Source organism: Methylobacterium oryzae, from assembly GCF_036441375.1.
Taxonomy (GTDB): Bacteria; Pseudomonadota; Alphaproteobacteria; order Rhizobiales; family Beijerinckiaceae; genus Methylobacterium; species Methylobacterium oryzae_A.
Map to the genome: position 1 here is coordinate 401,608 of NZ_MLCA01000014.1, position 225,404 is coordinate 627,011.

Here is a 225,404-nt window from a genome sequence, read left to right on the forward strand (position 1 = left end):
CACCGTCGACGCCAAGGAGCTGAAGGGCCGGCTCAGCAAGAAGGACCTGAAGGCCGCCGACACCGATTCCGACGGCACCCTCGACCGCAAGGAATACCTCGCCCTGGTCGAGCAGCGCTTCAAGGCGGCCGATCCCGACAGTGACGGCACCCTCGACGCCAAGGAGCTCAAGACCCCGGCGGGACGCGGCCTGCTGCAGCTCCTGAAGTAAGCCCCGCCTCCGGAGCCGCCGCCGTTGCACAGTTCATGAGCAAGTATTATTCCTGTGCAACGGCTCAAGTTCTGAGCAGGCATCAATGTTTTGCACTATCTTGCACCATCTGACTTGGCCTCGTAGCTTCAAGTCATCCGAGCGGCAAAGCATCGGGTGAACCACCAGGGAGGAGCGCGATGGCACGCGCCAACGAGGTCAAGGACAGGTTTCGCGCGCGGCTGCAGGCGGCCGACGAGCGCAGCAACGACTTCCGGCGGAAGCTGCTCGAGGACGGGTCCCGGGCGCTCCAGCCCGTCATGGGCGTGCTGAACCTGATGGCCGAGGTCCTCAACGAGGAGGACAACGTGCACGGCAGCATCACCGGCCTCGAGCCCAAGATCGATCAGGACAACTTCATCAGCCTGTGCGCGCAGCTGCGCGGCACCGAGTCCGAGCAGAAGATCAAGATCAAGTACGGTCCGGAACTCGGCGGCAGCAACTACATCTCGGTCTCGGGCCTGAACCAGCGCTACAACGAGCGCCTCGTGCCGGGGGCGGCGAGCTGCGCCATCGGCCGGACGGTCGGCAGCGACATCCAGCTCAACGAGCACCGGGGCGACGAGCTGGCCGAGGTGGTGCGCGAGGTCGTCGAGGACTTCTACGCCGCCCAGATCGAGCAGCGCAGCCACTTCGCCTCCGCGCGCTGAAGCCCGCGGCTCCGCGGAGCGACCCGCGGCATCCGCCGGGCCGCCCCGCACCTCGCGGACGGGTCGAGCCCTTTGGAGACCCCGTCTCAGTCCGCGATGAACTTCAGCCGGTGGTCGCGGTAGAGATCGACGATCGCGGCCGCGGTCTCCTCGATGGAGCGGCGTGTCACGTCGATCGTCGGCCAGCGGTTCCTGGTGAACAGCCGGCGGGAGGCGGTGATCTCGTCGGCCACCGCCGAGCGGTCGACGTAGAGCGAGGATTCGTCGGCGTTGAGGCTGGAGAGCCGGTTCTGCCGGATCTGCACGATCCGCTCCGGCGAGGCGAACAGGCCGACCACGAGGGGCTTGCGCGCCCGCTCGATCGCCGGCGGCAACGGCATGCCCGGCACCAGCGGCAGGTTCGTGGTCTTGAGGCCGCGATTGGCGAGGTAGATCGAGGTCGGCGTCTTCGAGGTCCGGCTGACGCCGAGCAGGATCACGTCGGCCTCCTCCAGGTCGTCCGGCAGGTTGCCGTCGTCGTGGGCCAGCGTGAAGTTCATCGCGTCGATGCGCTTGAAGTACTCGGCGTTCAGCATGTGCTGGGCGCCGGGCCGCGCCGTGGTCTCGGCGCCCAGATAGGCGCGCAGCAGGTCGTGGACCGGCCGCAGCACCGACAGGCAGGGCGAGCCGGTCTCCCGGGCGACCTCCTCCAGCCGCTCGCCGAGGTCACCGCCCACCAGGGTGTAGAGGACGAGGCCCGGCGCCGCCCGGATCTCCGAGATCACCCGGTCGAGCTGCGCGGCCGAGCGGACCAGCGGGTAGACGTGCTCGATCGCCGAGACGCCCTCGTACTGGGCGGCCGCCGCGCGCCCGACATTGATCAGCGTCTCGCCGGTGGAGTCGGAGACGAGGTGGAGGTGGAAGTAGCTGCGGCCCATTCCGGTCACCTCTGCGGTCGACTCTGCAGCCTACTTTGCGGTCGCCTCGCGCGGCGCCCACGTTGTCCACCGCCGGCCGCCGGGGGAGTCGATGAGTGTGGATAGGATGCCCCGCCGGGCCGGTCCAGGGCGATCCCGGGGCGCGCTATCGACTCCGCCGTTCACAGGCAGACGATCGGGACGCCTCGAATCCGGCTCTCTGGACGAATCGCACGCGAATCCGGCGCCCGTACACGACTCGGCGTTGCCAAGGCGCTGTCGGACCATCCGGTTCTCGCAAGTTGGAGGAAATCCTTTAAAGCCCCGTTAACGGCGCGGCGGCGGGGACCGCCTGTGGACGCTTTTGTGCCCCCGAGATTCGGCCCCCCAAGAGAAAAAACAGACTCCAAGATTCTCTCTTATCTTTTCGAAGGGGCCTGTGTGGGGATCGGCGCGCCTCGACTCGACAGGACGCCCGCCGACGGGCATGCGGGGTGAGGGATACGGGATGGGAGCGACCATGACGGGGACGGAGCGCGGGCCCGAGCGGGAGACGTCCGGGACGACGTCCGAGCGGAAGGTGCTGCGCGTCCTCGAGGGCGAGGCGATCGGCCCGCCCCCCGCCTGGATGATGCGCCAGGCCGGGCGCTACCTGCCGGAGTACCGGGCGACCCGGGCGGAAGCCGGCTCGTTCCTCGACCTCTGCTACAGCCCGGACTTCGCCGTCGAGGTGACGCTCCAGCCGATCCGCCGCTTCGGCTTCGACGCGGCGATCCTGTTCTCCGACATCCTCGTCATCCCGCACGCGCTCGGCCAGGACGTGCGCTTCGTCGAGGGCGAGGGCCCGCGCCTCGACTCGCTGGACGGACGGGACGCGTTCGCGCGGCTGCGCGAGGCCGGCGACCCGGCCGTCATGACCCACCTCGCGCCGGTCTTCGAGACGGTGACGCGGCTGCGCGCCGAGCTGCCCGGCGAGACCACGCTGCTCGGCTTCTGCGGCGCGCCCTGGACGGTGGCGAGCTACATGATCGGCGGCCGCGGCACGCCGGACCTCGCCCCCGCGCGGGCGCTGGCCGAGGGCGACACCGCCTTGGTCGACGCCCTGATCGACCGCCTCGTCACCGTGCAGACCGACTACCTCGTGCGCCAGCTCGAGGCCGGCGCCGACGCGGTGCAGATCTTCGAATCCCACGCCGGCACCCTGCCGCGCGCCGTGCCCTCTGCCGTTCCGGGCTCCGGCGGCACGGCCGAGCCCGTCGGCGACGTCGCCGAGAGCGCGCTGCCGGACGCGCCCGCGGCGGACGCCCTCACCCGCTGGTCGCTGCGGCCGATCGCCCGGATGGTGGCGGGCGTCCGCGCCCGGGTGCCGGGGGCGAAGATCATCGTGTTCGCCCGCGGCTCGGGCCTCGACGGTCACGCCCGGGTGGTGCCGGAGACCGGCGCCGACGCCGTCGGCGTCGACTGGGGCGTGGACCTGAGGGCCCTGCGGCAGACGGTGCCGGCCACGACGGTGACGCAGGGCAACCTGCACCCCGACACGCTGATCGCGGGCGGCGCGGCCCTCGACGCCGCCGTGGACACGGTGCTCGCGGCGACCGCCGGCCTGCCGCACATCTTCAACCTCGGCCACGGCATCACGCCGCAGACGCCGGTGGCCCATGTCGAGCGGATGCTCGCGCGGCTGCGCGGCCAAGGTCAGGGCTGAGGCCGCGCGCGTGCTGTACGACTGGATCAAGGCCCTCCACGTCATCAGCCTGATCGCCTGGATGGCCGGGATGCTCTACCTGCCCCGGCTGTTCGTCTACCACGCGAGCCTGCCGCCCGGCGCGGAGGCGCAGTCCGCGACCTTCAAGGTGATGGAGCGCCGCCTGCTCAAGGCGATCATGAACCCCGCCATGATCGCCACCTGGGCGTTCGGGCTCGCGCTCGCCTGGATGAGCGGCTTCTACGCGAGCGTCTGGCTGCAGGCGAAGTTCGTGCTGGTGCTCGCGATGTCCGGCATCCACGGCTGGCTCGCCCGGATGGTCAAGGACTTCGCCGCCGACCGGAACACCCGCGGGCACAAGTTCTACCGGGTGCTCAACGAGGTGCCGACGCTCTTGATGATCGGCATCGTCATCCTGGCGATCGTCAAGCCGGGCCTCTGATCCGCGGATCCCGGGATCCTGTGATCCCGGGACGATTCACCCTGCCGCCGCTCCGCGCGGAGCCTTTCCGCCGGCGGGCCGTTGGCTGGCCATGTCGAAGCCCCTCGCCGCCGCCCTGGTGCTGGCCGCCCTGACGAGCCTCGCCCCGCCGCCCGCGCGGGCCGCGAGCTTCCCGTGCGACCGGGCCGAGGCCCCCGACGAGACGGCGATCTGCGCGCATCTCGCCCTCAACGACCGGGACGTCGAGATGGCGACCCGGTTCGAGATCCTGAAGAGCGTGCTGCCGATGGGCGGCCAGGCCAAGCTGCGCGACGACCAGGAGGCGTGGCTGACGGAGCGCCGCGCCTGCGGCGGCGACGTCGGCTGCCTGACGGCCGCCTACGAGACCCGGCTCAAGGTGCTGCGCGGGGTTCTCGCGGAATTCGCCAAGCAGGGCCCGTGAGGCCGCCCGGTCCGGCCGCCCCTCACGCCCGCGCCCAACCGCTCGCTCAACCGATCGCTCAGGCCGCGCGCGGCAGCGGGTCGGCGTCGTCCCGGCACGCCGCCACGCAGGCGCGCGCCAGCGCCTCGGTGGCGTCCACCAGCAGGCCCGACGCGGCGCTCCCGGAAAGCGCGAGCGGGATCTCCGTGCAGGCCATCACCACCCGGTCGCAGCCGGCCGCCGCCAGCGCCCGGACCTGCGCCTCCAGGAGCGGCCGCGCCTCGGCCACCCGGTGCGCCTTCACCAGGCGGATCGCCGCCGCCACCGCGGCCTGGCCCTCCGGATCGGGACCGACGCACGCGAGGCCCCGCCGCCCCAGCCGCTCCCGGTAGAGCCCGGCCCGCAGGGTGCCGTCGGTAGCGAGCAGGCCGATCCGGCCGCCGGTCCCGGTCCCCGCCATGAACCCCGCCGGGGTCTCGGCCAGGGTCTCGGCCACGGCGTCGACGATGTGGAGGATCGGCAGGCCGGTCCCGGCCTGCAGCGCCGCGTGCCAGTGATGGGCGGTGTTGCAGGGGATCGCGATCCGGGTGGCGCCGCCGGCCTCGAGCCGCGCCAGGGCGGCGCGCATCGCCGGCAGCGGGTCCGGGCCGGTGCCCAGGATCGCGGCGGCGCGGTCGGGGATGTCGACGGCCGAGCAGACCAGGGTCGGGATGTGGTCCTGGTCGCGCCCGGCGGGCGTCGCCCGCACGAGCTTGGCCAGGAAGTCCACCGTGGCCATCGGGCCCATCCCGCCGAGTACACCGAGCATCGCCGCCTCCGACCGTCGCGGCGCCCTGATGGGCCGCGGCGGGGCGGGAATCCAATGCCGTGTCGGCACCGGCCATGCCGATCCGGCACCGGGCGCGCCGCGACGCCTACGCTTCGGCCGCCAGGGCGGCGGCCGCGGCCCAGACCGCCTCGACCGCGCCGCCGCGTCCGGCCCTGCGGTACAGCCGGATCTCCAGCGCCGTGCCCGGCCCGGCCGCCACGAGGCTGCCCTCGGCGAGCTCGCGGGCGACGAGGCTCTCGGGCAGCCAGGCGCGGCCGTGACCCGCGAGGACCATGAACTTCAGCGCCTCCGCCATGGCGTTCTCGTTGACGTGGGCGGCCGCCGCCCCGTCACCGGCGAGCGCCGCGACCCGGCCCAGGAACGAGTCCCGGGGATAGCCGAGCCCGGGCCGGTCCGCGGCCGGCCCCGGCCGCTGCACCGGCACGAGGCTGTCCCGGCCGATGGCGAGGTGCGGGAAGGCGGCCGGGTCGAGGGGGATCGGCACCAGGGGATGGTGGTAGGTCAGCAGCAGGTCGTAGCCGCCCTCGGCCAGCGCCTGCACGCAGGCGTGGAAATCGTCCGGCAGGAGCCGGCTGCCGAGGGGACCGGTGCGGGCCTCGACGTCCCGGAACCAGCCCGGGAAGACGGTCAGCGCCAGGGTGTGGAGCGCCGCCACCGAAACGGTCCGCGGCGGCGGCCGGATCCGGGCGCGGAGCGCGTCGCGGCTGCCGTGGAGCCGCCGCACGGTCTCCTCGGCGGTCTCCAGGAACAGCCGGCCCTCCGGCGTCAGGGCCGTCGGGTAGGTGCTGCGGTCGACCAGCGCGACGCCGAGCCAGCCCTCGAGCGCCCGGATGCGGCGGCCGAAGGCCGGCTGGGTGACGTGGCGCTCGACCGCCGAGCGCGAGAAGCTGCCGGTGCGCGCGAGGCTCAGGAAGTCCTCGAGCCATTTCAGCTCCATCTCGGCTCCATCGCGCGGCGGTCTCAGAGCCGCGCCAGGAGCCGCTCCGCCAGCGGGTTCTCGGCCGCGAAGGCGTAGTCGACCCGCCGCACCGTGACGGCCCGCGCGCCGGCCTCGACCAGGGCGCCGGCGAGCTCGAACACCGCGGCCTCCCGGCAGCGAAGGACGATCTCGCCCTCCGGCCCCCGCGGCGCGCCGTAGGGCAATTCGGCCTCGTGCAGGCCCGCGATCGTGGCGAGGTCGATGGTGCCGCTCTCCGGCAGAGCGGCGCGCACCTCGCGGGTGGTCCGGGCGCGCTCCTCGGCGGCGATGCGGCCGAGCACCGTGCGGAGCGCGGCCCGCTGGCCCTCGCCCCAGGGGGCCTTCAGCGAGGCGACGAGGTTCGCCTCCGAGCGCAGGATGATGCCGTCGTCCAGCACCTTCAGGGCGTTGGCCGAGAGCGTCGCCCCCGTGGTGGTGATGTCGACCACGATCTCGGCCGAGCCCGCGGCGGGCGCCCCCTCGGTGGCGCCCAGGCTCTCGACGATCCGGTAATCGGCGACGCCCTTCTCGGCGAAGAACCGGCGGGTCAGGTTCACGTACTTGGTGGCGACCCGCAGGCGCCGGCCGTGGCGGGTCCGCATGCCGGCCGCGACCTCGTCGAGGTCGGACATGTCGCGCACGTCGATCCAGGCCTGGGGCACCGCCACCACCACGGTGGCGTTGCCGAAGCCGAGCGGCGTCAGCAGCTCGACCTGGCCGCGCACGTCCGGCAGGGTCTCGCGGATCAGGTCCTCGCCGGTGACGCCGAGATGGGCGGCGCCGGAGGCGAGCTGCGCGGCGATCTCGGAGGCCGAGAGGTAGCGCACCTCGACGTCGGGGACGCCCAAGAGCTTGCCCCGGTAGTCGCGGGCGCCCGCGCCTTGAGCGAGCTTCAGCCCGGCCCGGCCGAAGAACGCGCTGGCATTCTCCTGCAGGCGGCCCTTGGACGGGACGGCGAGGATCAGCGGCATGGCGGCCGCGTCCGAGGCACTCATCGGCCGGCTCCCGCCACGCGCTCGATCCAGAAGGTGCAGCCCACCGCGGGCAGCGGCGCCGGGCTGCCGAGATGGCCGAGCAGGCCGTCGTAGCGGCCGCCGCCGACCAGGGTCGGGCCGTCCCGCTCGGTCACCTCGAAGATGAAGCCGGTATAGTAGTCGAGGTTGCGGGCGAAGCCGCCCTGGAAGCGGAACCGCTCGATCGGCAGGCCGCGGGCCGCGATGAACCCGGTGCGCTCCTCGAACAGATCGAGGGCGGCCGCGAGGGCGTCGTGCCGGATGCCCGCGTCGGCGACCAGCGCCCGCAGGTCGCGGGCGGCGGCGTCCGGATGGCCCGCGATCGCCCGGTAGCGGTCGAGGAGCGCGCGGTTCTCGGCGTTGAGCCCGGCCCCGCCATGGGCCTGCGCGGAGGCCTTGGCGAGGAAGCGCTCGGCGATCTCGCCGGCGCTGCGGCCGCCCACCGCCGAGATCCCGGCGATCGCCAGCACGTCCTCCACGAAGGCGCGCACACCGCGCGGGTCCTGGCCCTGGATCGCCGCGAGCAGGCCCGCGTGGGGATCCTCCGGACGGGTGCCCTCGGCGCCGTTGGTGACGGCGTCGAGCGAGCGCCCGGCGGCCAGCGCCCGGAGCGTCCGACGCTTGGCGGCGGGCGGGACCGCGAGCCCGTCGAGGAGCGCCACGGTCAGGCCCATGTCGCCGAGCCGCACCGCCGGGTCGGTCCGGCCGAACAGCGCGAGGCCCTCCAGGGCGAGGCCCAGCACCTCGGCGTCGGCCGCCGGCGTGTCGGTGCGCCCGATCGACTCGATGCCGGCCTGGAAGAACTCGTCCGGCTCGTCGGCGGCGAGCCGAAAGACCGGGCCGCAATAGCTGTAATCGGCCGCCCGCCCGTCGGCCTCCGCCCGGTGCAGGCGGCAGACGGGAATGGTGAATTCGGGCCGCAGGCACAGCTCGGCCCCGCCCGCGTCCTGGGTGACGAAGATCCGCCGGCGGATATCCTCGCCCGACAGTTCGAGGAACGGCTCCAGCGGCTGCAGCACCGGCGGCGTCACGGGCCGGTAGCCCGCCGCCGCCAGATGCGCGGAGAGCCGCGCGCGCGCCGCGTCCCCCGCCCCCGTCTCGCCCGCCTCCGGTCGTGTCATCGCAATCCACCTCGCGGGCGCTCTGTAGCAACCGCGACCGGACTTGGCGACACGCACCCGGGAAGCGTGGGGCCGGCGCGCCGCGCAGGACTGCGCAGTCCCGGGTGGATCCCGCGCCGGGACTTGTCTCCGTTACGGGATCAGGGGCGTGACCGGCTCAGAGCGGCCGGAAGCTGCCGAGGCGCGCGCCGCGCGGGCGCCGGGCCGGCTTGCGGCGGGCCAGCACCGTCAGGGCGGGCCAGCACCGTCAGGGCCGGCGCCCCCGCGATCCCGGCGCTCAGGATCGGCGCGCTGCCGGTCCCGGGCGTGGCCTGCGCGACGGCGCTGGGCAGCCGGTCGAGGACCGGCCGCGCGGCCCAGACGGGTCCCGCGCCGGCGCAGATCAGGCCGAGGGACAGGACGAGGATCTTCGCGCGCATCCCGACATCTCCGCGGCACCGACCGACGACAACGCCGCCGGAGCCCCTGCGTTCGATGCGCGGTTCAATGCGCGCGTGTCTCAGATCTCCGTTGACGGAAAATGCCGGGCCAGCACGGCGCGGACCTGCGCCACCAGGTCGGCCTCGGGGCAGGAGAACTGCGCCGGCCGCGCGGCCTTCCACTCGGCGTTGCTGGCGATGGACTCGGCCGCGCGGGCGCCCTCGATCAGGTCCTTGATCTGGACCTCGCCGGCCAGGCGCTCGTTCGAGCCCTGGATCACCGCCACGGGCGCGCGGCGGCGGTCGGCGTACTTCATCTGCGCCTTCATGCCGGCGGCGCCGAGATAGAGCTCGGCCCGGATGCCGTCGGCGCGCAGGAGCGCGACGAGCCGCTGGTAATCGGCCATGTTCTCCCGGTCGAGGACCAGCACCACCACCGGCCCGGGCGCCTCGGCGCCGGCGATCAGGGGGCTGCCCACGAGCTGCAGGGCCGAGAACAGCCGCGAGACGCCGATCGAGAAGCCGGTCGCCGGGACCGGCTCGGCCCGGAACCGCCCGACGAGGCCGTCGTAGCGCCCGCCGCCCGCCACGGAGCCGAAGCGCACGGTCTGGCCGTCCTCGTTGGTGACCGGGAAGGTCAGCTCGGCCTCGTAGACCGGGCCGGTGTAGTACTCGAGGCCGCGCACCACGCTGGGATCGGCCCGGATCACGTCGTGGCCGTAGCCGGCGGCGGCGCAGAGGCGCATGATCGCGTGCAGCTCGGCGATGCCCTCCCGACCGGTCTCGGAATCGCCGACCGCCTCGTGCCAGCCGCCGAAGAACTTTTCCCAGAACGCCACCTTGTCGGCGCCGTCCGCGGCATCGGCCTGGAACGACACGTAGGCGAGGATCCGACCGACCGCCGCCGCGTCGAGGCCCGCGCCCTTGGTGAAGTCGCCGCTCTCGTCCTTGCGGCCGGCGCCGAGCAGGTCGCGCACGCCGTCGACGCCGAGCCGGTCGAGCTTGTCGATCGCCCGCAGCACGGTGAGGCGCTGGCCGGCCTTGTCGGGACCGGCGAGCCCGATCGCCTCCATGACGCCGTCGAGCACCTTCCGGTTGTTGACCTTCACGACGTACTGCCCGCCCAGCCCGAGGCGGTTCAGCGTGTCGGCCATCAGCATGCAGGTCTCGGCATCGGCCGCGACGCTGCCGGCGCCGACGATGTCGGCGTCGAACTGCATGAACTGGCGGAAGCGGCCGGGCCCCGGTTTCTCGTTGCGGAAGACGTAGCCGGCCCGGTAGCTGCGATAGGGCTTGGGCAGGGCGTCGTAGTTCTCGGCGACGAAACGGGCCAGCGGCGCCGTCAGGTCGTAGCGGAGCGACAGCCACGCCTCGTCGTCGTCCTGGAACGAGAACACGCCGGCATTCGGGCGGTCGAGGTCGGGCAGGAACTTGCCCAGAGCCTCGGTGTACTCGACGAAGGGCGTTTCCAGGGCCTCGAACCCGTAGAGCTCGAAGCTCCTGCGGATCGTCTCCAGCATCCGGCCCTGCGCGGCGATCTCGCCGGCGCGCCGGTCGACGAAGCCGCGCGGCAGGCGGGGCTTCAGGGTCTCGGCCTTCTCGGCCTTCGGGGTGTCGGGCTTGGACATGGGTGCATTCGCTTCTCGCGGTCCCGGAATCTGGGTCCCGCATCGAATCTTCGATCGTCTCCGGCGGGCGGAGATCCTGCGGCCGGGCTCTAGAGCATGCCGGGCGAAAGGGGAATTCGGTTTGGGGGCTCTCCCGATACCCGGCCATCCGGCGCGAGACGGCGCCGTCGTCCTTGCTTCGCTCCGCTCGTGATGACGGGTGAGGCGCATCGGCCGAAGCGTCGAAGCGGGAACCGCGTCGGACGGGTGCTGCGCGCCTCCGTGCGCCGGAACAGGGCGCGGTTCACGCGGCAAAAAACTCAGTACGGTGCCGTCAGCTTGAGCCAGAGCAGGGCCGCGAGGCTCACCACGGCGATCGGCATCTGCAGCGGCCGCAGGCGGGCATGGGCGAGCGGCACCTCGCCGGCGCGCGCCGCGATCGGGTCGAGGATCCCGATGGCCGCGTAGCCGAGGATCAGCATCGCGAGCGCCGGCACCGCCTTGCCCATCACCGCCGCGAACAGGCTACCCAGCCCGAGGCCGTAGAGGACCAGCATGGTCACGATCTGCGACACCTGCGGGCCGCCCTCGGTCCGGAAGCTGACGCCGCGGCGCACGCCGGCCAGGAACAGCAGGATCGAGGCGGCGTAGAGCAGGGTGAACAGCGCCACGAGGTAGTCGAGGGGCTTGCCGTTCAGCCACCACGCCACGGCGGTGCCGACGGCGATCGGCAGCATCGGGCCGAAGCCGAAGACGATGTCGAGCCAGGGGATCCGGCGCGGCTCGTGCGTGGTCAGGGTGCGTCCGGTGGCGTCGTCGCGCATGGCAGTCAGGGGAGCTCTCGATTCGACGGTCTGCTGCGCTGCAGCACCGGGACGGGGAACGGCCGCGCGCGGGCCCGGTTCCGAAACCCGGCCCCGGCTCGGCTCGGCGAGGCCTGTGTAACCGCGGCACGGCGCCCAAGCGAGGCCTCGCCGGTGACCCTGCCGGTCGTCCCGCCCGTCACCGCGCCGACGGCGTCTCGGTCGACCGCCCTAGGCCCTTGAGTGCCGGCGAAAAAGGCGTTATCTGTGTGGGGCCCTCATCACAAGGTCTGCGCCGCAGCGCGCCCGTGAGCCGCGAGGGTCCTGCCTCATCGGTTTCGCCAACCTGACCCCGGGCCCCTCGCCGCAGCGCGGCCCGCTCTCCGGCGCCCATCCCCCGGGCACCTGGCACTGAACCGGCCCTCCCACCTACTCCGTCGGTTGCAAGATACCCCCATGACGCCAAATCCCGACGCCCTCGCCGACGACATCGAGACCGCGGAGCCCGCCGATGTGCCCGCCGATCGCCCCACCATGCCGGCCGCCCTCGAGGGCGTCCGCGAGGTCAAGCTCCAGGACCTCAAGTCGAAGACGCCGACCGACCTGACGGCCTTCGCCGAGGAGGTCGAGGTCGAGAACGCCTCGACCATGCGCAAGCAGGAGCTGATGTTCGCGATCCTGAAGCAGCTCGCTGCCAAGGAGGTCGAGATCATCGGCTCGGGCACCGTCGAGGTGCTGCAGGACGGCTTCGGCTTCCTGCGCTCCTCCGACTCGAACTACCTGCCCGGCCCGGACGACATCTACATCTCGCCGACCCAGATCCGCCGCTTCGGCCTGCGCACCGGCGACACCGTCGAGGGCCCGATCCGCGGCCCGAAGGACGGGGAGCGCTACTTCGCGCTCCTCAAGGTCAACACGATCAACTTCGAGAACCCCGAGAAGATCAAGCACAAGGTCCACTTCGACAACCTGACGCCGCTCTTCCCGACGAAGCGGTTCAAGCTCGAGCTGGACAACCCGACCAAGAAGGACTTCTCGCCGCGGATCATCGACATCGTGGCGCCGATCGGCAAGGGCCAGCGCGCCCTGATCGTGGCGCCGCCGCGCACGGGTAAGACCGTGCTGATGCAGAACATCGCCCAGTCGATCACCCTGAACCACCCCGAGTGCTACCTGATCGTGCTGCTCATCGACGAGCGGCCCGAGGAGGTCACCGACATGCAGCGCTCGGTGAAGGGCGAGGTCATCGCCTCGACCTTCGACGAGCCGGCCACCCGCCACGTGCAGGTCGCCGAGATGGTGATCGAGAAGGCCAAGCGCCTCGTGGAGCACGGGCGCGACGTCGTCATCCTGCTGGATTCCATCACCCGCCTCGGCCGCGCCTACAACACCGTGGTGCCGTCCTCCGGCAAGGTGCTGACCGGCGGTGTCGACGCCAACGCCCTGCAGCGGCCCAAGCGCTTCTTCGGCGCCGCGCGCAACATCGAGGAGGGCGGCTCGCTCTCGATCATCGCCACCGCGCTGATCGACACCGGCTCGCGCATGGACGAGGTGATCTTCGAGGAGTTCAAGGGCACCGGCAACTCCGAGATCATCCTGGACCGCAAGGTCTCCGACAAGCGCATCTTCCCGGCGATCGACATCACCCGCTCCGGCACCCGCAAGGAGGAGCTGCTGGTCCCGCCGGACTCGCTCAAGAAGACCTACGTGCTGCGCCGCATCCTCAACCCGATGGGCGTCACCGACGCGATCGAGTTCCTGCTCGACAAGCTGCGCCAGACCAAGAGCAACAGCGACTTCTTCGACTCGATGAACACCTGAGGCGCCGGTTCAACGGGCATCCCCGCGCCCGCATCCTGAGATGCGGCGCAGCCGCCTCGAAGGCGGGCTCCAGGGATCGCAGTGGCATCTGGAGGCCTCCTTCGAGGCCTCCGCTGCGCTCCGGCACCTCAGGATGAGGTGGAGGGCCGGAGTGCCTCTGTCCCGCCGCGGCACGAAAGCGCCCGGCCGCGCGGGGCGACCGTTGACTGTCTCCTAACCGGTCCCTGCCAAGGTCCTCTTCGGGCGCCAAGTTGCGTATCGGCGCCGCGACAGCCCCGCCGTCCGGTCCATCCCGGCGGCGGGGCTCGTCGCAGCCCGCGCGATCACCGGCTTGCACCGATCCCCGGATCCGTGACACTGGCGCGATGCCCCGCTCGCCCTGGACCGGTCCGCAACCGCTCCTCCTCGCCTCGACCAGCCCGACCCGCCGCCTCCTCCTGGAGAGCGCCGCCCTGCCGGTCGAGACGGCCTCGCCCGACGTCGACGAGCGCGCCCTGGAAGCGGGGAGCGCCGGCCTGTCGCCGCCCGACCTCGCTCTTGTGCTGGCCCGCGCCAAGGCGGAGTCGGTGGCGGCGCGCCATCCCGGGCGGATCGTCGTCGGCGCCGATCAGGTGCTCGACCTCGACGGGACCGTGTTCCACAAGCCGGCCGATGCGCGGGCCGCCCGGGCCCAGCTCGCCCTCCTGTCCGGCCGCACCCACGCGCTGCATTCCGCCGTGGTCCTGGCCGGGGCCGTGCAGGACGCCTTCGTGGAGACCGCGCGGCTGACCCTGCGCCCCCTCGATGACCGGGCCGTCGCGGCCTATGTGGACTGCGCCGGCGAGGACCGGGTGCGGGCGAGCGTCGGCGGCTACCAGCTCGAAGGGCCCGGCATCCACCTGTTCGAATCGGTGGCCGGGGACCACAGCACCGTGCTGGGCCTGCCGCTGCTGCCGCTCCTCGCGCGCCTGCGCGCCGCCGGCTACCTGGACTTCTGAGGGAGCACCGTCTTGGCCGGACACGATCATCCCCATGACGGCCACGCGCAGGCCGGCCATTCCCATGGCAGCCACGCGCACGGGGGCCACGCGCATGGGGGTCATGCCCACGGCGGTCATGCTCATGGCGGCCTGGGCGGCCACGCGCACGCGCCGAAGGATTTCGGCACGGCCTTCGCCGTCGGCATCGTGCTCAACACCGCCTTCGTGGTGATCGAGGCGGTCTACGGCTACCTCAGCAACTCCATGTCGCTTGTGGCCGATGCCGGCCACAACCTCTCGGACGTTCTGGGCCTCGCGGCCGCCTGGATCGCCGCCCTGCTGGTGCGCCGCCGCGCGACCGCGCGCTTCACCTACGGCTACCGCGGCTCGTCGATCCTCGCCGCCCTGTTCAACGCCGTGTTCCTGCTGATCGCCATGGGGGCGGTGATCTGGGAGGCGCTGGTCCGGCTGGCCCATCCCGAGCCGGTCGCCGGCACGACCGTGATGGTGGTGGCCGCGGTGGGGATCCTGGTCAACGGCCTCACCGCCTGGCTCTTCGCCAGCGGCGCCAAGGGCGACATCAACGTCCGCGGGGCGTTCCTCCACATGGTGGCCGACGCCGCCGTCTCGGCCGGCGTCGTGGTGGCGGGCCTCGTGATCCAGCTCACCGGCCTCGCCTGGCTCGACCCGGCGGTCAGCCTCGTCATCGCCGCCCTGGTGGTCTGGGCGACCTGGGGCCTGCTGCGCGACAGCGTGGCGATGTCCCTCGACGCCGTGCCGCCGGAGATCTCCCCGGACGCGGTGACCGGCTTCCTCCTCGAACGGCCGGGCGTCGCCGGCCTCCACGACCTGCATATCTGGCCCATGAGCACCACCAGCGTCGCCCTGACGGTCCATCTCGTGATGCAGGAGGGGCATCAGGCCCACCGCCTCCCCGGCAACGGCTTCCTCACCGACACCGCCGAGGGCCTGCGCGACCGCTTCGGCATCGGCCACGCCACGCTCCAGATCGAGGAGGCCGGCGGCCCGGCCTGCCGCCTCGCGCAGGATTGCGCGGCGTGAGCGGCGCGACGCCCCGCGCCTTCGTGGTCGGCCACCCGATCGCCCATTCGCGCTCGCCGCTGATCCACGGCCACTGGCTCGCCGAGCACGGGATCCCGGGCTCCTACGAGCGGCTCGACGTGAGGCCGGCGGCGTTCCCGGACTTCGTCCGAGGGCTGCCGGATTCGGGCTTCCGGGGCGGCAACGTCACGATCCCCCACAAGGAGACGGCCTTCGCGCTGGTCGACACCCTGACGCCGCGGGCGCGCGCCATCGGCGCCGTGAACACCCTGGTGGTCGCGCCCGACGGGCGGATCCGCGGGGACAACACCGACGCGCCGGGCTTCTGCGCCCATCTCGACCAGACCCTGGGCGCCGCCTGGCCGGACCGGGCGGGCGGCACCGCCCTGGTGCTCGGGGCCGGCGGCGCGGCGCGGGCGATCGTGGTCGGGCTGGCCGAGCGCGGCCTGCGGCGCGTCTGGGTCGCCAACCGCACCGCGGCCCGGGCCGAGGCGGTGGCGGCCCTCGCGCCGGGCATCGGCGCGGCGCTCGCCTGGGACGACCTGCCGGCGGCGCTTCCCCGAACCGGCCTCCTAGTCAACACCACGTCCCTGGGCATGAAGGGCCAGCCGCCCCTCGCCGTCGACCTGTCGCCCCTGCCGGCGGGGGCGGCCGTGGCCGACATCGTCTACGCGCCCCTGGAGACGGAGCTCCTGGCGGCGGCGCGCCGGCGGGGGCTTCCCGCCGTGGACGGGCTCGGCATGCTGCTGCACCAGGCGGTGCCGGGCTTCGAGGCGTGGTTCGGCGCGCGGCCCGCCGTCACCCCGGAGCTGCGCGCCCGGATCGTGGCGGATCTCGCCGGATGATCCCGAAGGCCGGATCCGGACCCGTCATCCTCGGGCTCACCGGCTCGATCGGCATGGGCAAGTCGGCCACGGCCCGGATGTTCGCGGATCGCGGCGTCCCGGTTCACGACGCCGACGCCGCCGTCCACGCTCTCTACGGGCCGGGCGGCGCGGCCGCGGCGGCGATCGGCGCGGCCTTTCCCGGCGTGCTCGGCGACGGCGGCGGCGTCGACCGGGCCCGCCTGCGCGCCGCGGTGCTCGACGCGCCCGACCGGATGGCGGCGCTGGAAGCCATCGTCCATCCCCTGGTCCGGGCGGCCAGCGCGGACTTCCTGGCGCGGCACGCGGCGGCGCCGCTGGTCGTGCTCGACATCCCGCTCCTCTACGAGACCGGCGGCGAGGGCCGCTGCGACGCGGTCGCGGTTGTGAGCGCCCCGCCCGAGATCCAGCGCGCCCGGGTGCTCGCCCGCCCCGGCATGACCGAGGCGGCCTTCGCGGCGATCCTCGCCAAGCAGATGCCCGACGCGGAGAAGCGCGCGCGGGCGGATTTCGTCATCGACACGGGCCGGGGTTTTCCCGCCGCCGAGGCCGAGGTGGCGCGGCTCGTCGCGCGCCTGACCGCGCACCGTGCGCCGCCGCACGGCGACGACGGGTGACACGCCCGTCCGGATGAATATCTGCGGTTGCGTACCGGGGGAACACGAACGGCAGGATGGACGTGATGGCGCGGCGCTCGGGCGGGATTGATCCGGTTCGGTCCGGCGGCGTCCGGGCCGCGGTCCTTCTCGCGCTGCCGGTCGTGCTGCTGGCGGCCGGTCCCGCGCGGGCCCAGTACGCCGCCAGCTGCCCGCCGCCGAAGAAGGTCGCGGCCGGCGCCTGCGTCACCGCCTGCCCGGGCGGCTACGAGGACCGGGGCCCCGTCTGCGTCTACCGCAACACGTCCCGGTGAGCGGCACGGGAGCTTAACCCCTCCGCCGTATCCGGCTAGGGTCCACCCCCACCCCGCGAGTCGCGAGACCCATGCTGCGCGAGATCGTCCTCGACACCGAGACCACCGGCACGGAGGCGAAGGGAGGCGACCGGCTGATCGAGATCGGCGCGGTGGAGCTCCTCAACCACATCCCCACCGGCCGGACCTTCCACCGCTACTGCAACCCGCAGCGGCCGGTCTCCGAGGGCGCGTTCAACGTCCACGGCCTGTCCGACGCGTTCCTGTCCGACAAGCCGCTCTTCGCCGAGATCGTCGGCGAGCTGCTGGCCTTCCTGGCCGACGGGCGGCTCGTCATCCACAACGCGCCCTTCGACGTCGGCTTCCTCAACATGGAGTACGCCCGGCTCGGCGCGAACGCCCCGCCGCCGATCCAGCTGGAGGACGTGGTCGACACCCTGCCGATGGCCCGGCGCAAGCACCCGGGCGCGGCCAACAACCTCGACGCCCTCTGCAGCCGCTACGGCATCGACAACACCCGGCGGACCAAGCACGGGGCGCTCCTCGACGCGCAGATCCTGGCCGAGGTCTATGTCGAGCTGCTCGGCGGCAAGCAGACCAGCCTCGGGCTCCTGGCGGCCGAGAAGGCTGCACCGGCGGCCGGATCGGCCGCCCTGGCGGCTGCCCCGGCGGCGCCCCGTCCCTACCGCAGCCGCCTGACCGATGCGGAGCGCGTCCGCCACGACAGCTTCCGCGCGAGCCTCGGTCCTGCCGCGATCTGGGCCGACTATATCGGGGCGGACGATCCGGTCTGATCCGCCGGCCCGATCCCCCGCGCTCCACACGCCTGCTGCGCGGCGCCGGCTGTTGCCGCATTGCACAGGGGCGTTTATTGCAATGCACAAAACACCGTCGGCGCGCCATCTCGCGGGATGGTGAGGCCTGGCCCGCGCGGTGCCCGTGCGATGTCCACGGGGCGGCACGGGCCGGTCGGGTCCGGCCGTGACGGAGATGCTGAGGCAGTGAGGCGCGCACGCATGACCGAGGATTTCGGCAGTCGCGACGGACAGCGCGACGACAAGACCGGCCCGTCACCCTTCGCCGACATGATCGAGGCCACCCGCCTGACCGGCCTCGGCCGGATCGAGGAGGCGACCGCCCTCATCCAGCGCAGCCTCGGCGGCCAGAGGGCCGCACCCGCTGAGCACGGTTCCACCCACGCCTCCGCGCGCCCCGCCGATCCGTCGGCCGTGCCTTCGATCCCCGCGCGTCGCGGCGAGCCGGCCGCCGAGACGCGGAATCCCGCGGCGGAATCCGGCACGCGGATGCGCGAGGTGGTGGAGCAGGTCGTGCGCGGGCTCGCGCCGGTGCTGAAGGGCCTGGGCAACCCGCTGCGGCCGCCGGCCCCGCCGGCCGCCGACCGGGCCGGCGGATCCGGGGGCCGCTTCGTGGACCTGACCCACGCCGAGCCCGCCGGCACCCGCGAGTACAAGCTGTTCATCCCGAGCCATCCGGACCGGGCGGCGCCGCTGGTCGTGATGCTGCACGGCTGCACGCAGAATCCGGACGATTTCGCCGCCGGCACCGGCATGAACACCATCGCCGAGCGCGCGGGCGTGTTCGTGGCCTACCCGGCCCAGAGCCGCCAGGCCCACGCCCAGCGCTGCTGGAACTGGTACGAGCCCCGGGACCAGGGCCGCGGTGCGGGCGAGCCGGCGATCATCGCGGGCCTCACCCGCGCGATCATGGCGGAGCACGCGATCGACCCGGCCCGGGTCTACATCGCCGGCCTGTCGGCCGGTGGCGCCGCGGCCCTCAACATCGCCCGCGCCTATCCGGATCTCTACGCCGCCGTCGGCGTGCATTCGGGCCTCGCGGCCGGCTGCGCCCGGGATCTGGGCTCGGCGCTGATGGCCATGCAGGTCGGCGCCCCCGGTCTCGGCACCCCGACATCCTTCGGTACGCCCGCGCCCGCCACCCGCGTCCCGACGATCATCTTCCACGGCGAGGACGACGGTACCGTGAGCGTGCGCAACGCCGATCAGGTGCTCGCCCAGGCCAAGGTCGCCGGGTTGACGCCCCGGTCGGAGACCTTCGAGGGCCGCGGCCATCCCTTCACCCGCACCCGTTACCGGGACGAGGCGGGCCGGGTCGTGGTCGAGGATTGGCGGGTGCGCGGCGCCGGCCATGCCTGGTCCGGAGGCCGCCCCGACGGCAGCTACACGGATCCCGAGGGGCCCGACGCGTCCCGGGCGATGCTCGACTTCTTCGCCGAGCACCGGCTGGGACCGGCGGGGCGCCCGTGAGGAATTGTCGGAGGGGCCGCGCGCCGGCGGGTTGTCAGGCCGCGGCCCTGATGTATCGCAGGGCTCTGCCCTGCCCCCACAAAAGGTCCCGGACCTTTTGAATCCAGGACCTTCCATGAGCACCACCCCCGGACCGATCCCGACCCTCCAGGGCCTCGCCGAGGTCGCAGAGCGGTACGACCTGATCCTCTGCGACGTCTGGGGCGTGCTGCACGACGGCCAGAAGGCCCACGGGGCCGCCGGCGAGGCGCTGATCCGCTTCCGTGGCCTCCCGGGCGCGCGGCCGCGGCGGGTCGTCCTCGTCTCGAACGCGCCCCGGCCCGGCGACGGCGTCGGCCGCATCCTCGACCGGTTCGGCGTGCCGCGGGAGGCCTACGACGCGATCCTGACCTCGGGCGACCTCACCCACGACCTGATCGCCGCGCGCCCCGGTGCGCGGATCCGGCATCTCGGGCCGGAGCGCGACCTCGGCATCTTCCAGGGTCTCGACCTCAGCCTCGTCCCGGAGGCGGAGGCCGACCTCGTCGTCTGCACCGGCCTGTTCGACGACCGCAGCGAGACTCCGGACGATTACCGGCCGGAGCTGGAGCGCCTCGCCGCCCGCGGGCTGACCATGATCTGCGCCAATCCCGACCTGGTCGTGGAGAGCGGCAGCCGCCTGATCCCCTGCGCGGGCCTGCTCGCGGCGGCCTACGCGGAGATCGGCGGCCCCGTGGTCTACGCCGGCAAGCCGCACCGCCCGGTCTACGAGGCGGCGCTCGCCAAGGGGGCAGCGCTCACCGGGGCGGCGCTCACCGGGCCCCCGGTCGATCCGGCGCGGGTCCTGGCGATCGGCGACGCGATCCGCACCGACATCGCCGGCGCCCGCGGCTTCGGCATCGCCAGCCTGCTGGTGGCCCGCGGCATCCACGCGGAGGAACTCGGCGTCACGGCCGCGCATCACCGGCTGGGCGACGTCGCGGAATGGCTCGGCCGGCAGGCGGTCCATCCGGACGCGGTGATCGAGCGGCTGGTCTGGTAGCGTCCGGCCCGCCGGTTCGGGCCGGTTATCGGCGTATTGCCGCCAGTCTAACCCTCTGAAATCCGCGACAAGCTTGACACCGCGCGGGAAATTGCGTGGATTCGCGCGTGTGAATCGGTCCCGCGCGCAGCAATCAGCCCCGACATCCGCTTCGCTTGTCGGGCGATCCGCCCGGGAGACCTGTCCGGACGGGGTGCTCGCGACGATCGGGACCGGCGAGACGGCGGGTCTTGCGTGACCCTCGTCTCCGGACTGCCCGACTTCCTGCTCTATCTCGGCACCGCGACCGGGCTGATCGGCCTCTACCTGCTGATCTACACCCTCGCCACCGCGCACAACGAACTCGCGCTGATCCGCCGGGACGTGACGGCCGCCGCCGTCGCGCTGGGCGGAAGCCTGGTCGGCTTCACCCTGCCGCTGGCGGTGGCGATCTACAACGCGCGGTCGCTGCTCGACTGCCTGATCTGGGGGCTGATCGCCCTCGTGATCCAGATCGCGATCTACTGGCTCGTGCGCCTCGCGGTGCCGGACCTGTCGCGGCGCATCGAGGAGGACCGCGCCGCCGCCGCGCTCCTCCTCGGCGCGGCCTCGCTGGCGGGCGGCGTCGTGAACGCCGCCTCGATGACCTATTGAGGGGCCGGTGACGGAGACCGCGCCCGCTCCCGACGCGGACGACGTCGCCGCCGGCGGGCCCGGGACCGGCTTCGCCGCCGCCCGCCGCTCCAAGCGCTCGGCCGCCGTGTCGCTGGTCCTGGTCGCGGGCGCCGGCGCGGCCGCCCTGACGCTCGGCGGCCTCGACCCGTCCCAGCGGGAGGAGGAGGCGCTCGTCTACGGGACGCTCGGCGCCTGCATCGCCCAGCAGCTGCGCGGTGCCGAGGCCTGCATCGCCGCCTACAAGACCGCGCAGGAGACCTACGCGGCGACGGCCCCGCGCTACGAGACCGAAGCCGATTGCCAGCGCCACCACGGGACCGGCGGCTGCACGCCGGGCGCGCAGGTCACGGAGGCCGCGCGCGGCCGCTACCTGCCGGTGATGGCCGCCTTCATGATGGGGCGCACGGACGCGCAGGACCTGCCGGTCCAGCCGCTCTACCCGCACGCGCCCGAGGAGGAGCACGACGAGGCCGGGACCGCGACGGCCGGGCACGGGGGCGGCTACTGCACCGGTGCGGGCGGCCGGGTCGCCTACGCGGGCGGCGCCTCGCGGGTCCACGTCCCCGCCTCGGTCGCCCGCACCACGAGCGCGACCCCGCGCACGATCAGCCGCGGCGGCTTCGGCGGCACCGGGCGGGCGACGGCGTTCTCCGGAGGCTCGGGCGGCCGCGCGGGCGGATCCGGGGGCGGCTGATGCGCCGCGTGCCGATCCCGGAGCGGCCCGACTGGCGGCTCCACGCCGCGCGGGCCGGCTTCACCTTCCACACGTTCGACGGCGCCCCCTACTGGGACGAGAGCGCCTACTACGCCTTCGGCCTCGCGGAGATCGAGGACGCCATCGAGGCGCCGAGCGCCGCGCTGCACGCGCTCTGCCTCGCCTTCGTGGACCGGGCGGTCCGGGACGCGGCGATCCTCCGCTCGCTGCGGATCCCGGAGCACGCCTGGGACGCGATCCGGGCGAGCTGGGACCGGCGCGATCCCGGCCTCTACGGGCGCTTCGACTTCAGCTACGGGGGCGACGGGCCGGCCAAGCTCCTCGAGTACAACGCCGACACGCCCACCGCCCTCTACGAGAGCGCGGTCTTCCAGTGGCTGTGGCTGGAGGACGGGCTGGCGCGGGGGCGCCTCCCCGCCGGCGCCGACCAGTTCAACACCCTGCACGAGGCGCTGGTGGCGCGCCTCGCCGCCGTGGCGCCCCCGGAGGGCGTCGCCTTCGCGGGCTTCGCCGACGCGCCGGAGGATCGCGGCACGCTGGCCTATCTCCAGGACTGCGCGCTCCAGGCCGGCCGCGCCGCCCCCTTCCTGCCGGTCGAGGCGATCGGGCTCGACGCGGACGGGCGCTTCGTGGACGCGGCCGGCGCCCCGATCGGCTGCCTGTTCAAGCTCTACCCGTGGGAGTGGATGTTCGCCGACCCGTTCGGCCGCGCGGTCGGCGCGGCCACGACCCGGTTCCTGGAGCCGCCCTGGAAGGCGGTGCTCTCCAACAAGGGGCTGCTGGCGCATCTCTGGGCGATGGCGCCGGGCCATCCCAACCTGCTGCCGACCTTCTTCGAGGAGGACCCGGCCAAGGCCGCGCTCGGCCGGAGCTTCGTGAAGAAGCCCCTCTACGGGCGCGAGGGCGCCAACGTGCTGATCGTGCGCGACGGCGCCGTCGCGGCGCGCGACGAGGGTCCCTACGGCGGCGCGGGCTACGTGCGGCAGGCCCTGGCCGCGCTGCCCGATTTCGCGGGCCGCCGCGCGCTGGTCGGCAGCTGGATGGTCGGCGACCGGCCCGCCGGCCTGTGCGTGCGCGAGTCGGACGGCCTGATCACGACCGACCGGGCCCGGTTCGTGCCGCACCTCATCGATCCGTGACCGCGGCCCGGTGCGCCGGTCACCGGCCCAGCGCCGCCAGCTCGCGCCCCATGTTCGACCGCGCCGGCCCCTCCAGCTCCGCCCGGGCGCGGTCGGTGACGAATAGCGGCCGGCCGGATTCGAGGGACCCCCGCAGGAAGGCCGCGCGCCCCTGCCGGTAGGCGGCCTCGCCCACGACCGGGACGAATTCCCGCGCCACGCCCGCGGCGTAGCCGTCGTAGGCGGCGGGCGCCGCCCCCAGGATCGCCATGTCCATGTCGAGGAAGAGCGCGACGTCCGCGGCGAGCGCGGCCGGGAGACCGTCCGGGACGGCGTGCCGCTCGGTCGCCAGGATCATCGTCTCGGCCGCCGCCAGCGTGGGCGCCGGGACCGCGTCCGCCAGCAGTGCCCGCAGGAGCGCGGCGCTGCGGCGCTCGTTGTCCGGGGCGCCCGGCCGGTAGACGGCGTCGTGGAACCAGATCGCCAGTTCCAGCGCGTCGGGATCCCGGACAGTCTCGCGACGGGCGCGAAACGCCTCCAGGAGGGCGTCGATATGCGCCTGGCCGTGATAGACCCGGTGCGGCTCGGCCAGCCGGGCGCGCAGGTCAGCCAGGATGCGGGGATGGCCGTCGAGCATCGGCCGATCCTCTACCCGATCCGCCTCCGCGGGACGAGGCGGATCGTGCCGCAGGCGCGGGGAGCGGCTTCCGGGCGCCACGAGAGACTCTCCCAGCCTCGACCGCCGACGTCGCGCGAGATCATCGCCCCCGTATCGATGATCGGGGATGTGGTCGTCGATCGCGCCGATAGACGCGTCGCTGTCGATCCAGAGAGATCTATTGTGCGCAAGACACCCGTTCTCGCGTCTGGTCTTCGCGCCGAGCGCCGGCTACACGGTCTGAACCCATCCGGAGGACCCCCCGCGCCCATGAGAACCACGACCCTGAGAACGACGACTTGGTTGATGCTGGCGGCCATGCTCGCGGCCGCCCCGGCCCGCGCCCAGGCCCCCGCCCCGGCGCCGGCGGCGCCGACGACCAAGCCCGAGGGCGATCCCGCGCAGGAGACGATCCGCAAGCTCAACGCCTATGTCGGGCTCCTCAACCGGACCCTGCGGGCGCAGGAATCGCTCAGCCGCTATCAGAGCTGGATCAACATGAAGACCGGTCCGACCGGCCGCGAGCGGACCATCTACGGCCTCTACGGGCTCTACGACGTGCGCGGCGAGATCGCGAAGGCCGAGGCCGCGACGGCGCAGCCGCCCGCCATGCCGGACCTGGACGGCGCCATGACGCGCTACATCGCCGCCTATCAGGCGCTCGCCCCGACGGTCACCGAGGCGGAGGGCTACTACGAGCGGCAGGATTACCGCGCGGACAAGATGGCGCAGGGCAAGGCGCTCCACGCCAAGCTCGCCGTCGCGGGGCCGGCCTTCCTGGCGGCGCGCGCCGAGGCCGACGCCGCGCTGCGGGTCGAGAAGGAGAAGAGCGACGCGCTGGAACTCGCCGCCCTCGAGGCGCGGGAGGGCCGCAAGGCGCGCTGGCACGTCGCGAACGTGATGACCGCGTGCCGCAAGGTCATGGACCTGCTGCCCACCGACGCCAAGCCGGTCGTCGACATGGCGGCCTTCGACGCCGCGCTCGGGCGCTACGCCGTCGCCGTGAAGGACATGGACGGGTACAGCGCCGCCAACCCGAACTCCTTCCACGTGTTCGAGAGCCGGCCGCGCGCGCTCCTGGGCAAGCTGCGCGAGTTCGACGACAAGCTCGCCAAGGCCAAGGGCGACGCCCGGCGCGGCGCCGGGCGCGACGTGACCTGGATCGTGAACGACTACAACATGATGGTCTCGACCGCGCAGACGGCCACGACCTTCTCGCGGTGACCGGACGCGTCCGGGACCCGGGCGCCGTCAGCGGGTGTTCCGGCCCGGTCGGAGGCGGCCGGCCCGTCGCGCGCCCGCGCCCGATTGCGTCGGCGCGATCGTTCGGTCTATCGGCTGCGCGGGACGGCCGGCGGCCTCGGGCGCCGGCGCGATCTGCGAGGAGCGCGCCCATGTCAGCCGAAGACGCCCCGATCGGCCGCTTCCCGATCCCCCGCCTGGAGGCGCTGCCGGACGACATCCGCGCGCGCATCGAGGCGGTGCAGGAGAAGTCCGGCTTCATCCCGAACGTGTTCCTGGTGCTCGCCCACCGTCCGGACGAGTTCCGGGCCTTCTTCGCCTACCACGACGCGCTCATGGACAAGCCGGGCAACCTGACCAAGGCCGAGCGCGAGATGATCGTCGTGGCGACCTCGGCCATGAACCAGTGCCAGTACTGCGTGATCGCCCACGGCGCGATCCTCCGGATCCGCGCCAAGGACCCGCTGATCGCCGATCAGGTGGCGATCAACTACCGCAAGGCCGACATCACCGACCGGCAGAAGGCGATGCTCGACTTCGCCATGCTGGTGAGCCAAGCCGCGCACCAGGTCGGGGAGGCGGCGTTCGCGGCGCTCCGGGCCCACGGCTTCGACGACGCGGATGCCTGGGACATCGCCGCCATCGCGGCCTTCTTCGGCCTGTCGAACCGGCTGGCGAACGTGACCAGCCTGCGGCCCAACCCGGAATTCTACGCGCTGGGGCGCGGCTGACGGGCGCGGTCGGCCTCGATGCCGGCGGGCCATCGCGGGGCGTCGTGCGACCTGGCGTCGCGCGCGAGGCGCGCTCGGGTCGCCCCGCCCTCTGCACCCCGGCGGCGACCGCCCGCGGACGGGGCGCCCCGTCCCGACCCGTGCTTTAAGCCTATAGGAGCGGCCCGGTTCGGCTGTTAACAGGCGTTAAACTTTGCGGCCGACCCGGTGAGGAGGCGAATCCCGGCTTGAACCTTCGAAGCGGCGCGGCCCAGCGTCTCGACCTGACCGCGTGCGATCGCGAGCCCATCCACATCGTCGGCAGCGTCCAGCCGCACGGGTTCCTGCTCGTCCTCGAGGCCCGGTCCCTCACCATCGTCCAGGCGAGTGCCAACGCCCCCGCGGCGGCCTCAGTCGGGACCGTCCTCGACGCGGCCCTGCCCGACCTCGCGGCCGTCGTCCGCCACCATCTCGAGGCGGCGGAGCCCCAGGACGGCGCCCTCTATCTCCGGACCGTGACGCTGGAGACCGCCGGCGGTCGCCAGGCCTACGAGGTCGCGGCCCACCGGGTCGACGACCTCGTCGTGCTGGAACTGGAGGAGATCGACGCCGCCGCGGCCGAGATCGGCGTCGACGTGCTCACGCCGCGCCTGCGGGCCTTCGTCGAGCGCCTGCAGACCGCCCGCACCGTCGAGGATCTCTGCCAGTTCGTCGCCGAGGACATCCGCCAGATCACCGGGCTCGACCGCGCCCTGGTCTACCGGTTCGACCGCGACTGGCACGGCACGGTGCTGGCCGAGGCCGGCAACGGCGTCCTGCCCTCCTACCTCGACCTGCGCTTCCCCGCCTCCGACATCCCCGTCCAGGCGCGCGAACTCTACCGGCGGAACCGCCTGCGCATCATCCCCGATGCCGGCTACGTCCCCGTGCCGATCCGGCCGGCCACCACGCCCTCCGGCAAGCCGCTGGACCTCAGCCAGTCGGTGCTGCGCTCGGTCTCGCCGGTGCATGTCGAGTACATGCGCAACATGGGCACGATGGCCTCCATGTCGGTGTCGATCCTCGTCGACGGCGCGCTCTGGGGGCTGATCTCCTGCCACAACCGCACGCCCAAGCGCGTCCCCCTCCAGGCGCGCAACGCCTGCGACGTGCTCACCCAGATCTTCGCGCTGCAGCTCTCGGCCCGGGAGCGCGGCGCCCAGGCCGAGAAGCGGCTGGCGCTGGGCGCCGTGCAGGTCCGGCTCCTCGGCTTCATGGCCGAGGAGGACAGCTTCGTCGACGGCCTGCTCAACCATCCCGACGACGTCCTGGCCCTGGTGGACGCGACCGGCGCCGCGGTGGTGACGGCCGACCGCTGCCGGCTGCTCGGGGCGACGCCGACCGAGCGCGAGGTCCGCGCCCTCTACCGCTGGCTGTCCGAGCGCGACGACGCCGACGAGGTCTTCGTCTCCGAGGCCCTGTCGGAGGCGTTCCCGGCCGCCGCCTCGTTCGCCGAGCGGGCGAGCGGTCTCCTGGCGATCTCGGTCTCGAAAAAATACGCGAGCTACATCCTCTGGTTCAGGCCCGAGGTGGTGCGGACGGTGAAGTGGGGCGGCAACCCCGTGAAGGCCGTCCGGCCCGACCCGGAGGGCGGACCCGACAGGCTGCACCCGCGCAAGTCGTTCGAGATCTGGAAGGAGACCTTGAAGGGCCGCTCCCTGCCCTGGTCCGACCCGGAGGTGGAGGCCGCCAAGGACCTGCGCGCCTCGGTGCTCGGGATCGTTCTGCGCCGCGCGGAGGAACTCGCCGCCATGAGCGAGGAGCTGCAGCGCTCGAACAAGGAGCTGGAGGCGTTCTCGTACTCGGTGAGCCACGACCTGCGCGCGCCGTTCCGCCACATCGTCGGCTACGCGAACCTGCTCAAGACCCGCGAGGGCGCCCAGCTCTCCGACAAGGGCCGGCACTACGTGGAGACGATCATTGAGGCGGCCTTCTCGGCCGGAACCCTGGTCGACAGCCTCCTGAGCTTCTCGCAGATGGGCCGGCACGCCCTGAACAAGGTCTGGGGCGACATGAACGTCCTGGTCGAGGAGGTCCGCCGCAAGGTCCTGCGCGACGTCACCCCCGACCGGACTCTGCGCTGGGAGATCGCGCCGCTGGGCCGCGCCTATGCCGACCCCATCATGCTGCGCCTCGTCCTCGAGAACCTGCTGTCGAACGCCGTGAAGTACACCCGCGGCACCCCGGAGGCGGTGATCGCGATGGGCAGCCTCCCGCCCCGCGAGGGCGAGGCGGTCTACTTCGTGCGCGACAACGGCGCCGGCTTCGACATGGCCTATGTCGACAAGCTGTTCGGCGTCTTCCAGCGGCTGCACCGGGTCGAGGAGTTCGAGGGCACGGGTATCGGCCTCGCCAATGTCCGCCGCATCGTCGAGCGCCACGGCGGCCGGACCTGGGCCGAGGGCAAGCTCGGCGCGGGCGCCACCTTCTACTTCACCCTGCCGATCCGGGAGGAGGCGCACTGACATGACGGAACCGACATGGCAGGCCTGAAGCCGATCCTCCTCGTCGAGGACAACCCGAACGACATCGAGCTGACGCTGGCGGCCCTCGAATCGAGCCAGCTCGCCAACGAGATCGTCATCTGCCGCGACGGCGCCGAGGCCCTCGACTTCATCTACCGGCGGGGCGCGCACGAGAAGCGGCAGGCCCAGGATCCCGCGGTGGTCCTGCTCGACCTGAAGCTGCCGAAGGTCGACGGCCTGGAGGTGCTCGCCAAGATCAAGGGAGATCCGGTCACCCGCCAGGTCCCGGTGGTGATGCTGACCTCGTCCCGCGAGGAGACCGACCTCGTGCGCTCCTACGATCTCGGCGTGAACGCCTTCGTGGTGAAGCCGGTCGCCTTCGAGGAGTTCTTCGCGGCGATCAAGGAGATCGGCGTGTTCTGGGCCCTCCTCAACGAGCCGCCGCCGTACCGGGGAGGCTGGCCATCGAACGCGTGATCGGACCTTCCGCGGGGCCGCTGCGCATCCTCCACCTGGAGGACAGCGACCTCGACGCCGAGCTGATCGAGGCCGAGCTGGAGACCCTCGGGCATCCGCTCGCGATCGAGCGGGTGATGACCCGCGACGCCTTCGCGCGCGCGGCGGTCGCCGGCCGGTACGACCTGATCCTCGCGGACTACGTCCTGCCGACCTTCGACGGCGTGAGCGCCCTCGGCATCGCCCGGACGCAGTGCCCCGACACGCCGTTCATCTTCTGCTCGGGCACGCTCGGCGAGGATGTCGCCGTCGAGGCCCTGAAGAACGGCGCCACCGACTACGTCGTCAAGCAGCGCCTCGACCGGATGCCGCGCACGATCGTCCGGGCGCTGACCGAGGCGCGGGCGCGCGCCGACAAGCGCGAGGCCGAGGCCGCCCTGCAGGCGCTCAACGAGACGCTGGAGGTGCGCATCGCCGAGCGGACCCGGGAACTCGCGACGGCGAACGAGGCCCTCCAGGCCCAGATCGTCGAGCGGGAGCGGGCGGAGGACGCCCTGCGGCTCGCCCAGCGCCTGGACGCGGTCGGGCAGCTCACGAGCGGCGTCGCGCACGACTTCAACAACCTGCTGACGGTGATCGCCGGCAACATCGAGTTCCTGGAGAAGGCCGTCTCCGACACCCGCTCGAAGCGCCGCCTCGCCATGATGCGCGGGGCCGCCGAGCGCGGCGCCCGGCTCACCGCGCAGCTCCTCGCCTTCTCCCGGCGCCAGCGCCTGGAGCCGACGCCGGTCAGCCTGAACCAGACGGTCGCCTCGATGCGCGACCTGCTGCAGAGCTCGATCGGCGGCGCGGTCCGCATCGAGACGACCCTTCAGCCCGACCTGTGGCCGGCCCTGATCGACGCCACCCAGATCGAGCTCGTGATCCTCAACCTCGCCATCAACGCCCGCGACGCGATGGCGGTGGGCGGCCGGCTCGCCATCGAGACCGCCAATGTCAGCGTCACCGGGGCGCCGACGCGGCCCGAGCAGCCGGCGCCCGGCGCCTACGTCATGGTGGCGGTGAGCGACACCGGCACCGGGATGACGCCGGACGTGCTGGCCCGGGTGTTCGAGCCGTTCTTCACCACCAAGGAGGTCGGCAAGGGATCGGGTCTCGGGCTCGCCCAGGTCTACGGCTTCGTCAAGCAGTCCGGCGGCGGCATCCGCATCGACACGGTCGCGGGCGAGGGCACCTCGATCAAGGTCTACCTGCCCCGGGCCGCGGAGCCGGAGGGCGCCGCGGCCCGCCTGCCCGCCGCTTCCGAGGCCGCGCGGACGCATCCGCCCGGGAGCGGCCCCCGGCTCCTGGTGGTCGACGACGACGCCGAGGTGCGCGAGGTGACGACGACCCGCCTCAGCGAGGCCGGCTACGCGGTCCGCGAGGCGGCCTCCGGCCTCCAGGCCTTGGCCGCCCTCGAGGCGGATCCGGGGGTCGACCTCGTCGTGATGGACTTCGCCATGCCGGGCATGAACGGGGCCGAGACGGCCCTGGAGGTCCGGAAGCGCTGGCCGGCGCTGCCGGTCCTGTTCGTCACCGGCTTCGCCGACACCACCGCCCTGACGGAGGCCGGCGCCGTCGGCCCCGACGCGATCGTGCTGAAGCCGTTCCGCGTCGGGGAGCTCGAGGGCAAGGTCGCCGCCGCCCTGGCGGCCCGCCCGACCGCGCAGCTCCGCCTGATCTCGGGCCGCGACAGGAGCGCCTGAGGCGCTTCCAGGGCGTCCTCCACACGGGTCGCGGCCGTCGGAGGGCCCGACTTGATCGATGCGGTTGCACAGGCCCGCGCGCTGGGGCACCGATGGGTCTGCGGGCACCGTACGGCCCCTCCGCGCCGGTGCGAGGCCGCCCTGTCAGCCGGCCCCGCGGCCGGAACGGTGGCGCCAGGCGGAGGGGTGCCCATCGTGGAGCCTGTCCCTGTCCCATGTCTGAGACCGTCAGGACCGCGGATCTGCCCTTCCTCGCGGAGGGCGGGGCGATGGGCGCCCGGATGCGCGCCCACGACTGGTCCGGCTCGCCGCTCGGGCAGCCGGACGGCTGGGCGCCGTGCCTGCGGGCGACGCTGAGCCTGATCCTCGGCTCGCGATTCCCGATGTTCGTGGCGTTCGGGCCCGACCTCGTCTTCCTCTACAACGACGCCTACGCGGAGATCCTGGGCGACAAGCATCCCGCGGCGCTCGGCGCGCGCTTCCGCGACGTCTGGCCGGAGATCTGGCCGGAGATCGGGCCCCTGATCGACCGGGCGCTCGCCGGCGCGGCGACGTGGTCCGAGAACATGCCCCTGACCATGAACCGGCACGGCTACGACGAGCCGACCTGGTTCACCTTCTCGTACGCGCCGGTGCGCGACGAGGCGGGCCGGGTCGCCGGCATGTACTGCGCCTGCACGGAGACGACCGGCCGGGTCCTGGCCGAGGAGCGCCTGCGCGAGGCGGAGGCCCGGATCCGGGCGCTCACCGACCACCTCCCGGGCGGCTACGTCTACCAGCTCGCCACGGGCCCGGACGGCGCGGACCGGCGCTTCCTCTACGTCTCGCAGGGCTTCGAGCGCATGACCGGCGTGGCGGCCGAGGCGGTCCTCGCCGACCCCTCCGTCGCCTACGACCTGATCCTGCCGGAATACCGCGCCGGCATCGCCGAGGCCGAGGCCGCCGCGATCCGCGACGTCGCGCATTTCGACGTCGAGGCGCCGATGCGCCGTCCCGACGGCAGCCGCGTCTGGACGCGCATCATCTCGGCCCCCCGCCGCGTCGGCGACGCGCTGGTCTGGGACGGGCTGCACCTCGACGACACGGTGCGCCGCCGGACCGAGGAGCAGCTGCGGGAGAGCGAGCGGCGCCTGCGGCTGGCGACCGAGGCGGCCGAGATCGGCCTCTGGGACGTCGACGTCGTCGCCGACACTCTGTTCTGGCCGGCGCGGGTCAAGGCGATGTTCGGGATCTCGGCCGACGTGCCGGTCTCGATGGCCGACTACTACGCGGGCCTTCATCCCGAGGACCGGGACGCCACGAGCGCGGCCTACGCCTCCGCCCTCGATCCCGCGCGGCGCGCCCTCTACGACGTCGAGTACCGCACCGTCGGCAAGGAGGACGGCGTCGTCCGCTGGGTCGCCGCCAAGGGGCGCGGGATCTTCGAGGGCGAGCGCTGCGTGCGGGTGATCGGCACGGCGCTCGACATCACCGCCCGCAAGCAGGCCGAGGAGGCCCTGCGCGCCAGCGAGGCGCAGTTCCGCGTCCTGTCGCAGGTGCTGCCGAATTTCGTCTGGGCGGCCGATGCCGGCGGGGCGGCCGACTGGTTCAACGAGCGCGTCTACGCCTATGCGGGCCTGCAGCCCGGCACCCTCGACGGGGCGGGATGGCGCGGGATCATCCATCCCGACGATCAGGATCGGGTTTCCGGGGAGTGGCGGGCGGCCGTCCAGACGCGGACCGACTACCAGTCCGAGTACCGCCTGCGGCGCGCCGACGGGGCCTATCGCTGGTTCCTGGCCCGGGCGCAGCCGGTCCTGGGCGCCGACGGCGCGGTCGTTCGCTGGGTCGGCACCAGCACCGACATCGACGACCAGAAGCGGCTCATGGCCGAACTCGTGCGCTTCAACGAGACCCTGGAGCAGCGCGTGGCCGAGCGCACGGCCGAGCACGACCGGGTCTGGCGCAACTCGCGCGACCTGCTGGTCGTGGTCGGGGCCGACGGCATCTTCCGCGCGGTCAATCCGGCCTGGCAGACGATTCTCGGGCACGAGCCGGCCGAGGTTGTGGGCCGCAGCTTCCTGGACTTCATCTGGCCCGAGGATGCGGACCTGACCCAGGAGGCGCTCGAGGCCGCCGCCGCCGCGCGCGACCTCACCGATTTCGAGAACCGCTACCGGCACAAGGACGGAACCCCGCGCCTGATCTCCTGGCGCACCTCCGTCGAGGGCGATCGCGTCTACGCCTACGGTCGCGACGTCACCGCCGAGAAGGCCCAGGCCGAGGCGCTCCGGCACGCCGAGGAGGCGCTGCGGCAGTCGCAGAAGCTGGAGGCGGTGGGCCAACTCACGGGCGGCGTGGCGCACGACTTCAACAACCTGCTGACCATCATCCGCTCGTCGGTGGACTTCCTGCGCCGGCCGGATCTCGCGGAGGAGCGCCGGTCCCGCTACCTCAACGCCGTGTCGGAGACGGTGGACCGCGCGGCCAAGCTGACCGGGCAGCTCCTCGCCTTCGCCCGGCGCCAGGCGCTCAAGCCCGAGACCCTCGACGTCGGGGCGCGGCTGCGCGGTGTGGCCGACCTGCTCGACACGGTCACGGGCGCCCGCATCACGGTCGTGACCGAGCTGCCGGACAATCCCTGCTTCGTCCGGGTCGACCTCAGCCAGTTCGAGACCGCCCTGGTCAACATGGCGGTGAACGCCCGGGACGCGATGGACGGCGCGGGCACGCTGACCCTGCGCCTGCGCTGCGGCGCGGCGCTGCCGCCGATCCGCGGCCATGCCGGCGCCGCCGGCCCGTTCGCGGCGATCGACCTCGCCGATACCGGCGCCGGCATCGGGCCCGACGTCCTGTCCCGGGTGTTCGAGCCGTTCTTCACCACCAAGGAGGTCGGGAAGGGCACGGGCCTCGGCCTCTCCCAGGTCTTCGGCTTCGCCAAGCAGTCCGGCGGCGACGTCGCCGTCGAGAGCGCGCCCGGCCGCGGCGCCACCTTCACGCTCTACCTGCCGCAGGTCGAGCCCGAGGCGTCCTGCGAGGCCGCCGCCGCGGAGACGGCCGCGCTCGATCCCGGCGGCGCGGGGCAGCGCGTGCTGGTGGTGGAGGACAACATCGAGGTCGGCCGCTTCGCCACGCAGATCCTGGAGGATCTCGGCTACGCGACGACCTGGGCGGCCAATGCCGAGGAGGCGCTGGAGCAGCTCGGCGCCGACGGCGCGGCCTTCGACGCCGTGTTCTCCGACGTGGTCATGCCCGGCATGGGCGGGATCGCGCTGGCCCGGCTCCTCCGGCGACGGATGCCGCACCTGCCGGTGGTGCTGGCCTCCGGCTACAGCCACGTCCTCGCCCAGGAGGGGATCCGCGACTTCGAGCTGCTGCACAAGCCCTACTCCGCCGATCAGGTCTCGCGCGTGCTGCGCAAGGTCGTCGGCGCGCGGCGGGCGCGGCCGAAGGGCGGCCGGCCCTGAGGCCAGCTCTGAGGCCAGCTCTGAAACCTCGCGCGACCGAGACCCCGGGCCCGAGGGAGGCCGGACGCCGCAGCCGGGCGGCGACGGGCCGTCCCGGCGCCATGTTCCCGCGGGCGGGTCCCGCGCGCGGGTGACGCGCCGCCGCCTCCGGAGGTCGCCATGGACAGGGTCATGTACGCGCTCGTCACGCTGGCGGAGGCCGTGCTCGGGATCTTCGGCGTGCGGACGCTCTACGAGCAGCCCGCCTACACGGTCGTCGAGCGCCTCGACCGCGGGGTCGAGATCCGGTCCTACGCACCGCGCCTCGCCGTCGAGACCGACGCGCGCGGCCAGGGTGACGGCGACGCCTTCGGGCGGCTGTTCCGCTACATCACCGGCGCGAACCGCGCGGGCGACCGCATCGCCATGACGGCGCCGGTGGAGAGCGGCGGGCAGCGCGTCGCCATGACGGTCCCGGTGGAGCAGGACGGAAGCGGCACGATGCGGTTCTTCCTGCCGCGCGCCGTGGCGGATGCCGGGGCGCCCGCGCCGACCGAGCCCGGGGTCCGGCTGGTCGAGATCCCGGCCGAGCGGATCGCGGCCCTGCGCTTCTCCGGCCGCCTGACCCCCGAGGCGCGGGCCGCGCAGGCGCGCATCCTCGCCGCCGTCCTGGCGGCGGCCGGCCGCACGGGAGAGGGCGCGCCGTTCGTCATGGGGTACGACCCGCCCTTCGCGATCCCGTTCCTGCGCCGGAACGAGGTCGCCGCCCGCCTGACGCCGCGGTGAGTCCCGGCCCCGGCCGGCGTCGGTCCGGGTCGGTCGGCCCGCGCAGGCCGCCCCGCGCGGCGACCGAAGCGGCGCGGCCGGTCCCGTTGCGCATTTATCCCGGTGATGTCTGCAGAATATTCCCGAAGACTTGCGCTAATCTTCGTCTCTTGTGGTTCCCGTGCCACAGTCTCGATCATTCGAGCATTCGGATGGGCGGCGGCGGGGATTAAACTGAATGTGAATTGAGGTCCGGACCCGACCCGAGATCAGTGAGGCTCGCGCAACCGACGAGAAGCGGTGCGGACCTGAAATTCTGGTTGGGGGAAGACATGCGTGCCCTACGAGGCAGCCTGATTGCGTCCGTGGCCCTGTTGCCCGGTGTCGCGCAGGCTCAACAAGCCGTCACGCTCGGCGAGATCAGCGTCGTGTCCACCTCGCCGGTTGGCGCGGGCGGCGGCAATTCCAGCGGCGCGCAGAACCTCGACACGGTCGCCCAGGACGCGCCGACGCTGCCGGTCCCGGCCGGCGGGGTGCGGCTGCGCGGCTCCGAGCAGCCGCTCAACAAGATCCCCAGCACCGTCGAGACCGTCACGGCCCGGCAGATCGAGGTCGATCAGGGCTCCGACAACGTGATCGCCACGCTGGCGCGGCGCACGCCCGGGGTGAACCTCAACGACTCGCAGGGCAATTCGAACCGGGTCGATCTCAGCTACCGCGGCTTCACCGCCTCGTCGGTGCAGGGCGTGCCGCAGGGGCTCGCCGTCTACCAGAACGGCGTGCGGATCAACGAGGCCTTCGGCGACGTCGTCAATTTCGACCTGATCCCCCCGCAGGCGATCCAGCGCATCGACGTGGTCACCGGCAACCCGGTCTTCGGCCTCAACGCCATCGGCGGCGCGGTCAACATCCAGATGAAGAACGGCTTCACCTGGCAGGGCACCGAGATCTCGGCCTGGGGCGGCTCGGACGCGCGCACCGCCGGCTACCTCGAATACGGCAAGGTCTCGGGTCCCTGGAGCGTCTACTTCACCGGCGACGGACTGAACGACCGCGGCTGGCGCTACGAGAGCCCGAGCACGATCGGCCGGCTCTACGGCGATATCGGCTACCGCTCGCAGGATTCGGAGTTCCACCTGATCGGGCTCGCCGCCCGCAGCTTCTACGGCGCGGCCGCCGCCACGCCGGTGGACTTCACCCACCGCGACCCGCGGGCGATCTTCACCTACCCGCAGACCCAGACGACGCAGGTGGGCACGCTCCAGCTGACCGGCCGGGTCGACCTGTCGCCGACCTGGGACCTCGCCGGCAACGCCTATTACCGGCGCTTCAGCGAGTTCTACGTCGACGGCAACCAGGGCAACTTCGAGAATTGCAGCAGCCGCAGCAGCTTCCGGGGCTCGCTCTGCTACCAGGACGACGCGTTCAACGTGAACGCGCCGCCCACCAGCCAGGTGGCGGCGCGCCGGGCCTACGCCAACCAGTTCGCGATCCTCGGCCTGAACAACCAGACGATCCCGTTCGTCCGGAACATCCCGTACGGCACGATCGACACGACCCGGACGGAGGCCGAATCCTACGGCGGCTCGCTCCAGGCCGCCAACCGCGACCGGATCTTCGGCCTGAACAACGCCTTCGTGGTCGGCGGCAGCGTCGACGCCTCGAATTTCTCGTTCAAGTCGGCGAGCCAGCTGGGCGTGATCAACCCGAACCTGTCGATCACCGTCGATCCGAACAACCCGTATTACGGCACGATCCCGGGCCTCGGCACGCCGGACATCCGCACGCTCGGGGCGATCGGCCTCGCGCCGGGCAACGTCAGCGGCTCGACCCTGTATCTCGGCCTCTACGCCACCGACACGCTGGACGTGACCGACCGGCTGTCGCTGACCGGCGGCTTCCGGCTCAACTACGCCCGCATCCAGACCCGGGACCAGACCGGGTTCTCGCCGGACATCACCGGCGTGCACGAGTACACCAAGGTCAACCCGCTCGCGGGCCTGACCTACCAGTTCGACCCGGCGCTGAACCTCTACGGCGGCTACTCGGAATCGAACCGCGCCCCGACCCCGCTGGAGCTGTCCTGCTCCAGCCCGACCCAGCCGTGCCTGCTGCCGAACTCGCTCGTGGCCGATCCGCCGCTCAAGCAGGTCACCGGCCGGACCTACGAGGCCGGCTTCCGCGGCGTGATCCCGGCCTTCCTGTCGGGCGGCGCCCTCACCTACAAGGCCGGCGTCTACCGCACCGACCTGAGCAACGACCTCTACCAGGTCGCCGTCGCGGGCAACGCCGCCCGCGCCTACTACATCAACGTCCCGGCGACCCGGCGCCAGGGCATCGAGGTCGGCGCCGAGTACGCGGTCACGCCCGACCTGCTGGTCTACGCCAACTACGCCCTGGTCGACGCGACCTTCCAGTTCAACGCGACCCTCTCGTCGCCCAACAACCCGCTGGCGAGCACCGGCGCGGCCGGCGGCGCCGTGGGCGGCGACGTGATCCCGAACGGCGGCATCCGCGTCCGGCCGGGCGACAAGATCCCGCTGATCCCCGATCACCAGATCAAGGCGGGCTTCGAGTACAGCATCACCCCGAACTGGCGCTTCGGCCTCAACGTCTCGGCGTTCTCGTCGTCCTACTACCGGGGTGACGAATCGAACCTCAACCGCAAGCTGCCGGCCTACTACGTGATGAACCTGACGACGAAGTATCAGGTCACCAAGAACCTGGAGATCTTCGGCCTCATCACCAACCTGACCAACAACCGCTACGCCACGTTCGGCACCTTCGCGGAGACGGGGGCGGTGGCCGGGAACCTCTCGATCAACGATCCCCGGACCACCACCCTGGCCCAGCCGCTCTCGATCTATGCCGGACTGACCTACCGGTTCGGGGCGGATCCGGTCCCGATGGCCCCGGAGCCGATCATCCGGAAGTACTGATCCCGTTACAGGACGGCAAGAGGACAGTGACGGGAGGAGTCGCAGGGTCTGCGGCTCCTCTCTCGTCCCGGGTCATGCTGTCGTCGGCGCGCCCCGAAGATAAGTGTCATGGTTCGAACTCAGATGAGTGCGGCCGCCGCCCTGATCTGTATCCATGATCAGCCGCCGGCGCGGGTCTTGGGCGCTCCCGCCCCGATCATGGAGACCCCCATGCCGCGCTACTCCATCGACACCTCCGACCACCTCGACGTCCGTGACGAGGAGGGCACCCAACGCCCGAACCGCGCGGCCCTGCGCGCGTTGCTGCGCAGGACCCTGACGGCCCTCCTGCGCGACGAGGGCGGTGCGACCGGGGAGACGACTTCACCGCGCGCGCCTACGACGAGGATGGGCGGCTCGTCCTGCGGGCGCGGGCCAGCTTCCAGATCGTGGACCCCTAGAGGCGCCCGGCCGGATGCCCGGCCCGGCGCCCCGCGCCCCGCTCAGGCCGCGTCCGGCATGCGGTCGAGGAGCTTGTCGAGGGTGATCGGGTAGTCCCGCACGCGGATGCCGGTGGCGTTGTAGATCGCGTTCGCCACCGCGGCGCCAACTCCCGAGATGCCGAGCTCGCCCACGCCCTTCGCCTTCATGGGCGAGGACATCGGGTCGACCTCGTCGAGGAAGATCACCTCCTGGTGCGGGATGTCGGCGTGGACCGGCACCTCGTAGCCGGCGAGATCGTGGTTGGCGAAGAAGCCGCGCTTGGTGTCGACCGCCAGCTCCTCCATCAGCGCCGCCCCGGTGCCCATGACCATCCCGCCGATCACCTGGCTGCGGGCCGATTTCGGGTTGAGGATCCGCCCGGCCGCGCAGACCGCCAGCATCCGCCGCACACGGACTTCCGCGGTGTAGGCGTCCACCGCGACCTCGGCGAAGTGGGCCCCGAAGGTCGAGACCTGCTGCGCCTTCGAGATCTTGCCGAACTCGATCGCGTCCTCGGCGACCAGCTCGCCGTCGGCCGCGGCCTGGGCCAGCGGGATCGCGCGGTTGCCGGCGCGGACCTCGCCGTCCTCGAATACCGCGTCGGTGGCGTTGAAGCCGAGCTTCTGCGCCACCGCCTCCCGCAGCTTCACGCAGGCCGCGTAGACGCCCGCGGTCGACGAGTTGGCGCCGAACTGCCCGCCCGAGCCCGAGGAGACCGGGAAGTCCGAGTCGCCCAGCCGCGCCACGACGCGCTCGAGGGGGACGCCCATCATCTCGGCCGCGGTCTGCGCGATGATCGTGTAGCTGCCGGTGCCGATATCGGTCATGTCGGTCTCGACCGTGACCCGGCCGTCGGCGGAGAGCCGCACCCGGGCGCCGGACTTCAGCACCATGTTGTTGCGGAACGCCGCCGCCATGCCGTGCCCGACGAGCCAGTGCCCCTCCCGGACCTGACCGGGCTTCGGGTTGCGCTTCGCCCAGCCGAACCGCTCCGCGCCGAGCTTGAGGCAGCCGACGAGGTCGCGGTGCGAGAACGGGCGGTCCGGCTGGTTCGGATCGACCTGGGTGTCGTTGCGGATGCGGAACTCCACCGGGTCGATACCGAGCTTCTCGGCCATCTCGTCCATGGCGACCTCGAGCACCGCCAGGCCCGGGGCCTCGCCCGGCGCCCGCATGGCGTTGCCCTCGGGCAGGTCGAGACGGGCGAGCTTCATGGCGGTCAGGCGGTTCGCCCCCGCGTAGAGGAACTTGGTCTGGTTCACCGCCGTCTCGGGATCGCCGTCCGGCAGGTTGCCGGACGTGCTCTCGTGGGCGATCGCCGTGATGGTGCCGTCCCGCGTCGCGCCGATCCGGACCCGCTGGATCGTGGCCGGCCGGTGCGTGGTGTTGTTGGCGATGAGCGGTCGCGTCAGCGCCACCTTCACGGGCCGCCCCGCCGCCTTGGCGGCGAGCGCCGCCAGGACCGCGTCGGCGCGGACGAACAGCTTGCCGCCGAAGCCGCCGCCGACGAACGGCGCGTCGAGCCGGACCTTCTCCTTGGGCAGGCCGAGCATCTTGGCGAGGCTGCCGTGACCCCAGCCGATCATCTGGTTGGAGGTCCAGAGCGTGACTCTGTCGCCGTCCCAGGCCGCCGTCGTGGCGTGCGGCTCCATCATGGCGTGGCTCTCGTCGGCGGTCGCGTAGGTCGCGTCGAGGGTCACGGGGGCCTGCGCGAACGCGCCCTCGAAGTCGCCGACGCGCTCCTCGCCGTTCCCGCCGCTGCCCTCGCCGCTGTCGGCCGGGACCGGCTTGGCCGATGGCGCCGCCGCGGCGAGGTCGAAGGCGCCGTCCTCCGGGGCGTACTCCGCCGCGACCAGGAAGGCGGCCGCCCGGGCCTGCTCGAAGGTCTCGGCCACCACGACGGCGATCGCCTGATGGTAGTGCTGGATCACGTCGCCGCCGAACAGGTAGGCCACGTTCATCACGCCGCGCTCGATCCGCGGCGTCTCGAGGGTGGTGACGATCGCGATCACGCCGGGGGCGGCCTTCGCCGCCGCGGTGTCGATCCGGCGCACCCGGCCCTTGGCGATGCCGGCGCCGAGCACGTAGCCGTAGGCGGCGTTCGGCGCCGCGTCGTGGCGCTCGTAGGCGTAGGGCGCGGTGCCGGTGGTCTTGTACTTGCCGTCGATGCGGTCGGTCGCCCGGCCCACGACCTTGAGGCGGTCGATCGGGTTCGGGCCGGCGGGGGTGTCGAACTTCATGGCTCAGGCCCTCGCTTGGTTGAGCGCGGCGGTCAGCGTCCGCTCGGCGAGCGTCAGCTTGAAGGCGTTCTCGTGGGTCGGCTTGGCGTCGGCGAAGACCCGGGCCGTCACGGCCTTGGCGCCCTTCGGGAGATCGGCCTCTGCCGCCTCCACCCGCCAGGGCTTGTGGGCGACACCGCCGAAGGCGACGTGGCCGCTGCCGTCCTTGCCCAGGATCGCCGCCACCGAGACCAGCGCGTAGGCGTAGGAGGCGCGGTCGCGGACCTTGCGGTAGATATGCGTGCCGGCCACCGGCTTCGGCAGCGTCACCGCGGTGATCAGCTCGCCGGGCCTGAGGTTGGTGTCGCGCTGCGGCTCGTCGCCGGGGAGGCGGTGGAACTCGGCGATCGGGATGCTGCGCCCGCTGCCGGAGGCGTCGACCGTCTCGACGGTGGCGTCGAGCACGCGCATGGCCACCGCCATGTCGCCCGGATGCGTGGCGATGCAGGCCTCGCTGCCGCCGATCACCGCGAGCGACCGGTTGACGCCGTCGAGCGCCGCGCAGCCGGAGCCCGGCTGGCGTTTGTTGCAGGCCTGGGCGGTGTCGTAGAAGTACGGGCAGCGCGTCCGCTGAAGCAGGTTGCCGGCGGTGGTCGCCTTGTTGCGCAGCTGGCCCGAGGCGCCCGCGAGCAGCGCCCGGGCGAGGACCCCGTAATCCTTGCGCACCCGCGGATGGGCGGCGAGGTCGGTGTTGCGCACCAGCGCGCCGACGCGCAGGCCGCCCTCTTCCGTCGGCTCGACCGTGTCGAGGCCGAGCCCGTTCACGTCGACGAGGTGGCGCGGCGTCTCGATCTGCAGCTTCATGAGGTCGAGGAGGTTGGTGCCGCCGGCGATGAACTTGGCGTCCGGCCTGGCCGCGACGGCGGCGGCCGCCTCGGCCGGCGAGCTGGGGCGCTCGTACGTGAAGGACTTCATGCGCGGCTCCCGGCGACTTCGGTGATCGCCTCGACGATGTTGGAATAGGCGCCGCAGCGGCAGATGTTGCCGCTCATCCGCTCGCGGATCTCCATCTCGGTCACCTGCGGGGCGGCGCCGAGATCCGCCGTGACGTGGCTCGGGATGCCGGCCTTGATCTCCTCTAGCACCGCGACGCTCGAGCAGATCTGGCCCGGCGTGCAGTAGCCGCACTGGTAGCCGTCGTGCCTGACGAAGGCGGCCTGCATCGGGTGCAGGTTGTCGGGCTGCCCCAGACCCTCGACGGTCACGATCTCGGCGCCCTGGTGCATGATCGCCAGCGTCAGGCAGGCATTGATGCGCCGCCCGTCCACGATCATCGTGCAGGCGCCGCACTGACCGTGATCGCAGCCCTTCTTGGACCCGGTGAGGTGCAGCTGCTCGCGCGCGGCGTCGAGCAGGCTGGTGCGGGTGTCGAGTTCGAGCGTGCGCCGCTCGCCGTTCACCGTGAACGTGACGGTGGCGAGGACCGGTGCGTCGGTCCGCGCCGTTCTGGCGCCCGGGTCCTGGGGCGCGGCGGTAGCTCCCACCATCGAGTCTCTCTCCGGTTCAGATCACAAAGGCGCGGACGGGGATCCCGGTCTCCGGGACCGGGGAACGGCCCGCCGAGGGCCGGGTACTTCGGGGAAACACCGGCACCCTGGATTGGCTCCAAGGTAGAGCCCGCTCCCGCGATCGTCAGGGGGGCTGCGCGGCCGGGCGCGCGAAACGTGGCGGCGCCCAAACGAAAGGGCCGACCCGAAGGCCGGCCCCGTTCGTGCGCGCTGCGGACGGGCCTACTCGGCCGCCGTCATCTCGGGGGTGTAGTGGCCGCACCAATCCTGGGCGGCGACCACCGGCCAGAGGCCCTTGGATTCGGGCGCGGGCTGGCTGACCGGCGGGTTGAAGCGGCACAGGCCGGCATCGTTCTGCGCGACGGCGCCGTTGCCCTTGTGCTCGTCGAAGAACCGGCAGGTCTCGCACTTCGCGTTCATGGTCGGGCTCCTGTGAGGCCGGCGGCCCGGAGGCCGTCCCGGCGGGGGACGAGAGCTTGGACCTTAGAAGTGATCCAATCTGCGGGGCCAACGTCGGAGGGATCCGGCGGGTTCCCGGCCGGGGCGGGCCGTCGGCCCCGCTCAGCCGAATGCGGCGAGGTCCGGCTCGGTCGGGGCCTCGGAGGCCTCGGCGGGACCGCCGACCGCGTCGGCGTAGGCGGTGATCGGGCGCGGCCTGCCGAACAGGTAGCCCTGCATCTCGCCGCAGGCCTCCTCGGTCAGGAACCTCATCTGCGCGTGGGTCTCGACGCCCTCGGCGACGACGCCCATGCCGAGGCTGCGGCCGAGGCTGAGCACGGCCCGCACGATCACGGCGGCCTGCGGCCCGGTCCCGAGCTGCGCCACGAAGGAGCGGTCGATCTTCAGCTTGTCGAACGGGAAGGCCTGGAGGGTCGCGAGCGACGCGTAGCCGGTCCCGAAATCGTCCATGCTGATCCGGATGCCGTAGCTCTTCAGGCGGCGGAGGATGCCCACGGCCCGCGCCATGTCGTTGATGATGATGCTCTCGGTGACCTCCAGCTCCAGGCGGTCCGGCGACAGGCCGGTCTCGGCCAGGATGGCCAGGACGGTCTCGGGCAGGTCGGGCTTCTGGAACTGCCGCGGCGAGAGGTTGACGGCGACCTTCAGGGGCTGCGCCCACTGCGCCGCCTCCCGGCAGGCCTCGCGCAGCACCCAGTCGCCGAGCGCCACGATCAGGCCGGTCTCCTCAGCGAGGGGCACGAAGACGTTCGGCGAGACGCTGCCGCGGGACGGGTGGGTCCAGCGCAGCAGGGCCTCGAACCCGACGAGCGCCCCCGTCTGGCCGTCCACCTGCGGCTGGTAGTGCAGGCTCAGGGTGTTGTCGTCGAGGGCCTGGCGCAGGTCGCGCTCGAGCACCCGCCGCTCCTCGGCCTCCTCGTCCATGGCGGGGGTGAAGATCCGGTACGTGCCGCGGCCCTCGGCCTTGGCCCGGTAGAGGGCGAGGTCGGCGCGGCGATACAGGGGCTCGGCATCGGTCCCGTGCCCGGGCGCCAGCGCGATGCCGACGCTCAGGCCGACGCCGACCCGGTGCCCGCCGAGGCTGAACGGGCTGTCGAACAGCGCGATGAGGCGCTCGGCCAGGGCGCCCGCTTCGGCCGCGCCGCCGGCGCAGAGCACGGCGAACTCGTCGCCGCCGAGCCGGGCCACGGCCCCGTCCCCCGCGATCCCCCGCAGGCCCGCCGCCACGCGCCGGAGGAGCTCGTCCCCGGCCTGGTGGCCGAGGCTGTCGTTCACGCTCTTGAAGCCGTCGAGGTCGAGGTACAGGACCGCGCAGGCGCCGCCGCGCTGGACGATGTCGGCGAGGCCGCGCTCGAGGGTCTCGTGGAACAGCGCCCGGTTCGGCAGGCCGGTGAGGACGTCGTGGCGCGCCAACCGGGCCACCTCCGCCTCCGCGGCCTTGCGCTTGGTGATGTCGGTGAAGGTCCGCACGAAGCCGCCATCCGCCAGGGGCACGGTGCGGATCTCGAGCACGAGGCCGTTCGGCCGCGCCCGCTCGTGAACCTGCGTCTGCCCGGCCTCGCCGCGCTCGGTCCAGGCCCGGGTCGAGCGGTCCGCGCCCCGGCGCTCGCGGCGGCTTGCCTCGTGGCGCAGCACCGCGCGGTAGCTCGGCCGCGCCTGCATCATCTCCCGGGGCAGGTCGAGGAGCGCCAGCGCCCGCTCGTTGCAGACGCGCACGACGCCGCCCGCGTCGACCATGATCAGGCCCTGGTCCATGCTGTCGAGGGTGGCGTCGAGCAGCAGGGTCTTCTCCCGCAGCATGCGGCCCTGCCGGGCCAGGGCGACGTTGATCCGGCGCAGGTGGTCCAGCATCAGCATCAGCGCCGCGAAGGCCAGGATCACCGCCATCATGGCGGCGATGCCGGCGGCCAGGACGCCGCGGGCGAGGCCGAGCTGCGGGACCGCCAGGGCCGGGTCCGGCACCACCCGGGCGGCCGCCATGGCCAGGAAGTGCAGGACCGCGATGGCGAGGGTCAGGACGGTCGCGGCGGCGAGCCGGGCCCGCCCGCCCGCGCGCCCGACATGGACGGCCATCCCGGCGGCCGCGAGCAGGCAGCCCGCCGCGACCGCCGTGACCGCCAGGACCGGGTCCCAGGTGAAGTGCCCCGGCAGCCGCACCCCGGCGATGCCGAGGAAATGCATGCAGGCGATGCCGATCCCGAGCACGAGGCCGGCCGCCGCCCCGGCCCAGCGCGACGGCGCGGCCCGGGCGAACAGGAAGGCCGCGCTGGCGGCCGCGATGGCGACGATCAGGGAGAGCAGGGTCGTGCGCGGCTCGTAGCCCAGCACCACGCCGGGATCGTAGCCGAGCATGCCGATGAAGTGCGTGCTCCAGATCCCGGCCCCGATCGAGAAGCCCGAGGCCAGGAGCCAGATCGGCCCGTGCCGGTCGGCGCGGACCTGGACGCGCTGCTCGAGCTTCAGGGCGACCGCGCAGGAGATCCAGCAGACGCTGGCGGCCAGGGCGACCACCCAGCCGGTATGTTCCTCCGTCAGGCAAGCGAACGCGCGATACATCGAGGTGCCCCGCCCATCTGCGACGGCCGGAACCCTAACCCGTGGATGCTAATCAGAAGTTGCATAACGTCCGAGCGTGCGCCGGGTCGTCGCCGGCCGCAGCCCTCGGCGTCGCGCCGTCGCGCGCCGGTCCGGTTGCCGATCAGGAGTTGTATCGCCGGGTGCCGCGACGGGCCGCCCGGCCGCGCCCGTCAACTCCGCCCGTCACCGCCGGTCTCGACCGGCCGCGCCGCGAAGTCCGCCAGGAGGTCCTGGAGCTCGTCCTCGTGGACGAGACGCGCCGCCTCCTCGGGCGGGAACCATTGCAGCGTGCGCTGGGCCTGCTCCGGCCAGCGCTCGTGCTGGGCCTCGACCCGCAGCGGGTAGACGCGCACCATGCAGGGGAAGGCGCGGCCGTGATCGAAGCGCTTCTGGTAGTGGTACCGGCCGACCGGGTTCGCGGCGATCTGTCCCTTGAGCCCCGCCTCCTCGTAGGCCTCCCGCTCGGCGGCCTGGTGGGCCTTGCGGCCGGCCATCGGCCAGCCCTTCGGGATGATCCAGCGCCCCGTATCCCGCGAGGTGATCAGCAGAACCTCGATCCGACCGTCCGGGCCGACGCGAAACGGCAGGGCCGCCACCTGCTTGAGCGGTTTGACCTGCGCCTTCCGGAGCAGCTTCTTCAAATTCGGCCGCTTGGATGCCGTCTTCAGCGGTGACCTCGGGGACGGAGGGGGCGGGATTTCTGATGATGCTTGTGCAAGCAACGGACTCGTCACGCTTTGACATAAGTTTAACAGGATCGCATCGCAGCCCGCGCGCATTGGCAGCGAGCCATGCCTGTAACGCTGTGCTCATCCCCGCCAGCCGGCTTGTCTCGGGCCGGCTAGTCCGCGAAGGCTGACGCGTCAAACGTCCACGAGGCGCGGCATGGCTGTCGAGATCGAGCGCAAGTTCATCGCGAACCCGTCGGTTCTGGCGCTGTGCCGGGCGGGGACGCCCCTCGTTCAGGGGTATCTCCTCACCGACGCGGCCAACACGATCCGGATCCGCCGCGCCGGGGAGCGCGCGCTCCTCACGTGGAAGAGCCCGCGCCGCGGCGCGAGCCGGGACGAGATCGAGTTCGCCATCGCGCCGGAGGACGGCGCGGCGCTCCTCGCCACGGTGCCGCCCGACCGGCGGCTCGAGAAGACTCGCTACCGGATCGCGCATGCCGGGGCGATGTGGGACGTCGACGTGTTCGGCGGGGCGCTCGCGGGCCTGATCCTGGCCGAGATCGAGCTGGAGCGCGAGGACCAGCCGGTGGTGCTCCCTCCGTGGGTGGAGCGCGAGGTCACGGACGACGCGCGCTACCGCAACTCGCGGCTGGCCGCGGGACCGCCGCCGGAGCGGCAGGCGGCCTAGATCCCCGCCACGTCCCGCGGATCCGTCCGGTTGAACATCCGGGGGCGGTCGCCGTTCTAACGGGATGCCCCGGACCCTGATCACCTGGACGCAGGACGAGACCGCCGGCGTGCCGCTCCCGCGCTTCGTCGGACGGGTCGGGGCGGTCGTCGTGGGGATCTGCGCCTACGACGGGTCGAGCCGGTTCTGGACCTGGTGGAGCCCGCTGGCCGAGGACGTCTGGGGCCACGGCCAGGACGCCGAGGGCGCCCGGCAGGGGTGCGAAGCCTGGCTGCGCGGGTGGCTCGAGAACTTCAGGCAGTTCTTCGCCTGACGCGGCGGGCCGCGGCCGGGCCGTCAGCGCAGGAATTGCGGAAGGCGCCGCTTCCAGCGCTCGCCGAGCCGCAATTCGTTCGTCCGCCGCCCCGCCGTCGCGCGCGGTGACGGGCCTGGACCGGACGCCTGACCGGACGCGACCGGCAGGACGCGCGCGGCCGCCTCGTCGACGCCGCCCGGTCCAGGGCGCGTCGCCGGTATCGGGCGCGGCCGCGCCGCCGGCTTCCGCGCGCGCGCAGCCGCGCGATATCCACGAGGATCCCGCGCCCACCCGTCGGCCGGCCGGCACGGTCGCCGGTGAAGCGGCCGCGCGCCAGGATTCAGCGCGTCCGGCCGTCGATGGAGATCACCCGGTCCTCGGCGCCGTAGGAACGCCCCGCCGCGACGCCGCGGCGGAGCGGGCCGATGACCCGGTCGCGGTCGTCGGCGTGGGTGGTTCTCTCGTAGGCGGCCAGCGGGATGCCGGCTTCCGCCTCGGTCGGATCGACCTTGAACAGGCGGACCACCAGGGCTCGACCCGCACGCGGTCCGCCGCGGGATCCCGCGCCCGGTGCCCGATCATGTCGGCCGAATCGAGCGCGATCTGGAAGGGTTCGGAGCAGGTCTGGCCGACGGACGCGGTGGTCCTGGGCTGGCGGTGCACGTGCCGGGCGCCGTGCCGGTCGATCTGCGAGGACGATGGCTGCAACCTCAAGAGTTCTTTGACGCATTTATGCAACTGTGGCGTGCTGGCCACTCGCGTCCCACCGGTCTTCTGTATTATGAATGCTCAAGCCAGCCCGCGCGCCGGAGCCTGACCGCCGATGGGATCGAAGTCACCTGTCCAGGGCAGATCCTCCGGGGATGCGGCGGCGGAGGAGGAGCTGTACGAGCGCTCCGCCCTGCCGCGCGCGCCGAGCGCCGGGCGGCTGCTGCAGCGGATCGCCGACGCGCTGCAGGTTCCGGCCGCCTCCCTGTACGGTCCGCAGGGACCGGAGCGGGGCGCCGGCGGGCAGGCCGACGAGGCGGAGGCCCTGCTGCGCGCCTACAGGCGCATCGACGATCCCAAGGTTCGCCGTCGCGTCCTGACCCTCGTGCAGGAGCTGGCGGAGGGACGCTGACCGGCGCGCCCGTGATGCGCTTGGCCCGCCACGTGCTAACCTCGGCGGGATTGCAACGCTTGGGCGAGTCGGCATGCTGAACAGACGATCCTTCATGGCCCTGTCGGGCGCCGCCCTCGCGGCTCCGGCCCTGGCTCAGGGCAGCGCCGCCCGGACGCTCAAGTTCATCCCGCAGGCCGACCTGACGGTGCTCGATCCGATCTGGACGACCGCCTACGTCACCCGGAACCACGGGCTCGCCGTCTTCGACACGCTCTACGGCACCGATGCCAGCTACGCCGCCCAGCCGCAGATGGTGGCCGGCCACACGGTGGAGAGCGACGGCACGCTGTGGCGCCTCACCCTGCGGCCCGGGCTGACCTTCCACGACGGCAGCCCCGTGCTGGCCCGCGACTGCATGGCGAGCGTGGCGCGCTGGGGCAAGCGCGACGCCATGGGCCAGACGCTCATGGCCTACACGGACGAGCTCTCGGCCCCGGACGACCGGACGATCCAGTTCCGGCTGAAGAAGCCCTTCGCGCTCCTGCCGGACGCGCTCGGCAAGGTCGGCTCCTCGATCTGCGCCATCATGCCGGAGCGGCTCGCCAAGACCGACCCGTTCACGCAGGTGACCGAGATGGTCGGCAGCGGCCCGTTCCGCTTCAAGGCGGACGAGCGCGTGGTCGGCGCCCGGGTGGTCTACGAGCGCTTTGCCGGCTACGTCCCCCGGGAGGGCGGGGAGCCGCAATGGACCTCGGGCCCGAAGCGCGCCTTCGTCGACCGGGTCGAGTGGCACGTCATCCCCGATCAGGCCACCGCCGCCTCGGCGATGCAGACGGGCGAGATGGACTGGTGGGAGCAGCCGCCGGCCGATCTCGTCCCGACCCTCGGCGGCCTCACGACGCGGATCACCGACCCGACCGGCCTGATCGGCTGCCTGCGGATGAACCAGCTCCAGCCGCCCTTCGACAACCCGGCGATCCGGCAGGTGCTGCTGAAGGTCGTCGACCAGACCGACTTCATGCAGGCGGTGACCGGCACCGATCCCAAGCTGATCCACGTGCCGACCGGCTTCTTCTGCCCGGGCCTGCCGATGGCGAGCGACGTCGGCCTCGGCGCCCTCACGGGCAAGCGCGACTTCGCGGGCGCCAAGGCGGCGCTCGCGGCGGCGGGCTACAAGGGCGAGAAGGTGGTGCTGATGGGCGCCTCGGATTTCCCGAGCCTGAAGGCGCTCGCCGACGTGGCGGCCGACATGCTCACGCGCGCCGGCTTCAACGTCGACTACCAGGTGATGGACTGGGGCTCGGTGGTGCAGCGGCGCGCCAAGAAGGAGCCGGTCGCCCAGGGTGGCTGGAGCGCGTTCTGCACCTTCTGGGCGGGACTCGACCAGGCGAACCCCGCGGTCAGCGCCTTCCTGCGCGGGACGGGCCAGAGCGCCGCGATCGGGTGGCCGACCAGCGCGAAGATCGAGGCGCTGCGGGATCAGTGGCTGGACGCCCCGGACACCGCCGCGCGGAAGAGGCTCGCGGGCGAGCTCCAGCAGCAGGCCTTCACCGACCTGCCCTACCTGCCCCTCGGGCAGTACTTCAACCAGACCTCGTACAAGCCGGCCCTGAGCGGCGTCCTCGAGGGCGTGCCGGTGTTCTGGAACGTCAGGAAGGGCTGAAGCCGGTCCGGGCGGTCGCAGACCGCCCGCGCCGTCCCCGATCCGCGCGGCCCGCGCAGATCGGGTGCGGCCGACCGCGTCGCCGGAGCCGGCCGGCGATCTGCGACGGCCTCGACTCGTCGGCGGCATCCTGGCCGACGATCGAGGCCGTCCCCTCAACAGATCCGCTCCGTTGAAGCCCGGCGGCGCTTCCCAGCCGCGGCGGCCGCGGGTTAAGCAGGGTCGGCACAGGTCACCACCAGAGATGACCGGCCCGCGAGGAAGCCCGAGACGACGCGCCTGCCCGCCGCCCCGCCCGCGCGGCGGCGCCCGGCGCCGTCCAGCCCCGCGCGGGCCCGGCCGTGACCTGGAGACGTGACCTGGATCGAACCGGACCCCCGCGGGGGCCGGCCTGAACCCACGACACGCCGCGAGGATAGGCCCGATGACAGGCTCCTTGGACGAGGCCGCCCTGGAACGCTCGGCGATGCGCAGGATCGGCTGGCGGCTCGTGCCGTTCCTGATCCTCGCCTATTTCGTCTCCTTCCTGGACCGCGTGAATGTCGGCTTCGCGGCCATCCAGATGAACCACGATGTCGGCCTGTCGGCGACCGTGTTCGGTTGGGGCGCCGGCATCTTCTTCCTCGGCTACTTCCTGATGGAGATCCCCAGCAACCTGATGCTGGAGCGCTTCGGGGCGCGGCTGTGGATCGCCCGGATCATGGCGACCTGGGGGCTGATCTCCGCCGCCATGGCGCTCGTGCAGGGGCCGTGGTCGTTCATCGCCCTGCGCTTCCTGCTGGGGCTCGCCGAGGCCGGCTTCTTCCCCGGCGTGATCCTCTACCTCACCTACTGGTTCCCCTCCGCCTACCGGGCGCGGATCATCGGGATCTTCATGATCTCGATCCCGATCTCGTCGTTCCTCGGCTCGCCGATCTCCGGCGCGCTGCTCAACGTGACGGGGTTCGGCCTCGCCGGCTGGCAGTGGCTGTTCATCCTCGAGGGCCTGCCGGCGGTGGTCCTGGCCGTCGCGGTCCTGTGGTTCCTGCCGGACGGGCCGCGGGACGCGGCGTGGCTGCCGGCGGCCGAGCGGGACTGGCTGGAGCGGCAACTCCGGGCCGAGGCGGCGCGCAACACCCGCCGCGGCGCGCCCGCGAAGCCGCCGCTCTGGGAGATCCTGCGCGACCGGCGGCTCGCCCTCTTCGCGGCCATCTATTTCGGCTCGACGGCGAGCAGCTACGGGCTGTCGTTCTGGACGCCGCAGATCGTCAAGAGCTTCGGCCTCGGCAATGTCGAGACCGGGCTCCTGAACAGCATCCCGTACGGGTTCGCGTCCCTGGCGATGGTCCTCTGGGGCCGGCACAGCGACCGGACCGCCGAGCGGCGCTGGCACCTCGCGCTCTCGTTCCTGATCCTGGCGCTGGGGCTCGCGGGCGGCACGGTCCTGTCGGGGCTCGGCCCGGTCGTGGCGGCGCTGACGGTCGCCGCCATGGGCGTCTACATGCTCAAGGGCCCGTTCTGGGCGCTCGCGACCGAGCAGATGCCGCCCGCCACGGCGGCGGCGAGCATCGCGGCCATCAACGCGGTCGGCAATCTCGGCGGCTTCCTCGGTCCCTACCTGATCGGCGCGATCAAGGATGGGACCGGCAGCTTCACCCTGAGCCTGCTGCCCCTGGTGGTCTTCGCCCTGCTCTCGGCCGCCCTGTCGCTGGTGCCCGGCCGCACGCCGCGCCCCGACCAGGGCGCGCCGCGCCCGTCCGCCGTCTGAAGCGCGGCCCCGCGGCGAACCGAGCCCGGGGCCCGCCGGTTGGCCCCGTGCAGCCATCGCCCGGCACGGGACCGATCCGGACCGGATCAGGTCCCGCAGGCCGGGCGCACCGATGACCGGGAGCCGGACCCATGAAGCTCGACGACGCCCTGCGGGACGCCATCCTGGCGGAGCTCACGCGTCAGGCCGAGGCGGAGGATCCCGCGCCGCAGGTCGACCTGTCGGAGCCGGGTTACGCGCGGATCTCGGGGCGGATCGACCTCGAGGCCCTGCTGATGGTGATCGCCGGGGCGGTCGCCGGCGGGCCGTGAGCCCCGCGCGGGCCCGCGGACGTCCCCGCCGGACGATCGAGCCCGTCGGCCGCGGGCCGCCGCCCGTGACCGAGTCGCCGTCAGGAGACCGCCGTGCCCAAGCTCAACGCCATCCTGGAGACGGCGCTGTACGTCGCGGATCTCGACCGCGCCGAGGCCTTCTACCGCGACACGATGGGATTGCGCTGTCTCTTCACCGACTTCCGCATGCGCGCCTTCGACGTCGGCGGCCGCGGCGTCCTCCTGCTCTTCCCGGAGGGCGGGTCCCTGCAGCCGATCGAGGCGCCGGGCGGGCTCATCCCGCCCCATGACGGCCGCGGCCCGGCCCATATCGCGTTCTCGATCGACGCCGACGCCCTCGCGCCCTGGGAGGATCATCTCGCGGCCTCCGGCGTGGCCGTCGAGGGCCGCACGCGCTGGCCCAGGGGTGGCGTCAGCGTCTACTTCCGGGACCCGGACGGGCACCTGCTCGAACTGGCCACGCCCGGCCTCTGGAAGGGCTACTGAGCCGGTACGGGGCGCCCGGCCTCGAACCCGGCGCGCCCCCCTCTCCGCCTGGCCGCGCGCGCTGCGGCGTCCGGGTGGCGTTGGTGCAGGCTGAACGGCGAAGGGGCCGCCTCCTTGCGGAAGCGGCCCCTTCGGGCGTGGATCGGCGTGGCGCGGCGGTCGGGATCCGACCGCCGCGGCGCGGTCTCAGTACGAGCCGAACTTGTAGTTCAGGCCGGCGCGGACGACGGCGAACTCGTCGGAGCGGCGGCCGACGCCGCTGTAGACGACCGGGAAGTTGTTGGCGGCGTTGATGACGAACGCGCCCTGGTTGCGGGTGTTGCGGTCGAGGTTGACGTACAGGCCTTCGACCTTGAGCGTCACGGCCGAGGAGCGGAAGAAGTTCAGGAACGAGTCGGTCGGCAGGGCGNGCGTCGGCCTCGACGCCGATCACGAGGCCGGAGCCGGGGGTGATCTGCCAGTTGTAGCCGATCTGGCCACCGCCGGAGAAGCCGTCCTGGCTGCGGTTGCGGAAGGAGGCGACGGTGCCGGGGGCGGCGTACGGGAAGGGGACGGCGAAGGTGTTGCCGGTGTTGCGGTCGCTGGCGTCGAAGGCGTAGCCGGCGTTGATACCGAAGTAGGCGCCGGTCCAGGTGAAGACCGGGACGGGGGTGAACACCGGCGGCGGGGCGGCGCGGCGCGGCAGGTCGGCGGCCGAGGCGGCGCCGGTCAGCAGGGCCGTGGCGGCGCTCGCGAGAAGAAGCTTCTTGATCATCTGGTCCTCTGTCTCCCGTTGGACGGGATGTGTGCGGGACGGACAGGACGTCAGGATGTGCGGCCGCGATAGTGCATCGTTGCAACAGCGTCGGCGGGGGTCCCGAGCCGGTGGACCGGAAGGTGCGCTGGAGCACATCATCGCGGCGTCGTGATCGAGGGGCTCGGAACTATTTCAAGACTTCTGTCGCGGTATCGCGCTGCGACGGACAATAGGCGGACGCGGCCCTCGCTCATCTCCCGGCGCCCGATCGCCGTCGCCGAAACGCTTGATCTAGGTTGTTGCCCCGCCCAACGGCCCCGGTCAGGCTCGGGACGGTGGTCGGGTCCGGGTGACGGCCCCGGCTCGCGGCGACGCGGCACGGAATCTTACCCCGCTTGACCGGAGTGCTCGCGCGACGCGCCCCGCATGGATGAACGTTTCCTGGATCCCGCCTCGGGTCTGGTTCGGGCCTCTCGCCGTCTGGCGACCGCTCATTCCCTGGAGGACATCGTCGCGATCCTTCGCGAGACCGCACGGGAGATTGCCGGCTCCGACGGGATCGCCGTGGTGCTGCGCGAGGGCGACGCCTCCTTCTACGCCGCCGAGGATGCCATCGAGCCGCTGTGGCGCGGCCGCAGATTCCCGCTGACGGCGTGCGTCTCGGGGCGCGCGATGCTCGACGACGAGACCATCGTGGTGCCGGACATCGAGTGCGATCCCCGGGTGCCGGTCGCCCTCTACCGCCTGACCTCGATGCGCAGCCTGGTGATGGTGCCGATCGGCTCTCCCGAGCCGGTCGCGGCGCTCGGCGCCTACTGGTGCGCCTCGGTCATCCCGGACGACGAGACGGTCCGCCGGCTCGAAGGGCTGGCCCGGCAGGCGGCGGCGGCCCTGGCGCGGATGCGTCCGGCGGGGTCGTAGGGGGCGAGGCCGCCGCATCGGAGGCGGCATCCGGATCGCGCCGGGCGCGGGATCGATCGGCCGCCCCGGCCGTTCCCCGCCTTCACACCCCCGCACGGAAGATCCAGACCCGCCACATGAAGCGCCTCACACTCATCGGCATCTTCATCGCCCTGCTGCTCGCCATCGTGGCGATCGCGGCCACGTGGTCGAAGGTCACGCCCGTCAATCCGGCGGTCGCGCCCGACACGTCGGCGACGCCCAATCCCACCGGCGAGCGGAAATGAGGCCGCGGTGACGCGACGCCCAGCCTCCCGGTCCTGATCGGCGACCGCGCCGGGTTCCCGTCCCCCGGGACCGGGTCGGACCGGCCGGAGGATCTGCTGGCCGGGCCCGAACTGGCCGTCGTGACCGGCGTCGCCGGATCTCCGCGCGGGCGGCCGCCCTGTCCTCGGCACCGGCCCGGCTCCTCGTGACCGGGGCCGGCCGCGTAGTCCTCCGGGGACCAAGCCTCCGGGGACCAAGCCTCCGGGGACCAAGCCTCCGGGGACCAAGCCTCCGGGGACCAAGCCTCCGGGGACCATGCCTCCGGGGACCATGCCTCCGGGGACCATGCCTCCGGGGACCATGCCTCCGGGGACCATGCCTCCGGGGACCATGCCTCCGGGGACCATGCCTCCGGGGACCATGCCTCCGGGGACCATGCCTCCGGGGAACATGCGGCGACCTCCTGTCTTGGCTCTACACGAGGGACCGCATGGCCGGTCGGGAGGGACGCATGGGACAGGATGTCGACGCCGCACGCGAGGCCCTGGGAACGGTTCCGCCGGGCCGGCCGGCCGCCCCGGAGAAGCGGCCCGATCCGGCGGCCGGCGGCAGCGGTCCCCACGCTCCGGGCCCCGTGGACCCCGGATCCGGCGAGGCGCCGGAGAGCGGCGGCTACGACACCCGGCCGCCCGTGCCGCGGCCGGACAATCGGAAGGGCGGATACGGGGCCGGCTGAGGCCGCGAATTCCGATTCTGCTCGTCGCCCCCCGAGGCGCGGTACGCCGTCCGCGCCGGGTCGCGAGACGCGCCCGTCGAGGACGACCGCAGGCACCCGCACGCGCCCGAGAGCGTTGGTCGGGGCGGCCCGGGCCTGTCGCGTGGGCGGCCGGATCGCCCGCGACAGCGCGCACCAAGATCCTCCGCGATCTCCGATGACGGGTGACGGACCTCCCGCACCCGGCACAGGCACGGCACGGTAAAATCTCGAGATATTCATCGAGTCTTCGTTTCATATTTACGCTGTTTAAACCCATGCCGCGCCCAAACCGTGGGAACGTAAATCGCTCGCTGAAAGTCCGACCATGAATGAGACCTTCGATGAGACATCCAACACCTTGGCCGTGATGACCGCCGAGCTTGTCGCCGCCTACGTGTCGAACAATCCGGTGCCGGCCGCGGAGCTGCCGGCGCTGATCGCGCGGGTGCACGGCGCGATCAGCGGGCTCGTCACCGGGACGCCGACCGCGGAGATCGGCGCGGCCTCGCAGACCGAGATCGAGAAGCCGAGCGCGGCCCAGATCCGCAAGTCGGTCCGGCACGACGGGATCGTCAGCTTCATCGACGGCAAGATCTACAAGACGCTGAAGCGCCACTTGGCCAGCCACGGCCTGGATCCGCGCAGCTACCGCGACAGCTACGGCCTCCCGACCGACTATCCGATGGTCGCCCCCGGCTACGCCGAGCAGCGCTCCGCCCTCGCCAAGGCGATCGGCCTGGGCCAGCCCGGCGCCATGGCGCGGCGCGGCGTCTCGGACCACTGATCCCCGACAGGGGTGTCGCCGCGCGGCGGCGACACCTCCGGCCGCCCGGACCACCGCGCGGGCCTCGACCGCGCTCTCAATCCTCCGGGCCGGCGCGGCGTTGCCCGCGGATTCCGCCCGACTCGACGCGGCCGCGGGCGTAGCCCGGGGAGATCAGCCGGCCCTGCCGGGCGAGGCGCTGCTCCAGCGCGTCGAGATCGACCAGCGCATCCGCGATGGCCGCGACGAGGGCGGTCCACGCATCGCCCTTCGCGGCCCGCCGATAGGCGACGGCGATCGTCTCGGCCTCCCTGAGACGAATCTCCGCAGGGGCCGCCTCGGGATCTGGGTGCATCGCCGTCCGAATCCGTATAGAACATATCACGAACAAAGCGCATCGTCGTGGCGGGTTCAACCGCCGACGCGCCGTGTTCTCGGATCGCGGTGGAGTGCTGTGGATTGATCGAGAGGAGCTCAATGCCGACACGGCTTTACCGCTTCCACTGCACGGACGGTCACGAGCTGGTGACCGACCTGCGCGGCAGCCGGTTTCCGAATGCGGCGCAGATGCGGGCCCACGCCGAGCGGGTCGCGCTCGCGCTGATGGAGCGGGTCGTGGAGCGGTTCGATTGGTCGGGCTGGCAGGTCGAGGTCTACGACGCCAAGGGGCGCCGGGTCTGGATCCGGGCCTTTCCGGATGTGAGCGTCGACAGGCGGGCCGCCTGAGACGGGTGGCCGCGCAGGAGGAGAAGCAGATGGCTTTCAAGCCGAAATCCGCCGCCGAGACCAAGGCGCGCGACCTGGGCCTCGCCCTGGCCCGGATCGCCGAGGACGCGGGCATGCCGGCGAGTATCGGAGTCGACCGCTTGCGGCGCGCGAGTCCCCGGCTGACCCCGCTGGCGGTGGGTCAGATGGTCCGCCGCGAGCGGGACACCGTCGAGGCGACCCTGGCCGAGCGCGGCCTGGCGCTCGTCGACTATTCCGATCAGGGGCCGGGTCGCGGGATGGAATTCCTCATCGACGCGGCGGCCTGAGCGGCTCGATCAGGCCGCCGCCGGGCGGCTCCGCAGAAGACGGCCCACGAGACGGAACGGCAGGAGCGGCAGCTTGAACAGCGCCGTGACCACCAGCACCGCCACGACGGTGAGAAGCGCGAGAACAGAGTTCATCATGCGCGTCGGACTCCCATGACCGGCTCGCCCCTCGGGCCGGGTGCGCTACGAGGCGCCCGGAACACGGCGAGACTATGAACGGGCGGGAGCCATTCGGTCGCAGCCGGCCAGTCGCGCGGGGCGCGGGATACCCGGCTCCGTTCGACCGGTTCCATTCGGGAGGCTGCCCTCGTCGGGCGGAGAGGAGTTCGGTATGCGCAAGCGTCTCGCCGGCGGCTTGGCCACACGCGCGATCGCGGCGGCGCTGTCGATGACCGCGGCGTCCGCGGAGCCGGTACGGGCACGGGTCGACGTGCGCTACGCCGCGCCGGACCGGTTCACCGATGCCGAGAACCGTTTCGGTTCCGGGCAGCCGCTGCGGGTCACGCTGGCCGAGCTGACCCGGATCTTCACGGATCTCGGGACCGCGCGGCTCCGCCCGGACGAGCGCCTCGACATCACCGTGCTCGACGTCGATCTCGCCGGCTTCGACCGCCCCGGTTTCGCGACCCCGACGGGCCTGCGGGTCGTGACGGACGCCACGCCGCCGCGGATCCGCCTCGCCTACAGCCTGCGTCGGGGCGGACGCCTCGTCGCGCAGGGCGAGGACACGGTGACGGATATCAACTTCCTGCTGACGTCCAACCCGCGCTTCTCCACCGGCGGTCTCTACTACGAGCGGCAGATCCTCCGCGACTGGTTCGCCCGGCGCTTTCCGGAACCTGCGGGCCGCGGCTAGGGCGGCCCGGTGGAGGCCGGGCCGGCACCGGGCCGGTCCGGCGCCGCCCACCGCCCGCTCGGGGCCGCCGTGCTTCCGGTGACGGCGTTGCCGCCGCTGTCGCCGCCGGGCCGCCGCAGCCCCGGTCAGCAGGGCGTCGGCGAGGGTCGATGCGCGCGTGGTGGATCGCGGCTCCCCGAGCCGCGGCGAGGCCGCCCCGGCCCTCGGCGGGAGACGCCCGGCAGGGCCGCGAACGTGCGTCGCGGCGCCCGAGGTCGGGCCGGATCGGTCCGGCGGCCCGGAACACCCCCGCACCCCTCGGGTTCACCGGGCATCACACCCGAAGGAGGCGACGATGTCGGCACCCGGCACCCTGAAAGAGGTCTATCTCGACGAGATGCAGGATCTCTGGTCGGCTAACGACCAGATGGTCCGGGCCGTGCAGCAGCTCAGCGGGCAGGTCAGCGACCCCAAGCTGAAGCGGATGCTCGAGCAGTCCGTGGGCGGGATCCGGAAGCACACCGACGTGCTGAAGAGCCTGATCCAGGCCAATGGCGGCGAGACCCGGCCCGAGCACTGCAAGGGCATGGAGGGCCTCGTCGCCGAGGCGCTGAAGCACGGGATCAAGGAGGCCTCGCCCGACGGACGGCTGCGCGACGTGGCGATCATCGCGCAGTATCAGCGCATGTCGCATTACGGCCTCGCCGGCTTCGGCTCGGCGGCCGCCTACGCCAAGGCCCTCGGCCGCACCGACGACGCGTCCAAGCTGAAGCAGGCGGTGGACGAGATCTACAAGGGCGACGCGGCCGCGAGCCAGCTCGCCGAGGCGGTGGAGCGCGCCGCGGCCTGAAGGTCGGTACGGGGCGCGGCCTCCGGCGATCCGGACCCGACGGTCGGTCGCGGGGACCGGGTGAGGCGGGGCGTGCCGGCGACGCCGGCACCCCTATCTGGCGCAGGGACGGTGTAGTAGCGTCGGTGGAGCCCGCCCGACGGGCCGGCCGACCGGGCCGGTCGCGGACCGGGCCCCGCCCTCCGCGCTGCGCTCGCCCGAGCGGGAGCCTCACGAGTCGGTCCACCGCATGAGCGAGGCCTGCATCTTCTCGGCCGGCTGCAGCGAACTCGCCGACCTCGTCCGGACCTACAACTGGGCGGAGACGCCGCTGGGTCCGATCGCGGACTGGCCGCGGAGCCTGGTCTTCGCGGTCAGCACCCTGCTGCAATCGCCGGTGCCGATCGTGCTGCTCTGGGGCGAGGACGGCATCATGATCTACAACGACGCCTATTCGGGCTTCGCCGGCGGGCGCCATCCCAAGCTCCTCGGCTCCAAGGTGCGCGAGGGCTGGCCGGAGGTCGCCGACTTCAACGACAACGTCATGCGCGTCGGCCTGGCCGGCGGGACGCTGTCCTACAAGGACCAGGAACTCACCCTGCACCGCTACGGCCGGCCCGAGCCGGTCTGGATGAACCTCGACTACTCGCCCGTCTTCGGCGAGGACGGACGACCCGCGGGGGTGATCGCCATCGTGGTCGAGAGCACCGAGCGGGTGCTGGCCGAGCGCCGCCTGCGCGAGAGCGAGGAGCTGTTCCGCTCCCTCGCCCAGGGCATCCCGCAACTCGTCTGGCGCGCCGCGATCGACGGGGCCTGCATCTGGTCGAGCCCGCAATGGCACGCCTATACCGGGCAGACCGACGCGACGAGCCTGGGCTGGGGCTGGCTGGACGCCGTCCATCCGGACGATTACGGGGTCGCCGAAGCCGCGTGGCGCGAGGCGGCGGCGAGCGGCCATCTCTCCTTCGAGCACCGGCTCCGCAACGCGGCCGAGGAGCGCTTCTGCTGGTTCCAGACCCGGGCGGCGCCGGTCCGCGACGCCCAGGGCCGGATCGTCGGGTGGCTCGGCACCTCGACCGACATCGACGATCTGCGCCAGCTGCAGGAGCGGCAGCAGGTCATGGTCGCCGAGCTGCAGCACCGGACCCGCAACCTGCTCGGCGTCGTGCGCTCCATCGCCAAGCAGACGATGGCCCAGACCGGGCCCGGCGAGACGTTTCGGGAGCGGTTCAACGACCGTCTGTCGGCCCTCTCCCGGGTCCAGGGCCTCCTCTCGCGCTCCGATCAGGAACCGATCACGCTCCGGTCCCTGATCGAGACGGAACTCGCCGCCCTCGATGCCCCGGCCATGCAGGAGCGCATCCGGCTCCACGGACCCGTGGTGCGCCTGCGCAAGGCGACGGTGCAGACCTTCGCGCTGGCGCTGCACGAACTCGCCACCAACGCGCTGAAATACGGCGCGCTCACCACGGCGCATGGCCGCCTGCGCGTGACGTGGCGGACCTACAGGGCGGACGACGGCGGCGGCCGGCTGCTGGTGGAATGGGTGGAGGAAGGTCTCGTTCGCGGACCGGAGCTGTCGGACGCGCCGCGGGGCGGCTACGGGCGGGAATTGATCGAGCATGCCCTGCCCTACGCCCTGAAGGCGACGACCAGCTACGAACTCGGCGATACGGTGCTACATTGCTCGATCAACATCCCGCTCCCCGAGGGAGAAGCTGCAGGCAGCCCCGTATGACCCCGAAACCGCGCGCGCTGGCCGGCAGGCGTGTCCTGCTGGTCGAGGACGATTATTTCATCGCCGTTGATCTCAAGTCCGGATTCGAGGAGGGCGGCGCCCAGGTCCTGGGGCCGGTCGCCAGCGTCGACGAGGCGCTGGCACTGATCGCCGGCACCGCCGAGATCGACGCCGCGGTTCTCGACATCAACCTGCAGGACGAGCTCGTCTATCCCGTCGCCGACGCGCTGCACGCGCGCGGCGTGCCCTTCCTGTTCGCGACCGGCTACGATCCGGTCGCCGTGCCGTCGCTCCACGGCGCCGTGGCCCTCTGCCAGAAGCCGATCGACCCGCAGGTTGTGGCGCGCGCCCTGTTCGGCTGACAGGTCCGAGCGCGCCAGCGGCCCGGGATCCGGCAACCCGGCCGATGTTTCCCGTGAAACATCGGCGCAGGCGTATAGTCCTGCACCGGTACTCTGTCCCAGGCGACGTGCGGGAACGCTTCCGGGATCACCCTGTCCCGGTCGGTAGCGATTCAGGCGCGAGCGCGGGTCAGCGATCCCCGAAGAGGCGCACGATCGCGCCGGCGGCCAGCCACAAGCCTCTCAGGAGCCACCAGAGCAGCCGGCCCAACTGGACCAGCACCTCGATCGCCTCGAGACCCTTGAGCAGCCGCCGAGAGAGGCCGGGCCGGCGGCGCGCCGGCCCGGCCTCTCTCGGCGGATCATCCTGACCGTCTTTCCCGCGCATGTTCGCTTCCGGAGCCCGGCGCCGCCCGGAGACGGGCGGCGCCGTCCCTCACCACGCGGCCTGGAGGCCTGCGGAGACGACCTGGGCGGTGGCGCCCGGGCGGAGCTCGCCCGTGTAGCCGATCGACAGCTGCACGCCCGCGGCGACCGCGCCGGTCAGGCTCACCCCCAGCACCGCACCGTCCCGGCCCAGCGCGCTCGTCCGGCTCGAGAACCCCGCCCCGAACACGTCGGACCGGATCACCGCCGCCGTGTCGGCCAGCTCGTGCGCCCAGTACGCCCGCCCCTCCAGCCGCAGCTCCGGGATGCCGGCAAACGCCGCGCTCGTCACCCGACCGCCCACGAGCCCGCGCGCCGCGTCGAGATCCGCCACCGCGAAGCCCTGCCCGCCGAAGCCCTGCCCGCCGAAGCCCTGCCCGACCAGCCCGCCCCGCTCCGACGCCCGGCCCCGCGTCAGCCGGTCGTAGCTGAAGCCCACCTCCGGAACGAGCTCCACCGGAAGACCCACCGCCAGCGCGTAGCCGGCAAAGCCCGACACCCCGCCGTTCCAGCCCGACGACAGCCCGCTCGCCTGCGACACCGCGGCGCCCAGCGCCACCGTCCGGTCGACCCGACCGTCCGCGTACGACACCCCCGCCGTGCCCCGCAGCACCACGGCGCCGAGTCGCGTGCTCGCGTAGAGCGTGCCGCCGTAGCTGTCGGTGGTGAACCGGCCCAGACCCGCGCCCCGCGACGTGCCGCCCTCACGCAGGTAGCTGAACGCCCCGCCCACCCGCGTGTCCGCGCCGACCTGCCGGTCGACGCCCATCAGCAGCCCGCCGGCGTCGAACCCGGCCCCCGCGGCCGCCCGGTCGCCGGCGCGCGCGCCGAACCCGTACAGTGCGTCGGCCCAGACCCGGCCCTNAGCCGGCGGGCGGCGAGGTCGGTCATCACCGCGTCGCCGTAGCTCTGGCCCGACAGGCTCGCCAGCCCGCCCGGCAGGGTCGCCGGGCTGGCCGCGTAGAGCGGGTCGAACACCCGCGCCCGCGCCGCGTCCGGCCGCGTGCCGGCCTCCGGGCGGGCGAGGTCCAGCGCCGCGCCCACCGCCCGGGCGTTGCCGGTCTGGGCGAGGCCGAGGCCTGCGAGGTTGCCGTAGGCGGCGGGCGTGACCACGAGGTCGAGGCCGGTGGCGGCGTAGAGCGCGTCGAGGCGCGTGCCGGCCGGCAGGCCCGCCGCCGGCTGGGCGAGCCCGGTGAACGTGCCCGACAGCCCGGCCTGCGCGGTGAGCACGCCGAAGCGCTGGCCGAGCGCCGGGGTGAAGCTGTTTGTGGCGTTGCCGGTGATGCCGCGCAGCTCCGGCACCAGGGTGCCGTTGGCCGAGACCGTGCCGGTCGAGCCGAGCGCCAGGAGGCGGGCGTAGCTGCCCGCGCCGGTGCCGGTGCCCGGCCCGTCGATGTCGAGGCCGAGGCTGCTGCCGGGGGCGAGCGCCACCGGGCCGAGCACGGTCAGCGTGCCGGGGGAGTTGCCCGGCCGCAGGGCGCCGGCGACGGTGACCGGGGCCGCGACGGTGCCGATGCCGCGCAGGGTGCCGGCGGCCGCGACCGTGACCGGCGAGGTCCAGAGCCCGTCGAGCGAGAGGGTTCCGGCCTGGACCGTGGTCGGGCCGGAGAAGCGGCCGAGGCCGGTGAGCGCGAGCGTGCCGGTCCCGGCCTTGGTCAGGCTGGTCGGGCTGGCGGTCTCCAGGATGGCGCCGGCGTAGGTCGAGGCGGTCGCGCCCGTGACGGTCAGGGCGCCGTTGCCCAGGACCGCGGAGGCGGAGCCGGCGAGGCGCGCCACCGCGACGGCGGTGCCGCCGAGGTCGAGCGCGCCGGTGTTGGTCAGGCTGGTCAGCCCGGCGAGCGGGCCGGTGATCTGCAGGAGGCCGGCATTGGTGAGGGTGCCGTTGAGCTGGCCGGAGAGCTGGGCGATGCCGGTGTTGGTCAGGTCGGTGGTGAGGGTGCCGGCGCTGGCGACGAGGCCGGCATTGCTGAGGCCGGCGGGCGCCGTGAGGCTGGCGGCCGGGGCGACCGCGACGAGGCCGGCATTGGTGAGGGGCCCGGCGAGGCTGTAGCTGCCGGTGACGGCCAGCGTCGCGCCGGCGGCGTTGGCGAAGGGTCCGCTGCTGGTGACGGTCCCGGACACGGCGAGCAGGCCGGCCTCGTTGGCGATGGCGCCGTCGAGGCGGCCGCCGCTGGCGAGCACGGTGCCGGCATTGGTCAGGCCGCCACTGACCGTGCCGCTCGTGGCGAGGAGGCCGGTGTTGGCGACGCCGCCGCCGATGGCGCCGGCGTTGCTCAGGACGCCGCTGTTGGCCGCGCCGCCGGCGACGGTGCCGGTGTTGAGGGCCGTGCCGGTGTTAATCAGCCCGCCCGCGAGGGTGCCGGCATTGACCAGGCTGCCGCTGTTGGCCGCGCCGCCGCCGACCGTGCCGGTGTTGGAGGCGAGGCCGGCATTGGCGAGGCCGCCCGCGATGGTGCCGCTGTTGGCGAGCACGCCGAGATTGGCGACGCTGCCGGAGACGAGGCCGGCATTGAGGAAGCTCGCCGCCGAGCCGACGAGAACGGGCGCGGTGAGGCTGCCGGTGGCGGTCAGGGCCAGGGTGCCGGTGCCGACCAGTGCGCCGCCCGTGAACGTGTTGGCCGCCGACAGCACGGCGGTGCCGGGGCCGGTCTTGACGAGCACGCCCGGCTGGCCGCCGTCGGCGATCGGCCCCGCGAAGGTGGCGGTGCCGACATCGATCTGCAGGGTGCCGGGGCCGGAGAGCGTGAGCGGGCGGGCGGTGGCGAAGCCGTCGGCGAGGACCTCGAGGGTGCCGCCGCCGAGGGTCAGGCCGGTGCCGGTGGCGCCGAGATTGGCGTCGCGGGAGACGGCCAGGGTACCGCCGTAGACGGCGGTGCCGCCGGCATAGGTGTTGGTGCCGGCGAGTTCGAGCGTGCCGAGCCCGACCTTGATCAGGCCGCCGACGCCTGAGATGTCGTTGGCAAAACGACCGTAATAGGCTTGGCCGTTGTAGGTGGTGTTGACGGTCCAGGTGGAGGTGAACTGACCCGGGCCGTCGATCGCCTTGCCGAGGTTGAGCAGGCCCCATCCGTAGATGTCGTTCGGGGCATCGGCGGGTCCGTCACCGAGATGGGTGGCGGTTGTGAACATGGTCTGGGCGATCTGCGGCGCCGTCAGGAATGGGAACGCCTGACGCAACACGGCCGCGGCACCGGCCACGTGCGGCGCGGCCATCGAGGTGCCTTGCAGAGGCCCGTAGTTCGAACCATTGAGGATCTTATTGCCGTTGGCGTCGAAGCCGCTGTAGCCCTGTCCGACCTGCACGGTTGAATAGATGTCGACGCCCGGCGCCGCGATGCACCACCTTGCCGTAACCCCGCACCAGTTGCTGAAATTGGCGATCTGCTTGTTTTTGTCGACCGCGACTACTGATACGATAAATCCGTCAAGTTTCGAAAAATCAATTTTGCTTTGGTCGACGGGGCCGGTCGGCGCATAGTCGGGGCTGGGATCGCCATTAGGGTCAGTCCCGTAGCTGGTATAAAATTGGTAGAGACCGCTATTCGCATTCGCTGGCTTGATGAATGGATAGAATGCGGCGCCGCTCGGGTTTTGGGATACATCGGGTTGGCTTCTCCGATCGTTGCCTGCGGCAAAGACCATGAGCATGTCTGACTGCGCGGCTTCGATAAGAGCATTAGTTTCTAGCGCGTCCGATGCATAGTATTCTTGGATTGACATTTTCCTATAGTTCGGATTTAGAAATCCATCGACGACCGGTCGGGAAGTTGTCGGTCCATAGCTACCATTCAAGACCCGGGCGCCGTTTTGAGTTGCTGTCTCTACTGCGCTGATCGTGTCGCGCAAATCGAACAGCGCCAGTATCTTGCTGTCGAAACCAACTCCCATCATCCCAACGCCATCACGGGCAGCCCCGATCGTACCAGCGACATGGGTTCCATGACTGGATCTGGCATCCGTATCATATATGAGATCTTGATTTAGTCCGGGAATAAAATTGCGTGATTGTGAAGAGATCTTTCCTCTAAATTCCGGATTCGTAGGGTCGATCCCGGAGTCGATCACGGCAACCAATACGCCTAGACCGGTGAAGCCTCGGGCGTAAGCGGTGGCGGCGTTGATCGCAGACAGGCCCCAATCGGCTCGATACTCCGGCGTGTCGAACTGGCTCGTCGTCAACGGAACCCCGAAGGCATCGACCGTCGAGGGCGAGCGCGCCGGCATGGTCTGCGCCGCCACAGGTCCCAGAGCCAGCGCGAGCGTCGCGAGCGAGCTGCCGACCAGCAATCCGAGTCGCACGGGGCCGCGACGCCGGGTTCCGGCGCGCGCGTCCCGGCTCGGATCACAGGATCCGGTCACACGCTCTACATCGCTATACTGTTGGACCACCGGACTGACCCCCGTCATGCCTGCCGCAAGCTTTGCACGGGAGTTAGAAAATGCGGCTTTAACGGACTATCACATCGCGGCCACACCCGGCGCCGCGCGCGACGTCCTGAAACGGGGATCCCCCTTTCTGGGACGGATGGAACCACACCGCCGGCTCGCGGGGCACGATGATCGGACGTTGCGCCGGGGGCGGTCCGGTCGGGCGGCGCCCGCGTCGAATCGCACGCCGCCCCGGCAAACGACAGTGTACAGCCGCCCGGGTCGGCGGGAGACAGGAAGACTGTCCGGGTGGGCGCGGCTAACGTGCGGGACGACCGGACCGCGTTGCCACGCGTCACCTTGGGGCAGGCCCCCGTTCTTCATCGGTCGCGCGAACAGCAGGTGTCAGGCTCGACGTATGTCTTCCGAGGAGAGAGACCGGGACCCGGACGCGGCGCCGGCCGGGGGCGAGGCTCCGGGCGGCGAGGTCGCCTGCCTGCGGTTCGAGCCGCCCGGGGATCCCGCGGCGCTGGGGCGGGCGTGGCAGGACCATCTCGCGCCCATCTTCGACGTGAGCTTCCGCCCGGAGACCGATCTCACCGTCCCGATCGCGATGCGCAGCTACCATCTCGGCGACCTGCTGGTCGGCGACGTGGTGGCGCCGGCCCACACCCTCGTGCGGACGCGGGAGATGATCGGCCAGCAGGGGCTCGACCACATCCTGCTGCAGTTCTACCGGCGGGGGCAGAGCCGCGTGGAGACCGATCAGGGCGCGGGCCCGGTGAACGAGGTGCAGTGCATCGTCTTCGACCTCGCCCAGCCCGTGCGCATCGTGGCGGGCGCCGTCGACGCCACGAACGTCGTGATCCCCCGCGCCCTGCTGGAGAAGCAGGGCTGCCACCCGGACGCCCTGCACGGGCGCCCCCTCGACCACGACGGCGACCCGTTCGGGCGGCTGGTCCACAATTTCGTCGCCAACGTCGTCGCCTGCGGCGACCTCCTCGACCGCCGCGAGGCCCTGGCGGCCTCGGCGGCGATCACCCAGCTCTGCGCCAGCTGGCTGCGCGGACAGGAGGAGGGGCGCCCCTCCCAGCACCAGGACATCCGGATCCGGGTCCGCCGCCTCGTCGAGGCGGAACTCGGCAACCCGAAGCTGACGCCCGCCCTGATCGCGACCCGGCTCGGCCTGTCGCGCTCGACCCTGTACCGGCTGTTCGCCCCCAACGGCATCGTGGCGTATATCCGCGACCGCCGCCTCATGGCGGCGATGCGGATGCTCGTGCGCGACGATGCCCCCAAACCCCTGCGCATCTCGCAGGTCGCCTTCGCGGTCGGCTTCTCGGACGAGCGGACCTTCCGGCGGGCGTTCAAGCGCCGGTTCGGCTTCATCCCGAGCGACGCGTCCCAGCGCCTGGAGACCGGCCCCGAACCCGCGCCCGGCGCCGTCCTGCGCAACTGGATCGAGAGCCTCTGACGTGCCGCGCCGGTCCGCCGGCCGGCGGCGCGCCGGCGCGCCCGCGGGGATCCTGTCCCTCGTCCTGTTCCTCTCCCTGTGTTTCGCGGCCGCCGCGCCGCGCGCCGCGGAGCCCGTCCGGGCCGAGACCCGGGAGGCGGCGCCCGCGCTCCGCACCGGCGAGCCCGAGACGTGGCGGGTCGCGACGCATCCGGTGCCGCCCCTGGTCATGGACGAGGACGGCCGGCTGCGCGGGTTCAGCGTCGATCTCTGGAACGCCGTCGCGCGGGAGCTCGGCGTCCGGACGGCGTACGTCCGCGTCGACGACCTGCCGGCCCTGTTCGCGGCGGTCTCGGACGGGCGCGCGGACCTCGCCATCGCGGCGGTGTCGATCACCGCGGAGCGCGAGCGGCGGTTCGACTTCTCGGTCACGATGCTGGAGACCGGCCTGCGCATCGCCGTCCGGGCGGAGCCGGACGCCACCGGCTCGGCCACCGCGCGGGCCCTCCGGGCGCTCCTGAGCGACGCCGCCTTCCTGCAGGTCCTCCTGGGGCTTTCCGCCCTCATCCTGGCGGTGGCGGCCCTGGTCTGGTGGCTCGAGCGGCGCCACCCCGGCGGCATGGCGGCGCGCTCGGGACCGGCGCGCGGCTTCGCCCACGTCGTCTGGTGGGCCCTGAGCAGCCTCGCCGCGCAGGCGGAGGAGATGCCGCGCAGCCCCCTGGCGCGGGCCGTCACGGTGCTCTGGCTGTTCACCTGCATCGCCCTGGTGGCGTGGTTCACCGCGGGCCTGACCAGCACGGCCACGGTGGAGCGCCTGCGCGGCGCGATCAACGGCCCGCAGGACCTGCCGGGCAAGCGGGTGGGCACGGTCGCCAACACCACCTCGGTCGCCTACCTGGCGGACCATTTCGCCACGCCGGTGGGCTTCGCGACCCTGGAGGAGGCCTGCGCGGCGCTGCAGGCCGGCACGGTCGCGGCAGTCGTCTACGATGCCCCCGCACTGAGCTACTACGCGACCCGGCCCGGCCACGAGGCCCTGCGCCTGGTCGGGACGGCCTTCAACCGGCAATCCTACGGCATCCTGTTCCCGGCCAACGATCCCCGGCGCAAGCGCGTCAACCAGGCCCTCCTCGGCCTGCGGGAGGACGGCCGCTACGACGAGATCTACGGCCGCTGGTTCGGCTCCGAGAGCGGCGAGTCCCAGGGGCGCTGAGGGGCGCCGCCGTGGCGGTAGGCCTCGGCCGGGTGGCGGGCGGGCAGCCGGTCCCCCTGGCCGAACAGCTTCGCCCGCAGCGAGCCCTCCGCGTAGGCGGTCTTGTAGAGGCCGCGGTCCTGCAGTTCCGGGATCACGAGGTCGATGAAGTCCGAGAAACTCTCCGGCACGACGATCCGGCTGAGGTTGAAGCCGTCGACCTCGCCCTCCTCGATCCAGGCCTGGAGTTCATCGGCGATCGCCACAGCGTCGCCGGTGAGCACCGCGTAGCGGCTGCCGAGCCGCAATTCGGCGAGGAGGTCGCGCTTCGTCAGCCCGCGCCTGGCCGCCGCCGCGGTGGCCGACTGGATGGCGTTGCCCGGCGCGTAGGGGATCGCCTCGTCCAGACCGTAGCGGGCGAAGTCGATCCCCGTGGAGGCGGAGAAATGCGCGAGCCCCGCCTCCGGGCTCGCGTAGGACAGGTACTCGTCCCGCTTCGTCTCGGCCTCCGCCCGGGTCCGTCCGGGGATGATCGCGAGGCCGACGAACACCTTCACGTCTTCGGGATTCCGGCCGGCGGCGACCGCCTCGGCCCGGATGGCGCGGACGGAGTCGCGGGCGGCGGCCGGGTCGCGGGCCGAGATGAACACGCACTCGGCGTGGCGGCCCGCGAAGGCGCGGCCGCGGCCCGAGGCGCCGGCCTGGTAGAGCACCGGCGTGCGCTGGCGCGACGGCTCCGACAGGTGGTAGCCCTCGACCGCGAAGAACGCGCCCCGGTGGACGACCTTGCGGATATGGGCGGGATCGCTGAACACCCGGGCCGCCCGGTCGCGGCGCACGGCCGCGTCGTCCCAGCTGCCCTCCCAGAGCCGGTAGAGCACCTCCAGGTACTCGTCGGCGTAGTCGTAGCGCCGGTCGTGCGCCGGCAGCGTGCCGCCGCTCTGGGCGCGGTGGGCGCTGTCGAGGTAGCCGGTGACGACGTTCCAGCCGATCCGGCCGCCGGTCAGGTGGTCGAGGGTCGAGAGGCGCCGGGCGAAGGTGTAGGGCGCCTCCTGGTGGACGTTGATGGTCACCCCGAAGCCCAGATGCTCGGTCACCGCCGCCATCGCGGAGATCATCACGGTCGGGTCGTTGACCGGGAGCTGCACGGCCTCCCGGGCGGTCACGTCGATGCCGCCGCCGTAGACGTCGTAGACGCCGATGATGTCGGCGATGAACAGGCCGTCGAACAGGCCGCGCTCCAGGAGCTTCGCCTGCTCGGTCCAGTAGCCCAGCGTGTTGTACTCGGACGAGCGGTCGCGCGGGTGGGTCCAGAGCCCGTGGTTGATGTGGCCCACGCAGGTCATGTTGAAGGCGTTCAGCAGGATCTGCTTCGTCGCGGCGGCCATCAGAGCGCTCCGTGCCGGGGCGGATGCCGGCCGTCGAGGTGGTAGGCGCCGATCCAGTGGTATTTCCAGCGCACCGGATCGTGCAGGGTGTGGGTGCGGACGTCGCGCCAGTAGCGGTCCAGCGCCTCGGCCCGGTCGGTCGCGGAGGTGCCGCCGAGCTCGACGAGCTTGTTGGCCGCGAGCAGGCCGGCCCGGTGGCTCGCCGCCCGCGCCTCCGCCACCGCCACGGAGGCGGCCGCGACGGTCTCGGCGTCGGGGGCTTCCTGCMCGGCGTCCACGAAGCGGCCGGCCCGCGCCAGCAGGGCGTCGGCCGCCGCGAGGCGCACCTGCACGTCGCCCAGCGCGTGGAGGGTCAGCGGATCCTCGTTGGCCCGGGCGACGCCGGAATCGATCCACGGCCGGGCGCGGTCGCGCACGAAGGGCAAAGTCGCCGCGAAGGCGCCCGCCCCGATGCCGAGATCGATCCCGGCGTGCAGGATCTGCGCGAAGGGGCCGATGGCGGTCGGCCGCTCCAGCGAGGCCTGGAACGGCACCACCCAGTCGGGCTCCACGGCGACGCGCTCGAACAGGACCGAGCCCGAGCCGGTGACCCGCTGGCCGAACCCGTCCCAGTCGTCGACCAGGGTGACGCCCGGCGCGTCCCGGGGGATGAAGACGAGGTAGGCGACCGCCCGGCCGTCCTCCTCGGCGTTGGCCAGGGTGGGGATGCGGTGGGCGTAGAGCGAGCCGGTGCAGTAGTATTTGCGGCCCTCGACGTGCCAGCCGGCCCGGTCGCGCACGAGCCGGGTGCGGCGGGTGTGGTCGCGCGCGCCGATCTCGGCCAGCGCGTTGCCGAAGCGCTCGCCCGCCAGGACGCGGCCGTAGAGGGCGCGCTTCTGGGCCTCGGTGCCGCCGTTGCGGAGCACCTCCAGGGCGTAGAAATGGTTCTGCGGGATCTGGCCCAGCGAGCCGTCCGCCGCGGCGATCCGGGCGATCACCTGGGCGACCGTGGCGCTGTCGAGGCCGGGGCCGCCATATTCCGTCGGCACCGTGATCGCCCAGAGGCCGGATTCGGTGAAGCGCGCGATCTCGGCGACCGGCAGTAACATAAATGTATTTTTTCATTCCCCTGCTTTAGATCTTCTCGTCCGAAGGGGGCTTGAAGTTGAAAAGTTTCATGCCTTGAATGAAAAGATCAAAATATCAATGACACCTTCATCGATGTGTAACCTTGACAATGATGCATTCGGCGATGGATTTGGGCCATTATACGGATTGCGAGCGACCAGATTTAGCAAAATTATTTGGTAGACANCGAAGGCGTCCGCCAGCCGGTCGGCGACGGCCAGCGCGGCGGCGGCGTCGGCGATCACCGGCACCGGGCGCGGCGGCGCGGGCGCCTGCGTGAAGGCGGTCTCGTGCGGCTGGAGCGGCATGGCCCGGTCCTCAGTTCCACTGGTGCCGGGCGGGCAGCACGCCGTTCAGGGCGTGGTTGCCGAGGAGGTGGTACTTCCACCGCACCGGGTCGTGCAGGGTGTGGACCCGGGCGTCGCGCCAGTACCGGCCGAGATTGTAGGTCTCGCGCGTCGCCGAGGCGCCGGCGAGCTCGAGCAGCCGCTCGGAGGCCTCCAGGGCGATCTCGGTGGTGAGGATCTTGGCCTGCGCCACCGCCACCGAGGCTTCGGCCGCGCTCTGGGCGGTGACGGGGGCCGCGGCGATCCGGTCCAGCGTCCTGCCGGCCCGGGCCAGGACCGCCTCGGCGGCGTGCAGGTCGACGGTGAGCCGCCCGACCTCGCCGAGGATGTGAGGATCCTCCGCGACGGTCTCGGCGGTGAAGGGATAGGGCCGGGTCCGGGTGCGCAGGAAGTCGAGGGCGGCGGCGACCGCGCCCCGGGCCAGCCCGGCGTCGATCGCGGCGTGGATCAGCTGCGAGACCGGCCCGAACAGGCCCGGGCGCCCGGCCAGGGGCGCGAGGTCGATCGTCAGATCCGCCTCGACCGGGGCCTCCGCGAAGATCACGCTGCCGCTCGCCGTGGTGCGCTGGCCGAAGCCCTGCCAGTCGTCCACCACCCGCACGCCGGGGGCGTCCCGGCGCACGAAGACCAGGAGCGGCCCGCCGTCGGGGCCGACCGCCCGGGTCGGGATCCAGTGGGCGAAGAGCGCGCCCGTTGAGTAGAAGCGCGTGCCGCTCAGCCGCGGGCCCTCAGGCCCGGCGGTCAGCCGCGTGTCCACGCCGGTGATGGCCTTGCCGTTGCGGGCGGGGCCGGCGTTGCCGATCCGGTGGCCGGCGAGCACGTCGCGGTAGATCCGCGCCCGCTGGGCGGGGCTGGCGGCGGCCGCGACCAGCGCCAGGACGCCGAACTGGTTCTGGGGGATCTGCGCCGCCGAGCCGTCGGCGGCGGCGAGGATCGCGAAGACCTCCGCGAGCGTCGGGTGCGAGACCTCCGCGCCGCCGTGGGCGCGCGGCACCGTGATGCCGCCGAGCCCGCTCGCCGTGAAGGCCGCGATCTCCGCCCAGGGCAGGCGACGGTCCCGGTCGCGCTCGGCCGCGCCCGCCGCGAAGATCCGGGCCACGGCCCGCGCGGCCGCGAGCGCCTCGGCGTCCGAGCGGATCCGGTGCGGCGGCGACGGCGGCGGCGGGAGCCGGACCTCGGCCGGGTCGGTGACGGGATCGTCCAGGTGCAGGCTCATACGGTGTCCGGTTGACCGCTTCGGTTGAGACGTCCCACCGTCATCGCGAGCGCAGCGAAGCGACCCAGGGCAACGCGCGGTTGGAAGACGCGGCGCTGCCTGGATGGCTTCGCTCCGCGCGCGCGGACGGCGCTGTCGAGGTCGTCGACCGGGGACGATCCATGGCTGCAGGCTCCCGATCGGATCGCCCAGATCTGACGGTTTCGCTCAGCGGGCCCGGAGCCGCCGCACCGCGGTGTCGCCCGCGAACTGGACCGCGCACACGAGGGCGATCAGGATCGCGATCACCACCACCATCACGGTGGTGTCGAAGCGCTGGTAGCCGTACCGGATGGCGACGTCCCCGAGCCCGCCCGCGCCCACCGCGCCGGCCATCGCGGAGGCGCCGATCATCGCCACCACCGTGATGGTGAAGCCGGCCACGATGCCCGGCAGCGCCTCGGGCAGGAGCACGTGGGCGAGGATGTGCCGGCGCCGGCAGCCGATGGACTGGGCGGCCTCGATCAGGCCCGCATCCACCTCCCGCAGCGAGACCTCGGCGATCCGGGCGAAGAACGGGGTCGCGCTCACCGAGAGCGGCACGATCGCCGCCCAGACGCCGATCGTGGTGCCGGCCACCAGCCGGGTGAACGGGATCAGCGCCACCAGCAGCACGATGAAGGGCACGGCCCGGAAGCCGTTGACCACGGTCCCGACCACCCGGTTGGCCGTCGGCGCCGCGAAGATGCCGCCGGGCCCGGAGGTGACGAGGAACAGGGCCAGGGGAATGCCGGCGAGCACGGCGATCCCGGCCGAGACCCCGACCATGAGCGCGGTGTCGAGGAAGGCCTGCCAGAGGCGTTCGATCATCTGCGGTGACATGGCGGGGCTCCGGGTTCGGGGGCTCGGGCGGGCGGGGTATCGGGCGGGGTATCGGGGGAGGAGCGGTCCCGCATCGCCTCACCCCACCGCCGCGTCGGCGGGGACGTAGCCGACCCGCTCGACGTCGCCGACGGCCCGCAGCCGCGCCTCCGCGCCCGGATCCTCGGCCGGGACGGCCACCAGCATCCGGCCGACCGCGTGGCCCTGGATCCGCTCGATGCCCGCCTGGAGCAGGCGCACCGGCGCCCCGGCCCCCGCGAGGCCCGACAGATCCGGCGCGGCCCGGCCCGAGCAGGTGATCCGCAGGATCGCCCAGCCGCCCGGCGCGGGCAGCGGCTGCAGCCGGGCCGCCAGATCCGGCGGCAGGCCGCGGGTCAGGGGTTCGAGCAGCGCCCGGGTGGTCGGGTGCTCGGGCGCCCCGAAGACGCGCCAGACCGGCCCGGTCTCGACGACCCGGCCACCCTCCAGCACCACCACGTCGCTGCAGATCTCACGGATCACGCTCATCTCGTGGGTGATCAGGATGATGGTGATCCCGAGCCGCCGGTTGATGTCGCGCAGCAGGTCGAGGATCGCCAGCGTCGTCTCCGGGTCGAGGGCGGAGGTCGCCTCGTCGCAGAGCAGGATCTCCGGGTCGCTCACGAGCGCCCGGGCGATGCCGACCCGCTGCTTCTGGCCGCCGGAGAGTCGCGACGGGTAGGTGTCGGCCTTGTCCTCCAGGCCGACGAGGCGCAGCGCCTCCGCGACCCGCGGGCCGATCGCGCGCCGGGGGACGCCCGCGACCGTCAGCGGCAGCGCCACGTTCTGCCGGACGGTCTTGGCCGCCAGCAGGTTGAAGTGCTGGAAAATCATGCCGATGCGCCGGCGCAGGGCCACGAGCCCGTCGGTGTCGAGGGCGTCGATCGGGGCGCCGTCGACCAGGACCCGGCCCGAACTCGGCGCCTCCAGCCGGTTGACCGTGCGCAGGAGGCTCGACTTGCCCGCCCCCGAGCGGCCGATGATGCCGAAGATCGCGCCGGCGGGAATCGCGAGGTCCACCCGGTCGAGCGCCTGCACCGGTCCGGCGGCGGAGCGGTAGGTCTTCGAGACGGACTCGAACCGCACGGTCCCGGCCTCCCGGCCGGGCACGGGGGCCGGGGCCCGGGCGGCGGTCGCGGCGCCCGGGACCTGTCGTTGGCCCGTGACCGGCGTGCCCGGATCGCGCAGGCTGTCGAAGATGAGGCCGACCATCAGTTCTGCCACGCCAGCAGGTACAGCTTGTCGCTGTTGGCGAAGGACTTGCGGATCTGCTGTTTCACCGCCTCCGAGTTCTGGAAGAGCGTCACGAATTTCCGGATCACGGGGTCCTCCTTGCGGGCGGCCTTGGTGACGAAGCTCACGGCGAAGCGCCGGTCCTCGATACCGGAATAGATCAACCCGCTGGTCGCGTCGAAACTGCCGGCCGCCACGATGAAGTGCGGGTAGCCCAGGGCGAGGTCGACGTCGCCGGTGATGCGCGCCAGCTGCGGCCCCTCGACCTCGGTGAAGCGCAGTGTCTTCGGGTTCTCGACGATATCGTCGAGGGTGCCGAGGAAGCCGACCCCGTCCTTCAGCTTGATCAGCCCGGCCTTCTGGAGGAGCAGCAGGCCGCGGCCCTGGTTCACCGGGTCGTTGGCGATCGCCACGGTGCCGCCCGCAGGGATCTGGTCGAAGCTCTTATGCTTCAGGGAGTACAGGCCGATATTGGACAGGATCCCGAGCCCGACGATGTCGAACGCGTAGCCCTTCTGCTTGGCGGCGTTCTCCATGAAGGGGCGGTGCTGGAAGAAGTTCACGTCGATGTCGCCGGCATCGAGGGCGACGTTGGGCGTCGTCCAGTCGCTGAACTCGATGACCTTCACGTCGAGTCCCTCGGCCTCGGCCTCCCGGGCCGCCACCGTCACGGCATCGCCGTAGGCGCCGGGCACGACGCCGATCCTGAGGGTCTCCGCGCAGGCGGGCCATGCGCCGAGGCCGAGCGCCGCGACGGCGAGGAGACGCAGGAACTTCATCGGGCGGGACTCTGGCGGGCATGGGCGGGGGCAAGTCCGGCGGCCCGGTCGCGACGGATCGCCCCGCATCCGAAGGCAAGATCCGGAAGCATGCGGGAACTATCCATCAGGTCGACAGGCGCCGTCTCACGCGGAGGATTGTCTCGCGTCAGATTTAGACCAGCCCGGCCCGCCCCGAAATTCCAAAGATCTTCGTTGGACGACACGAACGATCTCCCGATGCCCCCGGACCGGAGATGCGCGTCCTGTGCGCCCAGCGGGGCGCCGTTCCGGCCCCGCTCGCGGGAGCTCGGGACGCGGGGACAGGACGCTGGGACAGGACGCGACGCCCGGGGGCTCGGCCGGCCGAGCGGGCGGCCGAATACGGTCGGTCCGGCGCGCGGGGCTCCGGAACAAGCCTTGTCGAACCGGATTGAACCTGCGATTATCCAGTTATCGCAACGGCTTAGTGAAGATCATGCTCTTCCGCGAGCACTCCGCGAACGAAACCGTCTCCGACGGCCACGATCCCGGGGACGAGCCTTCCCGGGCCGGGGATATACCCCGCCGCCCGGTCCCCGCGGCCTGGTCCGACCCGGCCGTCGCGCCGGGCGACGAGGTCGTCTTCGACCGGCTCGACCTCGCCGAGATCCTCGGGATCTGGCGCCATGCCCGCGGCCGGGTCGTGGGTCTCCACCGCCCGCGGGGCGCCGCCGCCACCGTGGACGTGAAGTTCGAGGGGCACGAGACCCTGGAACGCTACCTGCCGGACCTGTTCCGGCGCGTGCACTGATCCGCGCCGCGTCCTCACCGACCGAAGTGCCGGAAACTGTCGGCTGAGACGACAGCGAGTGTCTGCTTTCACGACACTTCCGATCAACCGGCCGCTGATCGGGCCGGTGCTCACGAAAATGTAGGGTCCCGCCGGCGCGCGCTCTCCCCCGGGGCCGGAACCCCGCCGTCTCCGAAACGTCGGGCCGGTCGCGACCGCCGCGGCCGATTCCCGGCCGGGGCGGACGGGCCTGTCCGGGGGGCACGATGGCTCAGAGAAACCACAGACGGCGCGCGGGCGCGCCATGACGGCGAGCCACGGCGTGTTCGCCTTCGCGCATATCGGCGACCTCCACCTGGAGCGCGCCGAGGACCGCCACGCCGCCGACCTGCGGGCGATCCTCGCGGAGGTGGCGGGGCTGCACGGCCATGGCCTCCTCGACTTCGCCTACTTGCCCGGCGACCTCGCCGAGGACGGGCGGGCGGAGCAGTACGCGGTCCTGCGGGAGGCCCTGGACCGGCACCCGGCCCTGCCGGTGCGCCTGATCGCCGGCGACCACGACCGGCAGCACGGCACGATGGCGGATTTCGACGCCCTGTTCGCCGCGGTCGCGGGCAGCCCGCGCGGCGGCGGCCACGCGGCGCGATGTCACGATCTGCCGCGCCCGCGTGACCCGGTCTCCGTGACGCACTACCACTTCGCCGAGACCTGGGCGGGCGTGCGCTGCCTGTTCCTCGACATGGTCAGCCCCGGCTACGGCCAGAAGGGCTTCGGCCTCGATTTCCGCCTCGGCCCCCACCAGCTCGCGTGGCTCGGCGCGGAGCTGGCCCGGGCCGAGCGGGAGGGCCAGCCCTGCGCGGTCTTCGCCCACACCTACCCGGACGATCTCCGCGTGCCCGACGAGCGGGCGGCGCTCGCCGGCCTGATCCGCCATCACGGCGTGCGCCTCGTCGAGATGGGCCACACCCACTACAACGAGCTCGCGCCGGACGGGCGCACCCTCTACGCCGCGGCCCGCTCGGTCGGCCAGAACGAGGACGGCTCGGTCGGCTACGCGGTCGCGGCGATCGACGGGCCGGTCACGAGCTGGCGGTTCAAGCCCCTCGACCGGGCGCTGCCCTTCGTGATGGTCACGAGCCCGGCCGACCGGCGCCTCGCCACGGCGCCCCTCGACGCCGCCGACGGCACGATCGCGGTGCGCGCCCTCGTGCTGTCGGACCGGCCGCAGGCCGCGTGGCGTTGCCACCTGCGCGTCGACGGCGGCCCGGCCCACCCGATGGTGCCGGACGGTCCCCGCACGGTCCACGCCCGCATCCCCTGGCGGGACGGCGCGCGCCGCCTCGCCGTCACGGTGACGGACGGCGCCGGCCGGGCCGATACCGAGGTGATCGAGCCCGTGGGCCGGAGCTTCGTGCCGCCGCCCGCGCACGAGCGCCCCGGCAGCGACGCGCTCCGCCTGCCCGCCTGGCCCGAGAAGGGGCTCCGGGGCGACCAGCTCGGGCCGAACCGCAACGGCCGGGACTGGTAGCCGGCCCCGCCCGAATCGCGGCACACCGCGCCGCACGATCCACCCCACCAGAGGACCACCGCAACCGATGGGCGCGCTGACGCTGACCCCCAACATCGCCACCTGGGCCATCGCGGCGCTCGCGACGCTCGGCGTCATCGTGCGGCCGTTCTCCTGGCCGGAGGCGATCTGGGCCGTGCTCGGCGCCGGGGCGCTCGTCGCCCTCGGCCTGCTCGCCCCCGCCACCGCCTGGGACGGCGTGCTGAAGGGGACCGACGTCTACCTGTTCCTCGTCGGCATGATGCTGATGTCGGAGGTGGCCCGGAAGGAGGGCCTGTTCGACTGGCTCGCGTCGATTGCCGTGCGCGCCGCCAAGGGCTCGGCGACCCGGCTGTTCACCCTGGTCTACCTCGTCGGCACCGTCGTCACGGTGTTCCTGTCGAACGACGCCTGCGCGGTGGTGCTGACGCCCGCCGTCTACGCGGCCACCAAGGCCGCCAGGGTGGAGAACCCCCTCCCCTACCTGTTCATCTGCGCCTTCATCGCCAACGCGGCGAGCTTCGTGCTGCCGATCTCGAACCCGGCCAACCTCGTAGTCTTCGCCGAGCACATGCCGCCGCTGGTGCGCTGGCTCGGCCTGTTCGCCCTGCCCTCGCTGCTGGCCATCGCGGCGACCTACGCGGTGCTGCGGCTGACCCAGGCGAGGACCCTGCGCGGGCAGGAGGTCGCCACCGACGTCGCGGCCGTGGCGCTGTCCCGGACCGGCCTCGTGGCGGGAATCGGCATCGTGGCGACCGGCGGCGTGCTGATTGGGGCCTCGGCGCTCGGCCTCGACCTCGGCCTGCCCACTTTCGTGGCCGGGCTCGCCACCACGATCGTCGTGCTGCTGCTCAAGCGCGGCGGCCTCGTTGCGGTCGCCAAGGACGTGTCGTGGAGCGTGCTGCCGCTGGTCGCCGGGCTGTTCGTCCTGGTGGAGGCCCTGGAGAAGACCGGCGTGCTGGCGATGCTGGCGGACCTCCTCAAGGGCTACGCCCAGGCCGCCCCGGAGGCCACCGCCTGGGGAGCGGGCGGCCTGGTCGCGGTGCTGTGCAACCTCGTCAACAACCTGCCGGCCGGGCTGATCGCGGGCGCCGCCGTGCAGGCGGCCCACGTGCCCGAGAAGGTGGCGGGGGCGATCCTGATCGGCGTCGATCTCGGGCCCAACCTGTCGGTGACGGGCTCCCTCGCCACGATCCTCTGGCTCACCGCCATCCGCCGCGAGGGCCAGGACGTCGGCGCCTGGACCTTCCTCAAGCTCGGCCTGCTGGTGATGCCGCCGGCCCTCGCGCTGGCGCTCGCCGGCCTGCTCCTCGTCTGACCCTTTTCCCGCAAACCCAAGGTCCGCGCGCGTGACGGCAGCCCTCCTCTATCCCTTCATCCTGGTGGCGGGCGCGCTGCAGGCGATCGGCAACGCCATGAACGCGCAGCTGCGCGGTCGCATGGTCAATCCGTGGCTCGCCGCGACGGTGTCGTTCCTGCCGATCGTCTTCGTGTTCACGACCCTGTTCCTCACGATGCCGACGCCGCTGCCGAGCCTCGATTCCTTGAGCAAGATGCCCTGGTACGCGCCGCTGGGGGGCCTGGCCGGCGCGGTGGCGGTGTTCGGCGGCCTCGCCTTCATCGACAAGGTCGGCGCCGGGCCGTTCAACGGCCTGACGCTCACCGCCAACATCCTCACCTCCCTGGCGATGGACGCGCTCGGCCTGTTCGGCCTGCAGGCCGCGGGCTTCAAGCCGATGCCCTGGCTCGGCGGCCTGCTGATGGCGGTGGGCGTGACCTTCATCGCGCGCTCGGGCGGCAAGAGCGACGGCGGCGATGGTCCCGGCGAGGGGAACGGGATGTCGGGCAAGCTGCTCTACCCGTTCATCCTGGTGGCCGGCGCCCTGATGGCGATCGGCGTGGTCTGGAACGCGCAGCTGCGCGGGGCCCTGGACAACCCCTGGCTCGCCGCGACGGTCTCCTTCGTCCCGGTCGTGTTCGTGTTCGCGCTTATGTTCCTGCTGCGGCCGTCGCCGCTGCCGACCCGGGACGACATCGCGGGCGTTCGCTGGTGGATGCCGCTCGCCGGGATCACCGGGGCCGTGGCGGTGTTCGCCGGGCTGCTCTTCGTCGACAAGGTCGGGGCCGGGGCGTTCAACGGCCTGCTCATCACCGCCAACCTCCTGACCTCGGTGGCGCTGGACCATTTCGGCTGGTTCGGCATGAGGCGCGTCAAGGCCGGCCCGCCGCGCCTGATCGGCGCCGCCCTGATGGTCGGCGGCATCGTGCTGATCTCCCTGTTCTGAGCGTGCGCGGTGACGCGCACCCGTCCTGCCGGGTGGCCGCGCCGGGCGATTCCGCCCCCGGCAACCACCGGTCTCCCGGGCGCGGGCCGGCCCTGAGAGGGCGCGCGCGCCGCCCGGGACCGCACGGGCTTCCCGCGCGCCCGCCGACCCGGGACCGGCCGGATCGAGCCCCGGCCGGGAAGAAGATGGTGCGCTCCCGGCGGTCGAACCGGCCTTCTGAGAAGAACCTGCCTGTCGCCGAGAGCAGACGGAGAACAAGCATCTCCGCGCACCGCGAAATACGAAAGACGTGTCCATTGCGAAGGGGCGTTCCGAGCGCGACATTCGGGATCATGCGCAGCGCCTCTGAAAACCAGTCGCCGGCCTTCGATCCGTTCGGCGAGCCCGTCGCCGACGGCGTCGCCCGCGCCTGCCCGGCCAGCACGGCCGGCGACCGCACGGCGCGGCGCGTCGGCGGTGCGGTGTTCTGGACGCTCGCCCTGGCGATCCTGGCCGGCCGCGTCTACGCCTACGATCTTCCGGCCGTGCAGTCCGTCGCCGCCCACGCGGCGCAGGCGCTCGCTCTGCGCTGACGCGCGGAACGCGCGTTCCGGCCGTCGCTCGACCCGCTCAGTACGTACCGGCCAGGTAGGCGGCGACCGCACCGGCATCGGCCTGCTCGATCGGGGCGTGATAGGCCTTGATCATCTTGGACACCTCGGCATCCCGGAGGGCATTCCCGTGCCCGGGCGGCTGCGTGGCGCTGTCGTCCAGGTCTGGCAATAGGCCTGCGCCGCCTCGGAGCCCGCGGTCAGGCGGCCGTCCTTCGGGGGCCGCAGCTGCGCGGTCGGGTCGGGAACCGTGTCGGTCCGCGGTGCCGCTGAGGCCGCGCCCGCCGTCAGATCCGCGAGCGCCGCGCCGCGCACGAGCGCCCGCATCCCGTTGGTCCTCGTGCTCGCGTTCACGCCGGCCGCACCCGAGTGGTCGCGCCACCGTTGCGCAGGTCGCCGGACGGGGTCCAGCGCGACGTCGTCGGCTGGGTGCTGCCGTCGTTGGCGCTCGCCCGCACCCGGATCGCGCGGGCGCCGGGCGTGAGCGCGAGCGACCAGGTCCGGAACGCGTAGGGGCCGAGATCTCGGCCGAGCGCGGCCCGAGTCCAGGTGGCGCCGTCGTCGGTCGAGACCGCGACCTCTCCGATGCCCGCGCCGCCGCCGGAGGGCTTGTCCAGCACCGCGACCGCGTCGAGGTGCTGGACCCAGCCGGTGCCGCGGTAGCCCGGCACCACGAGGCGGAGCGGGTAGCCGTTGCCCCGGTCTACAGCCCGGTCGATGCCGCGCCGGCCCCGGGCTAGCCGCGGCGGCCGGGAGGCCCGGATCCCCGCGCTCAGCGCTCCGTGAGGTGGCGGCGCACGGCCGCCGCGGTGACGGCGGAGACGCGCACGTTCGATTCCTGGGTCACCCCGGCGATGTGCGGCGTCAGGATCAGGTTCGGGACGCCCGCGAGGACGGCGCCGGCGGCCGCGTCGAGGGGCTCGCGGTCGAACACGTCCAGCGCCGCGCCGCCGAGATGGCCGGACCGCAGGGACGCCGCCACCGCCGCCTCGTCCACCACCCCGCCCCGGGCCGCGTTGATCAGGATCGCCCCGCGGGGCATCCGGGCCAGCGCCGCCGCGTCGATCAGGCCGCGGGTCCGGTCGGTGAGCGGCACGTGCAGCGAGAGCACGTCGCTCTCGGCGATCAGGGCGTCGAGCGCCTCCCGCTGCACGGGGCCGTAGGCCGGGCTCCAGGCCGGGTCATCGGCGGCGACGAAGGGGTCGTGGGCGGCGACCGCCATGCCGAGCGCCGCCGCCCTCCGGGCGGTCTCGCGGGCGATCGAGCCNGCTCCGGCAGCGCGTAGGTGTCGGGCGCGGCAAGCGCGGCCGTTGTGACCGGCGCGGGGGCGAGCGCGGGGGCGAGCGCGGCCGCGAGCGCGACTCCCGACGGGCGGAGCAGGCGGATCCCGAACATGTCAATCCTCCTCTAGGCCGCCCGCACGCGGGTCGTCTCGACGACGTTGCGCATGTAGCCGGCGGGGTTCCAGCGCGGCTCCATCGGCTGGGTGGCGCCGTCGTTGCCCGTGGCCCGCACGCGCAGGGCGTGGGCGCCCGGCGCCAGATCGGGCTGCGCGGTCCAGGTGCGGAACGCGTAGGGGCCGAGATCCGGGCCGAGCCGGGCGGCGCTCCAGGTCCTGCCGTCGTCGGTCGAGACCGCGACCTCCCTGATGCCGGAGCCGCCGTCGAAGGCGATGCCGCGCAGGGGCACGTGCCCGGCCTTCACCGGCGCGCCGTCGGTCAGGTTGGTCAGGAAGGAGCGGACATTGAAGCGGCCGATCGGGACGGTCTTGTCCGGCGCCTTGCCGGGCTCGGTGCAGGCGCAGGGATTGTCGGGGATGCGGTAGGCCGTCTTCATCCAGAAGCCCTCGAAGGGGTGATCGAGGACGGCGATGCCGTTGAGGTGCTTGACCCAGTAGGTGCCGTAGTAGCCCGGCACCACGAGGCGGAGCGGGTAGCCGTTGAGCCAGGGCAGGTCCTGCCCGTTCATGCCCCAGGCCAGCATCACCGCGCCGTCCCGGGCGTGGTCGAGGGTCAGCGCCTTGGCGAAGTCCGGCGTCCCGGGCAGGACCGGCCCGTCGAGGCCCTCGAAGGACACCTGCACGGCGCCGGCCTTCACGCCGGCCTGGTCGAGCACGCGCTTCAGCGGCACGCCGGTCCAGCGGGCGCAGCCCATGGCGCCGTTGGCGAGTTGGCCGCCGGCGATGCGCGGCTCGAAGAAGCCGCGCGAATTGCCCGAGCACTGGTTGACCGCGACGATCTCGGTCTGCGGCATCGCTTTGAGGTCGGCGAGCGACAGGGAGAGCGGGCGCTCGACCTGTCCGGTCACCGCGACGCGGAAGGCTCCGGCGTCGATCTCGGTCGGGACGTCGGCGAGGTGGTAGCGGACGAAGAACGCGTCGTTGGGCGTGATCGCGCCCTCGTCGAACACGGAGAACGGCGTCTCCAGCTGCGGCGGGCGCGCGGTCATCTGCAGGAGCGGCCGCTTGCCCGGATAGGCCACGAGCGGCCGCTCGCCGTTGCCGAAGGGCAGCGTCGCGGTGTCGCCCGCCCGTGCGCGCGGCACGCCTCCGACGGCGGCGAGCGCGCCGAGCGCGGTCAGCCGCATGAAATCCCGTCTTCCGCGATCGGTCATCGCGTGCTCCCCATTCAGGCTGTCGCAGCGGAGGTCCGGTTCGGCGCGCCCCGCACGCGATTGCGGGGCGACGCTTCGGAGGGGATCCCGGTCAGCGAAGGACCGAGAGGTAGTGGATGTCCTGCGTCAGGCAGGTCGAGAGGCGCCACTCGACCGGCCGCTCCTCGAGATCGATGGCGACGCGGTCGATCTCGAGGGCCGGGGTTCCGGCGGGCACCTGGAGCAGCTCCGCCTCGCGGGGCCCGAGCGCCACGGCCTTCAGGCGCTCGTTGGCGGTGGCGATCGTGATGCCGTAGCGGGTGGCGTAGAGGCTGTAGAGGGTGTTCGGTAGCTCGATCTGGGCGATGCCCGGGAACAGGCCGGCGGCCACGCTGATCGTCTCGACCACGCACAGCTTCGCGTCGACGGCGCGCACGCGCTCGATCCGGACCACGCGGGCGGACCGCACGAGGTCGAGGCGCCCGCGCTCGTCGGCGCTGGCGGCCGCCTCCGCGATCCCCGTGACCCGGCTCGTCGGCATGCCGGTGCCGTCGCCGTCCGGCCGCAGCTTCAGGAAGCGGAAGACGCTCTGCTTGTCGTCGTGATCGGCCACGAAGGTCCCGCGGCCCTGGCGGCGCACCAGCAGGCTGTCGGCGGTGAGCGCGTCGAGAGCCTTGCGCACCGTCCCCTGGCTGACGCCCAGCTCGGCGGCGAGCTGCCCCTCGCTCGGCAGGATCTGTCCGGGCTGCCAGACGGCGTCGGCGAGGCGCTTCAGAAGCGTGTCGTAGACCTGCCGGTAGAGCGGGCGGAAGCCGACCGTGCCGGTGCGCCTCGAACCTGCCTGCCCTTCGCCTGACCGTTCCATCGCGTGACGACGCAGAGCCCCATCCGTGGGTAGAGCGTCGAAGGTTGTGTCCAGCACCTCTCCCTCCTCTCGCTTACGTCGCCCTGCCGACGGGAGCAATCACGGGTTTTTCTCCCGCACAGCCGATCCGCGTCACAGCGCCCTGATCTCGGCGACGAGGGCGTCCGGCAGGTCCAGGCCCGCCGCGGCGGCCCGGCGGCGCAGACCGAGGCGGCGGCTGCCCGGGAGCCGGGCGCCCTCCTGCCTCTCGATCGCGTCGGCCAGCGCCGCGAAGCGCTCCGGCGCGTCCGGGCTGAGCGCCGCCGCGTCGAGGACGAGGATCAGCTGCCCGGTGCCCGGCGGGTCGCCCGCGGCGTCGAGGAACGAGGAGGCCTCGCCGGCGAAGCGTGCGCCGACGAGCCCGGCGGCGAGCAGCTCCACCATCAGGGCGAGGGCCGTACCCTTGGCGTCGCCCAGCGGCACCATGGTGCCGTCGAGGGCGGCCCCGGCATCCGTGGTCGGGCGCCCCTCGGCGTCGAGGGCCCAGCCCTCCGGGATCGGCTCGCCGCGCTTGGCCGCCCCGACGATGTTGGCGCGGGCCACCTTCGACAGCGCGAGGTCGACCACGATCGGCGCGCGGCCCGGCAGCGGGCAGGCGAAGGCCAGCGGGTTGGTGCCGAACACCGCCTGCCGCCCGCCCCACGGCGCCATCGCGGCGGGCGTGTTGGCGAAGAGCAGCGCGACGCAGCCCTGCTCGGCCAGGCGCTCCACGGGTCGTCCCGCGGCACCGCAATGGTGCGAGCGGCGGATTCCGGCCGCCGCCACGCCCTGCTGGCTGGCGAGGCCGGGCAGCGCCTCCAGGGCGAGATCGATCGCCGGGTAGGCGAAGCCGTGGGCGGCGTCGATCGCGAGCAGGCCCGGCCGCGGGCGCGACGCCCGCGGGACCGCGTCGCCCACGACCTTCCCGGCGCGCACCTGCGCGGCGTAGGGCGCGACCCGCGACAGGCCGTGGCCCTTGAGCCCGTCCGCCTCGGCGTCGACCAGGGCCCGGGCGACGCTCCGCGCCGCGGCCTCGGCCGTGCCGCAGCGGATCAGGGCCGCCTCGGCGAGGGCCTCCGCCTCCGACAGAGTGAGGTTCTGCATCGGCTCAGCGCTCCGTGAGGTGGCGGCGCACGGCCGCCGCGGTGACGGCGGAGACGCGCACGTTCGATTCCTGAGTCACCCCGGCGATGTGCGGCGTCAGGATCAGGTTCGGGACGTCTGCGAGGACGGCGCCGGCGGCCGCGTCGAGGGGCTCGCGGTCGAACACGTCCAGCGCCGCGCCGCCGAGATGGCCGGACCGAAGGGACGCCGCCACCGCCGCCTCGTCCACCACCCCGCCCCGGGCCGCGTTGATCAGGATCGCCCCGCGGGGCATCCGGGCCAGCGCCGCCGCGTCGATCAGGCCGCGGGTCCGGTCGGTGAGCGGCACGTGCAGCGAGAGCACGTCGCTCTCGGCGATCAGGGCGTCGAGCGCCTCCCGCTGCACGGGGCCGTAGGCCGGGCTCCAGGCCGGGTCATCGGCGGCGACGAAGGGGTCGTGGGCGGCGACCGCCATGCCGAGCGCCGCCGCCCTCCGGGCGGTCTCGCGGGCGATCGAGCCGCGGCGGCGAGCGCCTCGGGCCGGTCGACGAGGCCCGGGTCGTACTGCACGTCGAGGCCGGCGAGCTCGGCCGCGATCGCGGCCTCGTCCATGAACTCGCTGATGACGACCTTGGGCATGGCGCACCTGTGTCCCGGTTCCGCGTGGTGGTCCCCCGCTAGAGCCGTACCCACCCGCGTGGCAACCCGGATCCGGGCTCGTCCGCCCTCAGGCGACCGCGCGGACGGCCCGCTCCGTCGGGAGCGCCGCGCGGGGCAGGCGCGCGATCAGGCCGCGGGTCCGGTCGGTGAGCGGCACGTGCAGCGAGAGCACGTCGCTCTCGGCGATCAGGGCGTCGAGCGCCTCCCGCTGCACGGGGCCGTAGGCCGGGCTCCAGGCCGGGTCATCGGCGGCGACGAAGGGGTCGTGGGCGGCGACCGCCATGCCGAGCGCCGCCGCCCTCCGGGCGGTCTCGCGGGCGATCGAGCCGAAGCCCACGAGGCCGAGGCGCTTGCCGGCGATCTCGCGGCCCATGAGCGCGTTGCGCGGCCACGTGCCGGCCGCGACGGCGGCGCTCGCCCCGTAGGCGCCGCGCAGGAGCAGCAGCGCGGTGGCGACGACGTACTCGGCGACCGCGCCGTCGTTGGCGCCGGTGGCCGGGTAGACCGCGATGCCGCGCGCCCGGCAGGCCAGGACGTCGATGTTGTCGAGGCCGACGCCGAGGCGGCCGACGACCTTGAGGTCGCGGGCGGCGTCGAGCAGGGCGCCGCGGACCTGGGTGCGGTTGCGCACGATCAGGGCGTCGGCCCGCGCCACGGCGGCGGCGAGCGCCTCGGGCCGGTCGACGAGGCCCGGGTCGTACTGCACGTCGAGGCCGGCGAGCTCGGCCGCGATCGCGGCCTCGTCCATGAACTCGCTGATGACGACCTTGGGCATGGCGCACCTGTGTCCCGGTTCCGCGTGGTGGTCCCCCGCTAGAGCCGTACCCACCCGCGTGGCAACCCGGATCCGGGCTCGTCCGCCCTCAGGCGACCGCGCGGACGGCCCGCTCCGTCGGGAGCGCCGCGCGGGGCAGGCGCGCGATCAGGCCGGGGATCTCCTCGGGCGGCCGCGCCGGGCTGTACAGGAAGCCCTGCGCGCTGTTGCAGCGTCGCAGCCGGAGGAGGTCGGCCTGCTGCTCGGTCTCGACGCCCTCCACGGTGACGTCGATGCGCAGGTCGCGGGCGATGACCATGATCGCCTCGATCACCGTCAGGCATTCGGGGCGGCTGCTCAGGTCGCGCACGAAGGCCCGGTCGATCTTGATCTTGTCGACCGGGAACTGCGTCAGGTAGCTCAGCGAGGAGTAGCCCGTCCCGAAATCGTCGAGGGCGATCCGCACCCCGAGCGCCCGCAGGGAGTGGAGATTGTCCAGCACGTGCGGCGTGTTGGCCAGGAAGATCGACTCGGTGATCTCGATCTCGAGGCGGTTCGCCGCGAGGCCGGTCTCGGTCAGCACCGCCGCGACGTCGGCGAAGAAGTCGGGCCGGCGGAAATGGACCGACGAGACGTTGACGGCGACGCGCAGGCTGGCGGGCCAGGTCACCGCCTCCGCGCAGGCCCGCCGCAGGGCCCAGCGCCCGATCGTGACGATGAAGCCCGTTCCCTCGGCGATCGGGATCAGCTCGGCGGGGGAGACGGGACCGAGGCCCGGCCGGGCCCAGCGCAGCAGCGCCTCGCAGCCCACGACCTGGCCGTCCTGCAGGCTGACCAGCGGCTGGTAGTGCAGCGCCATCTCGCCGTCGGCGAGGGCCCGGCGCATCGCTTCGTCGAGTTCGTGCCGGCGCTGGACGCGCACTTCCAGGTCGCGGACGAAGCCCCGCCAGCGCCCCTTGCCGCCCTGCTTGGCGCTGTAGAGCGCGAGATCCGCCTTCCGGAGCAGGTCCTCGGGCACGGTCGCGTCCGCGGGGGCGCCGGCGATCCCGATGCTGACGCCGATCTCCGCCCGGACACCGTCGATGAGGTAGGGCTCGCGCAGGGCGCCGATCGTGGCCTCGGCCAGGCGCTGCGCGGCCGCGCCGTCCCGGCCGCGCTGCAGGATCGCGAACTCGTCGCCCCCGAGGCGGAACGCCTGCGCGTCGGCCGGGAGCAGGGCGCGCAGGCGATCGGCGACCTGCCCAAGCAGGGCGTCGCCCGCGGCGTGGCCGATGCTGTCGTTGACGGTCTTGAAGCCGTCGAGGTCGAGGTAGAGCAGGCTGACCGTCGCGTCCGAGGCCTGCGGCGAGGTCTGCGCGGCCGCCGCGCAGGCCTCGGACGCGACCTCGTGGAACATGACCCGGTTCGACAGGCCGGTCATCGGGTCCCGGGTGGCCAGATAGGCGATGTGCGCCTCCGCCCGGCGGGCCTCCGTCACGTCGGAGCCGACTCCCCGGAACCCCGCGAAGCGCCCCTTCTGATCGAGGAAGGGCTTGCCGCTCAGCCGGAGCCAGCGCCGGCCGGCCGGCGTGTCGACGGCGATCAGGTGCTGGTGGAACGCGCCGCCCCGCCGGAGACGGTCCAGGAGGTCGGCGCTCTGATCGGCCTCGGGGCGCGGCTCCGCCCGGCCGGCGAGCAGCGCCGGGAACGAGGCGCGCTGGAGCGTCTCCACCGGGCGGGCCAGCACATCCGCCATCCGGGTGGAGACGTGCTGGAACCGCCCGGTCTCGTCCGTCTCCCACAGCCAGTCGCTGGCATTCGCTTCGAAGGCGTTGAGCAGCAGGCCGATCGTCTCGTTCTGGTCCTCGACCCGCACGCGGTCGAGGATGCGCTGGCGCGACAGGCGGCTCATGCGGCTCACGCTCGTCACCACGAAGATCGCGTAGACGACGAGCAGGAGGCCGATGCTGAGCGCGACCGGCTCCCCGGACCGGGCCAGCCCGACGAAGCTGCCGACGATGACCGGGACCGCGAACAGGTACGAGACCGACAGGAGCGGGCCGACCACGTAGGCGTCCGAGATCAGGCCGGCCATGATGGCGACGACGAGCAGCCGCGCGTCGCCGCCGGACGGGGCGAACAGCACGACCGGCATGGTCGCCCAGGCGAGGCCCAGGGCGAAGGCCAAGCCGGCGGAGATCCGGCAGCCCCAGCGGACGGTGAGGGCCGAGGCGGTGTCGCCGTGGGTGCGCCAGTAGAGGTAGGTCGCGTAGGTCGCCGCCGTGATCAGCGTCGCGACCACGGTGAGCAGGCCGAGGAGGTAGGTGTGCGAGGCCGAACCCCAGAAGAAGTACGCGACGGCCAGCGCGATGATCAGGTGCGTCACCGCCGAGTAGGTGGCGAGCTTCAGCGTCTCGTCGAGGAGCCCCGCGCGCACCTGCAGGCGGTAGCGGTTCGGCAGCGCGTCGTCGGCGTCGGGACCGAAGAGACGGCCGAGCAGCGATCCCGCCCGGCGGCCCGGCCAGGTCCCGCGCCGCGCGGCCGGCTCGACCGCGCCGGGCGCGCCCGCGGGCATCTCAGGCGACATGGCTGGCCCCATGGCGGGGCGCGACCCTCATCGTCAGGCCGCCCTTGGGCCGCAGCGTCACGCGGAACTGCGCCGGCGGCATCTCGGCCGTCACCGGCCGGAGGCGGAAGGCGGGCAGCAGCGTCGCCAGGATGACGAGGCACTCGGTCAGGGCGAGGCTCATGCCGATGCAGACCCGCGGGCCGGCACCGAAGGGCAGGTAGGCGTAGCGGTCGCGCGCGGCGGCCCGCTCCGGCGCGAAGCGATCCGGGTCGAACACCTCCGGCTTGTCCCAGAGCAGCGCGTGCCGGTGCAGGGCGTAGACCGGCACGTGGACCGACTGACCGGCCGGCACGACCGTGTCCCCGAGCCGCACCGGCGCCCGCGTCCGCCGCACGATCAGCGGCGCCGGCGGGTAGAGGCGCATCACCTCGAGGAGCACCTGGCGGGTGTAGGGCAGCCGATCCGCGGCCTCGGGATCGGCGGCCGGATCGGCGCCGAGCTGCGCCATCTCGGCGACGACGCGCCGCTCCACCTCCGGGTGCTCGGCCAGGACCCGGAAGGTCCAGGCCAGCGCCAGGGCCGTGGTCTCGTGGCCGGCGGACACGAAGGTCAGCAGGTTGTCAATGAGGCTCGCCTCGGGGAGCGGCTCGCCGGTCTCCGGATCCCGCGCCTGCAGCAGGAGGCCGAGGAGGTCGGAGCCGGGCTCGCCGCGCGCCCGGCGGCGCGCGATCGTGCGGGCGACCTCGCCGCGCAGGTAGCGCACCGCCTCCGCCCCGGCCCGGGCTCCCGGATGCGGGACCCAGGCCGGGGCCCGCAGCATCTCCAGGGCGATCTTCCAGCTGGTCTGGCCGAGATAGGCGTCCATCGCGGCCCCGAAGGGCTCGACCGCCAGATGGGGATCGCCTGACACCATCGTGGCGACGATGACGTCGAAGGTGGTGCGCATCATCTCGCGCAGGATGTCCCGCTCGGTCCCGGCCGGATCGGCGTCGCGCCAGCGCGCCCGCGTCGCCGCGGCGGCCCGGGCCATGGCCGGCACGAAGCTCCGGACCCGGTCCGGGCGGAACATCGGGACCGCGGTCCTGCGCTGCCGCCGCCAGTGGGCTCCGTCCGCGGTGAGGACCCCCGAGCCCAGGGCCGGGGCCAGCGCCCGCAGCATGAACGGCTCCCGCTCCAGCGCGTCGGCCTGGTCGACCATCAGGCTGCGGATATGGCCGGGATCGCAGACGTAGGTGGTCCGCTGGCCGAGGAAGCGCGTGGTCACCAGGGGTTGTGTGTAGATCTGCCGGGGCCAGGCCTCGATCAGGCTGCCCAGCATCGTGACGAGCACGGATGGCAGCGCGACCGCCTCGGCCACGCCCTCGATTACGGCCTCCGCGAGCGGCGGTCTTCCCGGCTCGCAGACCCTGAACGTTCCGACAGCGGGCATACCGGCTCCCTCGCGGGACCAGATTCGAGGCTCAACGTTAAGTTTTGGCGTCCCGCCGCATCGCCGTCGAGAACTTCCCCCGGCACCGGGGCGGAAATCGCCGCCTTGCTTACCGGGGGCTTACCGGGATCCCCGCGGAAACGCGGCGGGCGCCCGCACTAGCGGTCCCGGGTCTCGCGGGCCTGAGCCTCGAGGGCCTCGCGGAGCCGACCCTCGATCAGCAGGGCCGAGCCGTAGTGGAACTCGATGTCGAAGGCGTGGCGCTGGTTCATCGAGAGCGACGCGCTCTGCATCGCGATGAGACGGCCCTCCGCGTCGAACAGGCCCGAGCCCGATCCGCCGTAGCCGTCGTTGCAATCGTGGCGGGCGCGGCGGATCGCGCCCTCGCTCGGCGGATCGATCCGACGGACGGCGCAGGCTTCCCGGCTGCTCTGCCCCCGATAATTCTCGTGCCCGGCCGGCGAGACCATCGTCACCGGGAGCGTCAGGTCGCCGGTCGGAAGGGTCGGCGGGTCCGGGATCGGCTGCGGCCGCGCCGCGGCCGGCTCGGCGAGGCGCAGCAGCGCCCAGTCGTCGGTGATGTGCAGCCGCCGCGCCTCCGGCTCGACGCCGAGTTCCAGGACGTCGGGCGCGAAGGCGTAGTTCCGGCCGGCGATCTGGAAGTAGCAGTCGGCGACGGTGCGGGTGACTTCCAGCTGGCGATTGCGGAAATTGTGCGCGTTCATCAGCACGAGGGAAGGATTCCCGATCAGCCAGGCGGCGGCCGCCTTCTGGGGGATTCCGTCCGGGCGGCGGCACCACAGCACGCCGGCGCCGGGGAAGCGCTCCAGATCCGCCCCGGTCAGCTCGCGCCGCCCGTCCTGCAGGTAGAGCGCGGCGAGGCGCCGTCCTCCGCCGGTCTCGCCCGCCGGAGCCGCCGTCACGAGGCAGGCGGCCAGCGCCAGAGAGCGGGCCGCGCCGCCCGTGACATGACCCATCGCGTCCTCCCGGGGCGGGTCGGTGGGCGGCCCCGTGCCCGCTCGCCCGCCTGTCGTTCCTGCTTGTCTGGGATGGACATCCGCCTTCGGTCAAGACCCGCCTGATCTTACCAGATATCCGATGCCGTATTGCCGGATCTTCCCGAAAAGAAATGTTTCGTTTTGCAAAGACACGCATTACAAGCCGTGCGAATAATCGAGTGGCGCACAACGAYAATAAGTCTTTCATAAGCTTGATGAATACTGGAGAAATCCGGAACATCGCGGTGCAGGAAGCGGGTTTGTCGTTGAAGATCGTGTCGCCATCGAATGAACACCACGATGACTGCGAGGCCAAACGGCGTGGCAGTCCGGCGAGGAGACGCAGGATGATCAGGCTCCGGAATTCCGTCTCGGCATTGGCGATCATGGCGCTCGCGCCGGTCGCCCTGGCGGGCGCGGCCCAGGCCAACGACAAGCTCGTCGAGAAATCGAAGAGCGACGAGAACTGGGTGATGCCCGGTAAGAACTACGACTCGAACAATTACAGCGACCTGACGCAGATCAACAAGAGCAACGTCAAGCAGCTCAAGCCGGCGTGGACGTTCTCGACCGGCCTGCTCAACGGCCACGAGGGCGCGCCGCTCGTCGTCGACGGCGTGATGTACATCCACACCTCGTTCCCCAACAACACCTTCGCCCTCGGCCTCGACGATCCGGGCAAGATCCTGTGGCAGGACAAGCCCAAGCAGAACCCGGCCGCGCGCTCGGTGGCCTGCTGCGACCTCGTCAACCGCGGCCTCGCCTACTGGCCCGGCGACGGCAAGACCCCGGCGCTGATCCTCAAGACCCAGCTCGACGGCAACGTCGCCGCCCTCAACGCCCAGACCGGCGAGACGGTGTGGAAGGTCGAGAACTCCGACATCAAGGTCGGCTCGACCCTCACGATCGCCCCCTACGTGGTGAAGGACAAGGTGATCATCGGCTCCTCGGGCGCCGAGCTCGGCGTGCGCGGCTACCTGACCGCCTACGACGTCAAGACCGGCGCGCAGGTCTGGCGCGCCTACGCCACCGGCCCGGACGAGGACCTGCTTCTCGCCAAGGACTTCAACATCCACAACGCCCATTACGGCCAGAAGGGCCTCGGCACCTCCACATGGGAGGGCGACGCCTGGAAGATCGGCGGCGGCACCAACTGGGGCTGGTACGCCTACGATCCGGGCACCAACCTGATCTACTTCGGCACCGGCAACCCGGCGCCGTGGAACGAGACCATGCGTCCCGGCGACAACAAGTGGACGATGACGATCTTCGGCCGCGACGCCGACACCGGCGAGGCGAAGTTCGGCTACCAGAAGACCCCCCACGACGAGTGGGACTATGCCGGCGTCAACGTGATGATGCTGTCCGACCAGAAGGACAAGGACGGGAAGATGAGGAAGCTCCTCACCCACCCGGACCGCAACGGCATCGTCTACACCCTCGACCGGACGGACGGCACGCTGGTCTCGGCCAACAAGATCGACGACACCGTCAACGTGTTCAAGTCGGTGGACCTGAAGACCGGCACGCCGGTGCGCGATCCGGAATACGGCACCCGGATGGACCACCTCGCCAAGGACATCTGTCCCTCGGCGATGGGCTACCACAACCAGGGCCACGATTCCTACGATCCGAAGCGGCAAGCCTTCTACATGGGCATCAACCACATCTGCATGGATTGGGAGCCCTTCATGCTGCCTTACCGGGCGGGTCAGTTCTTCGTCGGTGCGACGCTGAACATGTATCCGGGTCCGAAGGGTGACCGGCAGAACTACGAGGGCCTCGGCCAGATCAAGAGCTACAACGCCATCACCGGCAAGTTCAACTGGGAGAAGATGGAGCGCTTCGCGGTCTGGGGCGGCACCACCGCCACCGCCGGCGACCTCGTCCTCTACGGGACGCTGGACGGCTTCATCAAGGCGCGCGACTCCGACAACGGCGACCTCCTCTGGAAGTTCAAGCTGCCGTCGGGCGCCATCGGCTACCCGATCACCTACACCCACAAGGGCACGCAGTACGTCGCCATCTACTACGGCGTCGGCGGCTGGCCGGGCGTGGGCCTGGTGTTCGACCTCGCCGACCCGACCGCCGGCCTCGGCGCGGTGGGCGCCTTCAAGAAGCTCGCCAACTACACCCAGATGGGCGGCGGCGTGATGGTGTTCTCGCTGGACGGCAAGGGCCCGTACGACGACCCGAACGTCGGCGAGTACGCGCAGCACGCCGCCAAGTGACGGCGGCCAAGTGACGGCGGCCAAGTGACGGCCGCCGGCATCCCGTCGGCCCCTCGGCCGGCGGGGCTTCGGGATCGGATCCCGACGGGCGGGGCCCTCCGGCGTCCCGCCCGTCCCTCCGGACACGCCATCAAGAAACGCTCCGACAACAGGGATCAACGTCCATGCCGCGCCCGCGCGCCCGCATCCTGGCGGCCCGCCTCGCCGCCGTCCTGACGCTCGCCGCCCTGGCCGCCGGGCCGGCGACGGCCCAGGAATCCGAGGCCCAGGCCATCCAGTCGGATCCCGGCAAGGCCCCGGCCGCCCCGCCGGCCGACCCCGCGACCCTGCGCATCTGCGCCTCCGAGAAGCAGCCGCCGCTCTCGATGAAGGACGGTTCCGGGCTCGAGAACCGCGTCGCCGCCGCCGTCGCCGAGGCGATGGGCAAGAAGCCCGTCTTCGTCTGGCTCCCGAAGCCCGCGATCTACCTCGTCCGCGACGCTCTGGAGAAGCGGACCTGCGACGTGGTCGTCGGCCTCGACAGCGACGACCCGCGGGTGCTGACCACCAAGCCGTACTACCGGAGCGGCTACGTCTTCATCACCCGCGCCGACAAGGATCTCGACGTGAAGTCCTGGTCCGACCCGCGGCTCAAGACTCTCGACCACATGGTGGTGCCGTTCGGCTCACCCGGCGAGGCGATGCTCAAGGATATCGGCCGCTACGAGGAGGACATGGCCTACCTCTACTCGCTGGTGAACTTCCGCTCACCGCGCAACCAGTACACCCAGATCGACCCGGCCCGCATCGTCAGCGAGGTCGCCAACGACAAGGCCGATGTCGGCGTCGCCTTCGGCCCGGACGTGGCCCGCTACGTCAAGGAGTCCCCGACGCCGCTGCGCATGACGCTGGTCCCGGCCGACACGGTCGGCAGCGACGGCCGCAAGGTCGCGCAGGTCTTCGACCAGTCGATGGGCGTGCGCAAGGACGACGAGGCCCTGCGCAAGGCCCTCGACGCCGGGATCGAGAAGGCCCGGCCGGCGATCGCGGCGATCCTCAAGCAGGACGGGGTGCCGGTCGTCGCCTCCAACTGAGGCCGCCCCACCCGAGACCGGCCCGGCGCGCCCGGGCCATCGATCAGGACATCAGGACCCGCTCAACAGATGCTCATCGTACGTTCGGCCCGCGTCGCCCTTCTCACCCTCGCCGCGGCGATGCCCGTCGCGGCCCGCGCCCAGCCCCAGTCCGGCCCGCAGACCGGCATCGTCTTCCGCAACACCATCACCGGCGAGGCGATGGACACGGCCGAGGGCAAGCCGGGCGGGCGGGACACGCAAGCGGTCAAGACCTTCTTCCAGACCGGCAAGAATCTCTACATCGACGACAAGTCCTGCCTGCGGAACGGCGAGAGCCTGTTCCTGACCTCGTGCTCCGGCTGCCACGGCCATCTCGGCGAGGGCAAGGTCGGGCCCGGCCTCAACGACGATTACTGGACCTACCCGGCGAACACGACCGATGTCGGCCTGTTCTCGACGCTCTGGGGCGGCGCCAACGGCATGATGGGCCCGCACAACGAGGATCTCAATCCCGACGAGATGCTGCAGGTCATCGCCTGGATCCGGCATCTCTACACGGGGCCGGTGAAGGATGCCGAGTGGCTCACCGACGAGCAGAAGAAGACTTACAAGCCCTTCAAGGAGGGCGAGACCTTCGCCAAGGACGTGCCCGGCCAGTGCAAGCCGCTGGACTAGACGTTCTCGGCAAGTCGCGCCCCGCGGGAGACGGGGCGAACCAGCGGCCCGACCGGCCGCCCGAAGGAAGAGACGGAGGAATCAACGATGCGCACAGTGATCACGGCGGCGATGCTGATCGCGGGGGCGGCCTTCGCGGTGCCGGCGCTCGCCTATGACGGGCAGACCTGCAAGGCGCCGGGCAATTGCTGGCAGCCGAAGCCCGGCTTCCCCGAGAAGGTCGCCGGGACCAAGTACGATCCCAAGCACGACCCGAAGGAGGTCAGCAAGCAGGCCGAATCCATCAAGCAGATGGAGGAGCGCAACAGGAAGCGGATCGAGAACGCCAAGAAGACCGGCAAGTTCGAGTACGACGTCGCCAAGATCTCTTCGAATTGATCGCGGCCAACTGAACGCGGCCGATCGATCCGGCCGTCCTGGGGCCGGCCCGCGCCGCGGCGCCGGCCCGCAGCGACGCTCGGCACCGCGCCGCACCGACACGCCGCATCGTTACCCGGCGCCGCCGTTCCGGCGCCCCGCTCGACACCGCAGGCCTCGCCTCATGAACACCCTCCGTCCCGGAGACACGATGCTCACCGACTGGCGGGCGGCGGCGGCCCGCTTCGAGGCGGAGGTCGCCAAGGCGATGGTCGGGCAGGAGCGGGCGATCCGCCTCGTGACGATCGCGGTCTTCGCCCGCGGCCACGTGATGCTCGAGGGCGACGTCGGCGTCGGCAAGACCACCCTGTTGCGGGCGGTGGCCCGGGCGCTGGGCGGCGCCTACGAGCGCGTCGAGGGCACGGTCGACATGATGCCGACCGACCTGATCTACCACACCTATCTCGGCCCCGACGGCCGCCCGCGGGTCGATCCCGGCCCGGTCCTGGCCCGGGCCGAGGATCTCTCGGTTTTCTTCTTCAACGAGATCAACCGGGCGCGGCCGCAGGTCCACGCGCTGCTGCTCCGGCTGATGGCCGAGCGCAGCGTCCAGGCCTTCGGCCGCACCTACGCGTTCCCGAACCTGCAGGTCTTCGCCGACCGCAACCGCGTCGAGCGCGAGGAGACCTTCGAACTCCCGGCCGCGGCCCGCGACCGCTTCCTGATGGAGATCGGGCTGGAGGCGCCCCGGGACGCGGCGGTGCGCCGGAGCCTGGTCTTCGACCCGCGCTTCCACGACACCGACGCCCTCGTCGGCGCGGTCGCGGAGGGCGTGCTCGACCACGCCCGGATCGGCGGCATCGCGGCCGCGATCCAGCACGCCGTCCGCGCGGAGCCGTCGATCGAGGCCTACGTGGTCGCCCTCTGGGACGCGCTGGTCCGCCCCGCGGAGGCCGGGATCCGGCTCCCGGGCCTCGACACCGCCACCCTGGTGCAGGGCGGCGCCTCGCCGCGCGGCGTCGCCTTCCTGGTGCGCGCCGCCCGGGTGCGGGCGTGGCTGGAGGGCCGCGACTGGCTGGTGCCCGAGGACGTGCGGGCGGTCTTCACCGAGGTGATGGCCCACCGCGTCTTCCTCGAGCCCGTCCACGAATTGCAGCGCGGCGCGATCGTGCCCGCCCTGTGCCGGGCCGCGTTCGAGACGGTGCCGGCGCCGTGAGCGACCCGCGCACGGCCGACATCGTCTACCTGCCGCGCTGGCGGCCGCGCGGCAGCCGGGCCGGCCTCCACCGGGGGCGCGACGCCGGCGGCTCCGGCCCGTTCCGCGATCAGGTGCCGTTCCTGCAATTGCCGGACGCGCGCCGCATCGACCTGCGCGCGACGCTGCGGGACCCGTTCGAGGGCGTGCATGTCCGCCGCTTCGAGGCGCGGACCGCGGTCGAGACCTGGGTCCTCGTCGATCTCTCGGCCTCGATGGGCTTCCGCGGCACGGCCGACCGGGCGCGCCTCACGGGCGATCTCTGCCGGGCTCTGGCCGTCTCGGCGACCCGGATCAGCGACGGGTTCGGCCTGATCGGCTGCGACGAGACCGTGCGCGACGACCTCACCCTGCCTGGGGCCGCGACCGGCCGGTCGAGCCGGACGCGCGGCCGGCCCTCCTGGCGGCGCGGATCGGCTTCCTCGCCGCCCGGGACCGTCTGGGCGAGACAGAACCCCTCCTCGACGCCCTCGACCGAGCCGGCGCGGTGCGGGAGGCGGCCCGGGCGCGGTACGTCATCGGCAACGCGCGGATGCGGCAGGCCTTCGCGCTGATCGGCCGGGGCGACCTCGACAAGGCCGCGCCCCAGGTGACGCTGGCGCGGCAGGATTACCGCCGCGCCCTCCAGGCCCGGCCCGAGTTCTGGGACGCCAAGTACAACCTCGACGTCGCCTCGCGCCTCGTGCGCGACTACCCGGAATTCGACCGCAAGACCGGGGACGAGCTCCGCGCCGAGCCGAAGAAGATCTGGACCGACATCCCCGGCCAGCCGCGGGGCGGCCCGTGAGCCCGCGGCGCGTCCTTCCCCCCGTTCGGCCCTCGGTCCTGCCCACCCTCGTCGCCCGCAACCTGCGCGACGGGCGGTTCCGCGCCCTGGCGGCCGCCCTCGCGCTGACGCTGGCGGCCCTGGTCGCGCCGCCGATCCCGGTTACCCGCACCGGCGTGTCGGTGCTGGCGGTGGTCGACATCACCGGCAGCATGGCGGTGCGCGACTATCCCGCCGCCGGCGGGTCGATGAGCCGGCTCGAGACCGTCAAGGCGGCGCTGCGGGCGCTACTGCCCGACCTCCCCTGCGGCTCGCGGGTGGCGCTCGGCCTGTTCACCGACCGGCGGCCGTTCCTGCTGTTCACGCCGGTCGAGGTCTGCGCCGACTTCGCGCCGCTGGACGGCGCCATCGCGGCCCTCGACCCGCGCATGGCCTGGGAGGGGGACAGCCGCATCGCGGCCGGCCTGTTCCGGTCGATCGCCATGGCGAGGGAGATCGACGCCGACCTCCTGTTCCTCACCGACGGCCAGGAGACGCCGCCCCTGCCCGCCTCCGGCGGCCCGACCTTCGACGGCAGGCCCGGCGCGGTGCGCGGGCTGATCGTCGGCGCGGGCGGCTACGGCCTGTCGCCGATCCCGCGCTTCGACGATCGCGGGCGCGAGACGGGTTTCCTCGGCGAGAGCGACGTCCAGCAGGAGAACCGCTCCGGGCCGCCCCCGGCCGACGCGGAATCCCGCGAGGGCTACAACCCGCGCAATGCCCCCTTCGGGGCCCAGGCCGCCCACGGCACCGAGCACCTCTCGTCGGTCCGCGAGCCCTACCTGAAGCGCCTCGCCGCCGAGACCGGCCTCGGCTACGTCCATCTCGACGGCCCGGGCGGTCTCGCCGCCCCTCTGCGCGCCGCGGCGACGCCGCGCCCGCTGCCCGGCCGCCTCGACCCGCGGCCCGCCCTCCTGGCGGCGGCCCTGGCTCTGACGCTCCTGGCCCTCTTGGCGGGGCCCCTCGCCCGCGCCCTTCGCGCGCTCCGCGGGCGCGCGGGCCACTCTGCTCCAATCCCTGCTCCAACCCCTGCTCCAACCGGAGCGATCAGGACCTGACCATGCGGATGCCCCTCGCCCTCTTTCCGGCCCTCGCCCCGGCCCTCGCCGTCGTCGGCCTCGCCGGCGCGGCGCTGGCCCACGGGCCGACGCCGCAGAAGATCGACCAGTCGATCACCATCCAGGCGCCCCCGGAGGCGGTCTGGACAGTGGTGGGCGATTTCGGCGGCATCGCGCGCTGGCACCCCGACGTGGCCAAGGCCGAGGCCAGCGGCGGCAACGTCGAGGGCACCACCCGCCGGGTGACCCTCAAGGCCGGCGGCACCCTGGTCGAGGGGCTGGACGAGTGGCTGGCCGACGGCCGGACCTACTCGTACCGGATGTCCGACCCGGACCTGAAGGCGCTCCCGGTCTCGTCCTACTCGGCGACGCTCACCGTGACCCCGGACGGGACCGGCTCCAAGGTGTCGTGGATCGGCCGCTTCTACCGGGGCGACACCGGCAACGAGCCGCCGGAGAACCTCAGCGACGAGGCCGGGCGGACGGCGATGAACCGCTACTTCGCGGACGGGCTCAAGGGCCTGAAGGCGGCCGTCGAGGGCCGGACAACCCATTGAGGCCCCGCATGCGCGCCTTCCGGCTGATCGCGACGCTCGCGGTCGCGACCGCGGCCGGGACCACCGCCGTGACCGCCGCCGGGACCGGCGCCGGGACCGGCGCCGCGTCCGCGGCGGGCGANGTCGTCGCGCCCGGCGAGCCGCCCCGCAGCCTGCCCGTCCCCGGGCAGGCCTTCGGCCTCGCGGCGAGCCCGGACGGCGCGCGCCTGTTCGTCGGCGACTGGTCGGGCGACCGCGTCCTGAAGATCTCCGCGGCGACCGGCGCCGTCGAGGGCGCCGCCGCGGTGGGCCGAGACCCGGCCCATCTCGTCCTCGACCGGCGCGGGCGCCTCTACGTCGCCGACCGTGAGAGCCGTCAGATCAGCGTGATCGACATCGGGACGATGGCCCGCGTGGCCGTCGTCCCGACCGGCGAGGCGCCCTTCGCCCTGGCGCTCGCGCCGGACGAGGCGAGCCTCTACGTCGCCAACGTGCGCAGCGGCGATCTCACGGTGATCGACACGGCGACCTTGCGGGCCCGCGCCACGGTTCCGGCCGGCCGGATGCCCTACGGCGTCGCCGTCACCGGGGACGGCAGCCGCATCCTGGTCACCAACCAGCACGCCGCCGCCGTGACGGTGATCGACGCGGCCAGGCTCGAGATCGTCGCCACCGTGGCGGTCGGGCCCTATCCGGAGGGCATCGCGGTGGCCGGTCCGCTTGCCTACGTGGCGAACTGGTTCTCGGACGACGTCTCGGTGATCGATCTCGCCACGTGGCGCGAGACGGCGCGCATCAAGGTGGCGGAGGGCCCGCGCACGGTCCTGGCCGTCGGGGAACCCGCGCGATGAGCGGTGCCGGCCGCGTCCGGATCGCGTCCTGCCTGGTCCTGCTGGCCCTCAGCGCCTGCGACCGCGGGTCGGACGAGCGCGCGGACGAGGCCGGCGCGGTGGTTGCCACCACCGCCGAGGGCACCCTGCCGGCCTGGCTCGCGCCGACCGACGGGACCGACCCGGCCCGCTGGCTCGCCGGCCGCGAGGCCGGGAAGGCCCTGCCGGCCGACGATCCCCGCGTGCGCGCGATGGCGACGGCGCTGGCAGGGGCCCGCGACGGCTTCATCGAGGACCCGCGCATGATCGCCAACCGCACCGTCCAGCTCGGCCAGATGCTGGCCGAGGCCGGCACCGGCGAGGGCTACGGCGCGATCCTCGACGGTCTCGGCGGCGTCGCGGCGGGGCGCGGCCGCCGCAAGAGCCTCTACGGTGAGATGTGCCAGCACTACTACAACGCCCGGATGCAGGGGGCCGACCATGCGGCCGCGCTGGCGCGCCTCGCCGCGCCGCACCCGGTTCTCGAGGGAGCGCCGTGACCGCCACCCGGGCCTCGGCCGACCGCCCGGCGGGGCGGGACGGTCCGCGCGTCCTCGACGCGGTGCTGATCGTCGACGACCACCCGGTTGTGCGGCGCGGCTTCCGCCACCTCGCCGAGGATGCCGGCGTCCGGGCGGTCCACGAGGCCGCGGACGTGGTCTCGGGCTACCGCACCTTCCACCGCCACCGGCCCGGGCTGGTGGTGACCGATCTCGGCTTCCGCGACCAGGGCCTGTCGGGCCTGTCGCTGATCCGCCGGGTGCGGGCCCTCGAGCCGGCGACCCGGATCCTCGCCTTCAGCATGCACGACGACCCGGTGATCGTCGCCCGCGCCATCGAGGGCGGGGCGCACGGCTTCGTCCTGAAGGACACGGCGGTAACGCGCTTCCACGAGGCGCTGGCGGCGGTCTCGGCCGGGCAGAGCTACCTGCCGCACGAGGTGGCGACCCAGATCGCCATGCTGAATGCCGGGCTCCTGGAATCGCCCCTCGCGCGCCTGAGCGCGCGGGAGGTTCAGGTGCTGTCGCTGCTGGGGACAGGCAAGTCCAACGAGGCGATCGCCGACAACCTGTCGATGAGCCTCCGGAGCGTGTCGGCCGTCGTCTCGGGCATGAAGCGGAAGCTCGGTGCCGGCAGCCTCGCCGACCTCCTGCGCTTCGCCCTGCCGCGGGACGGGCGCCCGGTGTGAGGACGATGGCCGTCAGCGGGCCGGGGCTACCGCGGCACGATCAGGCCGGGAAGAATCGATCCCTGCGGCCCGAACGTCGCCTCGGCCTTCCGGCAGTTCGCCGCGACGTCCTTCTGGTAGGCCGCGATGTAGCGGGTGGCGGTCAGGTGCAGATCGCCGGTCTCCAGGCTCGCGGGATCGACGCCCAGGGCCTCGACAGTCTGCTTGAGGCGCGCGGGATCGCTCCGCAGGCCGGGGCATTCGAGGTTCACGAACCCGGCGAGCCCCGCGAGTTTCGCCGCTTGGTTGCGCCGCGGATCGGCGGCCTCCGGGTCCTGCGCCTGCATCGGGGGCTGGGCCTGGGGCTGCCCTTGAGGCTGCGTCGGGACCTGAGCGTGTGCCTGGGCCGTCAGGAGACCCAGGAGGCCGGCCGAGACCAGGCCGGAAAGACGGACCGCGCGCATCGCTTCTCCCATCCTGTCGCAGGAACAGCGCGTCCGTCGACCGTCACCGCTGCGCAGAGTCACGCAGTTCTATGCCGCAGAATCGGAGATTTACAATGCAGACCAAGCTTATAATCGTCTTAGTGGCTCTGGCGTGCGCGACCCTGCCGGCGCGGGCCGCCCGCCTGACCGTGGACGACAAGGCGTCGCTGTGGCCGCGGGCGAGCGCGACCGACAAGATCGATTTCTCGACCCGGATGGGCCGGGCCTTCCGCACGCTCTCGCCCAAGCTGGACGCGGCGTACTTCATGCGCTGTCTGGAGGAGACCGCCAATATCGGGGACACCAAGGACCTGCGGCTCGAGGAGATGGTGCGGACCTGCATCTCCCTCGTCCGGGACGAGGCCGAGTGAGCGGCCGGCCCGGCCTCACGCCAGATGGGCGACGATGTTGACCAGCCGGTCGAACGGGTCGCGGACGTAGAACCGCTCCACGCCCCAGGGCTCCCGGGCCGGACCGTACAGCACGGGCAGGCCGGCCCGCCTCACGCGGGCGAGGACCTCCGCCACGTCGTCGACCGCGACCGAGATGTCGGGAACCGGCGTGCCCGAGCCGCCCGCGCTGGCCACGCTGATCTGCGGCGTCGCCGACATCCCGGGGGCCGCGAAGGTCAGGATCCAGCCGTGATCCATGACCACCTCCAGCCCGAGCACGTCCGCGTAGAAGGACCGCGCCGCCTCGACCTGCGTCGCCCGGATGTTGGTGACGGTCCGCCTCACGGCCATGGCCCGGTCCCCGCTACGCCCCGCCTATCAGAGGGCGCCGCCGCGGCCCGGCAAGGGCCGAGACGGCGCGTCGGGAGCCCGGGCCCCCGGATCTCCCGGTCCGTCGCAAGGAGTGCACGCAGCGATTGCACTCAGAGCCTGCGGAAAGGATCCGGAAAGCTGCCCGATGGTAATGTCCGCGCCGGTGGGAGCTCGCACCGTCCAGCAGAATGTTCGCCCAGGCGGACGATTGGGATCCGCGGGTATGAACAGTGGGACGGTCGCACGGCGGGAGAAGGCGAAGCTCCTGGACACTGTCCTCGACACGATGGACCAGGGGCTGATGATGATCGACGCCGAGGGCGTCGTTCAACTCTGTAATGCCCGCGCCCTCGCGCTGCTCGACCTGCCGCCGGCCCTGATGCGGTCCCGCCCGACCTTCGAGGCCGTCCGGCAATACCAGATCGCGCAGGGCGAGTTCGGGAAGGCGAGCGAGAGCCTGCAGCGCTGGGTGGCCGTGAGCGGCCTGGAATGCCGCGCCCACACCTACGAGCGCGAGCGCCCCAACGGCACCGTGCTGGAGATCCGCACCGTGCCGCTGCCCGACGGCGGGGCGGTGCGGACCTTCACGGACATCACCGCGCGCAAGCGGGCCGAGGAGACGCTGCAGGTCAGCGAGACGCGCCTCGCCCTGGCGCAGGATGCGGGCAGCGACGGGCTCTGGGACTGCGATCTCACCACCGGGGAGGCGTGGTCCTCCGACCGCTGGTGGGGCGTGCTGGGCTACGAGCCCGGCGAGCTTGCGAGCCACGCCCATACGTGGCGAGCCCTGCTCCACCCGGAGGATGCGGGCGCGGCCGAGCGCGCCCTGATCGAGCACCTGAGCGGGCGGGCGCCGACCTTCGCGTGCGAGCATCGCATGCGCCGCAAGGACGGCTCCTGGGCCTGGATGATGACGCGCGGCAAGGTCGTGGCGCGCGCCGCCGACGGCCGCGCGCTGCGCTTCATCGGCACGCAGGTCGACATCAGCGCGCGCAAGGCGGCCGAGGGGCAGGTCGCCCACATGGCGCGCCACGACGGCCTCACCGACCTGCCCAACCGCGCCCTGTTCTACGAGCGGCTGGAGATCCGGCTCGCCGACATGCATCTCAACGGCGGCGCCTGCGCGGTGCTGTGCCTCGACCTCGACCGCTTCAAGGCCGTCAACGACAGCCTCGGGCACGCGGCCGGGGACTTCCTGCTCCGGGCGGTGGCCCATCGCGTCCGCGCGGTGCTGCGGTCCGACGACATGGTGGCGCGCCTCGGCGGCGACGAGTTCGCCGTGCTGGTGGCCGACGCGGACGATCCCCGCCACGCGGAGACCTTGGCGGCGCGCCTGATCGCGGCCGTCCAGGCGCCGATCCCCTTCGGCAAGCAGCGGCTGAAGGTGGGCCTGAGCGTCGGCATCGCGCGGGCGCCCGGCCACGGCCTCGACAGCGAGACGCTGTTCCGCCGCGCCGATCTCGCCCTCCACCGGGCGAAGACCGAGGGCGGGAACACCCACCGGGTGTTCGAGCCGACGATGGACGAGGCCGAGGCGGCCCGGCGCGATCTGGAGCGCGATCTGCGCCACGCCATCGAGGGTGATGAGCTCATCCTGCACTATCAACCGCAGGTGAGTACCGGCACCGGCCGGCTGCTCGGGTTCGAGGCGCTCGTGCGCTGGGAGCACCCGACCCGCGGTCTGGTGCCGCCCAATGCCTTCATTCCCCTGGCGGAGGAGAGCGGGCTGATCCTGCCGCTGGGCGAGTGGGTGCTCCGGGCCGCCTGCCGGGAAGCGGCCCGCTGGGCGCAGCCGCTGAAGGTGGCGGTGAACCTGTCGCCGCGCCAGTTCCAGCAGGCGGATCTGCCCGAGCGCGTCCTGGCCATCCTCACCGAGACGGGCTTGGCGCCGACGCGGCTCGAACTCGAGATCACCGAGACCCTGATCATCAACGACATGGCGCGGGCACTCGGCATCCTGCGCCGGCTGAAGGCCTTCGGCGTGTCCATCGCGATGGACGATTTCGGCACCGGCTACTCGTCGCTCGCGACGCTGCAGGCTTTCCCCTTCGACAAGATCAAGATCGACCGGTCGTTCGTGGGCCATGTCGAGGTCAGCTCGCAGGCGGCGGTGATCGTGCGGGCTGTTCTGGGTCTCGGCCGCAGCCTCGGCATGAGCGTGGTGGCGGAGGGCGTCGAGACGGACGCGCAGATGCGCTTCCTGGCCGCGGAAGCGTGCGACGAGGCCCAGGGCTACCTGATCAGCAAGCCGCAGCCGATCGAGCGCTTCGCCCGGCAGATCGGTGCCCCCGAAGGCTTCGTGGCGCCGGGCCGCCCGGACACGGCGGTCGCCTGACAGCCGCTATAGGCCCCGCCCACCGGAGCTCGAACGGCTCCGGCCCGGGCGCGTAGCTCAGCGGGAGAGCACTACCTTGACATGGTAGGGGTCACAGGTTCGATCCCTGTCGCGCCCACCATCTTACCTCCTGAGGTTCGATGGTTTTTACAGACGGTGAGTGAGTTTACTCAGGTTCAGCGAACCTGAGACCGGTTTGCGTCGGCCTCGACGCCGATCACGAGGCCGGAGCCGGGGGTGATCTGCCAGTTGTAGCCGATCTGGCCACCGCCGGAGAAGCCGTCCTGGCTGCGGTTGCGGAAGGAGGCGACGGTGCCGGGGGCGGCGTACGGGAAGGGGACGGCGAAGGTGTTGCCGGTGTTGCGGTCGCTGGCGTCGAAGGCGTAGCCGGCGTTGATACCGAAGTAGGCGCCGGTCCAGGTGAAGACCGGGACGGGGGTGAACACCGGCGGCGGGGCGGCGCGGCGCGGCAGGTCGGCGGCCGAGGCGGCGCCGGTGAGGGCCGTGAAGGCGGCCAGCGAGGCCAGGAACTTGGTCATGTCGGTTCCCCGAAGGAGTGATCTGACCGTGTGGCTACCGATCACCGGGGAAAATGGCTGTAGTTTTATGGTCACACCGCCTGTCGAAGGGCGGAAATGCCAGAGTAAAGCGTCCTGCAAGACGCGATGAAGGGCGGAAATACAGCGCGCATTACGCGGGTGAGCGCGACAACAACGCGACGGCGTTTTGGTTGCATCGCCCGGCGCGGTCGGCGCCGACTGTCACGGGCGCGCCACACTCGGCGCCCCGGGGGCGCCGAACGGGTACGTGGCCGTCTCGATCGATCCCGCCCGATCCGCGCTTTGCCGGCCTGCGCGACCCGGCAAAGTGCCGGCCATCCCTCGCTGCCTCGGGACCGGATTTCGGCGCGCGAAACCCGGTAGGCCGCTTGTTGCCCACACATTCCGGGTCTCGTTCCGAAGTTATGACTCCTGTTACCTCCGGGAAAATAGATGGGATCGACGATCGCTGTCTCGACCGGCGGATCGATGGGAACCGGGGCGCCATGCATGTGAGAGTTCGCCTCGACGGCGCGAACCCGCGTCGCTGGCACGTCGCGTTGTTGAACCGGCTCTCCGGCCTGCCCGGCATCGCGACCGTGAGTGCCGACACCGCGCCCGGTCCCGAAGCTTGGCCGCCACAGGCCGATCTGCTGTTCCGGTTGGAGGCCCTGATCTTCCGGCTGGCGCCGAACGGGTCGCGGCCCGTGCCGCCGGCGGATCTCGCGGCCTGGACCCGCCCCGCTGCCCCGGACCTCGTGCTCGACCTGTGCGGCGACGCGGTCGCCCCGTGCCCCGTCTGGCGCGTGGCCTACGACGGCGGCCCCGGCGAGGCCGGGCTGCTCGCGGGCCTGCTCGCCGGAAGCGTCCCCCACCTCGACATCCGCGAAGGCGGCACCGTCGTCGCTTCGGGCCGCCTCGGCTCGGACTACCGGGGCTCCATCGCCCTGTCGTTCGAGGACGCCCTGACGCGCACCACGACGCTCGTCGCCGCCGCGCTGCGGGCTCGGTTGGCCGGCNCAGGCCCGGCCGGCGGCACGGGCCGCCGCGACCGCGGCCTCGACATCCGCCGGGCCGGCCGCCGGCGCCTGGGCCAGGGCGAGCCCGGTGGCGGGATCGAGGACGGTCAGGCCATCGCCGTCCACCGGGCCGACCAGCGCGTTGCCGATCAGGTGGCGGCCCGCGAGGACGGCGAGGAGGTCGCGCGCTCCCCGGGGGAGGCGCGCCTGACCGCGCGTCGGGCTCTCGGGATCGTTCGACATGGGCGGCTCACTCGTGCGGACTGGGGCGTCCCGCCGTCGATAGGGGCGCCTCCGCTGCCGCGACAGGTCCAGCCGGCGGCGCGTGAGGGGGCCAGGGCGGGCCCCGGCTGCCCTCAGGCCTTCCCCTTCCAGGGCACCAGCACGCGCTCGAGCTGCCGCAGGCCGACCTCGAACAGGGTCGCGAACAGGCCGATCAGCAGGATCCCCATCACCACGACGTCGGTGCGCAGGAAGTTGGAGGCGTTGAGGACAAGCTGGCCGAGCCCGGCCTGGGCGGCCACCATCTCGGCGGCCACCAGGGTGGTCCAGCCCACACCCATGCCGATCCGCAGGCCGATCAGGATCTCCGGCAGGGCCGCCGGGAGCACCACGTAGCGCAGGACCTGCGCGCGGCTCGCCCCGAGGGCGCGCGCCGCGTTGATCTGGTCGGCGGAGGCCGAGAGCACGCCGGAGCGGGTCGCCAGCGCCACCGGGGCGAAGCAGGCAAGGACGATCAGCAGCACCTTCGACAATTCGCCGATCCCGAACCAGATGATCATCAGCGGCAGGTAGGCGAGCGGCGGCAGCGGCCGGTAGAACTCGATCAGCGGATCGAGGATGCCCCGGGCGATCCGGCTCGTCCCCATGGCCAGCCCGGCCGGGATGCCGAGAATGGTGGCGAGCCCGAAGGCCCCGAGGACGCGCATCAGGCTATCGCGGACATGGATGCCGAGGGGGGCGCCATCCAGATCGCCGTTCCAGGCCTGTCCGAGGGCCGACAGGATTGCCTCCGGCGGCGGCAGGAACAGCGGCTTGATCCAGCCGATATGGGTCGCGACCGCCCAGAGCCCGAGGCAGGCCAGCACCGTGGCGGTGCTGACGATCGGCACCAGCGCGCCGCTGCGGCGGGCCGGGCGCTTGGGACGGGCCTGCCGTGGTTCGGGAGCGGCCGCCGCCTCCAGGGGCAGGCCGCTCATCGGGAGCCCCCGAGCGCCGGATCGGTCCGGTGGTGGATGCGCGCGAGCACGCGCTCCCGCACGGCGATGAAGTCGGGATCCGATTTGACCGCCCGGGCCTCCCGCCCGTCCACGACCGCGCGCGAGAACGGCAGGTCGATCGTCTCGACGATGCGGCCCGGACGCGGGCTCATGATCAGGAGTTTCGTGGCCAGGAACACCGCCTCCTCGACGTCGTGGGTGATGAAGAAGGCCATCTTGCCGGTCCGGTGCCAGACCTGGAGGATCAGCTCCTGGACCTGCTCGCGCGTGAACGCGTCGAGGGCGCCCAGGGGCTCGTCCATCAGCAGGGCGCGCGGGTCGCCGGCCAGCGCCCGGGCGATGCCGACCCGCTGCTGCATGCCGCCGGAGAGTTCGTAGACTTTCCGGTCGGCGGATTCGGCCAGCCCGACGAGGTCCAGCATCGCCTGGGCGATCCGGCGCCGCTCGGGGCGCGCGACGCCGCGCAGCTTGGGGCCGAACGCCACGTTCTCGGCCACGCTCAGCCAGGGCATCAGGGCGTGGCGCTGGAACACCACGCCCCGGTCGGCCCCCGGCCCCCGGATCGGCACGCCGTCGAGGAGGATGCTGCCGTCGGTCGGTTCGAGGAAACCTGCGATCGCCGAGAGCAGGGTGGTCTTGCCGCAGCCCGAAGCGCCGAGCGCGACCACGAACTGACCGGGCCGGATCGTCAGGTTCACCTGCGAAAGGGCGACGATGCCGGCCTCGCCCTCCCCGTAATGGACGCTGACGTTGCGGATCTCGATCATGCCGCCCTCCGAAGCCGCCGCCTACTGCCGGGCCGTCGCCACGTAATCCCCGATGACGAACCGGCCGTAATCCGGCGCGAGCGCCTGGACGCGGCCCTGGGCCTTCAGGAATTCGGCGGTCTCGGTCAGGGCCTTGGCGGCCCCCCCGCCGAGCCAGGCCGGGGAGGCCTGCGCGTCGAGGGTCGGGAAGCGGTAGCTCACGAGGCTCGCCGGCACCTCCGCGGGATCGGCGCCGGTGATCTTGGCCACCGCCTTCACCTCGGGCGAACCGGCAGCCCAGGGTTTGGCCGCGTAGGCGGCGTCCTCGGCGGCGATCAGCTTCACCAGCGTGACCAGGAAGTCCCGGTTCTGCGCCGCCCAAGCCCGGTCGACCACGAGGCCGTCGAAGGTCGCCTTGCCCTTGCGGGCGATGTCGCCGGCCGACATCACCACGGTGCCGGACTTCTTCACCCGGGCGAGCACCGGATCCCAGATGAAGGTCGCGTCGATGTCGCCCCGCTCCCAGGCGGCGGCGATCTCGGGCGGGCGCATGTTGAGGATTGTCACGTCCTTCTGGCTGAGCCCGGCATCCGCCAGGGCGGCGATCAGCTGGTAGTGGGAGGTGGAGACGAACGGCACCGCGACGGTCTTGCCGCGCAGGTCGGCCACGCTCTGGATGCCGGTGCCGTTGCGCGCCACGAGCTGCTCGGCGTCGGCGATCTCGTCGAGGATCCAGAACAGCTGGATGTCGAGCCCCTGCGAGGCCGCCGCGGCGATCGGGCTCGATCCCGCCTCGCCGATCTGGACGTTGCCCGACGCCATGGCGCGGATGACGTCGCCGCCGCCGCCGAACTTGCGCCAGGTCACCGTGTAGCCGGTGGCCTTCTCGATCGCCCCCGAGGCCATCAGGGCCCGGAACGGCACCACCATGTCCTGATGGGCGAAGGTGACCGACTTCTCGGCGGCCCCGGCGAGGCCGGGCGCGAGGATGCCCAGAATCAGCGGTGTCAGGGCGGTCAGGATCGCGCGCGCCACGGAGCGGCGCAGGCTTGATCGCGGTCTTTCGCTGTCCATGTCCAAATTCCCCCCGGGCAATCCGGATCGATGCGACTCGGCGTGCCGGCGACAGGGTCCGACAGGGCAAGCCCCCTGCACAAGGGCCAGACGCCGTCCGAATCCCCTCCGACTGGTCCCTCCGCGCTCGGCATGCCCCCAGGCGCGAATGCCAACTGGATGCGTCTTTGGCACCGCTCTGGATCTCGTCGGCCGGCCCGCGGCGGCGCTAGGTCGTCGCGAATGACGGCCGCCTGCGGGCGTGCAAGGGGAGCGCAATGCCATGAGTGAAGCGACCACCGAGGCGGGGCGCCACGCCTTGCTGGAACGCCTGTTTGCCGCCTTCAACCGCCACGATGCCGACGGCGTCATGGCCTGCTTCACGCCGGGTGTCGTGTTCGACACCGCCGCCGGCCCGGAGGCGCACGGCCGCCGGCTGACCGGCCAGGACGCGGTGCGGGCGGCCTTCGTGGCGGTCTGGACCGACATGCCGGACGTGGCCTGGACGGTGTCGCGCCACACGCTGGCGGGGGAGCGGGCCACGTCGGAATGGCTGTTCACCGGCACCCGGGCCGACGGTGGCCGGGTCGCCGTGGAGGGCGTCGATCTGTTCGTGTTCGAGGGCCCGCTGATTGCCCGCAAGAGCGCCTTCCGCAAGGATCGCCCCGTTCAGGCGGCGTAGGGGAGGCTGATCGTGAGCCTGACCCCCGATCCCGTTTCGCGCTCGACCGGCGCGCCCTACGATCCGACCTACGACCCCCTGACGAGCGCCACCCCGGGGACGGACCGCGCCTACGCGCCCACCTACTGGGTCGCCACCGCCGGTCCGCCGCCGGCGGATGACGGCTCGATCACGGGGGATGTCGACGCGGATGTTGTGATCGTCGGTTCGGGCTTCACCGGCCTGTCCTGCGCCCTCAGCCTTGCCCGCGACCACGGCATCAAGGCCACCGTGCTGGAAGCCAACCGAGTCGCCTGGGGCTGCAGCACCCGCAACGGCGGCCAGGGGCAGAATGCCTCGGGCCGGCTCAGCCGCTCGCAATGGGTCGCCCGCTACGGCCGCGAGACCGCGCTCCGCCTACACGCCGAGATCCTGGAGGGCTTCGACTATTTCACGGGTCTTGTGCGTGAGTTCGACCCGGATCCGCAACCCGGCGGCCACATCTACGTGGCCCATCGGCCTCGCACCTTCGCCAAGCTCTCGGCTGAGTCCGAGGTCGCCAACGCGGTCTTCGGCTACCGCACCCGGATGCTGGGCGCGGACGAGCTGCGGCGCGACTGGATGGACGAGGCCGGGGCGGTCGGCGCGCTCCACGAGCCGCTCGGGATCGGCATCCATCCGGCCAAGTTCGCCTTCGGCTACCTCCGGGCCGCACGGGCGGCCGGGGCCAAGGTCCACCCTGCCAGTCCGGTGCTCGGGATTGATCGCGACGGCGGCGGTTTCCGGGTGCGGACGCCCCACGGGACCGTGCGGGCCCGCGCGGTGGCAATCGCCACCGGCGGCTATACCAGCCAAGGGCTGCACCCGCGCCTGCGCAGCCGGATCATGCCGATCCTGTCGAATTCCCTCGTCACGCGGCCCCTGACCGCCGACGAGATCGCCGCGACGCTGCGCACGACGACCTTCGTCACCGACACGCGCACCTTGCGGTTCTACTATCGCCGGCTCCCTGACGGCCGGGTGCAGATCGGCAGCCGCAGCGCGATCACCGGCGCGGACGCGACTCATCCGCGCCACCTGCGCCTGCTGGTCGACGGCCTGCACCAGAAGTTCCCGGCCCTTGAAGGAATCGCGATCGACTATTCGTGGTGGGGCTGGGTCGATGTCAGCCACGACATGATGCCCCGCATCGTCCAGCCCGAACCGGGCGAGCCCCTGTTCTACGCCCTGGGCTACGGGGGCAACGGCGTCGCGTTCTCGGCCCAGGCCGGCCGCCGGCTCGCCGGGCTGGTGGCCGGGCGCAGACCCGCCGGCCTGCCGATCTTCGAGGGTGCGCTGCCGAGCCACCCGTTCGCCCCGTTCCGGCGCATCGGGCAGCGGATGCTGTATCGCTGGTACCATCACCGCGACGAGGCGGCCTGAACCGGCCGCAGCCGACGGACACGAAGAGGCCGCCCCGTGCGTTCGGGGCGGCCTCTTCGTATTGAGGACCGTGTGGCGTCAGGCGGCCTGGGCCCGGTCGAAATCCGGCGCCCCGATCTCGCCGACCCGGTGACAGGCGACGTAGTGGCCCGGTCCGGTCGCCAGCAAGGCGGGATCCTCGGCGCGGCATCGCTCGATCACGAAGGGGCAGCGCCCGGCGAACCGGCAGCCGGTGGGCGGATCGATCGGGCTCGGCGGCTCGCCGCGCACGAGGTAGCGCGCCTTCAGGGCGTCCCGCGCGGGACCGGCCGGCACCGCCGCCGAGATCAGCGACCAGCTGTAGGGATGGCGCGGGGCGGAGAAGAACGTCCGGGTCGGCGCCTGCTCGACGATGCGGCCGAGATACATCACCGCGACCTCGTCGCAGAGGTGCTGCACGACCCCGAGGTCGTGCGAGATGAAGATGTAGGCGAGGCCGCGCTCGGCCTGGAGCTTGGCCAGGAGATTGAGGATCTGCGCCTGGATCGCGACGTCGAGGGCCGACACCGCCTCGTCGCAGACGATGATGTCGGGCTCGGTGGCCAACGCCCGGGCGATGCACAGGCGCTGGCGCTGCCCGCCCGAGAACTGGTGCGGGAACAGGCTGCGGGCCTCGGACGGCAGGCCCACCGCGGCGAACAGCCCGTCGAGCCGCGCCGCCGCCCGGCTGCGCGACAGCCCCTCCAGCAGCCGCAGCGGCTCGGCCACGAGATCCCCGGCGCAGCGGCGGGGATCGAGGGAGGCGAACGGGTCCTGGAACACCATCTGGATGTGGCGCCGCGCCTGCCGGAGCCGGGCGCCCCGGAGGCCGAGGATGTCCGCGTCGCGCAGGACCACCTGACCGGCGGTCGCCGGGACGAGGCGCATGATCCCCTGCGCCGTGGTCGACTTACCCGAGCCTGATTCCCCGACGATGCCGAAGCTGGCGCCCCGGCGCACGACGAAGCTCACGCCGTCGACCGCGTGGACTCGCCCGCCCCCCGGGACCGGAAAGTGGACCTTCAGATCGTTGACCTGCAGGAGGTCCGCCCCGGTCGAGGCCGATGCGGCGTTCATCGTCATGCTGCGCGGGCCTCCGGGTGCCAGCAGGCCACCGCCCGGGTCAGGCCGGCTTCGGCCAGGGGCGGTTGGGGATTGTCCAGGCAGGTGGCGTCGGCTCGGCCGCAGCGGTCCGCGAAGGCGCAGATCGCCGGCCGCCGGCCGAGCGGCGGGACGAGACCCGGGATCTCCCGCAGCGGCCCCGTTCCCGCATCGGCCGCCGCGCCGAGGCGCAGGTGCGGCGTGCAGCCCATCAGCCCCCGCGTATAAGGATGCTGCGGGGCGTGCATCACCGACCGGGTGTCGCCCTGCTCGATGCAGCGCCCGGCGTAGAGCACCGCCACGGTGTCGGCGATGTCGGCCACCGCCCCGAGGTCGTGCGTGATCAGCACGATGGCGGTGCCCATCTCGTCCTGCAGGGCCTTCAGCAGGTCGAAGACCTGCGCCTGGACGGTCACGTCGAGGGCCGTGGTCGGCTCGTCGGCAATCAGGAGCTTGGGCCGGCAGGCCAGCGCCATGGCGATCATCACCCGCTGGCGCATGCCGCCGGAGAGTTCGTGCGGGTACGCGTACAGGCGCCGCTCGGCTGCGGGGATCTGCACGGCCCTGAGCATCGCCAGCGCCCGCTCCAGGGCGGCGCGGCGCCCGAGCCGCTGGTGCAGGCGCAGCGCCTCGGCGATCTGGTCGCCGACCGTGTAGACCGGATTCAGGGCCGTCATCGGCTCCTGGAAGATCATCGACAGGGCGCTGCCGCGCAAAGCCCGCAGCCGGGACGGCTGGGCGGCCGCGATATCCTCCCCGGCGAGCCGGATCCGGCCGTCGGCACGGGCGAAACCCTCCGGCAGCAGGCCCATGATCGCCAGAGCGGTCATGCTCTTGCCGCAGCCGGATTCGCCGACCAGCGCGATGGTGCGGCCGGCCTCGACCGAGAAGCTCAAGCGCTCCAGGACCGGCACGGGGCCGTCCGGCCGCGTCAGGGTCACGGTCAGGTCCTCGACGGCGAGAACGGGGTCCATCGCTCAGCTCCGCTTGCGCAGGCGCGGATTGACCGCGTCGTTGACGGCGTCGCCCACGAGGCTGACCCCGAGGACCGCGAGGAAGATCGCCGCCCCGGGCAGCAGCACGGTCCACCACGCCTCCAGCGCGTAGGCGCGGTTCTGGCCGATCATCAGCCCCCAGCTCATCACGTTGGGATCGCCCAGCCCGAGGAAGCTCAAGGCGCCCTCGAACAGCACGGCGGTGCCGATCGCCAGCGTCGCGGAGACCACGATCGGCGGCGCGGCGTTCGGCAGGATCACCCGGCCGATCAGGTAGAGCGGTCCGGCGCCGGCCGCCCGGGCCGCCTTGACGAAATCGAGGCCGCGCAGGCGCAGGAACTCGGCCCGGGTCAACCGGGCGGTGGGCGGCCAGGAGACGATGCCGATCGCGATCGTCGTGATGGCGATCCTCTGGCCGAACAGGGTGACCAGAACCATCGCGAACAGCAGGGTCGGCAGCACCTGGAAGAACTCGGTGACCTTCATCAGCGCCGCGTCGACCCGGCCGCCGAAGAAGCCGGCGAGCGCCCCGAAGGTCACGCCGATCACCACGGTGATGAGCGCCGCCGAGAACCCGACCAGCAGGGTCGCGCGGCCGCCCTGGAGCAGGGCCGCGAGGATATCCTGGCCGAGGTAATCGGTGCCGAGTACCGGGTCGCCCCCGGGCGGCTGGAACGGGGCGCCTACGATCTCGAACGGATCGACCCCGTAGAGGTGCGGGCCCGCCAGCGCGGCGAACAGGAGGCCGATCAGGATGACGGAGCCCAGGAGCCCGCTCGGGTTGCGCAGGAACAGGCGCAGGGCGGCGAGGCCGGGATTCGCCGCGGGGCGCGGCATCGACGGCGCCGCCTCGGATCGCACCGGCTGGGGCTGCACGGCAGCTTCGGCCGCGACGAGGGCGCTCATGCTGGCCTCCCGGCGCGGATCCGCGGGTCGATCAGGCGGTAGAGGAGGTCGGTGACGAGGTTCGCCGCGATGACCAGCAGCGCCGAGCAGAACAGGATGCCGAGCAGCGTCGGGTAGTCGCGCCGCAGGATCGAGTCGAAGGTCAGCCGGCCGAGACCCGGCCACGCGAACACGGTCTCGACCAGGATCGCGCCGGCGAAGAGCTGGCCGAACTGGAGCCCGACCATGGTGACGAGGGGGATCAGCGCGTTGCGCAGCGCGTGCTTGCCGACCACGATCCGCTCCGGCAGGCCTTTGGCCCGGGCGGTCCGGACGTAGTCGGCGTTGAGCGCGTCGATCATGCTGGCGCGCATCAGGCGGCTGTACTGCGCGACGTAGACGATGCCGAGGGTCAGCGCCGGCAGGACCAGATGCCGGGCGACGTCGAGGCCGTAGGCGAGGCCGTGGCGCGGGGTGGCCACATCCTCCATCCCGGCGACCGGGAGCACCGGCCACAGGGAGGCGAACACGACCAGCAGCATCAGGCCGGTCCAGAACACCGGCGCGGCGTTGCCGGCGATCGCCACCAGGGAGACGGCGTGACTGACAAGGCCGTTCGGCCTGCGGGCGCCCAGGATGCCGAGGCCGGCGCCGGCCATCACCGCGAGGCCGAGGGACGAGAGGACCAGCAAGGCGGTGGCCGGCAACCGCCCGAGGATGAGGCGCGAGACCGGCTCGTTGAAGAAGAACGAGTAGCCGAGATCGCCCCGAGCGACCTTGCCGACATAGGTCGCGAGTTGCTCGGGGAGGCTGCGGTCGAGGCCGTAGCGCGTGCGGATCTCTGCCATGATCTCCGGCGAGGCGCCGCCCATCTCCCCGGCGATGACCTGCGCCGGATCCCCCGGCGCCGCCTGGATCAGCAGGAAGTTCAGCACCACCACGGCGAGCAGCAGGCCGGCGGCGTTCGCCGCCGTCGCACCGAGCCTGCGCAGGCCCGTCATCGATCGGCTCCGGCGGCGCCCTGCGCCCAGGCGACCTCGTCGAGGGGCGAGAGCGCCCCCCAGATCGACAGGGGCAAGTTCGTCAGGCGCTTGTCGTAGACCGCCTTGTAGGGGGTAAGGTTGATGTAGGCGATCGGCGCCTCGGACACGACGATCTTCTGGAATTCGTCGTAGAGCGCCTTGCGCTTCTGCAGGTCGGTCTCGACCGCCGCGGCGTTCAGCAGTTCGTCGACCTTCGGGTTCTTGTACTGCTGCGTGTTCGACCAGATCACGCCCTTGCGGATGTTGGTCGACAGGTAGGTCCGCGCCACGCCGATCACCGGGTCGCCCCAGTTGAAGACGTTGTCCATGGTCAGGTCGAAGTCGAAGTTGGAGACGCGCTGCGCCCAGGTCGGGAAGTCCGGCGCGGCCCGGACCTGGAGGGCGATACCAATCCGCTTGAGGCCGGCCCGCAGGTACTCGGCGACGTTGCGCTGCTGGTCGTTGTCGTTGGGGATGTAGTCGATGGTGAGCTGGAACCGCGTGCCGTCCGGCCCCTTCTTCAGCCCGGCCTCCTCGAGCAGGGCGTCCGCCTTGGCGATGTCGAGCTTGTAGAGGTCGACGGCCGGCTCGTAGAACGGCGAGCCCGGCACGATCGGGCCGGTGGCCGCCTTCGCCACGCCGCCGAGCAGCTTGCCGGTGATGAAGTCGCGGTTGGCCGCCAGCGCGATCGCCCGGCGCACGCGCACGTCGTCGAGGGGCTTCTTCCCGCAGTTGAAGGCCAGCCAGTTGATCGGGCCGATCCCCTCGAAGCCGCGATCCGTCACCGTGAGGGTCGGCGCCTTGGCGAGGCGCTCGATGTCGCGCACCGAGGACAGGAACGGCAGCATGCCGATCTCGCGCCGCTCGGTGGCGATGACGAGGCTGTTCTGGTCCGGCAGGATCCGGTAGACGAGCCGCGCCAGCCTGGGCCGCCCGGGGATGAAGAACCGGTCGAACCGCTCGAGCTGGATCGACTCCCCCTGCTTGTACTCGACGAACTTGAACGGGCCGGAGCCGACGGGCTTCAGGTTGGCCGGATGGGTCTTGATGTCCTGGCCGTCGCCGTAGACGTGCTTGGGCAGGATCGGCATCAGGCCGGGCGACATGGCCAGCAGCAGGGCCGGGTGCGGGCGGGCGAGCCGGATGATGACCGTGTGGGCGTCGGGGGTCTCGACCGTCGAGACCGGCTCCAGCATGGTCTGGAACGGATGGTTGGCCTTGATCACCCCGATCGAGAAGGCGACATCCTCGGCGGTCAGCGGGTGGCCGTCGTGGAAGACGGCGTCCTCCACGAGGTGGAGCGTCACGCTGAGGTTGTCGGGGGCGACAACCCAGGATTTGGCCAGGTAGGGTTGCGGGTTCCACTGGTCGTCGTAGCGCAGCGGGCTCGCGAAGATCTGCGTCGAGACCATCCCGGTGGCGATGCCGGACTGCACGGCGCCGTTGAAGTGGCGCGGCACTTGGTTGGTGCCGACCACCAGCGGCGCGGTCGCGTCGTCGGCCAGCGCCTCCGGCAGGCCGAGGATCGGGGCCGTCAGGGGCGCGGCGAGGACCGAGAGGCCGGCGCCGAGGAGCGTGCGTTTGGTCAGGCGCATCGGGTTCGGTCTCCGTGTGATGTGTGCGGTGGGCGCAACGCGGCGTCGAGCAGGCTCGCCAGCGCCGGGCCGGCTGCGGGATCGGTCGCCGCAATGCCGACGAGCTCGGCTTCGTCCGGCGCGGGCTCCGGCAGCGGCGACAGGCTCCAGCGGCGCCCGACCATCTGCAGCAGATGCATCCCGGGCCTGTCGGCCAGACCGAGGCGCCCCTTCAGCCGCAGGAGCGCGGCCGGCATGCCGGTGAGCGCGCGTTCGAGCGCGGCGCGGTCGAACGCGCCCGCGCGCCGGTAGAGCAGGCGCTGGAAGGCCGCCTCGTGCGGGACCGCCTCGGCCCGCAGCCGGGTCGATCCCCGCCGGGCCCGGTCCGGACCCGCGCCGCCCAGATCGAAGACAGCCGCGGGCAGCGCGGCCGCCACGGTCTCGACCACCGGGACGCCCGGCGCGAGGGCGGCGAGCGTATCCCGGGCTGCCGCGCGGCCCGCTTCGTCCACAAGGTCGCGCTTGTTGAGCACGAGGAGGTCGGCGGCGCGGATCTGGCGGGCGAGCGTGTCGCCCAGGCGCGGGTCTGCAGCGAGGCTGGGCAGGCGCTCGGCATCCGCAAGCACGACGACGCCGCGCAGGACGAGGCCGGGCTCCACCAGGGCGATCTCCGCGATGGCGCCCGGATCGCCGACGCCGCTCGCCTCGATCACGATGTGATCGAAGGGTTCGGGCTCCGCGAGGACGCGCATCAGCGTGTCGAGGAAGCCGTCGGCGAGGCTGCAACAGATGCAGCCATTGGTCAGCCGCAGAGTCTGTCCATCATGGTCCTGGATCAGGTCCGCATCGACGTTGATCGCCCCGAAATCGTTGACCAGCACCGCGTAGCGGCCCTGCGACCCGGCGAGCAGCCGGTTCAGCAGCGTCGTCTTGCCGGCTCCGAGGAAGCCGCCGACCACCGTCAGCGGGCAGCGCGTCGCGGGCGCGGGAAGCCCGCGCCTCATGCGGGCGGCACCGCGAAGACGCGGCCGCCCAGCACCGTGGCGTGGACCGGGATGTCCTTGAGCGCCTCCGGGGGAGTCTCGAACGGATCCGCGTCGAGGGCGGCGAAGTCGGCGAACTTGCCGGCCTCGATGGAGCCGACACAATGGTCCATCCGCAGGGTGTAGGCGGCCCCCAGCGTCACGGCGTGCAGGGCTTGGGCGACGCTGAGCCGCTCCTCGGGGCCGAGCACGCGCCCCGACGACGTGGTCCGGTTGACGGCGCACCAGGCGGTGAACAGAGGCCCCAGCGGCGTCACCGGCGCGTCCGAATGGATCGCGAGCGGGATACCGAGCCGCGCCGCGCTCCCGGCGGCGTCGATCCGGGCCGCCCGCTCCGGCCCCATCGTCAGGTCGTGATGGGCGTCGCCCCAGTAATAGAGATGGTTCGAGAACAGGTTGAGGCACAGGCCCAGGGCCTTGACCCGCCGCAGCTGCGCCTCGGTCGCCATCTGGCAATGCTGGAGGGTGTGCCGGTGGTCGGGGCGGGGATGGGCGATCTGCGCCTTCTCGACCGCGTCGAGGGCCGCCTCGGTGGCCTCGTTGCCGTTGGTGTGGATGTGAAGCTGGATGCCGGCGGCGTGGTAGATGCCGACGATCCGGTCGAGATCCTCGGGGGCGACGTACCAGAGGCCGTTCGGCGCGCCGTTGTGATAGCCCGGCGGCAGGAGCCGGGCGGTGAAACCCTGGATCGACCCGTCGACGACGATCTTCACGATGCCGAAGCGGAGGCGATCGGTGCTGGCGGCGGCGAGGCGGCCGATCCTGGCGACCCCGTCTTCCGGGGGGCACGAGACCGAGGCCAGAGCCGGCACGATCCGCACCGGAAGGTCCTCCGTGCAGGCGGCCCCGTAGACCGCCACGGTCGCGTCCGTGAGGTCGTTGTGGAGGTCGGCGATGGTTGTGATGCCCTGGAGTTGCGCGGCCGCGCCGAACCGGGCTACGTCGGCGGCGTCGAGGGTCCCGCTCATCGGGTTGTAGCCGAGCCCCCGGAACAGGCGCAGCCGGGCGGCGATCCCCTGCAACTCGCCCGACGGCGTGCCGTCCGGAAGCTTCGGCACGCCGTCGATGGCCGTGTTCTCATCGAAGCCCGCCATCTCCAGGAGCAGGCTGTTGACGTTGGTGATGTGCAGGCTGGCGTGGTGGACCATCACCGGCCGGGTGGTCGAGACCCGGTCGAGGTCGTGCCGGGTCAGGCGCGCGCCGCCGAGATGCAGCGGATCGAATCCCCAGCCGTAGAGCAGCTGGTCCGGGTCGGCGATGGACCGATCCGCCTCCGAGAGCCGGTCCACGACGGCGCCGATGTCGCGCAGGCCCGGCACGCGGCGTCCGTCCGGGCTGCGGCGGTCGCCGGCGCCGACATAGGTCTGGCGCCAGAGGGTACCCTCCATCACGTGGGCGTGCCCCTCGACGAAGCCGGGGAGGATGACCTTGTCGGCGAAGCGGCGGTCCAGAACCGCGTCGAGCCCGTCGAACTCGGCCTGCGTCCCGACCATCAGCACGCGCCCGTCCCGCACGGCGATATGCGTCGCATCCGGCCGCGACGGATTCATCGTGATGACCCGCCGGGCCTCGAAGAGGATGATCTCGCTCGGCATGGCTGTCCTCGGCATGACGCCCAGGATGTCGGCCGCTGGCCCGGGCCGCTAGCGCCAGACGGCGGGGATGAAGGGAGCCAGGGCGCGGCGTCGCGAAATCGGGAGCTCCGAGTTACGCGGAGATGCGGGCGTTGCCGGCGGCATTCAGCGTGGGCGCACTTGACTTCTGGGCCACGGTCTCGCGGCGGGCAGCCGTCCGTTTCCGCGGTCGACCTGCTCCGCAGCGGAAATTCTGCTTACGGCCAGCTTCGGTCTCGCCAGTGGGCTCCTCGGGATGACTAAGGTGGGTGGATTTCTGCCGGGCCGCTATTGGGGGCGAATACCTTGAAGCGGACGTCGCCTCCGAATTCGCTTCGAGGTACTGATAGTCATTTCAAATGCTTAGATGTTAGACGCTTTGGGCAAAACGCCAAATTAGCAATTCGTTAACTATAGCAAATCGGACGATCAAAAGCGATACAAAAAGCTTGCCGAATGCATCTCGAAGCGGAACCGTCGGCTAAGTCGCCTAGTTGTGCACGTTGCGGATGGAAACGATATCGAATTTGCAAGCAATCATACAAAACTGAGGCACCGAATGCCCTGGAACAGTCGCTGGATGCGCGTGCTGGTCGGCGTGCTTCTTCTGAGTGCTGCCATCCTAGCGGTCCTTCCAAGCTTCACAGGCTACACCAGCCTCGACGGCACCGTGAACGCACGCTTCGCCGTCGTCTCCGCGCCCATCGAGGGCGTCGTCTCCGATACGCCACCTAAAGTCGGCACGGCGCTGCCCGAGGATACCTCGGTTTTCTTCATTAACAACGGCCGCATCGCCCGGACCGCTGAAGCGCAATTGGATGCTGACCTGGCCGCATCCAAGGAAAAATTGCGGGCGCTCGAGCTGCAGGCGAAGGATCTATCCGCGCTGAAAAATGATCTCGTCGGTCGCCTCAAAGAGTACCAGCAGGCGAGCATAGTGAGCATCCAGCAAGAGATCATCATCCGTCAGCAGCGCATCGCGACAGCGCAGGCGAACAAGACGTCTGCCGAGGCGGACCTCGCTCGGAAGCAGACGCTGGGAGCGACGGGCGTGGTGGCCGGCAGCTCGGTCGAGCAAGCCCGCGCCGCCTCCGTCGGGGCCGGCAGCGAGCAGAACATCGCCAAAGCCGAGTTGGAGCGGCTCCAGCGCCAGCTGGATGCGCTCAAGCGCGGCACCTTCGTAGGCGAGGGCCGCAACGACGTGCCCTACTCGCAGCAGCGTACCGACGAGGTCACGATCCAGCTCGCCAATGTCGAGGCGCAGATCCGGATCGAGAAGGCGCGCACCCAGCAATTGAGCCTCCAGCTTTCCTTGGAGCGCTCCCGCAACGACCGGCTCTCCTTCGTCGCGGTGCAGGTTCCGTTTAAGGGGGTCATCTGGCGCAACAACGTCGTGGCGGGCTCGAACGTACTGGTTGGCAACGAGTTGATGCGCCTGCTCGACTGCCGCGACCTGTTTGTAGACATCCTCGTGGACGAGGTGAACTACGATGAAATCAAGCCGGGTGACGGCGCCGATGTGCGGCTGCTCGGAACGTCTCAGGTGATCAGTGGCCGGGTCTTGTCGGTACGCGGGTCGGCCGCCGCTGTCGAAGAGGTGGTACTGGCAGCCATCCCGCCGCAGAGCCGAGGCAAGAACGCGCGCATCCGGGTCGCGCTCGACCCGAGCGATATGCAGACCGACTACGCGAATTTCTGTCAGGTCGGTCGCACGGTTCAGGTTCGGTTCGCACGTGCCGGATCGTCCCTGCAAACCGCGCTCGATCCGGTCGTGAATTGGGTGAAGGGCCTGTGGTTCAGCATCTCGTAAGCCTCGGCCCAACACTCTTCGTTGCGGCCTTCTTCTTTCTCTTCGCCCTGAACTGGCCTCGAGATCGCACCTGGACGCGCGCGGTCACCTGCGCCTTCGTGCTGCTCGTCGCCGTGCGCTATCTCTGGTGGCGCTTCTTCCACACCGTGCTGCCTTACCCGGCGGATGGAAGCTTCGGCTTCTTCTGGACATGGTTCGTATTCCTCGTCGAGATCGGCGCCTTCGCCGACATCCTGCTCTTCCTCGTGGCGATGAGCCGCTACGTGGATCGGCACGCCGAGGCCGACCGTCTCGAGCGTGAGTTCTTCGCCGCCTCCCCTGACAGCCTGCCCACCGTCGATGTGTTCATCCCGACCTACAACGAGCCTCTGGATGTTCTGGAACGCACCATCGTCGGGGCTCTCGCCCTCGAATATCCTCGAGACAAGCTGAAAGTATATGTCCTTGACGACAAACGCCGCGACTGGCTGCGTGCATATTGTGAGTTAAAGGGCGCGATCCACGTCACGCGCCCGGACAACAGCCACGCCAAAGCTGGTAATATGAACAATGGGCTGAAGATCTCTTCGGGTGCGTTCGTCGCGATCTTCGATGCGGACTTCGTTCCGTACCGCACCTTCCTGCGCCGCACACTGCCGTTCTTCCGGGATCCCACCATCGGCATCGTTCAGACGCCACAGCATTTTTTCAACAAGGATCCGGTCCAGTCGAACCTCAATCTCGAGAAGGTCTGGCCCGATGAGCAGCGGCTGTTCTTCGATGAGATGGCCACGTCGCGCGACGCCTGGGACGTGAGCTTCTGCTGCGGCTCCTGCTCCATCGCGCGACGCACCGCCATCGACGCGATCGGCGGCTTCCCGCACGACTCGATCACCGAGGATCTGCTCACCACGCTCGCAATGCTCAACAAGGGCTACAAGACCCGGTACCTCAATGAGCGGTTGTCGATGGGCTTGGCGGCCGAGAACCTGAAGGGTTACTTCGTGCAGCGCGGGCGCTGGTGCCGGGGCGGCATCCAGACGATCTACCTACATAACGGCCCGCTGCGCGGTCCTGGCCTCAACCTGTTTCAGCGGGTGATGTTCATACCCCTATCCTGGTTGGTTCAGTACACCGTCCGCTTCGTCATCCTGATCGTGCCCGCCGTGTACCTGTGGACCGGCGCGGCTCCGCTCTACTTCACCGGCACCGAGGATATCGTCCGCTACCAGCTTCCTGTGCTGGTCGGCTATTTTCTTCTGATGGGCTGGCTCACGCCGACGCGCTACCTACCCCTGATCTCCTCGGCGGTCGGCACCTTCGCGACCTTCCGCATGTTGCCCGTCGTGCTCTCCAGCCTGATCAAGCCGTTCGGCGTGCCCTTCAAGGTGACGCCCAAGGGCTCAGGCAATGAGGAGTCCGAGTTCGACGCCTACACGTTCTTCTCGATCGCGTTCTGGATCGCGGTCACGTCGCTGGGTCTCATCGTCAATATCGTACCCGAGTGGTCGCGCATCGGTGACGGCGAGTTCTCGGTGGTTTCGGCCTACTGGGCGGTCGTCAACATCGTCGTTCTGTTGATCGCCTCGCTGATTTGCTTCGAGAAACCCCGCCCTCTCGTGGAGTCCTTCTCCACGAACGAGCGCGCACTTGTGCTCGGTGTGAGTGAGAAGTACCGAGAGGCACGCATCGTCAGTCTCTCGCTGGATGGGGGCATCGCGGAGTTCGCCAAGCCCCCGGACGTGCGGAGCGGCGAGTACATGTGGGTCGAGATGGACGCGTTCCCGCACCTGCGCTGCAAAGTCGAGAAGGTTTCGGATCCGGAAGCGGGCAAGCCTGTCAGCGTTAAGTTCAGCTACAAGCTCGATAACGCTTGCCGCGACCGCATGATCGTCAAGCTCTACACGGGCCGTTACAGCCAGGACATCCACGATCTCGACAAGTCCGCGATCGCAGGAGGGGTTTGGTCGCGGATGTTCGGCCGGAGCCCGGAGGCCGTTTAGCGCGCCCTCCGGTTTGGCGTCATGAAGGCGCTGCCGAACTCAATCTAGCCGAGGTCCGTGAAAAGCGTGGCTGCGTCCAGGCCCTCGCGCGGGCACTCTGCCAGATTGGCGAGGATGTCGAGCGGCCTGTGGGGTCGCTCGGCGGCGCCGTCTCGAATACGATCTGGCCGCCGGAGCAGCACGTCACCTTGGATGACCCCCGCAGCAAGCCGTGATTGTCGAAGGCGGCCTGAGAAATTAGAACCTTAGCATAGCCCCGCTCTGAGCGCCTGAAACATGCGAGGATCGGTCAGAGAAGGCCGAAATTTCGCAGATCGGCAGTCCTGTCGTGTCGCGTTAATGGGAGCATGTGTCGGAAAAGTTTTGGATACGACATCGGTGTTCGATCTGTAAATCCGCCGTCAAAATACTGTAATATTGCAGTATATTTTATTTATGACGCCCTATTTAGAAAATTTTCGAGCGGAATTGAGGCAAAATTCTTGGGCCTCACTGGTCGATTTGAGCTGTCCGTCTTTAGAGAGCTGCATTGCTCTCTCTCCCGCGTTCCAGGAGGCACGGCCGATTTCGGCCCGGTCAGTGGATGAACAAGCCCCGATCTTCACATCGGCGCCGATGCGCTCCTCCGTAGACTTCAAAAGATCGCTGCCACGACCTGTCGCAGACTTGAAATTTCCCAGACATGTATTCGCTATATGCAACTGAACGTTGCAAGCAGCTATTGCTCCATCTGCCGCGCCAATGAGCGCGCCGAGCACTATGATCCCACCGAACATGTATGCTGATGCCACAGGAGCCCTCCTCTCCGAAATTCCAAGGCAGCGCCTCGGGAAGGGAGGCTCATAATGCATCTCAAATATCTAGAATATTAATTTTGCCACCGCGCTGATTGGCAGCGAAATTAACCGCGTGGAGCGTTAGCAAGTATTTAATCGTGCAATCCTGGACATGAGATGTTTTTGATGTCGGTGCTCTTGGCCGCATGATCGATATCCCCAGCACGTCTGCTCTCGGACAGAGTGTGGATACGTTTTCCCGACCGAATGGGGTCGATTTCGGAAGGGCGGCTCGGGGTGGATTTGAGACCGTCCGGTTCTGAGCGGCAGACGCACCGAAGCAGACGCCCCCAGCCGCTTATCACTTCCCTCGAAAGGGCTATAGGATCTCGCTGATATTCCGCATTGAGTTGAGAGCCAGCTTCGGTTTGGAAGCACCTCACGCTGAAAATCTGCCCGCGTAATGCGAATAACAGCCGTGTTCGTTGAAAAAAATGATAATTAAGCGGCGGGGCTAACGGGCGTAACGTCGGTCAGTTCCCGCGCAAACATACAATATGTTCTGCTCCAAACCTGATGTATGGTAGGGTCCTGCGGTAAGATGGGTTTACTCTCTCGTCCATCGTCGGCTGGTTCGAAACAGGTGCTGACGGCCGGGAGAGCCATGTGCTTCCACCTGCAATGCAAGGTGAAGCCAAATGCCTTCCGCTTCCGACCAACACGGCATCGATATGCTCATCCGCAAGCTGGAGAGCATCGCCACCCTCTCGTACGAGGAGCGGCAGGCCATCCGGAGCCTGCCGATAAGGATCCATGTTCTCGGTGCTCGGCAGGACATCGTGCGCGACGGCGACCAGCCCGCACAGTGCTGCCTGATCCTCAGTGGCTGGGCCTGCCGCTACAAGCTGCTCAGCCAGGGCAAGCGACAGATTCTGTCGTTCCACATCCCCGGCGATATTCCGGATCTTCAGAGCCTGCAGCTGCCCACCATGGATCACAGCGTCGCGACGATGAAGCAGGCGACCGTCGCCTTCATCCCGCACGAGTGCCTGCGGAACCTGACCGTGGACTTTCCCAACATCGGCGGGCTCTTGTGGCGCGACACGCTGATCGACGGGGCGATCTACCGCGCGTGGATGGCCGGCATTGGTCGCCGCTCAGCCTACGAGCGGATCGCGCATCTGTTCTGTGAGCTGTACCTGAAGCTTCAGGCCGTGGGGCTGGCCGAGAGCTACCGCTGTCCGATGCCGGTCACCCAGATGGACCTCGCTGATGCACTGGGGCTCACGCCCGTGCACATCAATCGCGTGCTGAGGGAGATGCGCGGCCGGACGCTGATCACGCTCCGCAGCAGCACCCTCGTAATCGATGCGTGGGATGATCTGCTGCGGGCTTCTGAGTTCGACCCGGCCTACCTGCATTTGGAGAAGCAGGCGGCCGCGTAAGCTTTGCCGAGAAGGGCGCGGCGCGAACGTCCGCTGAGAAGTCCGCCACAGACCGGCTTCTATGACTGGGTCGGGTCGGCAGCGGCCCGTCCGCGTCGAGAAGGAGGTGGTCCGTCTGCTCAGGAGGTCGGGGGCGCTCCCCCGGATAACCCGTCGATCGCAGCCTCGATTGCGGCGACCGCCTCATTCCGCGTGAGAAGGGCCGTATCCACGACTAGCCTGGGCGAGCTCCACGGCACGTAGTCGCGTCCCATGACTGACGACCAAGAGGGAAGCTCGAACCCGGCTATGTCCGCGGTTCTGGTCTCGACGCGGCGTCGATGCTCCACCCCATCGCTACAGATAACTTCGATCTCAAGGAGGCGCGTGGCCTCTCCGCGCGCCACATCCTGCCACCCCTGTCGGCTCGCTGGGACTGGATTGACGCTGTCAGCGATCACGAGACTGCCGAGCCTGAGGTTCGATGCGGCAACGGCGAAGGCCACCACGTAACCTGCCGCACCGATCTCGGGGCCGAGCTTCGCATGGTGGGTCAGCGCATGCTCGATCTCGTCCACGCGGACGTAGGCAGCCGAACGTCTGACGGCGAGGGCCTTGCCCAGGGTCGTCTTGCCTGTGCCGGGTAGTCCGCCGAGGACGACGAGCATGCGGGCCTCCAGGGCTCTGCTACGTCCGCTTATAGCGGTCAGCCGGGTTGATCGTGAACGACCGCGTCGGGTCGAAAACCGAATGGCCACTTAGCGTGGATTTCAGCCAGTCCGCTCAGGAACCGAAAGTCATCGAATGGGCTATCGCCATCCCCCCGCGGCTCATTGCGGACATCGCTAGAGCCAAGCCGATTGGGTTCAGACCTAGCCGTCATGATAGTACGAGCTACGATTTGTCCGGCTCTGTTGTGGGGGTGGCAACGGCTCCCATCCCGTTGCCCATTTCTGTTCCCGTATGGGGCGGTACACCGCTCGGGAGCACAGGAGCGCCTGAAGGCTCGTCCTGACCGTGTGCGAGGCCAGCTTCCACTTCGTGGATGAGGTCAGCAAAGTCGTAGGGCTTGCTGAGCAGGCGTGTGCCCGGCGGCAACTCGTCCTGGAGATTTGATCCGGCCCCCGAGGTGACAATGATGCCAACAGCGGGCCAACGGTGATGAACGAGGTGGGCAAGGGCAACACCATCACCTACGATGCCCCGTCCCGTGATCAGCATGCTCACCGGGATCGGTCCTTCGAGAACCGCCAGCGCCTCGACGGCTGTGCGGACCTCTATGGCCTGAAAGCCGGCATCCTCCAGCATGTCTGCCGTGACCAAACGGACGACCTCGTCAGCCTCCGCAATGAGGATGGCTAAAGGCCTGCTGTTAGCCAAAATCGTGCTCCGTGTGATCGGCAGGGAGTGCTCGCTGCTCTCAGGCACTGACGGCCGGGTACGAAACTAGTGATCGTCCCTTATGCACCAATTATCCGCCGCCCGCGATGACCCCGGCTTGTGGCGGCTCGTCACCCAGCGGCGCACCCTGGTACGGTCGCTTTCTACCCCGAACTGATGCTGCGGGGCTGCCGACGAATGGCGGCTTTCGGGAAGCGTCAATGCAGAATTGTACGGCCAGAGTGGGTCGGAAGCGGAAGGATCGCTTGAGATGGCCTTCTGCGGGTATGCTCCAAGGCCGCAACTACATCGAGGTCGCACCGCCCTCCTTTGTTTCTCGGTTTCGGGTCAATGTCAGCGGGCCTTCACTGCATATTCCTAGGGTATGCCGGATCTTGGACTTGAGGCAGCGTTCTCTTTCTCGTCGTAGGTCGCTTGGGCTGCATCGATCCGGTCCATGTGCTCGAACGCCCAGGCCCCCAGGGCCTGGATCGGCGCGGCCAAGGAGTGCCCGAGCTCCGTCAGCTCATAATCGACGCGCGGCGGGATGGACGGCGTCACTGTTCGCGTTACGAGCCCGTCTCGCTCCAGGTTGCGCAGAGTGAGGGTCAGCATTCGCTGCGAGATACCGTCGACTCCACGCTTGAGGTCGCTGAAGCGACGTGACTGACCACGCAAGAGCATGATGACAAGCACGGTCCACTTGTCGCCGATGCGGGAGAGCAGCTTCGACACGCGCATGCATCCCGCCGAATGCATCGGCTGATGGTCGGTCACATCCATGTAACCTCGGTACCCTTCCTGTGCCGTCTTGCGGCCCACTGCGGCTTCCTTATCATAACCCAGTCACTAAACGAAACCGAGGCGCGTTTTGAAACCTCAGTTGGTTTCAGCGGCCTCGTCATTTCTGGGCTGCCTGCTCGGCCCAGGCCTCGCACACGAACGGTTGGGCGCCCCGTCGCCTGCGCAGCCCCGAGACCGGCATGTCACAGACCCTCGCACTCTCCACCTCACCTTCACGCGGCCGCAACGTCGCGGCCTGGATACTCTCGGTCGTCCTCGCGCTCGCATACCTGGCAGCCGGCGGCGCCAAGCTGGCCGGCGTGCCGATGATGGTCCAGACCTTCGACCAGATCGGCCTCGGCCAGTGGTTTCGCATTGTGACGGGCCTCGTCGAGGTCGCCGGAGCCGTCGCGCTCCTCGTGCCTGGCTACGCGCTCTTTGGCGCCCTCTGGCTGGCCGCGACCATGGCCGGCGCGGTCCTCGCCCACCTGCTGGTCCTGCCGACTCCGGCCGCTCCCGCCGTCCTGCTGCTCGTCCTCGATCTCGCCCTCGCGTGGCTGCGCCGCGACCAGTCGGCCCGCCTTCTGGCGCGCCTGCGCTAGGCATTAGGGTCAGGCCGTCGCGCTGGCCGCCTACCCCCGCTTCCATGACAGAGGACACCATTCGATGACCGAGACCTCGTTCACGCCCGTCGTTTTCCTCAAGGCGGGTTGCCCCTTCTGCCTGAAGGTGCGCCTGTTCCTGCTGGAGGCCGGACAGCTCGACCGCGTCGTCCTGCGGGAGTTCGTCCCCGGCACCGAAGAGGAAGCCGAGATCCGCGGCCTGCTCGGCCCCGTAGTCGAGAAGGTCACCTTCCCGACGGCCGAACTCACGCCAGGCAACTTCACGAACGAGTCTGACGCCATCGTCGCGCACTTCGCGGAACGCGCTGGCGTCGAACCGGAAGCTATGCCGACCTACCAGTCCTACCTGACCGGCGTGTTCAAGAACCTCGGGGCGCTCTACCGGGAGAACTTGGACCTCAAGAAGCGCCTCTCGCCGGCCTGAGGCGGGACGGCTCACCCGATGGCTCCCAACATGCTCGACACCGCCGAAGCCGCCGCGCTGCCCTTCGACGCCAGGCTTGGCCGCGCCCTCGAAGGCATTCCCTTCCTCGACGATGCCACGCGTCCGAAGGCACCGCCCATCCCCGGCGTGACCTCGGCCCAGCGGGCGCAGGGGCGGCGCCTGGCCCTATATCACCGCCACCACCTCGCGGAGCTCGCCGCCGTCCGCGCCGCGCTCGACCGCTTCGTTGCGGGAACTGGCCCCGTCGAGGCGATGACGGACGGCGTGTCATCCTTGTCGCTAGCCAAGAACTACCGTGCCTTCGGCAACCTGTGCGGTCGCCAGTGCCAGCTCCTCCAGATGCACCACGACATCGAGGAGGGCGACTTGTACCCTAGGCTTCGCCAAGCCGCGGGCTTGCAACAGGTCCTCGACCGACTCAGCGCGGAGCACCGCACCGTGCACGGCCTGCTCGAACGCATCCGCGACATCGTACAATCCGTCGCCGTGGGGCCGACGGTTGAGCGCGTCCTCGCCCTGAGGGAAGTCTACGAGGTCTTCGAGCGTGTGGTGGTCTCGCACTTCGGGTACGAGGAACGGGAGCTTGAGGAAGCAATCGGGTACTACGACGCCCTATAGACGTGCCAATTGACTTTCCATCGACCATAGGTCCGACTGACAAGCAAAGGCTTCGGCCCGCGACGCGCTCTTGCCAATTTACGTCTGCTCACGGGAAAGCTAGGCAACCTTCAGTGCGTCCGGGTTGGGTCGCGAGCGGCACAGCCGCTTGGGGTGGTTTCCAGCCTGTCCGCTTCAGAGTGGGAAGGCGGCGAAGCGGTCGTTGCTGCCCGGCCGGCTCACGAACATAAGCAACAGGATCAGGCGATGAGCTTGCCCATCGCCTGCAGCAATTCCGCCTCAGAGAAGGGCTTCTCCAGTCGCGGGCGTTGCCGGTAAGTGTCCGCGCCCGAGAACTTCACGTCACCCGTCGCGCACAGGTACGGCACGCCGAGGGCGCTCAGCTTGTCTGCCACAGGATAGACGGTGTCGCCGTTGCCGAGGTTGACGTCTAGCACCGCGGCGTCGACATCGCCGTTTTCAATCAGGTCGAGGGCCCGCGCCACACTTGGTACCGGCCCGACCACCTCGGCACCGGCGGCTAGCAGCCAGCGCTTCACCTGCATGGCGATGAGATACTCGTCCTCGACGATGAGGATGCGTCGGCCGTCGAGCAATCGGGCTGTGTCGGGCATTGACTCTCGGCGAGTATCTAACCGCCCCCTCAAGCTAACGACGCCGGGAGAGCCTGCCTTCACGTAGATCAAGTCAGGGGCATCTCGATCCGGCACCGTACGCCGTCTGGACCGAGCGCGTAGTCGACCTCGGCGTCCATCGCGTAGGCTAGCGCCTCCTGGATCAACTCCGTGCCGTAGCCCCGGCGCGTCGTCTGCTCCGGCTTGATGGCGACGCCGCTCTCGACCCAATCCAAGGCAAGCTGCCGACGCTCGCGCTGGTCGAGGATGACCTCCCAGGTCACGGCGAGCCGGGCGGTCTCGGCCTTCAGCGCACCGTACTTCACCGCGTTGGTGGTCAACTCGTGCACCGCCAGGGCAAAGTTCTGCACCTGCCGAGCGCGCAGGTAGACCTCGGGGCCCGAGATCGTGAGGAGCGCTGAGCCCTCATTCGCGTAGGCCGCTAACTCGGCCCTGATCAATGCTCCGACCTCGACGGTGTCGCTGCCTGCTTGGCTGAGCAGGGCCTGCGCACGGCTGAGTGCCTGCAACCGTTCCTCGAACGCCTCGATCGAACCGCCCTGCTTCACAGTGCCATCCGCGACGGCGGTGACGACGGCGAGCAGGTTGCGGGTGCGATGCTGCAACTCGTTGATCAGCACGTCCTGCCGCGCCAGCAGCTTGTGATGATCGGTGACGTCGATGTTCACGCCCGACCACTTCCGGATCGATCCATCCGGGTTCGTGATCGGCACGGCGCGGACATTCGACCACCGCCACGAGGCGCTCGGCGCATGCCACAGGCGATACTCGTGATCGACAGCCGCTCGCGTCGCCACGGCCTGTCGCCACTTCGTCCCAGTGCCGTCCCGGTCATCGGGATGGATGGCGTTGATCCAGCCCCACCCGATCCACTCTTCCACGCTTTGCCCTGTGAAGGCGCGCCACCCCGGACTATCCACCTCGATGAGGCCGTCGGCCGTGGCCTCCCAACTGAACTGACCGAACCCCTCGACCAGCCCGCGAAACCGCTCCTCGCTCGCGCGCAGTTCGTCTTCCGCTTGCTTGCGTGCCGTCACATCGCTGGCCGCTCCGATCCATTCACGGATTTCGCCCGCCTCGTCGAAAAGCGGCACGGCCCGCGACAGGGCATAGCCCAGGCGCCCATCCGCCTGCCTGACGGGATGCTCCAGTTCGAACATCGCCTTGGCTTCGACCGCCCGCTGGATCGCCTCGCGCAAGCGCGGCTGGTCGGCCGGATCGATGTAGGCGCTCAGCCAGTCTTCGCTCGGGCTGACGGTATCGGCCAGGAACCCCCCTCCATCGAGGACGCGCAACTCGCGCCAATCGGGGCTCATGCGGTAGACAACATCGGCGCTGGCGGTGACGAAGGCGCGAAACCGCTCCTCGCTCGTGCGCAGCGCCAAGTCTGCGTGGCGGCGCGCGGTGACGTCTTCGTACATGACCGTCAGGCGGTCATCATCCGTTGGATAGACGAAGACCTCGAATGCACGGTCGAGCGAGGCAACGACATGCTCGATACGTTCAGGCCGGCCGTGGCGTGTGATACGGTCAAATGCCTCGTGCCACCACGGTTCAAGACCGGGGAACACCTCACTCGCAGTTCGACCCTGAGCTTCGGCGACCGGGATGCCGAAAAAGCGCTCGAAGGCTGGGTTGAAGGCGATGTAGCGTTGATCCACGGCGCGGCCAGTCTCATCGCGGACGAGTTCCAGCTCGCAGTAGCCCTGGCCCATGCGCTGAAATAGCGAGCGGTATCGCTCCTCGCCCTCACGCAAGCTTGCTTCGCGGTCGCGAGCCGCATCGAGGGCAGCCTCTACTTCGGCGAGGCGACGATACATATCATCGTTGGGAACGTCGTCGGTCATGATGCCAAATGGGGCACGACGCAGTGTTCCACGCAACATCCATTATCGACCCTCCGCCTCTGCCGACTTGGAACCAAAGCCTATGTTGCCGAACGCTCGGCGATGGCCGCTTTAGAGGAACGCCAACGTTACCCTTCAGCGGCCGGGTTGGGTCGCATGCGGAATGTCCGCTTCCGGATGGATGGCCCTATTCCGATCGGGATCCTGCCTAAACGCTCGCGTAACGCACATTTATGGGATGAAGCTCAACGCGGTAGCAAGTGTCAACCGTCAACCCAGCCTCTCCGTTGATGTCAGGCCGTGCCTTGTCCGCGCGCAGCCAGCAGTTGATTTCTTGCTGCATATCAAACTGTAAATACGGAATAATCCGCAATCATTATTCAGTTTCTCTTCAAATCTGCATTATCGAAGCGCCGGTCGACTATCGCCCCGGAGATATGTTTCCATGTCTAGGGAAATGGATCGCTCGATAAGATTTCGTTAACCATCTTCGAGGAAAAAATTCGTTGAACTGAACGGCCTCGATGACGGGCAATCCGTGCACCGATGAGCCCAACCCTTTCGCTGAGAGCTGCGCAGATGTGCAGATCCGTGCGAGCAAAGAGCCTCTTCTCGATGCCGTCTCTGTCAGCCCAGCCAGTTGTCATAATCTGCCCCGGGACGGTCCGAAACCGCGAACGATTTCTGGTTACGGCCACCACCGCCCTGGCACTGATCTTCAGTTCCTCTGCGCGTGCGGCCGAGCAGTCCCAACCCCAAGTGGTCATCGGCGCAAATGGCCGAGATGGCAAAGTCCTCATCATTGGGCGGAACACCTCTGCCACGCCCGGCCAGGCCGGCGGCGATCTGACCTTGATCGATGTCGATACCGCAGCCGCCGGGCTTGATCCCGCCGTGACGATCAACATTGGCTCGAAGGGCGGACGCGGTGGACGAGGCGACGATTTTGGCTTCGGTTCGGTCTTCGGGGCCAATGGAGGGGCCGGCGGTGCCGTCTCGGTAACGTTGTCGGAGGACGTCGCCGGCCAGGGCGACCAAGTCAGCAGCGGCGCGCAGCCGGAATTCAAGCCCATTCCCCGGTTCCTCATCTATTCCCGGGGCGGGGATGGCGGGTTCGCCCTCACGAACTTCGGCGGCGGCGGAGATGCCGGCCCGGTTGCGCTCACCCTTTCGTCCATGGTCTCGACCGTGGGGCAAGCCTTCCTCGGCGTCCGAGTTAGCGCCACTGGGGGAAATGCCGGCTCAGGTGGGGTTGCCGCCGACGAGACTGCGTTCCGGAAGGGCGGGACCGGCGGGTTGGCCTCGCTCATCGTGACGCCTTCAGGGCAAGTCAGCACCGACGGTGCCGGTGCTACCGCGGCGATCGTGGAGTCCATCGGCGGCGCGGGCGGCAACCGCGGATCGGGAACCGCCTACAGCAAGCCCCAGGTGACGCAGGGCGGCAGCGGTGGCCCTGCGCGCCTCGACATGGCCGGCACGATCAGGACTGCCGGCGACTATGCCTTCGGCGCCGTCGTCCAGAGTATCGGCGGTCGAGGCGGGAGCCAGGGCGATGCAGGTGGACGGGACGGGGCCCGAGGCGGCGACGGTGGCACCGTCACGGTGATCCAGAGCGGCACCGTGGTCACACAGGGCGATTATGCCCTGGGCATCGTCGCGCAGTCGGTCGGCGGCCCCGGCGGCAAGGGCGGAGACGGCGTCTTCGGCGGCGGCAAGGGTGGGGATGCCGCCACGGGCGGATCGGTGACGTTGACCAACAGCGGCACCGTGACGACCGCCGGCACCGGGGCGATCGGTCTGGTCGCGCAGAGCATCGGTGGCGGCAGCGCCGACACGGCCCTGCCCCTTTCGCCCCTGGCCGTGAGGTCCGAGGCGAATGGCGGCGGTACCGGAGGCAGGACGCTGTGGTTCTCCACCGGCGGGACCGGCGGCACCGGGGGGAGAGGCGGGACCGCCGAGGTCGTCAATGCCGGCGGCAGGATCGTGACTGCGGGTGACGCCGCGTACGGAGCCCTGGTCCAAAGCATTGGCGGTAGTGGCGGCACCGGCGGCGACGCGTTCACGGCGAATGCCTTCTTCTCGGTCGGACTTGGCGGTAGCGGCGGCGGCGGCGGCGATGGCGGCCTCGCCCGCTTCACCGGCGTCGGTGGTACGGTTGAAACCGGTGGTGACGGCGCCACGGCCGTGCTGGTTCAGAGCATCGGCGGCGGCGGCGGTGCCGGCGGCGAGGCCAGGACCAAGGCGGTGGGTGTCGGGCTTTCGGCCTCGTGGGCGATCGGCGGGAGCGGAGGCAGGGGCGGACCGGGCGGCTCTGCCGTCATTGAAAGCAGCAGCACGGTTACGACCGTCGGCCTCGGCGCGGACGGCCTCGCGGCGATCAGCATCGGCGGCGGCGGCGGCGTGGGCGGCCTGGCCAACGCGCAGGCGATCACGGCCCCCCTTGTGACGCCGAGCGGGAAGGCGCTGCCGAGTTTCGCGTTCTCCACCGCGATCGGCGGTTCAGGCGGAGATGGTGGCGCGGGCGGCGCAGCGCGTGTCGTCAACACCGGCCTCGTGACCACTTACGGCGATGGGGCGACTGCCCTCCTCGCCCTCAGCGTTGGCGGCGGCGGCGGCATCGGCGGCAACGCAACGGCCTACGCGCTGGCCGTTGCGCCGCCGCAGCAGATGGCTGTGGCTGCCACCACGATCCTCGGCGGCACGGGCGGCGGCGGCGGCAACGGCGGCAGCGCCACCGTCACCAATCGCGGGGCCGTGCGGACCTCCGGCGACGGTGCGTCCGGCATCGAGGCCCTGAGCATCGGCGGCGGCGGCGGCAACGGCGGCGGCGCGACCGCGACGAGCAACACCTTGAGCCTGCGCCAGAACATCGCGGTCACCCGGGGCATCGGCGGAAAGAACCGCGACCGGAGCGGTGGGGAGGGTGGAGGCGGTGGTACCGGCGGCGACGTGACCGTCACTCAGGCGGGTCGCGTCACGACCGGAGGCGACGCCGCGTTCGGCGTGCTCGCGCTGAGTGTCGGCGGCGGTGGTGGTAACGCTGGGCCGGCCTCGGCAGTCGCGACGTCCGGTGTCTCGTTCGACAAAACCCTCAATGAAGTTCTCGGCAAACTCCCGATCGCCGATACCTTGTCGGTGAGCGATACCGTTGGCGGCTCAGGCGGCGTCGGGAACCGAGGCGGTACCGTTTGGGTGACGAACGAGGGCACGATCCTGACCGGCGGCTCGAACGCCACGGGCATCCAGGCCCAGAGCATCGGCGGCGGCGGCGGCAACGGCGGCGAGGTGTCCGGTGCCGCCACGGGGACGCTAAAAATCACCCGACAGCTTGGCGGATCCGGCGGGACCGGTAGCACGGGCGGCCCCGTGGCTGTCGTCAACGCATCGACCGGCACGGTCGCGACCTCGGGCGACGGCGCACACGGGATCCTTGCCCAGAGCATCGGCGGCGGCGGCGGTACGGGGGGCAGCCTCGCGGCCGGGACGGAGGTCGCGCCCGACGCCGTCGGGGAGATCTGGCAGCAGATCAAGCAGGCGATCGGCGTCGAGGCGTATCAGCAGTGGGCCGCCGACAAGAACAACAAGGATGACAAGAAGGCGCTCGAACAGTTCCTCAAGGACATCAAGGCTAGCGACACGTACAAGGGGCTCGCTGACAAGCTGAAGCAATCGGATTTCGGCAAGGCGCTGAAATCCTACTCGACCGGCATCTCCAACTACCTGGACACACAGAAAAAGTCCGGGACCAAGCTGCCCGACGTCTCGGCTACCCTGGCTCTGGGAGGCGACGGTGCGAGCGGAGGCTCCGGCGGAGAGGTCAACGTCAAGAACGAGGGGACGATCACGACCCTTGGAGCCTCCGCTCACGGTATCATGGCGCAGAGCATCGGTGGCGGCGGCGGCCAGGGCGGCGTTTCGTTCGCGCAGGCCACCAATCGGACCAACATCTCGGCGACCGTCGGCGGGTCGGGCGGCACGGGCAATACCGGTGGTTCCGTTGGCATCCTCAACCTCGGCACGGTCGCTACAGAGGGGAATGCAGCCTACGGCCTCTATGCGCAGAGCATCGGCGGCGGCGGCGGAACCGGTGTCGGCGCCAGTGTCGACAGCCAGGTCAACAAGGGTTTGACCCTCAATCTGAACGTCGGCGGGCGCGGCGGTACAGGCGCGCATGGCGGCGGCGTCACGATCGAAAATCGAGGCACTGTCGTGACGACCGGGGTTGAGGCGCATGCCGTGGTCGCTCAAAGCATCGGCGGCGGCGGCGGCAGCTTCGCCGCACCGGCTGGCGACGACACGGCTGACGACGGGACGACCAAGGACAGCTCCGGGAGCGACGCCAAGAGTGGCGCCAAGGACGACACCAAGAGCGATGCCAAGGCGCTGACGGATTCGCTGCTCGCAGCACTCGACATCGTGCAGATCGCACCGCCGGAGGATCCCGCCTCCGTCTCGGCAAAGTCCGGCAGCCTGACGCTCGGCGGCTCCGGAGCCCTGGCGGGCAATGGCGGCACCGTGCGGATCGTCCAGGACGGCACGGTCGCCACGAGCGGCTTCGGCGCGGTCGGTATCCTGGCCCAGAGCATAGGCGGCGGCGGCGGGCTCGCTTCCGTGGCGGCGGGACCAGGGGGCCACAAATACACCTTCGGGCTCGGTGGCACGGGCGGTGCCGCCGGCGATGGCGGTTCGATCCAGGTCAGGATTGGCTCAGGCGCGCAGATCCTGACCACCGGCGACGCAGCACCGGCCCTGTTGCTGCAGTCGATCGGCGGCGGCGGCGGCTACGGCGGCGCCCATCAGGCCATGGGCTACGCGATCCCCTACGGGCTGGCGGACGGCGGCAGCGGCTCCGGTGGGGCGATTAGCGTCAGCCTGGAGCGCGGCTCCGTCATCCGCACCGCGGGCACGCAATCCCACGGCATCGTCGCGCAGAGCCTCGGCGGAGGTGGCGGGCTCCTCGTCGGCCTGTCCGGCGAAACGGCGATGCAGCCCGTGCGAAGCCGCGCCGTAATAGGGAGCGGCGGCGATATCTCCATCGAGTCGTCCGGCTCGATCATCGCATCCGGCCTGGACGCCCACGCGATCCTGGCCCAATCCGGCGTCCAGCGGACCGATGGTAGCCTCGAGCCCGATCCGAGCCGCGGCGGCAAGATCGTCATCCGGGTCAGCGGCCTCGTCACTGGCGGCAGCGGCGCGGGCGCGGCGATGCGCGTCGAGGGCGGGCACGACAACAGGATCGCCATCGAGGAGGGCGCCGTGGTCAGCGCCGCCTCGGGCCGGGCGATCGTCGGCGCGTTCACCACCGGCACGATCACCAATCGCGGCACGCTGATCGGCGATGTCGACCTCACGGGCGGAGGGCAGACGGGTCGCGTCCTGTTCGACAACGGGTTCGACGGCGCAGCTTCGGCGATCCTGCGGACCGGACCCGACGGTGTCATCGCCCTGGGAGATGGTGGCCGCCTGCGCAACGGCGCCATCCTCGACATCGGCGGGGTCGGCAAAGTCGCCCGGGCGACGGTGACCGGCAATTTCGAGCAGACCGAGTCCGGGCGTCTGTTGGTCGATATCGCACCGCTGGCGACGGATCCTGCCCTGCGGAACGATCTTCTGACCGTCACCGGCACGGCCTCCCTGAGGGGCGTGGTCGAGCCGCACTTGATCGACGGCCTGTCGCCCGGCCGCTACACTTTCCTCAGGGCCGGCCAAGTGGAGAATGTCGGCGCCAGCGCCACCGGAAGCAGCATCAGCTCGGGGGCTGTTCCAATCTCCTGGACGATCGTCTCGACGGGGAACAGCATCGCGCTGGTACCGCAGGCTCATTTCACGGCGCCGGTCGGCGTGACCCTGACCGAGGACCAGCGCAGCGTGGCGCAAGGCCTGCAGGATGCTTGGGATGGAAACACGACCAAGCTGGGCACGCTCTACGGGCGCTTCCTCTCCGTCGACAGCTCGAAGGCCTACGCCGCCGCCCTGGACGAGTTGAAGCCCGAGTCCAACCAGGACAACCTGACCGACCGGACGCTCGATACCCGCAAGGGCCTCCAGCGCGCCATGAGTTGTCCGGCATTCACAGGTACCGGCACGCTCCTGCGTGAGGGCGAATGCGTATGGGGGCGCATCACCAGCGCTCACACGACCCAGTCCGCCACCGCGGACGACGTTGGCTACCGTCAGACCGCTCTCAGCTACCAGAGTGGGCTCCAGGCCGAGTTCGCCCCAGACTGGTTCTTCGGCCTCACTGGCGCCTACACCCGCGCGATCCAGAACGACCCCGACCGGATCACCGGGACGACGAGCGACGCAGCTGATGTCTCTGCTGCGCTCAAGCACCAGATCGGCCCCTGGCTACTCGCGGCCTCAGCCAATCTCGGCTATTCCTGGGCCGACAATAAACGCCTGATCGATTTCGGTGGCGCTACAGCCACGGCGCGCAGCAAGTCCGGGATCCTCACCGCGGGCGGTCGGCTGAGGGCGAGTTACCAAATCTTGTTCGGCGATTGGTATCTCAAGCCCTACGCGGATCTGGATCTTCTCTACAGTTTCAGCCCCGCGTATTCTGAAACCGGGGCGCCGGGCTTCAACCTCGACATGCGGCCAGTCGCCAAAACGCTGGTGGCATTCAGCCCGATGATGGAGATCGGTGGCCGGATAGACCTCGACGGGGGGCGCTGGGTCCGCCCTTACGGCACCCTCGGCGTGACGCTCCTGTCGGACGACCATTTCACCGGCAAGGCGAGCTTCCAGGGGACCGGTGCGCTCGGCCTGTTCGCGACGGAATCGTCGATCCCCGATCGCCTCGGCGAGGTGGGACTGGGTTTCCAGCTCAGCCTCGGCGGTGGCATCGAGGTGACCGGCGAGTATCAAGGTCAAATCGGAGACCACTTCCTCTCGCATGCGGGGACTGCTCGGATGCAGCTGCGCTTCTGAGGGAATATTATGTCGACCTCCGCGATATCGATCGTGTGCGGTGTCGACAAGCTGGCGCAACGGCTATTTGCGAGGCAGCACGACACCTGTTGATGCGGTTCCTCGCAGCCGTGTACGGCACCTGACACGAACCTACCGCCGCGGGCACGCGATAAAGTGACTGCGCTACCAACGTTCGCTTCCGCCTCATCTTCAAGAAGAGAAACGGCAAAAATCCACCCCGGGCAGTCATTTAGGGATTAATCCCCACGATACGGGATCTGGTCGAGAGCGGGCCGTCCGCTCAGGATCGGAAACGGAACGGCCGGTCGAGTCAAAACGAGAAGCGTCGTGGGAGCTGGCGATCCGAGCCCCTTGTGCGCTGTGAGGAGCGCCCCGGCTTGTGCGGCATGTCACCGAAATCCCCGTAAGACCGTCTACAATCTTACACAGTTCGGCAGGCCGACGTAAAATCGTATCTGCTAGATGCCAGCTTACAGGCAGAAGGTGTAGGACATTGAAGACGCTGCTCGCAGCCGCGCTACTTCTCGGATCGACGGTCGGTGCGATGGCGGTCGAGTCTTATGGGGACTATCGTGACTATTTCGATGCGAAGCCCTTAACCGTGAAGCGCGCGCGGAGCGTTGGTTCCAAGCAGACGGCCCTAATCGATATCGGGACTGACCTGAGCGCCGTGCATCGCCCTGCCAATGGCAACCGCAGCGAGATGTACCGCTACGACAATGGGTCCAGGCTGATCGCTGACGTGAGGCCTCGCAACTGGGACGGTGGGTATGCTCCCGTGCAGCCGCGCGGTGCAGGGCCGGACGGCTTTTGGAGCCCGATCGACTACTCACACGAGGGTCGTGAAATGAATCAGCAATCCTTCGAGGGACGAGGACGGCGCCAGCGTTCCTGGTGATGCCGCCTCCTGAAGCGCGCGATAGACGCTGCGACGTGAGATCATGAGGGCGCGGATACTGGATGTCGACGGCTCAACCGTGTGGCCGTATGTCGGCCATCTATCGATAGCTGAGAGCGACCTAACGGCTCTGTCTGGCGCTCCTACTCATGACCCTCGGCCACGACAACGGCGAGGCCGCGGGCGCGCTCACGCGACCGGGTCATCCCACCCGATGGCGCGGCGCAGGAAGGTGAGCTCCAGCGTCTGGAACGAAGCCCTCTGCTCGCTGTCCTTGCCGGTACCGTGCCCGCCCGTCGCGGGCTCGTATGATCCGCCCCGATCACCGGCGCCACCGCGGCGATCGCCGAGTTGCCGCAGATCGCGTTGCCGCAGGCGATCAGCAGCGCCATGCGCACCGGCAAGCCCAGGGCGCGGCAGAGCGCGCAGCTCGCCAGGATGGTCAGCGCCACCGCCCCGACGATGCCGGCCAGCAGCGCCGGGCCCGAGGCGACGATGGCCCCAAGGCTCACCGCGGCGCCGAGCAGCGTGACGGCCACCTCAAGCACCTGCTTGGCCGAGAAGGCGATCCCGGCCTTGAAGCGCGCGCCCGGCACCCAGGCGGTCCGCACGGCCGTGCCGAGGAGGATGGCGAGCACCAGGGCCTCGACGTAGGGATGGCCGGTCAGGTGCTCCTCGCCGGCCTGCAGCGCCTGCGCCACCACGGTGATGCCCAGGCACACGAGCAGGCCCGGGACCAGGGTGCCGGCCGTCCCGGCCCAGGCGGAGGCCCGCCGCGACCCGGTCGGCGCGGCCCCGGACCGGTCCGGCGCGGCGGTTCTGACGGTCATCGCGCGACCTCCTGCCCGGTCCCGGCGCTCAGTAGGCAGCGCCGAGATAGGCGGCGATGGCCCGGGCCTGCTCCTCCGCGATCGGCGCCCGGTAGACCTTGATCATCTTGGCGACCTCGGCGTCCCAGAACGCCTGCCCCTTCCGGGGCGGCTGCATGGCGACGTAGTCGGCCGAGTGGCAGGTCAGGCAGTTCTCCTGCGCGGCCTGGAAGCCGGGCGCGTGCGCGGCATCCGGGGCCGGCCGGAACTGGGCCGTCGGCTCCGGCAGCGCGTAGGTCTCGGGCGCGGCAAGCGCGGCCGTTGTGACCGGCGCGGGGGCGAGCGCGGCCGCGAGCGCGACTCCCGACGGGCGGAGCAGGCGGATCCCGAACATGTCAATCCTCCTCTAGGCCGCCCGCACGCGGGTCGTCTCGACGACGTTGCGCATGTAGCCGGCGGGGTTCCAGCGCGGCTCCATCGGCTGGGTGGCGCCGTCGTTGCCCGTGGCCCGCACGCGCAGGGCGTGGGCGCCCGGCGCCAGATCGGGCTGCGCGGTCCAGGTGCGGAACGCGTAGGGGCCGAGATCCGGGCCGAGCCGGGCGGCGCTCCAGGTCCTGCCGTCGTCGGTCGAGACCGCGACCTCCCTGATGCCGGAGCCGCCGTCGAACGCGATGCCGCGCAGGGGCACGTGCCCGGCCTTCACCGGCGCGCCGTCGGTCAGGTTGGTCAGGAAGGAGCGGACGTTGAGGCGGCCGATCGGGACGGTCTTGTCCGGCGCCTTGCCGGGCTCGGTGCAGGCGCAGGGATTGTCGGGGATGCGGTAGGCCGTCTTCATCCAGAACCCCTCGAACGGGTGATCGAGGACGGCGATGCCGTTGAGGTGCTTGACCCAGTAGGTGCCGTAGTAGCCCGGAACCACGAGGCGGAGCGGGTAGCCGTTGAGCCAGGGCAGGTCCTGCCCGTTCATGCCCCAGGCCAGCATCACCGCGCCGTCCCGGGCGTGGTCGAGGGTCAGCGCCTTGGCGAAGTCCGGCGTCTCGGGCAGGACCGGCCCGTCGAGGCCGTTGAAGGCGACCTGCACGGCGCCGGCCTTCACGCCGGCTCGGTCGAGCACCGTCTTAAGCGGCACGCCGGTCCAGCGGGCGCAGCCCATGGCGCCGTTGGCGAGCTGGCCGCCGGCGATGCGCGGCTCGAAGAAGCCGCGGGAATTGCCCGAGCACTGGTTGACCGCGACGATCTCGGTCCGCGGCATCGCTTTGAGGTCGGCGAGCGACAGGGAGAGCGGGCGCTCGACCTGCCCGGTCACCGCGACGCGGAAGGCTCCGGCATCGATCTCGGTCGGGATATCGGCGAGGTGGTAGCGGACAAAGAACGCGTCGTTGGGCGTGATCGCGCCCTCGTCGAACACGGAGAACGGCGTCTCCAGCTGCGGCGGGCGCGCGGTCATCTGCAGGAGCGGCCGCTTGCCCGGATAGGCCACGAGCGGCCGCTCGCCGTTGCCGAAGGGCAGCGTCGCGGTGTCGGCCGCCTCGACGCGGAACGGCGCGAGGACCCGGCTGCCCACGCCGAGAGCCATCGCTGTCAGAAGACTTCGCCTGTCCATCACAGTTCGCATCGCTCCCAATGGCGCGCCGTTCCGGTCAAAACCGGCACCGTGGGCGCAGCGGTGCCGGTCCGCGCTCAGGCCGGCGTGACAGCCGTCGTCCCACGTCGGGAGATGTGCACGTTGCGGTAGAGGGTCAGTGCGCCCACGATCGAGAACAGTGCCGCACAAGCGAGCCAGAGGCCTGGCATGGCTCGATTCCCCGTTGCATGGATCAGATAGGTACAGATCGCCGGGGTGAAGCCGCCGAAAATTGCCTGTGCAAGACTGTAGGCCAGGGAGAAGCCTGTGGCGCGAACCTCGGCCGGCATGATCTCGGTCAGCGTGACGACCATCACTCCCTGATAGCCGCCATACAGGAACGACATCCACATGAGGGCAGCCAGCAAGCGGCCGAAGGACGGATCTGTCACGAGCCACGCCATGACAGGGTAAGCCGTGAGACCGATCAACACCGAGAAGGTCAGGAGCACCGGAAGCCGCCCGACCCGGTCCGACACCGCCCCCATGACGGGCACCCAGACGAAGTTCGCCACGCCGACGCAGACGGTGACCACGAAGCTGTCGTGTGCACTCAGGCCGAGCACCTGACGCGCATAGGTCGGGGTATAGGCCGTGATCATGTAGAAGAAGACGCTCGTCAGTGTGACGAGCAGCACCGCTTTGAGCACGATCGCCCAGTTTTGGAGAAGCGACCGGTAGATTTCGCCAAGGGTTACGCGGCGACGCTTGGCTCGCTGCGCAAAGTCCTCGCTCTCCTGCATCGAGCGCCGGATCCAGAATAGGACGGGGATGATCAGGCAGCCGATCAGGAATGGAATGCGCCATCCCCAGGCGAGCATCTGCTCCTCCGTAAGGACACCGCGCAGGGTCACGCCGATAACGGCGGCGAAGACCACGGCGACCTGCTGGCTTGCCGATTGCCAGCTCACATAGAAACCGCGATTCCCCGGTGTCGCGATCTCCGACAGATAGACTGAAACGCCGCCGGATTCGGCACCGGCGGAGAACCCCTGCAGCAGTCGGCCGATCAGGACGAGAATGGGGGCGGCGATGCCGATCGACGCGTAGGTCGGCGTGAACGTGATGAGCGCGACGCCCACCGACATGATGGCGAGGCTCATGACCAGCCCGGCTCGCCGGCCGTGGCGATCGATATAGGCGCCGAGCACGATGGCGCCGAGCGGACGCATCAAGAAGCCGATCCCGAAGGTGGCCAACGACAGCATCAACGAAACATACTCGTTGTCGTTTGGAAAGACGGCCTTTGCCACCGCAGCGGCGTAGAAGCCGTAGACCATAAAATCGAACATTTCGAGGAAGTTGCCGCTCACTACGCGGAAGACATCCTTCTTCGAGGGCGGTCGCTGCGCCGAGGCGTCCATAGTTTCTCTCCCGTCAATGAAGCGGCCTTCTCTTCGGAAGGCTGTCGCCGGCCTGCGAACGACGCGAATTGTTCTATTATTTGGAACGTCGTACCATGAATTGGTAGGCTATGAAGGCCTTCGCCTGCAGTCAATGAAAAACCTGCAGAACTCGTGACTGTGCGGCCGGTATTTGGGGTGCCACACGTGTTATTGCAGCTCGTTTGTGAGACTGCACTTGACGAGCCACGACGGACAAAGCTAGCCTCTTTCAGAACGCTGTTTCGAATGCTGGAACGATGGACAGCACGCTCCTCAAGGGATTGATGCTCCTAGAGCACTTGGCCGGTAGCGAGACGCCCCGGGGCGTCAGCGAATTGGCGCGCGCGCTCAACCTCACGAAGAGCAATGTGCATCGCACGCTCCAGACACTGGTGGCCGCCGGCTACGTGCGCACCCAGACCGGTGGCACCTACGCCTGCACCTTGAAGCTCTTCGAACTCGCCAGTCCCGTGGTGGCGCGGCTCGACGTCCGGCAGGTCGCCGAGCCCTTCATGCGGACTCTGGCCGATCAAACCCAGGAGACCATCCACCTGTCGCTGCTCGACAGGGCGGACGTCATCTACCTGCACAAGATCGAGAGCCCCCAGCCGGTTCGTGCCTATTCGTCGATCGGTGGCCGCGCTCCAGCCTATTGCGTGGCGTCCGGCAAGGCGCTGCTCGCTTATCGGGAGGAGGCGCTGGCCCACCTGCCGGAGACGCTCCAGGTCCACACGCCGCGCACGATCGCGACCCTCGACCTCCTGCGGCGGGAACTCGAGCAGGTCCGGATTCAGGGTTTCGCGATCAATCGCGGGGAGTGGCGTGAGGGCGTCTGCGGGCTTGCCGCTATCGTCCACGATGCCATGGGCCGTCCCGTCGCGGCGATCGGTATCTCCGGGCCGGCCGATCGCCTGAATCCCACGGCGCTCCGCCGCTTCAGCGACGTGGTCGTCGACGCAGCGCGCAGCCTGTCGCGGGCCCTCGGCTACAACCCCATCACCATCTCATCCCCGACCGCGCCGCGGCATGCCCGAGGCTCAGCGCCCCCGCGTGCCCCGGCGGCGGTTGCCTGATCGAGGAGTAGGCTCATGCGACCGCTGTCCGGTATCCGTGTGATCGAGTTCTGCAGTGTCGCGGCCGGGCCATTTTGCGCCATGCTGCTCGCCGACATGGGGGCCGACGTCATCAAGGTCGAGAACCCGGACGGCGGCGACACGATGCGGGCTTGGCCGCCCCTCAACGAGGGCTTCAGCGAGAACTTCGCGTCGCTCAACCGCAACAAGCGCTCCGTGACGCTGGACCTGAAGAATTCGGCCGACAAGGTACGTGCCCGGGATCTGATCCGCTCCGCCGACGTGGTGCTGGAGAATAACCGCCCCGGCGTGATGAAGCGGCTCGGCCTCGACTACGCGAGCGTCAGCGCCGGGCAGCCCGGCCTCGTCTACTGCTCCATCTCAGCCTTCGGTCAGGAGGGGCCGCGCTCCGCCGAGGCCGGGTTCGACCTGACGCTCCAGGCGATGAGCGGCGTGATGAGCGTCACGGGCGAACCCGGCGCGCCGCCGGTGAAGTGCGGTGTGCCGATCTCGGATTTCGGCACCGGCCTCTACGCGGCCTACGCCATCGCGGCGGCGCTGCTCCAGGTGCGGGCGGGCGGGACGGGCGTGCACATCGATGCCTCGATGTTCGGGGCCTCACTGGCGATGGGTGCGCTCCAGACCAGCGAGTATTTCGGTAGCGGCCGCGATCCGAAGCGGCTGGGCTCGGCCCACCCGCGCAACGCGCCCTATCAGGCTTTCTGCGCCAAGGACGGGTATTTTGCCATGGCGGCGGGCAACAACGCGCTCTATCGCGCCGCCTGTGCAGCAATCGGGCGCGACGACCTCGCCGCGGATCCGCGCTTTGCCTCGACCGCCCTGCGGGCGCAAAACCAAGGGGATCTCCTCTCGATCTTGGAGCGCGACTTCGCCGACCTCACCTGTGCCGATCTGCTTGCCCGGTTCCGCGCGGCGGGCGTGCCCTGCGCGCCGATCAACGGCTACGCCGACGCGCTGGCCGACCCGCAGGTCACGCACATGGGCTGGGTCCAGCCGCTGAGCCTGCCGTCCGGAGCCGAGACGCGCACCTTCGTGTCGCCGCTCAAGTTCTCGGGCGAGGGCTTCCCGATCTACCGGGAGCCGCCGGCGCTCGGCCAGCACAACACCGAGTTGTTCGGCGACGCCGTGCCGGCCCGCGCGCGGACGGCTTGAGGGCGGCGCCATGGACGAACTTCTGAAAGAGCGCAGCGGCGACACACTGACCCTGACGCTCAACCGCCCGGACAAGATGAACGCTCTGTCGGCCGATCTAGTCGACACGCTCCTCGACGCCGTGGCGGCGGCGGGCGGCGACGGGACCCGGCTCCTCGTGCTCAAGGGCGCGGGCCGGAACTTCAGCGCCGGGTTCGATTTCGGGGGCTACGAGGACCGGTCGGAGGGCGACCTCGTGCTCCGTTTCGTGCGGATCGAGCAGCTTCTCCAGGCCCTGGCCCACGCTCCGTTCGACACGCTGGCGCTGGCGCACGGGCGCAATTTCGGCGCCGGGGTCGACGTGATCTGCGCCTGCGGCCGGCGCGTCGGCGATCCGGCCGCCACGTTCCGCATGCCCGGCCTGTCCTTCGGGCTGGTGCTCGGCACGCGGCGCTACGCCGAGCGGGTCGGCGGCTCCAAGGCCCGGCTCGTCCTCCAGGAGGGGCGGGTCTTCGACGCCCCGGAGGCCCTGTCCGACGGGTTCCTCACCGCCGTCGCGGCGACCAGCTCGTGGTCAGACACCGTCGCGGCTGCCACGGAAGCGGCGACGCGGCTGTCTCCCTGGGCCGGGGCGGCCCTGAACCGCGCCGCCGCCCGCGACACCCGCGCGGACGACCTCGCCGACCTCGTCGCCTCGGCCGCGCGCCCGGGCCTGAAGGACCGGATCCGCGCCTACCGCGCGGCCTGACACACGCCCGATCGGAGGACGCCCCGTGAGCGCCGGAACCCAGAAGATCGTCCCCCTCGCAGACCTCGCAGCCCGCGTGCCGGACGGCAGCTCCTTGGCGCTCGGCGGCAGCTTCCTGCACCGCGGCCCCTTCGCGTTCGTGCGCGAGCTGATCCGCCAGGGGCGCCGCGACCTCGAGGTCGTCAAGCAGTCGCCCGGCTACGACATCGACGTTCTCTGCCGCGCCGGCGCCCTGTCGCGGGCGAAGGCGGGGATCGTGGCCATGGAAGGCAATTTCGGCCTCGCGCCCTGGTACCGCCGGGCAATCGAGTCCGGCGACGTTCGCCTCGAGGAGCACGCCTGCGCCAGCCTGACCGCCGGTCTGCGGGCGGCAGCGTTCGGCGTCCCGTTCATGCCCTGCGGCGGCATCCACGGCTCGGACCTGCCGGCGCTCAACGGCTGGAAGACGATCGAGGACCCCTACGGCAGCGGCGAGGCGGTCTACGCCATCCAGCGCATCCAGCCGGACTTCGCGGTGATCCAGGCCAACGAGGTCAGCGCGTCGGGGGACGTGCGCGTCTATGGGACCTCGCACTGGGACCGCATCATGAGCCGCTCGGCCAAGCGCGTGCTCGTGGTGGCCGAGCGGGTCGCCCCGGACGCCTCCTTCCGCGACCAGCCCGAACTGACGCTGGTGCCCCACTTCCTCGTCGAGGCGGTGAGCATCGTGCCGAACGGGGCGTGGCCCGGATCGCTCTGGCCCGACTACGAGATCGATTACCCGGCCGTGGAGGCCTACATGACCGACGCCCCGGGCGTGCTCGCCGACCACCTCGCCGCCGGCCCCGAGGCGCGGGAGGCAGCCCATGTCTGAGGCGGCGTCCAACGTGACCGGGGCTTGGTCGGGCTTCTCCTACATCGTCACGAATCTCGCCCGATTCGTGCGGCCGAACGAGATCACCTTCAGCGGCGTGAACTCGGCCCTGCCGATGCTGGCCTGCTTGCTCGCCAAGCGGGCCTATCCCTTCGCGTTCACCTATATCAACGTCGCCGGCGGGGTCGATCCGAACCCGTCGAAGGTACCGATCTCGTCCTCCGACCCGGTGCTCGCTGAGGGCTCGCGAGCGATCTTCGCCAACGAGGATTTCTACGATCTCTGCACCCGCGGCCTGATGGACCTGTGCTTCCTGGGCGCCGCGCAGGTCGATGGGCTCGGCCGGACGAACGTCTCCTGCATCGGCGACTGGCACGCCCCGCGGGTGCGCCTGCCGGGGGGCGGCGGCGGCGCCGTGATGCTGCCCACGGCCCGCCGGGCAGTCACGTGGCGCACCGAGCATTCCCGCCGCACCCTCGTCGAGACCCTCGACTTCGTCACCGCGGCCGGCGGCATGCACGGCGTGGTCACGCCGATCGCCGTCTTCACGAAGCGCGAGGGCCGGCTCGTCCTGGCCTCCTGGCATCCGGAGGCGAGCCTCGACGAGGTCCGCGACCGCACTGGCTTCGCGTTCTCGGCGGACGGTGCCGCCCCGACGCCCCCGCCAACCCCGGAGGAGCGGGCGGCGCTGACCGCCCTCGACCCGGAGGGCCGGTTCGAGGCCGATGCGGGCATCCGCCTGCGCTGAGGCGCGGGGCAGACAGACGGGACAGGATATCGCCGCCATGAGTGCTGCCATGCCGGACTCGATCAGCGCGCGGCTGCGCGCGGCCATCGCGGATCATGCGGGGACGGGACGCACGGCGCTCTCGGGCTCCGACGTCGTATCCTATGCCGACCTTGGCGCGCGGATTGACGCCGCCGCGGGCGCGGTCCGGGACTGGGGTGTCGCCAAGGGTGACCGGGTCGGACTGATCGCGCCCAAGAGTGCGGCGGCCATCGCGGCCTATTTCGGGGCCATGCAGGCCGGCGCCTGCGTCTGCTTCCTGGAGCCGGGGCTCGCGCCGGAGGTGGTGGCCGAGCAGGCCTCGCTCGTCGGCATGCGGCATCTCATCGTCGCCGAGGCGGACGCGGCGCCCGCCGCTCTGACCGGCCTGGACGTCCGCGCACTGGACAGCCTCGCCGACGGCGCGGCCTTCGCGGCCGAGATCGGCCCGGGGGACGAAGCCATGCTGCTCTTCACCTCGGGGAGCACCGGCCGGCCGAAGGGCGTGCTGCTGCGCCACGAAGGCCTGATCTGCAACGCCGAGGGCGTTCTCCGCCACACCGGGACGGGCCCCGCGGACCGGCTCCTCCACGTCATGCCGTTCCATCACACGAACGGCGTCAACAACCAGCTGATCGTGCCCCTCCTGGCCGGGGCCGAGATCGTGCTGATGGAGCGCTTCCAGGCCGAGGCAGCCCTCGACCAGCTGCGGACCGACGGCATCACCTACATGACTGGCGTGCCGACGATCTACGCGCGGATGCTGCCTCTGCTGCGCCCCGGGGAGCGCTTCCCGGGCCTGCGCTTCCTGCGCTGCGGCTCGGCGCCGATCACCCCGACTCTGCACCGGCAGATCGAGGACGCCTTCGGCGTGCCGCTCCTCGTCTCCTACGGGCTGTCGGAGGCGACCTGCACCTCGACCATGAACCCGCCGGGCCGGCGTCGCATCGGCACAATCGGGACCGTGCTGGAGGGCCAGAGCGTAGAGCTGTTCGATCCGGTCACGGATCGCCCGGTCGAGGCTGGTCGGGAGGGGGAGATCCGCATCTCCGGCCCCGCCCTGATGGCCGGCTATCTCGGCAGCGCGGACCAGCCGATCGTGGACGGCTGGCTGCGCACGGGCGACCTCGGCCGCTTCGACGCCGACGGTTTCCTCGCCATCACCGGGCGCATCAAGGACGTGATCATTCGCGGCGGCGAGAACATCTCGCCCGCGCTGATCGAGCGGCAGCTCGCCGCCCATCCGGCCATCCGCGATTGCTGCGTGGTCGGCGCCCCCGACGCGGATCTCGGCGAGGTGCCGGTGGCCTTCGTGGTGCTGCGGGAGGGCGAGGGCCTCGACGAGCCGGGGCTCAAGGACTTCGTGCGCGGCCACCTCGCGCGGATCTACGTGCCGGCACAGATTCGCAAGCTCGACGTGCTGCCAGTCAACGGCGTCGGCAAGACCGACCGCAAGGCGCTACGCGGCTTGCTGGCCGCCCGAGGGACCGGCGCCGCGGCCGGGTGAGCGCTGCCCGTCAGTCCGGCGCACCCGCGCCGGGCAGCGATAGGACCAGGGCCGCGGCGACCAGGAGCGCCGCCGCGGCCGCGAGGGACGGGGCGGTGAAGCCTCCGGTCGCGTCGGCTAGCACGCCCGCCGCTACGGGCCCGATGACATGCCCGGTGCCGAACGCCGCCATCATCACCGCGACGATGCGCTGACGATCCCCGGCATGCAGACGCCGCGCCGTCGATGCCGAGCGACGTCAGGGCGACGAACGTCCCGCCGAGGGCGAAGGCCGCGTAGAGGATGCCGAGCACCTGGGCCGTCAGGACGCTCACCAGCACACCCGACGCCTCGACGAGGCACGCGAGGGCGAAGGTGGTCTGGAAGCCCAGGCGCCGCTCGACCCAGCCCCAGGCCGCGACGGAGGGCGCCGCCGCGAGACCGACGCAGAGCCAGACATAGGCTTCGGCCGCCGCGAGCTGCGGCAGCGTCCGCACGATCGCGACCAGGAAGGTGGCGGTGATCACGTAGCCGAAGCCGAACAGGCCGTAGGCGATCACCAGCCGGGCGATCGACGGGGCGACCGCGGTCGCCGGAGGCGCCCGGGACGCGACCGGCGGAGGCCCCCGGAGCAGCCAGAGGATCGGTCCGGCCAGCGCCAGAGACAGCACCCCGCTGATCGCCCAGAGGGCGCGCCACGCGCACCCAGATTCATGCGCGACGGACACCACCGCCGCCGACAGCGCGATCCCGCTCCCGACGCCCGCGTAGTGGAGCGAGGCCAGGTTGGAGCGCCCGGTCCGCGCCAGCCGGTCCATCACCAGGGCCGTGGCGAGGACGAAGCCGAGGGCGCTCGCCGCACCGCCGACGAAGCGCAGGGTAACGAACGCGGCCAGCGTCGAGCATCTGCCCATGGCGACGAGCGTGGCGACGCAGGTTGCCAGGGCGCCGGCGAGCCAGAGCTTGCGGCCCCGGAGCAGGAGCGGGTGCGCCGAGGCCAGGGCGCCGGCGAGGTAGCCCGCGAAGTTGGCGGAGCCGATCAGGCCGGTCTGAGCCCGGCTGAGGCCGAGCGCCTCGGCCATGGCGGGCAGGATCGGCGTGTAGACAAAACGGCCGATGCCGATCGCGACGGCGAGGGCTAGGAAGCCGGCGGCGAGGGCCGGGAGCGGCAGCCGCCCCCCCGCTTCCCCCGCGGCCGAGACGGGCGCGGGGGAAGCGCTCACCGGGACCGGTCGCTGCAGTTCACGCCCGCAGAACGTGATCTCCGCTCCGCCATGTCTGATCTCATCAGAGCCGCTATCGCCGTTCGCTCGTGTCGTCGATGACTTCGTGCAAGCCGGCCTGACGGAGGCGATCTTACCGGTGATTCCGCCGGGCGCCGCCGTATCAGAGCATCTTGAGGGGAGCCGCGGAAAGATCCCTGGCTGCTTCAGCGATGGCTCGTGGTTCGGGTTCGAGCGTTGGACTCAGCACGTCACCACACCCGACAACATTGCGTTGTGGCGGACTTGGCCAAACGCAGGGCTGTGCATCCGCACAGCTGTCCTGCCCGCCCTCGACATCGACATCGATGATCTAGAGCTGGCCGCGCAAGTCGCCGAGCTCGCGCGGGAGAGAATTGGACCTGGTGCGCTGGTGCGCACCCGTGACGGCTCGCCGCGCGTGGCGATCCTGTTCCGCACCGACACCCCCTCCCGCAAGCGACGCATCGCATTCACGCTGCCGGAGAACCGCGGGTCCCACGCCGTCGAGCTACTTGGGGCCGGTCAGCAACTCGTCATCGCCGGGCGCCATCCCAGCGGGACACTGTACGGCCTGGAGGCGCCGGGACTCGCCGGTCGCAAGCTCGCGGAAATCCCAGCTCTCACTAAAGAAGACCTCGACAATCTGCTCGGCAGCATTGCGGTTTTTCTCGTTAAGGCTGGCGGCAGACCCACGAACACCCAGCGGTCGAGCGGGAGGGATCAGGTCGGTGGGTGCATCGATCCCGAGCGTGCGGTGATGCGCGCCGTCGTAGCCCGCCGCGAGGCGTGGGTGCCAAATCTATTCAATTGGACGGCCGATCCCACAACGGGTCCTTGGCGGATCACTAGCGGCGAACTCTGGCGCGAGGACGTCCTCCAGGAGGACCTGTGTGTCTACCCAGACGGGATCTACGACTTTGGTACCGAGCGCGGGCACAATCCACTCTCGCTCATCCAGGAGTTCGGGGCCGTCGAGGGGGACGGCGAGATCGGCTTCGGCGGCGCGCCAGAGTATGGGCCGGTAAGTGATCGCCCGTACGCGGTGATTGGCGAAGGAGATCTGGATGTGCGCCGGCCCACCGAGGCCGAGGCGATCGCCTGGCTGTGCCGATATCTCGACGGGCCGGCCGTGCCAGCGGGTGCTTCCCGCGAGACCCAGATTGCCTGCTTGGCAGCGGCCGTCGGCCTCGACTGGGCTTCGCTTCAAGCAGAGCACGCACGGATCATGTTCGATCAGCTTGATGAGGATGGAGAGCCCCTGAGATCGACGCCCGCCGAAGACTGGACCCGTGCCGACCTCGTCGCGAACGCATCGCGGATCGCTGCACGTCGAGCGCTCGCGCCGAAGGATTTCGACGCCTGGCGGTTCGCGTGGGAGATCTCGGGGGCAGCCAACGACGACGGCGCACTGGATGACAGCCTCGCCGCCGAGGCGGCGCGGGCGCGCGCCTACTTGCCTCCGGCGGAGGTCCCGGCGCCTCCGGCGATCGACGCGGCGCCGGCCGCACCCGCCGAGCCGCGCGGCTACGAACTGATCACCGGGCTGATTGATGCCCGGGCCATCCCGACCCGCCGGCACGTGATCTATCCGCGCTGCCCGTGCGGGGATTTGCTGTTAGTCGTCGCTGAGCCGGGCACGTCCAAGTCGACCCTGGCACTGTTCGATGCCCTTGCGATCGCCAGCGGTGAAGAGCGCATCCTGCGCGGCGAGGACCTCGTCTCGCCCGAGCGGCTGCATCGGCGGGGCCCGGTGATCGTGTACGACGCCGAGGATCCCCTCGATGAGATGCGGCGCCGGCTCGTGGCCGGCCAGCGCGCCTACGGCCTGACCGGGATGCGCCACGCCATAGCGCTGTGGTCCGGGGTCGGCGACGGCTTCTTGCGGATCGCCCGGCGCGACCGGGAGACAGGCGTTCTAGTGCCAGCCGACGGTGCCACTCTGTTGATGCAGCGCATCCGCGACACCGGAGCGGTCTACGTGGCGCTCGGGCCCTTCGCTGGCCTGGCCGAGGGCCTGAACGAGAACGACGCCGGCGATTGCGATACCGTCACGCAGATCCTGGTGCGCATCGCCGCGGCTACGGACGTGTGTATCAACGTCATCCACCACACCTCGAAGAGCGGCGGCACCGAGGCCGGGAGCATGAACGCGGCGCGCGGGTCGTCCGCCATTGCAGCCAAGGTTCGGTCGATGGTCACGCTGAACACTCTGACCGCCAAGGAGGCGGAGTTCTACGGCGTGTCCGCGCGCGACCATGTTGCGATGACCTACGCCAAGCTCAGCCACGGTCGCAAACCCGACGGGCCGATCATCTTTCGCCGCGAGAGCGTGCGGGTGGGCAATGGCAGCGGTTTGGTGCTCGACCCTCGCGACGCCTTCGAGATGGGCCCCTCCGAACTCCTCCAGGCGCAGGGGGACGAGGCGCCGATTCTGCGGCCCGTACGGATCGGGTCGACGCCTTTGCGAGAGGCGGCACGCGAGCAACGGGAGGTCGCAGCCTGTGATGGTGCAGCCGCGGCGGTGCTCGACGTGCTCGGCGGCATCGGGCGCGGGCCGTTGGCTCCCATCCTGCCCGACCTCACCGAACGGCTGCGCGAACGTGGTTTGATCCGCGGTACGGCGCCGAACACGGTACGGCTTTTCTTGGTCACCCGCCTCGGCGGCCGCGGCCAACTCGCGAAGCACGCTGGACAGAAAGTCCGGGTGCGGGTGGAACGGGCCGGAGCGCGCGCCAACGACCCGCTGTTCGCAGTCGTCGAAGCGTCGTCCGACGAGGTGGAAGGGGGTCGAGAACCACCCTCGTCAGCCTCGTCGAAAATTTCGACCTGACGACGTTGACGATGTTGATATCATTGCGTTTTTGGCTCTCGGAGACGCCGTCGTCAGCGTCGTCAATTGGACGAGGCCGACGATGGCGGAAAAAGTTCAATGATTTCAACGTTGTCAGTGTCGTCAACGTCGTCGACCCTAAAGGGGAGGGTGGGGCGCTGACGACGCCCCCACCCCTCGAGGGTCCTTGGGATCGGAATGCCCAGCGGCGGACAGAATGTCCGGGCACGAAGAAAAGCCCGCCCCGGCACTCATAGCTCATGAGACCGTGCCATGAAGCGACGATCGCCAGCCGGAACCGGCAAGCCGAGGAAAGCGAACGCTTGGTCATACTCGGCCGAGTTCCGCGCAATCGCCGACGCGGCGCTGCGGCGGTTCAACAGCCAACGCCACCTGCATCCGATCTGTGGCGCCAAGGCGAAGTCGACCGGTGAGCCCTGCCGGCAGATGCCTGCAAAAGGCCGGACGCGCTGTAAGTTGCACGGCGGCGCCACCCCGCGCGGAGACGGGGCAGCTGGCTGGCACACGCCGGGCTTCCCTGACGGCTTGCCCACGGGCAAGCCCCGCAGCGACGCACTAAAAGCGCGCAAGCGCCGGCAGCGCCGCGCAGTGATCGCGGCGATGACCGCAGACGAGCTGGCGCGGCTGGAGGCGTGGCGGCGTACCCACAAGCCGGGTGGAGCGCGCGAGCGGGCGCATGGGCGCGTCGCCCTCGAAGCACGTCGGTGGCTGGACTCGATCATGGCTGAGACGCCCACCGTGCCAACGCCGGAGATGGCCGAGCTCGACGCGCTGCGGGCGCAACTCCGTGCCCACCTCGCTCGCCTCGACGCCGAGGATGCCGCAGCAGTCGTCGAACCGGTCCCGGATGCACCGCTGGTCGGTGGGCTGTTCGACTGAGCCTATGAACGGACAGGCTCAGGGGACAGTGTAGTGGGGGAGGGCGGCGTCAAACGCGCCCGCAGGCGCGCCACGGCCGTCGGCGTCCAGGTGCCGCTCCCTCGCGGGGTCGGCACGTTCGCGGCCCTCAGCGCTCGCGCTAGGGCGTTTAGCGGAGCGGTGCCGTCGGGGTCGAGCTGCGCCAGGATAGGCGCCAGCGCTGCAGCTCGCATGTCGGCCTTGCTCCTGGCAACGGCGCGGGCAGTTGCGGCGTCCTCGGCCGTGCCGGCCCGCCCGCGGAAGCCGCCGAGCACGCGGCCGCGCGCTTTGGCGGCTGCGAGCGCCGCCTTGGTTCGTGCCGAGATCATCCGGCGCTCCTCCTCGGCGACCACGGCCATAATTCCCACGGTCATCCGGTTGGCCGCGGGCATGTCGCAGGCGACGAAGTCGACGCCGGCCTTGTGCAGGCCCAGCAGAAAGTGCGCGTCGCGAGCGAGACGGTCGAGCTTGGCGACGAGCAGGACGGCGCGGTGGGCCCGGCACAGCGCCAGCGCCCGAGCCAGTTCCGGTCGATCACTTTTAGCACCGCTCTCGATCTCGACGACCTCGGCGATTAGCGTCCAGGCGCCGCCGTTCAGATAGTCGGTGACGGCTGCACGTTGCGCCTCCAGCCCGAGCCCGGATCGGCCCTGACGATCAGTGCTGACGCGCAGGTACGAGATGAAGCGGCCATGGGTCATCGAATGACCGTATCATTCTATGCAACGGACGTTGCTCAGAATGATACAGCACGACTCGATGTCAATGATGCTTGAGTGAGCATTGCAGGGCCATCGATTGCCTTACCCCGAGGCCAGCCCCCGGCCCCCGGGTACACTCTCGTAGCGATCTGTCGGCGCTTGCCAAACGCCTGAACAAAATTACGCTCGTTGGAATGTTTCGGACAAATTGTCCGAGCCGTTGCATGCGTCCTCAGGACCCCAGTCGGCTGGCACACTCTGAAGGCGATACTCCTGAAAAGCAGACAGCCTCCTAGCGACCCAACCCGGCCGCCCGGACCGCCGTCGGCGCTTCTCCAAAGCGGCCGTTCGTCACCCCGCCGGCAACTTCGGCTTGGGATGACAATCGGACCGTGATCCTTGATCCCAAAGACAGATGCTGGAAATCGCCGTCTGTGGCGATTTCAGGTTCGTTCAGACGGGATGGGAGCAGAGGCGATCGCCTCCCGGCCGTTTGCATTCAACCCGCGAAACTTTCTCTCCGATGGCCTCGTAAGGGCCCACGCTGCCCCGTTCATCGGGGTTCGGACTGAAGGAAACACGATGCTCACTCAGAACACCGGCCGCCGCACAGCCCAGGCGCTCGCCCTGACCCTCGCGCTCAGCCTCGGAGCCAGCGGCGCGGCCTACGCCAAGAACCCGATGGTCGGCGGCGCGCCGATGTACGCCCAGAAGACCATCGTCGAGAACGCGGTCAACTCGAAGGATCACACCACCCTCGTCGCTGCCGTGAAGGCCGCGGGCCTCGTCGATACGCTGAACGGCCCGGGCCCGTTCACGGTGTTCGCGCCGACCAACGCCGCCTTCGCCAAGCTGCCGCCGGGCACGGTGGAAAGCCTCGTGCAGCCGCAGAACAAGGCGACGCTGACGAAGATCCTAACCTACCACGTGGTCCCGGGCGTCTACACCGCCAAGGACCTGATGGCGCTGGCCAAGAAGGGTGGTGGACAGGGCGTGCTGACCACCGTCGAGGGTGAGCCACTCGCCGTCGAGGTGCAGGGCAAGAAGGTTCTCGTCACCGACCAGAAGGGCAACACCGCCACGGTGACCATCCCGAACGTCATGCAGTCGAACGGCGTCATCCACGTCATCAACGCCGTGCTGATGCCGTAACGCGCAGTGCCCGCGGCCCGTGAGGGCTGCGGGCTTCGGAGGTGTGTGGCCTTTCGGATCACACGAGCGCTCGCAGGCGTACCCGCCGCGTCCGATCATTCGGCGATGAGCTTGCCGGTGTAGATCACCGGACCCGTGGGTTGGCCGCTCGGTGAGCCTCCGGGCGGCTCGACCGAGACCGCGATTACCCCGTCCGGTGCAGTGTCCTGCGGTAGCCTCACCTGACTTGGCGCCGCTCCGACGAGGCCGAGCGGCTTTGCCCCTCCTGCGCCGACGTACCACAATTCCAGACTCCGCCCGGCGGGCGCGTCGGCACCGACGGGTCTGACTTCTGCGAGGCCGGTCTGCGTGTCGACACGCACGATCAGTGCCGGCAGCGCCCCGCCTCCCTGCACGACAGCCAGATAGCGCCCTCCCGCCGGGGTTCGTGACGGGCCGATTGCCACGAACAGCGCGAGGCCCGCGGCGAGCAGGCCTGACCCTGCCGCGGCGATCCGCCAGTGCCTCACCTGCCGCCGCAGGTGGCGAAGTTCACCTCGCGCTACGTCGGTCGCGTCTGGCAGCGCGCGCAGTAGCGCCTCGCGGACCCGCTGAGGCGGTGCCACGGGTGGCACGGCCTCCATCAGCGGCGCCAGGCGCCGCTCCCACTCGCGGATGCGGCTGGCCGTGTCAGGGTCTTGACTCGCCTCGCGCTCCAGCGCCGCCCGCTCCCGCGCGTCGAGTGTCCCGAGGGCGTACTCGGCCGCGCGCATGTCATGCTCGGACGTCGGGTCCATGCCGGGCTGGCCGCTGCTGCTCACGAGACAGCCTCCAGGCAGGACTTGAGGCCTGCGAGTGACCGGTGCAGCCAAGTCTTGATGGTGTTGACCGGCCGGTCGAAGTGCCGCGCCAAATCCTCCCGAGATTGCCCTTCGCAATAGGCCAGCACGACGCAATCCCGGTACTTGGGGTCGAGACGGCCGAGGCAGGCCAGGAGGGCGTTCCGGTCCATGAAATCTGCCGCCCCATCGTGCGGATCGATCAGCCGCGCCACCCAATCCTCGCCGGTATCCAATTCCGGGCCCTGATGCTCGACCTTCCGCCTTACGCTGTCGATGGCGCGATTGCGGGCGACGGTGCAGAGCCACGGCAGCGGCGGCCCGGCCTCGGGCTTGTAGCTGCCCGCGGCCTGCCAGATGCGCATGTAGACGTCCTGCAGCACGTCCTCGGCCAAGCCACGGTCACGCTGGATACGCAGGATCAGGCCGTAAAGTTTCGGGCTCGTGAGATCGTAGAGTTCGGCCAGCCGATTTGCCTCTCCCCGGGCGATACCAGAGAGCAGTCGGTGCAGCGTGGCATCGTCGGCCAAGTTGGCTCCCTACAAACTCCCAGGCGCCTTCTATCGGACGCCCAACCGGATGCTGCTTTAACCCAAACTGCCTAGCCGTGACGATCCCTCACGCGCGATAGCCCCGCTAAGCGGGCCTCGAAGTGGCCGCTTTCAAAATCCTCGGAGCGGCGGCTGCGGAGAGGTCGCTGAGGGCGGGATGCGGAGGTTGACCGATCCCTCGCAAAGGGACTTTCCGCGGTCGACTAAACCTAGCCACTCGGACAACTATCAGCGCTTCTCAAAAGCAGCCGTTCGTCAAATTTCCGGCGACTTCGGCTCGGGTGGCAGCCGAACCTTGGCCTTTCGTCCCGAAGCAAACATTGAGCCTCCGGCCTGCGGCAGTCGCTGCCCGTAGTCCAAGCATGCGCCGAAGCAGACGTCGTCTGCGCTTGTCCGTTCCGACAGGGCGCATCCGTCCAAGGTACCAGATTAGCTCGGCGGCCCCCCGGTCTTGTCTACCAAATAATTTTGCTAAATCTGGTCGCTCGCAATCCGTATAATGGCCCAAATCCATCGCCGAATGCATCATTGTCAAGGTTACACATCGATGAAGGTGTCATTGATATTTTGATCTTTTCATTCAAGGCATGAAACTTTTCAACTTCAAGCCCCCTTCGGACGAGAAGATCTAAAGCAGGGGAATGAAAAAATACATTTATGTTAGGAGAAGTTCCATGAGGGCGCTGGTTTGGCACGGCACTGAGGACATCCGCTGCGATACGGTCCCGGACCCAAAGATCGAGGATGATCGCGACGCGATCATCAAGGTGACCGCCTGCGCAATCTGCGGCTCGGACCTCCACCTCTACGACCACTTCATGCCCGGCATGGAGAAGGGCGACGTCATGGGCCACGAGTTCATGGGCGAAGTCGTGGAGACCGGTAAAGGCGTTAACGGCGCGCTCAAGAAAGGCGAGCGCATCGTCGTGCCGTTCACGATCATCTGTGGCGAGTGCGACCAGTGCAAACGCGGCTTCTTTTCCGTCTGCGAACGCTCGAACCGCAACAAGGATATCGCCGATAAGGCTTTTGGCCACACCACCGCGGGACTGTTCGGGTACACCCACCTCACCGGCGGCTATCAGGGCGGGCAGGCCGAGTACGTTCGCGTGCCGTTCGCCGATAAGACACACATCAAGGTGCCAGAGAACCTGAGCGACGAACAGGTGCTGTTCCTCGGTGACATCTTCCCGACCGGCTGGCAGGCGGCGGTGCAGGCCGATATCCAGCCTACCGATACGGTCGCGATCTGGGGCGCTGGTCCCGTCGGCCAGATGACGCTGCGCTCCGCGCTGCTGCTCGGGGCGAAGCAGGTAGTCTGCATCGACAGCGTGCCCGAGCGCCTGGAGATGGCGCGCGCTGGCGGTGCCGTCACCATCGACAACAGCCAGGAAAGCACGGTCGAGCGGCTGAACGAACTCACGGGCGGCAAAGGCCCGGAGAAGTGCATCGATGCCGTCGGCATGGAGGCGCATTCGCCGCGCGCGCTCGAACACGCCTACGACCGCGTCAAGCAGGCGGTGATGCTAGAGAGTGACCGTGCTTCGGTGCTGCGCGAGATGATCTACGTCTGCCGTCCCGCCGGCATCCTCTCGATCCCGGGCGTCTATGGCGGGCTTATCGACAAGGTGCCGATGGGAGCCCTCATGAACAAGGGACTGACCATCCGCACGGGGCAGACCCACGTGAACCGATGGACCGACGACCTCGTCAAGCGCATCGACGATGGGCAGATCGACCCGTCCTTCGTCATCACCCACCGGGCCAAGCTCGATCAAGGTCCCGAGATGTACAAGACCTTCCGCGACAAGAAGGACAACTGCATCAAGGTCGTGCTCAGACCTTAGGTGGTTCCGCGGCCCGTCGCGCTGTGGCGGGCCTGCTCACTTCGCTCCCTATTGCAGCGAGGAAATCAGCATGTCCGAGGCTATGTCACAACGCCATCAAAGCAGCGCTCCAGATCGCTCCGAGTTGCCGACCTATCTCGTTTCAGACCCGCGTCGCAGGCCAGATCCCGCAACCAGGGAACTCGCCCAAGGCTTAGGTTGGTTCTCGATCGGCCTCGGGGTGACCGAAGTGACGTGCGGCGCCGCCATTGCTCGCTGGCTTGGAATGCCGCGCTCGGCCCCAGTCATCCGAGCCTACGGCGTGCGCGAGATCCTACAGGGGGTCGGGATCTTGGGTGCAAGCGATCCGACCCCGTGGATCTCCGCACGTGTGGCTGGAGACGCGCTCGATATCGCGACGGTGCTGCCTGGGCTTGAGGGCCATAACCCGCACAAGGACAACGTGCTGATAGCGCTTGTGGTATTGGCCGGCGTCACCGCAGTCGACGTGATCTGTGCGCGGGGCCTCGCGGAAGCCCCCCTTGCTCCGTCCGAGAAAGTCCGAAGCGATTTCCGCCGCCGCAGCGGCTTCCGCCGTCGCGCCGAGGCGATGCGGGGCGCGGCACGCGGCTTCAAACCGCCGCCCGACATCATCGGCCCAGAAGCGATGCGTCCTTGGAAACCAACCAACGCCTGAGGTCGGAAGGATGGCTGGCGTGATCCTGCCCGTCCTCGAACAGGCATCGGGCGTGTTCGTCATGGGCCTCGTCCTCGCCGACATCTTCCTGACGGTCCTCTACGCTCGCATCGGGACAGGCCTGATCGCGGACAGGGTCGCCCATCTCACCTGGGCGATCTTCCGCGCCGCCGCCGATGCGGTCGGGCAGAAGCGGGGCGCCATTCTGTCCTTCTGCGGTCCGGTCATCCTCATCGTCTACGTCCTGTTTTGGGCCTTGGGGCTGACCCTCGGAGCCGGCCTGATCATCCATCCAGCGCTCGGTGTGGCGGTTCGGACAAGCAGCGGCGAGACGCCGGCCGACTTCATGACCGCCCTCTATGCGGGCGGCAGCAGCATGGCGATCGTGGGGGCCAGCGACTTCAAACCTGTCACCGACAGCTACCGCGTCCTCTATCTCGTGAACTCCCTCGTCGGCATGTCGGCGACGTCGCTGGTCCTGACCTACGTCATGCAGGTCTACAGCGCGCTTCGGCAGCGCAATGCTCTTGGGCTGAAGCTGCATCTCCTGACGGGTGAGAGCGCCGATGCAGCCGAGTTCCTGGCGCGTCTCGGGCCACAGGGTCAATTTAGTTCAGGCTACACCCACTTGGCCGACCTGGCGGCGTCCTTGTCCGAGATGAAGGAGGTGCATCATTTCTATCCCGTGTTGTTCTACTTCCGCTTCCGTCAGCCCTTTTATTCGGTCTCGGCACAGGTCTTCGTCGCCCTCGACACGGTGTCGCTGATCCGCAGCGGGATCGGAGGCCGTCAGGCAGCATGGCTGAAGGAGGCTGCCGCCGTCGACGCGATCTGGCGCGTCGCCATGCTGCTCGTGGTCACGCTTGAAACGACATTCTTACCCGGAGATATGCCCACGCCAGCGGACGTCAGCAGAGCCGAGAGCGAGGCGTGGCGCACCCGCTTTGCAGAAGCTGTCAGGCAGCTCTCTTCAGCTGGGATCGAGGCGATGCCCAACGAGGCAGGCGCCGAGATTTATCTCGCGCAACGGGCACGATGGCAGCCACACATCGCGCGACTGGCACCCTCGATGGCGTACCACATCGACGAACTGAGACCCGGCGGCGACAATCGCCGATGATATGTTCTCTCCCTGTAAGCGCGCGTAGACGATGTCCGCTTCGATGCATCCGCCGTCCAGAAGTGGAAGGGGGGAAAATCACCCACCTGAGACGTTTACGCAGGTGAACTGCGGTGGCCGGGACTGGCCGAAACCGGTCCGTCTGCTTCGGAGCAGCTCCACCGCAAAAGCTGGCGGCCACTTACCCACCCAAACCGAGCAGGACACTCGGTAGGGTACCTTCAATCTGACAACGCCCGCGGCCGCCAGCAGGTGCCTGCTACCGGATACTCACATCGCTAGTCCCTAAGCTCGCCCCGTACTCGCGGCGATCACCGGCTATTTTTACCGAACAAAGAGTGTGCGGGTGGCGTTGATGTACGGCCCCAAACTCGGGACCATTGAGGAAACGCCTATGCGCACGAAGATGTACGGCCTTGCTGCCGCGCTTGCCATTGCTCTGACCGGAACAGCCTATGCCCAGCAGCCAGCCGGCGGCGGTAGCGCTACGGGCAACATGAATAACCCGGGTTCTGTGAAGAGCGAAGGGCAAAAGGCGGCCGAAGAGACGACAGGTACCAGCACCCGCTCACCCGCAGCTGGCGCCGCAGCTGTGCCCGGAACCGGCACCGCGCGTCCTGGCGTCGGTGCAGGCGGGAGCACCACCGCACCTGCGCGGTAAAGACCGCGAGATTACCCGCACCACATACTCTGTAAGTTTACGGCAGAGCCGCTTCGAAGGCGGCCCTGCTGTCGCCGCGGATCATGCATTAGTTGCAGGCATAACTGCAGCCGCTTGGGCCTGCTGCCGACCCAACAAAGCCGTTCCCGGCGCGTCGCGCTCTGCCTGAAAGCATCCAATCAATACGCCCTAAAATTCAGGACGCATCACAAGTGCCATCGCCGTGCGCTGCCTGATAATCGCGAGGCGACAAGCCAAAGCGTCTCCTAAAACTCCGATTGAACGTAGGTACATCAGTGAAGCCGCACGCATAGGCAACTGTAGAGATTTTCATCCTCTCATTCCCAGGCGCCGCCAAGGACCGCTGCACCAGATCAAGACGCGCATCGCGGATTGCTGCTGCGATGCCGCCGGTTTCTACAAGAGCTCGATACAACGATGTTCGAGAGACCCCGAGAGCGATGGAAATAGCAGCTGGGTCTAGTTCGGGATCTCGAAGGTGGCGGATGATATACGCTTGGGTCAGCGAGGCAATTGTTGCGTGCGGGAGAGGTCTCTCCCGTGAAGATGCGGAAGCATCAATGGCGCGGCCTATCAGGTGCAAGGTTCCTTCGATCGCGGCCTGCGCTTCACATTCTGTCATCCAGCCCAGCGACGACGCCAGTCTTTGAAAATTCGCCCGGGCTTCAGCTGTCGTAGGATGCTCGCTGATGGAGTGGCCTGCCAGCGCATCGACGCTGCCGACTAGGCTTTCGAAGGTTGCTCGTGGCACAGCAAGCCGGATCTCCTCGTATGGGGTCTGGGTGCCTGTCACTAAGGGCCGACTCCTTGTTAGGAAGCTCAGATCACCAGCAACGAGGCGGCCTCCACGATCGAGCTGCGTCTGGTAGCCGAGCCCAACCAAACCCAGCCGGATGACCACCATATCCTGCGCGTTCCGGTCGATGTGGCGCGACCTGATCTCTAACGAAACCGGACTGCTGACCGTATGCAAAAGTATACAATCGCCAATTGTTACGGTGAGGCGCTTGGCGGAGAACGGCTCCCGAGGCCTTATTGGTTCAACATCACCAAATCCAGCCAACGCACTGTAGCGCCAGAACTCGAAGGCACGCTTCTCATCGATGTGGGCAGTTGTTTCGATTAGAGTTGGCACAACCAATAAATTCGACACGCAGAACTCTTTGCCGAGATTTGACGGTTCCTAGATAGGCTCATGCGCCCAATTGCTCGGATCTCCGTCGGTTCCGAGTCCAATCGAGACATCGGATTAAAACAGCGTGTTTTTTCTGCTCGGGAGTGAAGTTGCGCGCCAAGGTGTAGCGGCTGCTGGAGCCCGGCTGTCGAACGGCCACTGCACTCAAATATGACTGACGAGACAGCCAGGGGTTTGCAAGCCGTAGGCCAAACGGCGACGTCTGCTTCGATGCGTGAGCCGCTCAAGAGCGGACTGGCCGAAATCCACCCCGAGCGGTAATTCCGCTTGCGACCCGACACAGTCGTAGGAACCGCCATCAGCGCTTCCCGTAAGCGGCCATTTGTCGGCCGTCCGGCAACATCGCGGTGCTTGATCGTTATGGCCGTGCCTGGGCTGGAATAGACACCATCAACGCGGACTTGAGCCCGTCGATGAAGCGACGCACGCGCGGCGGCATGTGCTGCCGGGTCGGGAGAACCGCCCAGATGGCCAAACGCTCCGGCTCGGCGTCGTCGAGCGTGACCGTCTTGAGCGTGCCGTCGGCGAGGTTCTGTGCCACGTCCCAGTAGGTCAGCAACGCGAGGCCGGCGCCCGCGACGCATGCGGCGTGCACCGTATCGACGCTGCTGGCCCCGAGCCTGCCCATGATGCGCTTGGCGACCGGATGTCCGGCCTGGCTGAACGTCCATGCGTCCATCGCGTGCAGCGTCAGGCAGGCGTGCGCATCGAGGTCCGCGAGACGCCTGGGGCATCCATGCGCCGCGAGGTAGGCCGGCGCGGCGCACAGGATGCGCGGGTTGTCCGCGACCCGCACGGCGACCAGCTCCGAGGCCGGCAGAGTCGCTACCCTGATCGCCACGTCGATCCCCGCGGCCACGATGTCCACGATCCCGTCCGAGAAGCTCAGGTCCACCTTGAGGCGTGGGTTCTCCGCCATCAGCCGGACGACCAGGGGCACGGCGAGGGCCCGCCCGATGCGGTGGGGCGCGGTCACGCGCAGGACCCCGCTTAAGCCCTCGTGCTGTTCGGAGAAGGCCGCCGTGGCGGCCTCCCGGGCGTCCAGCATCGTCCGGGCGAGCGGCAGGAACGTCTCGCCGTCCGCCGTCAGGGCGACCGAGCGCGTGGTGCGGTGGATCAGGCGCACCCCGAGCTCGTGTTCCAGCGCCGCCAAGCGCCGGCTGACCGCCATCGGGGACAGTCCCGCCTGCCGCCCAGCGGCCGAGAGGCTGCCGGTCGTGACGATGGCGCAGAACAGGGCCACATCCTGGAGGTTCATCGGCTTATCAATGGACGATGAAATGCTTATCGTCCATCTCGGCTACTGAACGACCGGCCCGGCGGATACCTTGCTGTCAGACGAGCAGCGAAAGCAGATCGGGAGCCGCACATGAGCACGGACGCAAACAGCCTTTTCACCGCCACCGATATAGCCGGCATGACGCTCCGTAACCGCTTCGCGGTCGCCCCGATGACGCGTGTGAGCGCCAACGAGGACGGCACCGCCACCGGGACGATGACCCGCTACTACGAGCGGTTCGCCCGTGGCGGCTTCGGGCTCGTCGTCACCGAGGGCATCTACACGGACCAGGCGTTCGCCCAGGGCTACCTCAACCAACCGGGCATCACCGACGAGGATCAGACGCAGGCGTGGCGGCCGGTGGTGGAGGCCGTGCACGGGCATGGCGCACGCTTCTTCGCGCAGCTCATGCATGCGGGTGCGATCAGCCAGGGCAACCGTTTTCGCAATGTCGCCGCGGGACCTTCGGCCGTGCAGCCGAAGGGGCACCAGATGGAGTTCTACCGCGGAAAGGGCGCCTACCCGATGCCCGCAGCCATGACCGAGGAACAGATCGCGGACGCAATCGAGGGCTTCGCCGCGTCGGCGGCACGGGCGGTCGCGGCCGGGTTCGACGGCGTCGAGATCCACGGCGCGAACGGTTACCTCATCGACCAGTTCCTGACCGATTACGCGAACCGGCGTGGCGACCGGTGGGGCGGCGACACCCGCCGGCGCACCACGCTCGTGCGGTCCGTGTTCGAGGCCGTGCGGGCCAGGGTCGGGGCCGAGGTGCCCGTCGGCGTGCGCATCTCCCAGGGCAAGGTCAACGATTTCACCCACAAGTGGGCAGGGGGCGACCAGGACGCCGAGGCCATCTTCGGCACGCTGGCCGAGGTCGAAGCCAGCTACGTCCACGTCACCGAGCACAAGGCTTGGGAGCCGGCCTTCGAGGGCGGCCGCGGCAGCCTCGTCGCCCTGGCCCGCCGCTACGCACCGCATGTCCCGCTGATCGCCAACGGCGGCGTGGGGGATGTGGCGCGGGCGCGGGAGGTCATGGCCGCGGGGGCGGACATCGTGGCGCTCGGCAAGGTCGCGCTCGCGAACCCGGACTTCCCGAACCGCGTCCGGGCCGAGCGGGAGGTGGCCGCGTTCGACCCCGCCATCCTCGGGCCGATCGCCAACATCAAGCCGGGCGAACTGGCCGCCTGAGGGGCGCCGGCGCGCCGACCGGCCTCCTGCGCAGGCCCCGACGAACGTGGAGCATGAACCATGAGCGATAACCTCGGCACGGCAACCGTGACGCCCGCCCGCACGAAGATCCGCGTGTGGATCGACTTCGTCTGTCCGTACTGCCTCCTGGGGGAGCAAGTCATCCGGGCCGCCAGCGACGGGCTCGACGTCGACATCGTCTGGATGCCGTTCGAGCTGCGCCCCCACCCGACCCCGACGCTGCGGCCGGAGGACGACTACCTGCCCGCGGCCTGGAAGCAGGGCGTCTACCCCGCGGCGGAACGGTTGGGCGTCCCGATGCGCCTTCCGACCATCTCGCCTCAGCCGTACACCCGCAAGGCCTTCCTCGGCCTCCAGTACGCCGTCGAGCAGGGGCAGGGAGACGCCTACGTCGACGCGGTCCTGCGCGCCTTCTTCCAGGAGGACCGCGACATCGGCGACACCGACGTGCTCAAGGCGATCATCGGGGGGCTCGGCCTTGATCCCGCAGCCCTCGACGCGGTGCTCGCCTCCCCGCTCCACGGGGAGCGCCACGACGCGGCGCTGCGGCAGGCACAGGAGGCCGGCATCCGCGCCGTCCCGTCGGTCGCGGTCGGCGACCGGCTGTATTCGGGCACCCCGCAGCCCGAGGCGCTGCGCGCCGAGATCCTGCGCCAACTCAGGTAGTACGCCGCGGCGGCCGGAAACCGGGGCCGTCCCGCATCAGGGAGAGGAATCGCATCATGGCAAAGGAAATACTGGTCGGCTTCGGCATCGACGTCGACGCCGTGGCGGGTTGGCTCGGTTCCTACGGGGGCGACGATTCCCCGGACGACATCTCGCGGGGACTGTTTGCCGGCGAGGTCGGAGCGCCGCGCCTGCTCAAGCTCTTCGACAGGTGGGGCATCAAGACCACCTGGTTCATCCCGGGCCACTCGGCCGAGACGTTCCCGAAGGAGATGAAGGCCGTGGCCGATGCCGGCCACGAGATCGGCATCCACGGGTACTCGCACGAGAACCCGATAGCCATGACCCCGGAGCAGGAGGAAGAGGTCCTCGACAAGTGCATCGCCTTGATCGAGGACCTGTCGGGGCGGCGCCCGACCGGCTACGTGGCGCCGTGGTGGGAGTTCTCCAACGTCACGAACGAGCTTCTGCTCAAGAAGGGCATCAAGTACGACCACTCGTTGATGCACAACGACTTCACGCCCTACTACGTGCGGGTCGGCGACACGTGGACGAAGATCGACTACGCGGGCAAGCCGTCCGATTGGATGCGCCCCCTTGAGCGGGGCGAGGAGACCGACCTAATCGAGATCCCGGCGAACTGGTACCTCGACGACCTGCCGCCGATGATGTTCATCAAGAAGTCCCCGAACAGCCACGGCTTCGTCAACCCACGGCACCTCGAAGAGATGTGGCGCGACCAGTTCGACTGGGTCTACCGGGAGATGGACTACGCGGTGTTCCCGATCACCATCCACCCCGACGTCTCCGGGCGCCCGCAGGTGCTCCTGATGCTGGAGCGGCTCTACGAGCACATGAAGGGGCACGCGGGGGTGCGTTTCGTGACCATGGACGAGATGGCGGACGACTTCGCGCGGCGCCATCCCCGCCGCAAATGAACCACGGCCGGGCCGGACCCGTCCGCCCGGCCCGGTGACGGGAGGCTACGCGCGATGTGCTCACTCTGCGGCGTTCTCGGATGCGACGACCACTGGACGAGCGCGGTGGCCCGGCCGGGCGTCTACACACGCAACACCGATAGGATCGCCCGACGGCGCGAGGCGGCGCGTCGCCTGGCCGTCGCCAACGCCCTTCTCTCCACGCGGCGCCTACGTCTCTCCGAGTGGCAGGGGCAGTCCTACGTCCTGGCCTCGCCGACCGGCAACACCCAGGTCTTCGATGCCCTCTCGCATCTCTGGTCCGAGGCGGGGGCGCTGGCGGGACGTCCGTTCGACCCGCTCGATCCCGAATTCATCGCGTCCGTCGAGGCCATCCGATGAGCGGGCCGACACCCGTCCATCTCCTCACGGGGTTCCTTGGCTCGGGCAAGACGACGCTCCTGCGCCGCATGCTCGCTGATCCCGCGATGGCCGGGGCTGCTGTGCTCGTCAACGAGTTCGGCGAGATCGGGCTCGACCACGAGCTGCTGGAGCGCGTCGACGACACCGTCGTCCTTCTGAAGTCGGGCTGCCTCTGCTGCACCGTGCGCGGGGAACTCGCGGAAGCCTTGCTCACCCTGCACTCACGACGCGCCCGCGGCGAGGTGCCGTTCTTCGACCGCGTGGCAATCGAGACCACGGGCATGGCCGACCCCTATCCGGCTCTGTCGACGATCCGGTCTCATCCGGTGCTGCGCAGCCACTACCGCAACGCCGGCGTCGTGACGACGGTCGACGCGGTGAACGCCCCGGGCCTGCTCGACACGCGCTTGGAGGCCCTGCGTCAGATCGGGGCGGCGGACCTGCTGGTGCTGACCAAGACCGACCTGGCCCCGCCTGGCAGGGTGGCGGACCTGGTCGCCCGATTGGCGGCGGTCAACCCGTCCGCCCGGGTCCTGACGGCGCCCGAGGCCACCGCGGAGGACTTCCTCGCTGAGGCAGGCGACACGCCGGCCGCACCTGCCGACGCGCTTCCGCATCACCGTGACGGGAACTTCCGTGCCGAGACGCCCGTGACTTCCTTCTCCCTGGAGATTGAGGAACCCGTCGACTGGACGGGGTTCGGCCTGTGGCTGACCATGCTCCTCGACCGGCACGGGGAGAACGTCTTCCGCGTGAAGGGCATCCTGAACCTGCAGGACGAGGAGCGCCCGGTGGCCGTGCACGGCGTCCAGCGTCTGGTCCACTCGCCAGTCCATCTGGAGCGCTGGCCGGACGGGCGCAGGGCGTCGCGCCTCGTCTTCATCGTCCATGGACTGGACCACGCGAGGATCGAGGCCTCTTTCCGCGCCTTCGACGCGATGTCCCGCCGGGTCACTGCCCGCGGAAGCGTTGCTTGAGCGAAAGCCCTCGCGAGCGAGCGCGACGGCAGTGTCTGCTTCTGCCAACTCCCACCCCGAAGCGGACCGGCGGAAACCCACCCATCTGAGACGTTCACCTGGGTGGTCAGAGTCGGCCGATCTTGGCCGAAAGCGGAATGGCTGCTCGTGGGTTTCTCGGACGAATAAGCGGACGCCGATGATGATGAGGTACGCCAAAGCGGCGGAGCATCCTTTGTTGAGCCTGCCCTTTGAGCTGCAGACCTCGTTAGAGCTGTGCTCCAAGTTCAGACGAAAGGCGTTCACCCGCCTCTCGGAGGCGCGGCTTAAGAGTTTCAGCTTGCTCTACCGTTAGCCGAGACGCCGGACCTGACAGCGCGAGGGCGCCGATCAGTCGCTGCTCGGTTCCGAACACCGGCATCGCGATCGAAGCGACGTGAGGGTCGGTGATACCGGAGGAGTAGAGCGGGACCTCAACTGCCGAACTTTCCGAAGACCTCCGGTCGCTGAAAGTCTTCAAAACCTGGGCAATGGCCGATTGGTCCATCGGCCGCATGTCGCCGGGGCGGACATTCATCCGCAGCGGTGACGGCGAGTCCGCCCGGAACAGGCATAGCCGCTGGTTGCCTCGGCGGATGTAGAACGAGGCCGTCTCCAGCGACTCGGCCGCGAGCCGTTCCAGCACGGGGACGATCCGCTCCTCCAGGGCGAAGGATTGCTGGTAGACCGAGCCGATCCGCGCCGCCTCGACGCCGAGGCGGTAGCGACCGTCATCCAGGCGCTCGATCAGGTCGAACTTCTCCAGCGAGATGCACAGCCGCATGATCGTGCTCTTCACGAGCGACGTGCGGCGGGCGAGCTCGGAGAGTTCGAGGGCATCGTCCCCCCGGCGGAACGCGGTCAGCACGGTCAGCACCCGGTCGGCCGAGGCCACTCCTTCGAGATTGGGCCGCGCGCGCACCTCCTTCGCCATCTCTTCGCACTCGATCCGGTTTTGCGACGTTCGGGATGCGCGATCCATAGCCATCCGCCCGCCACTCACCAAGCCGTGACGCCGCCGCGCCCACGGCATCGTTGACATCTCTCATCGATTGCGCGAGATAAAACGAAACGCCGTTTCAAAAATGGCGACTCGGGAGCGGACGTCATGGCGCAAGGGCACCACACCCAAGCTCCGGCCCACGCGGTCGACGAGCGAAACCTCCATCGCAAGATGATGCGGCGCATCCTGCCGTTTCTGTTCGTGTGCTACGTGGTCAGCTACCTGGACCGCGTGAATGTCGGCTTCGCCGCGCTCACGATGAACGCGCACATCGGGCTCACCGCGACGTCCTTCGGTATCGGCGCGGGGCTGTTTTTCCTCGGCTACTTCCTCGCCGAGATCCCAAGCAACCTGATCATGATGCGCGTCGGAGCCCGGCTCTGGATCGCGCGGATCATGATCACCTGGGGCCTCGTCTCGGCGGCGACCGCCTTCGTGACCGGCCCGATCCAGTTCGGCATCGCGCGGTTCCTCCTCGGCCTCGGCGAGGCGGGCTTCGTGCCCGGCGTCTTCCTCTATCTCAGCCTGTGGTTCCCCTCCGCGGTACGGGCGCGGGCGACCGCGCTGTTCCTCCTCGGCATCCCGGTCGCCAACATCATCGGCTCGCCGATCTCCGGGGCGCTGGTGCAGGTCGAGGGCTTCGGCCTCGCCGGATGGCAGTGGCTCCTCATCCTCGAGGCCCTGCCGGCGGTCCTCCTCGGCATCGTCTGCCTCTTCGTCCTCACGGACCGGCCCGAGAAGGCACGATGGCTCACGCGCGCCGAGCGCGACGTCCTCATCGCCACGCTTGCGGCGGAGAAGGCGGCGATCGAGAAGAAGCATCCGATGACGCTGGCCCAGGCGCTGCGGAACTGGCGGGTGCTGACGCTGACGGCGGTCAACTTCTGCGCCATTATCGGCTCGCTGGGCATCGGCCTGTGGCTGCCGCAGATCATCAAGCAGCTCGGGCTCGCGACCTCGCTCGTCGGGGTCGTGACTGCCGTCCCCTACCTCTGCGGCGCTGTGGCGATGGTGGTGTGGGGCCGCCTGTCCGACCGGGGCCGCGACCGGACGATCTACCCGGCCATCTCCCTGTTTGTGGGCGCCGCCGCGCTGGTTGCGAGCGCCCTGACTCCGACGCCGCTCCTCACCATCGCGGCACTATGCGTCGCGGTGATGGGCATCAACTCCTTCGTGGCGACCTTCTGGGCCGTGCCCTCGGGCTTCCTCACCGGACGCGCGGCGGCGGGCGGGATCGCGATGATCGTCTCGATCGGCAATCTCGGCGGCTTCGCCGGCCCCTACCTGATCGGCCTCGTGCGCGACCTCTCGGGCGGGTTCACCGCGCCGCTCCTCATGGTCGGAGGCATCCTGCTCCTCGGCGCGCTGACGATGCTGGCCTTCGGCCGGCAGGTCCGCCGGGCTGCGCTGCCGGCCGCGCTCCCGGCCTGACCGCGATGATCCCGCGCCTCTCGTCCGGCCCCCGGGTGCCGTCCCTGACCGCGGCCTTCTGCGCCGAGCTGCGCGCGCGGGGCTTCGCGGGCGACCTGACGATGGCCGAGGCCGACCGCACCGTGCTCGCCACGGACAATTCAATCTACCAGATCACGCCGCAGGCCATCGCCTTCCCGCGCGACCGCGACGACCTCGTGCGCATCGCGACCCTGCTCGCCGAGGAGCGGTTCGCCACGGTGCGGATCGCCCCCCGCGGCGGCGGGACCGGGACCAACGGCCAGTCCCTCACGGACGGGATCGTGGTTGATCTCTCGCGGCACATGAACCGCATCCTCGCCATCGACCCGGTGCGCCGCACGGCGCGGGTCGAGGCGGGTGTGGTGAAGGACCAGCTCAACGCGGCCCTGGCCGAGCACGGCCTGTTCTTCGCCCCCGAACTGTCGACCTCGAACCGCGCCACCATCGGCGGGATGATCTCGACCGACGCCTGCGGCCAGGGCTCCTGCCTCTACGGCAAGACCCGCGACCACGTGCGCGCCCTCACCACGGTGCTGGCCGACGGGACGGTCTGGCACTCCGAACCCCTCGACGACGACAGGCTCGCGGCCGCGCAGGCCCGGCAGGACCTCGCGGGGGCCATCCACCGGGAGGTGGACAAGCTTCAGCGCGAGAACGCCGCGCTGATCGACAAAACGTTCCCGCCGCTGAACCGCTGCCTCACCGGTTACGACCTCGCCCATCTGCGCCGCGCGGACGGCCGCTTCGACCTCAACGCCGTGCTGTGCGGCTCGGAGGGGACGCTGGGCCTCCTTGCGGAGGCGACGCTCAACGTCCTGCCGCTGCCGAGCCACGTGGCGCTGGTGAACCTCCGCTACGACAGTTTCGACGCGGCCCTGCGAGACGCGCGGACCCTCGTGGTCTTCGGCGCGGCCTCGGTCGAGACGGTCGATTCCAAGGTACTGGGGCTCGCCCAGGAGGACCCGATCTGGGAGCGCGTCGCCGCCTACTTCCCGGAGGATGCGGGCGAGCGGGCACGGGGCGTCAACCTGATCGAGTTCGTCGGCGACGGCGAAGGTGCGGTCGAGGCCGCGCTCGCCCGTCTGACGGCGGCCCTGGACGAGGCCGGTCGCACCCATGGCCGACGCGGCTACACGGTGGCCCGGGGCGAGGCGGAGGTCGGTCGCCTCTGGGCGATGCGCAAGAAGGCGGTTGGCCTGCTGGGCAACACCAAGGGTGACCGGCGGCCCATCGCCTTCGTGGAAGACACCGCCGTCCCACCGGAGCACCTCGCCGATTACATTGCTGAGTTCCGCGCCGCCCTCGACCGGCGCGGTCTCGATTACGGCATGTTCGGCCATGTGGATGCCGGCGTGCTCCATGTCCGCCCGGCCATCGACATGAAGGCCCCCGGCGCCGAGGCGCTGGTCCGAGCGGTGACGGAGGACGTCGTCGCCCTGACCCAGCATTATGGCGGGCTGCTCTGGGGCGAGCACGGCAAGGGCGTGCGCTCCGAGTTCTCCCCCCGGTACTTCGGCCCGCTCTACCCGGTTCTCCAGGCGGTGAAGGCAGCCTTCGACCCGCGCAACCAGTTCAATCCCGGCAAGATCGCTGCCCCCGAGGGCGCTCTGCTCCTGACGGTCGACGGCGTGCCGACCAAGGGGTCGCGGGATCGCGCGATCCCCGAGCATGTCCGGGCGGGCTACGACGAGGCGCTCCATTGCAATGGCAACGGCGCCTGCTTCAGCTGGGCCCCGGACGAGGCGATGTGCCCGTCCTGGAAGGGCACCCGCGAGCGGCGGCACTCGCCCAAGGGCCGAGCCCAGCTGATGCGCGAGTGGCTGCGCCGGCTGGCCGTCGAGGGCCGCGACCCGCTTAGCGAGGCGGAGCGCCTACGCGCCCAGCCGGGCTGGCGCGCCTTCCCGGCCCGCCTCGCCGCGACCCTGCGGCGGCGGGAGGACTTCTCTCACGAGGTCCACGAGGCGATGGCCGGCTGCCTCGCCTGCAAGTCCTGCACGGGGCAATGCCCGATCAAGGTCGACGTGCCGACCTTCCGGGCGAAGTTTCTCGAACTCTACCACGGCCGCTACCTGCGGCCCCTGCGCCACCACGCCGTCGCCGCCCTTGAGGCCGCCGTGCCACTGCTGACCAAGGCGCCCCGGCTCGTGAATGCCGCGACGTCCCTCGGGCTCTCGCGCGCGGTCGGCCTCGTCCATGTGCCGAAGCTGTCGGGCCTCGACCTAAGCGCGGAACTGAAGCGGCGGGGCGTGGCGATGGCCGACGCGCGAGCCTTAAGCCACCTTCCGGAGGCCGAGCGCCTGGCGAGCGTCATCGTCGTGCAGGACGCCTTCACCAGCCACTACGACACGCCCGTCCTCCTCGCCCTCCTCGACCTGCTGGGCGCGCTCGGGCTGCGGCCCTGGCTCGCGCCGTACCGCCCCAACGGCAAGCCGCTGCATGTCCACGGCTTCCTCGGCCGGTTCGGGCGTCTGGCGGCGGCCAATGCCGACGACCTGGGCCGGTTCGCTGCGACCGGCATCGATCTCGTCGGCCTCGACCCGTCGATGACGCTCACCTACCGCTCCGAGTACCGGCAGGCCCTGCCGGGGCGGGACCTGCCGCAGGTCCACCTCGTCCAGGAATGGCTCGCCGGCCGCCTCGACCGGGTCGCTCCGGCCTCCGCGGCCGAGCCGTACTGGTTGTTGCCCCACTGCACCGAGCGGGCGACGGCGCAGCCTGCACTCGCCGATTGGACACGCGTCTTCGCCGCCCTGGGGTTGCGCCTGTCGGTGCTGCCGTCCGGCTGCTGCGGCATGGCCGGGACCTACGGCCACGAGGCCGAGCACCGGGCGATGTCGGAGCGGATCTACGGCCTAAGCTGGGCCGGGCACGTCGCCGGACAGGGCCGGTCCGGCCGCCTCCTCGCCGACGGCTATTCCTGCCGCTCGCAGGTGAAGCTCATCGACGGCCTGCGCCTGCCGCACCCCGTCGAGATCCTCCGCGACCATCTCGCCGCCAGCCCGCGTCAGGGCCGGCGGATCATCAGCCTCACCGCATAGACCTTCAGGAGCACACCATGGCAGATCGCATGCAATTCCGGCTTGGCCTCGTCGGCTACGGCGAGATCGGCAGCACGCTCGGCGCGGGCCTGCGCGGCGCCGGCCTGGAATCGATCGCCTGCTACGACAAGTACGCCTTCGACGGCCCCTACGCGGACCTCATCCAGGCGCGGGCGAAAGAGGCGGGCGTCACCCTCGTCCGCTCGAACGCGGAGCTCGCCGAGGCCGCCGACCTGATCGCCAGCGTCACGCCCGGCGCGTCCTCCCTGGAGAGCGCCGACGCCTTCGCCCCGGTGCTCACGACCCGCCACACCTTCCTCGACTTCGCCTCGGCCACGCCGAAGATCAAGCAGGGCGTCGCGAGCAAGCTCGAGGCGACCGGCGCGCTGCTGGGCGACTGCTCCATCGAAGGGACCCCGCTGCATGGCTACTCTATGCGGATGCTGTCGAGCGGCCCGGCCGGTGAGCGGGTCTGCGAGCTGCTGAACCCCTGGGGTATGCAAATCGCCTACACCGGCCCGGTGCTCGGCACCGCCTCGGGGATCAAGATCATTCGCTCGGTCCTGATCAAGGGGATCGAGGCGCTGACCGACGAGATGCTGCTCGCCGCCCATCAGTACGGGATCGACGAGATCGTCCTCGCCTCGGCTTCCAAGACCCTCGCCCGACCGTGGATGGACACGGTCCAGAGCCTGACCCCGTCGGGGGTGATCCACGCCAAGCGCCGGGCCGAGGAGCTGGAGATGTCGGCCGACGCCGTCGCCGATGCCGGGGTCGAGCCGATCATGGCTCGCGCCATCGCCCAGCGCCTGCGCTGGAAGGCCAGCCTCGGCCTCAAGGATCACTTCAAGGGCGTCGTCCCCCGGACCTACCAGGAGGCCCTGGAGGCCATGGTGCTCAAGGCCGGTCTCAAGCCCAACGCCTGACGCCCCACTCACCCCCCGCACTGAAGGACAAGAACCCATGGCCATCGGCTTCAAGATCCACCCGCGCACCCGTACGGTCGACCCCGCCACCGTCGAGAAGTTCAAGGCGATCGCGGTCGCCAACATCAGCGACTCGATGAGCCGCATGAGTCACGGCGGCGCGCGGATCCGCCCGCTGCATGCCGGTGGCGTACTCTGCGGCGTTGCCTTGACCGTGCGGGCGCGCCCCGGCGACAACCTGATGATCCACGCGGCCCTCAACCGCGCCAAGGCCGGTGACGTCCTCGTCGTCGATGGCGACGGCGACCTGACGAACGCCCTGATGGGCGAACTCATGCTTTCCCACGCGCAGCAGATCGGCGTGGCCGGCGTCGTCCTGAACGGCGCGGTGCGCGACTACGGCTGGATCCGTCAGAACGCGTTCCCCGTCTACGCCGCCGGCGTCACCCATCGTGGCCCCTACAAGAACGGGCCGGGCGAGATGAACACCACCATCGCCATCGAGGGCATGGTGATCGAGCCCGGCGACCTGATCGTCGGCGACGACGACGGCGTCGTCTGCGTGCCCTTCGACCAGACCGAGGCGGTCTTCGCCGCAGCCGACAAGAAGCAGCAGGGCGAGGCCAAGACCATGGCGGCCATCAAGGCCGGCGCCGTCGACCGCTCCTGGGTCGAGCGTGCCCTCGCGGAGGCCGGCTGCGAGGGGATCTAACCTCCAGGCCGCAGGATCACGAGGCTCAAGCACGACGAACGTCGGACGGGCCGCATCTCACACCGATGGGAGGATGGAACGTGAGCGTCTTCGAACAAGACATGCACGCGCTTGAGAAAGCGACGATGCGTCGTGTGATCCTGCGGCTCGTGCCGTTCCTGATGGTCTGCTACTTCTGCGCCCTGCTCGACCGGGTGAACGTGGGCTTCGCCGCCCTGCAGATGAACAAGGATCTCGGGCTGACCCCGGCCATGTTCGGCTTCGCGGCGAGCCTGTTCTTCGTCTCGTACTTCCTGGTCGAGGTGCCGAGCAACCTCGCCCTGCAGAAGGTCGGGGCGCGCCGCTGGATCGCCCGGATCATGATCACCTGGGGCTTCGTCACGATGGGCATGGCCCTCGTGACAGGTCCCCATTCCCTCTACGTGATGCGCTTCATCCTGGGCGCGGCGGAGGCCGGATTCTTCCCCGGGGCGATCCTCTACCTGACCTACTGGCTGCCGAGCGAATACCGGGCGCGGATCCTGGCGACCTTCACGGTCTCGATCCCGCTAGCGACCTTCCTCGGCTCGCCCCTGTCGGTGACGCTCCTCGAACTCGACGGGCTGCTCGGCCTCAAGGGCTGGCAATGGCTGTTCGTACTGGAGGGCCTGCCCACCGTCTGCCTCGGCATCGCCTGCCTGTTCGTCCTGACGGACAGGCCCCGCGATGCGCGATGGCTTCGCGACGAAGAGAGCGCGTGGCTCGTCGGGCGCCTCGATGAGGAGGCGGCACGGCGCAAGCCGATCGGCCACATCTCGCTCTGGCAGCTCGCCCGCAACAAGTACTTCCTGACGATGGCCCTCGTCTGCGCGGGGGCCTCGGCGACGGGCAGCGTGCTCTCGGTCTGGCAGCCGCAGATGATCAAGTCCTTCGGCCTGACGAACCTGCAGACCGGCTTCGTCAACGCGATCCCCTACGGCATCGCCACGGTGCTGATGGTGCTCTGGGGCCGCCACTCCGACCGCCGGGGCGAGCGGCGCTGGCATACGGCGATCCCGCTGCTGCTCGCCGCCTTCGGCCTGTCGTACCTCAACCTCACCGGCGGCATCGCCACGGCCGTCATGGCCGTGACCTTCGCCCTGGTCGGCGCCTACTCGTTCAAGGGGCCGTTCTGGGCGCTCTCCGCCGGCTGGCTCTCGCCGGGGACGCTGGCGGCCGGTCTCGCCGGGATCAACGCCATCGCCAATCTGATCGGGGGCGGCCTGATGGTGAACGTGGTCGGCCTCGTGAAGGACGCGACCGGCAGCTTCGCCCTCGGGATGCTCCCCGTCGCCGCGCTGGATGCCGCCGCCGCGATCAGCGTGATCCTGATCAGCCGCGCCCATGCCCGCGAGGCACACGCGGCGGCGCAGCCTGCCTGAGCCACCTCCCACGCTCCCGCACCGAGGCCACGCGATGTCGTTCTTCGCTCCCCCGCCGGCCGTGACGGCCGAAATCTTCACGCGCCTGCCCGACCGTTTCCGGAAGGTCCGGCCGACCGCATGGGCGAACGCCAACCGAGGCGGTCACGCCATCGACTCCTTCCTGGAAGGCCCCGTCTTCGACCGGGCCGGCCGCCTCTACGTGACGGACATCCCCTTCGGCCGGATCTTCCGCATCGACCGAGCCGGCGAATGGGAGCTCGTCGCCGAATATGACGGCTGGCCGAACGGGATGAAGATCCACCAGGACGGGCGGATCTTCATCACCTGCTACAAGCGCGGCCTGATGCTCCTCGATCCCGACACGGGGGCGGTGACGCCGTTCCTGGAAACGGCGGGCTCTGAGGGGTTCCGCGGGGTCAACGACCTGACCTTCGCGAAGAACGGCGACCTCTACTTCACCGACCAGGGCCAGACCGGGCTGCAGGACCCGACCGGCCGGGTCTACCGCCTGCGCCCCTCCGGCGAGCTGACCTGCCTCGTGGACACGATCCCGAGCCCGAACGGCATCGTCATCGACGATGCGATGGGCAGCCTGTTCATAGCCGTGACCCGCGCGCAAGCCATCTGGCGCATCCCCCTGAACGCCAGCGGCCTCGTCGCGAAGGTCGGCGTGTTCGCGCAGCTGCACGGCGGCCTCGGCGGCCCAGACGGCATCGCGCTCGATGCCGAGGGTTGCCTGATCGTCGCCCATACCGGGTTCGGGTCGATCTGGCGCCTGTCGCCGGTCGCCGAGCCGCTGCTGCGGGTGAAGTCTCCCGCCGGGATCTCGACCACCAACGTCGCCTATGGCGGCCCGGACGGGGCGACCCTGTTCATCACCGAATCCCAGACCGGCAGCATCCTCACCGCGCGGATGCCGGTCCCCGGCCAGACCCTCTTCTCGCACCACTGAACGGACCGGACGGATGCCCCCCTCGATGAACCGCCGCGCGCATCTCGCGGCCTTAATGACCGGCGCCGCCCTCGCCGCCGGCCTGCGGCCCGCTGCGGCGCAAACCGTGCCCTGGTCCTCGGGCACGGATCGGCCAACCTTCACCGTGCCGCCGGGCGCCACGGACTGCCACCACCACATCTACGATGCGCGCTTCCCGGCCGCGCCCGGCGCCACCCTGCGGCCGCCGGATGCGAGCGTCGCGGATTATTGCCTCCTGATGCAGCGCCTCGGCCTCACCCGGCACGTCGTGGTGCAGCCCTCGACCTACGGGGTCGACAACAGCCTCCTCGTCCAATCCCTGAAGGCGTTCGGGCCGACCGCCCGGGGCATCGCGATGCTCGACGCCTCGGTCACGCCGGAGGAACTGAAGCGCCTGGATGCGGCCGGCATCCGCGGCGTCCGGTTCGGGACGCGCCTGCCGGGCGGCGCACCGATCACCGACATGGCGCCGGTCGCCCGCAAGATCGCTGACCTCGGCTGGCATATCCAGCTGGTCTCCGACGGCGACAAGATCGTGGAACTGGCCGACAGCCTGAAGGGCCTGCCGGTCCCGGTCGTCTTCGACCATATGGGCCACCTGCCCGAGCCCGCCGGCCCCGACCATCCGGGCTTCAAGGTCATCGCCGACCTGATCGAGACACACGGCGCCTGGGTGAAGCTCACCGGCGCCTACATTCTCTCGAAGGTCGGACCGCCGAGCTACGCCGACCGGAGCCGCCTCGCCCGTGCCTTCGTGCAACGCGCCCCCGAGCGCCTCGTCTGGGGCAGCGACTGGCCGCATCCGACCTCCCCGGCCGACGCGAAGCCGGACGATGCCGTGCTCCTCGACCTCTTGGCGGCCTGGGCCCCCGACGAGACGGTGCGGAACCGGATCCTCGTGTCCAACCCGGCTCAGCTCTACGGCTTCTGAGCGCGCTCGCCCCCGCGGAGGACCCCGACGATGGATCGCATGCCTCGAACACGCCGGAGTATTTTGGGCAGCGGCGGTGCCCTCGCCTTTACCGCAGCCGTCGGCTTCAAAGGCCGGTCGGCGGACGCGGCGGACGCCATGCCGTTCTCCGCCGGGACGGAGGCGCCCTCGATCCGCGTGCCGCCGAACGCCTGCGACTGCCACATCCACATCCTGTCGACCCGTTTCCCGGCCTCGCCCCACTGGAAGGGCCAGCCGGTGCTGGACAGTGACGTCGCCGCGTATCGCCGCTTGCAGGCGCGCCTGGGGACGAGCCGGGTGGTGGTGGTGACGCCTTCGACCTACGGCACCGACAACCGCGCGACCCTCGACGGCGTGGCGCAGTTCGGCCCCTCGGCCCGCGCGGTGGTCGTGGTCGATCTCGACATCGCCGATGCCGAACTCCGAGCGATGGCGGCGCAGGGTGCCGTGGGCATCCGGGTCAATTTCGGTACGCCGCAATCCTGGGGACCGACCACCGCCGAGCGTCTGGAGGCGATGGCCCGCAAGGTCGCGCCGCTCGGCTGGCATGTCCAGATCTACGCGACAGGCGACAAAATCGTGGAGCTCGAGCCCGTGCTGCGGCGTCTGCCGACACCCCTCGTCATCGACCACCTGGCGCGGCTCCCCCCCGACCAGGGCGGGAGCCATCCCGCCTACGCCGTGGTGCGTCGGCTGCTCGACGGCGGCCGGACGTGGATGAAGCTGTCGGGAGCCTACCTCAACACGGCGAGCGGACCGCCGGCTTATGCTGACGCCACGGCGGTGGCGGCGTCCTTCGCGGCCGCGGCGCCAGAGCGAATGGTCTGGGGCAGCGACTGGCCGCACAGGGGCGAGAAGCACATGCCCGACGATGCCCGGCTGTTCGACCTTCTGGCCGAATGGGTGCCCGACGACCGCGCGCGGGCACGGGTCCTAGTCGACAATCCGGCTAAGCTCTACGGCTTCCCCGAATAGGGCGAAGCAGGCTCAGGGGGCGGTCGCACTAACCGATCCTTGCGTCCGGCTGAGGCGCCGCCCCATCAGGATGACGGCGAGCGCCCCCGCCAGGGCAAGAACGACCATCGGTAGCAGCGCGGTCGCGAAACTTCCGGTAGCATCCTGGATCAGGCCGACGAGCGACACCGCACCGCCACCGATCAGATTCGAGACGGCGTTGATGCCGGCGATGCCCGCCGCCGCAGCCGCAGGCGACAGCGTCGTCGAGGTGAACGCCCAGAATGGCCCCTTGAAGGACGAATAGCTCGCCAGCACGCAACTGAGCAGCACGACGGTGAGCGGCAATGACGAACGGGCGAGGAAGATGCCTGCGAAGCCGAGGGCAATCACGATAAGCGGCAGCGCCGTATGCCACCGCCGCTCTCCGGTCCGGTCCGAGTGTGCGCCCCAGAACAGCATCAGTGCGGCCGCGATTCCATAGGGTATGGCGTTGACCAAGCCGGTCTGAAACGTCGTGAGACCGAAGCTCTTGAGAAGCTGCGGCTGCCAGACCGACAGGCTCGCGCTCGCCGCCGAGCTAGCGGAACAGGCCAGGGCTAGTCCCCAGACCTGGGGATTCATGACCAGCCGCTTGAGCGAGGCGTGCCCGGCCCCGTGCCGGCTGCTCTTCTCCGCTTCGATCGTCCGCGTCAGCCAGCTTCGCTCTTCTGCCGACAGCCAGGAAGCATCGGTGGGCTTGTCGCGGAGCATGACGAGGCAGGCGAGGCCGAGCAGGATCGTCGGGATCCCCTCTGCGACGAAGACCCATTGCCAGCCGTGCAAGCCAAGGAAACCGTCGGCCAGGAGCAGGCCCGCCGACAGGGGCGACCCGATGAAGCTCGCGAGCGGGATCGACATGGCGAAGGCTGCCACGATTCGCGCCCGATAACGGGTCGGAAACCAGTAGGTCGTGAACAGGACGATGCCCGGGAAGAAGCCCGCTTCGGCGACGCCGAGGAGGAAGCGGAGGACATAGAAGGACAACGGCCCCTGGGTCGTCGCCATGAGGACGCACATGAGCCCCCAGGAGACCATGATGCGCGCGATCCACCGCCGGGCGCCGTAGCGCTGTAGCATGAGGTTGCTGGGCACCTCGAACAGGAAATAGCCGATGAAGAAGAGGCTGCCCCCGAACCCGTAGGCGGCCGCCGACAGGCCGAGATGCGGCCTCATCTGCAAGGATGCGACGCCGATATTGGACCGGTCCAGCAGGTTGAAGAAGTAGCAGATCATGAGGAACGGCACGATCCGGAGGATCACCTTCCTCATGATCGCGCGTTCGTGGTCGGCGGCCGCCACTGCGTCGCTCATCGCGTTTCTCCCTGAACGTCGTCGACCTTTGTCGTCGCCCCGCGGCCGGCCGTGCACAGTTCGCTGGGGAAGAGCGGAGCTCGGCGGTCAATCGAGCCGCAATCGCGACGGGGCCCACCGCCGGACGATGAGACTCTCGCCGATCCCGGCCGCTGGCTTCGAACGCTTCGCTATGAATTTTTAGAATGGCGTTCTAAAACCGATACGCAACGGGACGCGCTCCTGTCAATCCTTCGGCAGCCCAAGCCGCAAGCAAAGGCTCGACGATCTTGACTGATCCGAAGCGTTCCGACCCAAGACGTCAATGGTTCGTCAGAGGTGGACCGGACCATGCGCGGCACGATCAGGATTTGACCGAGATGACGGAGAGCGGGAGGCGGAGCGGACAATCACGCGCCCGGCCGAAGAGCGAGGGCGTCGCGACGGCAGATCGCGTCTTGACCGTGCTGACAGCCTTTCAGCCCGGCGACGACGCCCTTGAATTGGCCGAACTTGCCAACCGGACGGCTCTGGTCAAGTCCACGATCATGCGGCTGTGCGTGTCGCTGGAACGGTTCGGGCTGATCGAGCGGATCCCGGATGGCCGCTACCGACTGGGCATGGAGGTCGCGCGCCTCGGATCCGTCTACCTGCAATCCTTCGCCCTCGAGGAGCACGTCACTCCGGTGCTCACCCGACTCGTGGCGGCATCGGGCGAAACCGCCTCGTTCTACATCCGGCGCGGCGACGCCCGCCTCTGTCTCCTCCGCGTGGATTCACCGTCGTCGCTGCGGATGCATGTTCGTCCCGGTGATCTGAGACCGATGGACCGATCATCGGTCGCCCAGGTCTTCGAACAATTCGATCCGGCGTGCCGTCCGGGGCGCAGTCTCGTCCTGCCGATTCATTCGCGAGGGACCACGGATCCCCACGTCGCGTCGAGCGCCGCCCCGGTCTTCGGAGTGAACGGGCGTCTGTTCGGCGCCCTGTCTGTGTCAGGCCCGATCTCACGGCTGACAGAAGCGCGCGCCGCTGAGATCGCGCCGATCCTGCTCGAGTGCGCCGATCACGTGACGCAGGCGCTCGGCGACGCATTCCAGGGTGAGCCCGCTCGATCTGAATAGAACGCCGTTGCGAAATACGCTTTAAGCGTGTAGGTGCATCTTGGCTCAAGGCGATCGAAGCAATTCTGGTCCCACTGAAGGTCAGGTGGCGCACCGCGTCGCATGAGGCGGATCGGAATTTCGGGCCGGTCGCCTGGATCGTCTCGCCTCATCAATGCGGGCGACCGGGACGCTCAGAACGGGACGCGATTCCCGCAAGAATAAGCCACCGAGCCGCGCCGCCGGCGCGTCGCGAACCGCCTGTCGTCGGGAGGACGGCGCCTGATGCAGTCTCGATCCGGATCGGGCGGTCCCGCCCACCCCCTGTCCGCACGGGCGGCATCCCAGAGGACGGATGACCATGTCCGCCCGCGCAAGGTCCCACGGCGGCTCCGGTCGGTCCTGTCGCTCGATGATTTCGAGGCCTCGGCACGACGGCACCTGCCCCGCCCGATCTTCGGCTACGTCTCGGGAGCATCGGAAACCAATGCCTCACTGCGCGATAACCGCTGCGCCTTCGCGGCGTTCGGCTTCGTGCCGCGCGTGCTGATCGACGTGTCCGGACGATCCCCAGAGATCGAACTGTTCGGTCGCCGCTACGCTGCCCCCTTTGGCATCGCCCCGATGGGGATCGCCGCACTGTCCGCCTATCGCGGCGATCTCGTGCTCGCTCAAGCGGCCGCGGACGCGAACATCCCCATGATCATGAGCGGGTCGTCCCTGATCCCTCTGGAGGATGTGGCGAAGGCCAATCCCGACGCGTGGTTCCAGGCTTACCTGCCCGGAGAGCCGGACCGCATCCTCGCACTGGTGGAGCGCGTCGAGCGAGCGGGTTTCGGCACGCTGGTGCTGACCGTCGACACGGCCGTGCTCGCCAACCGGGAAAACAATGTCCGCACTGGCTTCTCCACGCCGTTGCGCCCGAGCCTGCGCTTGGCCTGGGACGGCCTTATCCGGCCACACTGGACGCTCGGCACGTTCCTGCGGACGCTCGCCAAGCACGGCATGCCGCACTTCGAGAATTCCTATGCCACCCGCGGTGCGCCGATCCTGGCCAGAAACGTCATGCGTGATTTCGGCGCGAAGGATCACCTGAACTGGTCTCACTTCGCTCTGATCCGTGAGCGATGGACGGGCCGCCTCGTCGTCAAGGGCATCATGGCGGCGGAGGATGCCCGGATCGCCCGCGACCATGGCGCCGACGGGATCGTCGTCTCCAATCACGGGGGGCGCCAGCTCGACGGCACAGTGTCGCCGCTGCGCGTCCTGCCCGGCATCGTCGACGCGGTCGGTGCGACGACGCCGGTGATGATGGATGGCGGGATCCGCCGCGGATCGGACGTGCTGAAGGCGATGGCGCTCGGGGCGGCGTTCGTCTTCGTCGGGCGGCCGTTTGTCTACGCCGCAGCGGTCGGGGGTCGGGACGGCGTCGCGCACGCGATCGAGATTCTCGCATCCGAGATCAAGCGGAACATGGGCCTCGCCGGCCTTACGAGCCTGCGGGACGCCGGCCCGTCCCTGCTCCACCGAACCGGCGACGCCTGAACACCAATCTGGGCTCCCTTCGAGACCGGAGGAGCGCGGTCTTGCCGCTGCGGTTCATGAGGATCCGATGACTAATCTGCAACGGATGATCTCTGCGGGATTGAGGGCCCTAGCGATGGGCCTCCTCGGCCAACCCGCGCTCGCCAAGACGGTCGTCTACGTCTCGAATGCGACCGATGGTGACATCGGGATGTACGACATGAACCCTACCACTGGGGCGCTGACCGCGATGGGCAGGGCTCCTGCCGCGAAGGTCGTGATGCCGATGGCGGTCGCGCCCGATCAGCGGCACCTCTACGCGGTCGTCCGGTCGGAGCCCATGCGGGTCCTGACCTACGCGATTGATCCGCGCTCGGGGATCCTTGAAGCGGCCGGTGAAGCGCCGCTTCCGGACAGCATGCCGTACGTCTCGACCGATCGCACCGGCCGCTTCCTGTTCACCGCGTCCTACTCCGGCCACAAGGTCGCCGTGACCCCGATCGATGCGGACGGGCGCGTGATCCGCAGCCCGACACAGATCGTTCCGACCGGGGAGCACGCCCACGCAATCCAGGCCGATCGCAGCAACCGCTTCGTCTTCGCGACGAATCTCGGCAGCGATCAGATCGCACAGTTCACCTTCGACACGGCGCAAGGCCGGCTGGTGCCGAACGATCCGCCATACCTGAAGACGGCGAAGGGGGAGGGTCCTCGTCATTTCCAGTTCTCGCCCGATAACAGGTTTCTGTATCTTCTGAGCGAACTGACCGGCACGCTGACACAGTTCGCATTTGATCCTGCCACGGGGACGCTTAGCCCGACGTTGTCCGTCGCGTCGGTGCCGCCAGATTCCGGGCTCGTGCCGGGTACGATCCAGCCGCCAGTCACAGCGGCGACCTTGGCGGCCCGGGCGCGAAACGACGCACCGCCGCAACTCGCGATTGCCGCGGCCGACATCCAGATCACGCCGGACGGGCGCTTCCTCGTCACAACGGAACGGACAAGCAGCAAGCTCGCGGTCTTCAGGCTCGATCCGGCAACCGGCACGCCGACCTTCGTGTCGAGCATCGCCACCGTGACACGTCCGAGGGGAATCCGAATCGATCCGAGCAGTCGATACCTGATCGCATCGGGTGAGAAGTCCAATGATTTGGCCGTTTACCGGATCGATGGGGAGACCGGTGATCTTCGCGAAGTCGGTCGGTATCCGGGTGGACGAGGCGCGAACTGGGTCGAGATCGTCGACTTGCCTGCGCGATGAGGAACTCAGCGCTCTGTACCGACGGGGGTTTGACGGCTCTTCCGCGGACGACACCAATAGCGACCATGTCCGGTTTGGAGGTGTCGCCGCGACGGGCAGATTGACCGGGTTGGGCGCAAAGCCGAATGTCAGCTTCCTGACAAAATGGCTTGTTTCTTTCGATCCCCCGCAGCGGACTGGAGATCTCCGATCCGTTGGCGGGCGGGTTGGGAGGCAAGCGTGGCGGCAGCATCGTCTTGCACTTCGAGGAGTTCGGCCATCAAGCCGACTGGCCCTCGAACATGGGTTTCCACGCTCAGATTGAGGTCACGAGCCCGGGCCTGAGCGGCCTTCGGGCTACGGCACTCAAGGTCTGCGGGTTGGGTGGCATGTCGATGGACCTCGGCATCAGCGAGTCAGAGGAGGGGACCTGTGCGACTGGAGTTGAGAGACTGTCGCCAGCGATACAAGGTGGAATCCTTCTATAAAAGGGTTCGATATCAGACACATTCTCTGAGGAATCCGCAAATATCTCTTGACGAACGCTCTTGTTGGCCGCGTTCCTTGCGCACCCATCGAGGAATTGCAAATGGACGAGAGCGCCTCAATTTCTGCGTCGGAACAGACCGACTTTATTGAGCTCACCACCGAGATCGTCGCAGCTTACGTGTCGAACAACTCGGTGCGCTCGGCCGACCTTCCGGACCTCCTGGCCGAGGTCCATCGAGCTCTCGCTGGGCTCAAGGGTGCCTCGGCTTCCGTCGAGCCCAAGGTGGAGAAGGCGACGCCTTCGCAGATCAGGAAATCCATCACGCCGGACGCGCTGATCAGCTTCCTCGACGGCAAGCCGTACAAGACGCTCAAGCGTCACATAACCGGCGCCGGCCTGACCTTCGAGGAGTACCGCGAGCGCTTCGGCCTGCCGCGCGACTACCCGGCTACCGCAGCTAACTACTCGGCGATGCGCGCCGAGTTCGCTCGCAACGCAGGGCTAGGGACGCGGCCCCGTAATGCGGCTCCGAAGACCGCTGCCGCCGACGAGACGATTGCAGAAGCGCCCAAGGCCCGGGGCCGGAAGAAGGCGTCCGAGCCGGTGGCTGCGCCGGCCGAGAAGCCTGTTCGCAGCCGCAAGAAGGCTGCTACCGCCGCGGAGTGAGGCTGCCTGGCGCGGGAGCGGTGGGGAACCGCCGGCCCGCCTGCGGGTCTATCCAGCATCCCTGATGCGATGACCTCGAACCGCCCGGCTCCGGCCGCGGCGGTTTTTTCGTGCCAGTGGCCCGCGCCTTGCCACGCCCCGGCATTCCTCCCAGAATCCACTCAGCCCCGCCGGCGCCGCCGCGCGGGGCTTTTTTGTTCGTGGCGCTCGATCTGGCTCGGCTGCCCCGACACAGGCGGTCAGGGTTGCCGAGGCGGGTTGTCATCCAGGATTAGTTTAGGGGGCGATCCAGATGTGGCACGCGCGCCGCGAGCTCCCGGCCCACCTCGAAGAGCGCCATCCGAAGAAACGGGAGCGCGCTCTTGCCGCCATCCTGCTCGATCAGCGAATGGGCAAGGATGAGGTGATCGGCAACCAAATCTAACTTGGAACTAGGCGACGTATTGAGGTGCGGCGTAGGCGGCACGAACCGTTCGACGTTGCCATAGGCCCCGATCGTATCATCCGCCCCTTCAGCGATCTCAGTGATGGATCCGAGATAGCCGATGAAGCGGTGGTCGCTCATCCCGAACGAGGGCACACCTCCCGCACCAACCCATCGAGGTGTGTTGGCTGGCCCAAGCAAGCGATACCGAATGCTGAATTCCGCGGCACTCGCGATCGCCATCTTGAAAGTCTCCACAACGACCGGGCGATCATCCGGATGGACGCGCTCGAGCCAGCCTCGTCCCATCGCGTCGCGGACTTGTTGACCGGTGAAGGCCACCCATTCGCCACTCGCGTAGACGCACTGCCCAGCCGCATCCGTGACGAAGATCATGAAGTGACGTCTCGCTACCTACAGGCGAACCAATCTACGTTGCAGCCAGGGTTGTGCAAGGGCCCACTCAACCCCAGGTAAGTCCCGCGTCCATGGTGGTAGCCACAACGAGGTAGCATCATGGTCGACGAAACGGAGACGGCCAGACTGCGCTTGTGCGAGCTCGCAGAGGTGCTCGGTGTCCCGGTGGATTATTTCTATCAGGAAACGCCGACCGCGAGGCCCGAGGACACCGTCGAATTGCTTCGGCTTTGGCACCGGCTGAATACATCATCCGGGCGGCTCGCCGCGCTCGCGGCGGTGAACAAGATCCTCGACGAGGAGCGGTGAGCGCGTTCCGCCCCGATCGATCGCCCCCCAGCCCGGTAAGCAGATAGGGATGAGACCGAGCCAAAGCGGCGCAGACGAACTCGGACTTGCAAACCGTCCATAACACTCCCCGGCTTCGACCGGGGCGCCTTTTGTCGTTCCGCCCCCGACGACACCGCCGCGCGGGGCTTTTCGCCGGCTCGCGCTGACCCAGGTGAGTGTGGACAAAGCGCCATTGTGCGACGGTAGACCATCGCTGGCAGATTGCCTCGGGCGCTGGCGGCCGAGAGTGACGTGCGCTCCCGCCCACCAGTGGGGACTGGCATGTCGCGCCTCTTCTTTGATTTTCACGATGGGCAGTCGTTCCTGCGCGATCCTATAGGCTTCGAATGCAGTGATCGCGAAATGATACGGAATGAGGCTGTGCGAGCTTTGTCGCTTATGGCCAAAGAGATCATTCCCGATAAGGGCGAAACCCAAGCCTTTACGGTTGTCGTTCGCAATGCCGACAACGCAACTGTCTACACAGCGACCGTCTTATTCGCTGGCCTCTGGCTTGGAGAGCTCCCATTTCCTCCCGGCGAACAGGATCCTTTCGATTGAATCGGCGATCGGTGCCTCTCTGATCGCCTAGCCAAGTTGCGTCCCGGCAACAATCAGCGAACCGTCTGCGGCGCCTCGGGTTTGAGCCACAGGGGGATCCTGATTCCGGAGGCGTTAGTGTCGCGCTACTTCATCAGCACAGCTAACGGCCACGTGGTCGAGGACGACGAGGGCGTCGAGCTATCAAGCCGCGGGGCATTGCGCGCCATGCTCGGGAGGACGCTGACGGCGATCCTCCACGACGAATGCGCGATCGACGGGGCGACCGAGTGCAGCGCCCGAGCCTACGACGAACATGGCAAGCTCGTGATGCAGGCGCGGGCCAGCATCGACATCGCAGATCAGTAGGCGCCTCGGCTCACACACTGGTAAGATCGGACGCTCCTCCGCCCCGTGAGCAGATCGGGCCGGGGTCGAGCGGGCAGAACCAAAGTGGATTGATCAGCCTCCACCGCCTCCTCCGCCGCCCGTCCCTGGTCCGCCGAGATTGCCGTCCTTATTCGGCGTGTTCCAGTGGATGATACCGTCACTTGGTGGCCGCAGTACCGTTGTCGACGGAAGAGGAGAGCCGAATTGGGGGGCTTCGATCCTCGCGTGAGGAGCCGCTCGACGAGTTCGCCCACGTTGTGCGTCAGCTGCAGTGCTCGCGCTGATCATGAGCGCCGCCATGAGCAATCTGATGAGCACGGCAACCATGATCGTCTCGCGTCGTGCAGAGTGCGCCTCCAGAAGGCAACCACCGCGCACGTCGCGTCAGGATAGTCGAGCTTCGGTCGATCGCAACCGCGCAGCATAGGGCGCTCGAGGTCCTCGCCGCCCATCCGCTCAGCCTCGCGCAGCTCGCCAACCAGCCGCCTTCGCCTCGTCCTCGCTGCAGAACATGCGCTCGCCGGAGCCCGTGTCGATTACGGTCCGATCGTAGTCCCGAGTGCCGGGCAGGTGGTAGATCTTGTCGCCCTTGCGCGAGATGTTGCCCTTGATCGCGCAGGCGGCCTGTGTGGGCGCCAGAGGCTTCTCCCTCTCCGGCCGGGTCTCAACTCCGCTAGCTCGCTTGGCGCGGCGCCAGTCCGACGGCGGGTCGAAGATGCCGGCCCAGAGCCCGCGCTTCAGCGCCCGCGCGGTGGTCTCGGCCCCGACGTAGTCGCGGGAGTAGCGCTGGTAGGCCGTGGCGTAGCCTTGGCTCACCATCCACGCGTTCAGGTCCTCCTCGGCCTTCCGGCACACCGCGACGGTGCGGCCGTACCGGTCGGTGTCGCGAGGCTCGCACGAGATGTTCGCCTCGCCGATCCGGTCTGCGAGAGCAAGCGCCGCCACCTGCCCGCAGCGATAGGACTTGCCGGCGGCGTCCTGGCAGAGCTGCGCGTTCTCCGGCGCGTCGATGCCGTGCAGGCGGATACGTGTCTCCCGGATCACCACCGTGTCGCCGTCCGTCACCGAGGCGCGGCCGACGATCGGCTCCGCAGCCAGGGCGGGGACGCTGAGCAATAGGAGGGCGGCGAGGGCGTGGCGCATCTGCGAGCGATAGCGCATCTTTGCCTGCGGGTAAGCTAGTCTCGAAGGTCGCGCGGCGCAGCGACACGCGGGCTCGCAAGCGGGCTAATCTGCTGCCCAGCACACCTCCCGCTCGCCGAGATCCCTGACCGCACTTCGTTGAAATGAACTGCCGGTCCAGACGATCTCTTCGAACTTGCAGCGGTCATCCGCGATATAGCGAGCGGCAATCAGCCGGCTGTTGACCTGGTATTTCATGTCGAGCGACAGCATATCCTCGCCCCCAAGAGGGGAGTCGAACACGCGCCCTGTCTGCACGTCGACCACCGGCACGAACACGCATCCGGCTCCGCAGCCGATTGTCACGAGGGCGAGATGTCCCGCGAAGTTCGCGCCGGCCTTGGCGCCGGCAAGGATACGGGTCCTGTACATGGCGTGCTCTCGATCGCGGCCTCGGAAATCCGGGAGACCGACGGGGCCCCGGTACGGAGCAACGGCATAGGCAGCGAAGTCTGGCGCCTTCGGCTTGGTCGCCGCGGCAGGGGCACTGGGGGCTGCCTGAGTCGCCGACTTAGAGACATCGTCGAAGCACCGCAGACGGAGCAGCGAGTCCTTCACGTCACGGCAGGCGGCAATGTCCGACGCGCTCTGAGCGTGTGCCCCACCGATAGCAGCGACGAGAGCGAGGGCGGCGAGGGCTACGCGCATGGCGGCAAGATAGCTGAGCTTCGACAACCGGCAACCTATTCAACGGCGTCGTGCTCGGCCGCGGCGGAAGGTGGTCGATTTTCTTCGCCATCCTCCTGCGAAAATGATGCCGAAGCCTCAGCGGTTGTACGTGCAGCTAACAAACGCGCCAGGCCGATGCGAAGCGTCTTGATCCTTGACCGCTCGTCTTCCGAGAGGTCAGGATCGTCCGCATGCTTTTCTGCAGCAGCATGAAGCTGGGAAAGGTCATAGAATTTTTCTTTCGGCGCCTCGTGCAGTGAGTACCTGCGGGGTTCTGATCCCACCGTATGCCCAAGTATGCCGCTGCAAATCTTAGACAAAAAATGTCCATCAGCTAGCGAAGATTTAGAGATCCAGTCTTTGACTTTTACCTCATTGCCGTTAAAAGCCCATGCTTCCGCGATATGATAATAAAATCGCGAGTTATAGATGCTTCCATTTCCGACGCTATCCTCAATTTGTTTCAGCAGTATGCTGTGCAATTTGTGCAGCAGGGGATCGTCGAGCGTCTCCTCTGTCGGTTGCCCTTCAATCTTGATCAGGCCTGCTTCACCGGCGCGCCAGACCCAAAATTCTGCAGCGAAGCCAATGGAAGGCCGCGACTCAAACAGCTTCACAAGGCGATCTCGAAATTCGTCACTTCTTCCGCCTTTGCAAATTTCCGACAGCAAAAACGAAGCATTGGCTCTCGGTCCAAGCATAAAAGCGCCGACGTCCTTATCAATACCTAGTATAACGTCTCCAAAATCAAACATCGCCTCCAGCAAACTTATAGGCGCACTGTCCTTCGGTGCTTCATGCAGACGAAAGCGCAGATCTTGAAAATATTCTCCGATCGGCGGTCGATTTACGCCCACTTCACGAGAGAATATGTCCTGCATCATCGCCAGCTGATCTGCTCGACTAGTTTCATGTGAGAGTGCTCGATCGAGTATTTTAGCCGATATGCTATTTTCGGGAACGTGCAGGCTAAAGTACGCGTCATATCCTTGTTCTGACCCAACGCCTCTCCGATTTACTACACGAACATAAGTCTCTGAGCTTAAGGCAAAGATTCTTCTCTTCTCAAACAACTTTGTCATAGATGGGACGAGCAGGCACAATAGCCTCACACTTCGTTCCTGGTGGAACTCCGGAAACAACGAGAGGAACCTGTCCCCGGCCTTTGACTTTCCCTCCTCCGTGGCCATGTCCCAATTGCCAGTGCCAAACATCGCTTCACGATTGCTTCTCATCCAGTCGAAAAGATCAGGTTCAAATAAGCGTACCCCCTCCATCGCGAGTACGTCCTGCGGATATATCTCGCCTTCAATTGCCGGCCATGTAAATTTTACCGCGTTTGAAAGTCTTGCGACGTCCCTCGGATATTTGATCCAATTATGGACACCACCAACTACTATTCGATACCATCTCTCGTTTTGCGGCGTGTTGGCAGTTAGAAACCCAATCTCCGCGTCAAGCATAGATAGCAAAGCTGTTCGGCTTGGTTTTGGAAGTTCTACTTCCTGCTGAATGATCTTCTCGGCAAAATTTGGCCCGCCGGCTTCTAGCTTCCGGCCTCGACCAAGGGCCGGCCAAACAATGCTGCGATCATAAGCCAGTAGGTAGACAACATGGGGCAGCCGCCCCAAGGTCTTAACCATCTGCATGATGCTTCGGATCTCGCCTCGTGTTAATCGATCGAGATCGTCAATTACGACCAAAAACTTCTCATCTTGCTCAACGATACGCTTTCTTAGCTTCTCATAGGCGGATTGCAACGATGGTTCTGCAAGCCACCTTTCCAATTTGCTCGCCCCACCTTTCTTAGCTGCCTCGCTGGCGAACTTGATGCCAATGCCAGTGAGAGTTCCGGCGCCGGGAGCGAGGATGCTTCCTATGGCAGCTGCTGCGTCAACTACCGGGTCCACGTTCTTCCGAAGTACGCGTAGCCCTGCCTTTCTTCGTTTGGCCCAAGCGTCTTTCTGATCAGCAAGCTGCTCAGTGATGATCTTGAAGAACGACTCGATGAGATCCTGGTGGCCAGAAACGATCCAGGGGCGGAAATCTATGACGTGGACCGGCTTTTTACCGTCCTCAAGTTCCACATTGTGCTTTTCGATATACGCCTGGACGAAATTGAGGGCTGTCGACTTCCCAGATCCCCAAGCACCCTGTAGCCCAATGACGTAGCCGTTCGGCGCATCAACTTCGACGATCGAATCCGCCAGTCGCTTTGCGAAGGGCGCAAAGCCCAGCCGGTCTTCGGTCCAAGGATTCTCTTTGGGATTGTCGTCAGAGAACTGAGGTCGGGACATGCTGCCTTGACGCTATCTGAAGCGCAGCCGTTCACGCCGCGCTGGCGTGAGATAGGGTGATCTCGACGAACTACGACTGAGGCTTCGATCCCTTCCTCAGCCGCACCCCGGGCCCCTCGCCGTTCTCGTCGATGAAGATGACATCGGCGATCTAACGCGCAGTCTGCGAACTGGTGGGCCCGGCAGGACTCGAACCTGCAACCAGACCGTTATGAGCGGTCGGCTCTAACCATTGAGCTACAGGCCCCTGCGTCCGGATAGCCGTCGCAGCCCTGCAAGTTCAACCTGTCGGCAGGGCAGCGTAGGAACTGGTGGGCCTATGCAGCGGCCTCAGCTCTCTCGCTGTCTTCCTGATCGTCCTCGGTCCGATCATCCTCAACCGCGCCTTCGTCTGCTGCGCTCCCCGCCGCAGCACCGGCCCGGTACTTATCGCCCTGCCGCTCCAATTCGCCACTGTTGGCCATCACGCTAAGGTATGTGTTCAGGGTGTTGGTGGCCACGTCCGTCAGGCGCTCGCTGATCTCGGCGTGCGTCAGACCCTCAGAGCCAGCTTCCTCAAGCAGCGTCTTCAGCCGCCCCTTGGCAGAGTTGGCGCGCGGTCCCCGGGGCCCACGGCTACCACGAGGCCGGTCCTCACTCGCCGGCGTGCGACGGCGAATCGTCAGATCGTCGGCAGGCTCGTCCAGCGGTGTGCCTTCCACGATAGATGCAAGTGACCGCTCAGCCAGACGGAGCTTCGTCAGCTCGCCGCTCACGCGCTCGTACTCAGCCTCAAGACTCTCGCGCTGGTGCCTCACGTTGGCCAAGGCCTTCGCGAGCGTGTCGTCATTTGTCATCGGTGACTCGACTTCTTCCTTCTTGGCGCTCGGGATCAGAGGCGCGGTTGCAAACCGTATCATTGCGCTCCCCTGGTTCTCGCGATGCTGAACGTGACGCCGGCACGAAGCCTCTCAACGTCGCACGGCATGCCGCCACGCTTCGTGGATGCGATCTCTCGGTCAATCGGTTTCTCTGTGGCTCCGGGACGAGCCGCAAACGACAGCGGCATCGTGGTCGTGTGAAACCGCAAGGTTTCCGCCACCGCATGGGCGGCCACGCTAGCAGCGTCTCACACGTTGACGCGCTCAGTCTGCAACCTCACACGCTGTCGAGATCGGCTGTGTGAGACGCCAGTGTGAGCCGCGCTAGCAATTTCAGCTAAGTGCTTGATTTTGCTGGCGCGCCCTACGGGAATCGAACCCGTGTTTTCGCCGTGAAAGGGCGACGTCCTGGACCGCTAGACGAAGGGCGCTCTGGCTGGGCTGGGGTTCTATAGTCGGACCGGAGACGCCCGGCAACCGCCCAGGCGCGGCACAGGTGCCACAGGCCTCAAGTTTGACCGCGAGCCGGGTTGCGGCGATGGAGGAACATGCCCCAGCCCACCCCTCGCATGACCCTCGTCCTCGGCGGGGCGCGGTCCGGCAAGAGCGCCTACGCGGAGGGGCTGATCGAAGCCTGCCCCGGCCCGTGGCTGTATCTCGCCACCGCGCAGGCCTTCGACGACGAGATGGTCGCGCGCATCGCCCAGCACCGCGCGCGGCGCGGCGGCGCCTGGCGCACCCGCGACGTGCCGCTCGCCCTGCCGGAGGCGGTCGCCGAGGCCGAAGGACCGGTCCTAGTCGATTGCCTCACGCTCTGGCTCACCAACCTGATCCTCGCGGAGGCCGACGTGGCGGAGGCGACGGCGCGGCTCCTCGCCGCCTGCGCCGGCGCGCGGGGTCCGCTCGTGCTGGTCGGCAACGAGGTCGGGCTCGGCATCGTGCCCGACAACGCCCTCGCCCGGCGCTTCCGCGACGCGGCCGGCCGCCTCCACCAGCAGCTCGCCGTGCAGGCCGACCGGGTCGTGCTCACGGTGGCGGGTCTTCCGCTGGTCGTGAAACCGCAGGCCTCTCAGACACAAGCCCCCCGCACAGGAGCCCCCGCATGAGCGACGACGCCGCGCGCCACCGCGAGAAGATGGAGAAGCGCAAGGCCGTCCAGGACGCCGAGGTCGCGGGCAAAACCCTCGAGAAGGGCCTGCTCCTCGTCCACACCGGCCCCGGCAAGGGCAAGAGCACCGCGGCCCTGGGGCTGATGCTGCGGGCCCTCGGCCGCGGCTGGCGGGTCGGCATGGTGCAGTTCATCAAGGGCGGCTGGGACACCGGCGAGCGCCACGCCGTGGCGGCCTTCGGCGACCGGGTCGTCTGGCACACCCTCGGGGAGGGGTTCACCTGGGAGACCCAGGACAAGGCGCGGGACATCGCCGCGTGCCGCCACGCCTGGGAGGTCGCCGAAGGCCTGATGGCCGATCCCACGATCCGCCTGCTCGCCCTCGACGAGCTCAACATCGCCCTGCGCTACGACTACCTCGCCCTCGACGCGGTGCTGGCCGCCCTGCGCGCGCGCCGGCCGGACCTGCACGTCGTGGTCACCGGCCGCAACGCCAAGCCGGCCCTGATCGAGGCCGCCGACCTCGTCACCGAGATGGGCAGCGTCAAGCACCACTTCGCCGCCGGCGTGAAGGCGCAGGAAGGGATCGAGTTCTGAGCCCGCCGCGGACCAAGGCCCTGATGATCCAGGGCACCGGCTCCGATGTCGGCAAGTCGCTGATCGTGGCGGGGCTGGCGCGCGCCTTCACGGCGCGGGGCCTGAGGGTCCGGCCGTTTAAGCCGCAGAACATGTCGAACAACGCCGCCGTCACCGCCGACGGCGGCGAGATCGGCCGGGCGCAGGCGCTCCAGGCCCGGGCCGCCCGGGTGGCGCCCTCCGTGCACATGAACCCGGTCCTGCTGAAGCCGCAGAGCGAGGTCGGCTCCCAGGTGGTGGTGCAGGGCCGGATGGTCGCCACCGTGAAGGCGCGCGACTACCAGGCCTGGAAACCCCGGCTGATGTCCGCCGTCCTCGACAGCTTCGCGCGGCTCTCCGCGGAGGCCGACCTCGTCCTCGTCGAGGGGGCGGGCTCGGCCTCCGAGGTCAACCTGCGCGCCGGCGACATCGCCAATATGGGCTTCGCCCGGGCCACCGACACGCCGGTGATGCTGGTCGGCGACATCGACCGGGGCGGGGTCATCGCGAGCCTCGTCGGCACCAAGGCGGTGATCGATCCGGAGGATTCCGCGATGATCGCCGGCTTCCTCGTCAACCGGTTCCGCGGGGATCCGAGCCTGTTCGCCGACGGGATGCGGCTGATCGCCGAGCGGACCGGCTGGGCGGCGCTCGGCCTCGTGCCGCACTTCCCCGACGCCGCGCGCCTGCCGGCCGAGGACGTGCTGGGGCTCGCCGGCTCGGAGGCGCGCGGGCCCGGCTCCGTCACGGTGGCGGTGCCGGTGCTGCCGCGCATCGCCAATTTCGACGATCTCGATCCGCTGCGGGCGGAGCCGGGCGTCCGCGTCACGCTGGTCCGGCCCGGGACACCGATCCCCGCCGAGGCCGCGCTCGTGCTGCTGCCGGGCTCCAAGACCACGATCGACGACCTGGAGGCTTTTCGCCAGGAGGGCTGGGACATCGACCTGCGCGCCCATGTCCGGCGGGGCGGGCGGGTGCTGGGACTCTGCGGCGGCTACCAGATGCTGGGCCGGAGCCTCGCCGACCCGCACGGGATCGAGGGGGCGCCCCGCACGGTGCCGGGCCTCGGTCTGCTCGAGGTCGACACCGTGATGACGCCGCAGAAGCGCCTCGCCGCCGTCACCGGCACGAGCCTGCCCGACGGCGTGCCGTTTGCCGGCTACGAGATGCACATCGGCGCGACCGAAGGGCCCGACGCGGCCCGGCCGCTGCTGCGCCTCGCCGACGGGCGCTCGGACGGGGCGGTCTCGGCGGACGGGCGCGTGGCCGGGACCTACGTCCACGGCCTGTTCGCGCAGGATGCCCAGCGGGCGGCCTGGCTCGCGCGCCTCGGGACCGCCTCGGACGGCGCCGGCTACGAGGCCGGGGTCGAGGCGGCGCTGGACGGCCTCGCGCGACACATCGCGGCCCATGTCGACTGCGACCGCCTCCTGGCGCTTGCCCGGTAGGCGCGGCCTGAGCCAGGGATTACTCTGTGTAATGCCGGCCCCGCCACGAAGGGCCGCACCCAGAGGAACGCCCCATGCCGCCCACGCCATCCCCCGCCGGGGAGGACCTCGCCGCGAGCACCGTCCGCACCGTGACGCTGCGGCTGATGCCGCTCCTCGGCCTGCTCTACCTGATCGCCTATATCGACCGGCAGAACGTCTCCTACGCCAAGCTGGAGATGGTCGGCAGCCTCGGCCTCTCCGAGACCGCCTACGGGCTCGGGGCCTCGCTATTCTTCCTCGGCTACTTCCTGTTCGAGGTGCCGGCCAACGTCTTCTTGGAGCGGGTCGGCGCGCGGATCTGGTTCGCCCGGATCATGATCACCTGGGGGATCGTCACGGTGCTCCTCGGCTTCACCCAGGGCACGGCGATGTTCTACGTGCTGCGCTTCCTGCTCGGGGTCGCGGAGGCCGGCTTCTTCCCCGGCGTGCTGTTCGCCCTGACCCTGTGGTTCCCGCAAGGGCACCGGGCCCGCATGGTCGGCTGGTTCATGATCGCCAGCGCCATCGCCAACGCGGTCGGCGCCGCAGTCGGCGGCGCGCTGCTCGGCCTCGACGGGCTCCTCGGCCTCCAGGGCTGGCAATGGGTGTTCCTGGCCACCGGCGCGCCGGCGATCCTCATGGCCGCGGTGGTGCTGATCGTCCTGCCGGATGGCCCCGAGACCGCGCCCTGGCTGTCGCAGGCCCAGCGCGACTGGCTCGCCCAGACGCTCCGGGCCGAGCGCGAGGATGGCGGCCATGTCGACCACGGCAACCCGTTCGCGGCGCTCCTCGACCGGCGGGTGCTGATGCTGGCCGGGGTCTACGTCTCCCTGCCGCTCGCGGCCTACGGGCTCGGCTACTGGCTGCCGACCGTGGTCAAGGGCTTCGGCGTCTCGAACCTGACCAACGGCCTGCTCAATATCATTCCCTGGTTGGCCACAGCCTTCGCCCTCTGGTGGGTGCCGCGCCACGCCGCCCGCACGGGGGCGCAGGGCAACGCCCTGACCTGGCACGTGGTCGGGCCGGCCCTGGTCGGGGCGGCGGGCCTGGCGCTCTCCGTCGTCCTGCCCGGCAACGCCGTGAAGTTCGCCTGCCTGTGCGTGGCCGCGGCCGGGACCTTCGCGGCCCAGCCGGTCTTCTGGTCGATGCCCGGGACGTTCCTGCGCGGCGCCTCGGCGGCCGCCGGGATCGCGGCGATCAACTCGGTGGGCAATCTCGGTGGCTTCGTCGCCCAGAACGCCGTGCCGTTCATCCGCGATCAGACTAAGAGCGACCTCGTGCCGATGCTGTTCCTAGCCGCCTGCTTGGCCCTGGGCGCCGGGCTCATGTTCGTGGTGCTCTCCGCCCTGCGCCGGGACGCGGCCCGGCGGGCCGTCCCGGCCCATGCGCGACCGGCCTGAACACCGGCCGGACTCGTGCGTTATTGTTCCTCAGGCCGGATTGACCGGCATGATGATGCAGCCCCGCATCTCCGCGGGCCATCGTCGAGGAGGGCACCGCGATGAGTCAGGGATTCCCGCTTCTGATCCTCGCCTTCGGGACGCTCGGCGGCATCTGGTTCCTGGCCGCCGCGGCCCGGAAGCAGGTCGCCGACGCCAAGGGCAGCCCGGAGCGCTCCAACCTGATCCACCATCACGGCGGCGCGCCGCGGCCCAACATGCCGGGCACCGAGCACTGAGGATCGCGCGGCCGATCCCTCAGCCGGCAGCGATCCGTCGGCAATGGTCGAGGGCGGCGCCGATCAGGTTGTCGCTGGCCTCGGGCGTGCGGAACGCCGAATGCGCCGACAGGGTGACGTTGGGCAGGCTCGCCAGCGGGTGATGCGCCGGCAGCGGCTCGACCGTGAACACGTCGAGCCCGGCCCGCGCCACGTGTCCGGCACGCAGGGCCTCGACCAGGGCGGCCTCGTCGATCACCGCCCCGCGCGCGGTGTTGATCAGCATCGCGCCGGGCTTCAGGGCGGCGATCCGCGCGGCCGACAGGAAGCCGCGGGTCTCGTCCGTCAGCAGCAGGTGGAGCGAGACCACGTCGCTCTCGGCGAGCAGGCGGTCGAGCGGGACGAAGTCGACGCCGGGATGGGTCCTCGGGGTCCTGTTCCAGGCGAGCACCCGCATGCCGACGCCCTGGCAGAGGCGCGCCATCTCGGCCGCGATCCCGCCGAATCCGACGAGGCCCACGGTCTTGCCGGTGAGCTGGATCCCCTCGGTGCGCAGCCAGGATCCGGCGCGCATCGCCCGGTCCATCTCGGGCAGGCCGCGGGCGGCGGCCCACATCAGCGCGAAGGCGCACTCGGCGACCGCCGTGTCGCCGTAGCCCTTGATGGTGTGGACGGTGACGCCGAGCGCGTCCCGGAGCGCCTCCGGGTCCATGTAGCTGCGCGCGCCGGTGCCGAGGAACACCACGTGCTTCAGGCCCGCGCAGGCCCGGGCCACGTCGAGGGGGAGGGCGGTGTGGTCGATCACCGCGGTCTCGGCGCCGTCGAGGATCGCGGGCAGATCCTGCGGCGCGATGCCGGGATCGGCGTGGATCGCGAAGGGCGGATCGTCCAGCCGCAGCAGCCGCCGGGCCACCGCCGCCAGGGTCTCGCTGGCATCCACGAACACCGCGCGCATCGGCCTCTCCCTCTCCAGCCCCGTCCGGCCACGATGCGTCCGGTGCGCGGACCGTGCCAAGGTCCGCTTGAAGGGCACTCCGTCTTCGCGAGCGCAGCGAAGCAAGCCAGATGCGCCACGTCCGCCAATGGCCCGCGGGCCTGGGTTGCTTCGCTGCGCTCGCAAAGACGGATCAGCCCGACAGGGTCAGGCAGAGCGCGAGCAGCGCCAGCACGAGCCCGCCCTGGAGCCAGCAGGCCGTCCGGTAGAGGGTCAGGGCGCGGGCGATGTCGTCGGCCGTGGCCGCTTCCCGCCCGTCGCCCATATGGGCGTCCGGGACGAGGGTGCCGTCGTAGATTCGCGGCCCCGCGAGCCGCAGGCCCAGCGCCCCCGCCATGGCGGATTCGGGCCAGCCGGCATTCGGCGAGCGGTGCCGGCGCGCGTCCCGTACCATCGCCCGGAGCGCCCCGCGCGCCTCGGCGCCGCGCAGGGCGGCCGCACCGGCGATCAGCAGGCCCGCGAGCCGGGACGCCGGCAGATTCACGCCGTCGTCGAGCCGGGCCGCAGCCCAGCCGAAGGCCTCGTAGCGCGGGCTGCGGTGGCCGATCATGCTGTCGGCGGTGTTGACCGCCTTGTAGAGGGCGCCGCCCGGCAGGCCGAGGCAGCCGATCCAGAAGGCCGGCGCGACGATCCCGTCGGAAAAATTCTCCGCCAGGCTCTCGATCGCGGCCCGGCAGACCGCCGCCTCGTCGAGGCGGTCGGGGTCGCGCCCGACGATCATCGCCACGGCCCGGCGCCCGGACTCGAGGCCGCCCGCGCGCAGGGCCGTCTCCACGGCGGCCACGTGCTGGTGCAGGCTGCGCTGCGCCGGCAGGCTCGCGCTGAGCAGGCCGAGGACGAGCAGGGCGGGGAGGGGTCCCGCGAGCCCCGCCANAGGTTGTCGCCGATCGACTCGAGGCCGGGATCCTCGTGGACATCACGTCATTGCGCGTGAGCGAGGGCACGTTCGGGGACACCGTGCCCAGCATCGGGGAGACCCAGCTGGACCGGGCGGCCGAGCATGCGATCGCCGCACAGGAGGCGATCACGGAGCTGCAGGATCCGGCTTTGAAAGCGCAGGCCGATGCACTTCTGATGTCGCTCGGTCGCAAGCTTGCTCAGCGCGAAGTGCTGAACCGGCGGCGGCATATGCACTGACCGGCGAGCGCTTCCGTTCGATCGCGCCCCGCAGGGAGCGTCCGATTCAACGCTTTCCTATGCCGCAAACCCGATTCAGCGATGCCGGTTCGAATGCCGAGCGGGGCGTCCCGGCCGGCGCGGCTCGTCGCCCGGAGCCTCGTCGGCCGCCTGTACAGGCTGTGCTATCACGCCCCGCACTGGCACACCGGGTGGCGGACCCTCCGCGGGCCGGACCTGATCGCGCTCGGCGGCCATCCCGCGGGCGGCTGGCAGGTCCTGCCCGACGACGGGCGGCGCTTCTACGCCGACCCGTTCCCCCTCGCGGTCGACGGGACGACCCACGTCTTCGTGGAGGAGTTTCCGCACGCGACCGGCAAGGCGATCATCTCGGCGGTCCGCTTCGGACCGGACGGGCCCGAGGGGCCGCCCGTCCCGGTGCTGGAGGAGCCGCATCACCTCTCCTACCCGTTCGTGTTCGCGCGCGCGGGCTCCGTCTGGATGGTGCCGGAGAGTTCCGCGGCCGGCACGGTCGATCTCTACCGGGCGACGCGTTATCCCGGCGGCTGGGTGAAGGAGGCGACACTCCTCTCCGGCGTGGTCGCCAGCGACGCGACGCTCCTCGAGCACGGCGGTCGCTGGTGGATGTTCGCCACCGTCCGGGACGCGCCCGTCGGCGCCCCGCCCGGATCGGGCTGCCACCACGACGCGCTGTATCTGTGGTCGGCGCCCGACTTCCGGGGGCCGTACACGCCGCATCCGGCCAATCCCGTCCTGGTCGACCCGTCCTTCGCGCGGCCAGCGGGCCGGATCGTCGCGCGCGACGAGGGCCTGATCCGGCCGGTCCAGGATTGCGCCCACGGGTACGGCCGCGCCCTGTCGCTGGCGCGCATCGACCGACTCGACCCGGAGGGGTTCGCCCAGATCATCCTCAACCGGATCGAACCCGGACCGGCCTGGCCCGGCAGCTGTCTCCACACGCTCAACACGGGCGGCGGGATCGAGTGTATCGACGGCTCCGGTCGGGCCTCGCGCCTCAGGGCGCGGCGCGCCGCCCCGACCTGACGACGGCCGCGGCGGAGGCTCGGCCGTCCGGAACCAGCCGGCGCGCTCGGTGTTCGCTCACGAACGCGGAGACCCGTTGCCCCATGATCATGATCCTCATCTGCTTCCTCGCGCCGTGGCTCGCCATGTTCCTGCGCGGAAAGGTGTTTCAGGGCATCCTCTGCATCATCCTCCACCTGACGATCATCGGGTGGATTCCGGCGACGATCTGGGCCCTGGTCGTCACCCGGAGGGAGGCGGCCTGATCGCGGTCACCGGGCCACGCGCGGACCTCGCCGGTCGCGCCGCTCGCGGATGCGGCGCGAGATCCGCAGACGCGGCTCCGCGGCGCCGTCCGATCCCCCCATATGAGAGCGGCGGGGCTCTCACCCCGCCGCTCACGAAGTTCGTCGCTGCGGCAGCCCGAAGGCGCCGCCGCGCTGCGCGGCTCAGAAGCCCATGAGCACGCCGGCCGAGCCGGTCACCGTCATCGCGAGGCCGCCCAGGAAGGCACCGATCATCGCGTAGGAGAAGCCCTTCAGAACCATGTCGTGCACGCCTTTCATCGAGCCGCGGGTCTCCGGCGAGACCCGGCGACACCATCTGCAACGATGATGCCGGACCGGCCGGGCGCGTGCGGTGCGAAGAGGCACGCTGCACCGCGGAACCGTTCGGCGCGGGTTCAGGGAGCCCGGACCCGCGCCGGCCGCCCCCGGCGGGTGGCACAGCCGTCCCGCCGGTTCCGGTTACGCGAAATGCGCGGGCAGGCTGAGCGCCTGCGCGTAGGTCACGAGGGCGATCGCGCCGCCGATCAGGGTCGCGGCCAGGGTGATGCGGTTCGTCCAGGTCATCGTCGTCTCCATCAGGTTCGCGACTGTGTTCGCGCTGTGGTCCTGATGTATGCCCAAGCTTTCAGGATCGGCGTGTCCTGGAACACCTGCGGTCGTCGGAGCCAATCGTGTGCGTCGCGGCTCGATCGCCTCAAGCGCCCCGCCGTCGCGGCCACGTCCGGGCCGCTCCCGGCCGCCCCGGACCCGGGAGCGGCGCCCCGTCCGCGCTAGGCGGCCTGCAGCCCCGACGCGCCGTCCTTCGCCGCGCCGCGCAGAGCGGCCGGGCGCGTCCGGCAGCGTTCCAGATAGGCATCGAAGGCCGCGCAGGGCGGAAAGGCCGCGCGGCCGAAGCCCAGCGCGCTGCCGATCAGGATGTCGGCGCCGGAGAACCGCTCGCCCATGACGTAGGGACCGCGCGCCAGGGCGGCTTCCAGGCGGTGGATGACCGCCGCGTGGTTCCGGCGCTTCTGCGGCGAGCCCGCGAGTTCACCCGTCAGGCCGGCGAACAGCGCGGGCTCGAACTCGGCGACGTACCAAGCCAGCCACGTCAGGTACGCGCCGCGCTCGGGGGTGCCGACCGCCGGGGCCAGCCCCGCTTCGGGGAACGCCTCCGCCAGGTAGAGCACGATGGCCTGGGACTCCGCGATCAGCGCGCCCTCGTGCAGGACGGCCGGGACGCGCTTGTCGGGATGCGGGTTGGCGGCATCCGGCACACCCTCGCCCGTCATCGGCCGGAAGATCGAGACCGGCGCGATGGTGTAGGGAACGCCCAGCTCCTCCAGCAGCCAGACGATGCGCGAGGAGCGCGATTGCGGGGCGTGGTACAGGGTGATCATGGCGCGGTTCCTGTCGTCACGGCGCGGGATGGCCGGGGCGGGAGGACTTGTAGGGGCGCCCTGCTGACAGCATCCTGTCAGCAGGAGTCGGACGATGCGTCGCGCGGACAGGCTGTTTCAGATCATCCAGATCCTGCGGCGCTCGCCGCGCCCGGTCACGGCCGCCGAGATCGCCCGGGAGCTGGAGGTCTCGGCCCGCACCGTCTATCGCGACGTGGCCGATCTCGTCGGCCAGCGCGTGCCGATCCTGGGCGAGGCCGGGCTCGGCTACGTGCTCGACGGGACGTTCGACATGCCGCCGCTGATGCTGACGCCCGACGAGATCGAGGCGGCCGTCCTGGGCGCGCAGTGGGTGGCGGGCCGGGGCGAGCCGGTCCTCGCCCAGGCGGCCCGCGATCTCATCGCCAAGATCACCGCCGTGGTGCCCGAGCGCCTGCGCCCGTTCATCGCCGATCCGTCGATCGGCACGCCGTCGGCTCTCGTGCAGGCCGCGGACGGGATCGACGTCGCGCGGGCGCGGGCCTGGATCCGCGAGGGCCGCAAGATCCGCATCCACTACCGCGACGTCCGCGGGGATCCGAGCCGGCGCGTGATCTGGCCGGTGATCGTCGGCTTCTTCGATCAGGCCCGGATGGTCGCCGGCTGGTGCGAGCTGCGCGGGGCGTTCCGGCACTTCCGCACGGACCGGATCGCGGACGCCGAGTTCCTGGAGGAGCGGCACGGCCTCCGGCCCGCTGTCCTGCGCGCGCGCTGGAAGCGGAGCCTGGCGAATCCGCCGGAGGCGGCTCGCTCGCCGCCGCAGGCCGCACCGTAGGCGCGGCGGCGTCGGCACCGGTCGTCCGCGATCCGGATGACAGGGCCATCCGGAAGCGCTGGGACTCCGGTCGAGCTCGAACCTGCGGCCCGCCGCTTAGACCGCTACGGAATGCTCGAGCAGATCAGGCCGCATCCCGCCCGGTCCGCGGTTTGTCCCCTCCAGAAACCGTCGACGCGTGTCGGCTTGCCGGAACGGCGAAAGGTCGCCGGCCGGGCCCGCTGAGAGGTCGCCGCCGCGCCCACGGTCGGGCTCCGCCGGCATCAGCCACGGGCCCGAGTGCCGGCCTTCTACCTCCGAAGTGAGTAGGTTCTCGCGCCGGCGATCCGCGGGAAGTGCGCTACATCGGGACCGCTGGTACCGGTGGAGCTGCCCGTGTCCTCACCACTCGAGAACGTTCTGCTGGAAGAACTCCGCGACCTGACGGTACGGGTCGAAGTTTTGCAGTCGACGCTTGGCATGACCATCTCGTTGCTCGCTGACGAGCAGCGGGTAGCGATCATCAAGATGCTGGCCGACAACCTCAAGCTGGTGGGCAGTGAGGATCCTCGTGGCGTGGCTGGGGTCGCCGTGAAGGAACTGATCGATCTCGCGCTACTGCCTCCGGAGGTGGTTCCGGGTCGACCGACGGACAATCAATGACAGGTCGGGCGCGTCACCGGGCAGCCGAGACCGGGATTCTCGGTGACCGGATCAGGCTCCGCGCAGCGCGGCCACACGGCTGGTTTCGCAGGCGTGACATGTTCCGCATCGCGGTTAGCAGGCGGTAGAGTTCGCGGGTGAGGTGGGCGCGGGCGCGTGACGGCCTTCGCGCCCGCGCTCTCGCGTTGGGGAATGCTTCACCGGGTCGGCTGGCAGCCGTCGAACGAGCTGCGGCAGCAGGATCGTGCACTGCACCTGCACGATCGGGCAGGCCGCCGTAGCGACTCTGGCGAGGGCGACGACGCAAGCTGCTCCATGTGCCATCGCCGCGGCGCGCTTGTTGAGGATCAATCCTCGTCGTCATCGTCGTCGCGCAGGCGCTCCTCGCGGCGGATCGGGCCACGCCGATCGTCGCGAAACTCCTCGCGGCGCTCTTCCCGCCGGATCTCGTCGCGATCGCGTTCCCGTGGCGAGCGAGGATCCACCCGCACGCCGCCTGGGCCGATATCGATGCTTTGTGCGACGGCAGACATGCCCGGGGCCGCGAGCAAACCGGCTGTGACCAGCCCCCCGGCGATGATGTGCTTCATCATGATCTCCTCCGGCTTTCGGCGTGTAACGGACTCGCCTGCCGCGCGTTCCGCCTCGTCGCCAGCGCGATTCCCCGCCCTGCCCGCGCACGAGAACGGCGGGATCTGCACCCAGCCGTTGGCCGATCAGATCCTCATTGACGGCGGCTCAGGGCGTCCGCCGAGCAGCGGGCCTACAGTCTCAGGAGCTGGCTGGCCGAGCCGACAAAGGTGAACGCAAGTCCGCAGGCGAACACCCCTATCATCGCGTAAGAGAAGCCCTTCAGGATCACGGTGGGCAGTCCTTCCGATCGGTGGCAGGGTTCGGTGGCGAGGCCGTCGAAATCCGTCTGGCTAAGAGCGAAGGCCGAACGGGAGCCCGCCGGTCGAGCGCTCATTGTGCGCTGCACCTATCAACTGAGCACGTGCAGCAATGATCCCTCGCGAGATCGCTGCCAGCCCGCCAAGTTCGGCGCGCTCCTCCCCGCCCTCGCCGAGGCAGTGTGCTCACCCACCGCCCCGGTGCTGCCGCGAGCGCGGCGGCCGCCCACGCGAAAGCGGCGAGGTTCGCACCCCGCCGCCAGTCCCCCGAGTTCGGAACGTCAAAGCCCCATCAGCACCGAGGCCGAGCCGATCGCCGTCGCTGCGAGCCCGCCCGCGAACGCGGCGATCATCGCGTAGGAGAAAAGCCTGAGTTGCATGGTCTCAGCTCGCACAACCGATCAGCAGCGGTTGCCGCCGGCCGTCTGGCCGTACTGCTTGACCGGGAAGTTCTGCTGGTTGGCGTTGCCCTCGGCGGCCGAACTCTGCGGGCAAGTCGTGGGGTTGCGGTCGTAGCGGCTGCCGAACGCGGCGCCGAACGAGCCCGTGGTTTCGACATCGTAGGGCGTGTAGCCCGTCCAGGCGGGACGGTCGTAGGCCATAGCGGACGAGATCGGGGCTACGGTGAGCGCGACGGCAGTAACGGTAGCGGCGATACGGCTCTTCATGGGCTAATTCTTGTTCCTTTGCGCAGTACAGTCCGAGATGTCCGGTCCATTTCCTCTTGCGTGATGCCGATATGGGGACGACCATCTCGTGGCGACGTGCCGCTGCGCACGCAGCGTCGGGGAGGGATCGGGATGGAGGCACGGCTGTGACCCCGCGCGAACAGGCTGCCTGTGCCGCTGTTGCCGCCCTGCGGGCGTTGGCCGAGGGTGCCCGGGGCCTGATCCCACGGGACGAGCAAGGCCGCCGGCCTCTAAGTGCCCCGAGGCGACGTCCGCCGAGAGTGGTCTTCTGCCCGTCCGCTTCCAGACGGCGGATGCGGCGCAGCGGACGTCGTCTCCCGGCCCTCTCGGTCAGCGCGGAACGGGTCGTCCGGTTAGCCCTTCCGGCGGGAGCGTGGACCCACAGTTGGTCCGCGTGTTCAAAGGCCGGGTGGGGCGCTGCGCGGGCCGGAAACGTGGCTCCTCGGTGTCAGTCGCGTGACTGCTGACAGGTGAGGAGCCGCGATGCCGAGCTTAGAGCAGATGAAGAGGCGCCAGCAGGTGCTGGCCGACTTCGGCGAGTTCGCCCTCCGGAGCGAGCACCTCGACGAGGTGCTCGCCGAAGCCTGCAGGCTCGTGAGCGAGGCGCTCGGGACCGTACGGGCCAAGATCCTGGAGATCCAGGAGGACGGGCAGTCCCTGTTGGTGCGGGCCGGTGTCGGCTGGGATCCCGGCATCGTCGGCCAGTTGCGCTTGTCCATGGACGAGCACTCCTCCGAGACGTTCGCCATCACCGAAGGCAAGCCGGTCATCACGCAGGACATCAGCAAGGAGGGCCGCTTCGACGTCTCGGACTTCCTGAAGAGGGCCGGCGTGGTGGCCCTGGTCAACGTGCCAGTCCGCGTCCCCGGCGGGACGGCCTTCGGCCTGCTCCAGGTGGACGCGACCGAGCCGCGGGACTTCGGACAGGAGGACACCGAGTTCCTGCGCACCTACGCGACCATCCTCGGCCCGGTGATCGACCGCCTGCACAAGGTGAGCGCCCTGCGCAGCACCGAGGAGCGCTTCCGGCTCGTGGTGGAGAACGCGCGCGACTACGGGATCTTCATGACGGATACCGAGGACCGGATCACCGACTGGTACGCCGGCGCGGAGGCCGTCTACGGCTGGACAGCCGAGGAGGCGGTCGGTCAGCCGGCGGCCATCATCTTCACGCCTGAAGACCGCGAGGCAGGTCAGGATGTGAAGGAGACCGTGGGAGCGTGCCGGGACGGCTCGGCCCCGAATGTGCGCTGGCACGTGCGCAAGGACGGCTCACGCGTGTTCATCGAGGGGATGACCACCTCGATACGGGCTCCGGACGGTTCCCTGCGAGGCTTTCTCAAGATCGGACAGGACGTCACCGAGCGGCGTAAGTCCGACGAGGCCCTGCGTGGCAGCGAGGCGCGCTTCCGGGCCGTGGCCAGCCTCGTTCCGGTCCTTCTGTGGCGCTCGGATGCGAGCGGAATGCAGAACTCAGCCAACCAGCCCTGGCTCGACTATACCGGCCAGAGCCTGGAGCAGTCTCAGGATGGCGGCTGGCTCGACGCCATCCACCCCGACGACCAAGCCATGACTCGCGAGGCCTTCCGGGCGGGCCGTGCCGAGCGGAAGCTGGTGGAGATGCAGCACCGCATCCGCGGGCACGACGGATCGTACCGCTGGTTCCTGGTGCGGCAGACGCCGATCACCGACGCGCGCGGGCAGCTCGTCGAGTGGTTTGGTGCGGCCATGGACATCGACGAACTGCGTCAATTGCAGAAGCGGCAGGAGGTGCTGGTCAACGAGCTCCAGCACCGTGTCCGCAACCTGCTGGGCGTGGTCACAACGGTGGCTGACCGGACGTTGCGGCAGCAGGGCGGCTCGTTCGAGGCGTTCGAGCAGCGGCTTCAAGCCCTCAGCCGCGCACAGGGCCTTCTCAGTCGGAACGCCAGAGAGACCGTGGAGGTCGGAGACCTGGTGCGAGCGGAACTGGCGGCGCACTCGGCAGAGGTGCAGCGGGTGCACGTCCGTGGCCCTGAGGTGCATTTCACCACGCGGCAGGTGCAGAACTTCGCCCTGGCCGTGCACGAGTTGACGACCAACGCCCTGAAGTACGGGGCGCTGAAGGACGGCTCCGGCCGGCTCGTCGTCACCTGGGAGGTCGTGCTCGACCGGCGCGAGCGACGCTGGTTGGCGCTGAGCTGGATCGAGAGTGGTGTGACTGTCGAGCCGGGCAGGATCGAGCGGCGCGGCTACGGGACAGAGCTGATCCAAGAGGCGCTGGCCTATGCGCTGGAGGCCAAGGTCGACTACGTGCTGGGTGAGGACGGCGTACGCTGCCGGATCGAGATGCCGGTTTCCTGACCTGTGTGAACGCACGCTCGCCCGAGGGGGTTAGTCTGCCGAGTTTCGGCTCCCCAGGAGGGATCGTGCCCGACGCTGCCCCATCCCTCGCCGGCCGCCGCATTCTGGTGGTCGAGGACGAGTACCTGATCGCCAGCGAGGTGAAGCGCTGGCTGCTGGCGGCCGGGTCGGAGGTGCTTGGGCCTGTGCCGAGCGTGGATCAGGCGCTCGACCTGATTGAGGATCATCGCCCCGACGCGGCGGTGCTCGACGTCAATCTCGGCGACGGCGACACGGTCTACCCGGTCGCGGACAAACTGGGTGTCCTCGGTGTGCCGTACCTGTTTGCCACCGGCGACGTGAGGCTGCCAGACACATCGGTCTACCGTCACCGCCGCCGGCTCGAAAAGCCGTTCCTGCAGACCGAGCTGGTGCGCGCTCTGGCAGAGCTCGTCGCGGCACCGCGGCACGTTCGGTAACTCGGCCCTGTTGAGAAGCTGACGCGCCCGCAGCGCCATCGTGCGCGCGGTCGCCATCCGGTGAGCCAGGATCCGCTCCAAGCTGTCGGCCGCCTGCATGGTGTCGGCGGGATCGAGGGCGAGGCCGATGGATCCGGCTCGGCTTGTCAGTTCGAGGCGCGCCCGAACCGGCCTCCTCGCCGGCGGCATCGGGCGGTCAGGCATCGTCCTCGGGCGCGAACACCTCGCCCCGTTCTGCTAAGAGCTCGTTGGCCTCGTCGGCTCGTAGCTCGCTCAAGGCGTGATGCTCGGAGAGCAGCCGCCGCATCGTCCGATCTGCATCCGAGCAGTCGGCCGGTTCGGGCAAGGCAGGATCGCAGCCCTCGATCGTCTCGGCGGTCTGCTGATCGACCGCGGCACGCTCCTCCGGGCTGAGCCCCGCCAACGCTCCGAGGCCGAGGTCCCGCGCAACATGAGCCGCGATCTCCTCGCGCTTCGCATGGATGGCCAGAACACGCGCCTCCGTCGGGTCCTCGGAGTCCCGTCGTCCGACCTGTCGTGAGAGCGCGAGGCGCCAACCGCGCGGGAGCGACGCGCCACGCACCCGCATCCTGTCCGTGACGCTGGCCAGGACGAGCTGCCAATGCTCGGGGCACAACTCGGCGAGAGATTTGCCCTGACCCAGATTGAGCGCCGCCTGCTCGGCGGCCTCCACCCATTCCGCTGACAGGGAGAGCGTTTCGGCCGGAACGACGACGGGTGCCTCAGACATGCCGAACCCCTCCAGCTGGACACAGACGTACCAGCGCCGGCCGCCTGGCGAGCATCACGGGCTGGCAAGCGATGCTGCCAGAGCTCCGCCCGGCGGAGCCGCAGCTTCACCCCTTCACGGATGTTCGACTTAGCATCTTCAAGCTTTCGAGAATAACTACTATCACGGATTATGATGTGAAAGCGTCGCCGGCCATCGGGTCTCACGTCAGCTCGCGGATACATGCGCGCGTCGACGCTTGGGCCAGGACGGGCGCGAGCACGTCCAGCATTTCAGGGGCGCAGCGATCGATGTTCCCGGTGCGGGCACCCGCCGCAGGGCCGGATCATTGAACCAGATGAGGGCTTCCGTTCTTCCCTACTAGCCGAGGCGGTCCATCTGCGCTGAGGCACGGAGGAACTCTATGCGTATTTCGGCTCTCGCTGCGCTTGCAGGTGTAAGTCTCGGCATCCTGTCTGTCCCCGCCGCGGCCGTGCCTGTCGGTCCCGTCAACGGCGTCTCGCCGCCGTCCGACATGGTCACCGACGTTCGGATGCGGGGCCATCACATGCGGCCACATTCGATGTCGCGGATCCAGCGGCGGTATCCCGGTGCGAGCTTCGCCCGGAACAAGACGCCCGGCGCTCCGGGCGGCAGCAGCCGAGGCAACGGGGTTACCGGCAGCTACGCCGCGCCGAGCGGACGGTAGGCTCCAGCTCTCCCGTGTCCGAGCCCGCTCGGTTCGCCGACGCGGGCTCTTCTTCGAGGGCCGCTCCGCTTGTGCCTTCGCTTGGCAGCCTCGCCTCGGAGCGCGCCGAACCGCCCATTCTGATCTGGGCTAGCTCCGGAAGGGGGTCGGTTCGCCGCGCGCCCGTAGCTCGGCGAAGGGCGCGCGCTGCCGGTCGAAGAGGCCGAGAAGCTGCCGGCTCCGTTCGAGGACCTGCAGCGCCGGCACGAGGCTCAGCTGGCCCGAGCCGTGAGGGCGCAGCGCAGCCTGGCAGAATTGCTCGGAAGCTGCCGCCAGCAATCTATGCCGCGACCGCCGAACGGTTCCCCGGAAGGCAGCTGGCGGTGGCCGAGACGGCGGTGCTTCACCACCCTCTCGGGCCTCCACACCCGGCCCGGCAGCTTGAGGGACACGCGCGGGCCGGATGTGGAGCATCAGCCTGGGCCGACCCGTCAACTCATGACGGGTCTGAGCCGACGCCGCGATTAAACTCGGTGTCACCGGTGGGGCTGCCGGACGGCGTCCACGCCCGCCCCGACAGCTGAGGGGCATATCTGCGGGCGGGCGTGAACCACCGACCGGAGCCGGTATGGCAAGACCGCCGAGCTGCTACCTGCGGTGGCGGAAGTGCCGATGCATGAAGCGGCGTTCCGCGCGATGCATGCGGCGGATCGGGTGCCAACGCACGTTGGTGATGCCGTCCTGGGCGCCGGCGACAGCCGCGGCCGGAGCCGGGCTGAGGGGGGCCGCCGAGGCCGGCATGGTGAGGGCAGCGGTGCCGAACGCGGCCAGCAGAGCCGCGGTGATCATCGATGTGCGCAAGGGGCAGTTCCTCTCGTGCGGCCACCGGGAGCAGTGGCGTCTGGCGAAGCCGCGCAAGGAACAGATTGTTCCTCGCCTCATCGGGGAAGCGTAGCGGAACACCGCACACGAACGCCGCTCGCGCATCCGGTGCGGGCAGCGGGCGCCACCACGGTTCAGGTGAGCTTGTTGGACAGCGCGCGGACGAGCGAGAGCCCGGATCCGGGCAAGTCACCGAGTATCCTCAGCATTGTGCGGCGTCTTCGCGTCGGCGGTGCCCTGGAAGGGCACCATCTGAGCGAGCCCGCGGGTCCAGGCCGGCGCTATCCGCATTGCCGGCGACGGCCTCATCGGCCGCTCTCTCCCTCAGTGTCGGCTACCGCCCGCTCCGACCTGAATTATATTTCGCAGCATGGTTTGCCATTCTCAGGATCTGCGACCTATAGTGCTGTATCGGATAGGGGGTGCCAGTGCCTGAGATGTCGGGGATCGGCGGCGCGTTCATCGGCGTCAACCAGCACTCCCGGCGCAGTCGCGGGGCGGCTGCACGCAGCACGGCCTACATCCATGCCGGCCTCGCGCGGATCATCGAGAGCGAGATCCTGCCGCGTCTCGCGCTGGCTCATCAGGAGGGCAAGCGACCGCACTCGCCTGCGGCCCGAGCGCCGACCCCGGAACGGGTTGCGGCGCTCGCCCAGGCGCTCATGGAGGGCAGCCCGCATGCCGAATGGGTGCGCGCGCTCCTCGAAGAGGGCTTGTCCCTGGATGCACTCCTGCTCGACCTGTTCGCTCCAGCGGCACGCCGCCTCGGCCAACTCTGGGAAGAGGACGAGGCGGACTTCCTCGATGTGGCGGCCGCACTCGGCCGCCTTCAGAGCCTCACCCGCTCGGTCTGCGCCCACTCGGAAGGCGCGGATGTGCCGTTGAACGGGCGTCGCGTCCTCCTGCTGCCCTGTCCTGGCGAGACGCACCTCTTCAGTCTGGCGCTCGTGGCAAGCTTCTTCCGAGAGGCGGGCTGGGAGGTGGTTTTGTCGACCGGGCTGGATCAGGACCCGGCGGCACTGATCCAGGCTGAACGGTTCGATCTGATCGGCATCTCACTGTCCTGCGACGTGCTTCTGCCGGTGATGGCCGAATTCGTGGCGAAGCTGCGCGGAGCGTCGAGCAATCCGGGCGTTCGCGTCATGGTTGGTGGCCCGCTGTTCCTGCGGGATCCTGCCAGCGCGACCGCGGTTGGCGCAGACGCTGCCGCAGACGATGGGCGGTCCGCCGTCGCGGTGGCCGAGGCCCTGTTCGCGTGATGGCAGGGCCACATCCTTCATCGATCCCGGCGAGACGGCGGAGTAGGGATCTCTTTTCGCCCACAAGGTGTTAGAGGCGGCTGCGATCAACCTGTGGAGGTCCAGACGTTGCCGGGCTTCGACGAGCATCTAGCGCGTGAGTTCGTTCGAGGCCTCGTGCAATCGGCCATTGCCCGTGGACAGGACCCGGCTGCCCGACTTCAGCAGTTCCGCGCGCTGCAACAGGCGGCCGTCGTGATGGTGCCGGACCCTGGTGCAGCCCGGACCTCCAAGCAGATCGTCGACGCAATCGATCTCGTGCTGGAGGAACTGACTGCGGTAAAGTCGTAGTCTCGTCGCCCGGCTCTCCGGGGTGTCGCCCTCGTGGCCGATGTCCCGGTCTGGCCTGACCGACCGAACGTTCTGAGCGAGCCTCATCAACCCGCGCCTGTTCTCGTCAGAGAGGCGGGTGAAGCATCCGCGCTTGCGGATCAGATCGTGCGGCCGCCTGCCCCCGTGGCCTGCCGCGTGAGGTTGGCCGCACGTGCAGCCACGCAATCTGATGCAAATCAGGATCGGCGCTGCACCGCGGCCGACGTCGAAAGCCTCGCTCGGCTTCGTCCTCGGCGATCCAAAAGCCGTCGCGGTGATTGGTACGGGAGGAGGCGCATCAAGCGAGAGTATTCTATGCCGTTGTTCTACTTCCACTTGCGAAATCCCGAGGGATTGAATCGGGATCGGATCGGTCTGGAACTGCCGAGTTTGGACGCGGCCTATCTGGAGGCCTGCCACACGGTGCCGGAGATGAGCGCCGACCTCGTGCGCAAGAAGCTCAACCCGGTCCGCTACGCCTTCGAGATCGCCGACGACAGCGGCAGGCTGCTGTTGGAGGTGCCATTCTCCGAGATTCTTGATCGTGGGCGCAGACCCGTTGCGCCGCCCAAGACCGTGCGAGCACCCGCGGCTTCGGTTCAGATGGAGCGCGCTGCCTACCTGATCAGCGCGCTCCGCGCGGAGCACGCGGCCACGCGGGACAAGCTCGCCGAGACTCGGAGGCTCCTCGCGGCGTTGCGGTCCGTCAGCGCTGCCAATCACGGACGCCGAGATTCGTCAGAGCCCTAGCGCGCCCGCCGACGCGCCTCGTCAAGCTTGTCGGGCGCAGCCCGCGGCGACTTGAAGGGTGGGCGAGGCGTGGTCCTCTTCGGCGCGAACGTCCTCGTCGAGGATCGCTTGAACGCTGTCGGGATGCCTGGGCACGCCCAGCAGCCGGGCCAACCCGTCGGCGACACCGCGACGCACAGCGTCCTCTAACTCTTGGTCGTCCCTGGGGCCCACAACCGTAAAGCTCACGCAGACGCTCCACCGCAATTTCCACGTAGGTTAAATTAACGGATCGTTCGCGGTTCCACCGGGACGGGGCCGCCGGCTTGTGGATGATGCCGTTCTCGACGCCTCTCGGGAGGGGAGCGTTGCCTCTGGTCGCGACAGGTCTCCCGCTGGCCCCTCGGCCCCTCGGCCCCTCGGCCCCGCGTCCCTGACGCTCCCTGACGCCCTGGCCCGGCGCGGAGCCGCAGGGTAGTGGGCTGCTGACTGTGGTAGACGTCACAGCTTGCGCGCTGGCGATCCAGCGTCTCATGGCCCTCAGGGAGAGTTGCAGTGGCGCGTCCGGACCTCGGCACGAAGCGGATTTGCCCGACGACGGGTAAGAAGTTCTACGACCTCGGCAAGAACCCTGTGATCTCGCCCTACTCGGGTGAGGTTGTGCCGATCGCTGCGGTGACATCGTACGGCCGGGGGAGTGCTCCCGTGGTGGCGCGCAAAGAGGCGCCGAGCGACGACGAGGATGAGACGGAGGGGCCGGAACTCGTATCTCTGGACGAGGTCGAGGCTGAAGAGGCCGGCAAAGACACCGACACCGATGCCGAGGGCGATGACGCCATCGATATCGAGGAGGATGGCGAGCCGGTCGACGACGACAATCTCGTCGTCGACGAGGACGATGAGGACACCAGTGATCTCGTCGAGGTCAACGATGACGACGACGATCAGTAGCCGCGTCCGAGATCATCGGTCGTCTGGTGGCTGACCGATCGCGAAAGCGATCTGGCCGGCTGATCTGGCGGAGGGGCGGCTCATGAGCAGGGCCGCCCGCACCGCCATGCGCCGAGACGGCTCGTCGGCCTCGGTGTCAACCATAATTACGGGCGCGAAGGGGTGGGCCGCCACAGCCGCCGCGAGATCGAGGACGTGGTCCGGACCGATCCGATGGTCCTGGGTGGTCGGTTCGGCCAGATAGGCGTCGACGGCAGCGCCGACATCTTCGATGGCGATACGCTCGGCGGTCACCAGATCCCAGAGCGTGGCCTCATCTGACATCCGCGGCGTATCGCACCTCCCGCGAGGGCATGCAACATTGTAACATGGCTCGGAGCGCAGCGTCGGGATCTGCGCCGATAGGCGGGATCAGGGCCCATCGCCTATCGCGCTGACGCAGGCCGCGACCGGGTGATCGGCCGGCGCGACGTGATCCAGAAACCGATCGCCGAACCACAGCTCGGCCAGCAGTCCTTCGGCCAGCCTATCGGCCTGCTGCCTCGCCTCCGTGTCGTCGTGGGCCCGGATGAGCACCGTGCCACGGTCGCTGCCATCCGTGGCGAACCGGCGAAGCCGGTAGGCTGAGACAGATCCTCGGCGCTTCCCGGGGAAATCGATGAGGTCGGCCATCGTGTGCTCACTGCTCCGCAGGCGGGGGCACACGTCCCTCAGCCGCCGGAGCCTGAAAACGAGCCCGTCCGGCGATGCGCGCAGTGTGAGATGGCCGAGACGCGAAGGATAGAGTGCGGAAGACGCATTCGCGCCGCCGACGCGACACCATCAGTGCCGCAACGCGCTCAAATCAATGTGTCGAGACGCAACGGTCAGGATGTCGGGCCTGCGGCGGTTGCGATCCACACCACGTGCCGCGGGCCGCTGCGCCCGTCGGCGTGGGGGCGAACCTCCTCGACGAGGAAGCCCGAGCGCTGGAGCCGCGCCTTGAACTTGCGGTCGGGAGTGGCCGACCAGACGCCGAGCACGCCGCCGGGCCGCAGCGCCCGCCGCGCCAGCTCCAGCCCGTGGCTGCCATAGAGGCGGTCGTTCTCCGGGCGCACGAACCCTTCCGGACCGTTGTCGACATCGAGCAGGATCGCGTCCCAGGCGGCAGGGGCGGACTGGATGAGGTGATTGACGTCGGCCTCGCGCAGGTCGACGCGGGCGTCGTCAAGGCAGCCGGCGAAGACGCCCGCGAGCGGACCGCGCGCCCAGGCCGCTACCGTCGGCACCAACTCGGCCACTGTGACGCTCGCCTCGGGCGCGAGGTTGCGCAGGGCGGCGCGCAGGGTGAATCCCATTCCGAGGCCGCCGACCAGCACGCGCGCCGCACCCCGGCCGCGCACCCGGCCGCAGGCGAGGATCGCCAGCGCCTCTTCGGAAGCTCCGCGGGTGCTGTTCATCAACTCGATTGTGTCGGCGACGATCGAGAACTCATGACCCCGCTGCATCAGGTGCAACGGCGTGCCGCCGGGGACGATGCCCGTGTCGATATGCGTCCAGGATGTCACGGTTGTCCCTCGATGGGCCGGCGCCTCGGACATTCCGGCGAACGGGAAGGATGGGGTATGGGGCGCGTTCCCCGCCGCGCGTCGCGCTTGCAGGAAGCAGGGCGCGCGACCGCTGTCGCGTCGTCCGGAAAGCCGGTATCACCCCGCATGGCCAAGCGTATCAAGTCTCTGCCGAAGGTTCAGGGGTTCGTGCTGTTCGACGTCACCTACGCTGACGGCAGCCGCGCCTCGAACCGACGCGTACCGGCCGAGATCCTGGGTGGCCTCGACGGCGATGAGCCGGCGCGGGTCCTCATCGGCGCGCAGGAGGAGGAGATCGCCCGCAAGTCGGGGCGGCCGAGGCGTGAGATCGAGAGCCTGACGCGGTCTCCGGCTCCGAGCTCGAAGCCCGATGTGTGACGAGCGGCCCCGACACGGGCCACTCGTCGCGCGGTGATCAGTCCGCCTTCAGGTTGGCGGCGCTCTCCTTGCCGCTGCGGCGGTCCGCCTCGACGTCATAGGAGATCTTCTGACCCTCGTTGAGGCTGCGCAGGCCGGCGCGCTCGACGGCCGAGATGTGCACGAACACGTCCTTGCCGCCATCGTCGGGTTGGATGAACCCATAGCCCTTGGTCTCGTTGAACCACTTCACGGTGCCTGTAGCCATCGCTGGATCCTGGTCGTCACCGGCTCGCCAACGTGGCGGGCCCTGACCCCTGAACTGGCCGCCTCAGCCGCCTGTTCCAGAGGCGCTCCCGATCAGGAGCCGCAGTTCTGCCCTTCGCTGCGCTCATCGGTGCCGAGCCACTCCAGCGCGGCCGCATGCGATTTGAAGGTGTGCCACTGTGAGGTGAACGGCGCCGGCCGCTCTGCCTGTGGCAGCTCGTCGAGCAACTCGACTTGCCACGTATCGCTCGGCCCGGTGTGGGAGACGACCCGAACCAGCGCCGCGATCACGACACCGTCCAGCAGCACATCGTAGCTGCCGGGCGCGAGTTGCTCGACGGTGTAGGTCATGGGCTTCACGCAGGCTCATCGAACGGGAAACCCGCGGTGCGGGTCTCGGGGTGCCGCTGCCGGCGACCCACCGCGCCGCCGGTCCGTCCAGCCAGCGTTGCATCGCGCCTCCGGTCAAGCTTAGGACCGTGCCTCCGATTAAGGAGGAGGCTTGTTTGAAAGAGCTCGAGCAGGGTAGCGGAGAGGCGATCTACGTCTCGGCCATGGTCGGCGAGATGATGCGGCGCGTTCTCGAAGACGCCCTGGCAGATCTCGCGAGGACACGCGGTGCCGCCTACCTCGACATGTTCGTGGAGCGCGAGTTAGCCCGCTACGCGGACCTGTTCCGCGAGCGGCCGGACGACAGACCCGAGACTTCCAGCATGCTGCGCGCTTGGTTCGCCGTGGAAGGTAGCGCCGCGTTGCGGGCCGTGGTCGAGCGCGCGAGCGCCGAGGCGAGGCGCGACTGACGGGGTGAGCGTCCTCAACGCGGTGGCCGGATCACCACCACCGCGGGCGGGCTGACAATCCACTTGGGCGCTGTCGTCTGGCGCGATGGGTCCGGCCGCGGAAGCGTGGCGTTCGCCGCGTACACGAGGTCGGGGCCGAAGCGAACGAGCATGATCAGGACGACGAGGGCTGTGCGCATCCGGGGGCAACGGTCGGGCCCGCGGAGCGCTCCCTTCGTCGCGCATCTGTGGCCTTCTTCGCGAACTCCCAGACCGGAATGCACCCGACCTGACCCTGCTCGGTCCAATGGGCCGAGCCGCGCTCGAACATCGCTCGGGTCGGCGCCGGGAACGGCAGCCGGAAGTTCAGCCATCGCGGGGGCATGCCGGCTGCCCGCAGGACCCGGAGCGGTACTCCGGTACGCCGTCGCCACATCCTCCGGCACTCATCTGAGTGGTGGCTCGGGTCGGCACCACCGCGATCAGGAACGGTCAGCGGGCACACGGTGTTCAGAACTGGTAGTTTCACCGGCAAGGAAGACGTGCATGGACGTTTGGCAACTCATCGAGCGCGACCATGAGAACATCGGTGGCCTGATCCGTGAGATACCATACGCTCTCAACGACCCCAGAGCGGTCGGCAGCCGCGAGCGGATGCTGGCTGATCTCATGGACGAGCTTGATCTGCATGCGGTCGGCCTCGGTGCGAGCTTGTACGGCCCCTTGAGCCGGGAGAGCCAGACACGCACGCTGATCGAAGACTTGAACCGCGGCCACGCGGAGTTCAGGCGGCAGCTCCAGCAACTCGCCCGACGCCGCAAGACGGACTCGGCCGGCTGGCTCGACACCTTCGAAGATGTCACGTTCCTCGTGGATCAGCACCTGCACCGCCACGTGCATGAGCTGATCCCCGCCGCGCAGATGCTTCTCGCGCCCGAGGAGGTTGCCGCTGCCACGCGGGCGTTCGTGCGGGCCAAGACGAGCGCCCTTCAGTCTCGGCGGCGGGGCTCCGTGGCGGGGGGCATGTCGAGCGAGTTCGCCCTTGTCGCGACGCTCGCCGGAGTGGCAGCCGGTCTCGGTTATCTGGTCTGGAACGGCGGACGCTTTGGCCGGTCGCGATCGGGCCGAACGGTCGAGGCCGGATAGCGCGTTCCCCAGCAAGCAGTCCGCCCTATGCCGCGGTAACTGCGGTCAGCCCCCCGCCCGATCTGCTCACGGGCCGGCGGGGCTCGGTACCGTTCCTACGGCCGGGGCCAGTACCTGACGCCGCCTGAGACGCAGGGCGCCGAAGCGCCCTCGGTTGGGCCTCAACCGCGATCCTCGGTCCGGTCCCGGATCGGGATGCCGTTCGGTAACGTCGGTCGGTCCAGGCTTCGACGGGACGGGCTGGCACCCCCCATGGTTCCACGCTCGTTTCATCTCCTCGCACGGGCGGGGCAGCAGACTGGCGAGACGAGGGGGCTTCGCGCGGGCCGAGGAGGTCGCCTTCCTGGATGCCGAGCGCACCGATGCCCAGATCCGGGCCATCCGTCGGCAGAGGAACGCTCGGACCCTGCCCCGCTAGGTGGAAAGGGCGCAGCGCCGGATCACCGCCGGCACGCGGAAGCGGCGCCTTACTCGAACAGATCGGGGTGATTTGTCGGAATGAGCCGCCGGCCGCTTGCCGGAACGCGGCCCGGAAACCCGTATCAAGGCATTGATTTTGCTGGCGACCCCGGTAGGGCTCGAACCTACGACCTGCCGCTTAGAAGGCGGCTGCTCTATCCAGCTGAGCTACGGAGTCAGGGCCAGGCGGCTCCAGAAGCCACGGGCTCGTCCGGGGGTCAAGCGCGCGCGACGAAGACCGGCGCGGCATCCCGGATCGGGCCGAAGCTGTGAAGAGGTTGTCCCGCGGCGCCGCTCCGGAGGCGCCCCGCGATCCCGCGCCGGCCGCGGGCCGGGGTTGCGCGCCGCCGCGGATCCGGTCAGGCCGGAGCGCGGTTCATGCCGGGGCGCCGCGCCCCCGTCGGGAGACCGAGCTTGACCGCGCCGAGTCCCGCAGCCCCGCCCCCCGGACGTCTCCGCCGCCGCTTCGCCGCCGGCCGGGGCAGCCTGAGCCGGCCGGGCGGCGACCTGCGGCGCCTGCCCACGGGTCTCGACCTCCGGAACGTGCGGCTCGTGGAGGGCGTGCGCGCCGCCTTCGCGTTCGGCGTCGTCATCCTCCTCAACATCTGGGTTCAGTGGTCGCCGCTGCTGACGATGGCGCTCGCCGCCAACCTCGCCTGCTTCTGCGACAACGGCGGCCCGATGCGCGCGCGCCTGCGCGTCCTCACCGCCTTCTCGTTCCTCGGTGGCCTGCTCTGGGCCGGCCTCGGCCTGATCCAGCCCCTCGGCCTGGCGGTGGTCGTCCCGGTCGCCTGCGCGCTGATCTTCGCCTGCTCGTACGCCCGCGTCTGGAGCGTCCAGGCCCAGTCGGCCGGCAACGTGCTCGTGGTCGTGCTGTGCATCGCCCTGGACCGGCCGCTCGACCTCGAGCAGGCGGCCGTCACCGCGGTGATGTTCGCGGCGGGCGGTCTCTGGGCGACCTTCCTGGCCCTGGTCATCTGGCGGCTGCACCCGTACCGCCCGGCCCACCGGGCGGTGGCGGAGGTCTGGCACAATCTCGCCCGGCTCTGCGGCGACCTCGAGCGGCTCGTCGCCCTGCCGGAACCCGACACGGCCGCCTTCGACGGCCACGCGCGGGGCCACCGGCGCGGCGTGCGGGCGAGCATCGAGACCGCGCGCACCATGATCCTCGACCTCGTCCGGTCCCGCGAGCGCGTCTCGGACCGCACCGCCCAGGCCCTGCTGCGCCTGGAGAGCGCCGAGCAGATCTTCGCCGCGCTGATCGCCGTGGGCGAGTTGATCGACAGCCGCCCCGACCCGCGCCGGCGGGCGCTCGCCAAGGTGTTCCTGCGGCGCCTGCGCCCCCTGCTGGTGACCATCGCCCGGGCGATCCGCGACGACGTCAACCTCGACATCGCCCGCCTGGAACACTCCATCGCCCGGGTCGCCGAGGGCCTGTCGGAGGACCCGACGCTCGCCCGCCTCGCCGAGAGGATCGTCGGGCGCGTGCGGATCGGCGCCAAGCTGTCGACCCCGGAGGGCTACCGGCCCGGCGGCACGATCACGGAGGGCGGCAGCCTCGACCGCTGGACCCGCTATGTCGGGCCGCTGGCGCAGAACTTCACCCCGGCCTCGCCCAATCTGCGGCACGCCCTGCGGGCGAGCGCGGTCGCGGCGCCGGCGCTCGCCGCCACCCTGACCTACGCGGGCGCCTTCACGCACTGGCTGGTGATGACCGTGGTGCTCACCATGCAGCCCTTCTACGCGGCGACGTGGCAGCGGGCGCTGGAGCGGATCGGCGGCACGGTCCTGGGCGGCCTCGTGGGCGCGGTGCTCGCCTACTACGCCACGAGCCCGCTGGCCGAGGCCGGGCTGATCCTGATGCTCAGCATCGTCGGCTTCGCGGCGCGCCAGATCTCCTACGGCTTCTTCGTCACCTGCCTGACCCCCCTCGTGGTGCTGCTCGTCGAGCTTCTGGAGCCGGGCCACAGCTCCTGGGAGATCGTCGCCATGCGCGGCGGCTTCACGGTGCTGGGCGGCGTGATCGCGGTGGCGAGCTGCCTGGTGCTCTGGCCGATCTGGGAGCCGGACCAAGTCCGGCAGGAACTGCGCCGGGCGCTCAGGGCGCAGGCCGGCCTCGCCGAGGCCGTGCTCCGCGCGCCGCCCGGCGAGGGCCGCGAGACCGCGATCGCGGCGCAGAGCCGCGAGGCCGGCCTCGCCCTCAACGACCTGGAGGCGGCGCTCTCCCGCGCCCTCCAGCAGCCCCGGGCCGGCAGCCACCCGGAGGTGGAATCCGCCCTGGTGGCCGACGCGACCCTGCGCCGGATCAGCGCCCGGCTCATCGTGCTGCGGCACGCCCCGGAGGCGGCCGCCCCCGAGGCGGAGCCCTGGCGCGCCTGGATCACCGCGACCCTGGCGGCCCTGGGCGCGGATGCGCCCCTGCCCGAGCGGCCGGCGCTGGATCGCGGGCAGTCGCTCGTGCGCCTCGTCAGTCAGGTCGATCTGCTGGTCGGAACCCTGCGCCCCGGGGAGATCCGGGCCGGGACGGCCGCGGAGGGCGGGGCCCCGGCGCCCGGCCGGGGGCCCGACGCGCGCGCCGATCGGGCCGCCGTGCCGTCCTGACCGCCGGCGGTGGCCGGGCCCGCGGCGTTCCCAGTGCCCCGTCTCCCGTCAGTACCGCGGCAGGGCGTTGGCCGGTCCGCCGGCATGCGGGCCGCTGTAGCGGTAGGCGGCCGCCCGCGCGGGACCGGCGGCGTCCTGATGCAGGGCGGGGCCGTTGCCGACCCAGCCCGAATAGGCCGAGGCCGGGTAGGGCGAGTGCTTCGAATCCAGGCCCTGCGCGAGGGCGGGCGTGGCGACCGCGGCGACCAGGGCGGCGGCAGCGAGCATGCGGACGGTCATGATGATCTCCTAGTGTCTTCGTATGACTTCAACGGGAAGTCATCCGGTCAACCGTGTCGAGTGAGGAAGATCGTCGTCGCGTTGCGCTGGTCGGCGGTCTTGATCGCTCCGGCGTTGCTTGGCCGAATGTGACCTCTCAACGGGGATACTCTGCTCCGGGTTCGACCGCCGCCGTGCGCTGGCGCACGGGGAGCGACGGCGCGGGCCGGCGACCGGCCCGGCGCGGCCGGGGATGCGCCGCGCGCCGAAGCGTGGCACAGACCGCGCCTGAAAGGGATGCAGACCATGCGGCTGATCGTCGGCCTCGGAAATCCGGGCGCGCGCTACGCGGGCAACCGGCACAATATCGGCTTCCTCGCCGTCGACGCGATCGCCCGCCAGCACCGGGCGAGCCCGTTCCGCCTCCGCTTCCAGGGCGAGGCCGCCGAGGTGGTGCTGGGCACGGAGCGGGCGATCCTCCTGAAGCCCTCGACCTTCATGAACGAGTCCGGCCGCGCGGTCTCGGAGGCGCAGCGCTTCTACAAGATCCCGCTCGGCGACGTGATCGTGCTGCACGACGAGCTCGACCTCGCCCCCGCCAAGCTCCGGGTAAAACTCGGCGGCGGCAATGCCGGCCATAACGGGCTGCGCTCGATCACCGCGCAGTGCGGCAACGACTACCGCCGGGTCCGGCTCGGCATCGGTCATCCCGGCGACAAGGCGCTGGTGCATTCTTACGTGCTCAACGATTTCGGCAAGGCCGAGCAGCCCTGGGTCGAGGATCTCTGCCGGGCGGTCGCCGACCACGCCGCCCTGCTCGCCGCCGGCGAGGATGCGAGCTTCCAGAACAAGGTCCACCTCGCCATGGCGGGACGCGGCTGGGACGACGTGAAGACGCTCGGCGCGAGAAATTGACACGAAAACACGGGGACACGATATCGGCGCGGTGGATCCTTCCGATGAAGAACGTCACCGTGACCATGGACGAGGCCCTGCTGAAGCGGGCGCGCGTCGCGGCCGCCCGCGACGGCAAGAGCCTGTCGCGCTTCATCGCCGAGGCCGTGGAGCAGCGCGTCGGCCGGCCGCTGACGCAGCGGGAGGCGCTCGAGCGCTTCCTGGCCGGTCCGCTGATGAATCTGACGGACGAGAACGGCAAAGCACCGTCGCGCGATGAACTCTACGATTGAGCCGATCTTCATCGATACGAATGTGCTGGTCTACGCGCGCGACAACCGGAACGCCGACAAGCGTGGGCGGGCACGGGCGTGGTTGGCTGTCATCACCCATGTGGGCTGCGCCCGCACGAATCTTCAGGTTCTCAACGAACTGACGCGCTGGATCCTCAAGAACGAGCCGGGGCGCTCGCTGCGCGACGTTCGAGCCGAGGTTGAGACGATCGGGGCGTGGGGAACGCGCCCGATCGATCAAGACGACGCGGAACTGGCATGGCTCGTCCGCGAGAATCTCGGCTATCAGTGGTTCGACTGTCTCCTGGTGGCTGCGGCCCAGCTCGCCGGATGCCGCTCCTTCCTGACCGAGGATATGGCGCACGGCGCCGTGTTCGACGGCCTGACCCTCATCAACCCTTTCCGCACGTCGCCCGACGATGTGCTGCGACGAACCTGATCACGGAACGGACCTATGGGCTTCAAATGCGGCATCGTCGGCCTGCCGAACGTCGGCAAGTCGACCCTCTTCAACGCGCTGACGCAGACGGCGGCCGCCCAGGCGGCCAACTACCCGTTCTGCACCATCGAGCCGAATGTCGGCGAGGTGGCGGTGCCGGACCCGCGGCTGACCGACCTCGCGCGGATCGCGTCGTCGAAGGAGATCATCCCGACGCGGCTGACCTTCGTGGACATCGCCGGCCTCGTGCGCGGCGCCTCCAAGGGTGAGGGCCTGGGCAACCAGTTCCTGGCCAATATCCGCGAGGTCGACGCCATCGCCCACGTGGTCCGCTGCTTCACGGACGGCGACGTCACCCACGTCGAGGGCAAGGTCGATCCGGCCGCCGACATCGAGACGATCGAGACCGAGCTGATGCTCGCCGACCTCGACAGCCTGGAGCGCCGCGCCGTGGCGCTGGAGAAGAAGGCCAAGGGCGCCGACAAGGAGGCCAAGGAGACCCTGGACCTCGTCAACCGGGCGCTCCCGCTCCTGCGCGACGGCAAGCCCGCCCGCCTCGTGGAGCGCAAGCCCGACGAGGAGAAGCTGTTCCAGTCGCTCGGCCTGATGACGGCCAAGCCCGTCCTCTACGTCTGCAACGTCGACGAGGGCGACGCCGACAAGGGCAACGCCTACTCGGACGCGGTCGTCGCCCGCGCCAAGGAAGAGGGCGCCGTGGCGGTGGTGGTCTCGGCCAAGATCGAGAGCGAGATCGCCGTGATGCCGGAGGCCGACCAAGCCGAGTTCCTGGAGGCGGTGGGCCTCGCCGAGCCCGGCCTCAACCGGGTGATCCGCGCCGGCTACGACCTCCTCGGCCTCGTGACCTACTTCACGGTCGGCCCCAAGGAGGCCCGCGCCTGGACGATCACCAAGGGCACCCGCGCGCCGGGCGCCGCCGGGGTGATCCACTCGGATTTCGAGAAGGGCTTCATCCGGGCCGAGACCATCGCGTTCAAGGATTACACGGCGCTCAACGGCGAGGCCGGGGCCCGGGACGCCGGCAAGCTCCGGCTTGAGGGCAAGGAGTACGTGGTGCAGGACGGCGACGTGCTGCACTTCCGCTTCGCCAACTGAGGTCGGCGCCGTCAGCGCGGCGCGCGTGCTTCATCCCCGTCCTTGCGAGCGGAGCGAAGCAACCCAGGGCCGCGCGACCCCGGTAAACGTGGCGCCGCCGGATTGCTTCGCTCCGCTCGCGAGGACGGCGGTGGGGCGAACATCCCGGTGACGCATCGATTCCCCGCCCCGCTGATCAACGAGACGAGCCCGCCATGCCGGATCCCGCCCTCGAAGACTTCTCCGTCGGCGACGTGATCGTCGGGGAGCCGCTGACGGTCACCCGCGACGCCATCGTGGGCTTCGCGAAAGATTTCGACTTCCAGCCGTTCCACCTCGACGAGACGGCGGCGGAGACGACCTTCGCGGGCCGGCTGATCGGCTCGGGCTGGCACACGGCGGCGCTCGGGATGCGGCTGCTCCAGCAGGGGCCGTTCAAGGGCGGCTCGTCGCTCGGCGCGCCGGGGATCGACGATCTGCGCTGGCTCGCGCCGGTCCTGCCGGGCGACGCCCTGACCCTGACCTTCCGGGTCGTGGGGATGCGCGACTCGGCCTCTAAGCCGGGCCTCGGCTTCGTGACCGCCGAGGTCGCCCTCGGCAACCAGCGGGCTGAGACGGTGCTGACCCAGCGCTTCACCTTCATGCTGGCCCGCCGCGGCACCGACCCCCTGCCCCCGCGGCCGGTGGAGATCGGCGTGCCCGGTCCGGTCGCCGAGCCGGAGGACGCGGAGATCCTGCCGTTCCTGCGGGATGCCGAGATCGGCGCCGTGCGCGATCTCGGCGCCTACGCGTTCACCGCCGAGGCGATCGTGGCCTTCGCGCGGGCCTACGACCCGCAGGCCTTCCACCTCGACCCCGAGGCGGCGAAGCGCAGCCATTTCGGCGGCCTCTGCGCCTCCGGCTGGCACACGGCCGCCGCCTACATGAACCGCATGCTCACGACCCGCGCCCGCGACGCCGCCTACACGGCCGCCCGCGGGCCGGTTCCCGAGGCGGGCCCCTCCCCCGGGTTCAAGAACCTGCGGTGGCTGAAGCCCGTCTACGCGGGCGACACGGTCCGGTTCAGCGCCAGGCTCACCGACAAGCGCGCCTCGGCCTCGCGGCCGGGCTGGGGGCTGGCCTTCGCGCGCAACACCGGGGTGAACCAGCGCGGCGAGCCGGTCTTCGCCTTCGACAGCGCGGTCTTCCATCGCTGGGAGCCCTGAGCGCACCGGGTCCCGCCCCGGGCGTTGACAGTCACCAGACGGACGGGATCAGGCAGGCATGTATCAGAAGAAGCTCGGCAACACGGGGCTGTTCGTCTCCGAACTCTGCCTCGGCACCATGACCTTCGGGGGCGGGGCCGGAATGTGGCGCCAGATCGGCGCCCTCGACCAGGCCGAGGCCGGGCGCCTCGTCGGGCGGGCGCTCGAGGCCGGGATCAACTTCATCGACACCGCCGACGTCTACGCCGAGGGTCTGTCCGAGACGATCACCGGACAGGCGCTGCGCGACCTCAAGGTGCCGCGCGACAGCGTCGTGGTCGCCACCAAGGGCTACGGGCCGACGGGCCCGGGC

At 70.1% G+C, this 225,404-nt stretch carries 209 protein-coding genes, 4 tRNA genes and 10 pseudogenes (2 of these 223 only partly in view); 132 read left to right on the top strand and 91 right to left on the bottom strand.

Translation table 11 applies throughout. The features are described from left to right. Together MOTC310_RS25530 and MOTC310_RS25535 are read left to right on the top strand one after the other, a co-directional pair. Positions 1-211 carry the 3' portion of an EF-hand domain-containing protein gene (locus MOTC310_RS25530; RefSeq protein ID WP_331289257.1) on the top strand. The gene continues 227 nt to the left of window position 1, outside the view, so 211 of the gene's 438 nt are visible here — the last part of the coding sequence; its start codon lies beyond the left edge, outside the window; it ends in the stop codon at positions 209-211. 179 nt (positions 212-390) lie between these two features. Continuing rightward, a complete protein-coding gene (locus tag MOTC310_RS25535; RefSeq protein ID WP_331289258.1) occupies positions 391-900 on the top strand; it encodes a hypothetical protein in 510 nt (169 codons plus the stop codon). Positions 901-986: 86 nt separating this feature from the next. Here the strand turns inward: MOTC310_RS25535 and MOTC310_RS25540 are convergent, their stop codons facing one another. Then, entirely contained in the window at positions 987-1,817 is an 831-nt protein-coding gene (locus tag MOTC310_RS25540) for a pyruvate, water dikinase regulatory protein (protein WP_331289259.1), read from the bottom strand. A gap of 499 nt (positions 1,818-2,316) precedes the next feature. On the opposite strand from MOTC310_RS25540, the gene MOTC310_RS25545 reads away from it, so the two are divergent. From MOTC310_RS25545 to MOTC310_RS25555, 3 genes are all read left to right on the top strand, one after another. Next, positions 2,317-3,501: a uroporphyrinogen decarboxylase gene (locus MOTC310_RS25545; RefSeq protein ID WP_419539956.1), complete on the top strand. Its 1,185-nt coding sequence runs from the start codon at positions 2,317-2,319 to the stop codon at positions 3,499-3,501. Positions 3,502-3,511: 10 nt separating this feature from the next. Continuing rightward, a complete protein-coding gene (hemJ, locus tag MOTC310_RS25550; protein ID WP_012321218.1) occupies positions 3,512-3,943 on the top strand; it encodes a protoporphyrinogen oxidase HemJ in 432 nt (143 codons plus the stop codon). Between the two features lie 91 nt (positions 3,944-4,034). Further along, positions 4,035-4,385: a lysozyme inhibitor LprI family protein gene (locus tag MOTC310_RS25555; protein ID WP_331289261.1), complete on the top strand. Its 351-nt coding sequence runs from the start codon at positions 4,035-4,037 to the stop codon at positions 4,383-4,385. Between the two features lie 58 nt (positions 4,386-4,443). On the opposite strand, the gene cuyB is transcribed toward MOTC310_RS25555, so the two are convergent. From cuyB to MOTC310_RS25590, 7 genes are all read right to left on the bottom strand, one after another. Then, a complete protein-coding gene (gene cuyB / locus MOTC310_RS25560; RefSeq protein WP_331303774.1) occupies positions 4,444-5,172 on the bottom strand; it encodes a cysteate racemase in 729 nt (242 codons plus the stop codon). Positions 5,173-5,278: 106 nt separating this feature from the next. Next, the gene (locus tag MOTC310_RS25565) at positions 5,279-6,130 is read right to left on the bottom strand and encodes a LysR family transcriptional regulator (protein WP_331303775.1); all 852 of its coding nucleotides are present in this window, start codon (positions 6,128-6,130) and stop codon (positions 5,279-5,281) included. A gap of 23 nt (positions 6,131-6,153) precedes the next feature. Beyond that, positions 6,154-7,146 carry an ATP phosphoribosyltransferase gene (gene hisG / locus MOTC310_RS25570; RefSeq protein WP_331303776.1) on the bottom strand — a complete coding sequence of 331 codons (993 nt, stop codon included), beginning with the start codon at positions 7,144-7,146 and terminating at the stop codon, positions 6,154-6,156. Next, a complete protein-coding gene (locus tag MOTC310_RS25575; protein WP_331303777.1) occupies positions 7,143-8,285 on the bottom strand; it encodes an ATP phosphoribosyltransferase regulatory subunit in 1,143 nt (380 codons plus the stop codon). Before MOTC310_RS25575 ends, hisG begins: the two co-directional genes overlap by 4 nt. Before the next feature lie 140 nt (positions 8,286-8,425). Next, a complete protein-coding gene (locus tag MOTC310_RS25580; protein WP_331303778.1) occupies positions 8,426-8,704 on the bottom strand; it encodes a hypothetical protein in 279 nt (92 codons plus the stop codon). An 80-nt stretch (positions 8,705-8,784) separates the two neighbouring features. Further along, a complete protein-coding gene (gene hisS / locus MOTC310_RS25585) occupies positions 8,785-10,332 on the bottom strand; it encodes a histidine--tRNA ligase (protein WP_020094055.1) in 1,548 nt (515 codons plus the stop codon). A gap of 299 nt (positions 10,333-10,631) precedes the next feature. Beyond that, on the bottom strand, positions 10,632-11,135 hold the full coding sequence (locus tag MOTC310_RS25590; RefSeq protein ID WP_273560724.1) for a DUF3429 domain-containing protein: 504 nt from the start codon (positions 11,133-11,135) through the stop codon (positions 10,632-10,634). 435 nt (positions 11,136-11,570) lie between these two features. On the opposite strand from MOTC310_RS25590, the gene rho reads away from it, so the two are divergent. The 12 genes from rho (at position 11,571) to MOTC310_RS25650 (ending at position 22,543) form a co-directional block, all read left to right on the top strand. After that, positions 11,571-12,935 (top strand): transcription termination factor Rho, encoded by a 1,365-nt coding sequence (gene rho, locus MOTC310_RS25595; RefSeq protein WP_419539062.1) that lies wholly within the window; start codon positions 11,571-11,573, stop codon positions 12,933-12,935. A gap of 365 nt (positions 12,936-13,300) precedes the next feature. Beyond that, positions 13,301-13,912 (top strand): Maf family protein, encoded by a 612-nt coding sequence (locus MOTC310_RS25600; protein ID WP_331289267.1) that lies wholly within the window; start codon positions 13,301-13,303, stop codon positions 13,910-13,912. 12 nt (positions 13,913-13,924) lie between these two features. Continuing rightward, positions 13,925-14,956 (top strand): cation diffusion facilitator family transporter, encoded by a 1,032-nt coding sequence (locus MOTC310_RS25605; protein ID WP_331303779.1) that lies wholly within the window; start codon positions 13,925-13,927, stop codon positions 14,954-14,956. Continuing rightward, positions 14,953-15,801 carry a shikimate dehydrogenase gene (locus tag MOTC310_RS25610; protein ID WP_331303780.1) on the top strand — a complete coding sequence of 283 codons (849 nt, stop codon included), beginning with the start codon at positions 14,953-14,955 and terminating at the stop codon, positions 15,799-15,801. The genes MOTC310_RS25605 and MOTC310_RS25610 overlap by 4 nt, the downstream gene beginning before the upstream one ends. Next, positions 15,798-16,436, top strand: a complete 639-nt coding sequence (gene coaE, locus MOTC310_RS25615; protein ID WP_331303781.1) for a dephospho-CoA kinase — start codon at positions 15,798-15,800, stop codon at positions 16,434-16,436. Before MOTC310_RS25610 ends, coaE begins: the two co-directional genes overlap by 4 nt. 65 nt (positions 16,437-16,501) lie before the next feature. After that, positions 16,502-16,729 carry a hypothetical protein gene (locus tag MOTC310_RS25620; RefSeq protein WP_331303782.1) on the top strand — a complete coding sequence of 76 codons (228 nt, stop codon included), beginning with the start codon at positions 16,502-16,504 and terminating at the stop codon, positions 16,727-16,729. Positions 16,730-16,800: 71 nt separating this feature from the next. Continuing rightward, positions 16,801-17,523: a DNA polymerase III subunit epsilon gene (dnaQ, locus tag MOTC310_RS25625; RefSeq protein ID WP_331303783.1), complete on the top strand. Its 723-nt coding sequence runs from the start codon at positions 16,801-16,803 to the stop codon at positions 17,521-17,523. Between the two features lie 222 nt (positions 17,524-17,745). After that, positions 17,746-19,014 carry an extracellular catalytic domain type 1 short-chain-length polyhydroxyalkanoate depolymerase gene (locus tag MOTC310_RS25630; RefSeq protein ID WP_331303784.1) on the top strand — a complete coding sequence of 423 codons (1,269 nt, stop codon included), beginning with the start codon at positions 17,746-17,748 and terminating at the stop codon, positions 19,012-19,014. 115 nt (positions 19,015-19,129) lie between these two features. Then, positions 19,130-20,035 carry a TIGR01459 family HAD-type hydrolase gene (locus tag MOTC310_RS25635; protein WP_331303785.1) on the top strand — a complete coding sequence of 302 codons (906 nt, stop codon included), beginning with the start codon at positions 19,130-19,132 and terminating at the stop codon, positions 20,033-20,035. Positions 20,036-20,269: 234 nt separating this feature from the next. Further along, complete coding sequence (locus MOTC310_RS25640; RefSeq protein WP_331303786.1) at positions 20,270-20,668, top strand: DUF350 domain-containing protein; 399 nt, start codon at positions 20,270-20,272, stop codon at positions 20,666-20,668. Positions 20,669-20,675: 7 nt separating this feature from the next. Next, positions 20,676-21,383: a DUF1190 domain-containing protein gene (locus MOTC310_RS25645; RefSeq protein WP_331303787.1), complete on the top strand. Its 708-nt coding sequence runs from the start codon at positions 20,676-20,678 to the stop codon at positions 21,381-21,383. Next, a complete protein-coding gene (locus MOTC310_RS25650; RefSeq protein WP_331303788.1) occupies positions 21,383-22,543 on the top strand; it encodes a glutathionylspermidine synthase family protein in 1,161 nt (386 codons plus the stop codon). Before MOTC310_RS25645 ends, MOTC310_RS25650 begins: the two co-directional genes overlap by 1 nt. 19 nt (positions 22,544-22,562) lie before the next feature. On the opposite strand, the gene MOTC310_RS25655 is transcribed toward MOTC310_RS25650, so the two are convergent. Beyond that, positions 22,563-23,159: an HD domain-containing protein gene (locus MOTC310_RS25655; protein WP_331303789.1), complete on the bottom strand. Its 597-nt coding sequence runs from the start codon at positions 23,157-23,159 to the stop codon at positions 22,563-22,565. 291 nt (positions 23,160-23,450) lie between these two features. Between MOTC310_RS25655 and MOTC310_RS25660 the strand changes: the two genes are divergently transcribed. From MOTC310_RS25660 to MOTC310_RS25695, 8 genes are all read left to right on the top strand, one after another. Beyond that, entirely contained in the window at positions 23,451-24,404 is a 954-nt protein-coding gene (locus tag MOTC310_RS25660; RefSeq protein WP_331303790.1) for a YiiG family protein, read from the top strand. 170 nt (positions 24,405-24,574) lie between these two features. After that, the gene (locus tag MOTC310_RS25665; RefSeq protein ID WP_331303791.1) at positions 24,575-25,153 is read left to right on the top strand and encodes a peroxidase-related enzyme; all 579 of its coding nucleotides are present in this window, start codon (positions 24,575-24,577) and stop codon (positions 25,151-25,153) included. A 227-nt stretch (positions 25,154-25,380) separates the two neighbouring features. Continuing rightward, on the top strand, positions 25,381-27,636 hold the full coding sequence (locus MOTC310_RS25670; protein WP_331289280.1) for an ATP-binding protein: 2,256 nt from the start codon (positions 25,381-25,383) through the stop codon (positions 27,634-27,636). 15 nt (positions 27,637-27,651) lie between these two features. Beyond that, complete coding sequence (locus tag MOTC310_RS25675) at positions 27,652-28,113, top strand: response regulator (RefSeq protein ID WP_020094074.1); 462 nt, start codon at positions 27,652-27,654, stop codon at positions 28,111-28,113. Next, entirely contained in the window at positions 28,110-29,837 is a 1,728-nt protein-coding gene (locus MOTC310_RS25680) for a response regulator (RefSeq protein WP_331303792.1), read from the top strand. Before MOTC310_RS25675 ends, MOTC310_RS25680 begins: the two co-directional genes overlap by 4 nt. 215 nt (positions 29,838-30,052) lie before the next feature. After that, positions 30,053-33,283, top strand: a complete 3,231-nt coding sequence (locus MOTC310_RS25685; protein WP_331303793.1) for a PAS domain-containing protein — start codon at positions 30,053-30,055, stop codon at positions 33,281-33,283. Between the two features lie 159 nt (positions 33,284-33,442). Then, positions 33,443-34,048, top strand: a complete 606-nt coding sequence (locus MOTC310_RS25690; RefSeq protein WP_331303794.1) for an SOUL family heme-binding protein — start codon at positions 33,443-33,445, stop codon at positions 34,046-34,048. Between the two features lie 311 nt (positions 34,049-34,359). Further along, positions 34,360-36,966: a TonB-dependent receptor gene (locus MOTC310_RS25695; protein WP_331303795.1), complete on the top strand. Its 2,607-nt coding sequence runs from the start codon at positions 34,360-34,362 to the stop codon at positions 36,964-36,966. 482 nt (positions 36,967-37,448) lie between these two features. Here the strand turns inward: MOTC310_RS25695 and paoC are convergent, their stop codons facing one another. From paoC to MOTC310_RS25725, 6 genes are all read right to left on the bottom strand, one after another. Next, positions 37,449-39,668: an aldehyde oxidoreductase molybdenum-binding subunit PaoC gene (gene paoC, locus MOTC310_RS25700; protein WP_331303796.1), complete on the bottom strand. Its 2,220-nt coding sequence runs from the start codon at positions 39,666-39,668 to the stop codon at positions 37,449-37,451. Between the two features lie 3 nt (positions 39,669-39,671). Then, positions 39,672-40,622, bottom strand: a complete 951-nt coding sequence (locus MOTC310_RS25705) for an FAD binding domain-containing protein (protein ID WP_331303797.1) — start codon at positions 40,620-40,622, stop codon at positions 39,672-39,674. Beyond that, positions 40,619-41,194, bottom strand: coding sequence for an aldehyde dehydrogenase iron-sulfur subunit PaoA (paoA, locus tag MOTC310_RS25710; protein ID WP_331303798.1), 576 nt, complete (start codon positions 41,192-41,194; stop codon positions 40,619-40,621). Before paoA ends, MOTC310_RS25705 begins: the two co-directional genes overlap by 4 nt. A gap of 243 nt (positions 41,195-41,437) precedes the next feature. Next, positions 41,438-41,635, bottom strand: a complete 198-nt coding sequence (locus tag MOTC310_RS25715; protein WP_091782746.1) for a hypothetical protein — start codon at positions 41,633-41,635, stop codon at positions 41,438-41,440. 141 nt (positions 41,636-41,776) lie between these two features. Next, positions 41,777-44,230: a bifunctional diguanylate cyclase/phosphodiesterase gene (locus MOTC310_RS25720; protein ID WP_331303799.1), complete on the bottom strand. Its 2,454-nt coding sequence runs from the start codon at positions 44,228-44,230 to the stop codon at positions 41,777-41,779. A 191-nt stretch (positions 44,231-44,421) separates the two neighbouring features. Continuing rightward, positions 44,422-44,892 (bottom strand): NUDIX hydrolase, encoded by a 471-nt coding sequence (locus tag MOTC310_RS25725; protein WP_331289288.1) that lies wholly within the window; start codon positions 44,890-44,892, stop codon positions 44,422-44,424. 244 nt (positions 44,893-45,136) lie between these two features. Between MOTC310_RS25725 and MOTC310_RS25730 the strand changes: the two genes are divergently transcribed. After that, positions 45,137-45,610 carry a CYTH domain-containing protein gene (locus tag MOTC310_RS25730; RefSeq protein ID WP_331289289.1) on the top strand — a complete coding sequence of 158 codons (474 nt, stop codon included), beginning with the start codon at positions 45,137-45,139 and terminating at the stop codon, positions 45,608-45,610. 64 nt (positions 45,611-45,674) lie between these two features. Then, positions 45,675-45,923 (top strand): hypothetical protein, encoded by a 249-nt coding sequence (locus MOTC310_RS25735; RefSeq protein ID WP_331303800.1) that lies wholly within the window; start codon positions 45,675-45,677, stop codon positions 45,921-45,923. 322 nt (positions 45,924-46,245) lie between these two features. Here MOTC310_RS25735 and MOTC310_RS25740 read toward each other — a convergent pair whose 3' ends face one another. After that, on the bottom strand, positions 46,246-46,431 hold the full coding sequence (locus MOTC310_RS25740) for a hypothetical protein (protein WP_331303801.1): 186 nt from the start codon (positions 46,429-46,431) through the stop codon (positions 46,246-46,248). Positions 46,432-46,728: 297 nt separating this feature from the next. On the opposite strand from MOTC310_RS25740, the gene MOTC310_RS25745 reads away from it, so the two are divergent. The 5 genes from MOTC310_RS25745 (at position 46,729) to MOTC310_RS25765 (ending at position 51,235) form a co-directional block, all read left to right on the top strand. Then, a complete protein-coding gene (locus MOTC310_RS25745; protein ID WP_331289294.1) occupies positions 46,729-47,025 on the top strand; it encodes a hypothetical protein in 297 nt (98 codons plus the stop codon). A gap of 73 nt (positions 47,026-47,098) precedes the next feature. Then, positions 47,099-48,670, top strand: a complete 1,572-nt coding sequence (locus MOTC310_RS25750) for an ABC transporter substrate-binding protein (protein ID WP_331303802.1) — start codon at positions 47,099-47,101, stop codon at positions 48,668-48,670. A gap of 424 nt (positions 48,671-49,094) precedes the next feature. Then, positions 49,095-50,417 carry an MFS transporter gene (locus tag MOTC310_RS25755; RefSeq protein ID WP_331289296.1) on the top strand — a complete coding sequence of 441 codons (1,323 nt, stop codon included), beginning with the start codon at positions 49,095-49,097 and terminating at the stop codon, positions 50,415-50,417. Between the two features lie 131 nt (positions 50,418-50,548). Next, positions 50,549-50,728 carry a hypothetical protein gene (locus tag MOTC310_RS25760; RefSeq protein WP_012321170.1) on the top strand — a complete coding sequence of 60 codons (180 nt, stop codon included), beginning with the start codon at positions 50,549-50,551 and terminating at the stop codon, positions 50,726-50,728. A gap of 93 nt (positions 50,729-50,821) precedes the next feature. After that, on the top strand, positions 50,822-51,235 hold the full coding sequence (locus MOTC310_RS25765; RefSeq protein ID WP_331303803.1) for a VOC family protein: 414 nt from the start codon (positions 50,822-50,824) through the stop codon (positions 51,233-51,235). A 186-nt stretch (positions 51,236-51,421) separates the two neighbouring features. Here MOTC310_RS25765 and MOTC310_RS25770 read toward each other — a convergent pair. Next, a pseudogene (locus MOTC310_RS25770) lies at positions 51,422-51,986 on the bottom strand (hypothetical protein). Positions 51,987-52,397: 411 nt separating this feature from the next. On the opposite strand from MOTC310_RS25770, the gene MOTC310_RS25775 reads away from it, so the two are divergent. The 4 genes from MOTC310_RS25775 to MOTC310_RS25790 all read left to right on the top strand — a co-directional run bounded on the left by MOTC310_RS25775 (position 52,398) and on the right by MOTC310_RS25790 (position 54,679). Next, the gene (locus MOTC310_RS25775) at positions 52,398-52,892 is read left to right on the top strand and encodes a GAF domain-containing protein (protein ID WP_331303804.1); all 495 of its coding nucleotides are present in this window, start codon (positions 52,398-52,400) and stop codon (positions 52,890-52,892) included. Positions 52,893-53,008: 116 nt separating this feature from the next. Beyond that, the gene (locus MOTC310_RS25780; protein ID WP_331289299.1) at positions 53,009-53,158 is read left to right on the top strand and encodes a hypothetical protein; all 150 of its coding nucleotides are present in this window, start codon (positions 53,009-53,011) and stop codon (positions 53,156-53,158) included. A gap of 491 nt (positions 53,159-53,649) precedes the next feature. Then, on the top strand, positions 53,650-53,874 hold the full coding sequence (locus MOTC310_RS25785) for a hypothetical protein (RefSeq protein WP_331303805.1): 225 nt from the start codon (positions 53,650-53,652) through the stop codon (positions 53,872-53,874). A gap of 346 nt (positions 53,875-54,220) precedes the next feature. Beyond that, positions 54,221-54,679, top strand: a complete 459-nt coding sequence (locus MOTC310_RS25790) for a Ros/MucR family transcriptional regulator (RefSeq protein WP_331303806.1) — start codon at positions 54,221-54,223, stop codon at positions 54,677-54,679. Between the two features lie 76 nt (positions 54,680-54,755). On the opposite strand, the gene MOTC310_RS25795 is transcribed toward MOTC310_RS25790, so the two are convergent. Then, positions 54,756-55,013, bottom strand: a complete 258-nt coding sequence (locus tag MOTC310_RS25795; RefSeq protein ID WP_331289301.1) for a hypothetical protein — start codon at positions 55,011-55,013, stop codon at positions 54,756-54,758. Positions 55,014-55,135: 122 nt separating this feature from the next. On the opposite strand from MOTC310_RS25795, the gene MOTC310_RS25800 reads away from it, so the two are divergent. Further along, positions 55,136-55,384: a DUF6894 family protein gene (locus tag MOTC310_RS25800; protein ID WP_331289302.1), complete on the top strand. Its 249-nt coding sequence runs from the start codon at positions 55,136-55,138 to the stop codon at positions 55,382-55,384. Between the two features lie 29 nt (positions 55,385-55,413). Then, a complete protein-coding gene (locus MOTC310_RS25805; RefSeq protein WP_331289303.1) occupies positions 55,414-55,692 on the top strand; it encodes an adenylosuccinate synthase in 279 nt (92 codons plus the stop codon). 9 nt (positions 55,693-55,701) lie between these two features. On the opposite strand, the gene MOTC310_RS25810 is transcribed toward MOTC310_RS25805, so the two are convergent. After that, the gene (locus tag MOTC310_RS25810; protein WP_273560679.1) at positions 55,702-55,830 is read right to left on the bottom strand and encodes a hypothetical protein; all 129 of its coding nucleotides are present in this window, start codon (positions 55,828-55,830) and stop codon (positions 55,702-55,704) included. Positions 55,831-56,023: 193 nt separating this feature from the next. On the opposite strand from MOTC310_RS25810, the gene MOTC310_RS25815 reads away from it, so the two are divergent. From MOTC310_RS25815 to MOTC310_RS25830, 4 genes are all read left to right on the top strand, one after another. Next, positions 56,024-56,548, top strand: a complete 525-nt coding sequence (locus tag MOTC310_RS25815) for a DUF3016 domain-containing protein (protein WP_331303807.1) — start codon at positions 56,024-56,026, stop codon at positions 56,546-56,548. Between the two features lie 334 nt (positions 56,549-56,882). Next, the gene (locus MOTC310_RS25820) at positions 56,883-57,377 is read left to right on the top strand and encodes a YciE/YciF ferroxidase family protein (protein WP_331303808.1); all 495 of its coding nucleotides are present in this window, start codon (positions 56,883-56,885) and stop codon (positions 57,375-57,377) included. A gap of 229 nt (positions 57,378-57,606) precedes the next feature. Then, positions 57,607-59,094 (top strand): sensor histidine kinase, encoded by a 1,488-nt coding sequence (locus tag MOTC310_RS25825; RefSeq protein ID WP_331303809.1) that lies wholly within the window; start codon positions 57,607-57,609, stop codon positions 59,092-59,094. Next, complete coding sequence (locus tag MOTC310_RS25830) at positions 59,091-59,456, top strand: response regulator (protein ID WP_331289307.1); 366 nt, start codon at positions 59,091-59,093, stop codon at positions 59,454-59,456. The genes MOTC310_RS25825 and MOTC310_RS25830 overlap by 4 nt, the downstream gene beginning before the upstream one ends. A gap of 169 nt (positions 59,457-59,625) precedes the next feature. On the opposite strand, the gene MOTC310_RS25835 is transcribed toward MOTC310_RS25830, so the two are convergent. The 3 genes from MOTC310_RS25835 to MOTC310_RS25845 are packed head-to-tail and all read right to left on the bottom strand — an operon-like array spanning position 59,626 to position 64,268. Further along, on the bottom strand, positions 59,626-59,823 hold the full coding sequence (locus MOTC310_RS25835) for a hypothetical protein (protein ID WP_331303810.1): 198 nt from the start codon (positions 59,821-59,823) through the stop codon (positions 59,626-59,628). A 48-nt stretch (positions 59,824-59,871) separates the two neighbouring features. After that, positions 59,872-60,702 (bottom strand): autotransporter outer membrane beta-barrel domain-containing protein, encoded by an 831-nt coding sequence (locus tag MOTC310_RS25840; protein ID WP_331304115.1) that lies wholly within the window; start codon positions 60,700-60,702, stop codon positions 59,872-59,874. Next, positions 60,630-64,268, bottom strand: coding sequence for a S8 family serine peptidase (locus tag MOTC310_RS25845; RefSeq protein ID WP_331303811.1), 3,639 nt, complete (start codon positions 64,266-64,268; stop codon positions 60,630-60,632). The genes MOTC310_RS25840 and MOTC310_RS25845 overlap by 73 nt, the downstream gene beginning before the upstream one ends. A 379-nt stretch (positions 64,269-64,647) precedes the next feature. Here MOTC310_RS25845 and MOTC310_RS25850 point away from each other — a divergent pair, with 379 nt between their 5' ends. Beyond that, the gene (locus MOTC310_RS25850) at positions 64,648-65,703 is read left to right on the top strand and encodes a helix-turn-helix domain-containing protein (protein WP_331303812.1); all 1,056 of its coding nucleotides are present in this window, start codon (positions 64,648-64,650) and stop codon (positions 65,701-65,703) included. A 1-nt stretch (position 65,704) separates the two neighbouring features. Next, on the top strand, positions 65,705-66,895 hold the full coding sequence (locus tag MOTC310_RS25855; protein WP_331303813.1) for a transporter substrate-binding domain-containing protein: 1,191 nt from the start codon (positions 65,705-65,707) through the stop codon (positions 66,893-66,895). Here the strand turns inward: MOTC310_RS25855 and MOTC310_RS25860 are convergent. From MOTC310_RS25860 to MOTC310_RS25885, 6 genes are all read right to left on the bottom strand, one after another. Then, positions 66,847-68,262 carry an LLM class flavin-dependent oxidoreductase gene (locus tag MOTC310_RS25860; protein WP_331303814.1) on the bottom strand — a complete coding sequence of 472 codons (1,416 nt, stop codon included), beginning with the start codon at positions 68,260-68,262 and terminating at the stop codon, positions 66,847-66,849. The genes MOTC310_RS25855 and MOTC310_RS25860 overlap by 49 nt on opposite strands. Next, positions 68,262-69,350 (bottom strand): SfnB family sulfur acquisition oxidoreductase, encoded by a 1,089-nt coding sequence (locus MOTC310_RS25865; protein ID WP_331303815.1) that lies wholly within the window; start codon positions 69,348-69,350, stop codon positions 68,262-68,264. The genes MOTC310_RS25860 and MOTC310_RS25865 overlap by 1 nt, the downstream gene beginning before the upstream one ends. Before the next feature lie 337 nt (positions 69,351-69,687). After that, complete coding sequence (locus tag MOTC310_RS25870; protein WP_331303816.1) at positions 69,688-70,932, bottom strand: SfnB family sulfur acquisition oxidoreductase; 1,245 nt, start codon at positions 70,930-70,932, stop codon at positions 69,688-69,690. Between the two features lie 207 nt (positions 70,933-71,139). Continuing rightward, the gene (locus MOTC310_RS25875; protein ID WP_331303817.1) at positions 71,140-71,793 is read right to left on the bottom strand and encodes a methionine ABC transporter permease; all 654 of its coding nucleotides are present in this window, start codon (positions 71,791-71,793) and stop codon (positions 71,140-71,142) included. Between the two features lie 78 nt (positions 71,794-71,871). Then, positions 71,872-73,023: a methionine ABC transporter ATP-binding protein gene (locus MOTC310_RS25880; RefSeq protein WP_331303818.1), complete on the bottom strand. Its 1,152-nt coding sequence runs from the start codon at positions 73,021-73,023 to the stop codon at positions 71,872-71,874. After that, a complete protein-coding gene (locus MOTC310_RS25885) occupies positions 73,023-73,823 on the bottom strand; it encodes a MetQ/NlpA family ABC transporter substrate-binding protein (protein ID WP_331289315.1) in 801 nt (266 codons plus the stop codon). Before MOTC310_RS25885 ends, MOTC310_RS25880 begins: the two co-directional genes overlap by 1 nt. 538 nt (positions 73,824-74,361) lie before the next feature. On the opposite strand from MOTC310_RS25885, the gene MOTC310_RS25890 reads away from it, so the two are divergent. From MOTC310_RS25890 to MOTC310_RS25910, 5 genes are all read left to right on the top strand, one after another. Further along, on the top strand, positions 74,362-74,595 hold the full coding sequence (locus tag MOTC310_RS25890; RefSeq protein WP_331304116.1) for a hypothetical protein: 234 nt from the start codon (positions 74,362-74,364) through the stop codon (positions 74,593-74,595). Positions 74,596-74,878: 283 nt separating this feature from the next. After that, positions 74,879-76,102 (top strand): metallophosphoesterase family protein, encoded by a 1,224-nt coding sequence (locus tag MOTC310_RS25895; protein WP_331303819.1) that lies wholly within the window; start codon positions 74,879-74,881, stop codon positions 76,100-76,102. A 67-nt stretch (positions 76,103-76,169) separates the two neighbouring features. Beyond that, positions 76,170-77,438, top strand: coding sequence for an arsenic transporter (locus tag MOTC310_RS25900; RefSeq protein WP_331303820.1), 1,269 nt, complete (start codon positions 76,170-76,172; stop codon positions 77,436-77,438). Positions 77,439-77,469: 31 nt separating this feature from the next. Then, positions 77,470-78,405 (top strand): DMT family transporter, encoded by a 936-nt coding sequence (locus MOTC310_RS25905; protein ID WP_331303821.1) that lies wholly within the window; start codon positions 77,470-77,472, stop codon positions 78,403-78,405. Positions 78,406-78,737: 332 nt separating this feature from the next. Continuing rightward, entirely contained in the window at positions 78,738-78,977 is a 240-nt protein-coding gene (locus tag MOTC310_RS25910; protein WP_331303822.1) for a hypothetical protein, read from the top strand. 37 nt (positions 78,978-79,014) lie between these two features. Here the strand turns inward: MOTC310_RS25910 and MOTC310_RS25915 are convergent, their stop codons facing one another. The 11 genes and pseudogenes from MOTC310_RS25915 to MOTC310_RS25965 all read right to left on the bottom strand — a co-directional run bounded on the left by MOTC310_RS25915 (position 79,015) and on the right by MOTC310_RS25965 (position 89,921). After that, positions 79,015-79,167 carry a hypothetical protein gene (locus MOTC310_RS25915; protein WP_331303823.1) on the bottom strand — a complete coding sequence of 51 codons (153 nt, stop codon included), beginning with the start codon at positions 79,165-79,167 and terminating at the stop codon, positions 79,015-79,017. A 178-nt stretch (positions 79,168-79,345) separates the two neighbouring features. Further along, positions 79,346-79,831, bottom strand: coding sequence for a molybdopterin-dependent oxidoreductase (locus MOTC310_RS25920; RefSeq protein WP_419539967.1), 486 nt, complete (start codon positions 79,829-79,831; stop codon positions 79,346-79,348). After that, a pseudogene (locus MOTC310_RS25925) lies at positions 79,768-80,322 on the bottom strand (NAD(P)-dependent oxidoreductase); the annotation flags it as partial. The gene MOTC310_RS25920 and the pseudogene MOTC310_RS25925, both read right to left, overlap by 64 nt. A gap of 80 nt (positions 80,323-80,402) precedes the next feature. Beyond that, complete coding sequence (sorA, locus tag MOTC310_RS25930) at positions 80,403-81,608, bottom strand: SorA family sulfite dehydrogenase catalytic subunit (RefSeq protein WP_331303824.1); 1,206 nt, start codon at positions 81,606-81,608, stop codon at positions 80,403-80,405. A 91-nt stretch (positions 81,609-81,699) separates the two neighbouring features. After that, complete coding sequence (locus MOTC310_RS25935) at positions 81,700-82,509, bottom strand: GntR family transcriptional regulator (RefSeq protein WP_331303825.1); 810 nt, start codon at positions 82,507-82,509, stop codon at positions 81,700-81,702. A 75-nt stretch (positions 82,510-82,584) separates the two neighbouring features. After that, a complete protein-coding gene (locus MOTC310_RS25940; protein ID WP_331303826.1) occupies positions 82,585-83,574 on the bottom strand; it encodes an Ldh family oxidoreductase in 990 nt (329 codons plus the stop codon). Between the two features lie 4 nt (positions 83,575-83,578). Then, positions 83,579-84,028 carry an NAD(P)-dependent oxidoreductase gene (locus MOTC310_RS25945; protein ID WP_331303827.1) on the bottom strand — a complete coding sequence of 150 codons (450 nt, stop codon included), beginning with the start codon at positions 84,026-84,028 and terminating at the stop codon, positions 83,579-83,581. A gap of 285 nt (positions 84,029-84,313) precedes the next feature. Then, positions 84,314-84,988 (bottom strand): annotated as a pseudogene (locus MOTC310_RS25950) (NAD(P)-dependent oxidoreductase); the annotation flags it as partial. An 88-nt stretch (positions 84,989-85,076) separates the two neighbouring features. Further along, positions 85,077-87,533 carry a putative bifunctional diguanylate cyclase/phosphodiesterase gene (locus tag MOTC310_RS25955; RefSeq protein WP_331303828.1) on the bottom strand — a complete coding sequence of 819 codons (2,457 nt, stop codon included), beginning with the start codon at positions 87,531-87,533 and terminating at the stop codon, positions 85,077-85,079. Continuing rightward, complete coding sequence (locus tag MOTC310_RS25960) at positions 87,523-88,944, bottom strand: cytochrome P450 (protein WP_331303829.1); 1,422 nt, start codon at positions 88,942-88,944, stop codon at positions 87,523-87,525. The genes MOTC310_RS25955 and MOTC310_RS25960 overlap by 11 nt, the downstream gene beginning before the upstream one ends. A gap of 158 nt (positions 88,945-89,102) precedes the next feature. Next, on the bottom strand, positions 89,103-89,921 hold the full coding sequence (locus MOTC310_RS25965; RefSeq protein ID WP_331303830.1) for a trypsin-like serine peptidase: 819 nt from the start codon (positions 89,919-89,921) through the stop codon (positions 89,103-89,105). A gap of 368 nt (positions 89,922-90,289) precedes the next feature. Between MOTC310_RS25965 and MOTC310_RS25970 the strand changes: the two genes are divergently transcribed. From MOTC310_RS25970 to MOTC310_RS26025, 12 genes and pseudogenes are all read left to right on the top strand, one after another. Further along, positions 90,290-92,173 (top strand): methanol/ethanol family PQQ-dependent dehydrogenase, encoded by a 1,884-nt coding sequence (locus tag MOTC310_RS25970; protein ID WP_331289330.1) that lies wholly within the window; start codon positions 90,290-90,292, stop codon positions 92,171-92,173. 164 nt (positions 92,174-92,337) lie between these two features. After that, positions 92,338-93,246, top strand: coding sequence for a methanol oxidation system protein MoxJ (moxJ, locus tag MOTC310_RS25975; RefSeq protein WP_331303831.1), 909 nt, complete (start codon positions 92,338-92,340; stop codon positions 93,244-93,246). Between the two features lie 69 nt (positions 93,247-93,315). Further along, entirely contained in the window at positions 93,316-93,903 is a 588-nt protein-coding gene (gene moxG / locus MOTC310_RS25980; protein WP_012321129.1) for a cytochrome c(L), periplasmic, read from the top strand. An 87-nt stretch (positions 93,904-93,990) separates the two neighbouring features. Next, positions 93,991-94,281 (top strand): methanol dehydrogenase [cytochrome c] subunit, encoded by a 291-nt coding sequence (locus MOTC310_RS25985; RefSeq protein WP_012321128.1) that lies wholly within the window; start codon positions 93,991-93,993, stop codon positions 94,279-94,281. A gap of 163 nt (positions 94,282-94,444) precedes the next feature. Then, entirely contained in the window at positions 94,445-95,476 is a 1,032-nt protein-coding gene (locus MOTC310_RS25990; protein ID WP_331303832.1) for an AAA family ATPase, read from the top strand. Next, positions 95,473-95,901 (top strand): annotated as a pseudogene (locus tag MOTC310_RS25995) (DUF58 domain-containing protein); the annotation flags it as partial. The gene MOTC310_RS25990 and the pseudogene MOTC310_RS25995, both read left to right, overlap by 4 nt. After that, a pseudogene (locus MOTC310_RS26000) lies at positions 95,874-96,302 on the top strand (MxaK protein); the annotation flags it as partial. The pseudogenes MOTC310_RS25995 and MOTC310_RS26000, both read left to right, overlap by 28 nt. Beyond that, positions 96,299-97,378 (top strand): vWA domain-containing protein, encoded by a 1,080-nt coding sequence (locus tag MOTC310_RS26005; RefSeq protein ID WP_331303833.1) that lies wholly within the window; start codon positions 96,299-96,301, stop codon positions 97,376-97,378. The pseudogene MOTC310_RS26000 and the gene MOTC310_RS26005, both read left to right, overlap by 4 nt. 2 nt (positions 97,379-97,380) lie before the next feature. Continuing rightward, positions 97,381-97,935 carry an SRPBCC family protein gene (locus MOTC310_RS26010; protein ID WP_331303834.1) on the top strand — a complete coding sequence of 185 codons (555 nt, stop codon included), beginning with the start codon at positions 97,381-97,383 and terminating at the stop codon, positions 97,933-97,935. A gap of 8 nt (positions 97,936-97,943) precedes the next feature. Then, the gene (locus MOTC310_RS26015; protein ID WP_331303835.1) at positions 97,944-98,765 is read left to right on the top strand and encodes a YncE family protein; all 822 of its coding nucleotides are present in this window, start codon (positions 97,944-97,946) and stop codon (positions 98,763-98,765) included. After that, positions 98,762-99,283: an MxaH protein gene (locus MOTC310_RS26020; protein ID WP_331303836.1), complete on the top strand. Its 522-nt coding sequence runs from the start codon at positions 98,762-98,764 to the stop codon at positions 99,281-99,283. The genes MOTC310_RS26015 and MOTC310_RS26020 overlap by 4 nt, the downstream gene beginning before the upstream one ends. Next, complete coding sequence (locus MOTC310_RS26025; protein ID WP_331303837.1) at positions 99,280-99,972, top strand: response regulator transcription factor; 693 nt, start codon at positions 99,280-99,282, stop codon at positions 99,970-99,972. Before MOTC310_RS26020 ends, MOTC310_RS26025 begins: the two co-directional genes overlap by 4 nt. A gap of 26 nt (positions 99,973-99,998) precedes the next feature. On the opposite strand, the gene MOTC310_RS26030 is transcribed toward MOTC310_RS26025, so the two are convergent. Then, positions 99,999-100,415 carry a hypothetical protein gene (locus MOTC310_RS26030; protein WP_331303838.1) on the bottom strand — a complete coding sequence of 139 codons (417 nt, stop codon included), beginning with the start codon at positions 100,413-100,415 and terminating at the stop codon, positions 99,999-100,001. 95 nt (positions 100,416-100,510) lie between these two features. On the opposite strand from MOTC310_RS26030, the gene MOTC310_RS26035 reads away from it, so the two are divergent. Further along, positions 100,511-100,807, top strand: a complete 297-nt coding sequence (locus tag MOTC310_RS26035; RefSeq protein ID WP_331303839.1) for a hypothetical protein — start codon at positions 100,511-100,513, stop codon at positions 100,805-100,807. A 15-nt stretch (positions 100,808-100,822) separates the two neighbouring features. On the opposite strand, the gene MOTC310_RS26040 is transcribed toward MOTC310_RS26035, so the two are convergent. Further along, positions 100,823-101,179 (bottom strand): VOC family protein, encoded by a 357-nt coding sequence (locus MOTC310_RS26040; protein ID WP_331303840.1) that lies wholly within the window; start codon positions 101,177-101,179, stop codon positions 100,823-100,825. Between the two features lie 244 nt (positions 101,180-101,423). Here MOTC310_RS26040 and MOTC310_RS26045 point away from each other — a divergent pair, with 244 nt between their 5' ends. Then, positions 101,424-103,535, top strand: a complete 2,112-nt coding sequence (locus tag MOTC310_RS26045; protein WP_331303841.1) for a putative bifunctional diguanylate cyclase/phosphodiesterase — start codon at positions 101,424-101,426, stop codon at positions 103,533-103,535. 46 nt (positions 103,536-103,581) lie between these two features. Then, positions 103,582-103,656 (top strand) — tRNA-Val (locus tag MOTC310_RS26050). A gap of 76 nt (positions 103,657-103,732) precedes the next feature. Here the strand turns inward: MOTC310_RS26050 and MOTC310_RS26055 are convergent. From MOTC310_RS26055 to tauA, 4 genes and pseudogenes are all read right to left on the bottom strand, one after another. Beyond that, a pseudogene (locus tag MOTC310_RS26055) lies at positions 103,733-104,074 on the bottom strand (porin family protein); the annotation flags it as partial. Between the two features lie 1,375 nt (positions 104,075-105,449). Beyond that, complete coding sequence (locus tag MOTC310_RS26065; RefSeq protein ID WP_331303843.1) at positions 105,450-106,292, bottom strand: ABC transporter permease subunit; 843 nt, start codon at positions 106,290-106,292, stop codon at positions 105,450-105,452. Continuing rightward, on the bottom strand, positions 106,289-107,080 hold the full coding sequence (locus MOTC310_RS26070; RefSeq protein WP_331303844.1) for a taurine ABC transporter ATP-binding protein: 792 nt from the start codon (positions 107,078-107,080) through the stop codon (positions 106,289-106,291). The genes MOTC310_RS26065 and MOTC310_RS26070 overlap by 4 nt, the downstream gene beginning before the upstream one ends. Positions 107,081-107,101: 21 nt before the next feature. Continuing rightward, entirely contained in the window at positions 107,102-108,133 is a 1,032-nt protein-coding gene (gene tauA / locus MOTC310_RS26075) for a taurine ABC transporter substrate-binding protein (protein WP_331303845.1), read from the bottom strand. 262 nt (positions 108,134-108,395) lie between these two features. Here tauA and MOTC310_RS26080 point away from each other — a divergent pair, with 262 nt between their 5' ends. Then, positions 108,396-108,794 carry a nuclear transport factor 2 family protein gene (locus MOTC310_RS26080; RefSeq protein ID WP_331303846.1) on the top strand — a complete coding sequence of 133 codons (399 nt, stop codon included), beginning with the start codon at positions 108,396-108,398 and terminating at the stop codon, positions 108,792-108,794. Between the two features lie 12 nt (positions 108,795-108,806). Further along, entirely contained in the window at positions 108,807-110,195 is a 1,389-nt protein-coding gene (locus tag MOTC310_RS26085) for an NAD(P)/FAD-dependent oxidoreductase (RefSeq protein ID WP_331303847.1), read from the top strand. 78 nt (positions 110,196-110,273) lie between these two features. Here the strand turns inward: MOTC310_RS26085 and MOTC310_RS26090 are convergent, their stop codons facing one another. Genes MOTC310_RS26090 through MOTC310_RS26120 form a run of 7 tightly spaced genes read right to left on the bottom strand, consistent with a single transcriptional unit; the run spans position 110,274 to position 118,428 of the window. Then, positions 110,274-111,296: an ABC transporter ATP-binding protein gene (locus MOTC310_RS26090; RefSeq protein ID WP_331303848.1), complete on the bottom strand. Its 1,023-nt coding sequence runs from the start codon at positions 111,294-111,296 to the stop codon at positions 110,274-110,276. Next, entirely contained in the window at positions 111,293-112,288 is a 996-nt protein-coding gene (locus MOTC310_RS26095) for an ABC transporter ATP-binding protein (RefSeq protein ID WP_331303849.1), read from the bottom strand. The genes MOTC310_RS26090 and MOTC310_RS26095 overlap by 4 nt, the downstream gene beginning before the upstream one ends. Positions 112,289-112,291: 3 nt before the next feature. Next, on the bottom strand, positions 112,292-113,215 hold the full coding sequence (locus MOTC310_RS26100) for an ABC transporter permease (RefSeq protein WP_331303850.1): 924 nt from the start codon (positions 113,213-113,215) through the stop codon (positions 112,292-112,294). Further along, on the bottom strand, positions 113,212-114,195 hold the full coding sequence (locus MOTC310_RS26105; protein WP_331303851.1) for an ABC transporter permease: 984 nt from the start codon (positions 114,193-114,195) through the stop codon (positions 113,212-113,214). Before MOTC310_RS26105 ends, MOTC310_RS26100 begins: the two co-directional genes overlap by 4 nt. Further along, on the bottom strand, positions 114,192-115,811 hold the full coding sequence (locus MOTC310_RS26110; protein WP_331303852.1) for an ABC transporter substrate-binding protein: 1,620 nt from the start codon (positions 115,809-115,811) through the stop codon (positions 114,192-114,194). Before MOTC310_RS26110 ends, MOTC310_RS26105 begins: the two co-directional genes overlap by 4 nt. After that, positions 115,802-116,794: a CobW family GTP-binding protein gene (locus MOTC310_RS26115; protein ID WP_331303853.1), complete on the bottom strand. Its 993-nt coding sequence runs from the start codon at positions 116,792-116,794 to the stop codon at positions 115,802-115,804. Before MOTC310_RS26115 ends, MOTC310_RS26110 begins: the two co-directional genes overlap by 10 nt. Continuing rightward, positions 116,791-118,428 (bottom strand): amidohydrolase, encoded by a 1,638-nt coding sequence (locus tag MOTC310_RS26120; RefSeq protein ID WP_331303854.1) that lies wholly within the window; start codon positions 118,426-118,428, stop codon positions 116,791-116,793. Before MOTC310_RS26120 ends, MOTC310_RS26115 begins: the two co-directional genes overlap by 4 nt. A 577-nt stretch (positions 118,429-119,005) precedes the next feature. Here MOTC310_RS26120 and MOTC310_RS26125 point away from each other — a divergent pair. Together MOTC310_RS26125 and MOTC310_RS26130 are read left to right on the top strand one after the other, a co-directional pair. Further along, the gene (locus MOTC310_RS26125; protein ID WP_091678518.1) at positions 119,006-120,256 is read left to right on the top strand and encodes an HlyD family secretion protein; all 1,251 of its coding nucleotides are present in this window, start codon (positions 119,006-119,008) and stop codon (positions 120,254-120,256) included. Continuing rightward, positions 120,238-122,238 (top strand): glycosyltransferase family 2 protein, encoded by a 2,001-nt coding sequence (locus MOTC310_RS26130; protein WP_331303855.1) that lies wholly within the window; start codon positions 120,238-120,240, stop codon positions 122,236-122,238. Before MOTC310_RS26125 ends, MOTC310_RS26130 begins: the two co-directional genes overlap by 19 nt. A gap of 443 nt (positions 122,239-122,681) precedes the next feature. Here the strand turns inward: MOTC310_RS26130 and MOTC310_RS26135 are convergent, their stop codons facing one another. Further along, positions 122,682-123,029 carry a hypothetical protein gene (locus MOTC310_RS26135; protein ID WP_331291581.1) on the bottom strand — a complete coding sequence of 116 codons (348 nt, stop codon included), beginning with the start codon at positions 123,027-123,029 and terminating at the stop codon, positions 122,682-122,684. 683 nt (positions 123,030-123,712) lie between these two features. Between MOTC310_RS26135 and MOTC310_RS26140 the strand changes: the two genes are divergently transcribed. Then, positions 123,713-124,459, top strand: coding sequence for a Crp/Fnr family transcriptional regulator (locus MOTC310_RS26140; protein ID WP_331303856.1), 747 nt, complete (start codon positions 123,713-123,715; stop codon positions 124,457-124,459). Positions 124,460-124,578: 119 nt separating this feature from the next. On the opposite strand, the gene MOTC310_RS26145 is transcribed toward MOTC310_RS26140, so the two are convergent. The 3 genes from MOTC310_RS26145 to MOTC310_RS26155 all read right to left on the bottom strand — a co-directional run bounded on the left by MOTC310_RS26145 (position 124,579) and on the right by MOTC310_RS26155 (position 126,601). After that, positions 124,579-125,106, bottom strand: coding sequence for a P-loop nucleotide/nucleoside kinase family protein (locus MOTC310_RS26145; protein WP_331291578.1), 528 nt, complete (start codon positions 125,104-125,106; stop codon positions 124,579-124,581). Positions 125,107-125,332: 226 nt separating this feature from the next. Next, the gene (locus MOTC310_RS26150) at positions 125,333-125,818 is read right to left on the bottom strand and encodes a response regulator (RefSeq protein ID WP_331303857.1); all 486 of its coding nucleotides are present in this window, start codon (positions 125,816-125,818) and stop codon (positions 125,333-125,335) included. A 378-nt stretch (positions 125,819-126,196) separates the two neighbouring features. Then, positions 126,197-126,601 (bottom strand): winged helix-turn-helix transcriptional regulator, encoded by a 405-nt coding sequence (locus tag MOTC310_RS26155; protein WP_331291576.1) that lies wholly within the window; start codon positions 126,599-126,601, stop codon positions 126,197-126,199. A gap of 200 nt (positions 126,602-126,801) precedes the next feature. On the opposite strand from MOTC310_RS26155, the gene MOTC310_RS26160 reads away from it, so the two are divergent. The 3 genes from MOTC310_RS26160 (at position 126,802) to MOTC310_RS26170 (ending at position 128,287) form a co-directional block, all read left to right on the top strand. Continuing rightward, positions 126,802-127,203, top strand: coding sequence for a DoxX family protein (locus tag MOTC310_RS26160; RefSeq protein ID WP_331303858.1), 402 nt, complete (start codon positions 126,802-126,804; stop codon positions 127,201-127,203). A gap of 64 nt (positions 127,204-127,267) precedes the next feature. Further along, on the top strand, positions 127,268-127,648 hold the full coding sequence (locus MOTC310_RS26165; RefSeq protein WP_331303859.1) for a glutathione S-transferase N-terminal domain-containing protein: 381 nt from the start codon (positions 127,268-127,270) through the stop codon (positions 127,646-127,648). Positions 127,649-127,678: 30 nt separating this feature from the next. Continuing rightward, a complete protein-coding gene (locus MOTC310_RS26170) occupies positions 127,679-128,287 on the top strand; it encodes a hemerythrin domain-containing protein (protein ID WP_331303860.1) in 609 nt (202 codons plus the stop codon). 239 nt (positions 128,288-128,526) lie between these two features. On the opposite strand, the gene MOTC310_RS26175 is transcribed toward MOTC310_RS26170, so the two are convergent. Together MOTC310_RS26175 and MOTC310_RS26180 are read right to left on the bottom strand one after the other, a co-directional pair. Beyond that, a complete protein-coding gene (locus MOTC310_RS26175; protein ID WP_331303861.1) occupies positions 128,527-128,901 on the bottom strand; it encodes a response regulator in 375 nt (124 codons plus the stop codon). 68 nt (positions 128,902-128,969) lie between these two features. Then, positions 128,970-130,769: a sensor histidine kinase gene (locus tag MOTC310_RS26180; protein WP_331303862.1), complete on the bottom strand. Its 1,800-nt coding sequence runs from the start codon at positions 130,767-130,769 to the stop codon at positions 128,970-128,972. 615 nt (positions 130,770-131,384) lie between these two features. On the opposite strand from MOTC310_RS26180, the gene MOTC310_RS26185 reads away from it, so the two are divergent. Next, positions 131,385-137,699: an autotransporter outer membrane beta-barrel domain-containing protein gene (locus tag MOTC310_RS26185; protein WP_331303863.1), complete on the top strand. Its 6,315-nt coding sequence runs from the start codon at positions 131,385-131,387 to the stop codon at positions 137,697-137,699. Between the two features lie 496 nt (positions 137,700-138,195). Beyond that, a complete protein-coding gene (locus tag MOTC310_RS26190) occupies positions 138,196-138,600 on the top strand; it encodes a hypothetical protein (RefSeq protein ID WP_331291539.1) in 405 nt (134 codons plus the stop codon). 311 nt (positions 138,601-138,911) lie between these two features. On the opposite strand, the pseudogene MOTC310_RS26195 reads toward MOTC310_RS26190, so the two are convergent. The 4 genes and pseudogenes from MOTC310_RS26195 to tcuC form a co-directional block, all read right to left on the bottom strand. Continuing rightward, positions 138,912-139,430, bottom strand: a pseudogene (locus MOTC310_RS26195) (putative sulfate exporter family transporter); the annotation flags it as partial. Between the two features lie 28 nt (positions 139,431-139,458). Then, entirely contained in the window at positions 139,459-139,803 is a 345-nt protein-coding gene (gene sorB, locus MOTC310_RS26200) for a SorB family sulfite dehydrogenase c-type cytochrome subunit (protein WP_331303864.1), read from the bottom strand. 12 nt (positions 139,804-139,815) lie between these two features. Next, positions 139,816-141,024 carry a SorA family sulfite dehydrogenase catalytic subunit gene (gene sorA / locus MOTC310_RS26205; RefSeq protein ID WP_473753946.1) on the bottom strand — a complete coding sequence of 403 codons (1,209 nt, stop codon included), beginning with the start codon at positions 141,022-141,024 and terminating at the stop codon, positions 139,816-139,818. A gap of 65 nt (positions 141,025-141,089) precedes the next feature. Further along, a complete protein-coding gene (tcuC, locus tag MOTC310_RS26210; protein ID WP_331291542.1) occupies positions 141,090-142,397 on the bottom strand; it encodes an MFS transporter in 1,308 nt (435 codons plus the stop codon). Between the two features lie 278 nt (positions 142,398-142,675). Here tcuC and MOTC310_RS26215 point away from each other — a divergent pair, with 278 nt between their 5' ends. From MOTC310_RS26215 to MOTC310_RS26240, 6 genes are read left to right on the top strand one after another with little or no spacing between them, the layout of a single operon-like run. Next, positions 142,676-143,491, top strand: coding sequence for an IclR family transcriptional regulator (locus MOTC310_RS26215; RefSeq protein ID WP_331291543.1), 816 nt, complete (start codon positions 142,676-142,678; stop codon positions 143,489-143,491). A gap of 15 nt (positions 143,492-143,506) precedes the next feature. After that, the gene (locus MOTC310_RS26220; RefSeq protein WP_331291544.1) at positions 143,507-144,664 is read left to right on the top strand and encodes a CaiB/BaiF CoA transferase family protein; all 1,158 of its coding nucleotides are present in this window, start codon (positions 143,507-143,509) and stop codon (positions 144,662-144,664) included. Between the two features lie 10 nt (positions 144,665-144,674). After that, complete coding sequence (locus tag MOTC310_RS26225) at positions 144,675-145,391, top strand: enoyl-CoA hydratase/isomerase family protein (RefSeq protein ID WP_331303866.1); 717 nt, start codon at positions 144,675-144,677, stop codon at positions 145,389-145,391. Positions 145,392-145,416: 25 nt separating this feature from the next. Next, positions 145,417-146,244 carry a CoA transferase subunit A gene (locus MOTC310_RS26230; RefSeq protein WP_331303867.1) on the top strand — a complete coding sequence of 276 codons (828 nt, stop codon included), beginning with the start codon at positions 145,417-145,419 and terminating at the stop codon, positions 146,242-146,244. Beyond that, positions 146,237-146,992 carry a CoA-transferase subunit beta gene (locus tag MOTC310_RS26235; RefSeq protein ID WP_331291547.1) on the top strand — a complete coding sequence of 252 codons (756 nt, stop codon included), beginning with the start codon at positions 146,237-146,239 and terminating at the stop codon, positions 146,990-146,992. Before MOTC310_RS26230 ends, MOTC310_RS26235 begins: the two co-directional genes overlap by 8 nt. 37 nt (positions 146,993-147,029) lie before the next feature. Further along, positions 147,030-148,517, top strand: a complete 1,488-nt coding sequence (locus tag MOTC310_RS26240) for a class I adenylate-forming enzyme family protein (RefSeq protein WP_331291548.1) — start codon at positions 147,030-147,032, stop codon at positions 148,515-148,517. A gap of 257 nt (positions 148,518-148,774) precedes the next feature. Here MOTC310_RS26240 and MOTC310_RS26245 read toward each other — a convergent pair. Further along, positions 148,775-149,578, bottom strand: a pseudogene (locus tag MOTC310_RS26245) (YbfB/YjiJ family MFS transporter); the annotation flags it as partial. A gap of 247 nt (positions 149,579-149,825) precedes the next feature. Between MOTC310_RS26245 and MOTC310_RS26250 the strand changes: the two are divergent. Next, positions 149,826-152,570: an AAA family ATPase gene (locus tag MOTC310_RS26250; RefSeq protein WP_331303868.1), complete on the top strand. Its 2,745-nt coding sequence runs from the start codon at positions 149,826-149,828 to the stop codon at positions 152,568-152,570. Positions 152,571-152,843: 273 nt separating this feature from the next. Next, on the top strand, positions 152,844-153,470 hold the full coding sequence (locus MOTC310_RS26255; RefSeq protein WP_331303869.1) for an HGGxSTG domain-containing protein: 627 nt from the start codon (positions 152,844-152,846) through the stop codon (positions 153,468-153,470). A gap of 2 nt (positions 153,471-153,472) precedes the next feature. Here MOTC310_RS26255 and MOTC310_RS26260 read toward each other — a convergent pair whose 3' ends face one another. Next, a complete protein-coding gene (locus MOTC310_RS26260; protein WP_132367946.1) occupies positions 153,473-154,189 on the bottom strand; it encodes a recombinase family protein in 717 nt (238 codons plus the stop codon). A 582-nt stretch (positions 154,190-154,771) separates the two neighbouring features. Here MOTC310_RS26260 and MOTC310_RS26265 point away from each other — a divergent pair. Further along, positions 154,772-155,341: a fasciclin domain-containing protein gene (locus tag MOTC310_RS26265; RefSeq protein ID WP_024831186.1), complete on the top strand. Its 570-nt coding sequence runs from the start codon at positions 154,772-154,774 to the stop codon at positions 155,339-155,341. Between the two features lie 95 nt (positions 155,342-155,436). Here MOTC310_RS26265 and MOTC310_RS26270 read toward each other — a convergent pair whose 3' ends face one another. Together MOTC310_RS26270 and MOTC310_RS26275 are read right to left on the bottom strand one after the other, a co-directional pair. Continuing rightward, positions 155,437-156,141, bottom strand: a complete 705-nt coding sequence (locus MOTC310_RS26270; protein WP_331303870.1) for an anti-sigma factor — start codon at positions 156,139-156,141, stop codon at positions 155,437-155,439. Continuing rightward, positions 156,138-156,689, bottom strand: a complete 552-nt coding sequence (locus MOTC310_RS26275) for an RNA polymerase sigma factor (protein ID WP_331303871.1) — start codon at positions 156,687-156,689, stop codon at positions 156,138-156,140. Before MOTC310_RS26275 ends, MOTC310_RS26270 begins: the two co-directional genes overlap by 4 nt. 695 nt (positions 156,690-157,384) lie before the next feature. Here MOTC310_RS26275 and MOTC310_RS26280 point away from each other — a divergent pair. From MOTC310_RS26280 to MOTC310_RS26290, 3 genes are all read left to right on the top strand, one after another. Then, complete coding sequence (locus MOTC310_RS26280; protein ID WP_331303872.1) at positions 157,385-158,557, top strand: zinc-dependent alcohol dehydrogenase; 1,173 nt, start codon at positions 157,385-157,387, stop codon at positions 158,555-158,557. Between the two features lie 70 nt (positions 158,558-158,627). Beyond that, the gene (locus MOTC310_RS26285; RefSeq protein WP_331303873.1) at positions 158,628-159,233 is read left to right on the top strand and encodes a cyclase dehydrase; all 606 of its coding nucleotides are present in this window, start codon (positions 158,628-158,630) and stop codon (positions 159,231-159,233) included. A 22-nt stretch (positions 159,234-159,255) separates the two neighbouring features. After that, positions 159,256-160,353, top strand: coding sequence for a two pore domain potassium channel family protein (locus MOTC310_RS26290; RefSeq protein ID WP_331304117.1), 1,098 nt, complete (start codon positions 159,256-159,258; stop codon positions 160,351-160,353). Positions 160,354-161,210: 857 nt separating this feature from the next. On the opposite strand, the gene MOTC310_RS26295 is transcribed toward MOTC310_RS26290, so the two are convergent. Then, the gene (locus MOTC310_RS26295; RefSeq protein WP_331303874.1) at positions 161,211-162,188 is read right to left on the bottom strand and encodes a helix-turn-helix domain-containing protein; all 978 of its coding nucleotides are present in this window, start codon (positions 162,186-162,188) and stop codon (positions 161,211-161,213) included. 400 nt (positions 162,189-162,588) lie between these two features. Then, positions 162,589-163,488, bottom strand: a complete 900-nt coding sequence (locus MOTC310_RS26300; protein ID WP_331303875.1) for a LysR family transcriptional regulator — start codon at positions 163,486-163,488, stop codon at positions 162,589-162,591. Positions 163,489-163,599: 111 nt separating this feature from the next. Here MOTC310_RS26300 and MOTC310_RS26305 point away from each other — a divergent pair, with 111 nt between their 5' ends. Genes MOTC310_RS26305 through MOTC310_RS26325 form a run of 5 tightly spaced genes read left to right on the top strand, consistent with a single transcriptional unit; the run spans position 163,600 to position 167,704 of the window. Next, on the top strand, positions 163,600-164,700 hold the full coding sequence (locus MOTC310_RS26305) for an NADH:flavin oxidoreductase (protein WP_331303876.1): 1,101 nt from the start codon (positions 163,600-163,602) through the stop codon (positions 164,698-164,700). Positions 164,701-164,760: 60 nt separating this feature from the next. After that, positions 164,761-165,387: a DsbA family oxidoreductase gene (locus tag MOTC310_RS26310; protein ID WP_331303877.1), complete on the top strand. Its 627-nt coding sequence runs from the start codon at positions 164,761-164,763 to the stop codon at positions 165,385-165,387. A gap of 56 nt (positions 165,388-165,443) precedes the next feature. Continuing rightward, complete coding sequence (locus tag MOTC310_RS26315) at positions 165,444-166,325, top strand: polysaccharide deacetylase family protein (protein WP_331303878.1); 882 nt, start codon at positions 165,444-165,446, stop codon at positions 166,323-166,325. A gap of 54 nt (positions 166,326-166,379) precedes the next feature. Next, positions 166,380-166,706: a hypothetical protein gene (locus tag MOTC310_RS26320; RefSeq protein ID WP_331303879.1), complete on the top strand. Its 327-nt coding sequence runs from the start codon at positions 166,380-166,382 to the stop codon at positions 166,704-166,706. Beyond that, positions 166,703-167,704 (top strand): CobW family GTP-binding protein, encoded by a 1,002-nt coding sequence (locus MOTC310_RS26325; RefSeq protein ID WP_331303880.1) that lies wholly within the window; start codon positions 166,703-166,705, stop codon positions 167,702-167,704. The genes MOTC310_RS26320 and MOTC310_RS26325 overlap by 4 nt, the downstream gene beginning before the upstream one ends. A 247-nt stretch (positions 167,705-167,951) precedes the next feature. On the opposite strand, the gene MOTC310_RS26330 is transcribed toward MOTC310_RS26325, so the two are convergent. Further along, the gene (locus tag MOTC310_RS26330) at positions 167,952-168,656 is read right to left on the bottom strand and encodes an IclR family transcriptional regulator (RefSeq protein ID WP_331303881.1); all 705 of its coding nucleotides are present in this window, start codon (positions 168,654-168,656) and stop codon (positions 167,952-167,954) included. Positions 168,657-168,830: 174 nt separating this feature from the next. Here MOTC310_RS26330 and MOTC310_RS26335 point away from each other — a divergent pair, with 174 nt between their 5' ends. The 8 genes from MOTC310_RS26335 to MOTC310_RS26370 all read left to right on the top strand — a co-directional run bounded on the left by MOTC310_RS26335 (position 168,831) and on the right by MOTC310_RS26370 (position 179,156). Next, positions 168,831-170,156, top strand: coding sequence for an MFS transporter (locus tag MOTC310_RS26335; protein WP_331303882.1), 1,326 nt, complete (start codon positions 168,831-168,833; stop codon positions 170,154-170,156). A gap of 5 nt (positions 170,157-170,161) precedes the next feature. Continuing rightward, a complete protein-coding gene (ydiJ, locus tag MOTC310_RS26340) occupies positions 170,162-173,215 on the top strand; it encodes a D-2-hydroxyglutarate dehydrogenase YdiJ (RefSeq protein WP_331303883.1) in 3,054 nt (1,017 codons plus the stop codon). Positions 173,216-173,232: 17 nt separating this feature from the next. After that, positions 173,233-174,141: a DUF1932 domain-containing protein gene (locus MOTC310_RS26345; protein WP_331303884.1), complete on the top strand. Its 909-nt coding sequence runs from the start codon at positions 173,233-173,235 to the stop codon at positions 174,139-174,141. Positions 174,142-174,178: 37 nt separating this feature from the next. Beyond that, entirely contained in the window at positions 174,179-174,853 is a 675-nt protein-coding gene (locus MOTC310_RS26350) for an RraA family protein (RefSeq protein ID WP_331303885.1), read from the top strand. A 125-nt stretch (positions 174,854-174,978) separates the two neighbouring features. Continuing rightward, positions 174,979-176,253 carry an MFS transporter gene (locus tag MOTC310_RS26355; protein WP_331303886.1) on the top strand — a complete coding sequence of 425 codons (1,275 nt, stop codon included), beginning with the start codon at positions 174,979-174,981 and terminating at the stop codon, positions 176,251-176,253. Between the two features lie 34 nt (positions 176,254-176,287). After that, on the top strand, positions 176,288-177,208 hold the full coding sequence (locus MOTC310_RS26360) for an SMP-30/gluconolactonase/LRE family protein (protein ID WP_331303887.1): 921 nt from the start codon (positions 176,288-176,290) through the stop codon (positions 177,206-177,208). Positions 177,209-177,221: 13 nt separating this feature from the next. Next, positions 177,222-178,160, top strand: coding sequence for an amidohydrolase family protein (locus MOTC310_RS26365; RefSeq protein WP_331303888.1), 939 nt, complete (start codon positions 177,222-177,224; stop codon positions 178,158-178,160). A gap of 138 nt (positions 178,161-178,298) precedes the next feature. After that, positions 178,299-179,156 carry an amidohydrolase family protein gene (locus MOTC310_RS26370; RefSeq protein ID WP_331303889.1) on the top strand — a complete coding sequence of 286 codons (858 nt, stop codon included), beginning with the start codon at positions 178,299-178,301 and terminating at the stop codon, positions 179,154-179,156. Positions 179,157-179,168: 12 nt separating this feature from the next. Here MOTC310_RS26370 and MOTC310_RS26375 read toward each other — a convergent pair whose 3' ends face one another. Continuing rightward, positions 179,169-180,488, bottom strand: coding sequence for an MFS transporter (locus MOTC310_RS26375; protein WP_331303890.1), 1,320 nt, complete (start codon positions 180,486-180,488; stop codon positions 179,169-179,171). Between the two features lie 359 nt (positions 180,489-180,847). On the opposite strand from MOTC310_RS26375, the gene MOTC310_RS26380 reads away from it, so the two are divergent. The 4 genes from MOTC310_RS26380 (at position 180,848) to MOTC310_RS26395 (ending at position 185,490) form a co-directional block, all read left to right on the top strand. Further along, entirely contained in the window at positions 180,848-181,591 is a 744-nt protein-coding gene (locus MOTC310_RS26380; protein ID WP_331304118.1) for an IclR family transcriptional regulator, read from the top strand. Positions 181,592-181,855: 264 nt separating this feature from the next. Next, a complete protein-coding gene (locus MOTC310_RS26385) occupies positions 181,856-183,115 on the top strand; it encodes an alpha-hydroxy acid oxidase (protein ID WP_419539957.1) in 1,260 nt (419 codons plus the stop codon). Positions 183,116-183,230: 115 nt separating this feature from the next. After that, positions 183,231-184,355, top strand: a complete 1,125-nt coding sequence (locus tag MOTC310_RS26390; RefSeq protein ID WP_331303891.1) for a lactonase family protein — start codon at positions 183,231-183,233, stop codon at positions 184,353-184,355. Positions 184,356-184,923: 568 nt separating this feature from the next. Further along, complete coding sequence (locus MOTC310_RS26395) at positions 184,924-185,490, top strand: Ros/MucR family transcriptional regulator (RefSeq protein WP_331303892.1); 567 nt, start codon at positions 184,924-184,926, stop codon at positions 185,488-185,490. A gap of 271 nt (positions 185,491-185,761) precedes the next feature. Here MOTC310_RS26395 and MOTC310_RS26400 read toward each other — a convergent pair whose 3' ends face one another. Next, entirely contained in the window at positions 185,762-186,310 is a 549-nt protein-coding gene (locus MOTC310_RS26400) for a PAS domain-containing protein (RefSeq protein ID WP_331303893.1), read from the bottom strand. Positions 186,311-186,430: 120 nt separating this feature from the next. Between MOTC310_RS26400 and MOTC310_RS26405 the strand changes: the two genes are divergently transcribed. The 3 genes from MOTC310_RS26405 to MOTC310_RS26415 all read left to right on the top strand — a co-directional run bounded on the left by MOTC310_RS26405 (position 186,431) and on the right by MOTC310_RS26415 (position 187,570). Then, entirely contained in the window at positions 186,431-186,640 is a 210-nt protein-coding gene (locus tag MOTC310_RS26405) for a hypothetical protein (RefSeq protein WP_331303894.1), read from the top strand. A 303-nt stretch (positions 186,641-186,943) separates the two neighbouring features. Next, complete coding sequence (locus tag MOTC310_RS26410) at positions 186,944-187,222, top strand: DUF6894 family protein (RefSeq protein WP_331303895.1); 279 nt, start codon at positions 186,944-186,946, stop codon at positions 187,220-187,222. A 117-nt stretch (positions 187,223-187,339) separates the two neighbouring features. Beyond that, entirely contained in the window at positions 187,340-187,570 is a 231-nt protein-coding gene (locus MOTC310_RS26415; RefSeq protein ID WP_331303896.1) for a DUF6894 family protein, read from the top strand. A 477-nt stretch (positions 187,571-188,047) separates the two neighbouring features. Here MOTC310_RS26415 and MOTC310_RS26420 read toward each other — a convergent pair whose 3' ends face one another. The 6 genes from MOTC310_RS26420 to MOTC310_RS26445 form a co-directional block, all read right to left on the bottom strand. Next, entirely contained in the window at positions 188,048-188,752 is a 705-nt protein-coding gene (locus MOTC310_RS26420) for a thermonuclease family protein (RefSeq protein ID WP_331303897.1), read from the bottom strand. Between the two features lie 66 nt (positions 188,753-188,818). Beyond that, positions 188,819-189,448 (bottom strand): hypothetical protein, encoded by a 630-nt coding sequence (locus MOTC310_RS26425; protein ID WP_331303898.1) that lies wholly within the window; start codon positions 189,446-189,448, stop codon positions 188,819-188,821. A gap of 8 nt (positions 189,449-189,456) precedes the next feature. Continuing rightward, on the bottom strand, positions 189,457-191,739 hold the full coding sequence (locus tag MOTC310_RS26430; protein WP_331303899.1) for a KAP family P-loop NTPase fold protein: 2,283 nt from the start codon (positions 191,737-191,739) through the stop codon (positions 189,457-189,459). A 171-nt stretch (positions 191,740-191,910) separates the two neighbouring features. Further along, a tRNA-Ile gene (locus MOTC310_RS26435) sits at positions 191,911-191,986 on the bottom strand. Between the two features lie 70 nt (positions 191,987-192,056). Beyond that, positions 192,057-192,575: a hypothetical protein gene (locus MOTC310_RS26440; RefSeq protein WP_331304120.1), complete on the bottom strand. Its 519-nt coding sequence runs from the start codon at positions 192,573-192,575 to the stop codon at positions 192,057-192,059. Between the two features lie 379 nt (positions 192,576-192,954). After that, positions 192,955-193,030 (bottom strand) — tRNA-Glu (locus MOTC310_RS26445). A gap of 117 nt (positions 193,031-193,147) precedes the next feature. Here MOTC310_RS26445 and cobU point away from each other — a divergent pair. From cobU to MOTC310_RS26470, 5 genes are all read left to right on the top strand, one after another. Beyond that, positions 193,148-193,705, top strand: a complete 558-nt coding sequence (gene cobU, locus MOTC310_RS26450; protein WP_331303900.1) for a bifunctional adenosylcobinamide kinase/adenosylcobinamide-phosphate guanylyltransferase — start codon at positions 193,148-193,150, stop codon at positions 193,703-193,705. Next, on the top strand, positions 193,702-194,304 hold the full coding sequence (gene cobO, locus MOTC310_RS26455) for a cob(I)yrinic acid a,c-diamide adenosyltransferase (protein WP_331291694.1): 603 nt from the start codon (positions 193,702-193,704) through the stop codon (positions 194,302-194,304). The genes cobU and cobO overlap by 4 nt, the downstream gene beginning before the upstream one ends. Before the next feature lie 23 nt (positions 194,305-194,327). Continuing rightward, on the top strand, positions 194,328-195,770 hold the full coding sequence (locus tag MOTC310_RS26460) for a cobyric acid synthase (protein WP_331303901.1): 1,443 nt from the start codon (positions 194,328-194,330) through the stop codon (positions 195,768-195,770). Positions 195,771-195,844: 74 nt separating this feature from the next. Further along, positions 195,845-197,191, top strand: coding sequence for an MFS transporter (locus tag MOTC310_RS26465; RefSeq protein WP_331303902.1), 1,347 nt, complete (start codon positions 195,845-195,847; stop codon positions 197,189-197,191). Positions 197,192-197,292: 101 nt separating this feature from the next. Further along, positions 197,293-197,469 (top strand): hypothetical protein, encoded by a 177-nt coding sequence (locus tag MOTC310_RS26470; RefSeq protein ID WP_012318457.1) that lies wholly within the window; start codon positions 197,293-197,295, stop codon positions 197,467-197,469. 19 nt (positions 197,470-197,488) lie between these two features. On the opposite strand, the gene MOTC310_RS26475 is transcribed toward MOTC310_RS26470, so the two are convergent. Beyond that, entirely contained in the window at positions 197,489-198,403 is a 915-nt protein-coding gene (locus MOTC310_RS26475) for an NAD(P)-dependent oxidoreductase (RefSeq protein ID WP_331291697.1), read from the bottom strand. A 172-nt stretch (positions 198,404-198,575) separates the two neighbouring features. Then, positions 198,576-199,313: pseudogene (gene cbiB / locus MOTC310_RS26480) on the bottom strand (adenosylcobinamide-phosphate synthase CbiB); the annotation flags it as partial. 38 nt (positions 199,314-199,351) lie between these two features. Here cbiB and MOTC310_RS26485 point away from each other — a divergent pair. The 3 genes and pseudogenes from MOTC310_RS26485 to MOTC310_RS26495 all read left to right on the top strand — a co-directional run bounded on the left by MOTC310_RS26485 (position 199,352) and on the right by MOTC310_RS26495 (position 200,868). Further along, positions 199,352-199,579 carry a hypothetical protein gene (locus MOTC310_RS26485; RefSeq protein WP_331303903.1) on the top strand — a complete coding sequence of 76 codons (228 nt, stop codon included), beginning with the start codon at positions 199,352-199,354 and terminating at the stop codon, positions 199,577-199,579. Between the two features lie 105 nt (positions 199,580-199,684). After that, positions 199,685-200,623 (top strand): annotated as a pseudogene (locus MOTC310_RS26490) (glucosamine inositolphosphorylceramide transferase family protein); the annotation flags it as partial. An 83-nt stretch (positions 200,624-200,706) separates the two neighbouring features. Further along, complete coding sequence (locus tag MOTC310_RS26495; RefSeq protein ID WP_012321110.1) at positions 200,707-200,868, top strand: YqaE/Pmp3 family membrane protein; 162 nt, start codon at positions 200,707-200,709, stop codon at positions 200,866-200,868. A gap of 791 nt (positions 200,869-201,659) precedes the next feature. Here the strand turns inward: MOTC310_RS26495 and MOTC310_RS26500 are convergent. Beyond that, the gene (locus tag MOTC310_RS26500) at positions 201,660-202,268 is read right to left on the bottom strand and encodes a glutathione S-transferase family protein (RefSeq protein WP_331303904.1); all 609 of its coding nucleotides are present in this window, start codon (positions 202,266-202,268) and stop codon (positions 201,660-201,662) included. 94 nt (positions 202,269-202,362) lie between these two features. Between MOTC310_RS26500 and MOTC310_RS26505 the strand changes: the two genes are divergently transcribed. Beyond that, positions 202,363-203,082 (top strand): helix-turn-helix transcriptional regulator, encoded by a 720-nt coding sequence (locus tag MOTC310_RS26505; RefSeq protein ID WP_331303905.1) that lies wholly within the window; start codon positions 202,363-202,365, stop codon positions 203,080-203,082. 375 nt (positions 203,083-203,457) lie between these two features. Beyond that, entirely contained in the window at positions 203,458-203,724 is a 267-nt protein-coding gene (locus MOTC310_RS26510) for a hypothetical protein (RefSeq protein ID WP_331303906.1), read from the top strand. Between the two features lie 347 nt (positions 203,725-204,071). On the opposite strand, the gene MOTC310_RS26515 is transcribed toward MOTC310_RS26510, so the two are convergent. Continuing rightward, entirely contained in the window at positions 204,072-204,317 is a 246-nt protein-coding gene (locus MOTC310_RS26515; protein WP_331289342.1) for a hypothetical protein, read from the bottom strand. A 698-nt stretch (positions 204,318-205,015) separates the two neighbouring features. Continuing rightward, positions 205,016-205,282: a hypothetical protein gene (locus MOTC310_RS26520; protein WP_331289343.1), complete on the bottom strand. Its 267-nt coding sequence runs from the start codon at positions 205,280-205,282 to the stop codon at positions 205,016-205,018. Between the two features lie 522 nt (positions 205,283-205,804). Here MOTC310_RS26520 and MOTC310_RS26525 point away from each other — a divergent pair. Continuing rightward, positions 205,805-207,646 carry a PAS domain S-box protein gene (locus MOTC310_RS26525; RefSeq protein WP_331303907.1) on the top strand — a complete coding sequence of 614 codons (1,842 nt, stop codon included), beginning with the start codon at positions 205,805-205,807 and terminating at the stop codon, positions 207,644-207,646. A gap of 65 nt (positions 207,647-207,711) precedes the next feature. After that, complete coding sequence (locus MOTC310_RS26530; RefSeq protein ID WP_331289345.1) at positions 207,712-208,104, top strand: response regulator; 393 nt, start codon at positions 207,712-207,714, stop codon at positions 208,102-208,104. A 196-nt stretch (positions 208,105-208,300) separates the two neighbouring features. Here the strand turns inward: MOTC310_RS26530 and MOTC310_RS26535 are convergent, their stop codons facing one another. Then, a complete protein-coding gene (locus tag MOTC310_RS26535; protein ID WP_331303908.1) occupies positions 208,301-208,855 on the bottom strand; it encodes a hypothetical protein in 555 nt (184 codons plus the stop codon). Between the two features lie 1,315 nt (positions 208,856-210,170). Beyond that, positions 210,171-210,383: a hypothetical protein gene (locus MOTC310_RS26540; protein WP_331289347.1), complete on the bottom strand. Its 213-nt coding sequence runs from the start codon at positions 210,381-210,383 to the stop codon at positions 210,171-210,173. Positions 210,384-210,841: 458 nt separating this feature from the next. Here MOTC310_RS26540 and MOTC310_RS26545 point away from each other — a divergent pair, with 458 nt between their 5' ends. The 4 genes from MOTC310_RS26545 to MOTC310_RS26560 all read left to right on the top strand — a co-directional run bounded on the left by MOTC310_RS26545 (position 210,842) and on the right by MOTC310_RS26560 (position 213,694). Next, positions 210,842-211,663, top strand: coding sequence for a cobalamin B12-binding domain-containing protein (locus MOTC310_RS26545; RefSeq protein ID WP_331289546.1), 822 nt, complete (start codon positions 210,842-210,844; stop codon positions 211,661-211,663). 108 nt (positions 211,664-211,771) lie between these two features. After that, positions 211,772-211,993 carry a hypothetical protein gene (locus tag MOTC310_RS26550; protein ID WP_331303909.1) on the top strand — a complete coding sequence of 74 codons (222 nt, stop codon included), beginning with the start codon at positions 211,772-211,774 and terminating at the stop codon, positions 211,991-211,993. A 336-nt stretch (positions 211,994-212,329) separates the two neighbouring features. Then, the gene (locus MOTC310_RS26555; RefSeq protein ID WP_331303910.1) at positions 212,330-212,764 is read left to right on the top strand and encodes a DUF6894 family protein; all 435 of its coding nucleotides are present in this window, start codon (positions 212,330-212,332) and stop codon (positions 212,762-212,764) included. Between the two features lie 534 nt (positions 212,765-213,298). Further along, entirely contained in the window at positions 213,299-213,694 is a 396-nt protein-coding gene (locus MOTC310_RS26560; RefSeq protein WP_331303911.1) for a TIGR02300 family protein, read from the top strand. A 12-nt stretch (positions 213,695-213,706) separates the two neighbouring features. Here MOTC310_RS26560 and MOTC310_RS26565 read toward each other — a convergent pair whose 3' ends face one another. From MOTC310_RS26565 to MOTC310_RS26575, 3 genes are all read right to left on the bottom strand, one after another. Then, positions 213,707-214,018 (bottom strand): hypothetical protein, encoded by a 312-nt coding sequence (locus tag MOTC310_RS26565; protein WP_331303912.1) that lies wholly within the window; start codon positions 214,016-214,018, stop codon positions 213,707-213,709. Positions 214,019-214,105: 87 nt separating this feature from the next. After that, positions 214,106-214,366, bottom strand: coding sequence for a hypothetical protein (locus tag MOTC310_RS26570; RefSeq protein ID WP_331289352.1), 261 nt, complete (start codon positions 214,364-214,366; stop codon positions 214,106-214,108). Positions 214,367-214,560: 194 nt separating this feature from the next. Then, positions 214,561-215,181: a spermidine synthase gene (locus MOTC310_RS26575; protein ID WP_419539968.1), complete on the bottom strand. Its 621-nt coding sequence runs from the start codon at positions 215,179-215,181 to the stop codon at positions 214,561-214,563. 207 nt (positions 215,182-215,388) lie between these two features. On the opposite strand from MOTC310_RS26575, the gene MOTC310_RS26580 reads away from it, so the two are divergent. Continuing rightward, the gene (locus tag MOTC310_RS26580) at positions 215,389-215,640 is read left to right on the top strand and encodes a hypothetical protein (protein ID WP_331289354.1); all 252 of its coding nucleotides are present in this window, start codon (positions 215,389-215,391) and stop codon (positions 215,638-215,640) included. Positions 215,641-215,677: 37 nt separating this feature from the next. Here the strand turns inward: MOTC310_RS26580 and MOTC310_RS26585 are convergent, their stop codons facing one another. Continuing rightward, a complete protein-coding gene (locus tag MOTC310_RS26585) occupies positions 215,678-215,887 on the bottom strand; it encodes a cold-shock protein (protein WP_273565078.1) in 210 nt (69 codons plus the stop codon). A gap of 92 nt (positions 215,888-215,979) precedes the next feature. Further along, the gene (locus tag MOTC310_RS26590; RefSeq protein ID WP_331289355.1) at positions 215,980-216,237 is read right to left on the bottom strand and encodes a hypothetical protein; all 258 of its coding nucleotides are present in this window, start codon (positions 216,235-216,237) and stop codon (positions 215,980-215,982) included. Positions 216,238-216,392: 155 nt separating this feature from the next. On the opposite strand from MOTC310_RS26590, the gene MOTC310_RS26595 reads away from it, so the two are divergent. Together MOTC310_RS26595 and MOTC310_RS26600 are read left to right on the top strand one after the other, a co-directional pair. After that, positions 216,393-216,686 (top strand): hypothetical protein, encoded by a 294-nt coding sequence (locus tag MOTC310_RS26595; RefSeq protein ID WP_331303914.1) that lies wholly within the window; start codon positions 216,393-216,395, stop codon positions 216,684-216,686. A 525-nt stretch (positions 216,687-217,211) separates the two neighbouring features. Beyond that, positions 217,212-217,811, top strand: coding sequence for a hemerythrin domain-containing protein (locus tag MOTC310_RS26600; protein ID WP_331303915.1), 600 nt, complete (start codon positions 217,212-217,214; stop codon positions 217,809-217,811). Between the two features lie 560 nt (positions 217,812-218,371). On the opposite strand, the gene MOTC310_RS26605 is transcribed toward MOTC310_RS26600, so the two are convergent. After that, positions 218,372-218,448, bottom strand: a tRNA-Arg gene (locus MOTC310_RS26605). 200 nt (positions 218,449-218,648) lie between these two features. On the opposite strand from MOTC310_RS26605, the gene MOTC310_RS26610 reads away from it, so the two are divergent. Then, on the top strand, positions 218,649-220,871 hold the full coding sequence (locus tag MOTC310_RS26610) for an FUSC family protein (RefSeq protein WP_419539958.1): 2,223 nt from the start codon (positions 218,649-218,651) through the stop codon (positions 220,869-220,871). A gap of 48 nt (positions 220,872-220,919) precedes the next feature. On the opposite strand, the gene MOTC310_RS26615 is transcribed toward MOTC310_RS26610, so the two are convergent. Continuing rightward, the gene (locus MOTC310_RS26615; protein ID WP_331303917.1) at positions 220,920-221,150 is read right to left on the bottom strand and encodes a hypothetical protein; all 231 of its coding nucleotides are present in this window, start codon (positions 221,148-221,150) and stop codon (positions 220,920-220,922) included. Between the two features lie 285 nt (positions 221,151-221,435). Between MOTC310_RS26615 and pth the strand changes: the two genes are divergently transcribed. The 6 genes from pth to MOTC310_RS26645 all read left to right on the top strand — a co-directional run. Continuing rightward, positions 221,436-222,044 (top strand): aminoacyl-tRNA hydrolase, encoded by a 609-nt coding sequence (pth, locus tag MOTC310_RS26620; RefSeq protein WP_331303918.1) that lies wholly within the window; start codon positions 221,436-221,438, stop codon positions 222,042-222,044. A gap of 44 nt (positions 222,045-222,088) precedes the next feature. Next, the gene (locus MOTC310_RS26625; protein ID WP_331303919.1) at positions 222,089-222,316 is read left to right on the top strand and encodes a hypothetical protein; all 228 of its coding nucleotides are present in this window, start codon (positions 222,089-222,091) and stop codon (positions 222,314-222,316) included. Beyond that, positions 222,300-222,755 (top strand): PIN domain-containing protein, encoded by a 456-nt coding sequence (locus MOTC310_RS26630; RefSeq protein WP_331303920.1) that lies wholly within the window; start codon positions 222,300-222,302, stop codon positions 222,753-222,755. The genes MOTC310_RS26625 and MOTC310_RS26630 overlap by 17 nt, the downstream gene beginning before the upstream one ends. 15 nt (positions 222,756-222,770) lie before the next feature. Beyond that, positions 222,771-223,868, top strand: coding sequence for a redox-regulated ATPase YchF (ychF, locus tag MOTC310_RS26635; protein ID WP_331303921.1), 1,098 nt, complete (start codon positions 222,771-222,773; stop codon positions 223,866-223,868). 194 nt (positions 223,869-224,062) lie between these two features. Continuing rightward, positions 224,063-225,052, top strand: coding sequence for a MaoC/PaaZ C-terminal domain-containing protein (locus MOTC310_RS26640; RefSeq protein WP_331303922.1), 990 nt, complete (start codon positions 224,063-224,065; stop codon positions 225,050-225,052). Between the two features lie 58 nt (positions 225,053-225,110). Beyond that, positions 225,111-225,404 carry the beginning of an aldo/keto reductase gene (locus tag MOTC310_RS26645; RefSeq protein WP_331289365.1) on the top strand. 750 nt of this gene lie beyond the right edge of the window, so only the first 294 of its 1,044 coding nucleotides appear in the window; the start codon lies at positions 225,111-225,113; the stop codon falls past the right edge of the window.

Excerpts from the sequence above, each read along its gene's own strand:
- MOTC310_RS26070 (WP_331303844.1), bottom strand. The coding sequence starts at position 107,080 with ATGATCGAGATCCGCAACGTCAGCGTCCATTACGGGGAGGGCGAGGCC.
- MOTC310_RS25565 (WP_331303775.1), bottom strand. The coding sequence starts at position 6,130 with ATGGAGCTGAAATGGCTCGAGGACTTCCTGAGCCTCGCGCGCACCGGC.
- MOTC310_RS26440 (WP_331304120.1), bottom strand. The coding sequence starts at position 192,575 with ATGACAAATGACGACACGCTCGCGAAGGCCTTGGCCAACGTGAGGCAC.
- MOTC310_RS26430 (WP_331303899.1), bottom strand. The coding sequence starts at position 191,739 with ATGTCCCGACCTCAGTTCTCTGACGACAATCCCAAAGAGAATCCTTGG.
- MOTC310_RS25715 (WP_091782746.1), bottom strand. The coding sequence starts at position 41,635 with ATGAACGCGAAGTGCGAGACCTGCCGGTTCTTCGACGAGCACAAGGGC.
- MOTC310_RS26170 (WP_331303860.1), top strand. The coding sequence starts at position 127,679 with ATGCTCGACACCGCCGAAGCCGCCGCGCTGCCCTTCGACGCCAGGCTT.
- MOTC310_RS26505 (WP_331303905.1), top strand. The coding sequence starts at position 202,363 with ATGCGTCGCGCGGACAGGCTGTTTCAGATCATCCAGATCCTGCGGCGC.
- MOTC310_RS26215 (WP_331291543.1), top strand. The coding sequence starts at position 142,676 with ATGGACAGCACGCTCCTCAAGGGATTGATGCTCCTAGAGCACTTGGCC.
- MOTC310_RS26625 (WP_331303919.1), top strand. The coding sequence starts at position 222,089 with ATGAAGAACGTCACCGTGACCATGGACGAGGCCCTGCTGAAGCGGGCG.
- MOTC310_RS25800 (WP_331289302.1), top strand. The coding sequence starts at position 55,136 with ATGCCGACACGGCTTTACCGCTTCCACTGCACGGACGGTCACGAGCTG.
- MOTC310_RS26545 (WP_331289546.1), top strand. The coding sequence starts at position 210,842 with ATGTCGGGGATCGGCGGCGCGTTCATCGGCGTCAACCAGCACTCCCGG.
- MOTC310_RS25540 (WP_331289259.1), bottom strand. The coding sequence starts at position 1,817 with ATGGGCCGCAGCTACTTCCACCTCCACCTCGTCTCCGACTCCACCGGC.
- MOTC310_RS26460 (WP_331303901.1), top strand. The coding sequence starts at position 194,328 with ATGATCCAGGGCACCGGCTCCGATGTCGGCAAGTCGCTGATCGTGGCG.
- MOTC310_RS25780 (WP_331289299.1), top strand. The coding sequence starts at position 53,009 with ATGAAGCGCCTCACACTCATCGGCATCTTCATCGCCCTGCTGCTCGCC.
- MOTC310_RS26030 (WP_331303838.1), bottom strand. The coding sequence starts at position 100,415 with ATGCGCGCGGTCCGTCTTTCCGGCCTGGTCTCGGCCGGCCTCCTGGGT.
- MOTC310_RS25620 (WP_331303782.1), top strand. The coding sequence starts at position 16,502 with ATGGCGCGGCGCTCGGGCGGGATTGATCCGGTTCGGTCCGGCGGCGTC.
- MOTC310_RS25590 (WP_273560724.1), bottom strand. The coding sequence starts at position 11,135 with ATGCGCGACGACGCCACCGGACGCACCCTGACCACGCACGAGCCGCGC.
- MOTC310_RS26600 (WP_331303915.1), top strand. The coding sequence starts at position 217,212 with ATGGACGTTTGGCAACTCATCGAGCGCGACCATGAGAACATCGGTGGC.
- MOTC310_RS26330 (WP_331303881.1), bottom strand. The coding sequence starts at position 168,656 with ATGGCGAAGGAGGTGCGCGCGCGGCCCAATCTCGAAGGAGTGGCCTCG.
- paoC (WP_331303796.1), bottom strand. The coding sequence starts at position 39,668 with ATGAAGTTCGACACCCCCGCCGGCCCGAACCCGATCGACCGCCTCAAG.
- MOTC310_RS26300 (WP_331303875.1), bottom strand. The coding sequence starts at position 163,488 with ATGAACCTCCAGGATGTGGCCCTGTTCTGCGCCATCGTCACGACCGGC.
- tauA (WP_331303845.1), bottom strand. The coding sequence starts at position 108,133 with ATGGACAGCGAAAGACCGCGATCAAGCCTGCGCCGCTCCGTGGCGCGC.
- MOTC310_RS26180 (WP_331303862.1), bottom strand. The coding sequence starts at position 130,769 with ATGACCGACGACGTTCCCAACGATGATATGTATCGTCGCCTCGCCGAA.
- MOTC310_RS25850 (WP_331303812.1), top strand. The coding sequence starts at position 64,648 with ATGTCTTCCGAGGAGAGAGACCGGGACCCGGACGCGGCGCCGGCCGGG.
- MOTC310_RS26145 (WP_331291578.1), bottom strand. The coding sequence starts at position 125,106 with ATGCTCGTCGTCCTCGGCGGACTACCCGGCACAGGCAAGACGACCCTG.
- MOTC310_RS26410 (WP_331303895.1), top strand. The coding sequence starts at position 186,944 with ATGTCGCGCCTCTTCTTTGATTTTCACGATGGGCAGTCGTTCCTGCGC.
- MOTC310_RS26390 (WP_331303891.1), top strand. The coding sequence starts at position 183,231 with ATGGGCCTCCTCGGCCAACCCGCGCTCGCCAAGACGGTCGTCTACGTC.
- MOTC310_RS26255 (WP_331303869.1), top strand. The coding sequence starts at position 152,844 with ATGAAGCGACGATCGCCAGCCGGAACCGGCAAGCCGAGGAAAGCGAAC.
- MOTC310_RS26100 (WP_331303850.1), bottom strand. The coding sequence starts at position 113,215 with ATGAGCGCCCTCGTCGCGGCCGAAGCTGCCGTGCAGCCCCAGCCGGTG.
- MOTC310_RS26240 (WP_331291548.1), top strand. The coding sequence starts at position 147,030 with ATGAGTGCTGCCATGCCGGACTCGATCAGCGCGCGGCTGCGCGCGGCC.
- MOTC310_RS26580 (WP_331289354.1), top strand. The coding sequence starts at position 215,389 with ATGGCCAAGCGTATCAAGTCTCTGCCGAAGGTTCAGGGGTTCGTGCTG.
- MOTC310_RS26585 (WP_273565078.1), bottom strand. The coding sequence starts at position 215,887 with ATGGCTACAGGCACCGTGAAGTGGTTCAACGAGACCAAGGGCTATGGG.
- MOTC310_RS26175 (WP_331303861.1), bottom strand. The coding sequence starts at position 128,901 with ATGCCCGACACAGCCCGATTGCTCGACGGCCGACGCATCCTCATCGTC.
- MOTC310_RS26045 (WP_331303841.1), top strand. The coding sequence starts at position 101,424 with ATGAACAGTGGGACGGTCGCACGGCGGGAGAAGGCGAAGCTCCTGGAC.
- MOTC310_RS26320 (WP_331303879.1), top strand. The coding sequence starts at position 166,380 with ATGTGCTCACTCTGCGGCGTTCTCGGATGCGACGACCACTGGACGAGC.
- MOTC310_RS26525 (WP_331303907.1), top strand. The coding sequence starts at position 205,805 with ATGAAGAGGCGCCAGCAGGTGCTGGCCGACTTCGGCGAGTTCGCCCTC.
- MOTC310_RS26535 (WP_331303908.1), bottom strand. The coding sequence starts at position 208,855 with ATGTCTGAGGCACCCGTCGTCGTTCCGGCCGAAACGCTCTCCCTGTCA.
- MOTC310_RS26110 (WP_331303852.1), bottom strand. The coding sequence starts at position 115,811 with ATGCGCCTGACCAAACGCACGCTCCTCGGCGCCGGCCTCTCGGTCCTC.
- tcuC (WP_331291542.1), bottom strand. The coding sequence starts at position 142,397 with ATGGACGCCTCGGCGCAGCGACCGCCCTCGAAGAAGGATGTCTTCCGC.
- MOTC310_RS26610 (WP_419539958.1), top strand. The coding sequence starts at position 218,649 with ATGCCGGGGCGCCGCGCCCCCGTCGGGAGACCGAGCTTGACCGCGCCG.
- MOTC310_RS26495 (WP_012321110.1), top strand. The coding sequence starts at position 200,707 with ATGATCATGATCCTCATCTGCTTCCTCGCGCCGTGGCTCGCCATGTTC.
- ychF (WP_331303921.1), top strand. The coding sequence starts at position 222,771 with ATGGGCTTCAAATGCGGCATCGTCGGCCTGCCGAACGTCGGCAAGTCG.
- MOTC310_RS25665 (WP_331303791.1), top strand. The coding sequence starts at position 24,575 with ATGTCAGCCGAAGACGCCCCGATCGGCCGCTTCCCGATCCCCCGCCTG.
- sorA (WP_473753946.1), bottom strand. The coding sequence starts at position 141,024 with ATGCGAACTGTGATGGACAGGCGAAGTCTTCTGACAGCGATGGCTCTC.
- MOTC310_RS25820 (WP_331303808.1), top strand. The coding sequence starts at position 56,883 with ATGTCGGCACCCGGCACCCTGAAAGAGGTCTATCTCGACGAGATGCAG.
- cuyB (WP_331303774.1), bottom strand. The coding sequence starts at position 5,172 with ATGCTCGGTGTACTCGGCGGGATGGGCCCGATGGCCACGGTGGACTTC.
- MOTC310_RS25810 (WP_273560679.1), bottom strand. The coding sequence starts at position 55,830 with ATGATGAACTCTGTTCTCGCGCTTCTCACCGTCGTGGCGGTGCTGGTG.
- MOTC310_RS26160 (WP_331303858.1), top strand. The coding sequence starts at position 126,802 with ATGTCACAGACCCTCGCACTCTCCACCTCACCTTCACGCGGCCGCAAC.
- hisG (WP_331303776.1), bottom strand. The coding sequence starts at position 7,146 with ATGAGTGCCTCGGACGCGGCCGCCATGCCGCTGATCCTCGCCGTCCCG.
- dnaQ (WP_331303783.1), top strand. The coding sequence starts at position 16,801 with ATGCTGCGCGAGATCGTCCTCGACACCGAGACCACCGGCACGGAGGCG.
- MOTC310_RS25790 (WP_331303806.1), top strand. The coding sequence starts at position 54,221 with ATGAATGAGACCTTCGATGAGACATCCAACACCTTGGCCGTGATGACC.
- MOTC310_RS26475 (WP_331291697.1), bottom strand. The coding sequence starts at position 198,403 with ATGCGCGCGGTGTTCGTGGATGCCAGCGAGACCCTGGCGGCGGTGGCC.
- MOTC310_RS25835 (WP_331303810.1), bottom strand. The coding sequence starts at position 59,823 with ATGCGCGGGAAAGACGGTCAGGATGATCCGCCGAGAGAGGCCGGGCCG.
- MOTC310_RS25745 (WP_331289294.1), top strand. The coding sequence starts at position 46,729 with ATGGGATCGAAGTCACCTGTCCAGGGCAGATCCTCCGGGGATGCGGCG.
- MOTC310_RS25720 (WP_331303799.1), bottom strand. The coding sequence starts at position 44,230 with ATGTATCGCGCGTTCGCTTGCCTGACGGAGGAACATACCGGCTGGGTG.
- ydiJ (WP_331303883.1), top strand. The coding sequence starts at position 170,162 with ATGATCCCGCGCCTCTCGTCCGGCCCCCGGGTGCCGTCCCTGACCGCG.
- MOTC310_RS26345 (WP_331303884.1), top strand. The coding sequence starts at position 173,233 with ATGGCAGATCGCATGCAATTCCGGCTTGGCCTCGTCGGCTACGGCGAG.
- MOTC310_RS25730 (WP_331289289.1), top strand. The coding sequence starts at position 45,137 with ATGGCTGTCGAGATCGAGCGCAAGTTCATCGCGAACCCGTCGGTTCTG.
- MOTC310_RS25755 (WP_331289296.1), top strand. The coding sequence starts at position 49,095 with ATGACAGGCTCCTTGGACGAGGCCGCCCTGGAACGCTCGGCGATGCGC.
- MOTC310_RS26500 (WP_331303904.1), bottom strand. The coding sequence starts at position 202,268 with ATGATCACCCTGTACCACGCCCCGCAATCGCGCTCCTCGCGCATCGTC.
- MOTC310_RS25760 (WP_012321170.1), top strand. The coding sequence starts at position 50,549 with ATGAAGCTCGACGACGCCCTGCGGGACGCCATCCTGGCGGAGCTCACG.
- MOTC310_RS25575 (WP_331303777.1), bottom strand. The coding sequence starts at position 8,285 with ATGACACGACCGGAGGCGGGCGAGACGGGGGCGGGGGACGCGGCGCGC.
- MOTC310_RS26120 (WP_331303854.1), bottom strand. The coding sequence starts at position 118,428 with ATGCCGAGCGAGATCATCCTCTTCGAGGCCCGGCGGGTCATCACGATG.
- MOTC310_RS25805 (WP_331289303.1), top strand. The coding sequence starts at position 55,414 with ATGGCTTTCAAGCCGAAATCCGCCGCCGAGACCAAGGCGCGCGACCTG.
- hisS (WP_020094055.1), bottom strand. The coding sequence starts at position 10,332 with ATGTCCAAGCCCGACACCCCGAAGGCCGAGAAGGCCGAGACCCTGAAG.
- paoA (WP_331303798.1), bottom strand. The coding sequence starts at position 41,194 with ATGGTGGGAGCTACCGCCGCGCCCCAGGACCCGGGCGCCAGAACGGCG.
- MOTC310_RS26380 (WP_331304118.1), top strand. The coding sequence starts at position 180,848 with ATGACGGAGAGCGGGAGGCGGAGCGGACAATCACGCGCCCGGCCGAAG.
- MOTC310_RS26325 (WP_331303880.1), top strand. The coding sequence starts at position 166,703 with ATGAGCGGGCCGACACCCGTCCATCTCCTCACGGGGTTCCTTGGCTCG.
- moxG (WP_012321129.1), top strand. The coding sequence starts at position 93,316 with ATGCTCATCGTACGTTCGGCCCGCGTCGCCCTTCTCACCCTCGCCGCG.
- rho (WP_419539062.1), top strand. The coding sequence starts at position 11,571 with ATGACGCCAAATCCCGACGCCCTCGCCGACGACATCGAGACCGCGGAG.
- cobU (WP_331303900.1), top strand. The coding sequence starts at position 193,148 with ATGCCCCAGCCCACCCCTCGCATGACCCTCGTCCTCGGCGGGGCGCGG.
- cobO (WP_331291694.1), top strand. The coding sequence starts at position 193,702 with ATGAGCGACGACGCCGCGCGCCACCGCGAGAAGATGGAGAAGCGCAAG.
- MOTC310_RS25900 (WP_331303820.1), top strand. The coding sequence starts at position 76,170 with ATGGGCGCGCTGACGCTGACCCCCAACATCGCCACCTGGGCCATCGCG.
- MOTC310_RS26090 (WP_331303848.1), bottom strand. The coding sequence starts at position 111,296 with ATGACGATGAACGCCGCATCGGCCTCGACCGGGGCGGACCTCCTGCAG.
- MOTC310_RS26395 (WP_331303892.1), top strand. The coding sequence starts at position 184,924 with ATGGACGAGAGCGCCTCAATTTCTGCGTCGGAACAGACCGACTTTATT.
- MOTC310_RS26465 (WP_331303902.1), top strand. The coding sequence starts at position 195,845 with ATGCCGCCCACGCCATCCCCCGCCGGGGAGGACCTCGCCGCGAGCACC.
- MOTC310_RS25815 (WP_331303807.1), top strand. The coding sequence starts at position 56,024 with ATGCGCAAGCGTCTCGCCGGCGGCTTGGCCACACGCGCGATCGCGGCG.
- MOTC310_RS25895 (WP_331303819.1), top strand. The coding sequence starts at position 74,879 with ATGACGGCGAGCCACGGCGTGTTCGCCTTCGCGCATATCGGCGACCTC.
- MOTC310_RS26105 (WP_331303851.1), bottom strand. The coding sequence starts at position 114,195 with ATGACGGGCCTGCGCAGGCTCGGTGCGACGGCGGCGAACGCCGCCGGC.
- MOTC310_RS26095 (WP_331303849.1), bottom strand. The coding sequence starts at position 112,288 with ATGGACCCCGTTCTCGCCGTCGAGGACCTGACCGTGACCCTGACGCGG.
- MOTC310_RS26220 (WP_331291544.1), top strand. The coding sequence starts at position 143,507 with ATGCGACCGCTGTCCGGTATCCGTGTGATCGAGTTCTGCAGTGTCGCG.
- MOTC310_RS25860 (WP_331303814.1), bottom strand. The coding sequence starts at position 68,262 with ATGGCCGCCGCGACGAAGCAGATCCTGCTGAACGCCTTCAACATGACC.
- MOTC310_RS25630 (WP_331303784.1), top strand. The coding sequence starts at position 17,746 with ATGACCGAGGATTTCGGCAGTCGCGACGGACAGCGCGACGACAAGACC.
- MOTC310_RS25825 (WP_331303809.1), top strand. The coding sequence starts at position 57,607 with ATGAGCGAGGCCTGCATCTTCTCGGCCGGCTGCAGCGAACTCGCCGAC.
- MOTC310_RS25910 (WP_331303822.1), top strand. The coding sequence starts at position 78,738 with ATGCGCAGCGCCTCTGAAAACCAGTCGCCGGCCTTCGATCCGTTCGGC.
- MOTC310_RS26235 (WP_331291547.1), top strand. The coding sequence starts at position 146,237 with ATGTCTGAGGCGGCGTCCAACGTGACCGGGGCTTGGTCGGGCTTCTCC.
- MOTC310_RS26040 (WP_331303840.1), bottom strand. The coding sequence starts at position 101,179 with ATGGCCGTGAGGCGGACCGTCACCAACATCCGGGCGACGCAGGTCGAG.
- MOTC310_RS25545 (WP_419539956.1), top strand. The coding sequence starts at position 2,317 with ATGACGGGGACGGAGCGCGGGCCCGAGCGGGAGACGTCCGGGACGACG.
- MOTC310_RS26315 (WP_331303878.1), top strand. The coding sequence starts at position 165,444 with ATGGCAAAGGAAATACTGGTCGGCTTCGGCATCGACGTCGACGCCGTG.
- MOTC310_RS25655 (WP_331303789.1), bottom strand. The coding sequence starts at position 23,159 with ATGCTCGACGGCCATCCCCGCATCCTGGCTGACCTGCGCGCCCGGCTG.
- MOTC310_RS26565 (WP_331303912.1), bottom strand. The coding sequence starts at position 214,018 with ATGTCAGATGAGGCCACGCTCTGGGATCTGGTGACCGCCGAGCGTATC.
- MOTC310_RS26570 (WP_331289352.1), bottom strand. The coding sequence starts at position 214,366 with ATGGCCGACCTCATCGATTTCCCCGGGAAGCGCCGAGGATCTGTCTCA.
- MOTC310_RS26020 (WP_331303836.1), top strand. The coding sequence starts at position 98,762 with ATGAGCGGTGCCGGCCGCGTCCGGATCGCGTCCTGCCTGGTCCTGCTG.
- MOTC310_RS26010 (WP_331303834.1), top strand. The coding sequence starts at position 97,381 with ATGCGGATGCCCCTCGCCCTCTTTCCGGCCCTCGCCCCGGCCCTCGCC.
- MOTC310_RS26115 (WP_331303853.1), bottom strand. The coding sequence starts at position 116,794 with ATGAGGCGCGGGCTTCCCGCGCCCGCGACGCGCTGCCCGCTGACGGTG.
- MOTC310_RS26140 (WP_331303856.1), top strand. The coding sequence starts at position 123,713 with ATGCCTTCCGCTTCCGACCAACACGGCATCGATATGCTCATCCGCAAG.
- MOTC310_RS25960 (WP_331303829.1), bottom strand. The coding sequence starts at position 88,944 with ATGCCCGCTGTCGGAACGTTCAGGGTCTGCGAGCCGGGAAGACCGCCG.
- MOTC310_RS26260 (WP_132367946.1), bottom strand. The coding sequence starts at position 154,189 with ATGACCCATGGCCGCTTCATCTCGTACCTGCGCGTCAGCACTGATCGT.
- MOTC310_RS26355 (WP_331303886.1), top strand. The coding sequence starts at position 174,979 with ATGCGTCGTGTGATCCTGCGGCTCGTGCCGTTCCTGATGGTCTGCTAC.
- MOTC310_RS26405 (WP_331303894.1), top strand. The coding sequence starts at position 186,431 with ATGGTCGACGAAACGGAGACGGCCAGACTGCGCTTGTGCGAGCTCGCA.
- MOTC310_RS25685 (WP_331303793.1), top strand. The coding sequence starts at position 30,053 with ATGTCTGAGACCGTCAGGACCGCGGATCTGCCCTTCCTCGCGGAGGGC.
- coaE (WP_331303781.1), top strand. The coding sequence starts at position 15,798 with ATGATCCCGAAGGCCGGATCCGGACCCGTCATCCTCGGGCTCACCGGC.
- MOTC310_RS25945 (WP_331303827.1), bottom strand. The coding sequence starts at position 84,028 with ATGGCGGTCGCCGCCCACGACCCCTTCGTCGCCGCCGATGACCCGGCC.
- MOTC310_RS25830 (WP_331289307.1), top strand. The coding sequence starts at position 59,091 with ATGACCCCGAAACCGCGCGCGCTGGCCGGCAGGCGTGTCCTGCTGGTC.
- MOTC310_RS25965 (WP_331303830.1), bottom strand. The coding sequence starts at position 89,921 with ATGGGTCATGTCACGGGCGGCGCGGCCCGCTCTCTGGCGCTGGCCGCC.
- MOTC310_RS25660 (WP_331303790.1), top strand. The coding sequence starts at position 23,451 with ATGAGAACCACGACCCTGAGAACGACGACTTGGTTGATGCTGGCGGCC.
- MOTC310_RS26575 (WP_419539968.1), bottom strand. The coding sequence starts at position 215,181 with ATGCAGCGGGGTCATGAGTTCTCGATCGTCGCCGACACAATCGAGTTG.
- MOTC310_RS26615 (WP_331303917.1), bottom strand. The coding sequence starts at position 221,150 with ATGACCGTCCGCATGCTCGCTGCCGCCGCCCTGGTCGCCGCGGTCGCC.
- MOTC310_RS26165 (WP_331303859.1), top strand. The coding sequence starts at position 127,268 with ATGACCGAGACCTCGTTCACGCCCGTCGTTTTCCTCAAGGCGGGTTGC.
- MOTC310_RS26590 (WP_331289355.1), bottom strand. The coding sequence starts at position 216,237 with ATGACCTACACCGTCGAGCAACTCGCGCCCGGCAGCTACGATGTGCTG.
- MOTC310_RS25705 (WP_331303797.1), bottom strand. The coding sequence starts at position 40,622 with ATGAAGTCCTTCACGTACGAGCGCCCCAGCTCGCCGGCCGAGGCGGCC.
- MOTC310_RS25580 (WP_331303778.1), bottom strand. The coding sequence starts at position 8,704 with ATGCGCGCGAAGATCCTCGTCCTGTCCCTCGGCCTGATCTGCGCCGGC.
- MOTC310_RS25690 (WP_331303794.1), top strand. The coding sequence starts at position 33,443 with ATGGACAGGGTCATGTACGCGCTCGTCACGCTGGCGGAGGCCGTGCTC.
- moxJ (WP_331303831.1), top strand. The coding sequence starts at position 92,338 with ATGCCGCGCCCGCGCGCCCGCATCCTGGCGGCCCGCCTCGCCGCCGTC.
- MOTC310_RS26630 (WP_331303920.1), top strand. The coding sequence starts at position 222,300 with ATGAACTCTACGATTGAGCCGATCTTCATCGATACGAATGTGCTGGTC.
- MOTC310_RS26285 (WP_331303873.1), top strand. The coding sequence starts at position 158,628 with ATGTCCGAGGCTATGTCACAACGCCATCAAAGCAGCGCTCCAGATCGC.
- MOTC310_RS25955 (WP_331303828.1), bottom strand. The coding sequence starts at position 87,533 with ATGTCGCCTGAGATGCCCGCGGGCGCGCCCGGCGCGGTCGAGCCGGCC.
- MOTC310_RS25870 (WP_331303816.1), bottom strand. The coding sequence starts at position 70,932 with ATGAGCCTGCACCTGGACGATCCCGTCACCGACCCGGCCGAGGTCCGG.
- MOTC310_RS25535 (WP_331289258.1), top strand. The coding sequence starts at position 391 with ATGGCACGCGCCAACGAGGTCAAGGACAGGTTTCGCGCGCGGCTGCAG.
- MOTC310_RS25695 (WP_331303795.1), top strand. The coding sequence starts at position 34,360 with ATGCGTGCCCTACGAGGCAGCCTGATTGCGTCCGTGGCCCTGTTGCCC.
- MOTC310_RS25880 (WP_331303818.1), bottom strand. The coding sequence starts at position 73,023 with ATGGTCGGCCTCATCTTCGACAGCCTGCGCGATCCGGGCACGCCGGTC.
- MOTC310_RS26305 (WP_331303876.1), top strand. The coding sequence starts at position 163,600 with ATGAGCACGGACGCAAACAGCCTTTTCACCGCCACCGATATAGCCGGC.
- MOTC310_RS26555 (WP_331303910.1), top strand. The coding sequence starts at position 212,330 with ATGCCGTTGTTCTACTTCCACTTGCGAAATCCCGAGGGATTGAATCGG.
- MOTC310_RS26400 (WP_331303893.1), bottom strand. The coding sequence starts at position 186,310 with ATGATCTTCGTCACGGATGCGGCTGGGCAGTGCGTCTACGCGAGTGGC.
- MOTC310_RS26335 (WP_331303882.1), top strand. The coding sequence starts at position 168,831 with ATGGCGCAAGGGCACCACACCCAAGCTCCGGCCCACGCGGTCGACGAG.
- MOTC310_RS26360 (WP_331303887.1), top strand. The coding sequence starts at position 176,288 with ATGTCGTTCTTCGCTCCCCCGCCGGCCGTGACGGCCGAAATCTTCACG.
- MOTC310_RS25650 (WP_331303788.1), top strand. The coding sequence starts at position 21,383 with ATGCGCCGCGTGCCGATCCCGGAGCGGCCCGACTGGCGGCTCCACGCC.
- MOTC310_RS25555 (WP_331289261.1), top strand. The coding sequence starts at position 4,035 with ATGTCGAAGCCCCTCGCCGCCGCCCTGGTGCTGGCCGCCCTGACGAGC.
- MOTC310_RS26375 (WP_331303890.1), bottom strand. The coding sequence starts at position 180,488 with ATGAGCGACGCAGTGGCGGCCGCCGACCACGAACGCGCGATCATGAGG.
- MOTC310_RS26365 (WP_331303888.1), top strand. The coding sequence starts at position 177,222 with ATGCCCCCCTCGATGAACCGCCGCGCGCATCTCGCGGCCTTAATGACC.
- MOTC310_RS25795 (WP_331289301.1), bottom strand. The coding sequence starts at position 55,013 with ATGCACCCAGATCCCGAGGCGGCCCCTGCGGAGATTCGTCTCAGGGAG.
- MOTC310_RS25735 (WP_331303800.1), top strand. The coding sequence starts at position 45,675 with ATGCCCCGGACCCTGATCACCTGGACGCAGGACGAGACCGCCGGCGTG.
- MOTC310_RS26385 (WP_419539957.1), top strand. The coding sequence starts at position 181,856 with ATGCAGTCTCGATCCGGATCGGGCGGTCCCGCCCACCCCCTGTCCGCA.
- MOTC310_RS26470 (WP_012318457.1), top strand. The coding sequence starts at position 197,293 with ATGAGTCAGGGATTCCCGCTTCTGATCCTCGCCTTCGGGACGCTCGGC.
- pth (WP_331303918.1), top strand. The coding sequence starts at position 221,436 with ATGCGGCTGATCGTCGGCCTCGGAAATCCGGGCGCGCGCTACGCGGGC.
- sorA (WP_331303824.1), bottom strand. The coding sequence starts at position 81,608 with ATGACCGATCGCGGAAGACGGGATTTCATGCGGCTGACCGCGCTCGGC.
- MOTC310_RS25600 (WP_331289267.1), top strand. The coding sequence starts at position 13,301 with ATGCCCCGCTCGCCCTGGACCGGTCCGCAACCGCTCCTCCTCGCCTCG.
- MOTC310_RS25775 (WP_331303804.1), top strand. The coding sequence starts at position 52,398 with ATGGATGAACGTTTCCTGGATCCCGCCTCGGGTCTGGTTCGGGCCTCT.
- MOTC310_RS25885 (WP_331289315.1), bottom strand. The coding sequence starts at position 73,823 with ATGAAGTTCCTGCGTCTCCTCGCCGTCGCGGCGCTCGGCCTCGGCGCA.
- MOTC310_RS26185 (WP_331303863.1), top strand. The coding sequence starts at position 131,385 with ATGCCGTCTCTGTCAGCCCAGCCAGTTGTCATAATCTGCCCCGGGACG.
- MOTC310_RS26225 (WP_331303866.1), top strand. The coding sequence starts at position 144,675 with ATGGACGAACTTCTGAAAGAGCGCAGCGGCGACACACTGACCCTGACG.
- MOTC310_RS26515 (WP_331289342.1), bottom strand. The coding sequence starts at position 204,317 with ATGATGAAGCACATCATCGCCGGGGGGCTGGTCACAGCCGGTTTGCTC.
- MOTC310_RS26125 (WP_091678518.1), top strand. The coding sequence starts at position 119,006 with ATGCCCTGGAACAGTCGCTGGATGCGCGTGCTGGTCGGCGTGCTTCTT.
- MOTC310_RS25635 (WP_331303785.1), top strand. The coding sequence starts at position 19,130 with ATGAGCACCACCCCCGGACCGATCCCGACCCTCCAGGGCCTCGCCGAG.
- MOTC310_RS26350 (WP_331303885.1), top strand. The coding sequence starts at position 174,179 with ATGGCCATCGGCTTCAAGATCCACCCGCGCACCCGTACGGTCGACCCC.
- MOTC310_RS26640 (WP_331303922.1), top strand. The coding sequence starts at position 224,063 with ATGCCGGATCCCGCCCTCGAAGACTTCTCCGTCGGCGACGTGATCGTC.
- MOTC310_RS25750 (WP_331303802.1), top strand. The coding sequence starts at position 47,099 with ATGCTGAACAGACGATCCTTCATGGCCCTGTCGGGCGCCGCCCTCGCG.
- MOTC310_RS26065 (WP_331303843.1), bottom strand. The coding sequence starts at position 106,292 with ATGAGCGGCCTGCCCCTGGAGGCGGCGGCCGCTCCCGAACCACGGCAG.
- MOTC310_RS25985 (WP_012321128.1), top strand. The coding sequence starts at position 93,991 with ATGCGCACAGTGATCACGGCGGCGATGCTGATCGCGGGGGCGGCCTTC.
- MOTC310_RS25875 (WP_331303817.1), bottom strand. The coding sequence starts at position 71,793 with ATGTCACCGCAGATGATCGAACGCCTCTGGCAGGCCTTCCTCGACACC.
- MOTC310_RS26035 (WP_331303839.1), top strand. The coding sequence starts at position 100,511 with ATGCAGACCAAGCTTATAATCGTCTTAGTGGCTCTGGCGTGCGCGACC.
- MOTC310_RS26420 (WP_331303897.1), bottom strand. The coding sequence starts at position 188,752 with ATGCGCTATCGCTCGCAGATGCGCCACGCCCTCGCCGCCCTCCTATTG.
- MOTC310_RS26280 (WP_331303872.1), top strand. The coding sequence starts at position 157,385 with ATGAGGGCGCTGGTTTGGCACGGCACTGAGGACATCCGCTGCGATACG.
- MOTC310_RS25785 (WP_331303805.1), top strand. The coding sequence starts at position 53,650 with ATGGGACAGGATGTCGACGCCGCACGCGAGGCCCTGGGAACGGTTCCG.
- MOTC310_RS26155 (WP_331291576.1), bottom strand. The coding sequence starts at position 126,601 with ATGGATGTGACCGACCATCAGCCGATGCATTCGGCGGGATGCATGCGC.
- MOTC310_RS26520 (WP_331289343.1), bottom strand. The coding sequence starts at position 205,282 with ATGAAGAGCCGTATCGCCGCTACCGTTACTGCCGTCGCGCTCACCGTA.
- MOTC310_RS25970 (WP_331289330.1), top strand. The coding sequence starts at position 90,290 with ATGATCAGGCTCCGGAATTCCGTCTCGGCATTGGCGATCATGGCGCTC.
- MOTC310_RS26265 (WP_024831186.1), top strand. The coding sequence starts at position 154,772 with ATGCTCACTCAGAACACCGGCCGCCGCACAGCCCAGGCGCTCGCCCTG.
- MOTC310_RS25675 (WP_020094074.1), top strand. The coding sequence starts at position 27,652 with ATGGCAGGCCTGAAGCCGATCCTCCTCGTCGAGGACAACCCGAACGAC.
- MOTC310_RS26080 (WP_331303846.1), top strand. The coding sequence starts at position 108,396 with ATGAGTGAAGCGACCACCGAGGCGGGGCGCCACGCCTTGCTGGAACGC.
- MOTC310_RS26370 (WP_331303889.1), top strand. The coding sequence starts at position 178,299 with ATGCCGTTCTCCGCCGGGACGGAGGCGCCCTCGATCCGCGTGCCGCCG.
- MOTC310_RS26310 (WP_331303877.1), top strand. The coding sequence starts at position 164,761 with ATGAGCGATAACCTCGGCACGGCAACCGTGACGCCCGCCCGCACGAAG.
- sorB (WP_331303864.1), bottom strand. The coding sequence starts at position 139,803 with ATGTTCGGGATCCGCCTGCTCCGCCCGTCGGGAGTCGCGCTCGCGGCC.
- MOTC310_RS25940 (WP_331303826.1), bottom strand. The coding sequence starts at position 83,574 with ATGCAGAACCTCACTCTGTCGGAGGCGGAGGCCCTCGCCGAGGCGGCC.
- MOTC310_RS25990 (WP_331303832.1), top strand. The coding sequence starts at position 94,445 with ATGAACACCCTCCGTCCCGGAGACACGATGCTCACCGACTGGCGGGCG.